This is a genomic window from Metabacillus sp. KJ11-3 (genome assembly GCF_055808295.1).
This window is the reverse complement of sequence record NZ_CM147865.1, coordinates 2,825,899-3,056,584: the sequence shown is the minus strand read 5'-3', so window position 1 is coordinate 3,056,584 and position 230,686 is coordinate 2,825,899. Positions and strand designations below refer to the sequence as shown.

Sequence of the window (230,686 nt, the reverse complement as noted above, 5' to 3'; positions counted from 1 at the left end):
ATGAGTCAGTTCGTATAATGATAAAATAACCCCAAGTTCGGGGTTTTTGTTTACTATCAGAATTTATAAGTTTTGTAATTAGTTTCAGTGTCTAGCTCCAGCGCCTAGCCCCTCGAGGTCATAAGCCAATTTGGAATTGAAGGTAAAGAACGTCTTCTATTCCAAATCGTCTTATTTGCCCTAGGCTGACCAAGGCGCTTGCGCTTTTCTTACTTATTAGTGATAGAGGAGGATGGATGATGCAAAATAACTTAAATGCTTTTGTAGAGGAAGAAGTTATAGTTGAACCGATGGGAACTGGTTTGTTAGATGGATTGGTGTTTGCGGTTAAGGATGTATTTTCAATTGAAGGTTATAGAAATGGAGCTGGAAATCCCGATTGGCTTAAATCTCATGGTGTATCAACCTGTCATGCCCCTGTTATTGAAAGACTGCTTAGTCATGGGGCGAAACTAAAAGGGACAACTAAAACAGATGAATTAATGTATAGCTTAAATGGAGAAAATGCTCATTATGGAACACCGATTAACCCTAAAGCTCCAAATCGAATTCCCGGTGGCTCTTCAAGTGGATCAGCAGTTGCTGTCTCAGCAGGAATTAGTGACTTTGCTTTAGGTACTGATACAGGTGGATCTGTAAGAATACCATCATCCTATTGTGGGATATATGGTTTCCGACCTACGCACGGTGTAGTCACGCCAGAGGGGGTAATACCGTTAGCTAAAAGTTTTGATACAGTCGGATGGATGTCGAAAGCCCCTGAGTTGTTATATCGAATTGGGAAGGTGCTGGTTGCTGATCAGGAAGAAAAGGGTCAGTTTACACAGGCGTTTTTTTGTCAAGATGCATGGGATCTATTAGATGAGCAATGTAAAGAAGAGCTATTAAGTGCAACATCTATGATAAAAGAACTTTCTCACCGTGAATGGATAATGTTATCGGTGGGTGGTCTCGATGAATGGTCGAGTGCATTTCGGATTTTGCAAGGATTAGAGATTTGGGAAGAGCATGGAGATTGGATACAAAATGAAAAACCTGCTTTTGGTCCTGATATACATGAGAGGTTTCAGTGGGCGGGCACATTAAAACGTGAAGAAAGTTTAGAGCAAGAAAAACTTCGGGAACAAATTCAAAAATCCATTTCATCACTACTGGGTGAAGAGGGTGTTATTGTTATCCCAACAGCACCTGGACCGGCGCCTTTATTACATGTGCAAGGTGAAAACGCAGAAAGATATCGGGCTAAAACAATGCAGCTTTCCTGTATAGCTGGTTTAGCAGGGTTACCACAAGTAACGGTTCCTCTTGCGGAAGTAGATGGTTTACCGATAGGGTTATCATTTATTGCAAATCATCATCAAGATCTTAAATTATTAAAGTGGATAAATGAGGTTTTTGGAGGGGAGGGTGTATGAAACTAACGACTGTAAAAGTTGATAATGAGGAATTAGCAGCCATTTTATTAGGTCAAAAAGTGATATTAATAAGAGATATAAATGAGATAGCAGGAGCAAATTGGAGTGAAAATATTTTATCTATTCTTCAGAATGGTCAATTATCACAAATTAATAGCTGGTATAAACGTGTTGGGAATAAAGAAATAACTGAGATGAATCGATTAGTGTTAGAAAGTGTAACGTTTGCTCCTTTATACCGTCATCCGGAAAAAATCTGGGGGTTGGTATGAATTACATAGATAAGGCAATTGAATTATCAGGGAAACCCCTGAAGAGGAACCGGTTATTTTTATGAAGCCGAATAGTAGTTTAATTGGTCCTGAAGATGATATTTTACTGCCCTATCAATCAACTGAGGTAACAGCAGAAGCTGAGCTTGCCATTATTATAGGGAAAACCTGCAAAAACGTGGAAGAAGCTGATGTTCCTGGAGTGGTGGCGGGTTTTACTACTTCCTTAGATATGACAGCGAAAGATATTCATGCGAAAAATCCCCGTTATATGCAAAGAGCCAAAAGTTTTGATACGTTTTTTAGTTTTGGTCCTTATCTAACCACTATTGATGAGGTGGAAGATGTGAGTCGAATATCTGTTGAGACAAAACTGAATGGTGAGGTTTACCACAGTGATATTGTCTCTAATATGATGTATTCACCATGGTGGAATGTTTCGTTTTTCTCCCGTATTATGACTTTGCATCCAGGTGATGTGATTATGACTGGGACACCAGGGTCTGTTCTGATAAGTGATGGAGATGTAGTGGAATGTATGATTGAAGGGATAGGGGAGTTACGAAATTATAGTTGTAAATAAAAACAAAATGAAGAGAACAGTTGTTTCGTAACACGAACACTGTTCTTTTTTTATGTGAGGTTTTATATCATTAATTATTTGTATTCTTAAAAAATAGTTAACATATACAAAAAAATATTGAAAAAACAACAAATCCTCTAATGATTTAAGGGTGTATCTCTATTAAACTATTCATATGTTATATTAATTAACATTTAATGTTACGTTTTAAAATTGAATGTCTAATAAAGGAGATATTATGGAGAAAAATTACGATTTAAAGCCAATTCTAAGTGAGAAGAATCGAATCTTAGGTCCAAAAGCTTATGTTGCGATGTGGTGGGGAGACGCCGTAATGGTTGGGTCATTTATGTTAGGTTCAAGTTTAATTCCTCCATTCGGAAAATTAAATTTAACACAAGCCTTTCTTGCGTTAATTCTCGCAAATATTCTTGCTGCATTACTGTTTGCATTAAATGGGAGAGTTGGATGGAAGCACGGCATACCGATGGTTGTTCAACTTCGATCATCATTCGGACCAACAGGTTCAAAAATTCCTGCGTTGATGCGGGCAATCCCTGCATTGTTCTGGTATGGTGTCCAAAGTTGGCTTGGAGCAATGGCTCTTAATCAAATATTTATGGATATCATTGGGTTCAATAATGTGTGGATATGGTTCTTCGCATTCCAAGCATTACAAATTTATCTATCCGCAAAAGGTATTAAATCTATAAAGTGGATTGAAGTCGTTGGTTCTGTTGTCATCATGCTAGGTGTTGTCTATTTAATATTTTTGTTTTTATCTACATTTGGTTTTGAAGTTAGTCAGACAGCGAATATTGATGGGACATGGGGAATACCTTTTTGGCTTGCAATGGCTGTGTTAATTGGACAATTCTCTGCATTACTCTTAAATGTATCAGACTATACACGCTATTTTCCGCGTAAAGCTTCAACTGGCACATTTGTTGGATCTCATATCGTTGGAATCGTACCTCCAATGATTTTATTACCATTTGTAGGAATACTTGGTGCAGCTGCAGTTGGAATATGGAATCCGGTGGATATCATTTCTGATCATATATCTAGTTTATTTGCAAGCATTATCATTTTATTATTTATTGCGATTGCCCAGATTACTACAAATTTAGTTGCAAATATTATGCCACCTGTCCTTGTAGCAATGGACATTTTTAAAATATCTTGGGAAAAAGCGTGTGTAATTGTCGGGATATTAGGTGTATTGACATGTCCATGGTGGATCATGAATGATGCTACATTCTTACGATTCATATCTATTGTTTCTGCATTTTTAGGTCCTATTTTCGCAGTAATGGTTACTGACTTTTACTTCGTTCACAAAGCAAATTATCAGGTGGAAAAGTTATATGAAGTGACAAACTTATTTTCTGCCTTCAGAGGTTGGAACCCAGCAGCACTTATTGCAATAGTAGTTGGAACATGTTTTTCGTTTATCAATGTTGATCTCTCATGGTTATTAGGGATTATCCCTGCAGGTATTGTGTACATCGTTCTTATGAAAGTTTGGGTTATGAAGCATGAATCTTATGTAAGAGAAGGAATGGAACAGAGCTTTAAGGATGCTCCTGAAATAGAGGATCAAGCAGTATAAAGATTAATATGGCTATTTATTAATAGTAAGGGTTTTGAGCAAGAGTTATGTAGATTTTGCTGACAGGAAGGACTTGTACCAGAATTCCAACAAATAAATGAAGGAGGAAAATATGTCTGTAGAGAGAAGTTCTAAAATTAATGTAAATTACCATCCTAGAGTGAAAAATAAGATAACTATGCCCCATATTTATGTCATATTATTTATTTTTATTGCATTGGCTTCAATTGCCACTTATTTAATTCCAGCTGGTGTTTATGAGAGGATTCCTGGTCCTGAAGGTAGGACAACAATTGATCCGAATTCGTATCACGCTGTTGAACAGTCACCTATTGGGGTAGTTGAGTTTATGACAGCTATTCCTAGAGGTTTAGTAGCTGCCGGAGAAGTTGTCTTTTTTACCTTTATCATTGGCGGATTGTTTGCAGTCATCAAAAAAACAGGACTAATTGAAATCGGGGTAGATAAACTTACAAGGAGATTTTCAACCAAAAGCGTCATGGTTATACCTGTGTTAGTCATCTTATTTGCGACAGTATGTAGTTTAATAGGAACCCAGGAGCTAAGTTTAGTATATGTACCTGTCATTCTGCCGTTAATGATCGCATTGGGCTACGATTCAATGGTTGCTGTAGCCATTGCGTTGATAGCAACTACTGCGGGTTTTACAACTGGGTTTCTGAATCCGATTAATACAGGACTTGGACAAAAATTATCTGGTTTACCGGTATTCTCTGGTTTAGAACTAAGAATAATAGCATTTATTGTATTTGTTCTAATAGGTGTCATTTACATTATTCGGTATGCACAAAAAGTAAAGAAAAGTCCAATGGCAAGTCTTGTTTACGAAGAAGATTCTAAAAAGAGAACACAGTATCAAACAAAATCAGCTACTAGAGTGTACAAGGCTACTTCAAGGCAAAGATTTGCATCTGTTCTCCTCCTTATATTTTTTGGCTTGTTAGTATATGGAGTCCTTACTCAAGGTTGGTTCATGTTAGAAATGGCGGGTTTATTCATTGTCATGGGAATTGTTGTTGGACGTATATCCGGGTTACCATTTTCAGACATTTGTGAAGGATTTAATGAAGGATTCCGTGAAGTGTTAATTGGCGCATTCATTGTCGGTGTTGCCCGAGCTGTAGCTGTAGTAATGGAAGATGGATTAGTAATGGATACTATTGTTAATAGCCTAGGTACCGTTGTAGGTGAATTCCCGGCAGTTTTTAGTGCAATCGGTATGTTTATCGTGCAAATGTTATTCAATTTCTTAGTACCTTCAGGGAGTGGTCAAGCATTGGTGACGATGCCAATTATGGCCCCTTTGTCAGATTTAATTGGGGTTACAAGACAAACGGCAGTGTTAGCCTACCAGTTTGGGGATGGTATCGGAAATATTTTGTACCCGACTTCTGGATATTTTATGGCAACACTTGCTTTAGTAGGAGTTTCATGGCAAAAATGGATGCGGTTCTATCTGCCGTTATTTTCAATGTGGTTTGTTGTCGCAATAATTTTCTTAATATTCGCTCAAGTGATTCAGTGGAATGGATAATTGAATATAAAAATTGTAAAGGGAGTTGTTCTTATGGAAAAAATGGACCTTATCATTAAAAACGGAAATGTGGTACTACCCGCTGGTTTAGAACAACTTGATATAGGAATTAAAGATGGATTGATATATATTCTTGGCAAGAATCTATTGAATGAATCGGAAAAAATATGGGATGCAACAAATCAATACATATTTCCAGGTATGATTGATATACATGTGCATTTTAGTGAGCCAGGCAGAGAGCATTGGGAAGGATTTCGCACCGGCTCACAGATGATGGCTGCCGGTGGTTGTACAACATATTTCGATATGCCGTTAAATGGTATTCCTTCTACCGTAACTGAGGAGGCACTATCTAAAAAAGCGAACCTTGGCATTGAAAAATCTCTTGTGGATTTTAGTCTATGGGGAGGACTTGTACCGGGGAATGAAAGGGATCTGGAAGCTTTAGCGGAATCAGGAGTAATCGGGTTTAAAGCGTTTCTTTCAACAACAGGTAACAAGGAATTCGAAGCAGTGGATGAAATCACTTTATTAAATGGAATGAAGCAGATTGCGAAGTTAGGTAAGGTCTTGGCTCTTCACTCGGAAAGTGCTGCGATAACCAATTGGTTGAAAGAAGAGAAAGAAAAAGGAGGAAAGTTTACTGCAGATGATTATTTGGAAACACGCCCAATTATGGCTGAGGTCGAAGCAGTGCAACGAGCAATTTACTACTCTGAGATCACGGGCTGTCCCCTTCACTTTGTTCACATAAGCTCAGCAGAAGCATTAGAAATCATTCAGCAAGCCAAATCAAAAGGCTTAAATATAACAGTTGAAACATGCCCGCATTATCTGCTTTTTAACCATCAAGATTTAAGAGAACGAGGAGCAATCGCTAAATGTGCACCACCTCTCCGTGAAAAAGAGGAACAAGAAAAATTAATTAATCTATTAATCAATCAAAAATTCGATATGATCTCGTCAGACCATTCACCGTGTCCTTATGAATTAAAAGATCCTAAGGTTCATAATTTATTCCAAGCGTGGGGAGGAATTAGTGGTGGTCAGTTTACTCTCATGTCAATGATTGAGTTGGCTGTAAAATACAATATTCCATTTGAATCAGTTGCAAAATGGACAGCGCAAAATCCAGCTGAGCGATTTGGGCTTTCAGATCGAAAAGGTCAAGTAAAAGAAGGGAAAGACGCAGATTTTGCTATTGTCACTTTAGGTAAATCATTTACCGTTACAGAAGATAATTTTTATGCAAAACATAAGGAGAGTCTTTATTTAGGGCATACATTTCCATGTGAAATAACCGGAACGATAAATAGAGGGATTGTGGTCTATGAGAATGGTAGGGTAGTGGGTGGTACTCCGCATGGATGTTTGGTGAAGCCGGTTGTGACAGAAAAAGTAAGCAATTAGTAGTTGTATGATAAACATATGGGAAGTAATTGGAGGAACTTAATGTGAACAAAACAATCGTGGGAACTAAGTCAATGGTCGTGAGTCCGCATTATTTGGCATCACAAGCAGGAAACACAATTTTAGAAAGAGGAGGGAATGCATTTGATGCAGCAGTAGCAGTGAGTGCTTGTCTTGCTGTTGTGTACCCGCACATGACCGGTCTCGGAGGAGATTCATTTTGGGTTACATACAGTAAGAGTGAAGAGAAAGTGAAAGTTTATAATGGAAGTGGCCGAACTGGAATAAACCTGACTCGAGAAGTGTATGAAGGGCAAGAAGCAATACCAACCAGGGGAATCGAGAGTGCTATTACGGTGCCAGGAATGGTGGATAGTTGGGATGCGGTCTTAAAAGAATATGGCAAATTATCATTAGAAGAAGTATTACAACCGGCAATTGATTATGCCGAATATGGGTTTCCGCTTTCGCCTGATCAATATGAAAACACTGTAAAGAGAGCGGATATGTTGAAGGAAGATGGAGATATGGCCCGAATATTCTTACCAGATCAGCAAATTCCTAAACGATATCAACGATTTATCCAAACAGACTTATCATGTACATTAAAAAAGGTAGCTAAAAACGGTAGAGATGATTTTTACAAAGGAAAGCTGGCAGAACGAATTGTCTCAAGCTTAAAAGACAAGGGAAGCCGTTTAACCCTAGATGATTTTTCGAACCATTATGGAGAGTGGACAGATCCAATCACTACCTCTTATAGGGGCTATGACGTTTATCAAGCACCCCCAAATTCACAAGGATTCGTAGGGTTAATGGCACTTAATATTTTAGAAAATTTCGAAATAAGATCGATTGAGGAAGGCTCTTATCGTTACTATCATTTATTAGTTGAAGCATTAAAAAGAAGCTTTCAAGATCGTAACAAGCATCTTACAGATCCTCAATTTTATGATATCCCATTAGAGAGATTATTAAGCAAATCATACGGAAAAGAATTGGCAGAAGGAATTCAATTCAACAGAATTGATGAAATTGAAACCGAATCAGTTGGAAGTGATACAGCCCATGCCGCAGTAATTGATGAGGAAGGAAATGCAGTATCGTTTATTCAAAGTCTCTATTTCGAATTTGGATCTGGTATTGTAGCGGGAGATTCTGGTATTGTCATGCAAAACAGAGGTTCCTTTTTCTCTTTAGATTCTTCTCATGTGAACTGTCTTGAACCGGAAAAAAGGTCATTTCATACGTTAATGCCTGCAATGGCGTTAAAAGATAGGAAGCCAAGAATCCTTTATGGGACACAAGGCGGGGAGGGGCAACCTCAAACCCAAACGGCGATTCTCACAAGAATGATTGATTATGGAATGGATCCTCAATCAGCTATTAGTGCTCCAAGGTTTGTATGGGGAAGAACATGGGGAAAGCAAACTCAAGAATTAAAAATAGAAGGTCGAGTAAGCCTGAATGTTCTGGAACAATTGTCGAAAGTTGGTCATATTGTCAATAAAGTGGAAGATTTCGATGGGATAATGGGTCACGCAAATGCAATTTTAATCGATGATCAAGGGTTTGTATACGGTGGAGTGGATCCGAGAAGTGATGGGGCTGCGGTTGGTAGGTAAGGTAGAAGGTGTGAAACTTGTCGATTTTTACCGAATAGCAAATAAATTATGAGAATCGGAAATAAATCTCCAAAATCGCAAATAAATTATCAGAATCGCAAATAAATCTCCAAAATCGCAAATAAATGTTTATTTCTGTCCAATGAAAGGTACGTCTTCCTTATTTTTCTTTATATTTCACTTTTATCTCCTTACTTGAATCATTATACTTAAATTATATGATGTTTAAAGGATGGGTTTTTAGTGAAAATAGATCACATTGATAGAAAAATACTAGAGCTTCTCACGATAAATGGCAGGATGTCTTATTCAGATATAGGAAAGGAACTTGAGTTATCAAGAGTTTCTGTTCGTGAACGTGTAAATCGACTGATAAAACATGATGTGATTGAAAAATTCAGTGTTGTGATCAATTCGGAAAAAATGGGAAAAAACGTTTCGGCGTTTTTTGAAGTGGATTGTGAACCAGCTTATTTGGTTGATGTTGCCCAAAAGCTTGCGGACAATCCATGTGTGTCCAGTTGTTATCAAATGACAGGACCAAGTACATTACATATGCATGTATTGGTTGATGACTTCGAGGCTTTAGAGAAGTTTATCAATAATGAGTTATATGCACTTGAAGGAATCACTAGGGTTGAAAGCCATATTTTACTTAGACGTTTTAAAAGCAGAAGTGGCATGAAATTATAAAGAAGTATGTAGTGGAGAATGCAGGTAAATTGATTCCAATGGCATTCTCTTTTTATTTTGAGTATTATTCAGAAAATGTATAGAAATGAAGGGAGATATCCTATATAATCAAAATAATCAAATAAAAGTTTCGTTTGTAAGTTAATATCATACAATTGATTAACAAACGAAAAAAATCCGCATGAATTAGTAATTAGATCCATACCTATTGTAAGGGCACAATATATAGATAGAGGGGGATAATAAGTATCTGGCAGGAATGTGTCTTAGAGAAATGACATCATATGTAAAGGGTGAGAAGAAATGAAACACCTTCAATTATTTTTAGCATTTTTTCGAGTGGGCATGTTGGGGTACGGTGGAGGACCTTCATCAATTCCACTTGTTCATAAAGAAGTAGTCGATAAATATAAGTGGATGAATGATGATGAGTTTGCTGATGTATTAGCGCTTGGAAATACATTACCTGGACCAATTGCAACAAAAATGGCCGGTTATATTGGGTATCGTGTAGGGGGGATATTAGGGCTTATTAATGCTACACTCTCCACTATTCTTCCAACGATCGTTCTAATGATTGTCTTATTAACAACGATTTCCTCTATAAAGGATTATCCTTGGGTCCAAGGAATGACAGCAGCAGTAGTACCTGTAGTTGGAGTTATGCTGGCAACATTGACATGGGATTTTTTAAAAAATCACAAACCTCAATGGGCTGGATAAAAGCAATTGCATTTATAGGTGGTAGTTTTCTTTTTATGGAGATTTTAGGTCTACACCCAGCTGTTTTAATCGTAGTATTATTGATTGCTGCTGTCATGATAAAAGATAAAAAACCTGATGAAGAGAGCAACGTAGAGAGGGGAAATGCTTCGTGATCTATTGGGAGATATTTCTTGCCTTTTTTATACCGGGAATATTAGGGTATGGTGGTGGTCCAGCTTCGATTCCACTCATCGAAAATGAAGTTGTTGATCGCTATGAATGGATGAATGTGAATGAATTTAGTGAAGTACTTGCATTAGGAAATGCCTTGCCGGGTCCTATTGCAACAAAGATGGCCGGCTATATTGGCTACGAACAGGGGGGATACTAGGTAGCTTAGTGGGTATTTTTGCTACAGTAGCGCCTTCTCTTATTTTAATGATTGTCTTATTGGGGTTTTTATATAAATACAAAGATTCTCCTAAGGTAAAACGAATGACAACTTTTATTCGTCCAACAATCGCAGTTTTACTTGGGGTAATGGCATACGGCTTTTTCTTCACTTCTTATCAGGATACAGGAATTTGGCAAACCTTGTTCCTTGTTGTGGCTAGTTTTTTCTTATTAGAAAAATTAAAGGTCCATCCAGCTTTAGTTATTGTGGCTGCGATGGGATATGGAGCGGTCTTTATATGAAGTCCCAAGCTTTTTTAAGCTTGGGATTTTTTATTTAGTATTAAGGATACTCTCTTCTAATACCTCATTTTTATCTCCATATACTTGTGTTAAATGACTTTCTCCCCAAGCACATAAGGCATCTAAAATATGTTCAAGACTTTTACCGTATTTACTTAATTCATATTCTACTTTAGGTGGAATTTCATGATAAACAATACGATTAATAACACCGTCTTCCTCTAATTCGCGTAATTGTTGAGTTAACATTTTTTGAGTGATATTAGGCATTAATCGTTTTAATTCACTTGTTCGTTTTTTTCCGTGAGTAAGGTGACACAAGATAACACATTTCCATTTTCCACCGATTACTTCTAAAGTAGCTTCAACCGCAATATTGTATTTTTTCTTTTGCATAGTTTCCTCCACATATGATAGGTACAAAAAAGTTCCTATATCACTTCTTGGTACCTATCGTACTTAAAAGTGCGTTCTTCTCAATTTGAATTGTATATATCATAATAACATTTGCCGATCGATTTTCACCATTTATTTTATCGTCTGCATGCAGAAGGTGAATCATACAATAGTATCTATTTTAGGAGGAGACAAAATGTCTTTAGATAAAAAAAGAAGCATATTCGCGCTGCTTGCTTTAGCGGTTAGTGCTTTTGCTATAGGAACAACTGAATTTATAAGTGTAGGACTATTGCCGCTTATTTCAGAGGATTTGCACATACCTGTCACAACAGCTGGTTTAACTGTATCTTTATACGCATTAGGAGTTACGTTTGGGGCTCCAATCCTTACATCTTTAACTTCTAGTATGTCACGAAAAACGTTACTGCTTTTAATTATGATTGTTTTTATTGTTGGTAATTCCCTGGCTGCAAGTTCGACTAGTGTAGGAATTTTGCTTTTTGCCCGAGTTCTTTCTGCTTTTTCTCATGGCGTTTTTATGTCAATTGGTTCAACGATTGCAGCTAATTTGGTACCCGAGAATAAACGGGCTAGTGCCATTTCAATCATGTTTACAGGTCTTACTGTAGCAACTGTGACAGGAGTACCGCTTGGAACATTTATTGGTCAGCAATTTGGATGGAGAGCTGCCTTTCTTGCGATCATTGTTGTTGGAATAATTGCTCTTATTGCTAATAGTATCCTTGTTCCGTCTGATTTACCAAAAGGAGCAAGAACAACTTTCAAAGACCAATTCAAGCTTCTTTCAAATGGCCGTCTTTTACTTTTATTCATGATAACGGCCTTAGGTTATGGAGGAACATTTGTTGTTTTTACTTATCTTTCACCATTGCTTCAACATGTGACAGGGTTTAAAGAGGGTGTTGTGGCGATCATCTTGCTTGTTTATGGAATTGCCATTGCAATCGGGAATGTCATAGGAGGAAAACTCGCAAATCAAAATCCCCTTAAGGCATTGTTTTATATGTTTATTATTCAGGCCATTATTCTTATTGTTCTTACATTTACTGCCCCATTCAAAATAGCCGGATTAATCACGATTATTTTTATGGGACTTCTTGCTTTTATGAATGTACCAGGTTTACAAGTGCATGTTGTCACACTTGCGGAGAAATTTGTTCCAAGTGCAGTAGATGTGGCATCAGCGATTAATATTGCAGCATTTAATGCCGGTATTGCGATTGGATCTTATATAGGAGGAATCATCACGGATTCCATTGGGTTAATTCATACGGCATGGATTGGCGGACTCATGGTTATGGGTGCTGTTGTCTTAACAGGATGGAGTCGTTTGTTGGAAAAACAAGATTGACACATTTTTACGGGTGGAGTGGGTGGGGGTATAAATAATTTAAATGGAGGATGTTTTCATGATAAATGGTTTACAAGAAACAACAGCTTTGCATAATGGAGTAAAAATGCCTTGGTTTGGAATCGGTGTGTTTAAAGTAGAAGAAGGTCCAGAATTGGTGAATGCATTAAAAGCTGCTATTAAGCATGGGTATCGAAGCATTGATACTGCAGCTATTTACGGGAATGAAGAGGGTGTTGGAGAAGGTATTAGAGAAGGGTTGAAAGAAGCAAAAATTTCTAGACAGGATTTATTTATAACTTCTAAGGTTTGGAATGCTGACCTTGGGTATGAATTAACATTAAAAGCATTTGAAAGTAGCTTACAAAAACTAGGCTTGGAGTATTTGGATTTATATCTTATTCACTGGCCCGTTGAAGGTAAATACAAAGATGCATGGAGAGCGTTAGAAACTCTTTATAAACAAGGAAAAGTAAAAGCAATCGGTGTTAGTAATTTCCAAATTCATCATCTTGAAGATTTGATGATGAGCGCTGAAATTAAACCGATGATTAATCAAGTAGAGTACCACCCGCGTTTAACTCAAAAGGAGCTTCAAGAATATTGTCAAAAACATGACATTCAGCTTGAAGCTTGGTCACCATTAATGCAAGGTGAGTTGTTGGAGAACGATACTTTACAGAGTATTTCATTTAAATATCAAAAAACAATTGCACAAATTATATTACGTTGGGATCTTCAAAACGGTGTGATCACCATTCCGAAATCTACAAAAGAACACAGAATCATTGAAAATGCATCCATTTTTGATTTTGAATTAACAAAAGAGGATATGGAAAAGATAGATTCCTTAAATGAGAATAAGCGAGTTGGTCCGGATCCGGATCATTTTGATTTCTAATGATGATGAAAAAGGGGCAGTCAATAAAAGACTGCCCTAAACTTTTACCCTCTTAACAATGGTAATGTACAGCATCTAAATGCTCCACCTGATTTAATAATTTCCGTTATATCCACTTCAATGATTTCATATCCCCGCTCTTCAAGTTTTTTGTTCACCCCATGATTAATTGGCAAGCTTAATATCCGCTTGTTACCAATTGATAAAATATTGGTTCCTAATGTAGCTTGCTCTTCCTCTGAAACTTCAATAAGATCATATCGTGAAGCAAGTAATTGATGCTTTTCTTTGCTCATTTCACCAGGGAAAATCAACGCCTCATTTGGAGAAATAATATTGAACACACAATCAAGATGTAAGTATTTATCTGTAAAAGGAATAGCGATTACTTCGTACGTTGGCAAAAGGGTCTGCAAATGCTGAATTGCGTCTACATTTGTTCGGTTACTAACTCCAACAAAAATAGTGTTTCTATCAATAAATACATCTCCACCTTCAATCATATCTCCAATGAGATTTGTGTAAGTAATTTCTTCTTTCTCAAGATAAGTAATAAATTCTTTTTCTTCCCCAACACGTAAATCATGTGCCATATCGGCAACAAAAACTTGTTGTCCTAATGTAAATCCAATGTCACGGGTAAACACCTGCTCAGGGAATTTTTGATGAGGGGTTAGTAAATGAACCTCGATTCCGAGATCTCGTAAAGTTTGGACCAACGCCTGGTGCTGTTTTTTAGCTAACTCTGTATCAATATTTTCTTTCAAAAATTGTTTTTGAGTTTCATTAATGGGTTCTTTAATTGTCATATAATCTGGTGGACAAAGCACTACCTTTTTAAGTGGATCGTATTCGTTTAAGCATGTACATTTTATGTAATCTGGACGCTGTGACATGAATTACTCCTCCTATATCTGTTTTTCTTACTATTCCCTATCATTAGGCGATTGAACCTTTCTTGTTAGTAACTTGATTTCTGAAGGCTGGAAATAATCTGCATATTTATGTAAATGCAATTGCAAACTATTCTTAATGTCTGCATATAGGAGGTTTGTTATGAACAATAAATCAAAAATTGGTGCATCTGAATTTGGTGCGTTATGGGTGACATATCATAAAAAAACAATGATCTTAAGATTCTTGGAACATTTTATACATACATCAGATAATAAAAAAGCAAAACAACTATTAACAGGCTTACATGGAAAACTGAATTCAAAAGTAGAAGAAATAAAAGAACTCATTCAAAAGGAAGGGACAGTTGTACCCGTAGCATTTTCAAGTGAGGATATCAATTTAGATGCACCTGCATTGTTTCGTGAGGGTTTTGATATTATGTTTAGCCGCATTTTAAAGGAGATTAGTTTAGGGATGTACACGCTCCACATTATATTGTCATATCGAAAGGACCTTATAAAGCTTTATAAGGAGCTTAGTGATCTTTCCCAAATCTATTTTGCGCACTTTACAGAATTTCTTTTGGAGGAAGGGATTCTTCAAAAACCGATTATAGTGAATTTACCTAAAACAACTAGTTTTGTAACAGATAAGAGTTACCTTAAAGGATCACATTTATTTGGAGAGAAAAGGCAATTGACTGTTGTGGAGTTTGGTTTCTTATATCACGGCATCGAAACAAATGTGATCGGGATGAAACTGATGGATGGATTTTCTCAATGTGCAAAGGATGAAGAAGTGAAGAAATACTTCTTAAAAGGGAAGGAACTTTCGAAAGAAATGATATCAGAAACAGAAAAAATACTTCTACAAAATGATATCCAGCCTAACATTCCAACTGGGGGAACAACAACCAATTCATCTGTTGCCCCTTTTTCAGATAAGCTTATGATGTATTGTGCATATCTTTTAAGTAACTTCAGTATTGGTGGAGAAGGCTTCGGTACGGGATTTAGTATGCGTAGAGATCTAAACTTGAAATTTGGAATTTTTGGTAAAGATACATATGAGTACATGAGAGAAGGAGTTTCGATTATGATTTCAAATGGCTGGTTAGAGGAACCTCCTAAAATGGATGTATAATCTGGATCATTTTTAAGGGGCCAATGAGGGTCCCTTTTATTTTTTAGTCTGCACTTTTTTGTTGGGTAATAAAAATATACCTAACCTCAATAGTGAATTAATCTCTTAGATTTCATTTGGCAGTTTATTTTCTTTAAAGTTTTGCAAGTATTAAAATCTATCAATCTTCCTTTTCCATAGGAGGAATTTCTGAAGGTTCGGTAAAATAACTTGAAAAGAAGGTAACAATTTTTAAAAATACACCTTTTTATACAACTTATTTACCGAAGGCGTTCCCATAATCCTTCTTTACGTATTATGATAGAAGCGAGATATGGTGTGAATATACGGATATTCCGTTAAATAAAAAACGCCTGCAATTAGTAAGGAGGCAACAATGATCGTTACAATAAAAGATGTTGCAAAAAAAGCAAATGTAGCACCTTCAACAGTGTCAAGAGTTATTGCAAATAGTCCGCGTATCAGTGAAAAAACAAAGAAAAGAGTTCGTGAAGTAATGGAAGAATTGGGATATCACCCAAACTTTCAAGCTCGCAGCTTAGCAGCGAAAAGTACACAAGCAATTGGTGTCATCATGCCGAACTCTGCCTTTCATGCATTTCAAAACCCCTTCTTCCCGGAGGTATTAAGAGGGATTAGTACGAGTGCACATGCTAATAAGTATGGTATATATCTTTCGACAGGTTCAACAGAGGATGAAATATATAATGAAGTAACTTCAATGGTACAGGGTAGAAGGGTAGATGGTGTGGTACTTTTATATTCTCGGGTGAATGACAAGACGATGAACTTCTTACAGCAATCGAATTTTCCATTCGTCGTAGTTGGAAGACCATATGAAAATGAAGAACGCATTTCTTTTGTTGATAATGATAATATTTACAGTACCAAACAAGTGACAAATTATCTTATCAATCTTGGTCACCACAACATTGCGTTTGTTGGCGGAAGTCTTAATTTTGTTGTGACAATTGATCGACTAAATGGCTACAAGCTTGCATTAGAAGAGGCAAATATTCCATTTAATGAAAAGTATATGGTTCATGAGGAATACATTAAGGAAAATGGAAGAGAAGCCCTTCACTCTCTTATGTCGTTACCATCACCACCAACTGCCCTTGTAACACAGGATGATTTAATTGCTTATGAAATGATTAGTTACCTTGAGGAAATAAGCATTCGTGTGCCGGAAGATATCTCAATTGTCAGCTTTAATAACCTTATGTTATCGGAACACTCCAAACCTCCGATCACATCTGTTGATATATGTATCTATCAACTAGGTTATGAAGCAACAAATTGTTTAATTGAGAAGATAAAAATGCCAAACACGTTACCTAAGAGGATAACGATCCCTACAAAATTTATTGAAAGAAAGTCATGTGAAATAAAGAAATAAAAAGGGTAACAATGGTTAAATAATCAATCATGTGGAGGTGTATCACGTTATTATGATGCACCTTTTTAAAAAAAGGGCTTGTGAAAACTATTGTAATTAGTTTATATTAAAACTAATATCGTTAGTATTAAAACTAATAATGATTTAGGGGGTTAAAGATGAAAATTGTAAGGGATAGGAATATATATCAATTAATCTTTTTGCCGGGTTTTTTTCCAGTTAATTGCTATATTGTTGAAGAACAAGCTAGCATCACACTTATTGATACTGGAATCTCAAATAGTTACAAAGGAATCGTAAAGGTCATAAATGAAATTGGTAAACCATTAAAACATATCCTGATTACTCATGCCCACGGTGATCATGTTGGCTCGCTTGTTGAGTTGAATAAAGCTTTCCCGGATATACCAATTTCCATTTCGAGGAGAGACAGCAGATTATTAAAAGGGGATGTGGAGCTTGAGCCTCATGAGCAGCAAACACCTATTAAAGGTGGAATTCCTAAAAATATCCACCTGCAACCGAATCAGCTCTTACAGGAAGGTGATCAAATAGGCTCTCTTGAAGTCATTGCAACACCGGGCCATACGCCTGGTTCAATATCTTTTTTCGATACAAGAGATCATTCCATTATAGTCGGAGATGCTATCCAAACAAGAGGAGGAATTGCGGTAAGCGGACAGCTTCGTCCCTTTTTTCCATTTCCGGCAATGGCTACATGGAGTAAAGAAAAGGCTCTTGAGAGTGTAAAGAAAATAGTGGCGCTTGAGCCGAAATTGCTGGCTGTAGGTCATGGAGAGATGATCGTGGAGCCAAAAGAAGCAATCCTTCGAGCGATTAAAGAAGCGGAACAAAAGATAAGAGTAAGAGAGTAGGAGGTGAGAGGGAAATGCCGAGGATGGGGTTGGATTTGCATACAATTTTACAAGCAGCAACTGAATTAGCCGATCAGCAAGGATTAGCTTCTGTCACATTAGCATCACTAGCTAAAAAATTAAATATACGTCCACCTTCATTATACAATCATATTGAAGGACTAGGAGGACTTCGGAAAAAGTTAGCTGTACATGGTTTGGACATTTTATATGATAGGCTAGCACAGGCTTCAATTGGAAAAGCAAAAGATGAAGCTGTACATTCAGTGGCAGATGCCTATGTTGCTTTTGCTCGGGAACACCGAGGGATCTATGAGTTAACCTTACAAGCTGCTGAACCTGAAGACCATGAAATTCAAATAGCAGGCGGCAAAATTGTAGATTTAACTGTACGAATCTTAAGAGGATATGGATTGGAAAACGATGAAGTTATTCATGCTGTACGAGGACTCCGCAGTATTCTGCATGGCTTTTCATCCTTGGAACAAAAGGGAGGATTTGGACTTCCTATAGAGCTCGATAAAAGTTTGCATTTATTACTCGATAGTTATTTAGCCGGTATTCATAAAATGAAAGAGAAATAGCCGGAGTTTGTCGAGAAAAGTCTAATCGAAGATATATGTTGAAAATCGTTGATAAATATCTAGAATCGAAAATAAATCTCCAAAATCGTTGATAAGTTCTAGGAATCGAAGATAAAGCAGTAGAACGTAAATACGTTCCAAGCAGACTAAAAAAGGATCGAAACGATCCTTTTTTTTATGAGGATACATACCTTGTGCATGATCATTACAGGCTGTGTTAACATAATAGCAACAAAATGTTGAACCATTGGTTCAACATGAGAGGAAGTTACAAGATGAAACAAGATTTTACAAGTGGAAGCATCATGAAGCAGGTGTGGACGTTTTCCCTTCCCATTATGCTAACAAATCTGCTTCAGATCTCTTATCAATTTATTGATAGCTTATGGGTAGGAAACTTGTTAGGTGCTAATGCTTTAGGAGCAATTGCTGTTTCAAGTACGGTCATTTTTACAATTTTATCGTTCATCATCGGAATTAATAATGCGACTCTTACAATCTTATCTCAGCAAAAGGGTAAACAAAATGAAACAGGGCTAAAAAACTATCTAAATGCCTTTGTTGTCGTGTTAACTGTCTTATCTGTGTTTTTAGGGATAGCAGGGTATTTTTTATCAGAGCAGATATTAATATGGATGGCAACTCCTGCAACAATGATCCCGGATGCTGCGGATTATTTACAAATTAATTTTATAGGAATTCTTTTTTTATTTGGCTATAACTTTATTAGCACTGTGCTTAGAGCACTTGGTGATAGCAAGACACCGATCCGCTATGTCATGATTGCAGTAGTCTTAAATGCACTTTTAGACCCGTTATTCATTTACGTGTTCGAGCTCGGTATTGCCGGCGCTGCCTATGCAACGATTCTTTCTCAGGGAATTTCCTTTCTCTATGGAGTTTGGGATACTTTAAGAAGAAAATTAGTTCCTTTTATAAAACCAAAGTTGCCTTCCGGGGATGAAGTGGCAACAATTATGAAGCTCGGATTGCCTTCAGGATTACAAATGACTGTCATCTCGGCAGGTGTAATGGCCATTATGAGTGTAGTCAACTCCTTTGGCAATGATGTTGTAGCCGGATTTGGTGCAGCCCAGAGGCTTGATAGTCTGATTATGCTACCTGCTATGGCTCTCGGGACAGCAGTTAATAGTATGGCAGGACAAAATATTGGGGCAAACCAGTGGAAGCGTGTCCATGATATTGCAAAGTTTGGTGTGATATTTAATTTAATGATTATGATTCTGATAAGCACGGTTGTGGTTCTCTTTGCTGAATGGGGAATAAGACTTTTCATAGGTGAAAAAGAAGCCGTACAATTCGGCACTGATTATTTAATCGTCATAGCTTTTTTCTATCCATTTCTCGGAATTAATTTTATTTTAAATGGAATAGTTCGCGCAGCTGGTGCTATGTTTCAGGTATTAATTTTAAATGTTATTTCTTTTTGGATTCTTAGATATCCATTGTCGTATTTATGTTCAAAATGGCTCGGAGAACAAGGGATTGCAGTTGGAATGGGTCTTAGTTTTGTCATTAGCAGTGTAATTGCATTTGGCTATTATAAGTATGGAAAATGGAACAAAATTAAGCTGGGGACAAATGAAAAATAATTGCATAATCAGTCTTGACAGTCGGTGAAATACTCGGCATAATAAATAAAAATCACAGTGAACGTATTTATAGAGGACTAGTATACGGTACCTTTTATCACAGAGAGTGAAGTTTATAAGCTGAAAGACTTCATATTAAAAGCCCGTTGAACCTACCTCTTGAGTCCTATGAAAACATAGGCGCACCCCTGGCGTTAAAAAGGGTAAAGTGGGATGTGAATGTATATTACTTTATATCCAATCAAGGTGGTACCACGGAAGCTAAGCTCCTTTCGTCCTTATTTTATTAAGGATGGTGGGAGCTTTTTTATTGCTTAGGAAACTATAAAAGTCTTTGAACTGTTGGTAAGTGTGAGACATCCAGCTCCAGCGCCTAGCCCCTCTAGGGTCGCCACAAATGAATTGAAGACAAAGAACGTCGTCTATTCATTTGCGTCTTATTTGCCCGAGGCTGATCAAGGCGCTTGCGCTTTTGTTATTGCTTGCAACTTCAAATGGAGGAAGAAGATATGGATAAGAAGCGAATTGTTGTCAAAATTGGGAGCAGCTCCTTAACAAATGCAAAAGGACAAATTGATCAGGAAAAATTCACAGATCATGTTGAAGCTGTTGCGGCACTTAGAGAGGCGGGACATGAAGTATTACTTGTATCATCAGGTGCGGTAGCTGCTGGATTTGCCCGTTTAGGTTATCCTTCCCGACCGATCACCTTAAAAGGAAAGCAAGCAGCAGCAGCAGTGGGGCAAAGCTTGTTGGTTCAATCTTATATTGAACAATTCAGCTATCATCAAATTGTTCCTGCTCAAATACTGCTTACTCGAAATGACTTTTCAAAACAAGATCGTTATAAAAATGCCTATGCAACTGTAACAGAATTATTAGAGCGTGGAATATTACCGATTATTAATGAAAACGATACTGTTTCTGTTGAGGAGCTTACTTTTGGTGATAATGATATGCTCTCAGCACTTGTTAGTGGACTTGTTCATGCGGATCAGCTCATTATTTTAACTGATATAAACGGACTTTATGATTCAAATCCAAATAAAAATCCATTGGCAAAAAGAATCAATTTTCTTCCAAATGTGACAGAAGACATGCTGGAGGTTGCTGGAGGATCTGGTTCAAAGGTCGGTACAGGCGGAATGAAGTCCAAGTTAATGGCTGCTAAAACAGCACTATCATTAGGAGTACAAGTGTTTATAGGTCTTGGCAAAGGCAGAAATAAGCTAGTGGACATTATGCTTGGCAATGGAGATGGCACATATATAGGGAATGAAGGACTTCAAGGTGTAAATAACAGTCGTCAATGGATTGCGCTCCATTCGGAAATATCAGGTACTATTTATGTTGATAAAGGAGCTGAAGATGCCCTTGTGTATAAAGGAAAAAGCCTTCTTCCAGCCGGAGTTTATGACATTAAAGGTACATTTGAAAAAAATGACGTTGTAGAAGTAGTAGGGCCACAAGGTTTACTTGGTAAAGGTGAAGTGCTTTTTTCATCAGAAGAATTAAAGGATGCAATGGGAAAAAGAAGTGAAGAGTTATACAAAGATGATGTTATATCATCAATTGTTGTGATACATCGAAATAAATGGGTAAAAGCGTAGAGGAGGAAAAAAGATGAGTGAGGTACTTGCAAAAGGAAAAGCAGCAAAGAAAGCAAGTTTTTCATTGGTAGATATCTCTACCGAAGAAAAAAATGAGGCATTAGCTAAGATAGTAGATCAGCTTTTGGTTGACCAAGATAGGATCATTGAAGAGAACAAAAAAGATTTAGAAGCAGGAAAGAAAAATGGTCTAACTGACAGTGTCCTAGATCGAATTATGCTAAACGAAAAGAGAATACATGATATAGCAGAGGCAATTCGTTTATTAATTGATCTCAAAGATCCTATTGGAGAAACAATTGAGACAATTGAAAAAGAAAATGGACTGCTTATCAAGAAAAAAGAGTACCGATCGGTGTAATCGGAATGATTTACGAAGCACGTCCAAATGTAACAGTAGATGCAGCAACACTTGCTTTGAAAACAGGAAATGCGGTCATTTTAAGAGGAAGCTCTTCTGCGAGATTTTCAAATCAAGCTCTTATTCAATCAATTCATCAAGCACTTGAGAACAGTTCTGTGCCGGTCAATGCCGTTCAATTAATAGAAGATACAAGCAGAGAAACTGCGAAGGAGCTCTTTCATCTTAAGGAGTATTTAGATGTACTAATCCCACGCGGTGGAAAGAATTTAATTGATACTGTTGTAAGGGAAGCGTCAGTTCCGGTCCTGGAAACTGGTGCTGGAAACTGCCATATATTTATTGATGAAACTGCTGATGATCAAATGGCCGAAAATATTGTCATAAACGGCAAAACACAGCGTCCCTCTGTATGTAATGCAATTGAGACTATTTTAGTAGAAGAAAATTGGTTTTCACAATACGGGAAAAGTTTACTTGAAAAATTAGATGAACATCATGTTGAGATCTTCGGAGATGATAAAGTGGTGAATGTGTTTGAAAAGGCTAAGTTAGCTACTGAGGAAGATTGGTATACTGAATATCTTGCTTTATCGGTAAGTGTGAAAGTAATAAAGGATGTTCATGAAGCTATTCAGCATATCAACACATATGGTACAAATCACTCTGAAGCCATTGTAACTGAAAATGAACAGAATGCTACATTATTTTTGAATAAGATAGATGCTGCAGCTGTATACCATAATGCTTCAACTCGTTTTACAGATGGGTCTGAGTTTGGTTATGGTGCTGAGATTGGAATCAGCACGCAAAAATTACATGCTAGAGGTCCAATGGGATTACAAGCATTAACATCAAGTAAATTCTATATTTACGGTTCAGGACAAATACGATAACAAAAAATCTTCTAAGGATAACCCTTAGAAGATTTTTTTGGGAGATACCTATATTTTAATAAGGGGATGATCATAATTGTAAAAGTATGATTAAAGTTGGTGATGAAAATGTGGTGGCTTCTACCGTATCTTTCTCTATTTATTAATCTTGTTATTATCCGTTTTATGCCAAAACATTTAACGAAAAAAGAAATTTATATTTCATGGTTTGTTGTGGCACTCATTAACTTAAGTTCAGATATTGTCCTCAGTTTATACTTTAGGTTGTATGAATTAAATGGTGATGGTGTCCAGCTTAGTGTCCATATTATTGAACTTACATTAGGTGCATCATATGGCATTATTTTTTTGAATTTTATGCCAAAGACAATGAAACGCTTTATTGTATATTGTGTGTATTGGTTAATTTTTTCTCTTTTATTTGAAAGTTTATTGGTTTATACAGATTTTATCCATTACTTTGAATGGAACATATGGTATTCAGCAGTATATTATCTAGCAGCGTTTTTCTTTATAAGATGGCATTTGCATTTTATTCGATCCTGAAACTAAGACAAAAGATGTGATTTTGAGTAATAAATGGGTTGATAAGAGGTTATTGAGTTTAATATGGTATAATTTAGAAAGTTACAATGCTGGGTATGGGCAGCGGTGGTACTCCCGAGGCGGATCGGTGGTGGTGCCGTGTATATCACAAGAGATGAATTGGATACAATGATTGCTTTTGCTGCTTTGGTCGTTTCGATTATTGTCGCAACAAGAAATAGCGGGAATAATAAAAACGACTAGCCCACCCTGACATTTGGCGATGAGGGGAGTGGAGCTAGTCTGTGTTCTACTTGCCTCAGCCACCGCATCTTTACAATGCGGAGTAACTAAAGCTTATAAGGGCGGTTGGTGTTAGAGCACCAATCGTCTATTAGTATACGTTCTTTCCCCTATCATATACCAATCTTACCCAGTTTTCAAGTTGAAGGTACCTGTTTATTATTCTTTTCACTCTTCCTCATAAAAAAATTAAGATTTCCACAAACCTTACCTTCTATTATGATTTCGTTCCTTTTTCTTATATAATAATAGGAAAATAGTACGATTAAAAGGTTGGTAGAGTATGAGTGAGATGGTTGTGACAGGATATGGAATAAAAGCACCAAATACTGCAAATATCGATCAATTTCTTCATCATTTAAAGAATGGAACTTGTTGTCTGGAGGTAGTAACAAATTTAAGTGGAAATCATAGATCCACCATTGTTGGTTTAATAGACAATCAAACGTTGCAACCATCTAAAGATAAGCTCTATAAAAGATTACCCCGTACAGCTCTGTTAGGGATAGCTGCAGGAAAGGAAGCACTAACTTATGCAAAATTAGGTAATACTGAAAAAAAGAAAGTTGGTGTATTTTTTGGTATTTCTGTAGGAAATATAGGAGATTATGATTTCCAACGGGCTTTATTGAATGCCAATCAACATAATGAAAGAGAAATACCGATAACTTTTGGGCACATAGGAAACTATCATAGTATTACCTCGTCGATATCTTATTTTTTAGGTGGAAATGATGTCACCAAGACAATTTCAACTGGATGTACATCAAGCCTGGAAGCTATTCAGGACGCAATTGTTTATTTAAAAAGCGGGTTAATTGATATAGCGATTGTTGGTGGAGTTGACAGCCCAATAAGCAAAGCAGCGTTTTATTCATTTTCCAAAACAAAGGTTCTGCCGATCAATCAGAGTTTAGAAGAGGGTGCTGTTCCTTTTCAATCTTGTAGTAAAGGTTTTGCGATGGCGGAAGGAGCTGGAGTCATTGTATTGGAACGGGATTCTGATGCGTTGCAAAGAGGCGCGTATATTTTCGGGGAAATAGACAACATCGTGTCAAATAATGATGGTGTACATATCTATTCTTTAGATGCATCAGGTGATAAAATGATAAAGGCCTTAAGAGAAGCTGTTAATAATAGGGTACCTGATTATGTCAATAGCCAAGCTCTAGGTATTCAAATAAATGATAGAATTGAAAAAAAGTCTCAAAAGAATTGTTTAATCATACTGTACCTTTTACATCAATAAAAAGTATGATTGGCAATCCTTTTGGGGCTATTGGGATCATTCAGGTTATTTCATCTCTATTAAGCATTAATAACAATTTTATACCGCCAACTATTCGTACAGATAAAAGTGGGTATGAAGAGATGAACATTGTTATGGAGCCAATTTTTAAACGAATAAACGAAGTAGCCATCACAAATCATGGATATGGCGGCAACAATGCTTCGGCATACATTAAAAGGTACAAAAAGGAAGAGACAACGTGATAACGTCATTATTAATAATTACAATTGGATTGCTGCCATTAGTTCTGGCAGTGAATGTAACAAGGATATATAAAGGATCACAACTGGGAATAGCTTTGTTGTTATTTATGTGTTCTGTTACATTGTGGCAATTGGATATCGGGGTTCTTTATTTAAAAGGGATTATCCCGGAGGAATGGATTTTGAATTTATTCCGTTTTTTTCGAATTGGCACAACTGGTGTTGTACCTGTTATATTCTATTTAATTTATCTTTTGCTTAACAAGCACACACCGAATATAAAAAATAAAACAGGATATAATTTTTTTCAATCTTTTTTTAAACTGAAAATATTTTGGGGTTTAGTTGTTTGGAGTGTGGGAATTTATGCAATTACCTGGACAAAATGGGGAATTGAGGGGCTAAGGGTTGTTCAAATTGCTGACCCAAATACTAGCCTTTATTTTCCTGATTACGGAGATTATCATTTTCTGTACCTTTTACACACTGGTACAGTCCTTTTGTTACTCATCATTGTCGTAATTATTTGTAGAGGGATTCAAAATGCATCCTTAAAGGCATTTTTAAGAACCTTTTCATATTGTTCCATGTTTTTATTACTAACTGGATTTTTGAACTTTATACCTGGCACGGGTGCAGTCATTAGCAGTATTGGAGTTATTATTTTTTCATCGAGTATTATTTTTTCTTTTGTGAAAATGAATAATATTGTTACCATAAATTATAATTTATTGAAAGAGCGTCAAAAGAAGCTTGATTATATGGGAAATCTCTCGACAAGCCTTATTCACGAAGTGAAAAATAATATTCAAATAATAAAAGGTTATTCCAAGATGGTTGCTGAAACGGCAGATTTACCAAAGCAAAGTGAACATCACGTGAGCATGATTCAATTAGGCACAAGTCAACTTGAAGAATTAACACATCACTACTCAGAATACATAAAAAAGAAAGCTGTTGAGTTTAATGATGCAGACTTAAATCAAATTATTCAAGAAGCGATTGATTTTACGGCAGAGTTAAGAAAAGAGAAGCAAATAGATATATGCTTTGAACAAAAATATAAACCGCTTAAGGCATTTGCAAGCTCTACTTATTTAAAGCAAGTTTTTATTAATCTTATAAAAAATAGCTGTGAAGCAATAGATGACGTTAATCCAAAGCGTAATATTGCAATAAAAACAGATATTGTTGCCGATAAGATTATTATTGATATTTCTGATAGTGGAAATGGGATTGTTAAAGACCGATGGGAAAGTATTTTTGATCCATTTATCTCTACAAAAGAATTAGGAATGGGAATCGGTCTCCCGTTTGTCAGGAAAGTGATTTTTGAACATCGCGGCGAAATTTTTGTTCTAGAAAGCAGTCAGAATGGAACGACATTTCGGGTAAGATTGCCGCAATACGAATTTAGTGAATTGAGTCATACCTAGAAAAAGAGGCAGTTTTCTTATACTAGTATAAACAAAAGGAAGTGGAAAGGTATGCAGGGAACGAAACGTGCTGATATAAAAATTGGTGCAAGAGTAAAAGTCGTACAAAAGCAGGACCAAAGATCAGGAAAATTAACAGAGGGCATAGTTTCAAAAATATTAACAAATTCAGCAGTACATCCTCATGGTATAAAGGTAATGCTAGAAACGGGTATTGTAGGAAGGGTTAAAGAAATAAGTGAATGATGAGAAGAAATTGAGAAAGATTTGATTCAAGTAAAAGAGGGACCTGTTAAACCAGTCCCTCTAAAAAAGATTAGAATACCTTATCACCATTAAAGATCGAATTTTTCACAACAACATAATCGACGTGTCGAATTGCCTCTATGCTCGTTCCGCCCGCATATGAAATAGAAGATTGAAGATCTTGTTCCATTTCTGTTAGTGTATCTTGCAGGGCTCCCTTGTGCTCCACGTACATTTTTTTTCCTTCTACATTTTTCTTTTCACCTTTTTGGAATTCTGAAGCTGATCCAAAGTACTCTTTTACAAGTTTACCGTCTTTTTCAATCGTTTGGCCCGGTGATTCCTCATGACCTGCAAATAATGACCCGATCATCACCATTGATGCTCCAAAACGAACTGATTTGGCGATATCACCATGAGTACGAATACCTCCATCAGCAATAATAGGTTTTGTGGCCGCTTTTGCACACCAGCGTAGTGCTGCAAGTTGCCAGCCACCAGTACCGAAACCAGTCTTTATTTTCGTAATACATACTTTACCAGGTCCAATTCCCACCTTGGTAGCATCGGCACCAGCATTTTCAAGTTCACGAACAGCTTCAGGAGTCCCAACGTTTCCTGCAATGACGAAGCTTTTTGGTAAATGAGCTTTTATATGCTTGATCATATTAATGACTGCATTTGAATGACCGTGAGCAATATCAATTGTAATAAAATCAGGTGAAAGTTGTTCTTCAGCCAATTGTGTTATAAAATCGTATTCTTCGTCCTTCACACCAACACTAATAGAAGTGATTAATCCACGTGAGTTCATATCTTTAATAAATGAGATGCGTGTTTCCGCTTGGAAACGATGCATAATATAAAAATAGCCATTTTCCGCTAAATATACAGCAATTTTTTCATCAATAATTGTCTGCATATTAGCAGGTACGACTGGTAATTTAAATTTATGTCCACCTAACGTTACTGTCGTATCACATTCAGAACGGCTGTTTACCACACACTTAGCCGGAATTAATTGTATATCTTCATAATCAAATACATTTTCCATGTTATACACCCCTAAACACGAATGTTGATCTAAATTCGTTTTAAATTGTTCGTCCCTTTGGTAATTTACATTATTTTTAGTCAGATGTCAAAGCTTTTTACGTATTTTTTTGAAAGGGCTTCACTTTTCATGGATAGATTTCCCTAAAAGGAAACAATTAAAATAACATTTTATAGCACATATTGAATTTCAGAATACTTTAAATAATCTTACGCGCAAGAAATGGTAAACTATAAATAACGAGAAGATATGGGAGGGTGTGAATTAAAATGGAGGAAGTGACATTTTTTCCACAAGGAGATCATGCTGTAACTATCGTATTTAACGATAAAATAAACAGAGAGACACATAGTCAAATTCGCCATTTCTCTTCATACTTAATAAGAAATTCTTTTGATGGATTGGTTGAAGTGGTTCCGGGATATACAAGCGTAACGGTTTATTATGATCCAATTAAAATGAAATCAGTATCACCATATGAAGAAGTTGTGACCATACTAAAAAAACAACTTTCAAAACAAAATGAACGAAATGAAATTCCGTCAAATATTGTAACAATACCTGTTTGCTATGGAGGGAAATACGGTCCGGATTTATCATATGTTGCTGCATATCATAATCTTTCAGAGCAAAAAGTGATAGAAATACATACTCATACAGAATATTTAGTTTATATGATAGGTTTTGCTCCGGGATTTCCCTATCTTGGCGGAATGTCGCAAAAAATCGCAACTCCACGTAAAGATACACCAAAAGTGAATATTCCTGCAGGTAGTATTGGGATCGGAGGGGAACAAACAGGAATATATCCTCTTGATAGCCCTGGAGGATGGCAATTAATCGGGCAAACCCCCATTAAACTTTTTGACCAGCAAGAGGCACAGCCAAGTTTATTAAAAGCAGGAGATATCGTTCGGTTTATACAAATCACACCCGAGACGTTTGAACACTGGGAGAAAGGAGACATATATGACGATAAAGGTAACTGAGCCGGGGCTTTTAACAACGATTCAAGATTTGGGGAGAAAAGGATTTCAGCAATATGGTGTAGTCGTTGGAGGAGTAATGGATGATGCAGCAGCCAGGTTGGCCAATATCATGGTCGGAAACTCGGAAGATGAGGCTGTATTAGAGTTAACGGTCATTGGACCAAGTCTTATATTCGAACAAGATTATCTCATTTCAATTTGTGGTGCAGATTTATCAGCAAAAATTGATAATATACGAGTACCATTATGGAGACCCCTGCTTGTGAAAAAAGGAAGCTGTTTAACATTTGGTCGTCCCCAAAAGGGATGCCGCAGCTATGTTGCAGTTGCAGGTGGATTTGATGTTCCGATGGTTATGAATAGCAGGAGTACATATATTAGAGGCAAAATAGGTGGGATACATGGCAGGGCATTGATAGAAGGAGATCGTCTTAACCATAAAAAGAAAGAAAGTTTATTCGCACAGGCCTTAATTGGGTCACTTAGAAGAGAAGAGCATTCAACTCCTTTTCAGTCTGTAAATTGGACGATCCCTACTCATATGAGATCTACCAATCACAAAAATCCAACTGTGAGAATCATAAAAGGTCCACAATTTTCAATGTTTACTTCAATATCTCAAGAAGAATTTCTAACAGAGACTTACAAAGTTACACCACAATCAGATCGAATGGGTTATCGATTATCAGGAGCAAAACTTAATGTTACATCACAACATAACCTTCTCTCTGAGGCTGTGCCAATAGGCACAATTCAGGTGCCGAATGATGGGCAACCGATTGTTTTAATGTCTGATCACCAAACAATTGGCGGTTACCCTAAAATCGGGTATGTCATAAGTGTGGATATACCTTTGATGTCACAGGTGATGCCGGGTGGTCTCGTTAGGTTTAAGGAAGTCTCAGTATTAGAGGCTCAGCATTTACTTATACAAAGAGAAAAAGAGATTAAGCAGTTAAAAATAGGAATAGCTTTAGCTATAAGGAGGTCTAATAAATGAAAATAGATATAAATTGTGATATGGGTGAAAGCTTTGGAGCATATAAAATAGGCGTGGATGAAGAAATTATTCATTTTATAAGTTCGGCAAATATCGCCTGTGGTTTTCATGCAGGTGATCCAGCAACAATGAGAAAAACAGTGAAACTGGCACAAAAACATTCTGTTAAAATAGGAGCACATCCCGGCTTTGAAGATGTAAAAGGATTCGGAAGACGAAATATTTCGATTTCACCCGAGGAGGCATTTGACTTAGTCGTGTATCAGCTTGGTGCACTATCAGGTTTTGTTACGATAGAGGGTGGGACTTTACATCATGTAAAACCACATGGTGCTCTTTACAATATGGCTGCTCTAGATAGGAAGCTTGCCGAGGCGATAGCAGAGGCAGTATATAAAGTAAATCCAGAGCTGATTTTATATGGACTTTCTGGAAGTGAATTAATTAGAGCAGGTGAAAAACTAGGATTACGAACAGCGAGTGAGGTATTTGCAGATCGAACATATCAAAAAAACGGAATGCTGACACCTCGTGTAGAAAAAAATGCATTAATTAAAAAAGATGAATTGGCTATGAAACAGGTTTTAACCATGGTTCTTGAGCAAAAAGTGGTTACTACGAATGGAGAAAAAGTATCGATAAAGGCAGATACGATTTGTATTCATGGAGATGGTGAATATGCAGCTTCATTTGCCCGATTGATATACAATACTCTTCAGGAAAACGGTGTTCAGATAAGGGGAGTATAACCCTCATTATCTTTTATTCACCCGAATATCTTAAGTTACATGTGCTATATTAATTTATACATATTTTAGTAGAAAAGGTGAGAAAATGGAATTTGTAGTGGTTTTAGTCCCGATATTTTTTATTTTTGGCATAGGCTTCGTAGGGGAAAAGTTACTTAAATTTGATACTAAGCCATTATCTATGATGGCTATTTACTTGATGCTACCCTTTCTTGCTTTTGAGACTTTTTATATTACAGACTTTTCATTTGATTATCTTATGATGGCAATTTATACAATTGGGTTAGCATTTTGTTTGATTTTAGTCATCTATGGAATCGCCTTTTTGAAGCGCTATTCGCTGAAAAAGACATGTGGAATGATTCTTGCCAGTGCTTTTATGAACAACGGAAACTATGGAACGCCACTGATTTTCTTTGCTTTCGGAGAATCGGGTTTGCGATATGCGGTCATCTTAATGGTTATTCAACAATTATTAATGTGTACCGTTGGGATATATTATGCAGCAAAAGGATCACCAAATGGTGGGGGAGTAAAAATTGCGCTTAAAGAATTTGTGAAAGTCCCAATTGTTTACGGAGCCCTGCTTGGTATTGCTTTTCATTTTTCTCCAATATCTATTGAAGGAACATTTATGGAAGCGATTTCAATGGTGGGGAATGCAGCAGTACCGACGATTATGATTATTCTTGGTATGCAGTTAGCGAAAATATCAGTTAAAAAACTGGATTTAGCCCCATTATCATTATCTTTAGGAATTCGATTGTTTTTATCACCTGTTATTGCATTTGCATTTACACTTATTTTGCCCATTGATGATTTATTAAAGCAAATCATGATTGTTTTATCGGCAATGCCTACAGCTGCAAATACAACAATGTATGCCTTAAAATATGACACAGAACCACAGTTTGTTTCATCAGCAACATTGTTTAGTACAGTTTTGAGTGTCATTACATTACCGATCGTTTTATACGTGTCACAAGTCATATATGGTTAAAAAGCAGCATACAGTGCTGCTTTAGCGTTGCGCCTAGCCCTCTCAAGTTCATTAGACTCAAATGAATTGAAGACAAAGAACAAAGAACTTTTCTATTCATTGCGTTTATTTAACTCAAAGCGGATCAAGGAGCCTGCGCTTTAGTCCTAACCAGGAAAAGCGGAGCGGTCTTCATTCATATATAAATTAATGGTGACACACTATACTCATTATATTCACTTACCTTAAGTGTTACATGTGTATAACTCTCAGCTTGTCCAAAAACATCTGAAAACGAAGAATGATAAATAGCTGGACAATGATTACGTTCATCATTTAATCGATATTTCAATTTATAACTTTTTTCATAATCCTCCAAATTTATGTTTTTTTACTATTTTTATCCATTTCGATAGGATTAATCATTGCTACGTCTTTGACATATTAAAGAAGTAGGGTGTTTTTTGGATACTGTTTTTTAATATGTATGCGAAAATTGTCAAAATTCCACTCATCAAAAACGATCACTTTTGGAATAGATTTGGAAGTGATTGTAAATAGTAATAAAACGAGGGAAGTAATTGATTACTTTAAAAATGATGATGGGAAGCATACATATGACGTCAAAAACAGAAGCGATTCTTTGGAGTATTGCCTTACCTGGGTTTGCTCAAATACTTAATAAAAAATTGTTAAAAGGTTTTGTGTTTATCTTTCTTGAATTTCTAATAAATGTTAATAGCAATTTTAATTCAGCAATTATGGCCAGCTACCTAGGAGAAATGGATAAAGCCTTTGAGGTACTTAATTATCAATGGCTTATGTTTTATCCTTGTGTTTATATGTTTGCCATGTGGGATGCTGTAAAAGACTCGGAACAAGGAAAAATGCCCCGTTACTCTTTTTTACCCTATGTATGTAGTGCTTACACTGTCACAGTTGGTACTATGTACGCACCTATTGTAAAATTCAACGGAATATCTATCGGACCTATTTTTTTTCCAATACTCTCTTTAATTCCGGGCTTAGGGATTGGAGCACTGATTATGTACTTTTTAAGGAAGCTTGACAGCAGAAAAAAAGAGAAGTGAATTTTTTATAAAAACCCTAATAAAACCAATCCTCTATGCGTATTATTATATGAAGAGATTGGTTTTTCTTTAATGATTAGTTAGGTAATTAGTGCACCGATGCTGCTATTTTGCCTTTCAGTGCTCGCCAGATGGCGAGTTTTTCTAATACTATCAGAAAGGAAATAAATTTTATCGATGATAGTATAAGAAAAACTAAGGCTTTCGCCATTAGGACTTGGCGACAAGCCAAGTTTTTCTAATGTTTCATGTTATAAAGTGCAGAGGAGTTAATAATAAGATAAACTATATATAAATAGTCACTATATGAGGGGTTGTAGGAGGAAGACGATGACGAGAGAAGAACAGCTAATTGAAAAGACATTTTATCGGACCTATTTGCAAGGAAGTGATGAAAAACATACTGTACATGAATTGGGACAGGTGTATTATGATGAACAAAGCAGGGATGAGAGCTTTGATTTGTCATACATACGATATGCACAAGGGGAATACTATTTCCATGCACAGGATTACGAAACAGCTATTTTTAAATGGGAAAATATAAAAAATGAACTAGAACCTTGGGCAAAAATGAATATTGGAGATGCCTATTATCAGTTGGGCTTACTCTCTGCCGCTGAGGATATGTACACGTCTATTGAAACAGAAGAACTGACGCTGAAAAGTGAAGTAACTCTTAAGTTATTTTTCTTATATACAGAACGAGAAAAGCTTGAACATGCCTATGACACGATTCAAAAGGCTGTAATGATTGACCCGGACTATCCTGAAGTAACAAGGACGGCACGGGATTTTTATGAGGAACAAAATGACGATGAACATGCAGTTAAGTTAGCTGTAAGTGAAGTGATACGTACACAAAGAGAAGAATGGTTTTCAGTATTGACTTCTTATGTAAAAGAAGGTAAAACCAAAATCTTTAGCCCGGATTATTTTGCGGAAGCACTGCTCGCAATGTATGAGGCTAGCAGGCCGTCCCTTATTTCTTTTATCGGAGCGTTATGGGATAGCTATAAAAAAGAAGATTCATATCTTTATTGGATCCAAACAATTAATGAAATGGTTCTTTCAACAGTCGAATATAAAGAGGATGCTGATTGGAATCAAATTGTAGAGCTCTACGAACAAACATTTAAGGAACTGACAGATGGTCGATATTACCTGAAAGAATTACAAGTAGTTATTCCACATTTGTTAGCTTGCTGGTTAAAGCTTTCAACAAGAGCAACATCATTATCACCTGCAGCTACTGTGCTCGCATGGAATGAAATTTTCCCGGGGCAGATTATTCAAGATGCTGTGTATACAGCAGAGGAAGTTATTTTTGAAGTGGAACATAACCAAAATGGATCAGAGCAGGCACTCCAGTTGTTCAAAACGATAAAAAATTGGGCAGAAACTCATGCACTTGAAGTTGATAAACGAGTGAGCTGGTGGTTAGAGGAATTAATCAACTCGAACATTAAACAGCATTTTTTGCTTATGGGTGAGGAAGGCAGTGGAAAAACAACTTTTGTTAATTCACTACTAGGTGATAAATTCTTTAAAGGCTCAAGTTCAGCCTTTGTTGTTCTGCATGATGACGATGAACTTACAATGAGTCAAATTACAAGTAGCGGTCATCGCTATCTTGAAGATCAAAGGGAATTAGTGAAAGAGATGGAAGTGATGCCATCCTCATTGTACCAAGTAAAGAGACCATGTATCTTTTTGAATGAACATCAATGTGCCTTAATTGATTCACCATCCATTCATAAAGATCAGGAAACACGCAATGAGCTCTTTAATACTTCTTTATTGGCAGACGGAGTACTCTACATTCTTGATGGGTCATCACCACTATCAGAAAGCGAAAGTGATGTTTTATATCAACTGAAAAAGTTTGCACCTGATGTGAAGGTTCATTTTATATTAAATAAGGTAGATTTAATTGCGAGTGATGCTCATACTCAAGCAGTTATAAACGAGATTAAATTGAAAATTGCAGATATATATCCGGAGGCAGAGATTCTTCCTTATTCTTCCTTACATCCATTTGGACAGCAATTAAGTCAATTAAATGCCTTCCTTTCTACTCATTTCCCATATGAAATAAAGGAAAAGAGGGAAAAACGAGCTGCAAATATTTTAACGTTAATAAGAAAAGTTCTAGCTGATCTCCTTCAAAAACGTGTGGATATGGAAAAAGGTCTCATCTACTCGATAGAATGGAATGAAGATATATTAGTTAGATTAAAGGGTCTCACAAACAAGTTATCTGATTTACAGTATGAAAAAGTAGACACAGTTATTTCTGCGTATAAAACCTTATTAAAAGTATCGAAAGCAGAATTAACGGAGACAATCCCTAAGCTATTAAAGGAAAGCTCTGCTCTTATTAAAGAAGATAGTGATTTCAAGCAAATTCACATTACTCTGAATGAAAAGATGAATGCAAAAATACAGGACTATGTCGAAGATAAACTACTGCCAACAGTATTTAATCAACTTGAAACATGGATTTCTGCTTCACATGATGAGCTTCTTGAAAGTCAATCATACTTGAACGAAATGAGTGACACATTCAATGATATTTATGAGGAAAAGAAGCTTTCCCTGCAGTGTGATTTTTCGTTATTAGATGATTGGAACCGTGATATTACTCGAATGACTGGCCGTGTTCGCTATGAAAAGGAAAACATTCTTTTGAAAAATAAACCAACACAGCTTTTATTAAAAGGTGCCGGAAAGCTATTCGGTACGATGAATCAAAGCAATCACGTGCTATTTAATCAATATAAAAAATATGTTGAAAATGAATCGTATGAAGAAGTAACAAATTCAATTGCTAATAAATTATTCCTGCCATTTGAACTATTTGAAAAAGGACTAAATCAAGACGTTTCGTCGTTTTTTCAAGGTCCGATTAAAGAGGTTGAAAACACGATAATACAAACAAAAGAGACTATTCAAAATGGCAATGAAGAGTTAGCGAATATGAGGGATAACCCTGAAGTCTTCTATGATCCATTAAAACTCTTTGAAGTAAATCTTCTGCAGCAGGACTTTACTCTTCAAGCGAAGAAGGCATATAGTCGTTCAATATAAATGGGAAAGAGGCGATTTTTAATATCGTCTCTTTTTTTCGTCAAAACAGAGATAGAAACGACTATAATAAAAATAACGAAAAAATTTTGAGGAGCACAATACCACATGTATAAAAAGTCATTTAAACCAAGAGTAAAAAGATATATTTTCATCTTGCTAGTACTAGTCATCATAGCGTTTATCCCAACACCCTATTATTTATATCAACCAGGACCAATGGAAGAACTGGCACCGATTATTAAGGTAGAGAATGGATATGAGAATGAAGAGGGAAGCTTTCACTTAACAACTGTCCTACAAATAAAGGCTAATCCCTATTTATTAGCATATGGTCTAGTAGCACCAAATACAGATGTAATGGAGGAAGAGAGTGTAAAAGGAGATCTATCAGATGCAGAATATAATAGTTTGTTAGATTTTATGATGAAGGATTCACAGCAGAATGCACTGGTAGCAGCTTTTAGAGCCGCTGATGAAGAAGTTACTATTGATTATAAAGGTATATTTGTCAGAGGTATTGTAGCTAATTCACCTGCAAAGAAAACTCTGAAAGTTGGCGACATTATTACAAGTGTAGATGGTAACAAAATCGTTGAAGCACCTGAATTTATTGATTATATCCAACAGAATAAAAAGATAGGTGATCGTGCAGCACTAACTATTTTACGAGGAAACAAAGAACTTGAAAAAACAGTGGACATTATCATGTTAGACGAGTCTTCTGGTAAAGTAGGTATCGGAATTGCACCCGAAGAGGAATTTACCGCAACGATCCCAAAAACAGTCAGCATCAAAAGTGAAGATATTGGGGGTCCATCAGCAGGACTTATGTTTTCTTTAGAAATCTTTAACCAGTTAACAGCTGATGACCTTACAAAGGGATACAAAATTGCAGGTACAGGGACGATCGATCATAACGGAAATGTTGGCCAAATTGGGGGCATCACCCATAAAGTTATTGCTGCTGAAGAAGAAGGAGCCGATATCTTTTTTGCTCCAAAAGACTTAACCGAGCTTGACCTAAATGAAAAGGATGCTATTGCCCAAGCTGAGGATAATGGATATAACGTTAAAATTGTCCCGGTAGGTACTCTGTCAGAAGCGGTAGAGTATTTGAAAAGGTTAGAAGAGAAGAAGTAGGGCATACATTTCTTGTGCGCAGTCTGATGAACATGAATCATCTGACTGCTTTTTTGTGATTTTTGGCGGTTTGCAATGAAGGACAAAGTTGGTGAAGAAAAAATAGGAATTGTCCTTCATGAAGGGATGAAAGACAAATTTGGGGAAGAACTAAAGGAAATCCTTCATAAAGGGAGTGAAAGACAAATTTGGGGAAGAACTAAAGGAAATGTCCTTCATAAAGGGAATGAAGGACAAATTTGATGAGGAACAAAAGAAAAAAGTCCTTCATTAAACGAAGAAGGACTTTGAAGAAATTAAATCGTATCCACACAGTGATCTTACTGGGAAACTTCCTGCTCAACATCTAAAGAATCCGGTCTTTTACACGTGCTTTCCATTTGATAATGACTTCCTTGATCAGAAGAATCATGGAAGCCGTGCATAGCCTCTAATACATGGTAGGCAAGTTCGCCGCTTGCACGATATGTCCCACCGTTTAGAATAGCGTTTGCCATATCTGCTACACCCAAACCTCTGCTGTTTTGAGCATATCCATAAGATAATGGGACTTCAATAAATTCTTTTTCACCTTTTTTGCGGATCTTAACAGGTCCACCGAATGTATTTGGATCTGGTACAAGTAATGTACCTTCACTTCCATAGATTTCAATAGGAGGAAGTGATGAGCCGCCCATTGCATCAAAGCTTGTCGTAATGGTTCCAACCGCTCCTGAAGCAAAATCAATCACACCTGAAATATGGGTTGGTGTTTGTACGTTGATTTTTTCACCAGCTTTCGGTTCACTTGAAACAATTCGCTCTGGATAACTAATTCTAGTAGAACCTGAGATTCGTTTAATAGGTCCTAATAATGAAACAAGGGCAGTTAAATAATATGGCCCCATATCGAACATCGGACCGCCACCAATATCATAGAAAAAGGCTGGATCTGGATGCCAGTGTTCATGGCCACGGCTGATCATGAAGGCAGAGGCACCGATTGGAACACCGATTTCACCTTGTTCAATAAGCTTGATGGAAGTTTGAATACCTGCACCTAAAAACGTGTCTGGAGCGCTTCCAACTAGGAGATTGTGTTTTTTTGCTGTCTCTAAAATTTGCTTTCCTTCCTCACGTGTGACTGCAAGCGGTTTTTCTGTATAAACATGTTTGCCAGCTTCGAGCGCTTGAATACATACGGCTGCATGTGCTTTTGGAATAGTTAAGTTGATCACTAGTTGAATATCAGAATCATCAAGAAGCTCTTGAACTGTATATGCTTTTGGAATCCCAAACTTTGTTGCTTGTGATTGGGCACGTTCCACATCAAGATCAGCACAAGCTACAAGTTCAAGATGCTCAAAATTTTGACAATTTTCCATGTAGATAGAGCTGATATTTCCACACCCTATAATTCCGATTTTTAACTTTTTCATATTCAAACCTCCAAATTTTTAATAAGATTTACTGACTATCACCCATACCTGTGTAAGAACGGCCATTTGCTGCAACAGCTAAACTTTCAGCTCGTTGTTTACCTTCTGCTGCCCATAAGAATCCGCGACGCATCATAAGTGAAACTTCAGGCATTGAGACGATGTTTGCTTTATGACCTAATGAATTATAAAAAACATTTCCATGTCCCCAACGTTTTGTCCAGACTACAGGCATATCAACTGCTTTATTTGCTGCATGTGGTCCGTCAACAACTGGAAAACGTGTTGTGGCTAATACTTCAACAGCTGGATCGAAATGTAAGTAGTATTGTTCACTTACGACTTTAAAATCAGAAAGTCCTTCTAAAAGCGGACTTGTTGAATGCTTGATGTTCACCATGTATTCCACACCATCATTTCCAGGGTGTGCAACCCAGTTACCGCCGGTCATAAATTGCCAGTCTACATTGTTTCGGAATGAGTCACACATTCCGCCATGACATCCTGCTAAGCCAACACCGTTCATGACAGCTTCTGAAATATTTAGTACATATTTTTTCTCGATTTCTCCCATTGTCCAGTGTGGAACAATAAGGTCTAAAGATTTTAATTTTTCCGTATCAGCGTAAGATTCTAATGAATCAGATACTTCTACATTGAAATTTTCTTCTTCAAGAATTCCTTTAAAAATTTGACTTATTTGTTCCGGTTCATGGCCGTCCCAGCCGCCCCAAACGATTAATGCATTTTTTTTCATAGTTAAACACTCCTTAATAGGTTAAGTAAAAAATATTAAACGTCAGACACTTTAATCCATTGGCGTTTTTCAATTGAGCGGTCAACAGCTTCTAAAACCTGTTGACATTTCACACCATCACGGAAGTTAGGAACAGGCTGACGGTCTTCTTTAAACGCTTCCATTAATTCGACTACTTCATGAATAAATGTGTGTTCATATCCAATTGTGTGTCCTGGTGGCCACCAGTTTTCTGCAAATGCGTGAGCCGGGTCTGTTGCTAATACTCGACGGAATCCTTGAACATCATCACGATCATCTGTGAAGTAAACTTGAAGCTCATTCATTCGTTCAAAATCAAAGATAACGCTTCCTTTACTGCCGTTGATTTCAAATGAATTCGTACAACGATGTCCTGCGGCATATCGTGTTGCTTCAAAGCTACCTAAAGCCCCATTAGCGAAACGTGTTAAGAATAAGGTAGCATCATCAACTGTTACTTCACCTTTTTCAGCATTTTCGTTACTACCTCCAGCCGATAAACCGGAAGTACCTGTTGTAATAGGTCTTTGCTTAATAAACGTTTCACTCATACCAATTACTTCTGTCATATCGCCTATCAAATAATGTGCCAGGTCAATTAAATGAGCTCCTAGATCGCCGTGGGAACCAGAGCCGGCGATTTCTTTTTGAAGTCTCCAAGCAAGAGGGAAGTTCGGATCAATTAACCAATCTTGTAAGAACCAGGCACGGTAATGATAGATATCACCTAACTTGCCTTCATCTATTAATTTTTTTGCTAGCATAACAGCAGGAGCGAAACGATAGTTGAAGCCTACCATATGTTTCACACCAGCAGCCTCAACAACCTCAAGCATTTCTCTGGAATCTTCAAGTGTAAGCGCTAACGGTTTTTCGCAAAATACATGCTTGCCTGCTTTTGCAGCGGCAATTGTAATTTCCTTATGTACATCACTCGGTGCATTTATATCGATTAAATCGATATCATCACGTTGAATAAGTTCCTTCCATTCAGTTGTGTATTCCTCCCAGCCGAATTGTTTTGCAGCTTCTTTCACACCCTCTGGATTACGTCCGCAAATTACTTTCATTTCAGGATGAACAGTATTTGGGAAGAAAAGTGGAAGGTCACGATATGCGTGACTATGAGCTTTCCCCATGAATTTATAGCCAATCATACCAACTTTAATATTGTTCATAACATATCCCCCTTTAAAAAGTTTTATAGAATTGGTTTTAAAATCTATGATCAGTACTAGTGCCGGAAATCATCTGGTACTAGTACATGTCAAGTGAGGTTGATTTGCGTTCAATTAATGTTACTGGTAGTCGAATTTGTTGTTCAGATTCATTACCTGAAATAAAATTCAATATTTTTTCAGCTGCCAGTTTTCCCATTTCATATAGTGGAACCCTTACAGTTGTAAGTGGAGGTGATGTCATTCTTGCGATTTCAGAATCATCATAGCCAATGATTGCATAATCTGTGCCTGCTTGAAGTCCTAGTTCACCCAAGCCTTGCATAAGTCCAATTGCCATTCGGTCATTTGCAGAAAAGATTGCTTTAGATGTAGGTAGTAACTTTGAAATTTCTTTAGCGGCTTGATATCCGCTTTTTCTACTATAATTACCCTCGAAAACAAATTCTTTAGAAAATCGCTCATTCCTTTTGTCAAAAGCTTGTTTATAACCTTTGAAACGGTCAAGACTATTTGAATATTCCTTAGGTCCATTTATGAAAATAACATGTCGGAATCCTTTATCAAGTAAAAAGGATGTTGCTTGGAAACTACCACCTACATGATCTGCATCAATTGTGTGAAAGGAATAGCCGGAATACGTTTGGTTAATAAGGCAATAAGGTAATTGTAATTGATGAAGTTCTTCTATAGCTTCTATTTCAGCAGCATTATCGCTGGAACCTAAAATAATGCATCCATCAACACGTTGTGATTGAAAAAGCTGTACATAATTTTTTCGCTCATCTGGAGGTTGAAAAAGTAAGAGTAAGCCATAGCCAGATTCTCCAAGCTTTGCACCAATACCACTGACTATCTCTGAGAAATAATGAGTGGACATGACATTCACCTTTGGTAAATAGGGAACGATCACACCGATGTTATGGCTTTTTCCCTTTGCAAAGTTTTGTGCAATGACATTAGGATGATAATTAAGCTCTTTAGCAGCTTGAAGTACTTTGCGTTTTGTCTCTTCGCGCAGAGGCGATACATTGTTGAATACCCGGGAAACAGTCGCTTCAGAAACGCCTGCTAATCTGGCAACATCTTTTCTATTAGCTAATGTATTCACCCCTAAACATATTATGTACACGCGTTCATTTTCTCTTGTTTTGAAGTAAATGTCAATATGAAATCTATGAAAATAGGAAATTATTTGAATGTAGAAAAAAATAAATGTTTTTAGGTTTATCTTTTGTTAATTAGGGTATATAGAAAAAGACAGTATCCCCCCTGATACTTTCTATATGAAAAACTTGAGGAGCCTCTGTACTTTGTATAGAGGTTTACTTTTTGTATTTGATAAAAAATGGGCCATTTTACCTGATTTGGAAATTAGGTGTTGAAAGATAAAAATTAAGTGCTTATACTGAAAAATGTAATCGGTTACAAAAATGGTACAAAGAGAAAAGTTATCCGCAGGGAGAATGGTTATATGGTGAAAATGCGTGATGTGGCTAAATTAGCAAACGTCTCAGTTGCTACTGTTTCAAGGGTGCTGCATAATCCTGAAACTGTAAGAGAACCAACAAGAAAGAAAGTATTAAGTGTTATTGAACAGTTAAATTATCAACCTAATATGCTAGCACGCCAGTTCCGTAGAAATGAAACTAAAATCATTCTCGTAGTAGTACCAAGTATTATGAATACAGTTTTCTCGGGTATTATTGAAGGAATTGAGTACGAAGCATCCAAGCATGGATACCGGGTTTTATTAGGGAATACGAATAGAAATGTAGAAAACGAGTATGGTCTCGTTGAATTATTAAAGCAAAAACAAACAGACGGAATGATACTGTTATCAGAGCGAATGGATGCTGACTATATAAAGGCATTAAGTGAAGAATATCCGCTTGTTTTAGCTACAGCTTATATCGAAGGTTTAAAGGTACCCTCTGTATCAATCGATAATGTTAGTAGTAGTCGTGACGCTGTTGAACATCTTATTGGTTTGGGTCATCGTGAAATTGCTCATATTACGGGTCCGTTGAAGTTTGCGATGTCCAGAGGTAGATATAAAGGTTATAAGCAAGCTTTGATGCAAAACAATATAGAGATTCGTAATATGCTTGTTCAAGAGGGAGACTATACTTTTGAATCTGGCTATAATCAAATGTTAAAAATAATGGCAATCGAGAAAACCCCAACTGCTATTTTTGCAGCAAACGATGATATGGCAATGGGGGCAATAAAGGCAGCAAAAGAGCTAGGACATAGTGTCCCAACAGATTTAGCTGTAGTGGGATTTGATAATATCGGCTTTTCTTCTAAATTTGATCCAGCGTTAACAACTGTAGCTCAACCACTTTTTGAAATGGGACAAAAGTCAATGAATTTACTACTCTTGCAAATGCAGGGAAAACCGATAGTGAAGTCACAATATGTATTAGAATGTGAATTAATTGTTAGAGAATCATGTGGTGGGAAGGAAAAGGTGCTAAATGAAAAACTAAACACATAAAATGTAATCGGTTACAGTTAAAGGAGGTGAATATCTAAATATTCTATGAAAATAGAAATAAATTTGTAACCGATTACATAATTTTAGCCATGGAAAGGATGATTTGTTTATGGTGAACTTTCAATTCAGCTTACAGTTATTCACATTACGTGAAGAGACTGAAAAAGATTTTGTAGGAACACTAGAGAAGGTAGCAAAACTTGGATATCAAGGAGTAGAGTTTGCAGGATATGGAGGACTAACAGCAGGTCAATTGAAAAATGAACTTGATCGATTAAGACTGAAAGCAAGCTCTAGTCATGTTCCAATTGCGATGCTTGAAAATGAATTAGACCAGGTCATAGAATACCAGCAAATAATAGGTAGTCAACATATTGCATGTCCTGTACTACCAGCTGAGAGAAGAACAAAAGAGGCTTACAATGAACTAATTCCAATCCTAAATGAAATTGGCCGAAGATGTCATGAATCAGGCATTACTCTTTCTTATCATAATCATGATTTTGAATTAATTGAAATAGATAATGGTAAAAAGCCTTTAGAACTTCTATTAGATAAAACCAATCCTGAATGGGTGAAGGCAGAATTTGATGTATATTGGTTAACAAAAGCTGGTGAAGATCCAGTTCAGTGGTTAAAACGATACGAAGGAAGAACACCACTTGTTCATCTAAAGGATATGACAACAGATGGGGAGATGTTTTTTGCGGAATTAGGAACTGGTGGGGTTAATCTAGACGGGGTGCTATATCAAGGGGAACAATCAAAAGTAGAGTGGTTTGTTGTTGAACAGGACAGATCGAGAAGATCGCCGCTAGAGAGCATTGAGATCAGCATGAATTATTTGAAAAATAAGCAATTGATAACAAATTAAAGCTAATAACGAAAACAAAGGGGATGGAAGAATGAAGAAATTATTATCTGTTTTCACAATTATAGCGCTTTTACTGTTAGCTGCATGTGGACTTAACGGGGGTGGTTCAACAGAGCAAACAACCTCTGATACTGAAAAGAGTGAGTCAAATGGCGGCAAAACGACACTAGAATTCTGGCATATTGATCCAGGCGAAAGAGAAGTTGTTTATGAAGAGGCTGTGAAACGTTTTGAGGAAAAGCATCCAGATGTTGAAGTGAAAATGCTTCAAATTCCTAATGATGCTTATAAGCAAAAGTTATCTGTTGCTATGTCTGGAAATAAAGCACCAGATGTATTCCATAGTTGGGGCGGCGGATGGTTAAAGAACTTTGTTGATCAAGGAAAAGTATACGATATTACAGAAACGACTGATAAATCTCATTTCAATGAACTTGCTCTTAACAATGCGACATTTGATGGAAAGATTTATGGCTTGCCGTTAGGTTTATCATTGGATGTTGTTTTCTACAACAAAGAGATCTTCGAAAAATATGGATTAAAGGCACCAGAAACATATGAAGAATGGTTAAATGTCATTGATACGCTCAAAGAAAATGACGTTATTCCTATTGCTTTAGCTAATCAAACAAAGTGGCCAGGTGCTTATCATTTTATGAATTTTGCAAGCAGAATTGCAGGGCCTGAATTATTTGAAAGTGCCTTCAATAGGGAAGGGAAAGGATTCGATGACCCAGCATATGTTGAGGCAGGGAAGTATATTCAAGAGCTAGTAAAAAGAGATGCATTCAATCCAGGGTTTAATGGTGTTCCTTATGATGAAGGTCAAGGTCGTCAGTTGCTGTATACTGGTCAAGCAGCAATGATGGATATGACGATCTCATTCTTAAATAACGTAAGACAAGAAGCACCTGAATTTGAAGAAAAGTTAGATTTCTTCCTATATCCAACAGTTCCTGGAGGTAAAGGAGATCAAACACATGTAGGTGCAAATACTGGACCAGTATGGTCAGTAGCACAAAATAGTAAAAACCCTGAGTTAGCTGCTGAACTAGCTAATGAACTTGCTAGTGCTGAAACGGCTCAAAATTATACAGATCGAACTGGTGCACTAACAGGTGTTAAAGACATTGTTCCAAATGATGAATTTACAAAACGTTTTTATGATGTGATACAACAAGCAACTCACTTACAAATGCCTTATGACCAAACACTTCCACCTGAGTTAGCAGAATTACACAAAGATACGACTCAAGCGATCTTTGGTCTAGATATGACACCTGAAGAGGCTGCAAAGAAAATGGAAGAGAAAGCGAAAGAGGTTTTAGAGTAATTACAGTAGGAGGGGGTATTTCCCCCTCTTGTTGTAACAAGGGGAGTGACTGAAATGGATACACATGTAAAAGTTGCTGATCGTCAAGTGATGGTTAGACAGAAATCAGCTGTCAAGTATAAAAAATTAAGGAGTGCGCTAACAATTGGCGCTTTTGTTGCACCTGCGATTATTATTTATACTGTTTATGTTTTGTTCCCGATCATATCAACCTTAATGTACAGCTTTTATAAATGGGACGGCATGGGTGTAGGAGTATTTGTTGGATTACAAAATTATGTTGACCTTTTTAAAGACGCAATTTTTTGGAGAGCTCTCACAAACAACACATGGGTCGTATTAACTTCGGTATTTGCTCAAATTCCTTTAGGTTTAATCATGGCACTGATGCTATTTGCACCAATTAAAGGAATTAAATTCTTTGGTAGTGTTTATTTCTTTCCATTTCTTATGTCAACTGTAGCAATCGGTTTGTTATGGGTCTTAATGTTCGATCCAATCAATGGGATTATTAACAGTATTATTAATCTTTTTGGCTTTGAAAATGTTTCATGGCTCAGTGAAACAAATACCGCATTATTTGCAGTGTTATTAGTTATCGTTTGGCAATTCTCTCCGTTCTATATGATTCTTTTTAAAGCATCCATTGTAGGAATTCCTGACGAATTATATGAAGCAGCTGAAATTGATGGGGCAAATCCATTCCAAAAGTTTTTTCAAATTACTTTACCACTGCTCATGCCAACGATTGTAAGTTCTTCTATTTTGGCAATTGTAGGATCATTAAAAGCGTTTGATATTTTCTATATCATGACAGGTGGAGGTCCTAACCATGGGACTGAATTATTAGGGACGTATATGTTTAAACAGGCGTTTATCAATTTCAATATGGGTTATGCAAGTGCGATTGCCTTTGTTATGTTCTTTTTAGCCTTATTCGTTACGATCATTATTCAGGTGATGGATCATTTGCGTAAAAAGAAAGGAGCCTACGGAATATGACGATGGGATTTAAAAAAATACCTCTATATATTATTGCCATTATGTTGTTAGTTTTCACTGGCTTTCCTTTCATTTATATGATTTCAACTTCACTCAAATCACGTAGTCAATTCTTTGAAGAACCCTTTGCTCTATTTTCATCTTTTAATCTGGAAAATTTTCAATCTGTGTTTGAAATGGGGTTAACCCGATACTTCTTAAACAGTTTATTGGTTTCTATTGTAGCTGTTTTTGTTGTAATGTTTGTAGCAGCGTTAGCAAGTTATCCTTTAAGCAGAATGAAATTTAAGTTGAACAAAGTATTATTCTTACTGTTTATATCAGGAATGATGTTGCCTATACATGCTACTCTTATTCCGATTTTTAAACTTACACAAAGCATGGGGGTTTTTGATACGGTTTGGGCTTTACTGGGACCATATATCGCTTTTAGTCTGCCAATCTCCATTTTTATTTTGACTCAGTTTATGCAGGAGATTCCAAAATCATTGGAAGAAGCAGCAAAAATGGATGGCTGTAATCATTTTGGAATCTTCTGGAGAGTGATTCTGCCGATGTTAACACCAGCGTTAATGACAGTGCTGATCTATAACTTTATCCACCTGTGGAATGAGTTTATTTTTGCACTCGTATTAATTTCAAGTCCAGAAAACATGACCTTACCATTAGGCTTGCAAGACTTTAAAGGTGAATTCTCAGTGAATATACCTGGTCTTATGGCTGCCTTAACACTAGCAAGCTTGCCTATTCTGGTTGTTTATCTTTTCTCTCAAGAGAAAGTTGTAAAAGGTTTAGCGGGTGGAGCGGTAAAAGGATAAGATGATAAACGAGAGAAGTGAGTCTATTATGGCTCACTTTTTTGTTTGAATCTAGTTATTGAATATTTTCGCATCAATAATCGGTATAGAAACTTTCTTGTGTTAATAATATCAACCACATTTAAGTGAGATTTTTTCTTAAGAAATTCTTCATATTTCCCCTACCTTTAAATTAAGAACTTCTGATTATACTTAGAACATCCGAAGTAAATTAACACATGGTATACTTTCGAAAGGAGGTTAGATACATGAACAATTATACTGTGCTGGTCGTAGATGATGATAAAGAAATTAGAGAGGCAATTGAAATATATTTGAAAAATGAAGGATTGACAGTGTTATTAGCTAGTGATGGCGTAGAAGCAATCGAACGATTGCGAGAAAATGAAGTTCATTTAATTATTCTGGATGTAATGATGCCAAGGATGGATGGAATTTCTGCAACGTTTAAAATTCGTGAACAAAAAAACATTCCGATCATTATTTTAAGTGCGAAAAGTGAAGATACAGATAAAATTCTCGGTTTACAGGTTGGGGCGGATGATTATGTGACCAAGCCCTTTAATCCGTTAGAGCTAATAGCACGAGTTAAGTCACAACTTAGAAGATATGTAAAACTGGGTCATTTTGAAGGAAGAAACCGAACAATTGATTTAAATGGTTTAACGATCGATCAAGAAGCGAAGGAAGTGGCGGTGAACGGAGAGGCAGTAAAACTAACTCCGATAGAATATAAAATTGTAGAATTATTAATGTTGAACGCTGGTCGTGTGTTCTCCATTTCGGAAATTTACGAACGTGTGTGGCAGGAGCCTTGCTATAATGCTGAAAATACTGTTGCTGTCCACATTCGGAAAATTCGCGAAAAAATTGAAATCGACCCTAAAAATCCAAGATATTTAAAGGTGGTATGGGGCATTGGATACAAAATGGAAAAATAGAGGGGTAATGCTCTTATGGCTTGTTTTGTTTACATACGGGCTTAGTGGAGTGTTAACCGCATTAGTAAATAATAATGATTATTTAAAGCCAAGTTATTTTAAAACCTCTCAGTATGAAGAGTCAGTTGGAGCATTAGTTAGTTACCTTCAAGCATATGAGTTTTCCTATCACCCGAAGGAAGATGTGAAAAAGAAACTGACTGTCTCTACTGAAGAAATTGAAGAATACCGATATCGTTATGGTGAACTAACAGATCAAATCCAAACTATAAAGGATCAGTATCAATATAAAGTCGAAGAGGCAAGAGCAAATGGTAATGAGGATATAGCGAATGTATATATAAAAGAACGTGACACGAAGATTGAGGATATAACCAAAAACTTTGAGAGTGACGAGTATGTTGAAGAAAAAATTTTAAAAGAAAAAGAAAAAAGAGTAGATGAATATTACAAAGAATTAGAAGGATATAGGCAAGACTACAATGTTTATAATGAAGCTTTTGCCTATTACTTAAAAAACACATCTACCGGAGAGGTCTACACAAATCTACCATCTAAAACAATAGAATCGGCCTTCACGAAAGATAAAATGTTATATGTAAATACTTATCCAACGGACAATGTCAACTATCTAGGTGTTCGGGAAGAATCCCTTATTTATGGATATGAAGATGTCCTGCCAGATGATCATACAAATGTTTTATATGAAGGGAAAATCGGACTTCGTAAAGATGTTTCAAATGCAAATGCCATTATGGCATCTTATCACAATTTTAATGACCATAGAATTGTATTCTGGATTTATACGATTGGGGCAATCATATCACTCATAATGAGTGTGGTTATGGCCCGGAAAATGTCTATTTTCCAAAAAATAAAATCTCATCGTGTAAAGAATTATTACGATCGTCTACCAATTGATGTTGCGTTAGGGCTTTTTGGAATCTCAGCCATCATTTCATTATTATTAATTGATGAGTTTCCTCATTATTATAACTATTTTTCATTTAGAGATCTTCTTTACCGGTTTTTTATGATGGTCTTTTTTCTAGGAGTAACCATTGTCCAATGGATTTATTTATTCCCTTTGATAAAAGAATTGCCGTCAAATAAAGGATTACGAAAGAGATCAATATCTTATCAATTATTAAAAATGATCCGAGATGCTTTTGCAAATCGCAGAGTTGGAACACAAGTGTTTTTGGTTCTGGCGATTGTGTTTATGTTTGGTCTTGGAGCTGCAGTAGTGGTTGTAGAGCCAAGATTTTTAATTATCTACTTTCCTGCATTTGTTGTAGTTGCATTGCCGGTATCCATTGTTTTGATAAGAAGGCTCGGATATTATAATGAGATAACCCGTCATGCATCTGCCTTAACAAAAGGGAAATTTGAATCAGATTTGAAGGTTGTTGGAAAAACGTCACTAGCTACTCTTGCGTCAGATATTAATCAATTAAAACATGGTGTGAAAACCTCACAAAAAGCACAGGTGAAGAGTGAACGGTTAAAAACAGAATTAATAACAAATGTAAGCCATGATCTAAGGACCCCCTTAACATCTATTATTACGTATTCCGAGTTATTAAAGAATGCTGAGCTTACAAATGATGAACGTTCAACATATATTGAGATTATTGATCGTAAATCAAAAAGATTAAAAGTACTTATCGATGATTTGTTTGAAGCTTCGAAAATGGCCAGTGGAAATATTGAATTATCAAAAGCAAAGGTAGATGTTGTTCAACTGCTGCAACAGGCATTAGCGGAATACAATGAGACTATTCAAGCATCGACAGTGCAATTTCGTGTAACAAATCCTGATAACCCTTTATTCGCTTATATAGATGGACAAAAGCTGTGGAGAGTTTTTGAAAATTTAATAGGAAATATTCTGAAATATTCGTTGGAAAATACAAGAGCATATCTAGCAATTAAGCATGAAAATCAACAAATTATCATAACTTTTAAAAATGTATCAAAGTATGAACTTAGTGAAGATGTCAATGAATTATTTGAACGATTTAAACGTGGAGATGAATCTCGACATACAGAAGGATCTGGTCTAGGTTTAGCTATAGCAAAATCAATCATTGACTTGCATGAGGGACAGCTTGATATTGATGTTGATGGTGATTTATTTAAAGTAACGATCATTTTAGATGCGATGGATTCATAATATATGAAAGGCAGTTCTTCTTTAAGAACTGTCTTTCGTGTATTTTCATAAATCTTCAAACTAAAAAACTTCATCATAAAACTTCAACAAATAGTAATAAAAGGATAATTTTACATAAAATTTGAGATAAATATATATGAATTAGATGAAATAGACTCAATTCATCGTATATAGATATCAATTTCATGAAATTTAGATGAAATTCTCTCCGAATAATGATATGATAGAATTATCTTAATATTTAATAGAATAATAAAATCTTAGGGAAGGTGACAAAAATGACAACAAGAATAGAAGCAAATGACAGCAGTCTTCCGTTACGTCGTGATGTAAAATCACTAGGACATATTCTAGGTGAAATTATTGTTCATCATGGAGGAACGGAGCTACTAGATAAAGTTGAAAAATTTAGAATGATGGCGAAGTCTCTACGAAATAACTTTGATAGGCAAATATATAATGAACTGAAAGAAGAAATCGTGAATTTAGACCCACCAATGCGTAAGCAAATCATTCGTGCCTTTTCAATTTATTTTCATCTAATTAATGCCGCAGAGTCAAATCACCGCATTCGTCGTCGTCGCGAATATCAGCTCCAAGATGATCATGTTGTTCAACCTGTATCAATTGAAAGTGCACTTCTTTCATTAAAAGAAAATGAAATTGATGAGGAGACAATTCAAAATGTCTTGAACACGTTATCACTTGAGCTTATCATAACTGCGCATCCAACTGAAGCAACTAAACGCTCAGTTATTGAGATTCAAAAACGAATCGGCAAAATATTGAAAGACCTTGACAATACAATGTTAACAAAGAAAGAACGTAAAAAATTAGAAGACAGTTTGTTAAATGAAGTAACAATTCTATGGCAAACAGATGAACTGCGTCATCGCAAGCCAACAGTTATGGATGAAGTACGTAATGGTCTATATTATTTTGACCAAACATTTTTTGATGTGTTGCCAGATATCCATCAAGATCTGGAAGAAGGACTTACAGAGCAATTCCCTGGTCATACTTGGAATGTACCGAATTTTCTGCGTTTTGGCTCATGGATTGGTGGAGATAGAGATGGAAACCCGAATGTAACAGCAGAGGTTACATGGGAAACTTTGGAAAGCCATAGAGAGCTTGTACTTAAGAAATATCGAGATTCATTAATTGAAGCAATGAAACGCTTCAGCCATTCTTCTACTCGTGTTGAGATCAGCGAAGAGCTTCTTTCTAATGTTGAAAAAGAAGAGCAACTTTACTTAACGGCTGAAAAAAGATGGCCAGTAGAACAAGAAGTTTATCGCCGTAAAATTGCAATCATAATAGCGAGAATTGAAGCAGTTGGGAAATCTGACATTGGATATAAAGCTTCAGAGGAACTGTTAGAGGATCTATATTTAATTCAGGAAAGTGTTGATGCACATCAACCTGCAAGACGAGAATTGAAAATGCTCAAGAAATTTATTCGGCAAGTCCAGCTATTTGGTTTCCATTTAGCAACACTTGATATTCGTAATCACAGCGGTGAACATGAAGCAGCGATAACAGAAATCCTGCGTAAAGTAAAAGTAACCGAAGATTATGCTGCACTTAGTGAAGAGGAGAAATTAAATGTATTAGAAAGTGTTTTGAAAGATCCGCGTCCTGTCTTACTTTTAAATGAAGACTATTCTAAAGAAACACAGGAAATGCTTAAAGTCTTTACAATGATCAAGAAAGCACATGAAACATTTGGCAAGAAATCGATTCTTGTGTATCTCGTTAGTATGACACAAGCAGCAAGTGACCTTTTAGAAGTGCTGGTTCTTGCAAAGGAAGCCGGTATCTATCGTTTACATGCAGACGGATCAGTGGAAAGTCATCTAAATGTTGCTCCGCTTCTTGAAACCGTTGATGATTTAATTGCGGGTCCTAAGATTATGGAAACATTATTTGAAATGGATGTATACCGCAATCATTTGAAAATCCACGGTGATTCTCAAGAAATCATGCTTGGGTATTCAGACGGCAGTAAAGATGGTGGAACACTTACAGCCAACTGGAAATTATACAAAGCTCAGCTTGAAATTCATGATATGGCGAAAAGTTACCAAATAGGCTTGAAATTTTTCCATGGTCGAGGTGGTTCATTAGGTCGTGGCGGCGGTCCGCTAAACCGCAGTATTTTATCACAGCCTGCTGAAACATTGGGAGATGGAGTTAAAATTACCGAGCAAGGAGAAGTGTTATCATCTCGTTATTTAGTAGAGGATATTGCTTATCGTAGTTTAGAGCAAGCAACTTCTACCTTGATTGAAGCATCTGTTAATCTTTCAAAGGAATCTGAACAGCAGCATTTACGTGAACTAGCATGGGAAAATGCAATGGAGGAAATTTCAGATGTTTCCTTAAAAAAGTACCAATCACTAGTTTTCCAAGATCCTGATTTCTTAACATATTTTACAGAAGCAACACCATTAAATGAATTGGCTGAACTAAATATCGGCTCCCGTCCTATGAAACGTAAAAATCGCAATCGTTTTGAAGATTTACGTGCGATTCCTTGGGTATTTGCATGGACACAAAGCCGTCAGTTGTTACCAGCTTGGTATGCTGCAGGAACTGGTTTGGAAAGTTTTGCTTCAAAAAGTGAAGAAAACTTACAACTATTAAAACGTATGTACAATGAGTGGACATTCTTCCGTTCCACAATTGACAATTTGCAGATGGCTCTTATGAAGGCAGATATTACAACAGCTAAAGAATATACATCTTTAGTAAATGATCAAGAAATTGCAGATCGTATCTTTGGGAATATCCTGGAAGAATATGAAAAAACAAAAACAGTTCTTCTGCAAATTACAGATGATGAAGAGCTGTTAGATCATACACCAAATATTAAAGAATCTGTACATCGTAGAAACCCTTATGTCGATCCGTTAAACTTCTTACAAGTAGAACTCATAAAGCAGCTTCGTCAACAGGAAGAGCCTAATGAAGAGTTATTAACAGAAGTACTTTTAACAATTAGCGGTATTGCAGCAGGATTACGTAATACAGGCTGATATTAAAACGATAAGAATGGACTGCTGAGTAATCGGCAGTCTATTTTTGTTTATAAGTTAAGAAAATATAAAATTTTGTATTTAAGTGTAGTGTCTAGCTCAAACACCTTCTATTCCAAATCGCCTTATTTGCTCGTGGCTGATCACGGCGCTAGTGCTTTTGTTTAGTATAAGTTCTTCGACCAAGAAAAAATATGAGTTTGTAATAAAATCTACCATACTATGTGCAGGTTCAATCTTTATTTTCATAAGCCACAGCAAGAATATTCTTGGATAATATGTAAGACAAATGTAAAGGCTATTAATAGGAAGAATATAACTAGTTGGGGGCATGACTATGAATCAAAAACCACTTCATTATGATGGAAGCAGTTCAACAGAATTTATCTCAATGAATGAAATAGCGGAAAATCAAGTGTTTGAGATCACAGATGAAATGAGAAAAAATATTGCGGGTAACCCATACGCTATAGATATAAATGATTAATTTTTTTAAAAGGATTTGCTTAGTATAGCAAATCCTTTTTTGTTTCAAAGAGTATAGTTCAAAAAAGCAGGTGTAAAATAAAAACAAATAGTAGCATAAGAAGGAGGAGCAATGTGACATACCAAGATGGGCTAGACCAAATAGATAAAGCTACAGAAAAGATCAGTGACGCATCCCAGTTAACAATAGAAGCTGTAACGAATGCTTTTTTATTCACATGGCAATGGTGGATAGCACTCGCTATGATCATTGTTCCATGGATAATTTGGATATTATTCCGTGATCGGAAAAGATCTGCACATTTATTTTCTGCAGGGTTACTAGTTATGGTTATATCTGAAATTCTGGATGTAATAGGTGTAGGTCTTGGGAAATGGGCCTATCCAGTCAAAGTAATCCCAATAGCTACTATAAGCTTTTCTTATAGACTCTCTCTTTTACCGGTATTATTTATGTTGTTGTTACAGTTTAAGCCTCATGTTAATCCTTTTATTAAGGCAGTTTTATATGGTGGTTTCGGTGCATTTATAGGATTGCCATTGCTAGAAAGTATTGATCTTTATAAAACATATGATTGGCCACTTACATATTCTTTCTTTATTTTAACTAGTTTATATTTACTTGGTTACTGGTTTAATGAAAGGAAAACTTTCTAGTTATGTCTTAAACCGCATACTTGTTACTACTATCCTTCTTTGTGAAAACATCATAAATTGTTAAAACTTTTTACTTGTTGTTTATTTTCGCCGTTTTGTATCAAACTATAATGACTTAATAATAGAAAGGTAAGATGAAAATGACAAAAGTTTTGTATATTACAGCACATCCTCATGATGACAAGGTTTCTTTTAGTATGGCAGCAGGAAAAGCTTTTATTGATTCATACAAAGAAGCTAACCCTAATCATGAAATCGTCCATATTGATTTATATAAAGAGCATATTCCACATATTGATGTGGACGTGTTTAGTGGGTGGGGGAAATTACAAACAGGAAAAGGGTTTGACGAGTTATCAGAAGAAGAAAAAACAAAGGTAAGCAGACTTAATGAACTAAGTGAACAGTTCATATCCGCTGACAAATTTGTATTTGTTACTCCGTTCTGGAATTTCTCCTTTCCACCCGTTATGAAAGCTTATATTGATTCAGTTGCTGTAGCAGGAAAAGCATTTAAATATACGGCTGAAGGACCTATCGGCTTGTTGACGGATAAAAAAGCACTTCATATCCAAGCAAGAGGCGGTATTTACTCTGAAGGACCGGCAGCAGAAGTTGAAATGGGACATCGCTATTTAAGTGTGATTATGAATTTCTTCGGAGTACCGTCGTTTGAAGGGTTATTTATTGAAGGTCACAACGCTATGCCTGATAAAGCTGAAGAGATAAAAGCAAATGGAATTGCACGTGCAAAGGATCTGGCGAAGACTTTTTAATGTTATATAAGGAATTGACCAATAGAACAAATTGGCATTGGCTTGGCCAAACTTGCAGAAAAAATGAAATCATACTTCCACATTAATCTGACATAGATGTTGTAAATGTTTGATGAAACTATGTGAGAGTTTATTACAAGGTAATGGTGAGGTTTCTTTTTTTCTTTATACTACAACTAAATAAGGTACTATGTATATATAAAAAATTCTAAGGTTCAATTCTTGTTGTGAATCTCCCCTCACTCAAAACAAGAAATTTGGATCGGGATAAAGTGAATGGCTATACCTCATGATAGCTATCTCCATGGATGGATAAAAGTCTGAGATAATTTTAATCTCATTGGCTTTTATCCTTTTTTATTATGTAGCAGTATTATATGCAGGACTTTTCCAACTTTCCTTGAAGTTATTAAAATAATGTTTTTTACACAAGGGGGAGCAGTATGCAACAAAAGGTCGTGGTTTATCGTGAATTACCAGATCAAGTTTTATATTTCTTGAAAAATAAATATGATGTAAGTTATTTTCCGACTCTTAATGATGAAAATTACCGGGATTTTCTAGTTGAATTACAAACTGCACATGGATTGTTAGGTGCCAGTATGAACATAGGGCAAGAGCTATTAAATCAAGCTCCAAATTTAAAGGTCATTTCAAATATTTCGGTTGGTTATGATAATCTGAATATAGAAGAGCTTAAGAAAAGAAACATAATAGCAACAAATACACCCGGGGTGCTTGATGATACAACAGCAGATACAGTCTTTGGACTTTTACTGGCAACGGCAAGAAGAATGCCCGAGCTTGATCATTATGTAAAGGCTAAAAAATGGGGAGGAACAAAGGGTGAAGACCTTTTTGGTGTGGATGTACATTATAAAACATTAGGTATTATCGGGATGGGAAGTATCGGCAGAGCGGTCGCTAAACGGGCACACTTCGGCTTTGATATGGAAATCTTATACCATAATCGTTCGAGAAATAAGGAAGCAGAAAGTGAATTTGATGCAACATATTGCTCATTAGATGAGCTTTTGAAGAATTCAGATTTTGTTTGTTTAATGGTTCCACACACACCTCAAACAGAAAAAATGATTGGAGAGAGAGAATTTACCTTGATGAAGGATTCAGCGATTTTCATTAATGGATCAAGAGGGAAAAACGTTGATGAAGAAGCTTTAATTAATGCACTGCAGAAAAAAGAAATCCTCAGCGCAGGGTTAGATGTCTTTGAGATTGAACCTGTTGAGAAGGATAATCCCTTATTATCAATGCCTCATGTTGTCACGCTCCCGCATATCGGTTCAGCTACAGCTGAAACGAGAGCAAAGATGGCAAAGCTAGCTGCAGAAAATATGGCTATTGCTCTCGAGGGAAAAACACCTCCGAATTTAATAAGATAGCAAAAGGGTAGAAAGATCTACCCTTTTCAATATTTATTTACATTATTAAACCGTTCATTGCTCCTTACTTGCTTTACTAGTTTCAGAATTTACTTTTTAGGACAACTATATGTTCTATGATAGAGAATGTTGTTCATGAACATTAAAGATTGGTCAGTTCTTTCCGGTATGTTGAAAGCGTTTCTTCAATCACACTCAGCCTTTCCTCCAGTTTCTCAACAGAATGTCCTGTGGATTCCAATTTTTCAATATCTCCTTGAGTCCTCACATATTCCATTTTTAATTCATCGATTTTTTGCTGTATTTCCTGTTTGCTCATCTTTATGCCCCCATTTATCATAATTTTGCTAAACCTTTATAAAAGTATAACAAGAACTAAAAAAATGGGCTAATTATCATCCTTGTTATGAATTACAGGGATGATAATTAGCATTTGAAAAAACCTATGAAAATAGTCGTTTCAAAGAATTTAAAAGAAGATTAAAAGAAATGTTCCGACGATGAAACAATAATATGTAAAATAAACAAGTTTGCCGTTCTTCATAATTCCCATAAACCACTTCATCGCAAAATAAGACATCAATAGAGTTGAAATAAATGCCGCTATATATGGAATGGCCAAGTCATCTTTATTTGGTTCATGCAGAAAGTCAGTAAACCCAAGAACTACTCCACCAAGGCTAACAGGGATATATAACATAAATGAAAAACGAAGAGCTGTATCTTGCTTCATTCCGACAGCTATGGATGAAATAATCGTTGCTCCTGAACGGCTAATACCAGGAGTTAAGGCAACAGCCTGTCCTAAACCAACCATGAAGGCATCCTTAATGGAAAGGTCACTCTCGTCTTTAGTACCTTTTATATTACGAATTAACCATAATGCAATTCCTGTTACAAATAACATGATGGCAATGGTAGTCATGTTGACATTTTCACCAATAAAGTCATTCAATAGAATACCTAGAACACCCGCAGGTATAGTACCTATGATAATAAAGCAAATAAAGTGAAAATCGCTTTTATAACGAGAATCTTTTGTTCTTAAATAGGCAATGGAATTATTCATAAGCCTAAAGATATCCTTTCTGTAAATATAAAGAATCGCAAGTAATGAAGCAGTATTAGTTAATATAGCAAAAGTAAATCCTTGTTCTCCTAGTCCCAAAATTTCACTTGCAATCATTACGTGACCACTTGATGACACAGGGATAGGCTCTGTAAATCCTTGCACTAGCCCAATAATAATCATTTTCAATGTATAGAGAATGTCTAATTCACCCATTTTATCCTCCTCGTTTATCTCTTTAATAATGTATCAAATTAGGATTATACCTTATTTGTGCTAATAATTTGATTAATAAATCTTTACAATTATGTGAAAAAGGAAAAAGTTCCTCTCGTATTTGGGAAATACTCTTTGTTGTGTAAGTTTTTATCAATTTTTTATAAAAAAACTGAACCAATATTGGTTCAGTTCACGGTAAGCTTTAATTGTTTAAATCATTTAAACCAGATGCATGTTCATTCGGCATATCAGGATTGTTGCTAAAAAAGTTAAGAGTGAACGATGTACTCATTCACTCTTTAGAAATAATTATGATTATTCAGGACGAGTCGTATTAGTTGAGTTATGTTCAATTGGATAATTTTCTCCATAACCTTCAACATGACCGGCGTGCTCTTTAATATATGCTGACCCTGAACCAATTTCAGAATTTTGCAGGTTGTTTTTTTGCTTTTTATTGTCTCTAGTTGGATTGGTCAAAAATTTCACCTCCTAAACACATATTAGATTGCTTTGAAATGGTGAAATTATTCAAGGAGATAGAAATAATAGTCCTGTGTATGAATTTATTTTTAAAGATTGAAGAATACATACTAAAAGATGTTACGGAGATTTACTTCACTTTCCTTAAGCCTTTTCCATTAAGAATATCTTGCACACCTTCTTCACAAACACCATAAGTTCTCCAATAACAAGATTTACAAACCGTTTGAATATCTGAAGGGATGATACGCTTGTTTATGATAACTTCAATTTCCTCCCAATTCAAAATCTGTCCAATTTCGAGCCCTAATTTCTCTAATATAGCCGCATCTCTTTCATAAATATGATCCTCCTGACAATGGTATTTCCCACTGTTTGGATATTTGTCACACAAATGATCAGGACCCGAGATGAGTTGTACACTTGTTTTAGGCTCCTCTCTCAAAGTTTGATGCAAACGCGTCATATTTTCAATATATTCAATAGAATACCCCATACCTCGATAGCCTAATAAGCAAAAAATATGATGACCTCGTAGTTTAAACATGGTTTCCTCCTCTAATAGTTGTAAGTATGTAAACTTAAAATGTAGTTGAGTTTACATACTTACATTTTATCATTTTACCTTAAATAGCTGGGGGCTTTTTTCATTATTTATAAATGTAACTAAAGAAGATAAGAAAAGGTATATAGCAAAGTAATTGTTAAATACTATTTGGATCATATAACTTTTAGTAAAGAAAAATGGGAAATGTTTTGTAAATAAGTAATATGACTATGTGGTAGATGTAACAAAATAAAAAGGAGAGAAATATAATAGAGGGAAAGTAAGAAAAAAATGATTGGATTTATCACTTCATTGATAACGGTTTAATCTTTCAAAGGGACTATTTTTCTAAGTTGGATATATATCACATATTTACATAGAATTAACACCTAGTTAATAAAATTTACAAAACCTTTACAATTTCTTAATAGAGAATTTACAATCTATGTTTATTCTTAACAATGGGTATTATATGAAAAGAAGTTGTCAGTAGATCACCTTGGAGGTTTAGAAATGACATTTATGAGAAAGACAACATTTGGCTTATTGATGTTATTTTTTGCTGCTGCATTAGTAGCATGCAATAACAATGATAATGGTAAAGAGTCAACCAATGAAGGTTCAGATACAATTGCAATTTCAGGTTCGACATCCGTAGGACCATTGGCGGAAAAAATGGCAGAAAAATACAAAGAGAAATCGAATGTAAATATAGAGATTAATCAGATAGGTTCGTCAGCAGGCATAACAAATGCTATAAGCGGAGTATCTGAAATTGGCATGTCTTCACGTGATTTGAAAGAAGAAGAAAAAGCACAAGGGCTAACTGAAACGATTATTGCTTATGATGGGATAGTGGTTGTAACACATCCAAGCAATAAAGTTAAAGACCTTACATTGGAACAGGTAAAGGAAATCTTTACAGGTGAGATTACCAATTGGAAGGAACTGGGAGGAGATGACATGGAAATTGTCGTTGTTTCCAGGGAGGACGGATCAGGTTCCCGTGATGCATTTCAAGAAATAGTAGGGTATTCGTCAGGGGAATTAGTTAGAAGTTCTATTATTGCTTCCGGAAACGGTAATATAAAAACAACCGTGGCAACAAATAAGCATGCAGTTGGCTTTATTTCATTTGAATATATTGATTCAACGATTTCAACAGTAAAGATTAATGGAGTAGAAGCTACAGCTGAAAATGTCCTTAAGCAAAAATATAGTTTATCACGTCCGTTTTTGTTTATTCACAAGGATAATCAACTATCTAGTGGAGGACAACAGTTTATTGACTATATTCTTGGACCTGAAGGACAAGCGATTGCTGCAGAGTCAGGTGCAATACCGATTAAATAACATAACAATCACAGATGTCAAAACGACATGTCAGACATAAAACATCATGTGTTAGAGCAAACATGGAGGAATGAAGTATGCCGCGACTACCTGTTGAGGATCAAACAATAGATATTGGAAAATCAAATAAGAGGAAGTACTTTCTTGAGAAATTATCATCAAAGTTATTTCTTTTTTGTGCATTACTTTCAGTTATCAGTTTAATGGTCATTATAGGATTTGTATTTTATAAAGGTTCACTACCATTTATTGCTGATGGATATAGTTTTTTTGATTTTATCTTTGGGGTAGATTGGGTTCCAAGTGAAGATAAATTTGGAATATTACCAATGATTGTAGCTTCTATATTTGCAACAATTGGATCTTTAATCATTGGAGTTCCGGTTGGATTATTTACAGCCATCTTCTTATCAGAAATTGCACCCAAAAGTATAGCGAAGCTCATCTCACCAGCTGTTCAATTATTGGCCGGTATTCCATCAGTTTTATATGGAGTATTCGGACTCGCTATCATCGTCCCATTTTTGCAGAACAATTTACACTTACCGAAGGGTCAAAGCTTATTTGCAGTTATTTTGGTATTAGCAATTATGATGTTACCTACAATTGTAACTGTTGCAGAAACGGCGATTCGCGCAGTGCCTAAAACGTATCGTGAGGGGTCATTGGCACTAGGTGCTTCTCATATAGGAACCATTTTTAAGGTTGTTGTTCCTGCAGCGAAATCCGGTATTATGGCAGCAATTGTTTTAGGTTTAGGGAGAGCGATCGGAGAAACAATGGCAGTTATCCTGGTAGCAGGTAACAGTTTAATTATCCCTACAAGCTTAACTGACAGTATACGTCCATTAACGACCAATATCGCTTTAGAAATGGGCTATGCATATGGGACACACCAGGAAATGTTATTTGCAACTGGTATCGTTTTATTCTCCTTTATCCTATTATTAAATTTTGTTCTTTCAAAAATCAGTGCGAAGGGTGGTCATTGAGTTGAGACAGGTAAAAGATACCATATTGCGTGGACTTCTCTGGTTTTCAGCATTCTTAACTATTGCCATCCTTGTAACGATTGTTGGATATATATTTTATAAAGGATATCGCTTAATTAGCATAGATTTTATCTTTGGGGATTATTCTCCAACAGGTCATGGCGGAATTTGGCCAATGATTATCACAACAATATATACAATTGTGATCTCATTATTAATTGCTACACCAGTAGGAATTTTGGCTGCAGTGTATTTGCAGGAATATGCAAAACAAGGTCGTCTTGTAAAAATGATCCGCTTCGCAACGGAAAGCTTAACTGGGATTCCATCAATCATTTATGGATTATTCGGCGCAGTATTTTTTGTTACAACATTAAAATTGGGAATGTCGATTATAGCAGCTTCATTAACGCTGACAATTATCGTATTACCAGTTATTATCAGAACAACAGAAGAATCTTTAAAGACAGTACCAAAAACATATCGAGAAGGCTCTCTAGCTTTAGGAACAACAAAGCTGCAAACATTATATAAAGTCATTTTACCGAGTGCGATGCCTGGAATATTATCTGGAATCATCCTCTCGATCGGGAGAATAGTTGGGGAATCTGCAGCCATCTTTTTAACTGCTGGAACGGTTGCTGCTATGCCGGACAGTATTTTCTCCTCAGCAAGGACATTAACGGTCCATTCTTATTTGGTTACACAGGAATCAGGTGACATTGAGCTTGCTGCTGCGGTTGGAATTGTCTTAATCGTCATCATATTGGTACTGAACCTTTCGGCGACGTTTATCTCCAAGAAATTAAATAAAGCTGACTATTAAAAGAGGTGTATTGACATGGGTACAACAGAGATTGAACATAGTAACAGGAAAGACCAATCACAATTCAACCAGCAAACAAACGGCAATGTCAAAATCAGTGTAAGAGACTTAAATTTATTTTATGGGGATAAACAAGCACTTTATTCTGTTTCATTGGATATTCAAGAAAAGGAAGTTACTGCGTTAATCGGACCTTCTGGATGTGGGAAATCGACTTTTCTACGAACATTAAATCGCATGAATGATCTTATAGACAGTGTAAAGATTAATGGTGACATCGTTATAGATAGAGAAAACATCTATCAATCAAATGATGTGATAAAATTAAGAACAAAAGTTGGAATGGTTTTTCAAAAGGCAAACCTGTTCCCGATGAGTATTTATGATAATGTTGCCTATGGTCCAAGAATGCAGGGGATAAAAAACAAAAAAGTTTTAAATAACATTGTTGAAGAAAGCTTACGTGGTGCTGCAATTTGGGACGAAGTAAAAGATCGCCTGAAAACATCAGCACTCGGACTATCTGGTGGTCAACAGCAAAGGATTTGTATTGCACGTGCAATTGCGATGAAGCCGGAAATCATCTTAATGGATGAGCCTACATCAGCATTAGACCCAATTTCAACATTAAAAGTAGAAGAATTAATTGAACGCTTGAAAAAAGATTACACAATTGTTATTGTGACCCATAATATGCAGCAGGCTGCACGAGTATCAGACAAAACAGCCTTTTTCCTAAATGGGGAAATCATTGAATTTGATTCAACAAACAATATTTTCTCAATGCCAACAGATAAGAGAACAGAAGATTATATAACTGGAAGATTTGGGTAAGATTTTGGGGGAGTAGAAAATGGTCGTTCGTGAGAGCTTTGATAATAATTTGCAGGAATTACAAGGCAAAATGTCAATGATGGCTAAGCTTTCAATTACTGCAATGGAGAAAGCATTTGAAGCCTTAAAAAAACAAGATGTGGAGATTGCATTAAAAGTAATTGATGAAGATACAGTAATCGATAACCTGGACACGGAAATCAATCAATTTGTCATATGGCTAATGGTGAAAGAGCAACCAGTTGCCAGAGATTTAAGAAGAATTATAGGTGCTTTAAAGATTACATCCGAGATTGAGCGAATTGCAGATTTTGCTGTAAATATAGCAAAGTCTACAATAAAAATTGGTCAAACCCACTCTTTAGTACAAATCACAAATCTTGATCAAATGAAAGATCTATCCATTACTATGCTTGAAAAGGCATTACAATCATTTATTGAAGAAAATATGGTTCTGGCTAAAGAAGTTGGCGATTTGGATGATAAGGTTGATAAATATAGTGGTGAAACATACAAAGCAATTACTAATTATTTAAAAGATCATCCAGAGGAAACAGATCAATTAGTGCAATTACTTTTCATCAATCGATACCTGGAACGAACAGCAGATCACATAACTAATATTGCTGAAAGTGCAGCTTATTTAATAAAAGGCCGTATATATGATTTTAATTCTTAATATAAAGGGTGAGCATTTGTGCTTGCCTTATTTTATTTTTATCAGTAATTACAATTATATCTACTAATAAGCATCAATAGGGAGTGAGAGGCATGAGGAGGTCTCACTCCCGAGAAATACGATAAGTCCTACTGGATTCTCTCATTTGGGAATAGTTTTTATTTCAAGTTAATCGAAATTGGTTGCATTTCTTCAACATTGAGAACCATTCCTGATCCTTTTGAATAATAGATTTGTGGTGTAAATGTTAAAGTACGAGCATCCGGATGTATGGAGTAAATAGAGACTTCACTTTTATGAAATGCCCCATCATCAAAACTTACTCCTCCATTACTATTTACGTCATATTTGTTTCCTAAGTTGTCCGTTATATTACTCATTTCAATTGAAATAAAAGGCGATTCCTTTAAAATATTCCGATCAACAACAAATTCATATTGTAAGACTGATGCCATTTTTGAATGCTCAAAAGATATTAGGTTTAGAGTAATCCCGGGATACTCTTCTTTTTTGTTAAGTAACTGAGTACTTGTTTGTAGTTGGGTTAAGGAAAATTCAAATGACCAATCACCTTCGTATTGTTTAGTATCACTACTGTTTTCAAAGACTTTCGGCTCCCACTTGATGTTAATGTCTTCAGGACTTTTTCCATCAAAATGTGGAGTGATTTTTTCAACACCTACATATGTTGTTTCATTCATTTTATCAATGTATCCTGTTCCACCTATTGCCTTAACATCCTCTATATCTATAAAACCTTCTGATCTTGGTTGATTTCCAAGGTCATATGTAGTCTGGATTGCATAAGTAATTATCACATTTGTTCCATCGTAAACTGCATTTTCAATCATAATATCAATTCCATTACTTGACTGCACTTGATTGACAACTGTAGCTAAATCAACGTATTCATTGGGAAGAGTATCTTTTTTAAAATGCTCCATAATATTTTGGATAAAAGGAATGTGATTTGCTAATACGGGAACGCTTACGATACTGCCGGTAATAACCGTAACTCCAATCAATGCTGCAGCAGTTAAAGTATGTAGAAAAGTCCGTTTCTTTGCCTTTTTTTCTTCCTCAATACATGTTGTTTTATTTCTGCTTTCCTTTTCGTTGTTAATGCTCTTGGTTCGATATCATTAATATCAATATCAAGAAATTCTTGTAAATCATTACTCATAAAAACCGCTCCTTCAGATGTTTGTTTTGTGCTAGTTTTTTCTTGCCCCGATATAATCGATTTTCTACCGCTGACACCGAAATTTTTAGAGACGCTGCAATTTCAGCACTTGTTAAATAAAGAAAATATTTCATCATAAAAATATCACGATCCATCTCAGGTAATGTACTGAGGATAAGGAGAAGCGTGTTTGTTTCTTCCTTTTTAATTATTTGCATTTGGACATCATCTATATGGGGATGTATCTGAAGTTCCTCTTCACTTTGCTCTCGATTTTGGATTTTCTTTATATGACGAAAACGATCAATTGCTTTGTATTTTGTAACCATCGCAATCCATTTCTTGAATTCCGTACTTGTACCTTTAAACTTATTTGCATTCTGCCAAACTGTTAAGAATACATCATTCACACATTCATCTACCGCATCATTGCTAACATTGTGTAAGATTTTGTAGCTTATGGCATTTACAAGAGCTGAGTATTCATCAATGATGTATTCGAGAGCCTCTTCATTTTGTTTTTGTAGTAGTTTAATAAAATTCACAGCATTACATGTCATTATTGATTCTCCTTATTTTATTAAAAAAGCTTTTTCACTATCTATATCGAATGAATGAACGAAAAACTCGCATTTTTTTAAAGTATAAATTTATTATGGATAATAGTAAAAGAAAACTAAGTCTTCTATATTAAGGCAAGTAGTTTTTTTATTTCATAAAGCTCTAGCTAATTAAGATAAAGATAAATTAGGAGATTTATTTTTAGTGACGAAAAAAAGAAAAATTAGTGATATAATAGAAAGAAAGAGCTTACAAAAAAGAAAGTAGGATGTATTTATGACAAATGTAATGGGTGGTTTAAACCGTTTATTTGAATGGATTATGCGTTTATCTGTTATTAATATAATGTGGATTATATTTAATCTGCCTATTTGTTATCTAGCTATGTCACTTTTGTTTGCAGAAGATGAAGGGTCGGTCTTTTTATTACTGGGAACAATTGCTGTTTTAGCTCCTTTTATATTTTTTCCGGCGACATCAGCAATGTTTGGCGTTGTGAGAAAATGGGTGATGGGAGAGGATGACGTCCCACTAGTTAAATCATACTGGCGTTTTTACAAAGAGAACTATGTAAGAAGTTTAACAGGTGGTTTATTGCTTACTCTTTTTTGGGTGATCTGGACTGTTGACTTTTTCTTTTTCTCAAAGGTAAATGTCTTGGTTAGTTCATTCTTTTTAATCGGATTTTTATTTCTTTTCTTAATGACACTTTTCTTTTTCTCAAACACTGTACATGCTGAATTAAAGCTTTTGACAAGTGTAAAGAATGCCTTCTTTCTTACAATGGTCTATCCATTAATTAATATGGTTGTATTGGTAATTAGTGGAGTTATTTTGTATATAAGCTTAGGTGTATTTACTTTTCTTGTTCCATTCTTCATGGGTACACTTATCACGTACGTAGGTTTTGCTGCTTATTATCAAAAAATGGAGAAAATAAATAATAAGTCGGTTGTCAAAACAAAATAAAGTTAAAAAAGTATGTTCTTTTTATAAGAACGTACTTTTTTGTTGTACAGGAAAAATGGTGTGGAATTATCAAAATTAGAAAAAGACCTTTTCACGTGGAAAGGTCTCTGTTTTTATCAGGAAGCGTTTTCATAAATGACGCCTTTAAACTGAATTTTAAAAGATGGGGGATTACTTTTCTTTATTTCGTTTTTTACTTCTTTAATTTTTGCTACAGCTTCTGTCATTCCGGATGCTTTGATTTTGTATTCTGTTTTCTCATTTCCGGTGTCAATTAAAAAGACAAATTGTTTCATGATTTGTGGCACTCCTTTGATTATAGTTCATATATTTTATGTTCGTTAGTGGAAAACGGTTTCAATAAAATTTTAAGTAAATTTGTATCCGCTTTCATTTTATTGCATCAAAAGACCTATGTCAAGGAGTAACCTATTTTATTTTTTACAATAAAAAAATTCTTCTTAATTTGTTCACAATTGAACATATTAAGAAGAATGGTTAATTCGGCATTTATTATAAATAAAATGCAAAAGCGATTATAATGCCAATTCCTAAAATAATATAAATCCATGATAAGCGAGAGAGGTTTGCTTTTGTTTTTGTATCATAATGTTTATCTCCCTTGCCACCAATTAAAATAGTACCTAGTAAAGCGAGAACACCAATTAAAATGACGAGGATAATGGCAATCTTCATAAAAAAATTCCTCCTTACATCCCATACACTTTTTTCTATCATACTATAAAATGAATGATTAGAATGTACAATAATGACTGAAAAACAAAATATCACCTCATTTACAAAGAGGTGAAAGTTTTTATTTTATAACATCATATAAAACACGTGCAATTATTTCATGATTAAAATGCCCAAAGTCCTTTCCAAATAATGTTAGGCCACCACTGTTTTTTCTATTATCTGAAACAGCTAATTTGAATTTTATCTCAGATTTCATCGTAAGGTTAATGTGATCGATTGTTACATCCGAAATGCGACTTCCATCTATAAAAGTACCATCTTTGTTAATACGCAGTAATTTGGCCATTCCATATTGATTTAAGTATCCCGGCCACCAGTCTGGATTATTCGTGCCTCTCATTTTTCCAAAATCACCAGGTGATGTCCAGAATCCAAGCTCAATATTGTTTAAATAAAAGTAGATATCAGAAGGCCAATCCTCATTGTATCCAGGTGCTTCGGAACTAATTTCAAAAATAAATTGAAGTTCTTTAAACTCTTCAAATCGTTTTAAGTAGTTAGGTATTCGATATTCCAGAAAACCATTGTTTAACCAAATAATTCCGGCATGAATGTGACTTGGATCAGCGAAATAACGGGGGTCATCGAATTCTCCAATAATACTATTTTTTGTAGCTAATCCACAAGTTGGCTCAGCACTATAATTAATATAATGTCCAACATTGATTTCATATTCATAGCAATGCTCGATTTCTTTACTTCTTAAATCCACAGTTAGCGAATCTTCATTTAAATAACACATCTTTTGAATTCCATGTTTCCCTACTGTAGTTGTTATATCAATTATACCGCTTTCTTCAAGTTTTTTAATATGCATTGTAACAGCACCATTTGTTAATTTTAGTTTTTCTGCTAGCTCATTTAAGTTTAATCGATCATGTTGTCTTAATAAATTGATAATTTCAATTCTAGTTTCAGAGCTTAATGCTTTAAATATGGTTAGACCTGACCGCAAATCTTTAATATGAATCAAAGGTGTACCCCCTGTAGAGTGAAGTTTATTTTAGTACATTATAAAATAAATCAAATGAATGAGAAAGTCATTATTTTTAGTGGTTCAAGAAAAAGTGTATTTATAAAAAAAGGGGATAATAAGTTTTTGAAAACGAATACACTTTTTCGTTGACAACTAAAATGATGGGCGATTATTATAAAGTTATAAAAAGATTTAGGTTTTTATAAAATGAAAATTGGGGATGGGTGGTAAAGCATGAAATTAAAAGCAAATATGGTAGTTGATAAGGATTTTAAAATATCTGACGTGGATTCGCGGATATATGGCTCATTTATTGAGCACTTAGGTCGTGCAGTATACGGTGGTGTATATGAACCGGATCATCCACTTGCTGACGAAAACGGTTTTCGAAAAGATGTTATTGAACTAGTGAAAGAATTAGATGTGCCGATTATCCGCTACCCGGGTGGGAATTTTGTATCAGGCTATAATTGGGAAGATGGAGTAGGACCTATAGGAGAGCGTCCAAGACGTTTAGATCTTGCCTGGAGAACGACTGAAACAAATGAATTAGGCACAAATGAGTTTGTTGACTGGACAAAAAAAGTTAACTCAGAAGTGATGATGGCTGTCAACTTAGGTACAAGGGGAATAGATGAAGCAAGAAACCTGGTGGAATACTGTAATCATCCAGGGGGGACATATTACAGTGATTTACGGAAACAGCACGGGTATAAAGATCCCCACAAAATAAAAACATGGTGTTTAGGAAACGAAATGGACGGACCTTGGCAAATTGGTCATAAAACAGCAGAAGAGTATGGCAGACTTGCGGTTGAAACTGCAAAAGCTATGAAGTGGGTAGATCCGACAATTGAACTTGTTACATGTGGTAGTTCAAGTTCTTCAATGGCAACTTTCCCTGAGTGGGAAGCTACAACATTAGAGCATACATATGAAGCTGCAGATTATATCTCACTTCACCAATATTACGGAAATCGCAATAACGATTCAGCTAGCTATTTAGCTAAATCGCTGGATATGGATCATTTTATTAAAACAGTCATTTCAACATGTGACTATATTAAAGCGAAAAAACGTAGTAAGAAAACAATGTATTTAAGCTTTGATGAATGGAATGTTTGGTACCATTCAAATGAAGCTGATAAAAAAATAGAACCATGGTCGATTGCTCCTCCACAATTAGAGGATGTTTACAACTTTGAAGATGCATTATTAGTAGGTAGCATGCTTATGACAATGCTAAAGCACTCTGATCGTGTGAAGATGGCATGTATGGCTCAGTTAGTTAATGTTATTGCACCAATTATGACAGATACAAAAGGAGGAGCGTGGAAGCAAACAATCTTTTATCCTTATCAGCATGTATCCATGTACGGGCGTGGGATTGCTTTACAGCCGGTTATCTCCTCACCTAAATATGATTCAAAAGAGTTCACAGATGTTCCTTATCTGGATTCAATTGCCGTTCATAACCCGGAAAAAGAAGAACTAACGATTTTTGCCTTGAACCGTAGCCTTGAAGATAGCTTAACACTAGAATGTGATGTTCGTAGTTTTTCAGACTATCAAATCATTGAACATACTGTGTTGGAAAATGAAAACTTAAAAGCGGTTAACACACTGGAACAACAAGCAGTTGTTCCACATAACCGAGGAAAAGCGGTACTTGAAGGTGGAAATATTATTGCACCATTAGCGAAGCATTCTTGGAATGTGATCCGTTTAGGATTGAAAAAATAAAAAATGCCAAATGAGACCTGCTCTGTAATAGAGCAGGTCTCATTTTCGTTTTACTAAATATGTTTCAACAAGGTAAAAGTGTGGAAGGGTACATATATAGGGACATACTTAGAAAATGACAGAAGCGCTTCATATGTCATTGTATTTATGACACAATGATTCCCTTAAATCTTTGTGGATTTGATACATTGTCGCTTAAGCTTATGTAATCGTAATATATATAGTAAGTAAACTCTTACTCAACCTTTAATGGGGGTGTTTGTCGTGTCAGTCATTTCAAGAGATTTATTTTTATATCTATCAAATAATAAAACGTTGAATCGGGCCGCCCAGAATTGGGGCAGCAATATCGCCTCTGGAAAGATTGTCGGTGGGATAGACTTTCCAAGCTCCATTAAATTTATAAAAGAGTTAAATGAACAGGGTTTTTCGGTAACAGTTGATCATTTAGGAGAGTTCGTTACTAGTGAAGAAATTGCAAGAGAGCGGACAAAAGAATGCATTCAAACAATTGAAACGATTGTTGCTCAACGATTAGATTCTCATGTTTCTCTAAAACTAACATCATTAGGTTTAGATATTTCAAAAGAACTAGTTTTTGAAAATATGAGAAAGATTATGGATATAGCTGAAAAGTATAAAATTATGGTCACAATTGATATGGAAGATGAAACGAGGTGTGAAGAAACACTTTCAATTTTTAAGGGCCTTAAAGCTGATTATACTTATATTAGTACAGTAATCCAGGCGTATTTGTATCGTGCTGAACAAGATATCCGAAATTTAAATAGTTATGAACCATTTTTAAGACTTGTTAAAGGAGCATATAAAGAGTCACCTACTGTTGCTTTTCCGAAGAAGGCAGATGTTGATGAAAATTACAAAAAAATAATCAAATCTCGTTTATTAAATGGTCATTATACTGGAGTTGCGACTCATGATGATGCCATTATTGAATATACTAAGAGATTAGTAGAGGAATATAAAATTCCAAAACATTCATTTGAGTTTCAAATGCTGTATGGAATGAGAACACAAACTCAAAAGGAATTGGTTAATCAAGGTTATAAAATGCGTGTGTATGTGCCATACGGGATTGATTGGTATGGATACTTTATGAGGCGTCTTGCAGAACGTCCAGCTAACCTTGCCTTTGTTTTAAAGGGTATGACTAAAAAGTAAAAAGGAGTCGATGATCATGACAACAGTTTACAAACACGAACCATTCACTGATTTTTCAAAAGAGGAAAACCGCAAAACTTTTGAAGCTGCTTTAGAAAATGTGAATAAGGTGATGGGAAAAGAATACCCGCTTGTCATCAATGGAGAACGGATTACAACGAAAAGTCAAATTGTCTCCTATAACCCGGCAAACAAAGATGAAATTGTGGGAAAAGTAGCCAAAGCAACTCAAGAGCACGCGGAAATGGCCATTCAAGCAGCAGATAAAGCTTTTCAGACATGGAGATATTGGAATCCAGAAGAACGAGCCAATATTTTATTCCGTGCAGCTGCCATTATTCGCCGAAAAAAACATGACTTTTCGGCATTATTAGTAAAAGAAGCAGGAAAGCCTTGGAATGAAGCTGATGCAGATACAGCGGAAGCTATAGATTTCTTAGAATATTATGGTCGGCAAATGATTGAACTGGCTAAAGGGAAGTCCGTAAACAGCCGTGACGGAGAAATCAATAAATACGTTTATACACCAACAGGAGTAACAGTTGTCATTCCACCTTGGAACTTTTTATTTGCGATTATGGCAGGTACAACAGTTGCACCAATTGTAACTGGTAATACGGTCGTGTTAAAGCCTGCAAGTGCCACACCGGTCATTGCTGCTGAATTTGTAGAAGTATTAGAAGAAGCAGGATTACCAAAAGGTGTTGTTAACTTTGTTCCAGGAAGCGGTGCTGAAGTTGGTGATTATTTAGTGGATCATCCTAAAACGAGTATTATTACCTTTACAGGATCTCGAGAAGTTGGAACCCGCATTTTTGAACGTGCAGCAAAAGTACAATCAGGTCAGCAGCACTTAAAACGTGTGATTGCGGAAATGGGTGGTAAAGATACAGTTTTAGTTGATAAGGATGCGGATCTTGAGTTAGCCGCTCAATCTATCTTCACTTCAGCATTTGGTTTTGCTGGCCAAAAATGCTCTGCAGGATCAAGAGCAGTTATTCACGAAGAAGTTTATGATCAAGTGCTTCAGCGAGTTGTGGAAATTACCGAGCAGAAGATTATCGGAAACCCTGAAAAATACGAAACATACATGGGACCGGTTATTGATCAGGCTTCATATGATAAAATTATGGATTATATTCAAATTGGAAAAGAAGAAGGTCGTTTAATGAGCGGTGGTAAAGGAGACGATACGAAAGGCTACTTTATTGAACCAACGATCTTCGCTGATCTTGGCCCGAATGCTCGGCTTATGCAAGAGGAAATCTTCGGCCCTGTGGTTGCTTTTGCAAAAGCGAAGGATTTTGACGAAATGCTTGAAATCGCTAATAACACTGAATACGGTCTAACAGGAGCGTTGATTACAAGAAACAGGCAGTATATCGAGCGTGCAAAACAAGAGTTTCATGTTGGAAATTTATATTTTAACCGTAACTGTACTGGTGCTATTGTTGGTTATCACCCATTCGGTGGCTTTAAAATGTCAGGAACAGACTCAAAAGCTGGTGGTCCGGACTACTTAGCTTTGCATATGCAGGCAAAAACAATAAGTGAGATGTTGTAATTAAGTTGTGAGAAAGCAGACATAGTTTCTGCTTTCTTTTTTATGAATAATTCCCTTCATCTTTCCCATGTTACACAATGTAGATCATGAAAAAAAATAAACTATTTCTAATTTCCTGAAACTTTCGACTTCCTTAATCGTATTACTTAACAAAGGTAACTAGTTACCGAAAAAAGTCTACCACGTGGAAAAATGGCTTAATACACTATTAGGAGGCAGAAAGATGGATGGGTTTTTTGGAGTTATTGTTATCTTAATTCCTTTATTAATTATTGCAGCACTCGGTGGGATTGGATATTTCTTTTGGGTGAAGATTCGTTATCGAACAGCCAAGTCAAATCAAGCGTTAATCATTACAGGTCCAAAGTTAGGAGATCCTGAAAAAGAAACGAATATATTCACAGACCAAGAAGGACGTTCGATGAAAATTATTCGAGGTGGCGGTTATAGACTGAGACGTTTCCAAACTGCTACTCCTGTTAATTTAACTTCCTTTCAATTAAAGCTTTCAACACCAAGAGTGTACACAAACGGCGGGGTGCCGATTGTCGCTGATGCAGTTGCGATGGTAAAGGTAGCTGACACATTAAATGGTATTGCAAACTATGCAGAGCAATTTTTAGGGAAAGAGCAAGAAGAGATTGAAGCAGAAATTATTGAGGTTCTTGGGAGTAATCTTCGTGCTATTTTATCGAAGATGACGGTTGAAGATATTAACAGTGACCGTGAAAAATTTAATCATGATGTATCAGAGGTTGCACAAAAGCAATTAGATCTTATGGGCTTTAAAATTACATCATTAGGTTTAACAGATTTACGCGATGCTGATGAGGAAAACGGTTATTTAGAAAACCTTGGAAGACCACGTATTGCAGAGGTTCGTAAACTGGCTGAAATCGCAGAAGCGAATAGTCAGCGTGAAACGCGTATTCATATAGCACAAACAGATCAAGCGGCAAAAGAAGAGGAATATAAGCGTCAAATTGCAATAGCTGAGTCAAAGAAAGAAAAAGATATTAAAGATGCTGCCTTCAAAGAGGAAACTGAACGGGCGCGTGCAAAATCAGAACAATCCTATGAATTAGAAAAAGCGAAGCTTGCGAAAGAAATAAAAGAAGAGGAATTAACACTTCAATTTTTAGAACGTGAACGTGCTGTTAAGCTGGAAGAGGAAGAAAGTAAAGTTCGTAAAGCAAAAGCAGATGCGGAGTACTATGAAACGACTCGTAAAGCAGAGGCGGAAGCCCGTAAAGCTGAGATCGATGGGGAAGCAAAGGCAAAAATTCGTCGTGAAGAAGGTTCTGCTGAAGCAGACGTTATACGTGAACGAGGGAAAGCAGAAGCAGAAGCTCGTAAACTATTAGCAGAAGCAATGGAAAAACATGGTGATGTTATCATTACTGAAAAATTAATTGAAATGTTGCCAGTCTTTGCTGAAAAGATTGCACAGCCACTAAGTAATATTGATTCTGTGAAAATTATAGATTCCGGTAACGGTCAGGGTGTGTCATCTTTTGGAAAAAGCATTACAAAAACAATGGTTGATATTCAGGAACCATTAAAAGAAATGACAGGAATCGATATGGGTGAGCTATTAAAGTCTTATGCAAACCGTACAAATCGGACAGATAATCATATAACTTTTCAAGATGTAAAACGGGACAATGATTCAGATGCAATCACGGTTGTTGATGATCAACCTGAAAAATAAAAGGAGAAGGCGGGCAAATGTTGTCCGTTTTTTTTCTATGCAAAAAAATGATAAACATTAGCATTAAAATATGTGAATAAATAATGTGGTTGAACTTGTGTTCTATTTCTATGAAAGATTTCCTACAATGAAACTATACAAGTAATCCTAAAGCAAAGTATCATAAGGTTAACGAAATATGAGGTAGGGGTTTTTTTATGACTGAGCTATTAGAGCGTGCTTTATCATTAACTGATTTGAATGATGTTGTCGATGTGATCAGTGATGGGTTAAAAAAGCCTGTGATTGTAGAGAGCGATCACTTTTTTCTTCTGGCTTATAATTCTTATTATGTAAATCACTTTGATTATGCTAACCAACAAACCATTTTCTCAAAAAAGTGTCCATTAAATATATTTGAACGATTTGTTGAAACAGGCATTATCGACCAATTAAAAACAACTGACAGGCCTTTCCGGGTTGAAGAAATGAAGGAAATTGGTTTAAATCGTCGAGTTGTTGTTCATGCAAAGTATAAGGATAGTATTATGGGCTATATTTGGGTGCAGGAAATAAACAATCTTCTGACTGAAGAAGAACTTGATTTTCTTTTTGATATTTCCTTTCATGTTGGAAAGTTAATTTACAAGAAAAATAAGCTAAAACAACAAAAAGCAGAGGAAATTGAGTGCTTTTTCAGAAAGGTTATAAATAATGAGTTTACAAATGAAAAGGAATTAAAGTGGCAAGCTGCGGAGCTCGATATTGTGTTACCTTCTATTTTTTGTGTAATGGTTGTGAATGCGATTCATGCAGACGAAGAGCTAATCGAGGAATTAAAGGAAACAATTCGTTCCTATTTAAATTTAAAAGACAACACAAGTCATGTGTTGGTGTATCGGACAAATATTGTCATCATTGTTGGCTGTTATTCTCTTAAGTATTCACCTGTAAAAGCTTCTCTTCAAATTGTAGACAATTTACTAACAAACTTTGATGTCAGGCGATATTCAAATATTTATATCGGAATCGGAAACGAGTATCAGCCTGTTCTCTCTCTTCATAGAAGTTACAAGGAAGCGCTTGAGGTTGTTTCAATTACAGAGGAATTAAGAACACAAGAAAACCTTCCCTATGAATATAACAAGATTGGAGTTCTACAGTATTTGGATGTTATTTATGAAAAGAATGTAAGAACGAATTATACGAATAAAAATATCCGAATTCTTCAAGAAAAAGATAGAGAAAGTCAAACTGAGCTTGTCAAAACGTTGGAATATTATCTAGTGAATAACTGCAAGCTTAAGCCAACAGCAGAGCAAATGTTTATTCATCCCAATACATTAAATTACCGAATGAAACAAATTACTGAGTTAACAACAATTGATTTTAACGATTTTAATCAAAAATGTCAGCTTTATCTTGATTTGATGGTAAGTAAAAGAAAAGATCGGTAGGATGCAATGTTGGTGAAAATAGTTATTTTTATCGGAGATAGATGTAACTAATGCAGATATGGAAGAACGATTGCTAAAAGAAATCACCCATTGATTCATCAATAGGGTGATTGTGTTTTTTATTCAGGTTGATCCGGATAGGTTTCTTTCAAAAACTCAATGGATTGTGTAATTAGTGCCTTTACTACATCCACATCAATATCGGCAATTTTATTGATATAAACACAGGCTTTACCGGACGTATGCTTACCTAAGTTCTGAAGTAATTCCTCACGTTTTGTATCACCGGTGGCAAAATAAAGACTAATTTTTGCTTTTCTAGGTGAAAATCCGACGAGCGGTGCATCCCCTTCATGACCTGTTGGATATTTATAGTGATATTTTCCAAATCCTATAATACTTGGCCCCCACATTTTGGCGGGATAACCAGATGTCTCAGTAAAAATATCCAATAGCTTGTACGCATCTTCACGTTTTTTGGGATTCTCTACGGCTTCAATAAATTCGATTACACTACTGTCATTTTCTTTGGTCTTTAGCTCGTACATATGAAGATCCTCCCAACTAATCGACTAGCCCTAATGATTTTAATCCATTATAAATACCTGAGTTTGTCACTTTTGTTGTTTTATATTTAGCATATTGAAAAAGATCAGGGTGTCCATTTCCCATCGCAAATCCTTCTCCAACAACACTTAACATTTCCTTGTCATTCATGCCGTCTCCAAACGCAATTGATGCTTCCTTTGGAATATGTAAAAGCTCTAAAATATGCTGTACAGCAATTCCTTTGTTCACATTATCCCGGATTACGTCATAGCAATGACGAAGTCCATCAACATTTACTTGTGATAAGTGTATGGAGGGATCTGCTTTTTCATAAAGTGCCGGTTCATTTTCACTTAGATTTATAAGAGTGATTCCGAGTATTTTATCAATTATATCAACAGAGTAACTGTTGTTTTTTTGTAAGTGAAAAGCTGAAATAAACTCTTTTACCATAGGGCTTTCCAAATCTGAAAAGATATTTTCTTCATGTGTATAAAGAACCAGCTCATGTCCGTTGTTCTTTGCGATATTCACATAGCTTTCAACTGTCGTCCTGTTCATGGGAGATCTGAAAATATCCTGATGATTGTATATTGCATATGCTCCATTGTAACCGATAAATGAAGAAATGGTTAATTCATCTGCTATATGTGAGATCTCATGTAGTGGGCGACCTGTGGCTAGAAAAACCTCAATACCTTTTTCTTTTACTTCTGCTACAGCTTTTTTGGTTGAGTCTTCAATCGTATCATCTGGTTTGAGAATGGTCCCATCAATGTCCAGAAATAAAACCTTGTAATCTGTCATCGTCGCTTCACAGTCCTTTTTTTAGTCTTTTCTCTCTTTTCTATATTCTATCATAGAAAATTTTGTCATTACATTTTATCGGAGTATTCATTTTAAAATAATTTATTAAAAAATGAAATTTCATGTTTATTTTTTATTCTAAAGGTAATACTAAAAATCGAAATTATCATCAAACGTGTTTTGATTGATCTAGGAGGAAATATTGAGATGGCACAAGGAAAAGTAAAATGGTTTAACTCAGAAAAAGGTTTTGGATTTATTGAAGTTGAAGGTGGAGATGATGTATTCGTACATTTCTCGTCAATTCAAGGTGAAGGGTACAAATCACTTGATGAAGGCCAAGAGGTCACTTTTGACATTGAAGAAGGCAACAGAGGACCACAAGCTGCTAACGTTCAAAAAATCTAAAGCTTATTAAACCATAATGTAAAGGGACTATGCTCATTGTATATGAGCAAGGGTCCCTTTTGTTTTACTATCATTTAATCGTATATATAGCCTTTGCAAAAAGTGCTGAACTTAGTGCAGTGTTACTACTTAATATAAGACTTTGACACATATCAATATGACTTCCCATACTTAATTTTATGCCATGAGCCATTTGTAGTAACAATAGAAACATTTTGGTTTTTCTTTAAAGAACCTATAACTTTTGCTTTAGTAGAAGCAGCCGCACGGACATTTAGTTTTGTGGCATTCACTTTACCTGTTTTTGTTTTCGCGACAGGTGCAGGCTTTTTTACTGTAAAAGATGGTAATGTAGAAGCTCGATTATTGCTGCTATCGACTGCCGTAATCCCTACATAATATGTCCCGTTTGCTAATGAGGAGAAATTGTATTCCTTCTTGATTGGTCCTGCTTTTATTGAGGAATCCTTTAAAATATAATGCAAAATTTTCCCTTGAGCATTTTTAATATAGATTGTGACTTTTCCTGATTCATTAGTGTGAAAGGAAATAGTAGCTTTCTTTTTAGTTTGATCACTTGTTACTTTTAGCTGGCTAATAATGGGCGCCTTTTTATCGATTACTGACTTTTTAGCGGGTGTTGCGGGTTTGACTGGTGCTGTAACAACAGGCTGATTTGTATCTTTACGTGTATCATCTTTCTTGATAGGCTGTATTGTTGTACTAGAAGGTGCTTCTTCTTTTTCAACGGGCTGTATTTTAGTAACAGACGTACCTTCCTTTACAACAGGTTGTGGTGTAGTGCCAGATGTTTGCTGTCTTTCTGCGTAATCTTTGACAATAGATGTCCCATCATAATAGAAGCTTAAAATCTCACGATAAGAATGTCCTGCATCTGCGCGGTTTTTTGCACCCCATTGGCTCAAACCAACACCATGTCCATCTCCAATACCGAATAGTGCAAAGCTATCATTTGTTTCTGATTGTTTTGTAACGAGATAACTTAGGATTACCCGGTTTCCAATCATAGCACGAATACGGGTAGCTGGAATGTTTACATATTCGACCTTTTGTAAAACTAGCTCTCCATCTGTATTTACACGATCTTTTACAAAAAATTCAAACGTGATATCTCCTTTAGAGACTCGGCCGCCTGATGTTGGTGTATGGAGAGCTAGCTTAGGAATTGAAACAATTTTGATGTCTTTTCCTGCATAACCATTTTGCAAAAGCCAAGTTTTCATAGTAGACGTAAGTGAGCGATCCATTTCTGTTGTTGTATTCCACCATAACGAGGGATTCTTTAAATTTAGTGATGAAGAATTAATTTGCTGTTTTTTTATTGTAAATTGCCAAGGAGTTTTTGCATCAAAGGGATCTGTTTTAATTGGAAGGTACGATAATGCTGTGCTACCCCACGCATTTGCATTTGACTCTGTTTGTCCACCATTACTCGCTGAAAAAACAGTGCTCACAAGGCGGCCATTTTGTCTTAACACTTCACCATAGGTTTCATTTACTGCTGCATCAGTATTTGGATGCCAAGAATAGCCGCCATATACTTGATAGTTAATTGTATCGTCTATCACTCGTGACAGATAACCAACTGCATAACTGCGAGCAGCAACTGCTTGAGACTTGAGTGCTTCTTTGTTCCAGCTTGCCATCATTTCAAATGGAACAACACCTTTTAAATAATCTTCAAGATAGACAGTATTAATTGGACGAATATATTTTGCCTGTTCAACAACAAATCGGAATGATCCAAGGTAAGGACGGTTATTGATTTCCAGATAGTTTGTGAATGACACAGGAGTTAGCTCCAACTGGTCAACGGTTACTAATTTTGTTGATCCGTCAAATAATGAGATTTTTCCATGTTCAACTTTTGCTTCATATGTTTTCTTATCAAGTAAACGTAAATGGTGATTTGCTATGAGGAACTCTCCATGAATTGCTATAGAAAGCTGTGGTTGATTACCAATATAATTGACAAGCTTAACTTGTACCTGAGGCTCTGAAGTAGCAGCTTTAGATTTAGAAAAAGGAAAAATAGAGATAAAAATGATAATAACCATAAAAAATAAAATATTCTTTTTCAAATATACTCATTCTCCTTAGAAATTTAGATTAATAGTATTACAGGGAGAATCATACAAAAGAGAGGTTAGTAGGAGCAATAGGAGATTAAAGGGAAAAAACCTTATGAAAATAGCAACGGAAATCGAAGAGGTTGTTTGTAAGTAATTAGTAAAGATAAGGAAAATAATTAAGCCATACAATTGTACCCTCCTCATATACATATAATTAAGGAGGTTGTACGGTGAAATCGACAATTCAATTCTTCTTTAAACTCATTTATGTACCTATACTTGTGCTGGTCTTCATCTTTTGCTTAATTGGGATCATCATTACGATGCAAGTGACGATTGATTCTTATAGTATTCAAAGAACAATCGGTTCAATGAATACTGAGCAATTATTTGCTCAATTTCTTCAGTCGGAAAATCAATATTTTTATCAAGATACTGAAAAACAATTCATGGATGCTTCCAATATTTCTACTCTGGCTATACAGCTTGCTACAAGTATTAAACCAACTGATGCAAGAACATTTTTAGGGAATGAATTACCGGGGATGAGGCTGTATGATACTGAAATTGCAGTTGCAGGAGAAGGAACAGATTTAACTAATATCCCATTTGAATCACCACCACCAACAGAAGTTCTCTTAAAGGAAAGGAAAGTAGCAGAAGAAAAATTGGCAGGTAGAGAATTGGAGCAAGAAGAACCTGTTACAAATCCTGAGAATAAAACAGTATTTATTTATCAAAGTCATAGTTGGGAGTCTTTTTTACCTTTATTAAAGGGAGCTACACAACCTAATGATGCAATAAGCTCAGATGAAAGAGCAAATGTGATTGGACTCGGAAGCCGATTAGCTCAAAATTTAATGAAAGAAGGAATTGGTGTAGAGCATGACAAAACAAATATGACACAGGAACTACATAGCAAGGGATGGAGCTCAACAAAAGCATATACACTTTCAGGTGGTATCGTTGATGAAGCAGCATCAACACAGGAGAATGACTTTGTCTACTATTTGGATTTACATCGTGATTCTGCTCGTAAAGAAATTACAACTAAAACGATTAATGGAGAAAGTTATGCAAGACTCTATTTTGTTGTGGGAAAAGAAAATAAAAATTATCAGGAGAACCTTGATTTTGCAAAAGAAATTCACCAAAAATTAGAGAGGAAGTTCCCGGGTATCAGTCGAGGAGTGTTCTTAAAAACAAAAAGTGAAGGCAATGGTGTTTATAATCAAGATGTATCAAATAAAGCGTTACTAGTTGAAATAGGAGGGGTAGACAATCATTTAGATGAATTAGAACGAACAATTGATGCATTTGCAGAAGTGTATGCAGAATTTATTCGCAATGAGCAAAAAGCGAAAGAGGTGAACTCACAGTAAAACAAGCCGAAATTCGATTCGGCTTGTTTGTTTAGTAATATTTAATGTTTCCATCCCCAGTTGTTTTATTCCAGGTTTTTCGCATGAAAAAACAAATTATGCCTATTATGGCTGCAACCAAAATACTAACAAAAAAACCAGGTCTGATAGCTTTTTCAAGTAAAGTTCCACTGATTGCTGCAAGGATCAATACCAGTCCAAGAATGGCGAGCAGCTTGTTCCAAATCTTGAGCTCCAAAAGTTTAAAAGAAGAACACACGATAAACAGCCAATTATATAAAAGCAGAATTCCAGCTGCTGTTGTGATGTATTCATAAATTTTACCAGGAAGCAATAATGCTGTAATAATAGAAGCGCTAAGCCCAATTGTAGCAAGACCTAAAGAAGGTAAAGGCAAGCTTTTGAAATTTAGTTTCTTTGAAAACAGTGCTGGTGCATCTCCATCATTTGCCAGGGTGACAAGTAAATTCGTTACCCCGTACAATGCAGCCGTCATTGTGGAAAATCCGGCAATAATAATCGCTCCATTAAACACATGAGGGAAAAATGGAAGGTTAAAATTTGCTAGTGCTGTTACAAAAGGGCTTTCCTTATCATGAAACGCATCAATCCCTGTTAAGGAGACAGCAAGTCCGAGAGACAATACATAAACCGTTGTTAAGCTGATAAGCATAAACGTTCCTGCTTTTGGAGCATCATCTTTATTTTTTAATTGCATGGCCATAATTCCGATAACTTCTATTCCTCCATATGCATAAAAAGCATAAATGAGAGATGAGTAAAAACCGCGAAATCCCTCAGGAAAAAGCTCACCAAGTTTTAGAGGTACTCCTGGTGGTTTCGTACCATCACCGTTGATCCAGCCAAACAGTGCGGCAAAAGCGAGGACAATAAACATAAGGATTGCCGCAAATTTCATAATGGCAAATAAATTTTCCATCTTATCAAAGCCTTTTGTTCCTGTAATCACAACTAGAATTGAGAGAATTGCATATCCAGCGGCAAATATCCACAACGGAACATTAGGGAACCAAAACTGTGATAGAATGGCCAAAGCTGTTAATTGACTTCCCATCACTAGAATATTGGAACACCAATAGTTCCATCCGCATCCAAACGCTGCCCATTTTCCAAAAGCTTTACCAGCGTAATAACAAAATGACCCTTCTTGAGGATCCTGTGCTGTCATTTTGGCTAAAACATTATATACAATATAAGTGCCCAAAGCAGCTAGTAAAAAGGAAAAAACGATTGAAGGTCCGGCAATACTTACTCCAATTGCAGATCCAAGAAAATATCCTGTCCCTATCGTACATCCGATCCCAATTAAAGAAAGCTGCCACCAATGTAAATCACCTTGTGTTGATTTTTTCTTTTGTCCTGTATTACTCATCCATAAAACCTCCTCGAACTTCCCTACGCTTATTGTTGGATAGGATGGGTTTGATTATGTAAAGCAAGAGAAAAATTCGATCATGTGGTGATCAAGATAGAGGGAGGGGCTCACTCAACATCTCTTAAAAAGGTAACTCCCCTAAAAAGTCCCCCTTATAGGGGGAAGCAAAAAAACTATGTTTAAACGAATGAATTGAACGAAAATCCATCGATAGACGAAATTTTCCCCCGCCACCATGTTCCATTTGTACGTGTAATTTCATGTTGGTTAGTTACATATTTTGCATTCTTTAAATGAATAAAGGTAAAAGAATTTTCATTTTCTTTCGATTCCTTTTCTGCTTCTTGTTGTTTCTGTTTTGCATACTCTTCTTTTAAATCATGAAATTTTTTTGAGATGATTTTAGACATTGTGCTATCCTCAAAGTTTTTTGATGCTTCTGTAACTCCTTCATAGTAGGCTGTAGCACCAATTAATGTTCCAGATATAATTGAACCATTTACTGAAAGTGTTATATCTACTTCAATTCCATCTTGTTCAACTAAATCTAAAAACATTAACATGATTGCATCATTTGTACTCATTTGTGTTTGTTCTTTTGCCATTACCTAACACCTCTGATCAATAATATTGGTATAGTTATCATGCCCTTAATTTTTAAGTTAAACATCAAATATTTTTTAAAACAGAAAGAGTAAATATTCACTCATAGTGGACAACTTTTTTCATATAATGTACAAGTCCATTAAAAGGAGAGAAGGATATTTGAGTATTAGCATTTTGGTCGGTTATATTTTCTTAGGGTTATCACTTGCTGCTCCAATTGGGCCCGTCAATTCGGCTCGTCTTGATAAAGGAATTAAAAATGGATTCTGGCATGCGTGGATTGTAGGAGCAGGATCAATGATAGCAGATGCTATTTTTATGCTGTTTGTTTACTTAGGAATGGTGAATTTTTTAGATATTCCCTTTGTGCAAATCTTTTTATGGTTGTTTGGAGGATTTATTCTTTTATATTCAGGATTTGAAAGTATTTTAGGGGTTAATCGCGTTAATCTTACATACAGCAGAAAAAAAGATTCACTGAGTAAATGTTTTTTTACTGGATTTATGATGTCGATAACAAGTCCTTTATCCATTTTATTTTGGCTCGGGATATATGGTTCAGTTTTGGCGAAAACAGCACAAGAAAGCGGTACAAGCCAGCTGCTTATTTATAGTTGTATGATCTTTGTCGGCCTTACGTTATGGGATATATTTGTTGCGGGACTAACAACAGGCTTTCGAAAATTTTTAAATGATACAAGCTTAAAAATCATATCCATTATTTCAGGATTATCTTTGTTAGGGTTTGGTGGATATTTTGGATATCAAGGCTTAAAAGCCTTATTTGGTTTTTAATGAAGACGATTGAAAAATCGTCTATTTTTCTTTTTCTAGACCAAAAAACTATGGTACGATCAAAATAATCAAAAAATTCAGGAGAGTACTTATGGAGAAAATGATTGAGTTAGATCAGGTTTCATTAAAAAGAAATGGACAGTGGATATTGCAAAATATCAATTGGCACATTAACCAACATGAGAATTGGGTGTTATATGGATTGAATGGGGCTGGGAAAACGGCACTATTAAACATGCTATGTGCTTATTATTTTCCAACACAAGGTTCTATAAAGGTATTGGATAAGGTCTTTGGCCGCGATTATTTAGCAGAAAAGCTTCGCCAAAAGATTGGTCTCGTTTCTTCTAGACTCCAACAAAAATTCTATCCTTCTGACAGTGCTTTTGAAATTGTATTAAGTGGAGCTTATGCATCAATCGGCTTATATGAAAAACCGACGGAAGAAATAAGAGAAAAAGCAATTCGATTATTAGAGGAACTACATTGTCTTCCTTATGCTGATCGGGCATATGAAACTCTTTCCCAAGGAGAGAGACAAAGGGTACTTATTGCCCGCGCACTAATGGCAGACCCTGAATTACTCATACTTGATGAGCCGACTACAGGGTTGGATTTTTTAGCCCGTGAGCAGTTATTGGACGCATTAACTCACCTATCAGAAAAGAGCATTGCGCCAACTCTTCTTTATGTTACACACCATGTAGAAGAAATTTTACCAATCTTTACACACACACTATTATTAAAAAATGGTCAGGTATTTGATTCTGGTCTCACAAAAGATATGCTTTCAGATGAGAAGCTTACAGAGCTTTTTGAATGTAAAGTATCAGTTACATGGGAAAATGGCCGGGCTACTTTAAGAAGGAAATAAATATTGACTAAATCTGCTTTTTTCAAGAGGATCTTACCCTTAAGATCATTTCATTTCACGTGAGGACCGATAAAAAATATTTTTTGGTGATAGAGGGTTCTCAGGACACAGCATAGATCTTTCGGTCATTTAATAAAATGGGGAGTATGGAGCGATTCACTCCATAGTTTGGCTGGAATAGAGGTGGTTTCATGTGATATTAAAAACGTTTGAAACGAAGCAAATGCTTGAAGCCATTCTAAGTAGTATAGATGAAGCCATTCATGCCGTAAATGACGAAGGAATAACGATATTTTATAATCAGGTGGCTGCAAAACACGATGGAGTTGATATTGATGAAGTTCTTGGTAGGCACGTCTTAGATGTGTTTCCTTCATTAAGTAAACAAACAAGCACTTTATTAAAGGTTATTGAAACAGGAAGACCTATTTATCAGCAATCCCAAACCTATAAAAATAATAAAGGATTGCTAATAGATACAGTTAATACGACACTGCCAATTAAAGTTGGTGATAAAATAGTTGGAGCAATCGAGATTGCAAAGGACATTACAAAGGTTAAGCAGCTATCACAAAAGCTCCTTGAGCTTCAGGGAAAAGTGAATGGACAACAATCTAAGCCTGTAAAAAATACAGGTGCAAAGTACAAATGGGATGATATTATTACTGCTTCGGATGCCATGAAAGATGTCATTACTCTTGCCAAAAAAGCAGGGGATAGTTCATCACCTGTGATGATATTTGGAGAAACAGGTACCGGAAAAGAATTGCTTGTCCAATCTATCCATCAAGCATCCTCAAGAAAAAATGGTCCATTCATAGCCCAAAACTGTTCATCTTTGCCAGACTCTTTACTTGAAAGCATCTTATTTGGCACCAAAAAAGGCAGTTTTACCGGATCAGTTGATCGAGCGGGATTATTCGAATTGGCTCACGGTGGAACATTATTTCTAGATGAAATTCACACAATGCCACTCGAATTTCAAACAAAGCTTTTGCGTGTATTGGAAGATGGCATCATACGACGAGTAGGCGGAACAGACTCATATGCAGTTGATGTACGAATTATCGTGGCTATGAATGAACATCCTTCCACACTCATAGATAAGAAGGTTTTGCGTACAGATTTATATTACCGACTAAATGTGTTTTTTCTGGAGCTTCCACCACTACGAGATCGTAAGGGTGATATAGCTTTACTAACACATCACTTTATTCAAAAATATAACTATCTTTTTAACAAGCTTGTGATAAGTGTTGAAGATCATGTATTAGATGCATTAAATCAACATGATTGGCCAGGGAATGTAAGAGAACTCGAACATACGATTGAGTTTGCAATGAATATGGTTGAAAAAGAAGATTTATTAACTGTTAGACATTTACCTTCATTTATTAAAAAAGAAAAATTAATGGAGAAAGTAAGTATTCAACCTTTGAAGGAAATCGTAGAACAAACCGAAAAAAATATGATTAAACAGGCATTAAACACAACTAACGGTAATGTTCTAAAGGCATCAATACTTCTGGAAATTCCCAGACAAACATTACAATATAAAATGAAGAAATACGAGCTTTTATAAAAGGTTTTAGTTGAAGGAAAGGGAGGGATCCAGAGATGGCGAAACCTTATAAGACCCTAAAATTGTCAACTTCTGATTATCAACTTGAGCTCTTTCTGGATTATTTTAACAAAAGAATTAGAATTGATCATTACCGGGGAAATATGACACAAATTTTACAGGAGATTCGTCATATTTCTAATGAAGATTTCTGTGAAAAAGTACTATTTTATTCACATCCCGAGCATTGGCAAAAATTATTAAGTCATGGATATGAACTCGAAGGAGTGATTCCTGGATATTTTAGTGGGGCTCACAATTATGTTATGACTTTATATACCAAAAACGAAAGAAGAACAAGTCAATACTGGGTAAAAGAAAATGAAATTCTTCAGGATATTAAAAATAAAGGGCCTATCATGAATGATAAGTTAGTACCTACTGATTATAGTTTCCGGAAAGCTGAAGTAGGTGATACCAGGCAGCTTGCTGAATTATACGGAAAGGTTTTTCAAGTTTATCCAACACCAATGAATGATCCAAAATATGTTGAAAGTATGATTAAAGGTGGGACTTATTTTTACCTTGTTGAGTATCATAATGAAATTGTTAGTGCTGCCTCTGCTGATGTGAACACTATGTATCATAACGCCGAGCTTACAGATTGTGCGACAATACCAGCTCACCGCAAACATGGGCTAATGAAAAAGCTGCTGATGTATTTAGAACAAGATTTAAGGGGAAATGGAATTTATTATGCTTACTCTTTGGCAAGAGCTTTATCATTCGGGATGAATTATGCTTTTTATCAACTTGGATATCAATATCATGGAAGACTCATAAATAATTGCTATATATTCGATAAGCTTGAAGATATGAATATTTGGGGAAAGGATTTATCATCTTAGCAAATATAGGTGCCAAATTTTCTTCATGCTGCCGAAAATTCAGCGGTTGCAATCTACCAATTGCTGCTGAAATTTTGGCAAATATTCGATTCGAACTTGCTCTTTCAATCTTCTCATAAAAACATATGGTCCATTTTTATTACTTTTTTGCATAAAAATAACCATGAATACCGAAAAATTTATAACGGTCACCCTTCACTTTTGTTTTTGGCATAGAAGTTGCATATCTATTGTTGATAGCAAAAGTAAGGGGGAAATGATCATGTTATATGATTTATATAAACCAAAGCGTCATTGGAAGGACATTGAGCTGTGGAAGGATGTACCGGAAGAAAAATGGAATGATTGGATTTGGCAATTAACTAATACCATTCGTACACTTGATGATTTGAAAAAAGTCATTGATCTTACTCCTGAAGAAGAAGAAGGAGTTAAAATATCCACGAAAACAATCCCATTAAATATTACTCCATATTATGCTGCCCTTATGAACCCTACTGATATAAGATGTCCTATTCGGATGCAATCTGTCCCTATTGGTGAAGAAATTCATAAAACGAGATATGACCTAGAAGATCCTTTAGAAGAGGATGAAGATTCACCTGTAGCCGGGTTAACCCACCGTTATCCCGATCGCGTTCTTTTCCTCGTAACCAATCAATGCTCAATGTATTGCCGTTATTGTACTCGTCGAAGATTTTCAGGACAAATCGGCATGGGTGTACCGAAAAAGCAATTAGATGCGGCAATTGAATATATCCGACATACACCTGAGGTACGTGACGTCCTGCTCTCGGGCGGTGATGGCTTACTAATAAATGACAATATACTGGAATATATATTAAAAAATTTACGAGAAATTCCCCATGTAGAAATTATTCGAATTGGTACGAGAGCTCCTGTTGTGTTTCCACAACGAATTACAGAAAATCTCTGCACAATATTAAAAAAGTATCATCCAGTTTGGCTGAATACTCATTTCAATACATCAATCGAAATTACTGAAGAATCAAAGCGAGCATGTGAGATGTTGGTTAATGCCGGTGTCCCAGTTGGCAATCAGGCTGTTATTTTAGCTGGTATTAATGACAGTGTACCGATTATGAAAAAGCTTATGCATGATTTAGTTAAAATCAGAGTTCGTCCTTATTATATTTATCAATGCGACCTTTCGGAGGGAATTGGTCATTTCCGGGCACCTATATCAAAAGGACTGGAAATTATAGAAGGGCTACGTGGACATACGAGTGGATATGCTGTACCAACCTTTGTTGTGGATGCTCCTGGTGGAGGTGGAAAAATCACATTGCAGCCAAACTATTTAATTTCACAAAGTCCAACAAAAACAGTACTGCGAAATTTTGAAGGAGTGATTACAACATATCCTGAACCGGAAAATTATATTGCAGGCCGGGCTGATGATTATTTTAGAGAAATTTATTCTGACCATGATTTAAAGCCTTCAAAAACAGGGATTACATCATTATTAAATGATGAACAATTTAACCTTGTCCCGAATTCACTGGAGCGTTATAACCGCAGACAAAGCTTTCAACAAAACCCTGCATATTCAACATTAAAAGATAAGCGTGAAAAACGTGATGAATTAAAGGAAAAGAAATTTTTGGCACAGCAAAAGAAGACGGCTCAGGATGAAACGTGAGGTGAAATCTTTACAGATGAAATGTGAATGGTGTGAAGCTGAAGGAGCCAAGGAGAAGGCATGTACGGTTTACTGGGAGTTGCCGGATGGAACAAGAGCGATTGAAATAACTAACACACCTGGTGTCTATTGTTCATTATGTGGGATGGAATATCAAACAGAGAAAACCATTGAAGAGCTTGAAGACCACCTTATGTTAATAGATACAAAGAGACTTAAACATACAATTGAATTTGATGTCTTAATGTCACAGCCTAGATTACTAAAAAAGAATTACTTTAAATTTTAAGCTTGTCAGCAAGAGAGTGAGGCGATTGTATGAATCGATCTTTGTTAATCAAGCCGAGTATGAAGGAAAGTTATCCTACTGTGACACATGGTGAAGGAATCTATTTGTATGACAAGGATGGCAAGCGGTATATAGATGGATCTTCCGGAGCAGTGACAACAAGTATTGGTCATGGAGTATCAGAGATAATAGAGGCTATGCATGAGCAAGCAAACAAAGTTTCATTTGTTTATCGCTCACAGTTCACATCAGAACCGGCAGAAAAGCTTGCGGTAAAATTAAATGAACTTTTGAATGCTGATGAGGATTATTGGTCTTTTTTTGTGAATAGCGGGTCGGAAGCTACAGAAACAGCGATGAAAATTGCGATTCAACACTGGCAGGAGCAAGGGCATTTTAAGAAAAATAAAATATTGTCCAGATGGGTGAGTTACCATGGAATTACACTTGGTGCTTTATCAATGTCTGGACATGTGAGCCGTCGTGAACGATTTGTATCTATACTTGAAGATTATCCCGCAGTCTCAGCACCATACTGCTATCAATGCTCTTTAAAGAAAACATATCCCTCTTGTCAGCTAGCCTGTGCAAATGAAATTGAAACTGCGATAAAAAGAATTGGTCCCGGGCAGATCGCGGCATTTATTGCGGAACCGATTATTGGGGCGGCAGGTGGTGTGATCATTCCTCCGGATGGATATTATCAGCAAGTTAAAGAAATTTGTAACAAGTACGACATCCTCTTTATTGCCGATGAAGTTATGACCGGAATAGGGCGAACAGGTGAAATGTTTGGTTTACATCATTGGGAAGTGCAAGCGGATATTGTCGCTATGGGGAAGGGAATGAGTGCAGGCTATACAGCTATCGCGGCCACTTTAGTTAGTGAAAAAGTAATGAAACCAATTCTGCAAGGATCAAACTCTGTCATGAGCGGTCATACGTATAGTGCAAATCCTCAATCTGCTGCTACAGCCTTGGCTGTTCTTCGATACATTGAAAAATATCAATTAGTTCAAAATGTGAAAGTTCAGGGAGAGTATTTGCTTCAGAAGCTACTTTTTGAGTTAGGAGAGTTGCAGATTATAGGGGATATTCGTGGAATAGGTCTTATGATTGGTGTTGAATTTGTTTCCGATAAGTCTACAAAACGACCATTTGATAAAAAGCTCTTGATAACAAATAAGATCGTAGAAAAGGCAAGAGAAAAAGGCTTGCTCATTTATCCATCCTCAGCCGGCCAAGAAGGTGCTCATGGTGATGCCATCATTATTTCACCACCGTTTATTATTACAAAAAGTCAAATGGATGAACTTGTTTCTATTTTGAAAGAAGTAGTTTTAGAGATTCAAAAAGAAGTAGGGGGTGTCGGACATGGCGGAACAATCACACCGGATGAAAAGAATGAATAAAGTAGGTACGTTAGATGAAGCTTTATCCTATATTCATAGTGGCTGTTCCCTCATGTTTGGAGGCTTTGGTGGTGTTGGCAATCCTCCAACCTTAATTAATGGCATACTTCAGAAAGGGATAAAGGATTTAACCTTAATTGGAAATGATGCAGGTTTTCCTACAATTGGGATTGGGAAAGTGGTTAGTCAGGGAAAAGCTAAAAAGTTAATCGTTTCTCATATTGGTTCAAATCCTATTGCAGGTCAACTCATGATGGAGGGGAAAATGGAAGTGGAGTTTTCACCACAAGGAACACTCGCTGAGCGGATTCGTGCAGGGGGAGTTGGTCTAGCGGGAATTTTAACAGACATAGGGCTTGATAGTATGATCGAAAAAGGAAAGCAAAAAATTTCAGTCGACGGAAAAGAATTATTAGTAGAAACGGCACTAACTGCCGATATTTCCATTGTCTATGCAAAAAAAGCCGATACTTTTGGAAACGTACTTTATGAAACGAGTGCAAGAAACACAAATCCTTTAGTAGCTATGGCCGGTCAGTATACGATTGTTGAAGCAGAAGAAATTGTGGAGCTTGGTGAACTAGATCCGGAGCATATTATAACATCGGGTATTTATGTGGATATGGTGATAAAAAGTCAGGGGATTGATTGGAAATGGGCCTGGGAATAATAGGGAGAGTGATGGAACTGTGAATTCACTTGATGAACGGAACCGCTTGGCAAAGCGGGCAGCTCAGGAAATTAAAGAGGGTATGATTGTCAATTTAGGGATAGGTATCCCGTCACTTGTACCGAATCATCTACCACCGCACCTCCAAGTTATGTTTCATGCGGAAAATGGAATTCTTGGCATAGGTGGATCACCAGAAAAGGGTATGGAAAATCCAACTTTATGTAATGCAGGAGGCTTTCCGGTTACCATTGTTTCAGGAGCTTCCTATTTTGATAGTTCAACAGCTTTTGGTATGATTCGGTCAGGATATTTAGATATGACCATTTTAGGAGGACTGGAAGTTAGTAAGAAAGGTGATTTAGCTAACTGGATTGTCCCTGGAAAAAGAGTTCCTGGAATTGGTGGAGCAATGGAACTTGCCAAAAAGGCGAAGCGTGTCATTGTATTAATGAATCATTGTAATAAAAAAGGTGAATCAAAAATTGTAAAAGAATGCACTTTGCCATTAACGGCTAAAGAGTGTGTCAGCTTAATTATTACCGAAATGGGAGTAATGGAAGTAACGGAACGAGGGTTACTATTAACAGAAGTCATGGCTCCATTTACAGTACACGATGTAATATCAAAAACAAATGCACCTTTGCAAATCTCAGACGAAATAAAGGTTATTGGTATATAAAAGAGATGGGGGATGAAGGGTGACAGATGAAAAACATATGCTAGGAGAACAAATTCATCACTGGCTGCAACATAACCGTAACCATGGAATAGAATTGCTGCAAAAGCTCGTTCAAGCCGACAGTACACAAGGAAATGAGCAATATGCACAAACCATTGTTATTGAAAAACTTAGGAAGATTGGGTTAAAGGTGGAAGTATGGGAGCCTGATGGGAAATTTCTAGCTACACATCCGTACTTTGCTTCACCCAGGAAGGATTTTAAAGGCAGTCCCAATGTTGTCGGTATATTAAAAGGCACGGGAGAGGGACGCTCAATTATATTAAATGGTCATATTGATGTTGTACCTGAGGGAGATCATGCACAGTGGGATCATCAACCATATAGCGGGAAAGTGATAGCAGGAAAACTTTACGGACGTGGTGCAACAGATATGAAGGGTGGAAATGTTTCTCTCCTTTTAGCTTTATCAGCCATTCGTGCTCTTGGAATACCTTTAAAAGGCGATGTTATATTTCAGAGTGTCATTGAAGAAGAAAGTGGAGGGGCTGGCACACTTGCTGCTATTTTAAAGGGATATAAAGCGGATGCAGCGATTATTCCGGAACCGACTAATATGAAAATTTTTCCAAAACAACAAGGGTCTATGTGGTTTAGGTTAACTGTCAAGGGAAGATCTGCACATGGGGGAACACGTTACGAGGGAGTTAGTGCAATTGAGAAAGCTATGCTTGTTGTGGATCATATAAGAGAGTTGGAGAAACGAAGAAATGAGAGAATACATGATCCTCTATATGAAAAAATTCCAATCCCGATTCCAATTAATATCGGAAAGATAGATGGAGGTGATTGGCCGTCGTCTGTTGCTGACCTTGTAAAATTAGAAGGAAGAATGGGCATTTCTCCAGATGAAACAATGAATCATGCTAAGATGGAACTAGAGACCTGGATCAAGGAGCTTAAAAATATTGATCAATGGTTTAATGATTACCCGGTTTCACTCGAATGGTTTGGTGCACGGTGGGTACCAGGTTCGGTAGACCTTAGTCATGAAATGATTAAAACATTATCAGCTAGTTACTCTGAAGTAATAGGGAAAGAGCCTGTCATTGAAGCATCACCATGGGGGACTGATGGTGGTTTGTTAACACAGGTAGGGTCAACTCCGACAATTGTCTTCGGACCTGGTGTGACAGAAAAAGCCCATTTTCCAAATGAATATATTGAAATAGACAAAGTGTTTGAAGCAGCAGAAATTATTGCATTAACGGTTGTTGACTGGTGTGGAGTAGAGCGTTAGTAAAAAAACATTTTATAGAGGCGGACTGTACAGGTCGGTCTCTTGAATTTTTAATAAACATGGACTTGTTGAATTTGCTCTTCTTGTCAATCATTAATAATGAACTACATGAATTTGTCAAAAATATCCTGTGGTATCCCCTCCTTTTCCCTTTGGTGAAAGGTATAATGATAAGTAAAGGAGGGTGTATCTGATGAGTATTATATCCAAAAGAAGTTTGATCATATTTAGTTTTTTATTGTTTTTCATTATTGCCTCCAATACAATTCTTTACCGTGTACCCATTGTGCAACCGCTTCCTGATGGGATTGCTTTGGCAACTTTATTTGATTGTATGATTGTCATTCCTCTTTTAACATATCTATTCATTCTTAGAAAGCGCTACTCTTTAAAATATATACTTCCAGTTGCATTAGCGGGTTATGGTGTAGCACTTCTCATTGTCCCAAATGGTTTCTTGTCATCATATTCATTTATCAAATATATTCTCTTTGCGGGAGAGGGGGCATTTATTCTTCTTGAATTGTTTATTGTCTATAAAATTGTGACCAAATTTCACTCTATCATTAAGGGCTTAAAACTAGGTAAATCGACAGAAATTCCTGTATTTTCATATAGATTTGAAACTGAACTGAAAAGAAAGTTAAAGCCATCTCGTTTTTTAGATGTCATTACATCTGAGTTAACAATGTTCTATTATAGCTTCTTTACCTGGAATAAAAAGGGGCAACTGAATGTTAATGATTCAAACATGTTTACCTATCATAAAAAAACCAGTGCTATTGCTTTCTCAGTCATGCTAATTCATGCTCTAATACTTGAATCGGTAGGGTTTCATTTTTTGCTGCATTCTTGGAATGAAATGATAAGCTACGTTTTGCTAGGGATGAATCTTTATACGCTTGTTTTTATAATTGCTGATATTCAAGCTATTCGACTCAGTCCGATTGTACTAACAAAAAATCTTCTTTATATACAGGTTGGGATTAAAGCGAAGTTGGTCGTACCATTTGAAGAGATAAAGGAGATTAGTTATTATAAAGGTCCTGAGAAGTTGTCAAAAGAAGAAAGCAAACAAGTATTTGATGCAGTATTAGCAGATTTCATGAAGGAAAAACCTATATTTGTCATTGAATTTTATCAACCCCAAGAAGTAGGCTTTATGTACGGTTTTAAGAAACAAGTAACAAAAGTTCATCTTTCACCAGATGAACCGGAAAAGTTTTATCAAATGCTAGTAACGAGAATGGGAGATTTGGGATAAATCAAAGGGACTGTCTAAAAAAGAGGCCGTTGAAAAGAGGGGAATAGATAATGTTCTAATCCCTTTTGTTAACAGTTCCTTTTAAGGACAGTCCCTTTAGCATATCTATATTAACTAGCTGTTATTTTTGTTATTCCGTATAAGGTAATCTGCTCTATAGGGCGAAGCAGATGTTCATGCAGTATGACTGTTTTAGAAGAATAAGCAATATGTTCTTCACAAGAATGAACCAAATCTTGATAAAACGCGAGGAAGCATTGGGCATGATGAATATTACTCTTTGAAAAAATGCCGGAGCGGTTGAGGATCACATTTTCATATTTTAATACAGTTCGTCTAATCGGTTTAAGCAGCTTTTTTATATCACGTAAACGATAAGTATGACGAAGTTGTTCAGTTAATTGTTTGGCATCATGTTGTAGTTGGTTTTGTATTTTATCATTCACATTTTTGATATTAACAGGCATTGTATCTTCTATTATCATTTTTTGAACCATAATCAGATCTGACTGAAGAGGTTCATTCATATAGGTTTGAAAGACACGGAAAGTATTAAAAGCATCATACATTGGATTATGCATGTCACCAATAAATTCTAAATCATATAGGTTTAGAGCATCTTCAACAGATACTGGATTTTTGGTAACCCGATCTGTGAATACCTTCTGAAAATCGGTGTACCGTTGCTCAATCTTTTTTAGCGTTCTTTCGGGAATTTCATGTCTTAATGCATCCATTTTTAAGCGAAAGAGATCACTTGGAGACCATGAAAAATACGTTGTTTTTTTAATTCCGCCAATCCACTCGAGGAACTCGCTAAAAACTTCTATAAAATTGGCTGCATCAACTAAGTCATGATCACTTATTCCAGTCAGGGTTTTGCAAAAGTCAGTGAGTGGCTCGGTGCTTTGAGGACGAATAAATTGATCAAAATATGACACTTCCTCTGTCTCAAGTTCATATTTAACAGCACCTAACCGAATGGCCTCCATCGCTTCGAAAGCCATCCCTGTATCTGAGCACAACATTTCAAAGTCAAAAAAACAAATTGCTTGATGTCCGCCATTCATATTCCCCCTCTCAACAGGTAATTATATGTGGCTTATGGAGGAATTGGTAGATACAAATTTTGTTAAATATTTTGCAAGTTTTGTATGTAGCAACATGTCTCCTTTAATCTAAGCATAATTATAGTGTGAGAGGAGTAGATGAACGTGAAAGATGAACTTATCAATAGCTACAAATATATGAAAAAGTTATTAAAGCAATACTCTTATAGTCAACATCCTAATGACTTATATATTTCTTCACTATTAATGGAACTTGTCTCTATAACAAGGTCAACGATCATGATATTGCAACAGGAAGTAATTGCGAAGCGGCGTTTACGTCATGCATTAACAGTTTTATATAGAAGCTATGTTGCTTTTAAAAATGCTTTTTATGGATGGGTGAAGATTACATATGTAAGTGAACCGGCCAATATACAAGTGATTTTTCAAAGAGAAATAATAGTTAATTTCATCGAAAAGCATGTAAGATTAGCAATTCAAAGTATAGAAGAATTTACTGGTAATGAGCTGTCGAGGGAGATAAATAAAAGGTGAAACTTTTATGTGAAAAGGAAAAGATTATGCTGGTTTAATTCATCGAATAAAAGAAAAAGATGAATTCAAAGGTGGAGTAACCAATTGAAATTCATCCTTTTTTATGGACTAAGAAGGGATTTTATTTCAAACTCTTGCTACTAAAAGAAATGAGAGTAGGGAGATGTTTCTATCTTTTATAAAAACACTTCTTCAACCGTTAGTGGATGGAGAGCGTTCGTCACATTAATATAGATAAACAAATCATATCGATTTGGCATGGAAGAAGGAACATAATTTCCGTATTGCTCGTAAGCTGGGTTATAGACGACGCCAATGGCACGATGTCCTATAGGTTTTTGAAACAAATGACGGTTATGTTTAGTAAAATGAATGAATTTATCATAGGGGCCGGCTTTGTGCATAGCATCCTCCCAACTACCTGTTTGCGCGGGAGGAATGAGCATTTGTTCGGGGGCAACTCCCCACTCGTCAGCAGCGATAACTGTGCCTCTATGTGTACCAAATCCAATAATGAAGATGGTCTCAGTACCTTTTTCCTCTCTGAGTAATTGACCTACATTGACAACCCCTTCATTGGCCATATCTGTTGCCCGCGCATCTCCAATATGGGTGTTATGCTCCCAAACAATTCCTTTTGCATGTGCACCATAGAATTCGTGTATTTTATTTAAGGCTTCTACCATATGCCTGTCTCGAATATTCCATGACTCATTATCATTAACGACCATCGTTCTGTAGTAATTCTCAGCATTGGCTGTAATCAGTGCATTCACTTCAAGGTTTAAAATATCTTCAGAGTCAGATATCGTCAGTTTATTTAATATGATCTCAGTTAATAGTTTGGTCACTTCGTTCAAACAGTCTTCACCATAGAAAGAAGCAGATAGCCCGTATTTTTCAGGGCGGCGATTAAAAGGTTCGAAACAAGAAAATGCTTTTTTTGCTATTTCGATTTGTGGGGATTGAATTTTTTCTAAATAAGCGATAATCTCATCAATTGATTCCCATAATGAATAGACGTCAATACCGTAAAATCCTACCTTTTTATCATTTGGCTTGTTGCTATTGTAATCTTTTAGCCAATCGATTAACTCAATCATTTCCTCATTGGCCCACATCCATGTAGGCCAGCGGTGAAAAGAGGCCAAGACTTCTCTTGTGTTTGAAAAAGTGTCGTCATAACCTTTAATATAGTTATTAATTTGATGACAACCTGGCCAATCTCCTTCTACAGCTATATACATAAACCCTTTTTCTGTAATTAGCTTTTTCGAGAGCTCTGCTCTTATCTTGTAAAATTCTGATGTACCATGTGAAGATTCACCAAGTAGCACAAAAGTTTCATTTTTTACTTTACCAACTAAAGAATCAACACCTTCCTGCTTATGGAAAGGACGTGATTCTTCTTTAATAGATTGAATTAGGCTTACACTCATGTTCATCCCTCAATTATTGTTTGTATTCTGCATTGTAGGAGTTATCACCTGAATGTACTGATAATAAGGTGTCAGCATATCCTACAAGTCGGTTGACAATTTCATCTGCAATGAAATAAACAAGCTGATGATTCTTGCTATTATGTAATTCAGGATCATCAAAAATAATTGTTGTATTAATAAAAATGTGCTTCGTGTCATACAAGTTGTAATGAATAATTGCTTTTCCAGGTGCACCACCTGTTACTGGATCATTATATGAGGGTAAAAAAATATACCACTCTTCAGCAGTTGGGGATCGGAAATTTTTGGTGAAAGTCATTCCTTTAATTTCAAGGCCAATTTTGTGTTTAAGATTTTCGTTTATACCTTCTAAAATTTTTTTATTTGACAAACGGGCACCTCCGGAACTTAATCAGCAGGATTTGCATCGACAGCTATTTCATAAGCATCTAAAACCATACTTGTCATTGCAGGGTCATCAATCCCGAATAGATATTGACCGTCTCTCTCATCCTTAACTTGCATAACGAAGATGACGGAGATATCCTCTTTCGGTGTTAATAGGGCGAATGTTTCAGAATTTATAACAATTAAAGCTTCTACTGAAAGCTGTTTTTCTTGTTTATATTCATCAAGAACTGTAATTACATCGCGTTCTCTCATGTGAATCACTCCCTATCATTGTCATTGTTAGTGTTGCCTTTATTAAGGAGTTTATGTCCAAAGAGAGAGCTTTTGTTTCTATCTCTAAAAAGCTTTTTTAAAAAAAGTTAAAATAGGTCTTTTATTTTTTTGAAAAGGATGTTATTATATTTTTTGTCTTCAAGAGAAGGTAACTTGATAAATTGGTGAAAAAAAGGGATTGACACTATATTTTAAGATGTGATACATTATAAATCCTGTGTCATTCAACTAGAAAATTGTAGTGGTTGAAATGAAATAAAAAAGTTCTTGCTTTTTTAGAAAAACTTACTATAATAAAAGTTGTCCTAAATTGTCTGGTAATGATGGCGAAGAGGTCACACCCGTTTCCATGCCGAACACGGAAGTTAAGCTCTTCAGCGCCGATGGTAGTTGGGGGTTTCCCCCTGTGAGAGTAGGACGTTGCCAGGCAGACCAAATTTGGTTTTAATAACATAGTTGGCCCATTGGTCAAGCGGTTAAGACACCGCCCTTTCACGGCGGTAACACGGGTTCGAATCCCGTATGGGTCACCATTTAATGTAGGTATACTAAATGCGCGACGTCATGTCGCAACACATGCACTTGCACATCCTGTGTTTCGGAGGATTAGCTCAGCTGGGAGAGCACCTGCCTTACAAGCAGGGGGTCGGCGGTTCGATCCCGTCATCCTCCACCATTAATTAGTAATACACACCATGCGGGTGTGGCGGAATTGGCAGACGCGCTAGACTTAGGATCTAGTGTCCTTGTGACGTGGGGGTTCAAGTCCCTTCACCCGCACCATTAAAGTTAAGCGGAAGTAGTTCAGTGGTAGAACACCACCTTGCCAAGGTGGGGGTCGCGGGTTCGAATCCCGTCTTCCGCTCCAGTAAGTGCCGGGGTGGCGGAACTGGCAGACGCACAGGACTTAAAATCCTGCGGTAGGTGACTACCGTACCGGTTCGATTCCGGTCCTCGGCACCATGAAATTTAGCGCCCGTAGCTCAATTGGATAGAGCGTTTGACTACGGATCAAAAGGTTAGGGGTTCGACTCCTCTCGGGCGCGCCATAGTACGGGAAGTAGCTCAGCTTGGTAGAGCACTTGGTTTGGGACCAAGGGGTCGCAGGTTCGAATCCTGTCTTCCCGACCATTTAAATTGGGGCCTTAGCTCAGCTGGGAGAGCGCCTGCTTTGCACGCAGGAGGTCAGCGGTTCGATCCCGCTAGGCTCCACCAATTTAAAATTTCTTGACTGAATATGGCGGTGTAGCTCAGCTGGCTAGAGCGGGCCGTAAACATCTTGAATAATCCTCTTTGTAGGCTTGCGAGGAATGTGTCTGTAAGAGACATGACGAGCACCATTTTAAACAGGGAGCGTTTTTAAAAACTATGGCGGTGTAGCTCAGCTGGCTAGAGCGTACGGTTCATACCCGTGAGGTCGTGGGTTCGATTCCCTCCGCCGCTACCATTTTCACATATGAATATTGGAGGAATACCCAAGTCCGGCTGAAGGGATCGGTCTTGAAAACCGACAGGGGTGTCAAAGCCCGCAGGGGTTCGAATCCCCTTTCCTCCTCCATATGTTTTTTTATTTCATTTTTTGTTATCGCGGGGTGGAGCAGTCTGGTAGCTCGTCGGGCTCATAACCCGAAGGTCGCAGGTTCAAATCCTGTCCCCGCAACCAATTTCATTTTAAAAAATAACATCAATAATGGTCCGGTAGTTCAGTTGGTTAGAATGCCTGCCTGTCACGCAGGAGGTCGCGGGTTCGAGTCCCGTCCGGACCGCCATTAACTTTTTAAAGAAACAAATTATTATTGTGATCTAAGTAATGTGTAAGAGGGTTTCGATAAGCGAGAAGGTCGAGGAAGCGACTGAACGAACACCGGAGCGTATGAAAATACGTGAGGATGTGAGCGATGGAGCTGATGAAGAGATTCGAAGCTTAGTGGAAGCCGAAAACTATATTGGCTCGGTAGCTCAGTTGGTAGAGCACGCCCGAATAAGCTACCCTGAATTTATATCAGCGTACTCATCGAGCTGCTTCTTGAACGATCATCCTGAGATGAGGACGATCCACAAATTATCATAGCACTTATACCTTAAAAGTATTAGATCTTAAAATAGGTACTTGAAAAGTAAAATTGCATCTTTTTTCAAATACACATTAATTATGGCTCGGTAGCTCAGTTGGTAGAGCAATGGACTGAAAATCCATGTGTCGGCGGTTCGATTCCGTCCCGAGCCACCTTTTATGTGGAGGGGTAGCGAAGTGGCTAAACGCGGCGGACTGTAAATCCGCTCCTTAGGGTTCGGCAGTTCGAATCTGCCCCCCTCCACCATTTATGTTAAAATAGGGGCATAGTTTAACGGTAGAATAGAGGTCTCCAAAACCTTTGGTGTGGGTTCGATTCCTACTGCCCCTGCCAAGAAAACCATGGCGGTTGTGGCGAAGTGGTTAACGCATCGGATTGTGGTTCCGACATTCGTGGGTTCGATTCCCATCAGCCGCCCCAATATATGTATATAATAAATTCTTAACTCCTGTTAGAAATAATTCCAGATATTCTCTTGCTGGTTTGTGACACGAGATAGGTTTTGAGTGGAACGTTTTATATAGAGAGAATAGTTTATATCAAGACATAGAGTGTACCTAGATGTCGACGATATTTCGCGATGAGGATTCACGTAGCTTAATCGAGGAAGTATATTCTTGAGGGTTATTCAATGGGCTATAGCCAAGCGGTAAGGCATCGCACTTTGACTGCGACATGCGTTGGTTCGAATCCAGCTAGCCCAGCCATTTTGAGGCATCATAGCCAAGTGGTAAGGCCGAGGTCTGCAAAACCTCTATCCCCGGTTCAAATCCGGGTGGTGCCTCCAAAACATTTAATATGCGGGTGTAGTTTAGTGGTAAAACCTCAGCCTTCCAAGCTGATGATGAGGGTTCGATTCCCTTCACCCGCTCCATACATACATATTTCGCTAAAAAATGGGCCTATAGCTCAGCTGGTTAGAGCGCACGCCTGATAAGCGTGAGGTCGATGGTTCGAGTCCATTTAGGCCCACCATGATATTGTTCCGCAGTAGCTCAGTGGTAGAGCTATCGGCTGTTAACCGATCGGTCGCAGGTTCGAATCCTGCCTGCGGAGCCATTTTTATGGAAAAGCAGAGGATAACAAAATATGCGCCTTTAGCTCAGCAGGATAGAGCAACGGCCTTCTAAGCCGTCGGTCAGAGGTTCGAATCCTCTAAGGCGCGTCAGTAAAAGGTTAGTTTCAATTTTGAAACTAACCTTTTTTGTGTTTTTAGCAGAAATAATCCGTCTCCCTCATTAAATAATTCAGTAGGTTTCATTCTTTTTTTGTTGTGTTTCGAAACTATATCGATTAAAATTTATCGTAATAATCGAAATGGATGGAGGGTAAGTATGTTAGGTAATATTAGCCAGGAAATGTTGACATTGCTTACTTTTATAAGCAGAAAACCTATAAAGCAAGGAGAACTATTTCTATCTCTTAGAAATGAGTTAACCGATCCTAGTAGTTGTCTTTATGAAGCAATAGAAAAAGGCTTTGTTCAAAAAGATGAACAGGAAGTTCTATCTTTAACACATAAAGGGTTAAAAACCGCCCTGAAATTTTTTGATAAACAGCCACATTTAAGAGAAAAAATGAAATCTAAATTTACAAAACGTAGAGGTATTATTCAGCTTGCAATTTTGCAGCTACTAAAAGAAGAACCGAGACATGGTTATCAGGTAATGAAGCAGTTGGAGGAAAGAAGTGGCGGCTATTATTCTCCCAGTGCAGGAACCATTTACCCTGCATTACAGGATTTGGTTGAAAAGAAACTAATAGAAGTTAAATTAGATGGAGATAAAAAAATATATGCATTAAATGTGGAAGGGTTAGAATTTATAAACGATTTAATAAATGAAGAAGATGAGATCTTTTGGGAGGAGTGGGCGATGCGGTTGCGATGGAAGCAGTCTGAAGAAGCTTCACTTGTTCGGGAAGAAATGGGTAAGCTTCAACTAGAATTTCATTATGCCATGAAAAGTGTACTATCCGAACCGGAGCTCGCAAAGGATATTCTCTCTATTCTAAAAAGTTGCAGGGGTGAGCTTATTAATTGGTCTGATAAAAAAAGAAATAGTAAAGGTGAGATGTGATGAGTTCTATTAAAAAACTTTTACCTTATGCGAAGCCATACAAGCTATTTGTTATTCTCGCTCCTTTATTGATGGCTTTAGAAGTAACAATGGACTTGTTACAGCCTCTTCTTTTACAAAAAATCATAGATTACGGAATTGCCGAGGATGATACAACGTACGTTATTCAAATGGGAACATTTATGATCATTGCAGCGATTATTGGCTTGATTGGTGGAATAGGTTGTACAATATTTAGCACTAAATCTGCCATCAATATTGCTACCGATATACGACGAGATTTATTTTATAAGATCGAACATTTATCCAGTGAGAATCGCGACAAAATTGGTACTGGTAAATTAATTACAAATGTAACGAGTGATATTAATTCAATTCAACAAGCGGTTATGATGACACTTCGTGTATTTGTAAGAGGTCCTCTGCTATTTATTGGAAGTGTCATGATTGTTTTTTTTCAAGCAAGAGAGCTGTTTCCTATTTTAGTTATGCTTATTCCAATTCTTGTCTTTTTCATTATCCTTCTTTCCAGGAAAGCAGGTGTTTGGTTCAAACGTGTTCAAGAAGCGTTAGATCAGCTAAATTCAAAGCTTCAGGAAAGTATTGCGGGAATTAGGGTTGTAAAAGCATTTGTACGAAATGAATATGAAATAAATTTATTTCATAAAGTGAATGTTTCGCTAACAAATAAAACAAAAATTGCTGAACAAATTATTACAATTCTTATGCCGGTTTTACTTTTTGTGATAAATGTTGGAATGGCTGTTGCTCTTCTTTTTGGAGTTTTTCCGATAGGGGGAAGCACTATACAAGTGGGAGTAATTTTGGCGTTTATTAATTATCTAAACATCATTTTAATGGCGCTCACCTCAAGTAGTATGGTTCTGATGCAGCTTATGAGGGCATTACCTTCAGCAGTTCGAATTCAAGAAGTTTTGGAAATTAATACGGACCGAGCTGAAAATTCATTTGATGAAATGCCAATTAAAGGAGATGTAGAATTTCGGAATGTATCGTTCTCATATAGTAAAAAAGGTGAAAATGTACTAAATTCTATCTCATTTTCTGTTAGTCACGGCGAAAAAATTGGAATTATTGGAGCAACAGGTAGTGGGAAAACAACATTAGTTAAATTGTTTCCAAGATTATATGATGTGGATCACGGAGAGATTTTAATAGATGGACAGAATAGTAAAAACATAAGTTTAAAGCATCTTCGTGGATCTATCGGCTATGTTACACAAAAACCATTTTTATTTTCGGGAAGCATTAAATCCAACCTTATTTATGGTAAAAAGGATGCATCAGAAACCGAGATGCAATTGGCTAGTAAAAATGCATGTGCAGAAGAGTTTATTGAGAAGTTTGATGCCCGTTATGAACATCCTTTAACTCAAGAAGCTACTAATTTATCTGGAGGACAAAAGCAACGATTATCACTTGCAAGAGCATTTGTGCGAAAGCCGTCTATCCTTATTTTGGATGATGCCACATCTGCGATTGATGCCCGGTCAGAAGCAATCATTCTTGATGCATTAAAATCCTCATACCCAAAGACAACAATCTTTATGGTTTCATCAAAGATTTCTTCCATTCTTGATGCAGATAAAATTCTTGTTATGGATGAAGGATCCATAGTGGGAGTAGGAACACATGATGAATTACTGGAGTCGTGTACTGTTTATCAGGAAATCTATCAAACTCAAGTACAGACTGGAGGTGTAATGGTTGAGTAATACTAATAGTGTGGCAAGAATGCAGCAAACAACAAGAGGAGCAGGTCCGGGGGAAGGGTGTCAGAACCTGTTGAAAAAACAAAGGACCCTAAAAGAACTTTGCGAAGAATTTGGTTGTATATGAAAAAACAAAAAATGAGGTTAATCTCGTCAGTTATTCTTGTTATTTTATCTTCAATCTTAAGTCTCCTAGGTCCATATTTTATTGGAGTGATTATTGACCATTACATCCTTCCTAAAGATGTAACGGGTACAATTCGCATGATTTGGATGCTTGTTGGGATTTATGTCGGCACATCCATTCTTACCTGGCTTCAAGGCTATATAATGGTCGATATTTCATTAAATACGATTAAAGGATTACGCGAGGATTTATTTGCAAAGTTACAAACTCTTTCATTACGTTTTTTTGACCAGCATAAACATGGTGAGCTAATGAGTCGATTTACAAATGACCTTGAGCAATTAAATCAAGCACTTAGTCAAAGTGTAATTCAGTTTGTATCCTCACTACTAACAATAACCGGTGTTACCATCGCTATGTTTGCCTTGAATTGGGTATTGGCGATCGTGTCTTTTTTGATCATTCCGTTTATGCTTTATGTTACGAAGAAAATTGTAAGTATTAGTCGGAAAAACTTTTCGCAAAGACAGAAAGATGTTGGTGGGTTAAATGGCTTTGTCGAAGAAACGATAAGTGGTGGAGAGGTTACCGCTTTATTTGGTAAGGAAGAAGATACTTTCGGACAATTCCAAGAGGTAAATGAACGTTTGCGACAATCCGCAATTAAAGCCGATATGTTTTCAGGAACACTCGGTCCGTTTAATAACTTTTTAAGTAATTTAGGGCTTGCAATCGTGATTGCTGTCGGTGCTTTAATGGCACTTAAGGGGCATACAACAATTGGGATTATCGCGTCCTTTGTTACGTATTCCAGGCAGTTTACAAGGCCGATTAATCAGTTATCAACATTGCTCAATTCAATACAAGCAGCATTAGCCGGAGCAGAGCGGGTTTTTGAAACAATGGATGAGGTCCCTGACATAGTAGACAAAAGAGAAGCAGTTCAAGTTAGTTCACTAAAGGGTGAGGTACAATTTAAACATGTTGATTTTCAATATGAACAAAACAAGCCTATTTTAAAAAATATTCATTTTTCAGCAGTACCAGGGGAAATGATTGCTTTAATTGGTCCAACTGGTTCGGGTAAAACAACGATTATAAACTTGCTAATGAGGTTTTATGATGTCCGATCAGGAGAACTTTTACTGGACGGAAGAAATATAAAGGACTATAAAGTAAGAGATTTTCGGAAAAGAATTGGTATTGTCCTTCAAGATCCTTATTTATTTTCAGGAACAATTTTGGAAAATATCCGCTACGGCCGCCTTGATGCAACAGATGAAGAAGTGATTGAAGCAGCAAAAACAGCTTCAGCACATGGATTTATTAAGCATTTACCTAACGGATATCAAACAACCATTACTTCTGGTGGTCAAAATATAAGTCAAGGTCAAAAACAGCTTCTATCTATTGCTAGAGCCATATTAGCAAATCCTGATTTGTTAATTTTAGATGAAGCAACATCTAATATAGATACAAAAACCGAAATTGATATTCAAAGAGGAATTCGCAACTTAATAAAAGGTAAAACCAGCTTTGTAATTGCTCATCGTTTAAAAACAATTGAGCTAGCTAATCAAATTATAGTTATACAAGATGGTGAGATTATAGAAAGTGGGAACCATCATGAATTATTGAATCAGCGCGGTTTTTACTATGAGCTATATTCAAAACAAATGACCATTTAATGAAAGGATGAAGGAAATGTTTGTAAATACAGCCACGTTTGAAATTGAAAAAGCGTATGAAGAAAGATTAGTAATGAAAAGAGAGAGTGACAAAGAAAAATTGGCTGAAGCAAAAGGTCTGATTTCATTTGAATGCTGGAAAAGGGAAAACACAGAGACTGTAGAATTTGTCTATGTCTCCAAGTGGGAATCTCAAGCAGACTTCAAAGCATGGATTTCAAGAGAGGATCATGTAAACGAACATAAGGAAATGAATAAAAAAAGAAAAGAAAATCAGCAACTTGAACAAGTAAAAATGAAAAAAACACTCAGAGCCTATAAGCTTTATGATTCTTCAAACGAATAATATAATACATGGGTTTAGTTTTGATTCTTGATAAATAACAAAAAGCACTAATCTTATAATGATAGATTTGTGCTTTTTGTACTTCTGGAAAAGTAAAGAATTTAAAGCGATTTATCTTGGAAAGTAATAGGCAATGGCATAGAGCGTGATTTCATTTCTTCAAGTAATATTTGCATAAAGTCCTCTGATACATTTAATTTAAGCGCATCTATATAGGCTTTATAAAGTGTTAAATTAGAAATTAATTTTAGGGTAGTTTGATAGGGCATAATTCAAATAACTCCTTGTAAAGTATATAACATAAGGATTATTTTAACCAAAATTTATGAAAAAGATAAGGCTTTCGACGATCATTCCTATAATTAGACAAAAAAAGTAAAAAACTAGTGAAAACTAGTAAAAAAATAAGGAAAATAATTAGTGGAGTTAAGGTGAAAGAGTTGATTTGTATTTTATTAATGATGGTAAGAGAATAAAGTTGAATGGTATTTTTACTGTGGATAAAAGCAGTTAACGGTTAAGAGAAAGCGTTAATATCATCGATTTCATTAACTTCAAGAGAAAAAACAGATTTAGAATCGACATTATAAAATAAAAGTTGTGACTGATCTTGTGATAAGTGGATAATTCGGCCGGAGAAGGTTTTTCGTCCAACTTTTCTTTTCGTAAAAATGATATGAAGAAGTGTATTATTTTGACGCCACACTTCAACTTGGGCAAAGAATTGTTCCATAGTAAACCCCTTTCTTATTATGTAAATAGTAGAATATCTAAGATATGTAATAGCTATCATTTTACTTGTTATAGTCGAAATTTGCTAAGGGTAATATTTTCCAAGGTATGATCAAAAAGTCATTTTAATAGATATAGTGAGGATATTTGAGGTGTTTAAAAGTATATTACCTTACAGAAAACTTAATTTTACTTCAAGTAGTATAAGAAAAACGAAGTTTTCCACCGTTTGGACTTGGCGATAGGCCAATTTTTTCGCGTTTAAAATCCCACCCTTCACTTATTTTTGAAAGGTGGGAAACATTTTATGCCTTTTGTTCCTTTGAATAATAAAGTCTAAAGATAATATCTTGGTTATAGTTTCCAAAGCCTGAACCGAAAAGGGTAACTCCTCCGACATGCTCTGCATCTTTTTCTACTGCGATTTTGAATGTCCATTGTTTATCACGAATTCCCACATCATGAATCGTCACATCTGAGATTTTATTACCATCCATATATGTTCCGTTTGAAGTAATTCGTAGGTATTTTAATAATCCGTATTGGTTAATGATACTCGGCCACCACGAAGGAGTATATTTTCCTTTATTATCTCCAAAGTCCCCAGGACTTGTCCAGATACCTAAAAAAACATTATTCAAATAAAATGAAATGTCGGAGGGCCAATTGTTATTTGTGTCAGGTGCTTCTGATGATAATTCCATTGAAATTTCAAGTTCTTCCGGACGGTTACTTGTTAACAAAAAGTTAGGGATTTTATATTCTACATAGCCTTGGCCAAACCATAGAATATTGGCGTTTACTCGTTCATGATCAAGAAAATAACGGGGCTCATCAAACTCACCAATTATTTTCTCCCGTGTTGCTAAACCACATGTGGGTTCAATTTGAAAGTCTGTATAATGACCTACTGAAACATCAGTTTGATGAAATTCTTTAATTTGACTAAGTGCTGCCGGAAAATTTATTTCAATTTGATCAACATCAAGTACACACAATTTTTGTAATCCGGCCTTCCCTGGAACCATATCCGTTCTAATGATACCTGCTTTTTCCAGCTTTTTAACATGCATGGTCATAATTGCACTGCTTAGTTCAGCGGCCTCTGCTAATTCTTTAATATTCATAGGGCGTAGTGATAGTAATTGAATAATTTTTAAACGTACGGTACTTGCTAAAGCTTCATATATAGGTAAATATTCATCTGTTGTATCTATTTTCATGAAATTAGTCCTCCATTATGTCGTGCAGTTTACATATAATATACACGTTTGTTAATTAGTATACAAGTATGTTAACCTTTCAATTTTTATTTTATGCTTATATTAATAATCTACTGTTTTATATGAGAAAAACATAACAATCAAGCCATTTTGTTTATTTCCTATTTAATAATAAATTTGTTAATCATTAGTGATATCGTGAGGAGATTGTAATAAATCACTAAATAACTTATATAGAATTCATTGAAGCTTAGTTTAATAGTTAAATTAAGGATTAAATTAATTTTTCCGAAAATAGTTGACAGTTATATAGTTAATAAATATACTAATCATTAATAACATTAATATTAACGAAAATACTGTAATGTTAATGTTTATATTATTAATCGAAGTAGCAATCAAGATAAGAAGGAGATGTAAAGATTAGAACTTACATGAAAGAGTTCACTAATTGTGTTTGTCGACTGAATTTTTGGTCATGATTGAAAGCGCTTAATACGAATTAAGGGGGATTAACATGTTTGTTAAGAAAATGATTTCTTTAGGAATTGCTATGATGCTATTTGGTAGTTTAATAGGATGTTCGGCATTTACAGGTTCTGAAAGTGGTGGCGATTCAGCAACACAATCCGGAAAAAATGAAGATGGCACAACAACAATTGGGATTTCAACTTGGGGTTCTCCGGATGAATTGAAAGTATTTAAAGAATTAGTAAGTAATTTCGAAGAAGATAACCCGGATATTAAGGTTAAAGTTACACATATTCCAGATGATTATGCAGGAAAGATGAATACAATGCTTGCTGGTGGAACAGCACCTGATGTTGTGTTTACTAGTGACGGTGACTTTGGAAGATGGGTATCTGCAGACTTATTTTTAAATATGCAGGAATTGATTGATAACAGTGATATTAACACAGATGATATGTGGGAATCAGCATTAGTTCGATATAAATATAATGGAAAAACATTAGGTGAGGGTGACTTATACGCTCTACCTAAGGATATCGGACCTTCTGTTTTATATTACAATAAAGAACTTTTCGATAAAGCGGGTATTCCTTATCCATCACCTGAGAAACCAATGAGCTGGGACGAATATTTAGAAATTGCGAAAAAATTAACAATTGATGAAAATGGTGACGGCAAGCCTGAGCAATATGGTATGGGGCCATTATGGTGGGAAGGATTTGTTTGGTCAAATGGTGGTAATGTTTTAAGTGAAGATCGAAAAGAATTTGTATTAAACAGTCCGGAAGCAGTTGAAGCGATGCAATTTGTTGCAGATATGTCAAATAAGCACAATGTCGCTCCTGATTCCCGTGCTTTGGAAGCGATGTCAGCAGATCAAATGTTTGAATCAGGTAAAGTGGCAATGGTCTTTAATGGTCGCTGGATGGTACCAACATATCGTAAATTGAACTTTGACTGGAATGTTGCTCCTTTCCCTGCAGGAAAAACTGGTGAATCATCTGGTTGGTCAGGTTCAGTAGGATATGCCATTAATAAGAAAACAAAATTTGTAGATGAGTCGTTTAGATTAGTAGAATATTTAGCCGGTGAAGAAGGACAAACCATACAAACAGAATTAGGATTTGCTATTCCAACTTATAAATCAGTATCAAATACAGATGTATTCTTACAACCAGGTCAAAAACCTGAAAATCCTGAAGTGTTTATTCAAGCCGCAGAAAATCAGCGTCCGGGTCCATGGTCAATGACAACAAATAACAAATGGCTTGATACTGTCAATCAAAAGCTTGCTGACCTTTGGAATGGAAAAAAATCAGCTGAAGAACTATTAAATGAAATTAAGCCTGAGGTGGATAAGCACTTAAAAGAGGGGAATCCAGCAATTTTTGAGTAACACACTGCGTATAGAGGGGAAATGAATTTGTACATTCCCCTCTAGGTTTGAAATATCTGTGATAGAAAGGGTGATAACATGATAACGCAGACAGCAACAAAGACGAAGAAAGCTGAGATAAACGTGAAGAAGAAAAGAAGATTCAAATCAGAATATATGTGGGGATACTTGTTTGTTGCCCCGCCTTTAATTGGTTTTCTCTGCTTTGCTTTTATCCCAATGTTATTTTCCGTTTACGTCAGTTTTACAAAGTTTGATTTATATACACCTGCTCAATTCAATGGTTTAGAAAACTATAAGAGATTGTTTTTTGAAGATGATTTGTTTTGGAAGACAGTTTTTAATACATTTTACGCTGCATTAGGAATTCCTTTTGGTATGGTGATTGCTTTGTTTATTGCCATAGCTTTAAACCAGAAAGTAAAGGGGCTATCTTTGTTTCGAACAGCCTTTTTTCTACCAACAGTGTGCTCCATTGTTGCCATATCTTTGCTGTGGAAATGGATTTTCAACTCGGATTTCGGATTATTAAATGTCCTGCTTGGTTATATCGGCATTACAGGGCCGCCTTGGCTGAGTGATGAAAATTGGGCGATGCCTGCCATGATTATTCAAGGTGTTTGGGGCGGATTGGGAATCAATATGATTTTATATTTAGCTGCACTTCAGTCTGTATCAAAAAATCTTTACGAAGCAGCAGATATCGATGGAGCAAACAGTTGGCAAAAGTTAAGGTTTGTCACGATTCCATCTATATCACCGACAACATTTTTTATTCTGATTACATCTATCATTGGAGCTCTTCAGGATTTCCAACGATTTATGATCATGACTGAAGGTGGTCCGAATTATTCCACAACAACAGTTGTTTACTACTTATTCCTAAATGCATTCCGTTACATGGAAATGGGCTATGCATCAGCAATGGCCTGGGTATTGGGGATTATTATCTTAATCATTACATTAATTAATTTTAAACTAAGTAAACGTTGGGTTCATTATTAATAAGGAAGTGAAGAATATGTCTGCGACAAGTGTTGCTTGGAATAAAAACGTAAAGAACATTCGACTCATTCAAAAGATCGCTGCATATGTTTTTTTAATTATTGGTGGTTTTATTATGGCTATACCATTTTTCTGGATGTTATCAACGTCCCTAAAGCCGGAAGGGGCAGTATTTACAATGCCACCTCAATGGATCCCTGAAAAGTTTGTTTGGGGAAATTATTGGACGGTTTTAACTGAAGCAAATTTGTTAAGAGGCTTTATGAATACGTTTGCGGTCATTATCCCGCCTACTCTAATCGGGGTATTTACAAGCTCTTTAGCAGCATTTGGGTTTTCGAAATTGAAGTTTCCAGGAAGGGATAAGTTATTTCTCGTTCTTTTAGCGACAATTATGCTGCCTGGTGTTGTTACGATGGTACCAACTTTTATTATTTTTAGAGATTTAGGGTGGTTGGACACGTGGAAGCCATTAATTATACCGGGGATGTTTGGTACGGCAATGGCAATCTTCTTTCTAAGGCAATTTTTTATGACCATTCCTGATGAATTAATGGAGGCAGCGAAAATCGATGGTTTAGGTTATTTTGGAATTTTTATAAGAATCATTTTACCGTTGGCAAAGCCGGCAATTGTCACACAGGCTATTTTATGGTTTTTAGCTGGGTACAATGATTTCCTTGGACCATTAATTTACATTAATACGCCTGAAAAGTTTACACTTCAATTAGTATTGGCATCCTTTAATGGTTATTACACATCAGAATGGACACTCATTATGGCCGGATCCGTATTAGCGCTAATCCCAACAATTCTTATGTTCTTCTTTGCCCAAAAGCAATTTATAGAAGGAATTACAATGACTGGAATTAAAGGATAAAAAGGTATCGAGAAAAGGAGATGTTTGCTATGTCAAATAAATATCAAAATCCAATTATAGAACAGCGTGCAGATCCTTGGGTATATAAGCATGTTGATGGCTACTATTACTTTACTGCATCTGTCCCTGAATATGACAGAATCGAAGTTCGCAGAGCAACCTCTATCCAAGGTTTAGGAGAGGCAAAGCCTATTGTGGTTTGGAGAAAATATGATCATGGTCCGATGAGTGCGAATATTTGGGCACCTGAAATTCATTATATTGATGGAGCATGGTACATTTATTTTGCCGCAGCCAGAACGGCTGAAACAAATGAAGGATTATTTGATCATCGTATGTGTGTGCTTGAAAATAAGTCAGCCAATCCTTTAGAAGGTACATGGGAAGAAAAAGGTCAGATTAAAACAAAATGGGAAACATTTGCTCTTGATGCAACAACCTTTGAGCATAATGGAGAGCGATTTTTAATTTGGCCACAGAAAGATCCGGACATTAAAGGTAATTCTAATTTATATATTGCGAAGATGGAAAATCCATGGACGATTACAGGTGAACAAGTGATGATTGCAACACCTGAGTGTGATTGGGAAAAAATCGGATTCCTCGTAAATGAAGGTCCTGCTGTATTAAACCGAAATGGAAAAATTATTGTTTCCTTTTCAGCTAGTGCGACAGATCATCATTATTGTATGGGATTATTGTATGCCCCTGCGGATGCAGACCTACTCAATCCGGCTTCATGGACTAAATTAACTGAACCTGTTTTCCAAACAAATGAACAAACAGGTCAATATGGCCCTGGGCATAATAGTTTTACGGTTTCAGAGGATGGAAATGAAGATGTAATTGTCTATCATGCAAGAAATTATAAAGAGATTGTTGGTGATCCATTATATGATCCAAATCGTCATACACGTGCACAAGTATTTACTTGGGGAGAAGATGGTTTACCTGTATTCGGAGACCCTGTACCGGATCGTGAAGTTAGTAAAAAATAATTAGACTAATAGTGTAGGAGTGAATGATTTGGCTAATTCAATTATTATCAATACAGATATCGAAAAGGGAAAAATAAATAAAAATATATATGGTCATTTTGCAGAACATCTAGGGCGTTGTATTTATGAAGGAATTTGGGTAGGTGAAGATTCTGCTATTCCTAACACAAAAGGAATTCGGAATGATGTCCTTCAAGCACTAAAAAATCTAAATATTCCAGTGTTACGCTGGCCGGGTGGCTGCTTTGCTGATGAGTATCATTGGAAAGATGGTGTTGGTCCTCGAGAAAACAGAAAAAGAATGGTTAATACCCACTGGGGTGGAGTGGTAGAAAACAACCATTTCGGTACACATGAATTTATGCTTCTTTGTGAGCTACTAGAGTGTGAGCCATATATTTGTGGGAATGTTGGAAGCGGAACAGTTCAGGAAATGTCAGAATGGGTTGAATATATGACATTTGATGGAGAATCTCCAATGGCTAACTGGAGAAGTGAAAATGGCCGCGAAGAGCCGTGGAAATTAACTTATTTTGGAGTAGGTAATGAAAACTGGGGCTGTGGTGGAAATATGCGTCCGGAATTTTATGCAGATCTTTATCGCCAATTCCAGACCTATGTAAGAAACTATGGAGATAATAAAATTTACAAAATTGCCGGAGGGGCAAATGTAGACGACTATAACTGGACTGAAGTGTTAATGCGTAATGCAGGTCGTTTTATGGATGGGTTAAGCCTTCATTACTATACAATTCCAGGTGACTTTTGGTTAGGGAAAGGTTCTGCAACAGACTTTACTGAAGATGAATGGTTCACTACGATGAAAAAGGCTCTACATATGGAGGAGCTTGTAACAAAACATGGTACGATCATGGATAAATATGATCCGGAAAAACGAGTGGGTATGATTGTAGATGAATGGGGCACATGGTTTGATGTTGAGCCTGGTACAAATCCGGGGTTTTTATATCAACAAAATACGATTCGTGATGCACTTGTAGCGGGTATTACCCTAAATATCTTTAACAACCATTGTGATCGTGTCCAAATGGCTAACATTGCCCAAACAGTAAACGTCCTTCAAGCGATGGTCTTAACAGAAGGAGAAGATATGATTTTAACTCCGACTTATCATGTTTTTGATATGTATAAGGTTCATCAAGATACTGCTTGTCTAACGATTGAAGCTGCAACATCGACTTTTAAAGGAAAAGAAGATGAAGTCCCTTCTGTTCATCTCTCAGCTTCAAAAAATACGAAGGGTGAAGTAAATATTACATTATGTAATGTAAGTAATCAGGACTCAGCACCTGTATCAATTGAATTAAGAGGCTTACTAGATAAAAATGTGACACAGGTAAGTGGAAAAATCCTAACATCAGAAAATATGAATGGAAGAAATACATTTGAAAATCCAACTGCTATAGAACCGATTGCATTTGAAGGATTTAATGTAAATAAAAATGAATTGTCATTCGAGATGCCGCCTATGTCAGTTCTTTTAGTATCGGTATCATGATAGAAAAAGAAACAAAAAGAAACTGTAAAGGCTGTTTCCAGGTCGAGCGTAGGTCAAAATCACAAATTTCTCAGCTTGTTCAAGAGCAACTTCTGCTTGAAATCAATATAGTGAATGATTCGCTGTATCAAAAGAGAATGGACATCTGTTTAAGCTGTCCTTCTCTTTCAAGTGAAACAACATGTTTACATTGCGGGTGTTATGTGGAATTTCGAACAAAACTATCGTACAAACAATGTCCACATCCAAATGGACCAAAATGGTAACGACTAACTTTAGAAAATCACTACTTATGAATGTTAAAGGAATTTAACGTAGTGATCTTCTATTTTTTTGAAGATAAAGGAATAGGAGAGGGATGTATGGTGAAAAAATGGCTTGTTTTACTAGTGTTTGTTATTATGATTCCAACCTTAGTGATCGCCGTGGAGGCAGATACAACCAAGGAGAAAAAAACGATGAATCAAAAGGTGAATACAGCAGATAAACCTAAATTTACAGATGCATCTGTTCATGATCCTTCTATTATAAAGGTACAGAATGAATACTATGTGTTCGGGTCTCATTTAGCAGCAGCGAAATCCAAAGATTTGATGAATTGGGAACTTGTAGCTTCTGGTGCAAATGTGACAAATCCATTGTTTGACAATGTAGTAGAGGAATTAAAGGAAACATTTGATTGGGCACAAACAGATACACTTTGGGCAGCAGATGTTATTCAGCTTGAGGATGGCAAGTTTTATATGTATTACAATGCATGTAAAGGAGATTCACCAAGATCTGCTTTAGGTATTGCGGTTGCGGATAATATTGAAGGACCGTATAAGGACAAAGGAATTTTCTTGAAATCAGGGATGTGGGGAGAACCGAGTGAAGACGGAACAATCTATGATGCCACTAAGCATCCTAATGTTGTAGACCCTGATACATTTTTTGATGAAAAAGGAAAGCTTTGGATGTTGTACGGATCATACTCAGGTGGAATTTTTATTTTAGAAATGGATCCAAAAACAGGGTTCCCATTACCGGATCAAGGTTATGGGAAGAAGCTGCTCGGTGGAAATCATAGTAGAATTGAAGGGGCATACATTCAATATCACCCTGATACAAACTATTATTATATGTACCTATCTTTTGGAGGGCTGGACGCGATTGGTGGGTACAATGTGAGAGTCATTCGTTCAAAAAAACCGGATGGACCTTATTATGATGCCGAAGGAAATGAAATGATCAATGTAAAAGCAGATCCAACTGTACCATTATTCGATGATAAATCAATTGAACCGTATGCCGTTAAGTTAATGGGAAATCATTTGTTCGAACGAAAGATCGGGGATCCGGGAGAAGGGATTGGTGCAGGTTATGTCTCCCCAGGCCATAATTCAACTTACTATGATTCAAAAACAGGAAAACAATTTATTATCTTCCATACACGTTTCCCTGAGAGAGGTGAACATCATGAAATTCGTGTTCACCAAATGTTTATGAATCAGAATGGTTGGCCTGTTATTGCACCATATCGCTTTGCAGGAGAAACAATTGAAAAGATAAAAAGGGACCATGTTATCGGAACCTATCAAATGATTAACCATGAAAAAGATATATCAGCTGAAGTGAAAAAGCCGGTGTCTATAACACTTGAGAAAAACAACAAAATAAGCGGCAGTTTAAATGGAACTTGGAAGAAAACAGGGCATTACAATGCCGAGCTAAAAATAGGTGGAAAAGTGTATAGTGGTGTATTTCTACGTCAGTGGGATGAAGTATCACAAAATTATGTGATGACATTTAGTGTCCTTTCGAAAGAGGGTATTGCCCTTTGGGGAAGTAAGGTAAAAGATAGAACAGATCAGGAAATCATAGAGGATGTAAAGGCAGACTTGGATTTGGGGGATACAAGCAATATTATAAGTAATGTAATTCTTCCAATTGAAGGAACAAGAGGAACGACTATTTCATGGGTATCATCGAATCAGGATGTAATGACTGATAAAGGAGTCATCACAAGACCTGAAGCGGGAAAAGACCCGGTAACCCTGACCTTGACGGCAACAATCACAAAAGGTGTTGTATCTACTCAAAAACAATTTACGATCACAGTAGTTCCCAAGAAACCAGATGGTATGGTCGCACATTATAAATTTGAAGGGAATTTATCGGACAGTAAACAACCAGGTAAAGAAGGGATTGTGACAGGAGACAGAGTAGATAATAGTGGTGGCAATATTGATTATATTGAAACAGAGTTTGGAAAGTCAGCGGAGTTTAATGGACAGTCAGGAATTCGATTACCGGATGGTTTAATCGACAGTGATTCATATTCGGTTGCGTTATGGTTAAACCCGGATGAATTAACTGAATATAGTACCGCATTTTTTGGTGCAAGAGATTCGAATTATTGGATCAGCCTAGTACCAAAGGGACATTCCGGGGTTAGTCATCATACGATGGTTTGGGCCGGAACAGATTGGTATGATGCCGATACTGGCCAGTCAATTCAACCAAATAAATGGACACATCTTGCATTTACGGTGAATCAAGGGACAATTACGATTTATGTGAATGGAAAAGAAACGTTTAAAGGTACTGATTTTCCACATGTGTTCACAACAACAAATGGAGGAGTATTCAGTTTAGGAGTCAATTGGTGGGATACCCCATATAAAGGGCTTATGGATGAACTAAGAATTTACAGAGGTTCAATATCTGCAGAAGAAATAGCAGAATTAGCAAAAACAAAATAGATAGCTGGTCATGAGGAGAAGAGGTTATGTTTATAGCCTCTTTATTATAATCATTAGTAATATAGTTTAAATAAGGATATCCTACTACTAAAAATGAGGTGGAATTATGAAGGTAGATGGTGTCATTATTTCAGGTGATTTTGATGATGCAATGAATGAGTTTTCAATACAAAAAGTAAAACAATTTTATACGGAATCAACTTTAAGACAAAGTCAACTGGATCTTCTTTATGATTATTTAGAGAAACATAAACACGAAGAAAGCGGACAGTTTATCACATTGTATGATCAGTTACCAGTACACTTAAGTCAAGATGAAATCTATCAATTACTGAATGATTTAAAAAAGGTTAAAGAGCTTTATCATTAAAAAAGAAATATTTTGAATATGACAACACTCAAAAACCACATTATTTTTTGTGGTTTTTTTATTGAATATTTTCTCCCAACCTTGTAAAATCCGATAGTATACTTTTTGATACTTAGTGAAATGAAAGTGTGTACTTGTGGATCGTTTGAAGATATCGAATAATGTGTGTAGTACCATTAAATTTATACGTATTTAAATCTTGACCTTAATTAGGCTGTTTTTCAATTGATTGTTGCTCTTGAATGCTATTTTAACTTTTATAGTGGAATGGAGCGCAATGGAACGGACTAATTTTGAAGCTTAAATTGCATAAAAAACAACATATTATACGAAAACAGCCTTTTATAAATAGAATAGAAAGAGGAATGTACATGAACATCAGAGTTTCTGCCGTCCAATATCATCTTCATACAATTAAATCGTTTGAAGAGTTTGCTAGGCAAGTTGAACATTATATAAAAACAGCCGAAGAATTTGGCTCTGATTTTATATTGTTTCCAGAATTTTTTACAACCCAACTATTATCAATTGGGGGTAAGAACGGAAAAGCATTGCCTATAGATCGCCTTCCTGATTTTACTGATAGATACCGTGAATTATTTGTTGAGCATGCAATGAGAACAGGAATGCATATTATTGCAGGAACACATGTTATAGAAAAAGAGGGAGAACTATATAATGTGGCTCATATGTTTTATCCTGACGGAAGAATTGCAGAGCAAGCAAAACTTCATATTACTCCAACTGAAGTAGAAGAGTGGAATATGAGTGCAGGTGACAGCCTGCAGGTTTTTGTAACGGATAAAGGTACGGTTGCGATGCTAACTTGCTATGATATTGAATTTCCTGAGATTGTGAGAATGGCTAAGGCGAAGGGGGCTGATGTGATCTTTTGTCCGTCATGTACAGATGATCGGCACGGCTTTCACCGAGTTCGTTATACCAGTCATGCAAGAGCGATCGAGAATCAAGTGTATGTTGTCACAACTGGTACAGTTGGTTCCCTTCAAACAGTTGATTTTATGAGAGGGAACTTTGGGCAGGCAGCAGTTATTACACCAAATGACGTACCCTTTCCACCAAAGGGAATCATGGTACAAGGAGAAATTAATCAAGATATGATTGTTACTGCGGACTTGAATCTTGAGCTTTTATATAAAGTGCGTCAAAGTGGTTCGGTCACAACATGGAGAGACAGACGAACAGATCTATATCCTGATTGGGAGCCTGAAAAACTAACGTATTAATAGGAGGTTTCTATGTATCGGAAAGAATTTTATGTGTTCGATCAAGACAAACCGATAAAAGCTGTCATTCGCAATTATGAAAAGGAAGATTTTCAAAAACTAATACAAATTCAACAAGAAAGTTTTCCACCCCCATTTCCTTCAGATTTATGGTGGAATGAAGAACAACTTAAAAATCATGTAACACTATTTCCAGAAGGTGCGTTATGTATTGAAATAGATGGTGAGATGGCAGGGTCGATGACAGGGTTAATTGTGGATTTTGATCCTGAGCATCCAAACCATACATGGGAAGAGATAACAGATGGCGGCTATATAAGAAATCATAATCCTAACGGAAATACGCTCTATGTTGTGGATATTTGTGTTAAGCCATCATATCGGAAATTAGGTCTTGGAAAATGGTTAATGCTTTCCATGTATGATGTTGTGATCCACTTAGGATTAGATCGCCTTTTAGGTGGAGGGCGTATGCCGGGCTATCATAAAAAAGCAGAAAATATGTCAGCAGAGCAATATGTAGATGCGGTCGTAAATGGGACCGTCAAAGACCCTGTTCTAACGTTTTTACTTCGTTGCAGTCGAACACCAATTGGAGTTGTTCCTCATTATTTGGAAGATGAAGAATCGTGTCATTATGGAACATTGATGGAATGGAAAAACCCTTTTCGAAATAAAAAATTATAAATAAGGAGAATGAAGATGGATTATCATCGTATTACAAATATTGAAGATCCTTTTTTTACACAAATGCACCAGCTTATGCAGGAGATCTTTCCTCCTGAGGAAGTGCTGGAGTTTGACCTTTGGAAAGAGCCTTTAGAGGATCCAGGTATCCGTGTTTTTGTTGCTGTTCACGAAGGTAAAGTGGTTGGTGCTACAGAATATCGTTACTATGATGACTTCAATGTGGCGATGACGGATTTCACGATTATCGGAAATCCGGGTTTAGGAATCGGACCATTTCTAGCTAACAATCGGGCACAAGACTTACATGAGCTTGCTGCTGCGAATGGCAAGAGTTTATCGGGAATGTTTGCTGAAATTTATGATCCATACCGTATTGAACACCATGAGTTTGGTGGTGTAAAACCAATGGATCCGTATGTTCGCAGAGAAGTATTGGCACATTTAGGTTATAAAAAAATTGATATCAATTATGTCCATCCATCATGGAATAATGATGGTGAAGCTGTTACAGGCCTTGACCTTTGTTTTCTTCCAATGAATGAAAATAAGTCAGCGATCTCAGCAGATTTGGTGGCAAAATTCATAATCCGTTATTATTCTGTATTATCTAACAAACCTGAATCCTGGACAAAAATGGTTTCTGAAATAGAATCAAAGGATCAATTGGCTCTAGTAAATATTTAAATAATGAAAACTCCCACTCTAGTAATGGGAGTTTTTTATCTTTTTTATAGGCTCTTTTTTAAAAGATTGTTGTTTTTAATAAGTACTTGAAAAAACTAAATAGGGTTGATTTGAACGGATATGCGAGACTCCTGTGGGACAGGTGAGACCCGCAGACGCAAAGCGTTGAGGAGGCACACCGCCCACGACCCCACGGAAAGCGAGCAGCCTGGAGCTCAAATTAACAACCTCTACACTTATTACAAAGCAACAATGTTTGCGAAAACAGCCATTTTATAAAAAATGAAGTGTTGTTGGAGAATATCGGTTTTTTAAACGTTTATGTCTGATAATTATATATCTAAAAATTCTGACAAATATTATCATTTAATTTTGTAAGGGTTTTCAAAGGGGAGAAAGGAGGAAGGTTTTCATCAAGATGAAGCATAAGGTGACTATTTTCGAGAAGGAGAGGTAGTAAACTTATGAAAAGAAATGGACAAAAACTATTTGCCGTTTTTCTAAGTGTATTGTTATTCGCAGGAAGTATCCCGTTTTATTCAATGGACGTAAAGGCTGAGGAGAGTTTACTAACAAAGAAGTTTGATTTTGGGAATTCTTCCAGTGCAGTAGAAAACGGATATGACCAAGTCTCACCTGAGTCTGTTTATAGTGAGGAAAAGGGATTTGGTTTTAAGGATTCTTCTAAAGTTGAGGCTGTAGACAAAGGTACAGCTGATGCGTTAAAATCTGATTTTATTATGGCAAAGGAAACTAGTTTCCAGGTGGATTTACCAAACGGTGATTACTCGGTTACGGTCATTGCTGGAGATGCCACTGATTCTGCAAATATAGGAGTCGGTGCTGAGACGATTCAAAAGATTCAAGATACGAATGTATCATCAGGACAATTTATTGAGCGGACGTTTTCGATTGCATTGGTAGATGGACAACTAACGTTTGAGTTTACTGGAACAACTCCAAAGATTAATGGACTCATTATTACACAATTAGCAGAGCGGGTTCCAGGTGAGACACCAACAGTTTATATTGCAGGTGATTCTACAGTTCAAACATATGATGAGTATTGGAAACCGGAAGCTGGTTGGGGGCAAATGATCCCTAGGTTTTTTAACGGATCGATTACATTTGATAACCAGTCAATTGGTGGAAGAAGCTCTAAGTCTTTTATTTTTGAAGGACGATTAGATAATATTTTGACTGAAATACGTCCAGGTGATTTTTTCCTCATACAATTTGGTCATAATGATGCAACAATCAGCAGGCCTGAGCGATATGCTTCTGTTCCAGATTATAAAAACTATTTAAAAACATATATCAATGGTGCTAGACAACGTGGTGCTGAACCAATTTTAGTTACGCCAGTTGGACGACGGGATTTTAATGCTGAGACAGGCGTATTCAATGTTAGTTTCCCGGAATATGTTCAAGGAATGAAAGAAGTAGCAGAAGAACTGGATGTTGAATTAGTTGATTTAAGCACATTAAGTCGTGAATATTATGACACGATTGGTCCAGTTGGAACGAAAACAGTTTTCCTTCATACGGAACCGGGAATTTATACCGCTTTTCCAAATGGCTCTCAGGATGACACTCATTTTCAAGAGTATGGTGCTATTCAGATTGCTCGGTTATTATCTAGCGGAATTAAAGAGTTAGATAGCTCATTAGCTTCTTATGTAACAGACGTAGAGCAACCGGCAAATGTACCTGATAAGCCAACAGGTATCACGGCAAGCGGTATAAGTAATGCTGGGGCTGTATTAACGTGGGATGAAGTGGAAAATACCGATATATATAAAATCTATCGAAAGCTTTCAACTTCACCTAATGAAGACTATACATTAGTAGGAACTTCTACTATTTCAAGAATAAGTTTAATGGGTATGGAAGAAGGAAAATCCTATGATGTAGTTGTAACTGCGGTTAATGGAAAAGGAGAATCTGCACAATCAGAAATTGTTGTCATCAAAACAAAAGAAGCGAATCTTAAATTTGATTTTGGACCGGTAAGTAGCCCGGTTGCAGAGGGATATACTAATGTTGATTTAAATACTGTGTATACAAAAGAAAGAGGATATGGAATAAAAGATAATACAGGAATGATTACCCGTGACCGTGGTGACGGTGATACACCTTTAAGAGATGTAACACGTGACTGGCTCGGTTATTTTAATGTAGGGTGGGAATTCCAAGTAGATGTACCAAATGGGCTATATGCAGTAAAAGTTCATGTTGCTGATTTTCTTGGTAGTGCTAGATCAGATGTATCCATCGAAGGGAAGGATTTAGGTCCTGTAAATGCTTCTAACCGTAATTATACATCTAAGGTCTTTTCAGATGTGTCTGTTAAGGATGGACAAATGAATGTGAATTTTAAAGGATCAACAGGTATTGCGAATGGTCTTGAGCTCACACCTATTTTACTTGCTCCTTCAGAACTAAAGGCTGACAAGGTGAATTCTGATCCGGAAAACTCTTCTGTACAGCTTTCATGGAAAGCGGTAGAGGATGCAGTGAAATATAATATTTACCGTAAAGTTGCAGGTACAAGTCATAGTGAGTTAATTGGTACTGCAAATACAAATTCTTATACAGATACAAACGTTGATGTTGGAATGGAGTACGAGTACACAGCAACTACGATTGATCGTGCAAATGTTGAAACAGTTCCGTCTATGCCGTTAACGGTTTCAATGATTGATTCGTCTGTTCCAGTCCCTTCTGCACCAGAAAATTTGAAACTCGGGGAAGTAAACAAAAATGATGTTTCATTTAGCTGGGACAAAACAGATGGAGCAAAAACATACAATGTGTACAGATCAAAAAAGAAAGATGGAGAATACCAGTTAATTGGTAAAACAAATAAGGCGAATTATAAAGATGAGACGGTATTAACAACGATTAAGTACTATTATAAAGTTGCTGCTGTAAGTGCAGGAGGAATTTCTGAGCATTCAACTAGCCTTGAAACTCCAGCTGTAACCGTATTGAAAAAGCAAATGGAAACACTTGATCGCGGTTTAGTGGCGATGAAGACAGAAGATGGTGTTTATATAGGGTGGAGGTTTTTAGGAACAGAATCTAAAAATGTTTCATTTAATCTTTACCGTAATAATGAAAAAATCAATTCTAGTCCAATTACGTCAAGCACTAATTATGTGGATTCTAAAGGAAATGTAGACGATGTGTATGAGGTAAGAGCTGTTATTGATGGTAAAGAAAAGAAACAAAAAGTTCAGACATCAGTTATAGCCGAAAACTTTTTTGATATTCCGCTCCAAAAGCCGAATGATGGGGTTACACCATTAGGAGATCCCTACACATATTCTGCAAATGATGCAAGTGTGGGAGATTTAGATGGAGATGGAGAATATGAAATTATTCTTAAATGGGACCCGTCAAATTCTAAGGATAACTCACAAGCCGGCTATACAGGAAATGTCTATATTGATGCATACAAGTTAGATGGAACAAGATTGTGGAGAATTGATTTAGGTAAAAATATTCGTGCAGGTGCTCACTATACTCAATTTATCGTTTATGATTTTGATGGAGATGGTAAATCGGAAATAGCAATGAAAACAGCAGATGGCACAAAGGATGGTAAAGGAACAATCATAGGAAAAGAAGATGCAGATCATAGAAACTCTTCAGGATATGTGTTACAAGGTTCTGAGTATTTAACGATCTTTGAAGGAGAAACAGGCAAGGAACTTGTGACAACAGATTATACGCCTCCTAGAGGTGATGTTTCTTCATGGGGAGATGGATACGGCAACCGTGTGGACCGCTTTCTGGCAGGTGTTGCATACCTTGATGGAGAAACGCCTAGTATCATTATGGCACGCGGATATTATACAAGAACAGTTGTTTCTGCTTATAGTTTTAAAGAAGGTAAATTAACAAAGCAGTGGACCTTTGATACTAACAATGAAGGATATAGCGACTGGGCTGGTCACGGATATCATAGCCTAAGTGTAGCGGATGTGGATCATGATGGAAAAGATGAAATTGTTTATGGTCAGATCACAATTGATGATGATGGATCAGGACTCTATAATACCGGTCTAGGACATGGTGATGCATTACATGTAGGAGATCTAAACCCTAATCGGGATGGTCTGGAAATATTTTCCGTTCAAGAACATAAAGATGCGGAATTTGGATATGATCTTAGAGATGCAGAAACGGGAGAAGTTATCTGGGGAGTCAAAACTGGTGAAGATACAGGTAGAGGTATGACTGCTGATATCGATCCAACCCACGAAGGTGCAGAAGCCTGGGCGATTTCAGGTGAATGGAATAGTAAGGTTGGGGGATTACACTCTGCAACAGGAGAAAAAATAGCTGATACGATTCCTTCTTCAAACTTCGGTATCTGGTGGGATGGAGATTTATTAAGAGAATTGTTGGATCATAATTGGGATGCCAATAAGGGTGTTGGAACAGGGACGATTGAAAAATGGGATTATAAGAATAAAACACTAAAAGATCTTTTAGTTGCTGATGGAACTTACTCGAATAATTCAACAAAAGGCACACCTTCATTACAAGCAGATATACTTGGAGACTGGAGAGAGGAAGCTGTATGGAGAACAGAGGATAGCAGTGCTCTGCGTGTCTTTATGACGACTGATGAAACGGAACATAAAATGTATACACTTATGCACGACCCTCAATACCGAACAGCTATTGCATGGCAAAATGTTGGTTATAACCAGCCGCCTCATCCTAGTTTCTTTATTGGAGAAGGAATGGAAGAACCTCCTGCTCCAAATATTTACCTTGTTTCAGCACAAAGGCCTGATGAAACAGCACCTGAGACATCTTTTAGCTCTGGTAGTGATGCTCAAAATGGATGGTATAGAGAAACAGTGAAAATAGACTTCACTTCTATTGACCATGAATCGGAAATTGAAGCGACGTACTTTTCAATTAATAACGGTGAGATAAAGTCAGGTACATCTATTGAACTGAAAAACGAAGGAAAGTATATTATACATTACTGGAGTGAAGATACTGCAGGTAATGTGGAAGAAAAGCATGAATTAATAGTAAATATTGACAAATCCGGTCCGGATATACTATTTAATCTAGAAGATGAAACAGAAGTTGGGATCAATGAGATCATTTCTCTTTCATGTCAAGCTGATGATTCTTTATCAGGTATAGACTCAACAACATGTGAGAACTTAACTAAACATGCATATGAATTAGGTGTTGGGTCAACAGAATTCACAGCAGAAGCAATTGATAAAGCCGGAAATAAAAGTGAAAAAACAATTACAGTGGAGATCTTTGTAGATTATGATCATCTGGCAAACTTAACAAAGAAGTTTTTAGCTGAAAAAGGTCAGGAAAAAGAAGCTACATCTTTTGTAGAGAAACTTATAGCAGCTAAGAAGTCACAGGAAAAAGGTCAATCGAAAGCAAGAGATGGCCAACTTGGAGCATATATTAATCAAGTAAAGGCTCAAAAAAATAAATCTCTTACAGATGAGCAAGCAGATGTCCTTATCAGTTTAGCTGAAGAGCTAAAGAAATAGCTAATAAAAACTCGTTTCCTTAACGGAAACGAGTTTTTATTTACCTGTAAATGTAAAAAAAACATTGTTTTGACATACTAACAAGGTACCCAATTCTTTAATAGAAACTCTCTGATTAAGGAGGTTATAGAAAATTGCTGAAACATTCGAAGGTATTACTATTAATCATGATGATTTTGCCATGGTTTACTATTCCATTTATGGATAGAAGGACTTTTAAACGATTTTTACCCGCAAGTATTTTTATTTCACTCGTCGTGAGATTAGAAAGTTATCTTGCTGAAAAAAGACGGTGGTGGTGGATTTATGATAAGCTTCACCCAAGATTGAGAGGGGAAACACCGGTTTTGTGGGGGCCATTTATTGTTGGCTCTTTATGGATATTAAGATTTACATATGGAAAATTCTATCTATATATGTTACTTAACCTTTTAATTGATGCTTTCTTTTCTTATCCATTACTTAACTTTTTTCAGAAATTGGGAGTTGGTTCATTAGTACGGTTATCAAGGGTGAGATTAATGCTTATCTTTATGTTTAAAGCAGTGCTACTGTATGGATTCCAGTTTATAAAGGAAGAATATTTTGTAAGAAAAGACGAAGCTGAAATGAGTAACAACGATTCAAGTGAAGGTTAAATAGATCAATTTCGTCAATTTGTCTTAATAGTACACGAATTACTTCATAGAGCTGACATCAGCTCTATTTTTCGATTCATAACATTAACACATCCTACTTCACATGAACTACAATGAAAGATACATGTTTACATATAAATAATAAACACTAAGGTATACCCATTGTGAAAAGGAGTGCGTACATGAGTGACTTACTAGAAGAATATTATATGTTAGCCATTGACCGGACAAAGTCAAAGGTTTTAGAAGATATAGATCGATATTTTGAAGGAAAAGAAATTGTGCCAACTTATGAACAATATGTAAGAGAAAGAGGAGAATATATTGATCAGATATGGCTAAATTCATTTTTAAATGCTGCCACAAGCCATGCATCAAATACAGTAAAAAGACAATATCTGTTGGATAATAACTATGACCTTGAAGGAGTTAGTAAAAAGCTGGTTAATCAAATGTTTCGTAGTGAAATACGAAATGTAACTCCTTTTCATGTGTTGGACTGGCTTGAAGAAATGTTTATGGGCAAAGAAGAGGTATGGAGTGAAAAATATAACAAATCAAAGGAACTGTACGAGGCTCGAGTTAAGATGCAGGAACATCGTGAGAAGACACGAAAGCTCATGCAGAAATTTGAGTTCTACATGGAAGAATTACTTGGAGACCATTATGAAGATCTCTATTTATATATTCGATACTTAATTGGATCACATCTTGCCATTGAAGTTGAACAACAGGGTGTTGTCCTTCCTACGGGAGAAATGACTTTTTCTGATTATTTATATGACGAAGCCCATTTTGCATATAACAAATATCAATATGAAGAAGATATGACTGAGATGTATGAAAGGTTAATATCTGGATATTTATTTGATTTTGGTCCTAATTGGATTAAGGATCGACTTTCTTCCCATCTTTTTGATGAATATCATGAAGCATTTCATGAAAAATCACCAGATTATTTTATAAAAGAAATTGCATATGATTTATTTTTGGACTTAGCTAATGAGTTTTTTGCTGACCTGCTTGAGGAATTTGTCACAGATTTAATAAAACTTATAGATACACCGTTCGATCTTGAAACACATAAAAAGATTTATGAAACAGATATTTCAGAAAGAGAGCGGAAAATAGTTGCAGAGCTTGAGGAAATCAAGCGTCGTAAAGAAGAGGAAGCCCGAATGGTAGAGGATGTTTTCGGACGGGAATACAATCCTCCGGGTGGACGGAATATAGAATATGTATTGCATATTGGGGAAACGAATACAGGAAAAACATTTCATGCCATTCAACGTATGAAAGAAGCTGGTAGTGGTATTTATTTGGCTCCACTTCGATTGCTTGCCCTGGAGATTTATGAAAAGTTAAATCACGAAGGTGTCCCTTGCTCATTAAAAACAGGTGAAGAAGAAAAACTGGTAGCAGGTGCTAATCATGTTGCTTGTACTGTTGAAATGTTCTATGAGAAAGACTTTCATGAAGTTGTCGTAATAGATGAGTCTCAAATGATTGCAGATAAAGATAGAGGATTTTCCTGGTATAAAGCCATAACGAAAGCAAATGCAAAAGAAGTTCATATTATTTGCAGCTTTAATGCAAGACATATGATATTTCAGCTTTTGGGGGATTCGAATATTACGATCCATGAATATAGTAGAGAGGTCCCTTTAGAGGTAGAACCGCAGCTGTTCCGATTAAATCAGACCCGAAAAGGTGATGCCCTTGTTTGTTTTTCCAGAAAAAGAGTTCTTGAAACTGCTGCAGAGCTACAAAGAACTGGTCGTAAAGTGAGCATGATTTATGGGAGTATGCCGCCTGAAACAAGAAAGAAACAAATGGCACGTTTTATTAGTGGTGAAGCAACTGTTATAGTAGCAACAGATGCGATCGGAATGGGGTTAAATTTACCGATAAGAAGAATTGTTTTTTTAGAAAATGACAAATTTGATGGAACAAGAAGAAGATGGTTAACATCACAAGAAGTCAAACAAATCGCAGGCAGGGCTGGTCGAAGAGGACTATATGACATTGGCAAAGTAGCATTTGTACACAATCCCAAGTCAATGGCAAGGCTACTTGACCAACAGGATGAACCCCTTCAAGGGTTTGCCATTGCTCCAACAACAGGAGTGCTTGAGCGATTTCAGAAATATTCCCGTAAACTAGGATTGTTTTTTTACTTATGGGAACAGTTTAAAAGCCCTAAAGGTACAAAAAAAGCCTCACTGGCAGAGGAAAAGCTTTTGTATGAAATGATTGAAGATACAATGATTGAAGCAAAACTCTCGATGGCTGATTTATACGGCTTTTTGCATTTGCCTTTTTCAACGAATGAACCAACTTTACGAAATCAGTGGAAGCAAAAGCTAGAGGCTATTGTTGAGGGGGAAGAACTACCCGATCCGCTAATTAAAGAAGCAGGACTTGAAGAACTTGAATTATCATATAAATCGGTGGGTCTTCATTTATTATTTTTATACAAATTAGGCAGAAATACTGAAGCCCATTATTGGGAAAGAATAAGGGAAGAAATTAGTGACAAAATCCATGAACAGTTAAAATCGGGTGTGCAAATGACACGGAAAGCTTGTAAGGTATGTGGAAAAACACTGGCTAATAAATTTAAATTTGATGTTTGCAATGAGTGTCATTTTGAGAGACAAAAAAGAAAGGAAAAAAGGAAGATGAGGTATAACCAGTTCTAAATATGAAAAAAAGCTCATCGAAAGATTAATCGGTGAGCTTTAGTCATTTATTTAATTTCAACTTTTCCACTTGAGACATCTATCTTTACATCATGCTTTCCTGAGCCTGAAATACCATAAATAATATTTTTATCTTTTTGAAGTTCTTTTAACGTTAGATTAGATGTAATAATACCGCTGCCTGCTTCTCCTCGGAGAGTAAAATCCGCATCTGATGGCAAGTCTACCGTGCCAAATCCAGAATTTAATTTGATATCAAGAGAATCGGTTACCTTTTTCATTTGTAAATCTATCTTTCCGGAGGATAAATCAGCCATAACCTTTCCGGTATGATCTTTAATTGTCAGGTTTCCGGAGCTCATATCAAACGTACTTTCATCAGTTGTCAGGGAAGAAATCGAAACATTGCCTGATGAACCATCAAGTATAAAATTTTTAGTGGATAATTGACTTAATTTTACGTTTCCGGAGCTCATGTCAACTGTTAAATCTTCAAGGGTCATTGATTCACCGTCAAATACGATGTTACCTGAGCCGCTATCAATTAAAAGTTCCCGAGTAAAATCATCTGGGATATATATGGTGATTTCTCTTTTATTAAAGAATGAAAATACGTTAAACCAGCGTTTTGTTTCAGATTCAACAAGAATTGTATCCCCGTTATTTTTGACATTTACTTTTCCATTTCCTTTTATTTCAGCACGAACTTCATCTGTATTTTTCGGAATAATTGTTGTACTTGCACCTGAAACATCTAATTCAATTTTCTCCGTATTGCTGGTGACTTCAGCAGAAGATTTATTTTCGCCAAAGACAAACCATGAAGTATTTGTCTTGACAATTAATAGCAAGCCCCCAATAAAAAATAAAAGTAAAAACAGTTTTTTCATCATAAACCCTTCTTTCTTCGTCGCATATAGCGCTCATGTAATTACTTTTATCTTATAGAAAAAGAAGGATCGCGACAATGAACTCAAGCTTTATTTTATCTAAGTCTTGAGACTTACGGGAGAAGACAGTAATTAAGGACAGTTTTAAAAAACTGTCCTTATGCGGTATATTGTGCTACTTTTTTGTTTTAGTAACATCTTTAATATTTTCTTCTTCAGAAATTTCTGTTCCATAAGCTAAATTTGTATTCATAATAGAATTCCTTTTGCTTTTATAGGTTGGATGTTCATTTCGACTTTGTACCATAAGATGAATAACTATTTCTGCTCCGGTGATGATAATAGCAGAAATAATACTTCCCCATGCAATTTGAAGATAGTTTTCAAATAAAATACTTCCAAAAATCCACACACTTAAGTAACTAAGCAAAAAATCCGAAACCGCTGCAGCCCTTCTTCCTAGTTGAGGTAAAATGACCAATTCACCTACAACATATGAGGCGAAAGTAACGAATAGGCTGAATGATAAAATATCGACAAAATTTGCATTGAAAAAAAGATCCAGTCCTATACCAAAAGCAATCAAACAGGTGATGAATTTTATGAAAAGTAAAAGTGGTTGATTCATGTTTTAATCCCTCCTTGACCATTAGTTTTTATCAAATAACACTTGGTCATACGATGGAAAAAGAAAATTATGAGAGGATGATCGAAAACGAATTCTATAATTACTGTAAACATTACTTTTGGTTTACTAAAAAAATGAATTAGATAAGTATTAAGTTGGAAAATAATGAAATTAAAGTATTTTTGACGAATGATGACGAAAATAAAATAGATTATTTTCTAAAAAAAGTATTGAAAGCGCTTTAAAAGTTTGGTAATCTCGAATTATCAAGTAAATATTTAGTGAAATAAAAAAATGGCAAACATAGTTTATTTACTAAATTAAGTGTAGTGAGGTAATTGTTTATGGCGACGATCAAAGACATTGCAACACTTGCGAATGTATCTAGTTCAACAGTATCGAGGGTATTGAACAATGACCCTACCCTTACCGTACTTGATACGACTAGGGATCGAATTTTAAAAATTTCAAAGGAACTTGGCTACACTGCATTAAAAATAAGAAAAACCGAAAAACAAAGAGTAAAGAGAGCTGCTCAACAGAAAATTGGCATCTTTATGTCATGTACAGATGAAGAAATTGTTGATGGTATTGACGATCCTTATTTTGCTTCCATTAGAAGGGCTATTGAAAATGAATGCATGTTACGCGGACTCTTCCTAACAAGATTGATGAGAGTAAAAGATATTCAGCAAGCATCCCTAAATAATGAACTAGATGGATTGATTGTTCTTTCAGGTATGGATCTTTTGCAGTTAAATAAAATTAAAAATTACGTAGAGCATATTGTTTTTGTAAATTATTCGTTAAACGAAAATGATTTTGATTCTATTTTAGTAGACTTCAAAAAGGCAACCTGTGAGGCAGTGAAACATTTAGTGAAATTGGGATATAAAAAAATAGGGTTTCTTGGTGGAGTAGAACGAGAATCCATGACAGGGAAAAAACAGGTAATTAAAGGCGTTCGTCAAGAAACCTTTGAAGATTCACTTAAAGAACAAGGGTTATTTCAAAAGGAATATGTGTTTTTAGGTGAGTATTCAATGAAGCAAGGATATGAGTTAATGAAAACTGCGTTACAATTGCATGATCTTCCAGAGGCATTCTTTGTTGCAAGTGACTCTATGGCAATGGGAGCTATACGTGCTATATGTGAAGAAAATCTCCGCATACCTGAAGATATCGCAATTGTTAGTTTGAATGATGTTGAATTTGCGAAGTTTGCAAGCCCGCCATTAACATCAGTAAAAATTTATACAGAACAAATGGGAAAGCTTGGAGTTCAACTTCTGTTAGATCGCTTTGAAGGCAGGGGTATTCCTATAAAAGCGATTTTTCCAACTAAACTAATCATCCGTGAAAGTTGCGGATGGAAGCAAAGAATAAAGAGATCTTCTTTGTAGATATAGTGAATAATAGATATTGCTTAGATTGCTATATTCATATATTCTCGTTTCGCTAAAAAAGAAAACGTTTGTTCAAAAAAAATAGCGAATTTCTAAAAAATGGATCATGTATTCGGTAAATCTGATTTCAAAATCCAGATTTACTGCAAGAATATTCATTACGATTTGTAGGAGGATGAATGAAAGCGTTTGCTTAATCGTCTTTGCAATGGATGTGAGGAAGATACATGTTGGAGACGTACTTGTTGATTTTAAGGGGGTGATGTTCTACATAGACATGTTTACCAGGTGAATAACAAGGTTTTCAATCAGCATAACAAAAGGATTTCATTCACTAAGAAAATGGGGGTAAATGTAATGAAAAAGAAGTTAGCATTTTTATTGTTTGCCGTTTTGCTTATCATGATTCCTGCCTTACAAGCATGTAGTAATTCAAGTTCAAGTTCATCAAATTCCAGTGATTCAGGAAGTTCGGGATCTGGTGAAAAGATTAATTTAACATTTTCTGCATGGGGGAATCCAGCTGAAATAAAAGTATACCAACGAGCAGTGGATGGATTTAATAAAGAAAATCCTAATATACAGGTGAAGCTTGTTCCGATTCCTAGTGATGGTTATATCCAAAAGCTTCAAACACAACTTCAAGGCAGCCAGGCTCCTGACATATTCTATGTAGGTGATGGAGATATTTCTAAACTGGTGGAAACAGGAAAGCTCGCTCCTTTAAGTGAATTCATGAATAGCTCTGAAAGTTATGCAAAACCTGATGAGTTTGCAGAAGGACTATGGGGTGCTGCAAAAAAAGATGATGAGATCTATGGTATAACAGTGGATTGTAACCCTATGTTACTTTACTACAATAAAAAATTATTCGCTGAACTTGGGATTAAATCTCCACAGGAATATTTTGATGCTGGTGAATGGAACTTTGCTGCGATGGAAGAAGTAACAGATCAATTACGTGATGGCGGTAAATATGGTTTTATTGTAGATAACTCTTGGAATACCCTTTTCAGCTGGATTTGGGCAAATGGAGGAGATGTTTATAATAAAGAGACTGGCGATTTTATCCTAGACCAAAATGATAAAGGAATTGAGGCAATGAAATTCCTTGAGAAAATGATGAAGGATGAGAACTTTACTTATTCCGGTTCTTTGCCTAAGGGTCAGGGAGCTGAGGCAATGTTTATGTCAGGTCAAGTAGGTATGGTAAGTGCCGGTAGATGGTTTACCCCATTATTCCATGAAAATAAAGCATTAGAATGGGATTACATTTCTTGGCCTTCAAATACTGAAAATAAAACAGAGCCAGTTGCTATCCCAACAGCATATATGGCTGTAAACAATGATTCAAAGAATAAAGAAGCAGCTCAAAAATTTGCATCCTACTACACGTCTACATTAGGACAAGAAGCTCGTTTAGCTGGAATTGGAAATGCTATTCCATCAATTGGGGGTATTGATGAAATTGTAACAGATTCCAAGGTTCCTGAACATGTTGACTATATTATTCAAGCGCGTGAACAAGGTTTTGCAAACGCAATCCAATCAACTATTCCTGGATTGGATAAAGAGGCTAATGACATCATGGACTTATTGTATCTTGGAAAAGACGATGCTGAGACAACGATTGGAAAATACGCAGAAAAAGCAAAAGCAATGATCGCTGAGCACAAAGGTGAGTAACTAATTCAGAAAAGGGCGAAGATAGTGTTATGTGCATTTCCTATCTTCCCCTTCCATTTTAGCAGAAGAAGGTGAAAACATTGAATAGTCGTCAGCAAAATCTGTGGGGATTTATCTTCCTAACTCCTCAATTAATTGGACTACTTGCATTCTCATTAATACCAGTTCTTTTTACATTATCTTTAAGCTTTATGAAATGGGATGGATTCGGAGCAAAAGAATTTATTGGTCTAGCAAACTATAAGGATCAATTTACAAATCCTGATTTTTGGAAAGCACTTATGAACACAGCTTATTACACGGTGTTGGTTATACCTGTTCAAATCGCTATTTCCCTTATGGTAGCTATAGCACTTAATAAGATTAAAGGGAAAAACTTTTATCGTTTATTTTTCTTTATGCCTGTGGTCACTAGTTCTGTATCAATCGGTGTCATTTGGATGTGGATCTTAAACGGTGATTTCGGAATCTTAAACCAAGTTCTTGCGAATGTTGGTTTGAATGGTCCGATGTGGCTAACAGATACAAAATGGGTTATGCCATCTATTGCTATGCTAAGTATTTGGTGGGGCTTAGGCTACAATATGGTTATCTTTTTAGCAGGTCTGCAGGGAATTTCACGCTCATATTATGAAGCAGCTGATATTGACGGTGCGTCAAATTGGCAGAAGTTCCGTCATATTACATTGCCTTTATTATCTCCAACGACTTTCTTTATTACAATCATGGCAATCATTTCATCCTTTCAGGTGTTTGACCAAGCATATGTCATGACGAGTGGAGGACCGGCAAAATCAAGCTATACATTCGTGTATCACATTTACGAAGCGGCGTTTGTTGATTTTAATATGGGAGTAAGCTCTGCTGCTGCAATGATTTTATTCGTCATTATCTTAATGTTTACACTATTCCAGTTCAAGATGTCAAAGAGGTGGGTTCATTATGAAGATCAATGATGTTCAAACGAAAACTGTACCTAATCAGAATGTATCATTAAGTATTGGGAAACGAATAAAGCCAACAAAAGTTTTACTCCATGTTGTATTAATTATTGGCTCATTTTTGATGGTTGCTCCATTTTTATGGACAGTTAGTAGTTCCTTGAAGGATATGTCACAGATTTTTCTTATACCTCCAAAATGGTTGCCGGATCCAGTAACATTTCAAAACTATCCTAACTCTCTTACAGCAATGCCTTTTGATGTCGCGTACTTTAATAGTTTTTATATTACCTTCATTGTGGTTGTATTAAACTTATTAACGTGTTCAATGGCCGCCTATGCTTTTGCGAAAATTCGATTCCGGGGCTCAAATCTTTTATTCATCTTGTTTTTAGCAACTATGATGATTCCGAAGCAAGTAACAATGGTCCCTCTTTACATCATCATGGATAACCTGGGATGGATTGATACTCACTTGTCACTAATTGTACCTTCCGGTTTGTTTAACGCATTCGGTGTGTTTTTATTAAGGCAATTTATTAAAGGAATTCCAAATGAATTAGAAGAAGCAGCAGTTATTGATGGGGCGAACCCTCTTAGAATTTACTGGAGTGTAATCCTGCCTTTAATTCGACCGGCTTTAGCGGCATTTGGTATCTTTGCGTTCATGGGAATTTGGAATGGTTTCTTAGAGCCTCTCATTTATTTATCATCACCTGAAAAATTTACTGTTCCTTTACTATTAAATACATTTAAGGGTCTTTACTTTACAGATTGGTCACTGATGATGGCAGGAACAACCATTTCCGTTATACCAGTAATTTTAGTATACATCTTTGCTCAAAGGCAAATTATTGAAGGTATTGCATTAACAGGTTCAAAGAGCTAGCTAGTTATATTGAATGGAATATTTATATTGTAGAAGGGATGAGGAAGAATGTCGAAAATAACTTTTATAGGTGCAGGTAGTACAGTATTTGCTAAAAATGTATTAGGAGATTGTATGTTTGTTCCTGCTTTAGCAGGATTTGAATTTGCATTGTTTGATATTGATGAACAGCGTTTAAGAGATTCGGAGAATATGCTTAATAACTTAAAACAAAATTACAAGAGTAATATTACGATCAAATCATATACTGATCGAAAGGAAGCATTAAGAGGGGCAAAGTATGTGATTAATGCGATTCAGGTAGGCGGGTATAAGCCGAGTACTGTCATCGATTTTGACATACCTAAGAAATATGGGTTACGCCAAACAATTGCAGATACGATAGGAATTGGAGGTATTTTTAGATCATTACGGACGATACCTGTTATGTTGGATTTTGCGAAAGATATGGAAGAAGTTTGCCCTGATGCCTTATTTCTAAATTATACAAATCCTATGGCAGCGTTAACAGGCGCAATGCTCCGCTTTACAAATATTAAAACAGTAGGTTTGTGCCACAGTGTACAAGTATGTACCGAACATCTATTCAAAGATTTAGGGATGGATCATGAAGGAATTGAAGAAAAAATAGCGGGTATAAATCACATGGCATGGCTTCTTGAAGTGAAGCGTGACGGCAAGGACCTCTATCCGGAAATTAAGCGTCGTGCAAAAGAAAGACAGAAAACAAAACATCATGATATGGTCCGTTATGAGTTGATGGATAAATTCGGTTACTATGTAACGGAATCTTCTGAGCATAATGCGGAATATCACCCTTACTTTATTAAGAGTAACTATCCGGAGTTAATTGACCGATTCAATATTCCATTGGATGAATATCCTCGTCGTTGTGTTGAACAAATCGAAAGATGGGAAACGATGCGAGAAGATATGGTAAACAATAGCCAGCTTACTCATGCACGATCACATGAATATGGCTCTCGTATAATAGAAGCAATGGAAACGAACATTCCCTTTAAGTTTGGTGGCAATGTTCTAAATACCGGCCGTCTTATCAGCAACTTACCTGCAAATGCATGTGTTGAAGTACCTTGTGTGGTTGATCGGAGTGGTATTATGCCAACCTATGTTGGAGATCTGCCAGAGCAATTAGCAGCACTTAACAGAACAAATATTAATACACAGCTCTTAACAATTGAAGCAGCGATGACAGGAAAACGAGAAACGGTTTACCAGGCTGCCCTCCTTGATCCGCATACAGCTGCAGAACTTTCAATGGATGATATTATTGCAATGTGTGATGACTTAATTGAAGCTCATGGGGATTGGTTGCCGCAGTTTGCGAATCAAAAGGCAATAGTAAAATAAAGAAAAAGCGACTAATTCTATTTAGAATAGAAGTTGGTCGCTTTTTTCGCATTCCAAATTGTATTGAAACTTTCTATTCAGTAGTTTCGTATAATATAAAGAAAGGAGGGGAATTGATGGGAGATCCATATTATTCCGGTGATGTTTTATTTCAAATTGTTCCAATATTCATTGGTATTATTTTTATTATTGTGTTTGGAAGTATTCTGTTTACAGTGTTTAAGGGAGTTGGTCAATGGAAGAAAAATGAGCAATCACCCCGCTTATCTGTTCCTGCTGAAGTAAAGACTAAGCGTACACATGTAAGAAGAGTAGGTCAAGAAGGTCATTCAAGTACTTCATATTTTGTAACATTTGAGTTTTCCAGTGGTGACCGTTCAGAATTAAAAATGTCAGGCAAGGAATACGGATATCTTGCTGAAGGCGATGTTGGAATCTTGACTTTTCAAGGTACCAGATTTTTAGGGTTTGAACGGAAACAACAAGTAGAAGATGAAACATTATAAAAGGAGTTGGATTTATGATCAAAGTAGAAAGTATTCATCATGTTAGTCTATCTGTAACAGATTTGCAAAAAGCTAAACACTTTTACGGGACACTTTTAGGATTTAAGGAATTAAAGAGGCCACCTTTTGATTTTCCGGGGGCATGGTATCAAATTGGAGATCAACAGTTGCACTTAATTGTACATAATAGGTCCACAACAATTCGCAATACTGATGAAATTGACTCAAGAGATGGACATTTTGCTATTAGAGTAAAAGATTATAAGAAAACTTTACATTACTTAAAAGGAGTTGGTATAGAAATAAAGGAAAAACCTAATAGTACAAGCGGATTTGCACAAATATTTTGCGTGGATCCTGATCACAATTTAATTGAATTTAATGTTGATCAAGAAACATTGAAAGATCGTCAACCTTTATAAAGAAGTTATTAAAAGAGCTAGTTATATGTCCTCTATTTTATTCGTGCCAATCTACTTATTCTATTCAAATGGGTATGAGTCATTTCTATCAAAAATATAAATTTCCACTATTTCCATTTAAATCATATCCGGAATTTAGTATATATAAAGTAGGTCAGTTTTAAATTTCACTAAATGAGGAGGAAAAAAATGGCTCAAACACCACAAGTTAAATTAGTTCCTTTTACAATCAATTCAATTGTGGATCAAACAAATGAAACTCCGAAGGGCGTTAGCTTAATTCAGGCTCCTGAGATTTGGGAGGATAGCAACCAAGGAGAAGGTATTGTAGTAGCTGTTATTGATACTGGTGTTGATAAAGACCATCCCGATCTTAAGAATCAAATTATTGGTGGAAGAAATTTTACAACTGATTTTAATGGCGATCCAGACATGTTTGAAGACAATAATGGTCATGGTACACATGTTTCTGGTACAATAGCTGCTTCTTTAAATAATGATGGTGTTGTAGGAGTAGCACCAAAGGCGGAAATATTAAGTTTAAAAGTGTTATCTGGTGAAGGATCGGGTAATTATGAATGGATTATAAATGCAATTAACTATGCTGTTGATTGGCGGGGACCTCAAAACCAACGAGTTCGGGTTATTTCTATGTCACTTGGTGGTCCTGAAGATGTTCCTGAGCTTCATAAAGCGGTAAAAAATGCGGTAGATCACGGTATATCTGTCGTAGTTGCAGCAGGAAATGAGGGAGACGACAGAGAAGATACATTTGAGTATTCTTATCCCGGAAGTTATAACGAGGTTATTCAGGTAGGTGCAGTGAGTCATAATTTAGAGCTTGCACCATTTACAAACACAAATTCAGAAGTAGATTTAGTGGCACCTGGTGTGGATGTCGTGTCAACATATCCGGATAATAAATACGCATCTCTATCCGGCACTTCAATGGCTACCCCACATGTAGCGGGAGCCATCGCTTTACTTATTAATTTAAGTGAAAGAGAGTTTAATCGATCACTGATAGAATCAGAAATATATGCTCAACTCGTTAGAAGAACATTGCCATTAGGCTATAGAAAAAGTTCAGAAGGTAATGGTTTTCTTGTCCTTAACTTGGTAGATAAAATTTATGAAATTATTAATGTCGCACGATTGAATATACCCCTGCAACACAAGTAAATGGTTTTACATCAATTAGCCCACATCGTAGAGCCTTATGAAACTCTAAAGTGTGGGCTTTTTTTATTAGGCTATTTTCACATAGTGTCTAAAAGCGCAATGGAACGAACTAATTATTACCTTTAACTCATAATAAAAAACAACAAAGTTTGCGAAAATTGCCTTTAAAAATAAGGGAGGGAAAATCATGGACCAGGTAAATCATAAATTATTGTATCAAGAAGTAGATTTAGACGAACTTTTAGTAGAAGTAAAGCATAATAAAATTAGAATGAATAAAGAAGATGAATATTACGATAAAGAAGAAGATCAAAAAATAATCAATCAATACTATCAGAATATCTCATTTCATACCTCAGATAAAAAAGAAATGTTTATGCAATTAAGTGAATTAATTACTAACACTCATGAAATCCATCTTCCATACAATTCAACAACTAGAAATTATCTATACTCCTGGGTAGATTTACAAACGGATGGCACGTTAAGGAGCATCTATTCTGGAAAAAATAAGGACCCGGAGCAGCTTATAAAAGAAGACTATGAGGCTGAGTTGAGCAGAGAGATGGCCTATAGCCAGCTAGAGAAAATGACATTAGGACATGAAGCTGTCATACAGGACACGATCAAGGTCATAGAAAAGGAAAACATGTATAATTGTGAGCACGTTGTCCCACAATCTTGGTTTGATAAAGATAATCCTATGAGAGGGGATTTACACCATTTATTTACATGTGAAAAAACATGTAACTCGTTAAGATCTAATTATCCTTATTATGATTTTACGGACTATTCTCCTGAATTTTCGTTAAAAGGAATTGCATCAGAATGTGGGAAATATGAAGAACAAAAGTTTGAACCTGAAAGTGGAAAAGGGGAAGTAGCAAGAGCAACATTGTATTTTTTATTGAGATATCCAAATGAAATTAATCATTATGACCATAAAGATATTAAATTGCTTTTAAAATGGCATCATGAGTTTACGGTAACAACACATGAAAAGCATCGAAACAAAGCTATATATGAAAAGCAAAAGAATAGAAATCCATTAATAGACTTACCTCAAATTGCGGGTGAAATTGATTTTTCGGTGGGGTTAAAATAGACAAACCTGTAATGCTAATTTGATAATAATTTTATGCAAATAACCTTGTGCCATTATTTTTCCTTCCAAGCACAAGGTTATTTTAATGCTTAAAAATATTTATTATTCTTTCCAAAATTCATAATTTAGTAATAGGAACCTTCCACTCAACTTACTTATGGCAAAAAAATAATAACGACAAGTAATTACACTTAGTTTATTCAGTAGATAAAGTAAATGAAGATATGATAAAGTATTTAAGTAGTATTTTACTATTTTTATTAAATGGCTGTTTTCGCAAAAATTGTTGTATATAAAAGTTACTTTAACTCTATAGTGGAATGGAGCGGAAGACACTCGACTCCTGCGGGAAGTAGAGGAAAGGCTGAGACCCCACAGGCGAAGCCGAGGGGGGATCAGGTTCCTCACCGATGCATGGAGTATCTGGAGAGCAATGGAATGAACTAATTTTCACCTTTACATTACAACAAAGCATGCAAAAAACACTCTATTTCATTATTTGCTTGGGGATGGGCTTGAATGTGGATTAAATTAGGTAGATACAATACATTACGTAATCAAATATTACTAGTTTTTATTACAGTGATGACAATTGTTTTGTGTTTTGTTGGTATCATGACGTATTTTATTGTTTCAACATTATTGCAAGACAATGCTGAAAAACAAATTCAGCAGACTGCAGTCGAAGCAAACGGAAGGATGGAATCGTTGCACCAGCAAATTGATTTATTAACAAGACAAGTTGCAACAAATTCAAACATACAACAGATGCTTCAAGATGAATCACAGGGAAAACTGGTTACTTTTCAACAAAGACAAGCATTAGTCAGGCTTAGTAATGAATACCTAACCTACACAAATGGTATAAATAACTTAGAAATTTACTCAGCTGATAATCGAAAGTTAATCCCTCTTGATGGTGAAGCATTAAATAAGCGGATAAGTCAGAACTGGATTTTAGAAGCTGACAGGGCTGAAGGGAAATTGGTCTGGATAGGACAAGACCCCAATGAACCCTCTTATTATCTTGCAATAAGAAGAGTTAGCTTAATCGATCGATGGTTTTCAAACGGTGGTTATATCGTATTACAAATTAATCCTAATTATTTTGAATTTAGTGAAACCCGTCTAAACAATGAATATATGATTCTGGTGGATCAAAATAATAAGCAAATTTCAAGTAATTACAATGGAGATATATCACCGATTATTAAGGAAAAAGAAAAAACACTAACATTAAATGGAAGCGATTTCATGTTAGTGAAACAAACATCTTCTATAACAGGATGGACACTGTATATTTTAACACCAGTTAATGAGGTCATGGGCGGTATTACTGTATTGCGGGCAGCTATTCTTTTATCAGGTATTTTTGGGTTTTTAATTTTCTCCTTTTTTGCGGTGTTTTTATCTACTATGATTACGAAGCCGATTTTTCGATTAACAAAAACAATGAAGAAAGCAAGTGAGGGAGAACTTACGTTGAATCCGGAGATATCTTCGACAATTGAAATTAATAGGCTTAATGAATCGTATAATCAGCTTGTTGAAAATACGAATGAACTCATTCAAGTCGTTTATGAAAAAGAAATATTAAAAAGTCATGCAGAATTAAAAGCTTTGCAATCCCAAATTAATCCCCATTTTCTTTTCAACACACTGGATGCAATGTACTGGTCTTTAGATGAAAAAGGTGAAGGTGAGCTGGCGGAAACGGTATTAGCTATGTCGGAATTATTTCGTTATACCATTAGTAACCAAAAACAAGATGAATGGGTAACCATTAAACAGGAGTTAGAGCATGTTGAATTGTATATGCAGCTCATGAAAATGAGATTTGGAGAACGATTTACCTGGCAGGTAAGTATCCCTTCAGAACTGGAAACTGTTCCTATTCCTAAGCTGCTCATTCAGCCGATTGTAGAAAATGCCATATTACATGGAGTTGGTAATAAAGTTGGAAGTGGCTTTGTACATGTCATTGTGGAATCATCTTCACATCCAGGTTATATCATGATTTCAGTCCTTGATACAGGTCCTGGTATGGAAACTGACACCATAAAGAAAATTAAAGGCTTGCTGGACAAAGGGAAGGTATCATCATTAAAGGGGAATGGTATAGCACTTGGTAATGTGAATAAACGGTTAAATCTATATTATAAACAGCATGAATTAAATGGAATTAACATTTCAAGCAAACGAAACGAAGGAACATGTGTGTCGTTTCAAATTCCGATAAATAGAGGTGGGGCATATGCTGAAAAAAACAATTTTAATCGTGGATGATGAGCCTAAAACAAGGCAAGGATTGAAGAAAACACTCGAGGATTGGGCAGCTGGACAGTTTGAAATTATTAGCACAGATGGAGCATCTGCAGCAATAGATATTTTAAAACAAAAAGAAATCCATATCTTAATTACAGATATTTCAATGCCTGAAATGAATGGAATAGAAATGCTCAAACGACTTCAAGTGCAAAAGCAATACCCTGTTGTCATTATTATCTCTGCATACTCAGAATTTGATTACGCACAAGAAGCCATTCAATTAGGTGTGCTAAATTACTTATTAAAGCCTATTAGTAAGAATAAATTAATAGAAGCCGTCGAAAAAGCAGTGGAAGTTCAAAAGAAACGTGAAAGAGAAGGAAAACTGACAAGGATTATTGATGAGAGGTTAGTAGATGTAAAGGTAGAGGAAAAGGAGGAAGATTCCCATATTCAGAGAGCGATGAATTATGTTGATCAACATCTTAATGAGCAACTAACACTAAAAGAAGTGGCAGCCTTTGTTCACCTAAATTCCAGTTATTTTAGCGTGCTTTTTAAGGATCAAACAAAAATGACTTTTAGCGAATATGTAACGAGAAGCCGTCTGCAGAAAGCAAAAAACCTTTTAATCGAGTCAAATTTACCTGTATCAGATATTGCAGAAGCGGTCGGATATAATACCGCTAAATACTTTATAAAAATTTTTAAGGAATACGAGGGACAAACCCCAAGTAAATATCGAAAAACGGCAATGATGAAGGATTTCTAAAATAAGTGGAATTTTCCCCAACCATCGTTACCTTATTCTACAGGAAAAACGTTGCTATAATTACGTTGTAAGCGCATAACAAAGGAATAATAAAAAGTAAGAGGGGGAAAGATTCATGTTAAAAAAGAAAGCGGTATCAATATTTTTTGCCCTTACAATGATTATAGGGCTCGCATTAACAGGTTGTTCAAGCTCCAGCTCAGGAGAGTCAAGTGGAGGAAGCTCTGGTGGAGATGATGTTACAGTAAAACTCATGCACCTTTGGCCTTCGGGAAGCTCGAAACAACATAATATGATTGTCAATGACATTGCAGCAGAATATGAAAAAGAAAATCCAGGGGTTAAAATTGAGCAAGAAATTTTAAGTAATGAACAATACAAGGAAAAACTAAAAGTACTGTCAGCATCAAATGAGTTACCAGATGTCGGAATGACATGGGCAGCAGGGTTCTTAGATCCTTATGTAAAGGGAAATAAATTTGCACCACTTGATGATATCTTAGAAGGTGGTCTAAAAGATTCTTTTATCGCAGGAACAACTGAAGCTTATGCTGTAGATGGAAAAACTTATGGGTTACCACTTGAATTAAACATTGCACCAGTGTATTACAATAAGAAAATCTTTGAAAAATACAATTTAGAAGTACCTGAAACGTATGAAGACTTTAAAAACATTATAAAGACCCTTGCGGACAATGGTGTGACGCCAATTACATTAGGAAACAAAGATCGTTGGACAGGGTCTTTATGGTATATGTATTTAGCTGACCGTCTCGGTGGTCCTGAAACATTAACAAATGCTATCAATCGTTCTGGAACTTTTGAAGATCCAGCTCTAGTTAAAGCTGCGGAAGAAATTCAAAACTTAGTTGGCATGGATGCATTTGTGAAGGGGTTCAACGGGCTGTCCAATGATGAAGCAAAAGGTCCGTTTATGAATGAACAAGCAGCAATGTACTTAATGGGTTCTTGGGAATCACCAAATTACACTACAAATGAAGATGTTCCACAGGAATTCAGAGATTCGGTTGGGTTCTTTAAATTCCCAGCTGTTGAAGGTGGAAAAGGGGATATTAACAGCTTTGTTGGTGGTCCTGGAGTAGGTTTGTTCGTTTCTGAAGACTCAGAGGTAAAAGAAGAAGCAAAAAAATTCGTGGAATTTTTTGTGGAAAAATGGGGTGAGCGTTCAGTAACAGATGCTGGTGTAATACCTGCAACAAAAGTTGACACTGCTTCTGTTGAGTTACCACAAATGTATATTGATGTATTAGATGAGCTAAGCAATGCAAGCAATATTACATTATACGCCGATGTTCAAATGAGTGCATCTGTTGCAGAAGAGCACTTGAATATGATTCAAGCATTATTTGGTGGAGAAGTAAAACCGGAAGAATTTGCGAAAAAACATGAAGAAGCTCTTGCTAGTGAAGAGTAAGCTAACGGTTTTTAGAAGCATGTGAAGTAAAAAAGGACATATCAATATTGATCGATATGTCCTTTTTTATACCTATATAGCCTCAATATAGTAATCTCTCCGCAAAACAAAACTTCAAATTTCATTTTTTTGAAATATAAATGACGGGGATGTAAGCCCTAAAAGAGTTGATCATACCAACCTTTAAAAAGAAAGGTGAGAAAACAATGGATAAAGTGATGTCCAATAAATTAGTCATAGCACTATATGTTTTACCTGCACTACTACTCATTATGGTATTAATTTATGTGCCAATCGCTTTAACGGGTTACTATGGATTAATGAAATGGGATGGAATAGGAGAAATGACCTTTATCGGTCTAGAAAATTATATAAAATTATTATCGGATGGGAAATTCTGGGCTAGTGCATATCATTCCTTTTTACTAGCGATTTTTTCAGCTTTAAGTTTAGTAGGCTATCTAATTATTTCATTAGTACTTGCTGGGAAGATTAAAGGGGCAAATTTTTTAAGGAAAATTTATCTCATTCCAATGTTGCTTTCCTCAGTTGCAATAGCTCAACTTTGGTTAAAAGTCTATCATCCCTCAAACGGATTGGTGAACAGTTTACTAATGTCTCTAGGAGTAGAAAATCCGCCTGCATGGCTTGCAGAACCTAAATATGTGTTAGGAGCTATTTTTGTTCCAATTATTTGGCAATATGCAGGGTTTTATATCCTAATCTACTATGCTGCATTGAAAAACATACCTGAATCTCTCATTGAAGCTGCGAGAATTGATGGAGCAAATGCTTTTCAAATTGCTTATAAAATTAAAGTTCCGCTTATTGCAGGCGTCATTAAGGTAACAATTGTGTTAGCGATTGTTGGTTCACTTAAATATTTTGACCTTATCTATGTTATGACTGGTGGGGGACCAAATGGTTCAAGTGAGGTCATGGCATCCTATATGTACCAAAAGGCATTTGGGACATATGACTTTGGCTACGGTAGCGCAGTTGGCTTCTTCTTATTATTAATCTGTTTAGTCGTAACATGGATTATTCGAAAACTAACAGCCACTGGCGAAGAAATTCAGTATTAAGAAAGGAGCGGAATCCACATGAGCATAGAAGTGAAACAACAAACACACTCAAATATCACTGCTACTACCAAAAAGTCAGAAAGTATGATTGGAAAGCGAATTGGATATGGACTGCTATATCTTGTTCTTGCAGTTATTGCTGTCTTTCAAGTATATCCACTTATTTGGTTATTCTTCTTCTCATTAAAAGATAATCAAGAGGTATTTAGCAACTCTCCATTTGCTCTCCCAACAAATCCGAAATGGGAGAATTACACAACCGTTTGGACAGAGGGGAATATTAGTTTATATTTCTTTAATAGTGTTTGGATAACCGTATTAGCGGTTGTTTTAACAGTACTATTAGCGAGCTTCGTTACGTTCGCGATTACGAGAATGAAATGGAAGTTAAATAAATTAGTATTAGGTTTATTTATGGTAGGGTTGATGATTCCTGTTCACTCAACATTAATTCCGCTTTTTGATTTTTTCTTGAAGCTTAATTTAATTGATCATCCATTGTCAGTGGTTTTATCATATGTAGCTTTTAACCTGCCAATTACAATCATGATTTTAATGGGCTTTTATTACACGTTACCACGTGAGGTAGAAGAGGCTGCTGTTATTGACGGGTGTTCCATTCATCGTATTTTTTTTCAAATTACATTACCGATGACAGCTCCTGTTTTATCGACTACTGTCATTATCAATATGATATACAACTGGAATGAGTTTATTTTTATCAACACATTCATTAGTTCTGATAAATATAAAACATTAACCGTGGGAATTCAAAACTTTATCGGGCAATACATGACAGAGTGGGGGGCAATAGGTGCAACACTTATGATCAGTATTATTCCAATTTTAATTGCCTTCTTCTTCTTTAGTAATCGAATTGTAGAAGGAATTGCTGCTGGTTCTGTGAAAGGATAATTCTTACCTTTATTAACCATGGCTAAGTAAAATCTCTCTAAGTCAACTTATTGCTCGGAAGCTAGTAGGCTGTGAATGGGGTGAAGCAGAAGTGAAAGCTGATGCTGCCCATGTTGACTGATTAACACATCTCGCCTTATCTGTGTGGGGCTGAAGCGATTAAATTATATCCGGTCAAATATCCGGGTGTATGTATTATCCTAGGGGAGTAACAAACGTATATTATGGCTTGATGAACAAGAAAAAACCTTAAGTTAGGTAAAAATGAAGAATTTTACAGTGGTTCTTAATTGAATGAATAAACGATAAAAAGCTGATCGGGAAAAGGGTCAGCTTTTTGTGTTGGGAACGTTGTATGGTAAATATTTAAACATTTAAAAATTAATCTAGTAATAATAATGTAAGGGCTTTCGAAATAAGGTAAACTTATAGGATAAATGATGATTTTAAAAATCGAGGGGATGATGATCATGCTTAACGTGGGGATAATTGGAACAGGCTGGTTCAGCGGGGTTCATGCAAAGATATTGAATAAAATGGATGGGGTACAAATTAAGGCAATTTGTGGGACAAGTCAGGAAAAAGCAGATAAATTTGCTAAAGATTTCAATGATGTAAATGGGTATAGCTCTGTTGTTAATATGCTTGATAGCGAAAAACTTGATGCCGTTTACATTTGTGTTCCGCCATTTGCTCATGGAGAGATTGAATTAGAATTACTAAATAGAGAGATTCCATTTTTAGTTGAAAAACCACTGGGAGTTAATCTGGATATACCTGCAGACATTCTGACCAAGCTTCAAGATCAAACTCTTATAACATCAGTAGGGTATCACTTCAGGTACCGTGATTCGATTGCTTTACTAAAAAAAGAGCTGAATAGCAGTACACTTGGAATGGTGACAGGCGGTTGGATGGGGTCTATGCCTTTAGTACCTTGGTGGCGGAACCAAAGTACGTCAGGAGGTCAATTTATTGAACAGACAACTCATTCAGTCGATTTATTACGCTATACTGTCGGAGAAGTTGAGGAAGTTTATTCTTCATTCGGAAAAAGGTCTCTTTCTGAGCAATATGAGAATGTCTCTGTACATGATGTTGGTACTGTTATATTAAAGTTTCAAAATGGAGAAATTGCCAACCTTTCTAATACATGTATTTTACCAGAAGGAGATTCAAGTGTCGGGTTAGACTATTACACAAATGAAGGGATGTTTCATATCGGCTTTGATGGGTTGAATTCTTCAAAAAAAGGAACAACGTCTTCTTTTAAAGATGAAGCAAATCCTTATGAAAAAGAAAACAATGCTTTTATACACGCAGTCAAAACAGGTGATCGTTCAATGATTCTTTCAAACTATCATGATGCATATAAAACACATGCAGTGACTGTAGCGGCATTGCATTCAGCTGAAAAGGGGAAGCCTATTCGATTAAGTGAGTATTTAAATAAGGGAAAAATAGTTAGAACTTGAAATAGTACCTCATAAATTAGAGTTATTAAAGTTAATTTTTAAATGAGGTGAATCGGAATGACAACGTTAAATAGAATACTGGAAAATAAGATAATTGCTATCATTCGTGGAGCAGATCCAAATGATGTGATGAAAATAACCGAAGCACTTTTGAATGGTGGAGTGACGACAATTGAAGTGACAATGAATTCTCCGAAAGCATTGTCCGTTATTGAAAAAATAACAGAAGAATTTGGTGATCGAGTATTAGTTGGTGCTGGAACAGTATTGGATGCTGAAACGGCCAGACATGCAATATTGGCTGGAGCTAAATTTATCCTTTCGCCTACAGTTAATAGTGATACGATTAATTTAACGAAAAGGTACGGAGCTGTCAGTATACCAGGAGCCTTTACACCGACAGAAATTCTTTCAGCGTATGAAAATGGTGGTGATATTATTAAGGTATTCCCGGGGATTCTCGGTCCAAGTTACATAAAGGATATATTAGGTCCGCTTCCTCAAATTCCTCTCTTACCAACTGGAGGGGTTGATCTCGAAAATATTCATGCGTTTTTTAATGCAGGTGCAGTAGGCTGTGGAATAGGAAGTGCCCTTGTTAATTCGAAACAGCAAGTAAATGAGGAGTATATAAAACAGCTTACATCAAAAGCGAGGCAGTTTGTTTCAAAAGTAAAGGAGAGATCTGAATGAAAATTACCGGGTATGAGTTGTTCCAAGTTCCACCACGTTGGTTATTTCTTAAGATTATGACCGATGAAGGGATTATTGGGTGGGGAGAGCCTGTTATTGAGGGGAAAGCAGCCACAGTTGCCACAGCTGTAAAAGAACTAATGGAAGGATTAATTGGCAAAGATCCACATCGAATTGAAGATCATTGGAATATGATGTACAGGTCAGGATTTTATCGCGGCGGCCCGATATTAATGAGTGCAATTGCTGGAATTGATCAAGCTTTATGGGATATAAAAGGAAAATACTTCGAAGCACCTGTTTATGAACTTTTAGGTGGTGCTTGCAGAGATTCAATTCGAGTCTACTCATGGATTGGTGGTGACCGGCCGGCTGATGTTGGTATTGCTGCTCGAGAAGCTGTTGAGTCTGGATTTACAGCAGTTAAAATGAATGGAACAGAAGAGCTCCAAATCATTGATTCCTATGAGAAAATTGATCAAGCTATAGAAAGAATTGCAGCGGTCCGAGAAGCTGTTGGTCCTTATATCGGCATAGGGATTGACTTTCATGGGCGTGTTCACAAGCCAATGGCAAAAATACTTGCTAAAGAATTAGAAGTATTTAGACCAATGTTTATTGAAGAACCTGTCTTATCTGAAAATAATGAAGCTTTAAGAGAGATCGCCCAGGGAACAAGTATTCCGATTGCAACAGGAGAGAGAATGTATTCAAGATGGGATTATAAACAGTTATTTAACGATGGATATGTTGATATTATCCAACCCGATTTGTCACATGCAGGCGGAATTACCGAATGTAAGAAGATTATATCAATGGCGGAAGCATATGATGTTGCTGCAGCACCGCATTGTCCTTTGGGTCCCATCGCATTAGCTGCTTGTTTACAGGTGGATGCTACTTGCCATAACGCATTTATCCAAGAGCAAAGTCTAGGTATTCACTATAATGAAGGAAGTGACCTATTAGATTATATAGTTGAGAAAAATGTTTTTGAATATAAGGATGGATATGTAAATATACCAAATGGTCACGGATTGGGAATTGAATTAGATGAAGATCATGTTCGAAAACTGAGTAGAGTAGGCCATAATTGGAAAAATCCGATCTGGCGCCATAAGGATGGAAGTATCGCAGAGTGGTAATGAGAAAAAAGGATGAGCATGATTGTCTTGCTCATCCTTTTGATGTTAACTATTTAAAAATTTCACACATACAGGATCAGGAACCGATACTTCAGAATCTAATAAAGTTAATTTTCCTGTTTCTGTATCACGTGCGTATAGGACAAGGTTACTGCTTTCTTGATTTGATGCGATAACAAATTTTTCTGTAGGATCCAGGACAAAATCACGTGGCCAATTACCTTCTGTTGAAGTATATTCAATGAATGTAAGCTCACCACTTTCTGGATTCACACTGTAAAGTGCAATGCTGTCATGTCCACGATTACCTGCATAAACAAAGCGGCCGTCAGAAGAAATATGGATCGCACTACCTTGACTGTTTTCGGTAAAGTCCTCAGGAATGGCAGGGATGTATTGAAGTTCAGTGAATACTCCTGATTCCGGATTATAGCTTAAAGCAATCACTTCATTGCTCAGCTCTGTCATTACATAAGCAAACTTGCCATTTGGATGAAAGGCAATGTGTCTTGGGCCGCTGCCGGCCTTCACCAGCAATGTGTGAGCTTCTTTTAATTTACCGTTTTCATTTTTATAAGTAATAATTTTATCAATTCCCAAGTCAACAGCCACAACGAATTTTTCATCAGGTGTGAAGCCGGAATAGTGAGTATGAGGCTTTTCCTGTCTTTCGTGCGGGCCTTGACCAGTGTGCTCAACTACTGTAACAGCTGAAGATACTGTTCCACTTTCATTTACTAAAAATGATTCCACTGTACCTTTATGATAGTTAGCTGTCACAACCTGATTGTTTTGGCTATCCACACTCACATGACATGGAGAAGCACCATCAAGTAATGTGCGATTGATTTCAGAAAGCTCACCTGTTTCCTTGTTGATCGAGTAGGAAGCAACTCCACCTTGATTTCCTTCTTTTACAACAGCATAAAGATTTTTATTATCGTTGCTTATATTTACGTATGTAGGGTTGTCCAACTCTGCAGCCGGCTTTACATCACCGAGTTTTGCAGCATCAGTATCAAGTGTGAAGCTATAAACTCCTTTACTTTCACCTTTTGTGTATGTACCGATATAACCGATTAATTTAGGCAAGAGTTATTCTCCTTTCAATTTGTAATACCTATCATTATATCGTTAGTTAATTGGAAACAACAACATTTTCATATAGCTATTTGACTAAATATGCTACTATAATAGTATTTATATGGAATAGAAAAGGAGAAGGAAGATGCTGAAGCGGTTTTTTTCGTACTATATCCCTCATAAAAAGCTTTTTATTTTTGACTTTAGCAGTGCGATCATTGTAGCTCTATTAGAGTTAGCTTTTCCACTCGCGGTTCAATGGTTTATAGATTCTTTATTACCAACTGAAAATTGGTCAGCAATCGTATCTGTAAGTATCACTTTATTAGTTTTATATATTTTTAGTACATTCCTGCAGTATATCGTCAATTATTGGGGACATATGCTTGGAATTAATATTGAAACAGACATGAGAAAACAACTGTTTCAGCATGTACAGAAACAGTCATTTAAGTTTTTTGACAACACGAAGACAGGAAATATTATGAGTCGGATTACAAATGATTTAATGGATATTGGTGAGCTTGCCCACCACGGTCCTGAGGACTTATTTATTTCCATCATGACGTTTGTTGGTGCCTTCTGGATTATGTTCACAGTAAACGTTAAGCTTGCACTAGTAGCACTTATAATATTACCGTTTTTAGGCTGGCTTATTGTCGTTAGTAACTTAAAGATGAACAAAGCATGGAAAAAAATGTACGGAGAAATTGCTGATGTTAACGCCCGTGTGGAAGACAGTGTTTCAGGTGTCAGGGTTGTTCAATCTTTTACAAATGAAAGCTTTGAAAACAAACGCTTTTCAGTGAATAACTTAAAATTCCGTCAAGCTAAGTTAGGTGGATATAAAGTCATGTCCTTTAGCTTATCAGGAATTTATATGATGACTCGATTTGTCACACTGGCAGTTTTAGTCGTCGGAGCATGGTTAACCTATACAGGGCAGCTTACATATGGTGAGTTAGTTGGGTTTGTCCTATATATCAATGTCCTTTTTAAACCGATTGATAAAATTAGTGCTCTAATGGAACTTTATCCGAAGGGTATGGCTGGTTTTAAACGGTTTACCGAGTTGCTTGATATGGATCCGGATGTTCAGGATGTTAAAGATGCAGTTGAAGTTCAAAGATTGCGCGGAGATATTGCCTTCAAAGAGGTCACATTTGGCTATGATGAACATAAGCGGGTGTTGAATGGAATTGATTTGAACATATCTGCGGGAGAAACGATTGCATTTGTAGGGCCATCTGGTGCCGGTAAAACAACCATTTGTACTCTTATTCCTCGTTTTTATGATGTGGATAAAGGTTCAATCAAAATAGATGGTATTGATGTACGTAATATGACCAAACAATCACTTCGTTCCCAAATTGGAATTGTGCAACAAGATGTGTTCCTCTTTACAGGTACATTAAGAGAAAATATTGCATACGGAAAACTTGGAGCCACACAAGAAGAAATTGAAGAAGCAGCGAAGAGGGCTCATTTGGAAAGTTTTATTGAATCACTTCCATTTGGTTATGAGACACAAATTGGTGAACGTGGTTTAAAGCTATCTGGAGGGCAAAAGCAACGTATTGCTATAGCTAGAATGTTCTTGAAAAATCCGCCGATTCTCATATTAGATGAAGCGACTTCAGCGTTAGATACTGAAACAGAACTAATTATCCAGCAAGCTTTAACAGAGTTATCACAAAACCGGACTACTTTGGTGATTGCACATCGTCTTGCAACAATTCGAAACGCAGACCGTATTGTTGTTGTGACGGAGGATGGCATTGCTGAACAAGGTAAGCACGATGAATTAATTGAACAAGGTGGAATTTTTGCCAATCTTCATCGTGTGCAATTTCAGAGGTAATATTACAAAGTGGAACAGCGATGTTCCGCTTTTTTGAATTTGTGAAAAATTTCAAATGCGGCGAAAAAAGTAAATGAAGTGTGGTTGCGATTACAACATATAAATACCAAGAAACTACGGATAGACCTCATATTTTTCAAATAATCCGACTTCTAAAAACAGATTGACACCGATTCCTCTGTTATGTATTGTATTTGAGTATGTCTTTTTAGGAGGAATTTATGAATAATCATCAAGTGAAAATTACAACAGCAGATCCATCCGCAATAGGACTATTTGGTTTAGCAATGGTGACTCTTGTTGCATCATCACAAAAACTAGGGTTAACAGAAGGTTTATCGTTTATTTTACCCTGGGCATTCTTTTTAGGCGGACTAGCCCAACTGTTTGCCTGTGTTCAAGATGCAAAGCACAATAATATCTTCGGAACAACCGCATTCGGCGCATTCGGGTTATTCTGGTTTGGTGTTGGTGTGTCCTGGCTGATCCAATTAGGTGCTTTTGGGGAGAATTTAGCAGCAAACGCTGACCCGAAACAACTAGGTGTTGCGTTTATCGGCTATTTGATTTTTAGTGTATATATGACTATAGGTGCTATGGAAACTCATAAAGTATTATTCTTTATATTTGTTTTTATTGATTTCTTATTTATTGGGCTGTCATTAAGCACATTTGGCATTATGCACGAAGCTACTCATATGCTGGCAGCTGTTTCTGAGTTGATCATCGCATTGCTGTCCTTCTATGGATCTGCGGCAGTTGTTTTAAATACACATTTTGGCCAAGTTGTTTTACCTGTTGGTAAACCATTTGGTATTTTTAAAAAATAATGTAGTGAAGAGGCTAACAGCGATGTTGCCTCTTTTTTATAGAAAACACGCTCGAATTTTAGCGTATAATGTCTAATCGAAAATAAAAGGAGCATAATCGAAAATATATCCTTGGAATCGAAAAAAAGATCTAATAATCGAAAATATATTCCCAAAATCGAAAATAAATCTACCCACTCAAGTCTCGAATATTAGAAATCATTCATAAATGGAAGGGTATTAATGTTTCGGTGATGAAAATTACAAAATAATCTACTGAAAATAAAGGGAAGATTCGATCATTTTTGTTTTTGATTTTTTATATTAGAATATCAATATTCTTAATGTGCAATAAAAAAACAATACATGGACGTTAGCGAAATATATATTGCAATATTATATTTTGTATATTTATGAATAAAAATACATAGAGATGTTAAGTTGAGTCATCACTCACCTCTACGTTACAATGAAAAAAAGGGGGAGTGGGTTATGAAAAAGCATATAACAATCATTGGTGCTCCTATGGATTTAGGGCAATCCAGACGAGGGGTCGACATGGGACCAAGTGCAATTCGCTATGCAGGCGTTGTAGAACGATTAGAAATGCTAGATTATGAGATTCAAGATAAAGGGGATATTCAAATCGGAAGGCCTGGAAAAGAAGAGGAAACTTCCGCTGGAAGTAATTTGAAATATTTACAGGCTGTTTCAAAGGCTAGTCAAAAATTAGCAGAAGCAGTGGACGAAGTCGTAAAAAAAGGATCGTTTCCACTCGTATTTGGTGGTGACCATAGCATTGCGATTGGGACACTTGCGGGAATTTCTAAACATTATCAAAATTTAGGTGTGATTTGGTATGATGCACACGGAGATTTAAATACTGGTGAAACATCACCTTCAGGAAATATACATGGCATGCCATTGGCAGTAAGTCTCGGAATTGGACACCCTGATTTAATATCAATTGCAGGCTATACGGAAAAAATTAAGCCGGAGAATATCGTCATTATCGGTGCGCGCTCATTGGATGAGGGAGAAAAAATACTTATCCGTGAAAAAGGAATGAAAGTATACACGATGCACGAAATTGATCGCCTCGGGATGACAAAGGTAATGGAAGATGCAATCGCTTACTTGGAAGATAAAACAGATGGTGTTCATTTATCACTTGATTTGGATGGACTTGATCCAAGTGATGCACCTGGTGTAGGGACTCCCGTTTTAGGTGGAATTAGTTACCGTGAAAGCCATTTAGCAATGGAAATTTTAGAAGAATCAAAAATGATTACATCGGCTGAGTTTGTTGAGGTGAATCCGATCTTGGACGAAAAAAATAAAACAGCTGAAGTGGCTGTTGCGTTAATGGGTTCACTATTTGGGGAAAAGCTTCTATAAGTAAGGAGGAATAATGTTGAAAACTAGATCAGAGCAAGTCATTGAGCAAACAAAACAATATGGAGCAAATAACTATCATCCTTTACCTATTGTTATTTCCAAAGCAGAAGGAGTTTGGGTGGAAGACCCAGAGGGAAATCGATATATGGATATGCTAAGTGCTTATTCTGCAGTTAATCAAGGTCATCGTCACCCCAAGATTATTCAAGCCTTAAAAGATCAAGCTGACCGAGTGACCTTAACATCTCGTGCATTTCATAATGATCTACTTGGTCCATGGTATGAACGAATTACCAGCCTAACGAAAAAAGAAATGGCTTTGCCGATGAATACCGGAGCTGAGGCAGTAGAAACAGCTGTGAAGGCGATTAGGCGATGGGGGTACCAGGTAAAAGGTATCTTAGAGAACAAAGCAGAAATCATTGCATGTGAAGGGAATTTTCATGGTCGAACAATGACAGCAGTTTCTCTTTCATCTGATGAAGAATATAGAAAAGGGTTTGGTCCGATGTTGCCTGGTATTAAGATCATACCTTATGGTGACATACAGGCTTTAAAGGCAGCTATCACACCTAATACAGCGGGTTTTCTTTTTGAACCAATTCAAGGTGAGGCGGGAATTAATATACCACCATCGGGCTTTATGAAAGAAGCTTTTGAATTATGTAAAGCAAATAATATTTTATTTGTCGCAGATGAAATTCAAGCAGGTTTAGGACGCTCAGGAAAATTATTTGCCTGTGATTGGGAAGGGGTCATACCTGATATGTTCATTTTGGGTAAGGCGCTTGGTGGAGGTGTGTTTCCTATATCATGTGTGGTAGCGAACCGGGATGTTCTGGGCGTGTTTAACCCCGGGTCACATGGGTCAACATTTGGAGGAAACCCATTAGCCTGTGCGGTATCACTTGCATCACTCGATGTTATGGAAGAAGAAAAACTAGTCGAACGCTCTTTAGAATTGGGTACTTATTTTATGGAACAATTAAAGGAAGTAAAGAACCCGTTTATTAAGGAGATAAGAGGTAGAGGACTGTTTATTGGAGTTGAACTAACGGAACCTGCTCGTGGCTATTGTGAGAAGCTTAAAGAAAAGGGACTGTTATGTAAAGAAACACATGACACGGTTATCCGCTTTGCTCCGCCATTAGTCATAACAAAAGAAGAGCTTGATTGGGCAATCGAAAGAATCAAGCAGGTCTTAGCATAATGGATTTACTTTTTAGGGATGGTCTTTAATAGTAAGACTGTCCCTATTTTTCTTATAAACTATAATAAATCAGCAATCAATTGATTGACACATCTCAATTGGGGTATCATACTACAATTATTCATGTAAAGGAGTTAATAAAAATTGTCCAACTATATGAGAAAGATTGATTTTATATGAAAATCATTCATCATTCCTATAAAAGAAGAGGTCAAATTGAGTTTATGTTCGAAACATTTCCTCATTCTAAAGTAGTGTTTTCTCCTATAAAAAATTACTATTTTATAAGAACTGTACGGTGGAATCGGGAAGATCCTGTTGTTACACGAAGAGATTTGGAAAAAATGGAACTTGAAGTAAATGAGTTTTTAGGGAGTATTGAATGGTATAAACAGCGTAAAGCTTTTAAAAGCTTTGTAAATCATTAATAGATCGTATATATTGCAGTAGAAGGATAAAAGTTGTGTTTTACAGCGGAAGACTAGATGATAGAGGATCTAGTCTTCTTTTTTTGCTGTAAAAACTACTGTGTAGGAATACCTATTCTCACTATCGATGCATGAACCTTAATACCTGGTTTTCTTATGAAGAAATTATGAAAATATTACCGTAGACTTTGAAAAAATTAGGATAAAAGTTTCCTTTTTATTTACATTTTGGTTTAAACCTGTATTTATCCGGGTAGATATGATATTGGTATATAGTAGAAATTTTACAGGATATGTTTTTCTATCCAATTGATTTGGGTACTCACAATTTAAATAGATGAATACCGAAATATAAACTAGTTAAGGAGAGGAAGTAAATGTCTGGAATTATTCGTGTTACCCCTGCAGAGTTAGTGAGCATGGCCAACCGTTACTCTAGTGAAAGCAGCCAAGTAGGAGAGCAAGTTTCTCGTCTTGATACAATGATCCGCGAGCTTGAAGGTATGTGGGAAGGTGAATCAAGCAGAGCGTTTAGTGAACAATATCAGTCTTTAAGACCATCATTCATTCAAATGCAACAGCTGCTTGAGGACATCTCAACTCAGCTTAACAGCACATCTAAAGCACTTGAAGACGCTGATCAGCAAATTGCTAGTCAAATTAGAGGATAATGAAACAAAAGCGGAAGTTCCTTGTTTAGCCCCGATAAGCTAAGGCTCAAGCGAATAGAAGACGTGCTCTTTGTCTTCAATTCGTTTGTGGCTTATGACCTCGAGGGGCTAGGCACTGGCAGTCTAAGAACACGACATCCTGTCGCAACGACTGCACTTGCACGTCCTGTGCTTCGGAGCTGGATGTCAAGAGCACGCTATATAGCTTATAGAAGAAAAAAGCAGGGGCGCTCTTTAACGGACGCGCTCCTTCCTTATGAGGTGACGCGCGAATGTACATAGAAATCACAATTGACCTAAAAAACTATCAACAAGAAAGTTTTGATATCAGACTATCTAATTATCATTCTGTCAAAAAATTAATCGATATTGTCTGGCAAGCAAAAAGTTTGACTGAGCCGCCAAGACAAGGTGCCTGGGTAAGAGTAGTTAATAAACAAAAGGTTATTCACGGCACAGAACGACTTCATGATGCAGGAATACGAACAGGAGACAGAATTGAAATCTTATAAAGGAGAATTAGACATGTCAACAGAAACCAATCATACCTCATATCTAACAAAGCAACTGGAAGCTATTATCACTCGTAAAGAGCGGAATATGACATTCACTTTTCAGAAGGAAAAAGTGAAATTAGATAATCCTGCAGAAATCTCCTTTCTAACTGAATTAAATCCTACGATTGAAAAGGACATAGTGATGAAGGACGATGAGCTCACCATCCAATACAAACTCCCTAATACCTATTCTTTTCTCCTTTCCCAATTGAAACGTCTAGATGAGAAAGAGCGATTTGTTCTTGCCTATAAAATCGTGCAGTCAGTGAAGAGTCATAAACTTTCAAGAATCCATCTTGTTGTGTGTCCTGAAAATATCGTTGTGGACCAAGGGCTACATCCTTATTTTCTTCATTATGGAGTAAAAGAAAGTCTACCTCCTTATGAACAGAATGAAGAGAAATTGCTTCAGGAGGTAAAGGCGACGGTTGCTTCTGCAGTGGATACAACACATACATTCGATCAATACGTCCAGTTTTCTCAAACTCTAAAGCTTACATCATTAGTGAAAAAAATCATGGATGCAAAGGAATACCAAGACTTACTTGACATAATCGATGGTGAAATTCAAAGAGTTAACCATGAAAAATCACTTAAAATGACTGTTAATAAGAAAACATGGAAGCTAAATCGATATGTGTTAATTGGAATTACCTTATTGTTTATTCCTGCTATTATATATAGTTTATATTCATTATTTTCATTGCAGCCAAAGCAAGCCAGCTTTATTCAAGCACAGGAGGAGTTTTTGCGAAACAATTTTAGTGAGGTTGTAACAGAACTTCAGCCGTATAGCATTGAAGAAATGCCTAAGGTGACTCAGTATCAACTGTCTTTATCGTATATTGTGAACGAATCATTGACAGAGGATCAAAAAGAAACTGTTCGAAACACCATAACTTTACAAACAGATCCTCAATATTATGAATATTGGATTCGAATTGGCCGTGGTGAGGCTGAAGATGCACTTGATATTGCAAGATTTCTGGAAGATCGCGACCTTATCTTATTTGGATTATTAAAGCATAAAGAACAATTAAAGTCAGATGATAGTTTAGATCGAGAGGAAAGAGAGCAAGCATTAGCTGACATAGAAAACGAAATAAAGGAATATCAGCGAGAAGCAGAAGAGTCGGAACTTGCAGATGAAGAACAAGATCAGCCTGTATCGAATTCAGTTGAAGAAGAAACTCTAAGCTCTGAAACGGAAGGTGAAACGACCGAACAGAATACAAAGCAGCAAACACAGACAAAGCAAGAAAGCACACAAGAGCAAACAAAAACGGAGTAATAGAATTATCTGATGAATGAAATAACAGGTGGTGATCATATGGCGACGCTTTGGGTTTTTACAAAGCATACATACCAGGAAATTCAACTAAATAAAGGTTCAAAACAACAAACAACAATTGGTCCAAGCAAAGAGCATACAGTTACCATCCCGAGTATATCAAATACCTTTTTTGTAAAGTTTCATGATGGTCAATATTGGTTGCGAAATGATGTGGATCAGATAGAGACAAAACTGGAACATAATAAGGAGTATTTAATCGATGACGACGGAGAGAAGCTAAGGATTTACTTTGCATCAACTTTGAAAAGAAAAACCTACTATGTGGGACATTTAAAAGAAGTATCTTTTTCTTCCTTTGATCAAAGCACAAGCTTTTATAAGAAATATGATCTTGAAACTTCTCTTTCTCTTATCCAGCAATCAAATAATGGATTTCAACTATCAAGTCTAAATGGTGAGTTATTTAAAAATGGTCAAAAAATTGAAACACCAAGTTTATTAGAAACTGGCGATATAATCATGTGGGCATCGATGAAAGTCATCTTGCTTGAAGAGGATTTTATTCAAATTGAAAGTCCGGAAACGTATCAAACAAATTTACCTGAGGCTATTATCCCTTTATCAGAAATGAAAAAAAATATCCCGCCTACCGCAGAACACCTCGTATGGTATATGATTTGCCAGATGAAAAGGTACAGCTATCGTTTCCAACGCAAGATTCTCAAGGGTCAAATCGAAGCTTGTGGTTAATTATTTTGCCTCCACTTGTAATGCTGATCGTCATGGGACTTGTCGCATTTTTAATACCAAGAGGCATTTTCATCATTGTTTCATTAGTGATGTTTATGACGACGCTTGTGACCTCAACAGTTCAATACTTTAAAGATAGAGGAAATCAGAAAAAATCAAAGGAACGTCGAAAGCGAATTTACTCGAACTATTTACATTCGAAAAGACAAGAGCTTCAGCAGCTTGCTGATAAGCAAAAGGAAGTGCTTGAATTTCATTTTCCCGCATTTGAAAGAATGAAGTACTTAACAACTCAACTGTCAGATAGGCTATGGGAACGAACGATGGAAAGTCCTGACTTTCTGCAATTTCGTCTTGGGACAGGAACAGTTCAAGCAAGCTACACGATTTCTTCTTCTGCTTCAGATATGTCCAATCGTGAAATGGATGAGTTGCTTGAAGAATCCCAAAAACTTGAAAGAGCATACAAAAACCTTTCAAACCTACCGATTACAGCCAATCTATCTGAAGGAGCAATTGGATTAATTGGGAAAGACCGTGTATTAAAGAATGAGCTACATCAATTAGTTGGTCAACTGGCCTTTTTTCATAGCTACCATGATCTAAGGTTTGTGTTTATCTTTGATGAACAAGAATACAAGGAATGGGAGTGGATGAAGTGGCTGCCACATTTTCAATTGGCAGGATCCCATGCCAAAGGATTTATCTATAATGACAGAACAAGGGATCAATTATTATCTTCTCTTTACGAAATGGTAAGAGAGAGGGATCTCGAAGAGGAAAAAGAAAAGATAAGGTTTTCTCCACATTATGTGTTTATTGTTACAAACCAACAGCTAATTTCTGATCATGTCATATTAGAGTATCTGGAAGGAAATCATCAGCATCTAGGGATTTCGGTTATTTTTGCAGCAGAGGCAAAGGAAAGCTTATCAGATAATATTCACACACTTATTCGTTATATCAATGACGAACAAGGTGATATATTAATTCAGCAGAAAAAAGCAGTCAAAATTCCATTTGTATTGGATGATCACAACAGATCCGATAATGAAATGTATGCAAGGATGCTTCGAACACTTGATCATCAAACAGGGATGACAAACTCGATTCCGGACTCTGTTTCCTTTTTGGAAATGATGAATGTGAAAAATGTTGATCAGCTTCCTATTGAACAAAATTGGCTAACAAGAGAGTCAGCGAAATCATTAGGTGTTCCAGTTGGATTAAAAGGAAAAGCAGAAACCGTTGATTTGAACCTTCATGAAAAAGCACATGGACCACATGGGCTGCTAGCAGGGACAACAGGTTCAGGTAAAAGTGAGTTTTTACAAACGTATATATTGTCACTTGCTGTCCATTTCCATCCACATGAAGTGGCCTTTCTTCTTATTGATTACAAGGGTGGTGGAATGGCACAACCGTTTAAAAATATGCCGCATCTTCTTGGGACCATTACGAATATTGAAGGAAGTAAAAATTTCAGTATGCGGGCCCTTGCTTCTATTAAAAGTGAGCTAAAAAGACGTCAGCGCTTATTTGACCACAATAGTGTGACACATATTAATGATTACACAAGACTTTATAAAAGTGGAAAAGCAGAACTGCCATTACCGCATCTGTTCTTAATCTCTGATGAATTTGCTGAACTGAAAGCCGAAGAACCTGATTTTATTAAGGAATTAGTCAGTGCTGCGCGTATCGGAAGAAGCTTGGGTGTCCATCTTATTCTTGCCACTCAAAAGCCGGGTGGTGTTATCGATAACCAGATTTGGAGTAATGCACGCTTCAGAGTTGCATTAAAAGTTCAGAACACAGAGGATAGCCGAGAGATCCTAAAGAATGGTGATGCAGCTGCTATTACACAAACAGGTCGTGGATATTTGCAGGTTGGAAACAATGAAGTGTATGAATTATTTCAATCTGCATGGAGTGGGGCACCATATCATGAGGAAGAATCTCTTGATATCGAGGATGAAATCGCGATTGTCACAGACCTTGGATTAATTCCACTTTCCGAGGTAACGGTTCAAGATCATAAGCAAAAAGAAGTACTAAGTGAAATTGCCGTTATTGTTTCAAAAATAAACGAGTTACAAGAAAAATTAGAGCTTAAGAAGTTACAAAGTCCTTGGTTGCCACCACTGCCAGCTCGACTATACCCAGTCAAGCAAAAGGAACAAAGAGATAAACAGAGTATTATGTTTACTCGAATTGATGAGCCGGAAAAACAAAGCCAGTCTGATTATTCTTATAACGTATTAGAAGATGGAAACATCGGAATATTTGGTTCTGCCGGTTATGGTAAAACAAGTACAATGCAAACATTACTTCTTGGTATGGCAAAAGCATTTACTCCAAAGGAAGTTCATTTTTATTTAATGGATTTTGGAAATGGTGGGTTATTACCTTTGAGGCAGCTCCCGCATACAGCGGATTATTTTCTGCTTGATCAAGAGCGGAAAATTGAAAAGTTCATGAATATTTTAAAAGACGAAGTGGCAAGCAGGAAGAGGCTTTTCCAAAAGAAAGAGGTTAGCTCAATTAAAATGTACAATGCCTTAAGTGAAGAACAACTTCCGCTTCTCTACTTAGTTGTTGATAATTTTGACCTCGTCAAGGAAGAAATGCTCGATTTGGAGCAGCAACTAAATACCTTTGCACGTGATGGCCAATCATTAGGTATTTATATCATGCTGACAGCCACACGAATTAACTCTGTTCGTCAATCATTGATGAATAACTTACAAACCAAAATTGTCCATTACTTAATGGACCAAACAGAAGCCTACACAATGTTGGGACGATTACCATTTGCTCCGGAATCAGTACCGGGAAGAGCGATCGTGAAGAAGGACGAAGCATTCTTTTCTCAAGTTTACCTTCCAGTTGAAGGAAAAGATGATTTTGAGCAAATGGAAAACGTGAAAAAACTAGTGCAACACCTAAAAGATGAATATGTCCATGTTGAGAAGCCTGCTCCTGTACCGATGCTGCCGACTGAGCTTACGATGGCTAATTTTGCCGCTTACATAGAAGGAAAAGAGGGATTACTACCAATCGGCTTACATGAGGAAACAGTTAAGCCTGTTTATGTCAACCTTACTAGATCTAAGCACTGTCTCGTACTCGGTCAAGCGCAAAAAGGTAAAACAAATACATTAAAGGCATTTATTCATACCGCATTGGTGCAACAATTGGAACATGTTGCGATCTTTGATTCGATTGATCGAGGCTTGTCTGCTTATATTGGAGATGACAGACTTGTTTATTTGGAAGGTAAGGATCATGTAGCATCCTGGCTTGAAGCGATTGAAAAAGCAATGGTAGATAGAGAAGCCAATTACCAGCAATTGATTCAGCAAGGAAAACCATTGAAGGCTAATCAGCCAGTGTTACTCATTGTGGATGGATACGCAAACTTCCTGACAAAACTGGATAATCCCCTGCAAGATAAACTTGTTCGATTGATGAAAAATTACAGCCATTTAGGCTTTAACATCATTGTATCCGGCAGCAACAATGAGTTAACAAAAGGATATGATCCATTAACTCTTGAAATAAAACAAATCCGTCAAGCAGTCGTGTTAATGAAAAAATCTGAACAAACGATGTTCACTCTTACCTATGACCGGAAGGAACCGGAAATACAGCCAGGTTACGGCTATTATGTTGAAAATGGAAAAGAACAAAGTATTCAAATTCCGCTTGTTCATGTAGAACGGAAGGTGCAAATATAAGTATGAAACAAACATCAACTATTATTAAACTACTAGTCGCAATTACATTAATCGTCATTACACCCCTTCTTTTTTTCACGCAATCGGTGATAACCCGTTCAAGGTTGAAAAAGCAAGTGCAGCACAATCAATTGCGATTATTAACGAAGACACAGGTGTTGAAGAAGAAGGAGAAAAAATTCAGCTTGGTGAAAATGTTGCAAGCATTTTAAGCGAAAACTCAAATTTTGAATGGACAGTTGTCGGCAGAAGTGCCGGTGAAAATGGGCTGCTAAGTCAGAAATACGATGCTGTTGTCTATTTGCCATCAAACTTCTCTGAAAATGTGATGTCTTATGATGAAAGTAACCCTGTGAAAACAAACTTTGAATACAAAGTTCAAAGTCAACTAAATGCAGTCAATAAAGAAAAAGTGTTACTAGAGCTTGAGAAAGCAACGAAAAAAGTGAATCAAAAAATCTCGACTCTATACTGGAATTATGTTTCAGCAGATTTAGAAAATGTTCGTGCTGAATTTGATGAAATTCTTCAAAAAGAAATTGCTTTTCAGGAAGCAATGACAGCATTCTACAAGCCTAGCTCAAAAGATTTAGCTGGACAAATTGAAGAACAAAAGGTGATGCTTGCTAGTCTTCAGTCATCGATTCAGCAAGCGGGAAGTCAAACACCTGATCAAAAATCAATGCTTGAAACATATGAGAAAAGTTTAGCAAGCTTTGTAGAATATGTTGAAACATACAAGGAGTACCAAGATAAACAACAGCAAATATTAGCAGACATTCAATCACAAGCGATTCAAACAGTTAGTAAAGCAACAAACAATCAACAGCCATTATTTGTGCAATCCATTCGTCTATTTGAAGACGAGGGAAGTTCGATTGTGGAAAGCATGCAGAAATTAAACACTAAAATGACTCAGTCACAGCAGCTTTTTACACAGCTCGAGGAACAAAGATATAGCCAGGTCGCAAGACAGATAAGTGATTACTATGATTTTCAGAAAAAGGTTTTAGATTTTTATCAGCAATATAAAGATACGTTAATTTTGGATGATACGCAGAAAAAGCTAGAGGAGTATAGTTTAGCTCTAGCTGAACAACCTGAAGTACCAGAGAAACCAACTGATCCAAAACAACCAGAGAATGAAGAGGAAACAAAAACAACAGTATTGTCTGCAAATCAGGATGAAAAAACTGAAACTCAACATGATAAGAAAGAAGAGGAAAACCAAGACAATTTTGAACAACCACCTGGTAAAAACCCAGATGTACCAACAGATCTACCTGAAACGGAAAAGCCAGATGGTAAATATGTAGATTTAGAGAAAGAAAAATCAGAGATTAGTAGTATTGCAGGAGAAATAACAAAGCTCAAAGATGAGTTAGCATCCCTAAAAGACCTTGAAATGATTACAGCCGAAAATTTAGAAGGTACATTAACTGGTTTACAAGGATTGCAAAATCGCTTAGAAACTTTAAATACAGATTTAGCGAAAAAGGAAACAGATGGAGAAAATCCACTTCAATCTGTATTAAATAAGCTGCAACAAACTCTAAATGAAACGGTTGAATCAACATCAAAAACAATTAAAGAATTAGAAGATAAAGTCAGTACTGTGACAGGTGAAAGGGATAAGCTGCAGGAGGATAAAGCTAAATTAGAGAAAGAAAAAGAGGATCTCCAAAAGCTTTATGATGAACTTCTTATCAATTTTACTGCTGTAGACGAAGAATTAAAGCTATACAAAGACTATGAAGCTAGCATTAAAGATGAAATTAATAAAAAGGAAAAAGCTATTTTAGCATCACAGGCATTGTCTGAAACAAGGAAGAAGAATATTTCTGAAATTCTTTCCAAGGAAATAAATAGTAAAGATCTTCTCGACATGATGTTCTACTACTCTTATCTAGATCGTTACCACGCAACATTAACAAGTATGGTATCAGAGGATAAAGCTAAAACTGCAACATTAAAAGATGAATATCTACAACAGGAAGCAAATAAAATTGTTGCGATTACATCAGAAGAGCAGGGGAACTGGGATGTCATGAGAGAAGAAATCCCAACAACGAAGGATGCTTTAACAACAATTGAAGACAACTTCACAGTCTTTATGGTTGAATACCGAAAAGCAGTTGATGACAATCAAGCGAAGCTTATGGAAAGCTTAGATGCTATTCAACAGGAAGCACAAACGGTTCTTGAGCAAATTCAACAGCCTGAAAAAATGCTTTCAATATCAACTCCTACTTCAACTGTCGAAGGCCAACAAATGATTTTAGGTTCAGAACAAATCAGCAATCAAATGGATTCAATCCACACTTGGCTAGGTTCAGTTCAAGAAAGTCAAGGCGGTATTGTTGATTACACGAGTGAATTACAAAGTAGAATCAATGATGTTCAAGCAGATGCTGATAAGCTAAATCAAAAATGGGCAACAAATGTGGCATCAACTGAGCTTATTCGTGACGACGTATTTAGTGTACTCGGAAATGCGTTTGTTGATGGCCAATCAAATGGTTATGTGTATGACTTTTTAACAAATCCATTAAAAATAAGTGGAGATGTTCCAGAACAAACAGAAAGTACCACAGTGAAAAATATCCCACCGGTTGTTGTCTTGTTTATAGTCTTAGTTTCCAGCTTACTAATAGGGTACACAAGCTATTATTTCAAACAACCACCATTATGGATTCAGGCGATTTTATTTGTCTTATTGAATCTAATTGTTGGATTTTTCATTAGCCTATTTGGACTTGAAATATATCCATTACGAGAAGAAAGTGCAGTGGAATGGACTGTGTTTACAATCTTCCTATTAATGGCGGGTTCTGCCATAGTAAGAGTTGGATTTGCGGTTCACCAGCTTGTAGGAACATTTATAACAGTTGGAATGGTTATTTTCTATGTGACACCATTGCTTGCCTTGACAACACCAAACTTCAGCTTCCAAGATCCGATGTCAAAGGTGTACATGAGTATCCAGTATGGAACTGAATCCCTGTTTACCCAAGCAATGATTGCACTTTGCTGTATACTGTTAGGACTGGGTGCACTGCAATACTTTATTGGAAGATCTGAGTTCGTTTCAGTTGACAAAGGATCGGAAACTTATGATGCGTAAGCATTGGGTAATGTTGATTTCGTTTTTATTCTTTGTCGCAAGCTTTCTGCTGTTACCAAATCAAACCGTAATAGCAGAAACCAATATTGATGAGCTTGTTCCAAACGACTATCAAAAAAAATGTGAAAATTAATAAAGATTTACTATTAGACAAACAACAAAATCAACAGCGTACAAATATACCTGAAGAGCAAAAAGGATTAACATTTGAGGGGAAGAAATCGTCCAATGATACGAAAATTGTTTCCTCGTTGTTTAAAGAAAACGCAAAAAATTTAAATACAATTAAAACAAAAGCAGAAAATTTACACTTATTTTCTTCAACAGAAAAGGTAGCCCAGGGGCAAACAGTAGGGGAAGAAACAACTTCCTCTACAAAGCCTTTATCTCTTTTCATTTGGGTACTAGTTGTGATCTGTTTTATATCACTTATCACAGTCATTTTGTTTTGGAACAAATCAACAAAGCAAAAATTTGTTAAAAATAGCTAGTGAGGTGAACGTTATGAGTTTATCAAGCACGTTATATTCAATTCAAAACACAATTTCGTCTCGATCAAATGATGTAAATGAAAAAATCGAACGACTCCAAAAAGCCAAAAGTCAGATTAGTAGTGAACAATCAATTCTATTACAGGAAATAGAAAAAATTAAACAACCAGACCTGGGTAAAGACTGGACAGGTAAGCGTTCTGAGGAATTTGATGAGGAAAGAGAGCAAGCCTACACCATCATGAAAAACATTGGGCAATACAGCTATAATAGCTATCAATATACAATTGAAAGTAAAATCAATGTCCTGGAATTAGAGAGAATGGCCTTAAATACTGCTAGTGCATTAGCACATGAAGCAGGAGATTTAGTGAACATGGGAGAGGACGCCATTGATGAGCTGTCCGATCGGATAAGTGATTTGAAAAGGCGGTTATTTTAATGGTTACAATCAAATTAAATTATGAAGCCGTAACAAAGGAGCTTAATGAGGCAGAATCAGCCCTATCATCCGTTAAACTTACCGTCCCTGCCTCTGGTGACATCGGAAGAAATCTCTTGGATTTCACCACTTATTTTCTGGAGAGAGAAGAAAGGATTCATCAGTTCATTAATGACTATGTACAAATTGTCGGAAAAAACATTGAAGATACAAAAGCAAATGTACGTTCATTGAAGGATCAGGATGAAGCCATTACGAGAAACTAACGGAAGGGCAGATGGCTAACGTGAAAGTACTTGAATCAAAAACGTTAATTGAATCAATGGAGGATCGCTCAACAGTCTATAAGGATTTGAGAGAAAAGCTTGATAAGCTAAAAATGGAATTCACAGATATCATTCAGCTCGATGACAACCTAACAGGAAAGGGAGCAGATGCCATTAAAGGCTTTTACCAGGCACAAGTTGATGTGGTAGAAGCCTTGCTTCGTTTCGTCGACATGCAAATTGCCTTTTTTAATGGTGTATCAGGTTCTATTGATGAATCTAATTTATCGGGTGATACAATTGTCGATGTGAATTTTCTTGAAACAGATCTTTCTATTCAAACGACAAATCATATTGCAATGGTTGATAGTCAGCAGGAAGACCTTAAGAAAATCTTTAGAGGTATTGATGATATCGTCTCCCTTGATGCTTTTTCTACCGATCAATTTGATACAGCTATGTCAGATGCAAAAAAAGAGGGAAGATACAGTAAAAGCTGTAGATTCGTTAGATCAACAATTAAAAGAAGAATATATGGTTTCAGAAAGTGCCGAGTATCATATAGCAGCCCTCTTCCAACAATTGCTGGAGGCAACGGCCCAAGGTAATACCATCCAACCCATCAACTTCGACTCACAAGCCTATAAAGCTAGCGAAGCCTATCAACTAACAGACGAAGTTGAACAATACGCAAACGAATACCTCACCTTCAAAGAAGAACAAGAAAAATTCAGAGAAGAACTCAAAAAAGCCGAAGAACTCGAAAACCGCCCATGGTACGAAAAAGCATGGGATGGAGTCAAAACCTTTACAGGAGAAATAACCGGTTATTATGATTATTTACGTGCCTCAGAAGGAGTTGACCCTGTCACTGGCGAAAAATTAACAACAGGCCAACGAGTCGCTGCCGGTGCCATGGCAACAGCCGGCTTTATCCCGGTAGTCGGATGGGCAGGAAGAATCTTCAAAGGCGGAAATGCCATCTACAAAACGGCCAAAGGCATGAATGCCGCTGATCGAGCCCTTGACGTCTACCGCACATCCAAAACCTTCTCGAACCTGGAAATGGCCGAAATGGGAATTTACGGACTTGTCTCCGCGAATGGATTTAGCGAGTATCTTACCGGTAAGGATATGTTTGGGAATGAGTTAACGGTAGAGCAGCAGCAGAATAGTCTTGCCCAGGCGCTTGGATTGTTGGCCGTTGGTGGTGGGGCTTATTATGTGAATAGGTTGCAGGATGGAAGTAGAGTACTTGATGTTCCAAGTAAAAATCATTCAGAGGATATTGATGATGTAATAAACAAAATCATCCTTGAAGATGCAGATGAATCTATTAAACCATTAAGAAGGCAAGCTTTTGAGGAGTTTTTCCAAGCGACCAAGGGCCAGTATAGTTCAACTGAAGAACAAGGAAATGTATTTATGAAAATTTTAAAAGAGGAGGACCCTTGGCCATTAGGATTTAATAAAGATGCTGCAAAAACTACATTGAAACCTGGTACAAGAATCGAAATGGCTATTAGCCCGGGGCAAATTGAAGAAAGACCAGGTGGTTTTGGAACATTTGATAATATTAAAGATGTTGATTACGTTAGAAATCAACTTGCTGTAAAAGCGGATTGGAAGCCTGAAATTGACAGGGTGGTAACATATGAAGTGGTTGATGACCTCCCTGTTATTTCTGGTGAAGTAGGACCACAAATAGATGAACCTCTTGGTAAGTATTTATTTGGAGGAGGACACCAAGTACAAATGCTTGTAAGTCCAGCTGATAGAATGAAGCATTTAAAGGTAGTTGAAGTAAGGACTATTAATTAGTGGAGGTAATAATATGATTTTTGTAAATGAAAATAAAACGTCTTGGAGAATTAATGATAAAGAAGTAAGAATTGATCTAGACAATGTTGTAAATGCAAAACATTATGAAAAGGCTAATGTTGTAACTTATTTAGTTGGAAAAGAACCAACAAATCCAGATACTCTACAAATATTTAATTTAAATGGTGAATTACTATTAAACTTATCTAGACCTAAAGGATATCAATTTGTGTACCTAACAACACATCCTAAAGCAGAGGTTTCTGTTGTTTGTGGTGTTATAGATGTAGAAAATTCAGATGAATCATGGTCTGATTTCTTTTTCGGTGTAAATTTTGAATCTGGAACACTTGAAAAGCTAGGTGTCGCACGATAAAGTTTAGAAGTCTTAGAGTTTATTGTTAATATTCTATAGTTTATCTCTTTCAATGCAAAAACATAAACTTGCGTATTTATAATCATACTATAAAATTGTAATTCATTAGGAGAAAAACTAAGAGGACAGAACAGGGACTTTAATCTTTTAAACAATCTATTGAAATATCTTTAAAATATTAAACCTGATCTGAAATATAGATCAGGTTTTTTTCTTATTAAGAATATTGAATATGTATACAAATAAACAAATCTAAGTGGTATTTAACTAAAAAAATTTAAGATGGTGATTTAAGAATATCTCCCTGTAAATACATTTAGTATATACTGCTTTTATAATAGTAGATAATATACGTGATGCTATAAAAAAATGATTCTTTCTAGTTTTTTACTTTAAATAACACAGGCTGTTAGAGATTTATGATATTCCTAAATATATTATGATCAGATAACAGGAAATATAAATTGGCCACTTAATGATGAGTTTGATGGGGAACCTATACTACGTACTCAAAAAAGGGATGCTTATTGATAGATTTGGCGCGCCAGGTGGTGGTTTCTTTTCACCAGAAGGAATTCCTTACGAACAAAGAGCCTTAGCACTTCATAGTGATGGGGCAGATTATTATATTTATAGAGTACTTGAAGACTTTGAAGTTACTGGTGGAAAAATAGCTCCTTGGTTTGATAGACCTGGTGGTGGTACACAATTTATTAAATATCATAATAACGGTAAGGCTTATTCAATGGAAGAGTTAGAAGAGCTTGAATTAATTGAGTTCGTATCAGTTAAAAAAGGTGGATAAAAATTATGAACTATAATGATCTATTAAACAAATTAGATAATTATAATATTAAGACGGAAAAATTAGGTGGGGATACAATAATTTATGTATATCCCAAAAATAATGACGGTAGTGCTAATCTTGATGTTGGCGTTATATTAGAGAGCTCTGATGGTAAATGGTGCCTCTATGAAATTCAAAGAGATAAAAAATTTGAACTTAATAATTTTTCTAAGAAAGAAATTGGCCACTTAGCATTATATGTTGCTGTAAAAGGAAAATTTGAGAAAGTCAAAGGCGATTATCTTGTAAAAAATGAATTAAGGAAGCTAGAACAAGATCTTGTAGATGGGAAAACAATTCTTCAAAAAAGTATAAAAGAAAATTATTTTTCTCTACTTAAGGAAAACGAAGGAACAATTAATTTAATTGAAAATAATCAATCATTTGATGTTTTTTATTTGACTCATCAAAAAGAAAAAATAATGATTACAGAAGGTAGACCAATATCTAGTGCACTAGTCGTTTTGTATAATTTTGGTATTAAACTTGAGGAATTTGATAAGCTAATAAAGCCTCATGAAGAAAACATAGAATTAAAGGAATTAGAAAAAATGAAGATATTATATATTGGTAAGTAATTTTAAAAAGACTATCATTTACATGTGAAATGTGGATGATAGTCTTTTTGTTAAAAAAGTTTTTTAAAAAAGTTAGTTCCTGGGTTTTAGACTTTGTTGAAAGTTTAAGATTGGATTATAAAGATTGGATTATAAAGATTGGAATGGAAATAGACCTTTTCCTGATGAAGGTAATTCTTACGGAATAATTAGATTTAAAACAAATGCAATTGATGATTACAATAGCATATGGAGATAAATTTGGAGGTAGTAACACAGACGGTCCACCTTGTACTTTAAATGGATTTACAGGTTCAAGAAATGGTATTACCGTGCCAGAGTATAAGTTTACTAATAGGACTATGCCAAAAGATGGTGCAGAGTTATATGAGGTTGTAAATGGAAAGGAAAAGTTAGTTGCAATCTTTGATGAAGAAGTTCAAAAGTTTACACGTATTAACAGGAGATGAGTATCTTGAGAAAAGGAACATATGCTGGGTATAAAGGAAAGGAATTTAGATTTATAGAGGGTGAAAATAAAATTAAATTAATTAGCAACGATATTAATGATAGTAAGCTTGGATTTACACCTTCAAGTAAAAATAACGATGTTTACAGCAAAAATGTGGATGTAGAAGAAACAGACTATTTAGTATATATAACTCCTTTTGCTACTTATAGGGGCTATGAGTTTCTAGCATCTAAATCGTCAGATGGAAATGTCTTGTTAGATACTAATAATATAGAAATAGCAAGGAAACTGGGGTTTGAGCAAACGGATAAATATCTTTATTCAAAAATTGTTCCAAAAAGTGAAGTGGAAATTACTGAAAATAAAAAACAGTATAGTTTATAAAAAAGCAAAACCAAGTAATTGAAATCTATAGAAATGAGATATTAAAACATAGAATAGTGATTATTATTAATGGTACCTTGATTGGACATATCCTTTCAAGGTCTTTTATTATATATATTTCTTAGGTTTAAATTAATTATAATACATTCGGATGGGATTCTGATACCTAGTTATATAAATCTAAGGGTGTAGTTCAATAATAGATTAAGAACTGGAAACTTAAAAATTAAAATTTCAATGCTAGGTTTATTCCTGTAAATGGAGCTGAATCGCAAAAGTAGTGTATGGTGAAAAAATTTTACCAGTTAAATCAGGAGAAAAATTATGCTAAGAAAGGGAAATATGCTTCATATAAGAATGGTGAATTTAGATTTACAAAATAGAAGATGACTATGTTGAATTAGTAAGTAACAATCCAACAGAAAAGATGATTGGCTTTAAAGAGTACTCGGGAAATTTTTTTATTATATCAGTCTTAGAGGATTATAAATTTATACTTGTGGCATGTCAAGTTAGAATAACCGTTGTATGTGAAGGTAGTAATTCGATTCATACGGTAGAAATTCATGGCATTTTGAATTGAGTTTAAGTACTGGTGAACGGACTAAAATAAATATAGCTTCTTAAAGTTGTTAAATAAGGGAAAGGTTATAATTTGATTATCTAGTTTGATATTTAAAGTAGGTGAAATAATGGCGAAATATGCTGATTACAGAGGTAACCGGTATCCAGTTATTATTAAAAATGAGAAATATAGATTGATAAGTAAGGTAATTGAAGATGGATTCGAAGAATTAATTGAACTCGGAGGAAATAAGCAAAACGATACTTTTGTAAAAGAAGTTGAAAATGAGGATATCGATTTAATTTATGAAATTCATTATAAAATTATTTATCAAGGAAAGAATATAGCCCTTTTGCAATAGGAGAGTTAGTAATTAAAAATAATAGAATTACTTTATTCAGTAAAGATTATATAGATTGTGAGATGAATGGGTTCCAAAAAAAGGAACAATTTGTTTTTGTAAAAGAAGTTGAGATCGATAATATTGAAGGTATTATCGAAATAAAAAAGCCAATCCTAAATTTTAAAGGATTTCCAGAAGAAAAAAAGTATCTTTCAAGAAACACAATTTCAAACCTGTATAGTTAGAATCATAAGAATAAAATCACTTCAATTGGACATACAAATCATGAGGTGATAAAAATGGATCGTTTCGAACAAGCATTTTACCAGTATAAAAATCAAGCGAATCAAGATGAAATTCAAGCAGAAATTATCGAGGGTATGAGCCCGAATCAAGAGAGAATCGTTGCAGTGAAAAGGAATGATGATGGGGATTTAATTGCTTTTCAAACAGAGTCAGGCAGACAGTTGGATTACGTTCAGGCACTTTCAGAAGCGAAGGAAGGCAAACTCGCTCATGTTGATGTGTTTCATAAATACGGCCGCGATATCTTAAGAAGTGAACCAGATGGAATTAAAGAAAACAATCTTGATTCTTTACCGGAATTTTAAATAAAAAATGAAAACACAGCTCAGAAGTGGCTCTGAACTGTGTTTTTTCTTGTATTCACAATTTAAAAGAGAAAGTATGAAAGAGCACTACACTCAATAACTTCTCCAAGCCTTCTCGTATTTTTCAATAATTGTTGGCCTTGTTAAGGTATTTGTATCGATTGGAAGAGGGTTTCCCTTATCATCTAAAATTTCTTGGTCGATATCTTTGCCGAATGAAGTTAAGCCGCCTAATACTTCATTTGTTAAAAATTTTGTTTCAACATTTATGTTAGCTTTGTTCAAATCGACTTCTTCTCTTTTCGCTAAGACAAAGCCCCAATCGCCAAAGCTTGGTACATCAACGTGGAGGTTTTCTGTATAAAGGTTTGCAGCTTGTACGGTTTTGTTAATAGACCAATATACTTCTGTTGCGAAGGTTGGGCTTGTTGCTTGAATCATAATGGAACCACCCGGTGCCAGACGATTACGTACCAGCTGGTAAAATTCAAGAGTGTATAGCTTATTTAAGGATTCATTATTTGGGTCTGGCAAGTCAATTAGTATCACATCATAGAGGTTGCCTTGATTTTGTTTTAAAAATTGAAAGGCATCTTCGTTTTTGACTTCAACACGTTTATCCTCAAATGCTTTTTGATTTAAGGTAACAACATCCCGATTTGTTTTCCCTAATTCCACGACGCTTGGATCCAGGTCAACTAAAGTCATAGACTTTACTTCATCATATTTTTGTAACTCTCTAAGAGCTAAACCATCTCCACCGCCAAGGATGAGAATGTTTTCTCTTCTATTGGCTGTACTCATCGCAGGGTGTACAAGAGTTTCGTGATAGCGATATTCGTCGCTGGAACTAAATTGAAGTTGCCCATCGAGAAATAACCGTAAATCTCCTTGTTCCTTCGTCAATATGATTTGTTGATAATCTGTTTGTTCCGTATAAATAATTGGATCTCGATATAGCTTTTGTTCAAATGTAAAAGCTGTTTCTTCCCCAAAGAAAATACCCCCAATAAGGATTAAGAAGATCACAATACCTGCTGATAAATGACGTTTGAATGTTTTTATTTCCTTTTTAAAATAGAGTAAAATCCACAGAGCAATGGCTACATTAATGATGGCTACAAGAAAAGCTGTTTTTACAAGCCCAAATTCCGGTCTTAGCAAGTACACGAAAAGTAACCCGCCGATCAGGCCCCCGGCATAATCAGAAAATAGCACCCTTGCTGTGCTTTTTTGTAGAGTGACACCAATCTCATTTGCTTTTCTAATTAAGATCGGAAGCTCCACTCCAGTTAGTGCACCTACAATTAACGTAATGGAGTAAAGAAAGAACGCATCCATTCCTGATTCCAGAAAAGCAGAAACTCCAAATAATAAGAATGTTGAAAGCCCGCCAATAATCCCGATTAGATATTCGATCCATACAAATGACAAGATTAAATTCTTTGTTACTTTCTCGCTAATGGAAGCACCGATGCCCATGCCTGTTAGAAAAAGAGAAATGGTGAGGGTGTATTGTTTTACACCATCACCAAGTAAGTAAGAGCCAGCTGCACCAAATAATACTTCAAAAATGATTCCACAGACAGATACGATTCCTGAAGCCCAATAGATCGCTTTGCTTTGTTTGATATTCTGTTCAATCACACAACTGTCTCCTTGTTCATATTCTTTACGTAATCGATGCCCCAATAACGAAGGCTAATCCAATTGATACACACATACTAATGATCCCTACAGAAATGTTTCCTTTTTTTAGTTGTTCCTCTACAGAAAAGTTCCTAGTGAAAAGCTCGAATAATACATAAGCAATTAACTGAAGCAGTACACCATAAGCACCCCAAATAAGTGTATCTACAACACTTGCACTATGATAAATAGAGAATGCTAGAACAATACAAATTCCAACGATTTTTCCCCCGATTGAAAGGGATACGGCATGATTACCATTTAAGATTTCATCCCAATCTTTATATTTTTTCGTCATAAATTCAAATAAAATTAAGCCAATAAGTACAATTGCTATTGCAATAATAAAATAAACAGCCGTTAAAATAAAAGGCTCCATATTAATTCATTCCCTTCCTATTTTATTTTCCAGTACCTGGTCCGCCACCACGGACAGATGAGGTTCCACCTCTTACTGTTGAGGTTCCGCCTGTTTTGAATGATCCACCTGAAGAACTGTACCCTCGATAGCAATCATCTTGGTTTGATCTACATTTATTCCGCTGCTTTTTACCCCAATCATCTACATCAAGTACGTCGTCTAATAGCCAGAGAACAAATAATCCATCAAAAAAACCAGGGCTATAATGATTACGAACAAAGTCATAGGTGGAGATTTCAACCATTGTATTAGCTGAGTTATCTTCATCAGGTGTTAAGATAACAAATGTATCTTGATAAATCAGAACTTGTTTGTCATCTTTTTTCTCACTAACTTCTCTAGGTTTTTCATAATCTTGCAATTCGTTTGCCACATCATCAATGGACTTATTCTCAGCTACATATATTTCAGAAATCTCTTGAGAGCGTTCCTGACTTGAAACTACGTCTTGTAAAATGTATGTACTACTAATGAAGTCAGCAATTCCGTCTTTAAAAAAGGACCCGCCTGTTGAGCCTTGTGTTTCACTTCCACAGGCAGATAAAAGGAGAATACAAGATAGAAAAATAAAAAGAAGTGACTTTTTCATTGATTCACCTTCTTTCCGGGTAAGCTTTTTTATAAAAACTCGAGAGACCTCTAATGCGGAAAGCACCGGAGGTCAAGAGAGTTTTTCTCTACGAACTATTCCTTATTCTTTGCCAAGTTTTTTCTTTAAAGCAGCAAGTTCATCATCAATCTCATTGTTTTCTAATGCAGCAAATTCATCATCTAAACTTTTATTAGAAGATCTCATATCTTCACTTGTTTCTGCTTCTGCCTCATATTGAAGGACTTTTTCCTCCATACGTTCAAAACCGCGTTTTGACTCATCACTGCCGATACCGGAAAGAGTGCGATTGATTTTTGTTCTTGTTTTTGCAGATTCTGCACGTGCTTTTAGAGAATCCTTTTTCAATTTCATTTCATTGTATTCAGCTTTCATTTCATCTAATTTTTTTCTTAATGTATCTGAATCTAGTTTTGCACGTTCATACGATTCTTTTAATGTATCCAGTGTTTGCTGGTGAATTTTCTTGTCTTCTAATGCACGTCTGGCAAGGTCATCATTACCGGCTTCAATCGCTTTAATCGCTTGTTCATCACGTTTTTGAACCATTTTTCCTGCGTCTTCAAATTTCTTTTGTAACATTTTTTCATTGGCAATTTGTTTTGCAATAGCTGATTCTGCTTCTCTTATATCAGTTTCCATGTCTCTCATAAATTGATCAAGCATTTTTACAGGATCTTCAGCTTTGTCCAATAAAGCATTTAATTCTGAATCCACAACCGTTTTTACTCTTTTAAATAATTTAAACATAATATCCTCCTATTTACTTGCAATAATTTTTATTTCATATTGCTCAATATCATATCCCCGGCTTACTTCAATTTCACTGCCCCATTTTTCTACAGACAGGTAGTTTTCTTCATCATCATCACAATAGTCATAATATTGGCATACCATACCATTTATGTTTTGATTTCTGCCGATTCCTGTTACTCTAGCTGTTCCTGATTCATCTAGATAATAGGTTATTCCCTCATGGTCAATTTTTTTAGGGATTGGTTCCTGAAGCTTTAGTTTTATTTTTTCATACATTCCTAAATAAAGCTCATCATCCATTTCGACACTTAACCAAAGTGTTTTTGATGTTCCTTCAAGCTGATAGGCATGCCACTTAAAGCCATGATCATCATAGCTGATTTTTCCGACTATTTTATAATCCTCTAAATCATATGTGACAATATCATCTGTTTGAAGGTTGAACATATTTCGTTCTTCTACAGGCTTTTGGTTTGTGTTTTTATTGCCAAATAATCTACTGAAAAAACTCATGTATCCACCTCGACTTTTTGTGCTAATGTTTCCTCTTAATATTACGTATGACAATTTAGAAAGTTTCACTAAATTTAAATTTCTATTGAACAGATTTTTTTGAGTACAAAAAGTTTCATTAGGATATGAATATTTCTCGTCATTAACTTTTAGGTGCAAGAATGTACGTACAAATGTATAATGTATTCACATACGAAAATGTAATTTCTATACATCTAGAGGTGAAAACTATTGAAAAAGCTCTTATATGTTTATGGATGTTTATTTTTACTCTTTTTTCTCTACTTGTATAATTTCCACCTAAAGGATACTTTATCAAATCCAAATTCAAGTGAACGGTTTCAAGGTGACCGAAGTGAAAAATATGTGATGGTTACATTCTTGGCTGGAATCGATTATTGGAAGAGTGCTATAAAAGGATTTGAAGATGCGGCGGAAGAGCTAGATGTATCTGTCGAGTATCGTGGAGCTACCCAGTATGATGTTCATGAACAAATTACTGTTTTAGAGCAGGTAATCGCAAGAAAACCGGCCGGAATTGCTATTTCTGCAATAGACCCTTATAAATTAAATACAACAATAAATAAAGCAGTGGATGCCGGGATTCCTGTTGTTTTATTTGATTCAGATGCACCTTCAAGTAAAGCGCTTTCGTTTGTAGGTACAAATAATTACGCTGCAGGAGAGATTAGCGCTCATAAAATGGCGGAGCTTTTGAATGGAAAAGGGAAGGTTGCTGTTATCACGTTGCCTAATCAATTGAATCATCAGGAACGTACAGATGGTTTTGTTGAGACAATTCAAGCTGACTATCCTGAGATGGAAGTTGTTGCGATCAAGGATGGAAAAGGTGATGAGTTGTATTCTGAAGAAGTTACTGCCAATTTGGTAAAAAAAGATCCGGATATACAAGGGATTTTTGCAACAGAAGCTAATGGTGGTGTGGGAATAGCTGAGGCAATCCAAACGGATGAAAATAAAAATAAAAATGAAATGAAGGTTATTAGCTTTGATACAGATAAACCAACCTTGGATAAAATCCGTGAAGGATCCATTTCAGCAACAGTGGCTCAAGGAACTTGGAATATGGGATATTGGTCTCTTCAATTTTTGTTTCAGCAAAACAATGAATTACTGAATATCCCAAAAGATCAACAACTACCTGATTATGTAGATACAGGTGTGTCGATCGTGACAAAAGAAAATATACAAGAATATTATGCAAACTGATTCAGGAAAGAATGAGTGGATGAAGTGATGAAACAACGTTTTTATAAATTAAATAATCTATCAATCAAACACAAAGTCATTGCGTTATTACTAGTGATTAGTATTGTTCCTTCGATAGGGTTAGGGTTGTTGACAGGGTATACTGTCGAACGCATTTTGGAAAAACAGGCAGCAGATCATACCCTGCAATTGATCGGACAGGTAAATAAAACACTTGAATCATACATGAATAATATGCAAAATGTGAGCTATCTCCTTTCAATGGACCCGGAGATTGAAGGGTTTCTTACAACTTCCACCCAACCTAATACTGAGGATGGGCGGTATTCAATAAAACAATTTATGCAAGGGCTTTCAACTTTATATCCCGAAATTGCAGGAATACTGGTAGTCAATAGCAATGGTCAGTTTATCAGTAATGAGCTTTATCCAAAGAGCGATAAAAATTTGTCAAAAGAGTCATGGTATAAAGAGGCGGTTGAAAATGAAGGGATTTTTACTATTGTTGGTCACCCAAAGGACAGGAATATAACAAGTCATATAAATTATGAAGATGATGAAGTTGTGACGGTAGTGAGAGCAATACTAGAGCCGGAAACCCAAAAAGTAATGGGTGTTGTATTAATTGACTTAAAACTGCGTGTTATAGCTGAAGCAACCAAAAATATCCGATTAGGGAAGTCGGGTTATTTAATGGTCATTGATCAAAATGGAGAGAGCATATACACTCCGGCGAATCCTTTAGTCGTAAACCCTCCAACTCGTTTATTAGAGGAAGAAGATTCGGGGTATTTTTCTGAAACAATAGATGATCAAGGTTTTCAATTTATTTATCAAAAACTTCCGTTTACTAATTGGACAACTGTTGGCATTTTTTCTACAGATGAATCCGTAAATGAGGTCAGAACCATCCACTTTTATGTTATCTGTTTTGTCTTTTTTGTTTGTTTATTTGGGATTACAGCTTCATATTATCTATCTAACTCTATGTCAAAGCCTATATTTCAGTTGATGTCGTCGATGAAGGAGGTAGAGTCTGGAAATTTATCCATTCAATATGAGAGCGGGAGACAAGATGAAATCGGTATGCTGGGTAAAAGTTTCAATCATATGATAAAGAAAATAAATGAATTGCTATTATTATCAGAAAAGCAAGAACGCCAAAAACGAGAGGCGGAGCTTCGAAGTCTTCAAGCACATATTAAACCGCATTTTCTCTATAACACATTGGATACAATTAGCTGGATGGCGCGTAAACGTGGAGCCGAAGATGTTTCTGATGTAGTGACAGCATTATCAAGATTATTTCGAATTGGTCTCAATAAAGGGCATGATATTATTTATCTTAAAGAGGAAATCACTCATATACAAAGCTATTTGAGCATCCAAAAAGCGAGATATCGAGATAAACTAAAATATTCTATTGATGTTAAAGAGAGTTTTCAAGATGTTCAAATCCTAAAGCTTGTTCTTCAACCAATTGTTGAAAATGCAATCTACCATGGAATAAAAGAGCGTAAAGGACCTGGTTATATATCAATAACTGCAAAAGAGGTTGATGAATGTCTATTGTTGACCGTCACTGATGATGGTAAGGGAATTCCTAAGGAAAAACTAACAATGCTAAATGAAAGACTCAATTCTCTTTATAAAGAACACGATCAAAAGGTTAATTTCGGCTATGGCATGATGAATGTTCAAGCAAGAATTAAATTAACATATGGAGAAAATTATGGATTAAAGATTGATAGTCTACCCGATGTTGGGACAACAGTGACTATCCGCCTGCCAATTCATAGGAAATAAGGGTTCAAATGGAGGAACAAAAAGTGAATCATCATTTATTACACGTCTTAATTGCAGATGATGAACCGGTTATTCGTGAAGGGATCCGCGAATCAGTAGATTGGGCATCACTTCAAATGGAAGTAAAAGGAGAGGCCGAGGACGGGGAAGAAGCGTTTGAATTAGCGGTGAAACATTCTGTTGATGTTCTTCTGGCAGATTTAAATATGCCTATCATAGATGGAATTACTTTAATTAAACAAGTTCGTGAAAAGCTGCCGGATTGTAAAATCATCATCATTACAGGCCATGATGAATTTTCATATGCGCAAGAAGCAGTTAGATTAAACGTAGTTGACTATATCTTAAAGCCAGTTGTTCCAAATCAATTAAGAGAAGTGCTTGAGCGGGTCCGGCAAGAGCTGGAAGAGACCTTGCAACAGAAACAATATCTAGATATAGCAAATCAACAAATTGAACGAAATAAATCACTCTTCAGAGAGCAATTTTGCCAGGAGTGGCTACATGGGAATTTTTCTGATGAGGAAGTTAGAAGCCAGCTTTCTTTTTTACAGCTACCATCAACTTTTCCAACACACATTGCTGTCATACAGGCTTCTGAATACCTTGCAAATAAACCGCTAATGAGTGAAAAAGAGAAACAGAAATTTGAAAAAGCGCTTAATGATCAAGTAAAAGAACTGCTGGGAGCGTCTGATCATGTCTTATTTCGTGATGAGATGGGGATGTTTATTTTATTCATATGGAACGACCATGCAGGAAATTTATTTGAGAATACCGAACAAGTACTAAAAGAAAGTCTTAAAACAACCATTCATTTTACCATAAAGGAAGTGGATTCTAGCCAAGCATCTTTAACAGAGGCTTATAAGCATTGTATGGAATCTTTAGAAAATGAGTCTATCATTTCACCTATCGTTCGACGGGCAAGAGATTATATTGAAGAACATTTTTCGGAACGATCCATTAATTTAGATTTTGTCGCAAATACTTTGCAAGTCTCACCAGTGTATCTAAGTAGAACGATTAAACAAGAATTAGGCATCTCCTTTGTCAACCTTGTAACAAACATGAGAATAAAAAGGGCAATTCATTTATTAAACACAACCAATCTACCTATTGTTGAGATTTCCGAGCAAGTAGGCTATGACACACAACATTACTTTAGTACAGCATTTAAAAAAGTAATGGGCGTCTCGCCGAATAAATACAGAAAACAAATGGGAATAGAAGTCACATGAAAAGCAGGTAAAATTTATCTGCTTTTTTTGTGTTTATATAACGCTTACAATCTCCATTTAATTGCTGTTTTTTCCAAAGATTGTAGCCTATGACTCTTTATTAAGGAAAGTCAGTTTTTGAGAATAACAGAATTATTGAAAGCGTTTTAAATTAAGTTAAATAATTATAAAAATAGTTAATTTATTAAAAAGACCAAAAATGTAAGCGGTGATATATTTTTAGTAATTCATCTAATATATGAATGCAATGAAGTGAAGTTCCGACTATAAGGAATGAACACTTTTCGTTTAGAAAGGGGGAATCCTACATGGGAAAGAAAACGTTATCAATAATTCTATTATTTGTCATTATTTTTTCTCTGGCAGGATGTGGAGTTGAAAAGTCAACAGGAGAGTCAAAAGGATTTATCGGAATTTCTATGCCAACCAAATCGTCTGAAAGATGGGTGAAGGACGGTGAAAATATGAAGCAAATGTTTGAAGAACTTGGCTATCAAACAGATTTACAATATGCCGAAGATATAATAGAAAATCAAACAGCACAAATTGAAAATATGATTACAAAGGGTGTGGATGTACTAGTTATCGCACCAATTGATGATCGTTCAGGCTTATCAAGTGTACTAGAAAGAGCAAATAAAAGGGGCATTAAAGTCATTTCTTATGATCGCCTCATACAGCACAGCAAATATGTAGATTATTATGCTACGTTTGATAACTTCAAAGTTGGGGTTTTACAAGGAACATATATTGAAGAAAAACTTAACTTAAAAGAAGAAGAGGGTCCGTTCAATATAGAGATTTTCGCAGGATCACCCGATGACAATAATGCGTACTTCTTCTTTGACGGAGCGATGTCCATTCTAATGCCATATATTGATTCAGGTAAATTGGTTGTGCAAAGTGGACAAACAAAATTCCAACAGGGGGCAACACTTAGATGGGATGGTGCTTTGGCGCAATCTAGAATGGACAACTTATTAAGTGCTTATTACTCATCAGAACGAGTGGATGCTGTGCTATCACCTTATGACGGTATTAGTATCGGTGTTATTTCATCTTTACGCGGTGTTGGATATGGAAGTGAAGACCAGCCGATGCCTGTCATAACAGGACAAGATGCAGAGCTTGCATCAATTAAATCAATCATTAATGAAAGACAAACACAAACCGTGTTCAAGGATACAAGAGAACTAGCAAAAAAAGCGGTAGAAATGGCCAGTGCCCTATTGAACGGCGAACAAGCAGAAGTTAATGATAAGGAAACATATCACAATGGTGAAAAAGTCGTTCCAGCCTACCTTTTAAAGCCAGTCTCTGTTGATAAAACGAACTATGACTCTGTACTAGTTGAAAGTGGATATTATACAGAAGAACAGCTTGGACAATGATTCATCATTCGAAAGAAAAACATTGAATGTAGGTGGGAAAAATGTCAAAGATCATTCTAGAAATGCGGAATATCACAAAAGAGTTTCCAGGTGTAAAAGCACTTGAAAACGTGAACCTAAAAGTAAAAGAAGGAGAAATTCATGCTCTTTGTGGTGAAAATGGGGCAGGTAAATCCACCTTAATGAAGGTATTAAGTGGAGTTTATCCGCACGGATCCTATACTGGAGATATTTTATTTAAAGACTCTGTTTGTGAGTTTAAGGATATAAAACAAAGTGAAGAGCTGGGGGTCGTCATCATCCACCAAGAACTTGCGTTGATCCCAGAGCTTTCGATCGCAGAAAATATTTTTCTCGGAAACGAAATTGCCTCTAAAGGTGTCATTAATTGGAATATCACGACAATGAAAACACGTGAACTGCTGCAAAAGGTAGGACTAACCGAATCACCTAATACCAAGGTCGATGACATTGGAGTCGGAAAGCAACAATTAGTCGAAATTGCAAAAGCGTTATCAAAGGAAGTGAAGCTGCTTATCCTTGATGAGCCAACAGCTTCATTAAATGAAGATGATAGTGAAAATCTATTAAATCTTCTGTTAGAATTCAAAAAACAAGGAATGTCCGCAATTATCATCTCTCATAAATTAAATGAGATTGAAAAGGTAGCGGATTCAATCACGATTCTACGAGACGGGCAAACAATCGAAACACTTGATGTGAAAAAAGACAATGTTACGGAGGATCGCATTATCAAAGGTATGGTTGGAAGGGATTTAACTAACCGTTATCCTGAACGAACTCCTAAAATCGGAGAAACTTTCTTTGAAGTGAAAAACTGGAATGTATATCATCCTTTACACTCAGATCGAAAAGTTATCGATGATGTTACGATCTCCATTCGAAAGGGAGAAATTGTAGGGGTTGCCGGACTAATGGGGGCTGGTCGTACAGAGCTCGCTATGAGCATCTTCGGTAAATCATATGGAAAGAAGATTACCGGACAAATGTTTAAGGATGGAGCAGAAGTTGAATTTAACGATGTTACATCAGCGATCAACCAAGGCATGGCATATGTTTCAGAGGATCGTAAAGGAAATGGGCTCATCCTAATGGATGATATTAGACAAAACATTACACTAGCAAGCTTAGATAAAATTTCAAAGCAATCAATCTTAGACAAAAATAAAGAGATTATGGTCGCTGAAGAATATAAAAAGAAATTACGTATAAAAACACCAAGTATCTACCAAAAGGCAGGAAATTTAAGTGGAGGAAATCAACAAAAGATTGTATTAAGTAAATGGATTTTCTCTGAACCGGATATTTTAATTTTAGATGAGCCAACACGAGGAATTGATGTAGGGGCAAAATATGAAATTTACTCTATTATCAATGATCTGGCGATGGCCGGAAAAGGAATTCTTATGATTTCCTCAGAGTTACCGGAATTATTAGGCATGTGTGACCGAATCTATGTGATGAATGAGGGAAGTATCACTGGTGAAGTAACAAAAGAGGAAGCAAATCAAGAAAAGCTTATGACTTATATGACAAAAAGTAAGGTAAGGAGGTAGTTATGATGCAACCGCAAAATCAACTACAAAAAACACCAGGATTAAACAATGACTCCATTTGGAAATCAGTAATTCAAAACAATATGCGTCAATATAGCATGATCATTGCTTTAGTCTTTATAATGATTTTGTTTCAAGTTTTAACAGATGGGTTACTATTAAAACCGCTAAATATTACAAACTTAATTTTGCAAAATAGCTATATTTTAGTTCTGGCAATTGGAATGGTATTAGTAATTATTACAGGGCATATTGACTTATCGGTTGGTTCTGTTGCAGCCTTTGTTGGAGCAATATCAGCTATTTTGATGGTAAACTATGAAATGCCAACCTTCCTGGCAGTTATCATCTCTTTACTAGTAGGTGCCATTATCGGCGCATGGCAAGGGTTTTGGATTGCTTATGTGAAAATCCCGGCGTTTATCGTAACGTTGGCAGGAATGCTATTGTTCAGAGGTGCGACGATGATCGTCCTTGAAGGAAAATCCATTGCACCATTCCCTGAATCTTTCCAAAAAATCAGCTCAGGATTTATACCTGATATCGGAAGCGGATCAATCCATGTTTTAACACTAATTATTGGATTTGCATTATCAATTATTTATGTTTTCACCCAAATAAAAAGCAGACGAACAGAAATGAAATATAATGTTGAAGTTTCCTCAACAGGTATGTTTGTTTTAAAACTTGTTGGACTTGTGGCAATTTTAAACATTTTCACGTATGTATTAGCAACGTATGAGGGAATTCCGAATATTTTAATTATCCTCGGAGTTTTAGTTATTCTCTATACATTTGTTACAAATAAAACAAAAGCAGGTCGTCATGTTTATGCAATTGGAGGTAACGAAAAAGCTGCACAGTTATCAGGAATTAAAACAAAACGCATGACATTCTGGGTTTTTGTAAATATGGGTGTACTTTCTGCACTATCAGGTCTATTATTTGCAGCACGTTTAAATGCTGCAACACCTAAAGCGGGTAACTTATTTGAACTAGATGCAATCGCTGCATGCTTTATCGGCGGAGCATCTGCATATGGAGGAATTGGAACTGTTCCCGGTGCTATTATCGGTGGTCTTGTGATGGGGATCATGAATAACGGGATGTCATTACTAGGATTGGGAATTGACTGGCAGCAAGGAATTAAAGGATTGGTATTACTACTTGCTGTAGCATTTGATATCTATAATAAAAATAAAGCTTCTTAAATAAGTAAGAGGGATCCGGTCAAATGATGCGGATCCCTCTTTACTTGTTAGGAATCATCTTCTACTAATATTCGCAACTATTCATTTTAAATGTCTGCTTCATAGTATATAATGGAAATAGTTGTACGAATAAGTTAGTGCGGAAACATACAAGCTGAAAGTGGTGACAGAATGGCGCAGCAAACGAAAGTCAGCATGGTGAAACAAAAAGTCAAAGAGTGGATTACTGAGGGGAAGGTTTTGCCGGGAGAAAAAATTCATTCGGAAAATGAACTTGTGAAACTGTTTGAAGTGAGTAGACATACGGTAAGACAAGCTGTTGGTGACCTAGTTCATGAAGGGTGGTTGTATCGTGAGCAGGGAGCGGGTACCTTCGTCTCGCAACGCCGGAAAAAAACTCAAGCCCAACTGGCAAAAACATCGGTGTGATAACAACTTATGTAACAGACTATATCTTTCCTTCTATTATAAAAGGAATTGAGTCATATTTATCAGATCATGGTTACTCCTTAACATTTGCTTGTACTGACAACAATCCTGAAAAAGAAAGGATATGTCTGGAATCAATGTTAAGCCGTAATATTGATGGGTTAATTGTCGAGCCGACGAGAAGCAGCAGCTATAATCCTAATCTTCATTATTATTTACAAATGGAACAAAATGAAATTCCTTATTTAATGATCAACCAATATTATCCACAATTAAATCCCCCTCATCTCATACTTAACGATGAGAAAGGCGGTTTTATAGCAACTGAACATTTGATCAAGCAGGGTCATCGAAAAATAATCGGGCTCTTTAAAAGTGATGATATTCAGGGGTTAAACAGGATGCAAGGGTTTATTAGAGCTTTTCGTGAAAATGAAATCTCATTTTTTCCCGAGATGATCATTACATATACAACTGAGGAAAAAGACAAAATTTTAGTCAACAAACTAAAAGATGTGCTCATTTCAGAAGAAAAGAAGCCAACAGGAATTGTTTGCTACAATGATGAGATAGCGATTAGTGTGTTGAATGTTTTACGGGAACTTGAATTAAAGGTACCTGAGGATATTTCAATTGTAGGATACGATGATTCGTACCTAGCAGAAGCATCTGAAACCAAAATTACATCTGTTACTCATCCAAAAACAGAGATGGGATTGGAAGCGGCACAATGGATTGTTGCAGCAGTAGAAAACCGCGATAGAAAAATCGTGGAAAATAATCAAAAAATCTATGAACCTGAGTTAGTTATTCGAAATTCAACAAGATCTATCACAATTAATCATCTAATTTGATTTTTTTGATTTTGATTCGAAAACTGAAAAACTAAGGGGGATGTGTAGTGATTTCACTAAATGATTTAAAGGAACAATCGAAAGCATGTACATGTGGAAACAAGCATATTGATGTGGTCATCGAAAAAGTGGTCATTAGCCATAATGCCTTAACAGAAACAATAACCTATCTGTCAGAAAAAAACCTTCAACATGTAACAGTCGTTGCTGATTCAACAACTTATCAAGTCGCAGGAGAAAAGCTTACCTCTCTGCTTATAGAATCTGCAATTCCTCATCAAGTTGTTGTTATTCAACCAAATGATCAAGGTGATGTAGTGGCTGATGAGGTCTCATTAATTGAGGCCATGCTTGGTATACCACAAGATACTGATGTTGTTATTGCTGTTGGAGCGGGAACAATTCACGATATTGCGAGATTCTCCAGCTATAAAATGGGAAAACCTTTTATCTCAGTCCCAACAGCACCTTCAGTGGACGGATTTAACTCAATGGGAGCACCTGTTGTTATTAAAGGAATGAAAACCACGTATCAAATGCAAACGCCTATCGCATTATTTGCTGATATATCAATTCTACAAGCTGCTCCAAAAGAAATGATTGCTGCCGGATTTGGGGATATGATTGGTAAGCATACATCACTAGCGGATTGGAGGTTTTCTCATCTGGTAAATGGTGAGCCATATTGCCCGCTATCTGCCAGATTAACGAGGGAAGCGTTGAAAGAATGTGAAAATCATATTAATGAAATTGCTCAAGGTGATCGTAAAGGAATCAGGATTCTCATTGAAGCTTTGATTCAATCAGGCTATGCAATGCTAATCGTCGGACATTCATCTCCAGCATCAGGTGGTGAACATCATGTGTCCCATTTGTGGGAAATGAAGTTTCTTCAGCAACATAAGCCACAGGTTTTGCATGGAGCTAAGGTCGGTGTTTCTTCACAGGTTATTCTAGACTTGTATAAAAAGAGATTCAAAGAACTTGTTGCTAGTAAGCAACAATTAGAAGCACTTCCTGTTGGAAAAAAAGACAAGCTACTGAAAGTGTTAGAAAACCGAGATGAGATATTAACTGTTTTAGCTTCCTTACCGGAAAGTTCTTACATTGGTGATCAACTAGGAAAGCTTGGTGGTGCTGTTAAACCACTGGATTTAGGTATTGACGAACAGTTAGTGATCGAAAGTCTTAAGAATGCTCATAAAATAAGAAGCCGCTACACGATGTTAAAATTTTGGAATGAACATATAGGAGCACATCAACATGCATAGTTTTACAAGCGCGGATGCTGTCTTTTTCGATTTGGATGATACTTTATATGATCAATTATTACCTTTCGAAAAAGCGTTAACAAACCAGCAAATAGGACTGGAAAATTCTCAAATTGTACCGTTTTATAAACAAGTACGCTATTATAGTGATGTGCTATGGAAGCTTCATGTAAAAGGATCACTTAATTTAGAAGAGCTTCGTATTGAGAGGCTAACTTCTGCATGTAAAGACTTCGGTATCTTACTATCAAAAGAAAAAGCCATAGCTATTCAAGAACGTTATGAATATGAGCAAAAGATAATTACTCCATTTTCAGAAATACCGTCACTTCTTAAGTCTCTGCAGGACAAGGGGAAGGTTGTTGGTATTATTACAAATGGACCTGTTGCTCATCAGATGAAGAAATTAGTCGCCCTAGGGATTGATCATATCGTACCTGAAGAACGAATGTTTATTTCTGATGGTATAGGGATTGCTAAACCAGATAAACGAGTATTCGAATATGTCCAAACAAAATTAAATCTTACTCCAAGTAAATGTCTATATATTGGGGATACATGGGAAAATGATATTGTCCCACCAATAGAAGCAGGGTGGAAATGTATTTGGTTCAATCATCGAAAAAGAAAACCACTAACACATCATCTCCCGAATGAAACAGTTACAGAGATTGATGAGTTATTACAATTAAAATAACAACATGAAAAAGGATGAAGTGTTAAAAACATATCATCCTCCTTCTACTTTATTCCTGCTTCAACTGCTGTTCTGCTAATTTTATCATTTCTCGAACCATATTGCCCCCGAGCTTCCCGCCTATTTTGCCGGCTTGTTTAGATGTTAAATCCCCATTATTTCCATCACTTAATGGAATCCCCAGCTCTTTAGCAGCCTCAAATTTAGCTTCAGTTGCGGTGGTACTGTTTGCTACCTTTGCCTTTAATTGATTTACTTGTTCTCTCGACTCAGGGACAAGTAACTTATTTCGCTTTGCCATCACATTCCCCCCTTTGTTTATAGTTTTTCTAGTAAAGGCTGAATCTATGCTATAGTAAAAATAAATCTCTATTAAAGTGAGTGTTTGTATATGACGAGAAAATTATTTTATAACAATGCCTACCAAACGTCTTTTAACTCAGAAGTAGTGAAAAAAGGGATCGATGATAATGGTAGAAATTATATTGTTTTAAAGGAAACAGCTTTCTATCCGACTGGAGGGGGACAGCCGCACGACACTGGAACAATAAACGGAAAAAGTGTTATAGATGTAGAAGAAGTAGAAGGAGAGTTGCGGCACTACCTTGAAGGACCTCCAATAGAAAAGGAAGCAATTGTTGGTCATATTGATTGGATTCGTCGGTTTGATCATATGCAGCAACATGCAGGTCAACACCTTTTGACAGCAGTTTTTGAGGATCACCTTGGGTATAAAACGAAAAGTTTTCACCTCGGAAAGGAACTGTCTACAATTGATCTTGATACTAAAACTCTTACAACCGAAGAGATACAGAAGGCTGAGGAGTTAACAAATCAACTTATTTTGGAAAATCGACCTATTCATTCGAAGTGGATTAAGGATACTGAAGAATTATTGACATATACACTTCGTAAAGATCTGGCTGTTTCTGAAAATATTCGCCTTGTAGTCATTCCCGAAATTGATTATAACGGTTGTGGTGGTACACATCCGAAATCTACAGGTGAGATCAGTGCTTTAAAGATTCTTCATATTGAAAAACAGAAAAAGCTGGTACGTGTTCATTTTGTTTGTGGTCATAGAGTACTGAAACAACTGAATAAGAAGCATGAAATCATTCAAAAACTAAGCTCACAACTAAGTGCTCCACAGGAACAATTAAATGTGGCAGTTGATAGACTTCTGCAAACAACAAAACATTTAGAAGACAAAGTTGATGAACTAACAACAAAGGCTATTCAATTTGAAGCAAAGGAGCTTTTTTTAAAAGCAGAACCCTTATTTGAACAATTTTTAGTTAAAGAAGTTTTTCAGGACAGACCAATCGATGACTTGCAAAATCTTGCGAAGGATCTTGTAACAAACCGATCTAACCTTATCGTTATTCTCATTTGTAAGCAACAAGATAAAATTCAGATCGTTTGTGCACGTACTGATGATATAGACATTAATTTGAACATAGTGTTAAAGGCTGTATTACCATTGATTCATGGAAAAGGAGGAGGAAGACCTTCGTTTGTCCAGGGAGGCGGAGAAAATGTACTACCTTCAGATGAGCTTATGAAGCAACTAATAGAAACGATAAAATCAACATTAATATAAAAAATGTCAAAATATCCTATTGCATTCATCTATTATTTCTAGTATTATAACTATACAAGCTGCGCTGTACGCATCCTTTATAAAGTTTTAACCTTTAAGCTGAAATAGGGAGTTTTACATTGAAGTCGGAATATCATGCCTCCATTATGTTGAGGACGATACGAAATCTTCTGCGAACACCCACTTGTAGGAGTGGTGGTTTAAAACTCTATAATTTTACGATGCGGCAATCGCGGCAAAACCCTTTATAACAAACAATCCGGTTTCCAATAGGAATCCGGATTTTTTTGTTTTATTAAGAGGGAGTCGTTTCAGAGAGGCAAGAACGACCTTTAAAATTCCTGTAATTCTCTATGGATAAAACTCTCAGTTGTAAGTGCTGCAACACCCAGTGCAGCTGAGTGGGTAGAATGCTTTGAAAAATCAATCTGTAAATCCTGTTGCTGGAAAAAGAGTGATTGAGAGTAAACAATATCTAAAACTGGCTGTTTTATCCACTCTTCGGCCATTGCTAATCGATTACCAATAATAATTTGCTCAGGATTAAAAGTATTGATAATGTTATTAATTCCATAGCCGAGATAAGTTCCAATTTCATGAAAAAGTGATATTGCCTTTTTGTCTTTTTCTTTTGCCAATGTAATTAATTCTTCTAGGCTAATATCTGATTCTGCTCGTTTTAGGAGTGCATGCTCAGAAGCATATGTTTCCCAACAGCCCCTGCTGCCACATCTGCAAGGAATACCATTTATTTCAATGACCATATGACCGAGCTCACCAGAGAATCCATTAAGGCCCTGGTATAATTCATTATTAAGAATTAAACCAACACCAATTCCAATCCCTGCGCTTACATACATAATATCTTTATAGTCATGTCCGACACCAAATTGCTTTTCGCCATACGCTCCTGCATTGGCTTCATTCATAATGATAACGGGTATCTGAAATTCTTCCTCTAATAATGATTTTATTTCGCAATTTTTCCAACCAAGGTTTGGTGCAAGGAGGATGCTTCCTTGTTTATCGACAATCCCGGGTATACCGATCCCGATTCCAACAACTCCATAAGGTGTTTTAGGTAGATCTTTCATTAAATAAATAATCATATTTCTTATCTGTTCGTTGACTGCCAGAAAATCTGTATTTTTTACTTTTACATGATGTTCAATGACAATACTTCCTTTTAGGTCAGTGACAACACCCAGAATATAATTCACGCCTAGATCAATTCCAATTGAATAGCCAGCTGTTGCATGGTAGTGAAGAAGAACCGGCCTGCGTCCACCACTAGATTCACCCGGACCAGATTCATACACTAACTCTTTTTCTAACAACTCATTTACAAGTGAGGAGACGGTTGCTTTATTTAATCCAGATTGCTGGGCAATATCTGCTCTTGAAATGGGCTCATGCTGGGTAATCGTTTGAAAAACAAGCGCTGTATTATTTTTCTTTACAACTTGCTGATTCCAAGTAATCGACTTCAAATGCTTCACCTATTTTCAATGTTATTCTACTTTTTATTATAGTACAAACTTAGTTTAATGGATAGACAAACTTCACTCTCAATGATATAATTTTAACTAGTCTTTGGAGTAGTAGAGACGTCAACAGATCAGTGTTGTAAGGGTTTACTTAAACGAGAATTATACCGTTGATAAGAAGTATATATTTTTTTTGATAAATAAGAAACAATGGGGGAGACAAAATGAAATATGTAATCGGGGTTGATTTAGGTACAAGTGCAGTAAAAGTGATATTAATGGATCAACAAGGAACAATCGCACAAGAAGTTTCAAAATCCTATCCTTTGATTCATGAAAAGTCAGGGTACAGTGAGCAGGAGCCTGAGCAATGGGTTGAAAAAACAAGAGAAGGACTTGCCGAACTTGTTCAAACATTCAAAGGTAATGTGGCTGATATTGAAGGGATTAGTTTTTCAGGACAAATGCATGGATTAGTTCTTCTTGATAACAACAATCAAGTATTAAGAAATGCTATCCTTTGGAATGATGTAAGAACAACTGATCAATGTCAAAGGATTTATGAGGTTGTCGGTACAGAGCGCTTACTAGATATAACAAAAAATCCTGCATTGGAAGGCTTTACACTACCTAAAATTTTATGGGTTAAAGAGCATGAACCTCAAATTTTTGAAAAAGCAGCAGTATTTATGCTGCCGAAGGACTATCTACGCTTTCGTATGACTGGAAAGGTACATAGTGAATATTCAGATGCAGCAGGCACATTGTTGTTAAATGTCGGAGATAAGTCATGGAGTCAAGATATTTGTGATTTATTCGAACTGAATATTGATTTTTGCCCGCCATTGGTTGAATCACATGAATGTGTGGGTCAAATTACAGAGGAATATGCCCGACAAACCGGTCTTTCAACAGAAACAAAGGTCTTTGCCGGTGGTGCTGATAATGCATGTGGTGCAATTGGTTCCGGTATTTTATCAGAAGGTAATACCCTTTGTAGTGTAGGTACATCAGGTGTTGTACTATCATACGAAGAACGTAATGATCGTGACTTTTCAGGAAAAGTCCATTATTTTAATCATGGAAAAGAAAATGCCTTCTATACGATGGGGGTTACACTTGCAGCTGGATATAGTTTAAGCTGGTTTAAGGATGTATTTGCTGAGAATGAATCATTTGAAGCTTTGTTAGACGGGATTGGAGATGTACCAGTCGGATCAAATGGTTTGCTGTTTACTCCATACTTGGTAGGTGAAAGAACTCCTCATGCCGATCCTACGATACGGGCCAGCTTTATTGGAATGGAAGGATCACATAAGAAAAAGGATTTTGCACGTGCTGTTATAGAGGGAATTACATTTTCGCTTAATGAGTCAATAAATATTTTCCGTGAAAGCGGAAAAGAAATCGGAAGTGTCATTTCAATAGGAGGGGGAGCAAAAAATGATACATGGCTGCAAATTCAAGCAGATGTTTTCAACGCTAAAATTATCAAGTTAAAAAGTGAGCAAGGTCCGGGTATAGGTGCTGCCATTCTTGCGGCATATGGAGCAGGATGGGCTGAATCATTACAAGGAATTGCTGATATCTTCATTCAGCCTGAAAAAACATATGAACCAATTCCAGAGAATGTTGAAAAATATAAAGAACTTTTTACTCTTTATAAAGAAGTTTACAACCAGACAAAATCATTAAATGAAGGGCTGAGAGCCTTTAGAAAGTAAAACATAAGGATCAGGAGCTCATGGTAGAAGGGAGACCTGATCCTTTTTCTGTTATTTAATTTGAATCGTATCAGAAGAAAAAATGGTGACAATAAGCTGTCCACCAATCACCTTGGAACGGACAAGTAAAGGTTGATTATATTCGTTCTTAAATGTGAAATCTGGTCCATACCAACTAACAGTTGCGTCCCGGTTAGGAGGTACGTATGGAACTTTCCGACTATGAGAGTATCGCTCGAGAATCTTGACACCGGCTTTATCTACTGCATTAAAAAGGGTTGATGATACTTGACAAATTCCCCCGCCAATTCCTTCGGATAATTCCCCTCTAACTATTACTGGAGCTGGTAAGTAACCTTTTTCGACGGTTCTTTTACCTACCACTGCATTAAACGAGAAAATCTCTCCGGGGAAGATAACATAATTATTTATAGCATCTGACGCTAATTTAATATTATGAGTTCGTTCTCCATTTCTGCTATTAAAGAAAGTGACATATTGCCCAACCATCTTTTCTTTAATAGAAGAAAGGAGCTCACTATCTACCTTCGGATAAAGTGTTACTGTTGGTAATTCAATTGTTGAAGGACCTTCGGAAAAATAGCGTGTATAAAATGTTTTCTTCCACAATTCACGATTTAATTTTATCCCCGTTTTTTCACTAATTAGTCGTCCATGAGGATCTAGAGACGCGTTTACTGGTTCTCTGAAAACGTTGGATTCTAATGAATCAGTTAATTCATTAAATTTAGATTCATCAATAAAATCATACTGAAAAGGAGAAAGAGCAACTTCAGAACGATGCAATGATTTGATTTCTTTTCCTTCATAAGTGATCGACAGATTATCAGATACTTCTACAGGTTGTCCGATCAGCATGAATAGTGCAAGTAACATATACAAATAAATTCAACCTCCGATTTCTTCCTGGATCTAGGATTTCGGTATTTTTTCCAAGAAAGGGTCAACTATAACCTTCCATGAAGAAAACGGGGAAATTCTCACTAAGGTAAAGGTTTGTTTCACTTTCACTGGACCTACAGTCTTTAAGTAAATTTTCATATCAGCAGAGACTTTTTTGGATAGAGAGAGTGAAGCATCTTGGTTTGTCTCTTTTATAGACCATTGCATTCCTTCGATATCATTTAAAAATACAAATGATTGATTTAGATTTTTATGATTGGATAAAACCATTTTCTTACTTAATTCTTTGTCATTGTTTTTAACAGTTAATAGAAATACTTCTAATGATTGTTCAGGTGTAAGTGTTGTGACATATTCATCAAATTTCCCTGCAGCCTTTAAGATCATAATGTGATGTGACAAATCCAGTTTACCTGTTCGATGTGTTTTACTTTCAGAAAAGTGGATGCAAAAATGTCCGGGAAAACCATTTTGGAGTGCACCTGCTCCATGTGGCATTCCATGCATTGAAGCAGGAATAAGACGGTCTTTGACTTGAATAAGGACCGCACGTCTCCGCCAGCTCCAATTGCCGTTATAAATTACTTTCATAATAACGGTATCTTCTTTTGTTAAAGGTTGTACATCGGCATGACCGCTTCCCGCTCTTCTTTGAACATCAAATTTCTTTCCGGTATCCACATCAATTACTGTGAACGTAGATTGACGGGGAATCACTTTCTTCACTTCTTCCCAATTAGGTAGTTCCGGTTCAAAGCTAATGGGATGAACAGATGCTTTATCGCCTGCTATTCCATATGTATGTTTATAAGTTAGGGATAAAAGAAATAAGCAAATAACTAAGGTTTTTTTCAACTTCCTTCAACTCCATCGCAAGCATTCATTACGGTTATTTTGCGTAAAATTTCGTAAATCATCGCAATTTAAGGGAGGAAAAATATAGAAACTTTTTACATTTTGCAGATGATATTCATTTGAAAACACAAATGACCTCTACTTTCTGGTACAATTGCATATACATAGTTTTTCATCATGATATTTTTCCGAATAGGAGAATGCATTATGCTATATAAAATAAATCGACAGCTTGAAAAGTGGATGCCAGTCATTACACCAATCAGTGTAGTAACAGGTGTGTTACTTGCAGATAAGCTGTTAGCTTTCACATTTCTCATTCCATGGTTATTTGCCTTTATGACGTTAACAGGCAGTCTCGGGTCAAATTTTTCATCCCTTAAAGGAGTCATTAAAAAACCCCTCCCATTATTTGTGATTATTTTGTTATTGCATTTAATTATGCCTTTAATTGCTTGGTTAGTCGGCCAAAGTTTTTATCCAAATGATCATTTAACAATTACCGGTTTTGTCTTAGCTTCTGTCATTCCAACAGGAATTACAAGCTTTATATGGGTAACGATTTATAAAGGGAATATTGGACTTGCTTTATCCATAATTTTATTTGATACCATGCTGTCACCTTTTTTAGTGCCATTTACACTATCTCTTTTTGTTGGTCAAAATGTACAAATTAATGTCATGGATATTATGTATGGATTATTCTTTATGGTTGTTATTCCTTCGCTTTTAGGTATGTTGACAAATCATCTTACGAAAGGGAAAAGTGTAAAGGCTGGCAAAACATTAGCACCGTTTTCAAAGCTTGCTCTTGCCACTGTCGTTATGATTAACGGAGCTGTTATCTCTCCTTATATAAAAGAATTTAGTGTTAAATTAATGTTAATCGCGTTAACGGTGTTTTTTCTGGCATGCTTAGGGTATGTTATTGCGTGGGGATTAGGAATTTTTCTTAAAAGAGACAGGGAGACACAGGTTGTCATGTTGTTTACAGGCGGTATGCGCAACATTAGTGCCGGTGCAGTCATTGCTGTTCAGTATTTTCCTGCAGCTGTTGCGGTACCCGTTGTACTGGGGATGTTATTCCAACAAATTTTAGCCTCCTTATTTGGTTTTTTGTTTCACATATTAGATCAAAAACAAGATGTAAAAAATCATTTTTCAGCTACACCATAACAATATAACATTGCCAAAAAGGAAAGATTATGTTAAAAATAATGAGAATCAACTAATTTTATATCAATAGATTCACCACTAGGGGAGCTGTTAAAGCTGAGAGAGGCAAATGCCTTGACCCTTATTACCTGATCTAGATAATACTAGCGGAGGGAAGCGGTGTTTGATTACATATTTGGTAGATTTATAGCCTTGATTGCTATAGTTTTATACCATTATTTTATGCCATTCAAACCACTTCTCAAGTAGAAGTGGTTTTTTATTTGGAAAAAGGAGGAGAGTTTGCTTGGCGAAATCGATTACTCAATTAGTTGAAAGTGTCCATGATCGTAAAGATGAGTTGGTTTCTTTCGTACAAAAATTAATTGAATTTAAAACCCCGGCACCGCCGGCTCGAAATACAGAGGAAGCACAACTGTTCATTGCGGATTTTTTAAAGCAAAAAGGTTTTTCAATTGATATGTGGGATGTATATCCAAATGATCCAAACGTTGTTGGTATTAAAAAAGGCACTCAGTCTGCTTCTTATAAAAGCTTAATTATTAATGGACATATTGATGTAGCTGAAGTACATGAAGATGAGCAATGGGAAACAAATCCCTTTATTCCAATTGTAAAGGATGGGATGATTGTTGGTCGTGGTGCGGCAGACATGAAAGGTGGATTAGCGGGCGCATTGTTTGCTATTCAATTATTACAAGAGGAAGGAATTGAACTTCCCGGTGATCTCATTTTTCAATCTGTCATAGGAGAAGAAGTAGGAGAGGCTGGGACTTTAGAATGTTGCAATAGAGGTTATACAGCTGATTTCGCAGTTGTTGTAGATACAAGTGATTTACATATTCAAGGTCAAGGAGGGGTCATTACCGGATGGATTACAATCAAAAGCTCACAAACTTATCATGATGCGACAAGACGTCAAATGATTCATGCAGGTGGAAATCTTTTTGCAGCAAGTGCAATTGAAAAAATGACCAAGATTATTCAAGGACTTCAGGAGCTCGAGCGTCATTGGGCTGTGACAAAAAGCTATCCTGGCTTTTTACCGGGCACTAATACGATTAATCCGGCAGTAATTGAAGGGGGACGACATGCTGCGTTTATCGCTGACGAATGTCGCTTATGGATCACGGTTCACTATTATCCGAACGAATCACATCAAAAGATTATTCAGGAAATTGAAGAGCATATTCTGCATGTTGCAAAGTCTGATCCGTGGCTTAGAGATCATCCACCGCACTTCGAATGGGGTGGCAAATCAATGATTATAGATAGAGGAGAGATTTTCCCTTCATTAGAAGTAGATCCAACCCATCCTGCTGTAAAGCTATTAGGTTCCACACATGAATCAGTCTTGCAAAAATCAGTGATTGTAGATGTTTCTCCAACGGTAACAGATGGGGGATGGTTGGCAGAGGCGGGAATCCCGACAGTAATATATGGACCGGGAAAATTGCATCATGCTCATTCTGTAAACGAACAATTGTCTATAGATGAATTAGTTGAATTCACAAAATCGATTTTATTGTTTATTTATGAATGGAGCCATACAGATAAAAAAGAGAAGGGGATGTCCTAAATGAAATTTAGTCAAAGACTTTATGATAAAGTGAAGCCTATTTGGGAACAAAATCATGCTCATCCTTTTGTTCAAGGGATGGGAGATGGAACACTTGCAAAAGAAAAGTTTCGATTTTATATGATTCAGGATTATTTGTATTTAATTGAATATGCGAAGGTATTTGCATTAGGTGCAGTTAAAGCTACAGATGTGAAGACAATGGCACGTTTTGCTGAATTGTTACATTCCACATTAAATGATGAGATGGAACTTCATAGACAATATGCGGAAAAATTTGGCATTACAACTCAAGAACTAGAAGAAGCAAAACCTTCTCCAACAACTCTCGCCTATACGCATTATATGTTACATGTAAGTCAAAACGGAACACTTGCTGAGTTAGTTGCTGCTTTGCTTCCATGCATGTGGAGCTACTGGGAGATAGGTAAGGATTTAGCAAAAAAGAAGGAAGCATGTGACCAAGAATTTTACGGTGAGTGGATTACAATGTATGCTTCAGTCGAATTTGGTCAGCTTGCCACTTGGTGCATTGATTTAATGGATGAATGTGCAGAAGGGAAACCAGAAGCAGAGTTATGTAAATTAGAAGAAATTTTTCTGAATACTACTCGCTTTGAATATATGTTTTGGGATATGGCTTACCATGAAGAGATGTGGCCGATTAATGACTAATAAAATACTACAATTTCATAATATTAGTTTTCACTACGAAAAGGATGACTTGCAAAAGCCAATTCTTAAAAACTTGAATCTGGAACTATATGAGGGGGAATTTATCAGTTTTCTTGGGCCAAGCGGGTCTGGAAAAAGTACATTATTTAAATTAATCACAGGATTGGAACAACCAAGTGAAGGTGAGATTTTCCTGCGAAATCAGCTTGTTATCAATAGACTGGGACAGGTAGGGTACATGCCTCAGCAAGACTTACTCTTACCTTGGCGGACAATTGTAGAAAATGCAGCACTCCCACTTGAGATTAAAGGGCTGAAAAAGCGGGAGGCATATCAAAAAGTGATCATGCTATTAGATGAATTTGGTCTTAAAGGAGTGGAAAATCATTTTCCAAGTGATTTATCAGGGGGAATGAGGCAACGTGTATCTTTTTTAAGAACAATATTAAGCGGGTCTAACATTCTATTACTTGATGAGCCTTTCAGTGCATTAGATGCAATTACAAAATTATCACTTCAGGAATGGTTATTAGCTCAATGGCAAAAGCGGAACGAAACGATTTTGTTTATTACTCATGATGTGAATGAAGCATTATTTTTATCAGATCGTATTTTTGTGTTTTCTGAATCACCTACAACGAATTTAAAAGAAATCAAGATTCCGTTACTTCGACCCAGAAATATAAAAGACTTGAATCAACCAGATATTCTCCAATTAAAAGATGAACTATTGGATGAGTTGCGAACGAGGCAGAAACTATGAAATGGATACATAAATATGGTGCCTCATTTAGTCTTATCGTCCTGTTATTAGTCGTCTGGGAAATAGGTGCAGAATTGCTGAATATGGGGTTTATCCTTCCTACGCCAACAGATGTAATGATGAAAATTTGGGACATAAAAGAACCGTTATTTTTAGAACATTTACCTGCTACCTTTCTAATTATCATCATCGGGTTAAGTTTATCGATTTTCTTTGGAGTAGGCCTGGCAATTTGGATGAGTGTAAGTAGTACGGTTGAAAAAACATTATATCCTTTGATTATTTCATCTCAAACCATACCAATTATTGCACTTGCCCCCATATTTGTTCTTTGGTTTGGCTACTCGATTTGGAGTAAAGTTATTGTGACTGTTCTTATTACGTTTTTCCCTATAACGGTAAATACATATGATGGTCTTAAAGCAACAAGCAAGGAATATAAAGAAATGCTATTGACAATGGGAGCGAGTAAAAAAGATATTTTCTTTAAGCTTCAGATTCCCGGGTGTGCGCCGTATTTTTTATCAGGGTTAAAGGTCGCTGTTACATTAAGTGTTATAGGTGCTGCTATTGGCGAATGGATTGGGGCTCAAGCGGGTTTAGGTTATTTTAGTAGAAGAATGATGACTCAATTTGATGGAGCTGGTGTTTTTGCTCCAATTGTCATTCTCTCATTAGTAGGAATTGGATTATTTCTTATTGTAACACTCATAGAAAAAAAGATGTTTAAATGGAGGAAAACAGATTGAAAAAAGCTTTCGTATTGTTCATAGGTTTATCTTTAGTTATTTTATCCGCATGTTCCAACAAAACAAGTACAACTGATACGGGTGGAGAAGCAGGGAAAGAAGAATTAAAGGATGTTAGTATTATGCTTGATTGGTATCCTAATGCTGTTCATAGCTTTTTATACATTGCTAAAGAAAAAGGATACTTTGAAGAAGAAGGACTGAATGTAGATATTCAATTCCCGGCTAACCCTACAGACCCTATTAATTTAGCTGCTGCAGGAAAAATCACTTTAGGTATTTCCTATCAACCAGATGTGATCATTGCTCGTGCAAATCAAGATATTAAGATTAAATCAGTAGGTGCAATTGTTCGATCACCCTTAAATCGTGTCATTTTTTTGGAAGATAGCAAGATACAATCTCCGAAGGATTTAGAAGGGAAAACTGTGGGATTTCCGGGAATTCCTCTAAATGAATCTCTAATAAATTCAATGGTAAAAGCAGATGGAGGAAACCCTGAAAATGTTGAAATGATTGATGTCGGCTTTGAGCTAGGCTCTTCTATTGTCAGTAAAAAAGTAGATGCTGTCATTGGTGCATATATTAATCATGAGGTACCAGTGCTAGCTCATGAAGGTTATAAAACGCGTAACATCAATCCCACCGAGTTTGGAGTCCCAAACTACTATGAGCTTGTAGCGGTAACAAGTGATCAAACATGGGAAAAAGAGCAGGAATCAATCGAGGCTTTTTGGAGAGCTGCAACGAAAGGATATCAATTTACTGCAGAAAATCCAGATGAAGCCTTACAGATATTATTAAAAAACCAAGATGAGTCGAATTTTCCGCTTGTAAAAGATGTTGAAGATCAGAGCTTAGATATCTTATTACCTCTGATGAAATCAGAAGAAGGATTTGGTAGTCAGAATCAACAACAATGGGAAAAAACGATTAAATGGTTAAAGGATGCAGGATTAATTGAAAAAGAACCTATTATAGAGGATATCTTTGTGAATATCGCAAAAGAGGAATAGAAGGACTTGGTGGGATTTGAACCCACAAAATGTACAACAAGTTAACGGTGTAACTGTTGACCGCTCTACACATTGAGCTACAAGTCCTAATGTTAGTGTGTGCAATTTTGAACATTTTATTCAAGTGAACTTTAACATGTATATCAAAAAACGGTTGTTCAATTTGAACAACCGTTTTTTGATTCATTGTTTATATTTTTAACTCAATCTTCGCTGTTTCACGAAGCTCCTCTACTTTTGCTGCAAGTTTTTCTTGTGTTTTTTGACCTTCAAGGTTAGTTTTTAATGTATCCTTAACATCTTCGTACTTTGGAGTTTCTGCTGATTCTTCCCCGGAACTTGTCATTTTGTCATAATATTCTTTTACTTCTTTATCAGTTACTTCTTCTACCTTTAAGTCGTTCTTGACATATTGATCATACTTTACTGTGTCGGCAATTTGAGATTTAAGTTCATCTAGAGTAAGGTTATTTGCCTTTAATGCTTCATTAAAGGCATCATCATTTTCATATTTAGCCTTTAAAGTATCCAGCTGTTTATTAATATCTTCTTCTTTCGCTTCGTAACCTTTTTTCTCAATTTCCTGCATAATAAGAGTTTGTCCTACAAGGCTTTCAAGTGTATAGTCTCTTAATTGTGTTGCCAGTTCTTCAGTTGTCGGGTCTTGTCCCATACTAGTAAATTGCATTTGTGACATACTTAAAGCGTCGTTATATTCATTACCTTTAATTTCTTTGCCATTTACAATTGCAACAACTGTATCTTCTTCTACCTTTTGTGCATCAAGCTTTTTTTGCATCTCCTTAGGATCAACAGCTGCTTCTTCTTCTCCGGTAGCTTTTTCTTCTGTTTCCTTTTCCTTTTCCTTTGCTTTATCTTCATCATTGTTGCAAGCAGCAAGTGATAAAGAAAGGATTCCGACGAATAGTGCTAGTAAAAATTTTTTCAACTTGAAAAACTCCTTTCAATCCTACGAAACATTCAAGACATAGGTACATACTAGGAATTGTATAATAGTTAACGAAAAAATGAAAGGTTTTCAAATGATTTAATAGAAGATAGTAGTTTTTAAGTGGTTAAAGTTATCGGTATAAAAACCCAAATTGGTTTAATTAATGGAAAAATGAGATAAACAACAGTCCAAGTTAAAAATTTCTTAAAAAGTACAAATCATTGTATCCAAACAACCCGGCAACTAGACAATTGTATGAAAATTTAAAAAATCTAATCTTGATATAAGGGGATGAGAAGCGTTAGAGACGTCTGAGACGCTTTTAAAAGAATATACGGATAAATGGCAACGCTTACACTAACTAATTGGAAGAAATACTCACAACATTACTTGAACACCTTGATTATGAAAATCATCGTGTTAGTATTAAAACGTGAGCAAAAATACGAACAAAAATACGAACGAAATTGGAGAGATGAGATGCTACACGATAAAACAGTTGCGTTTATAGGCGCAGGTTCTATGGCAGAGGCGATGATATCTGGACTTGTAAAATCAGAAAAATTTCCAATACATCAGATTGTTGCCACAAACCGGTCAAATGCAGAACGATTAGCTGCTTTAGAAGCTATTTATGGTATTAACATTTGTAAATTAGAAGACTTACAGTTTGACCAAATAGATGTCATTATTCTGGCAATGAAGCCAAAAGATGTAGATCAGGCATTAAGAGGAATCAAGCAACAGATCAAACCAAACCAACTCATATTATCAGTACTAGCTGGAATTACAACAACATATCTTGAACAAAACCTTCATATTGGCCAGCAGGTAGTCCGAGTCATGCCGAACACATCAAGTGCTATCGGTGAATCAGCTACTGCCATATCCCCAGGTCATGAAACATCAGAAAACAATGTCGTTTTAACTAAAACATTATTAGAATGCATCGGTGAAGTCTACACAATCGATGAAATGGATATGGATGTTTTTACAGGTCTTGCAGGAAGCGGACCCGCATATTTTTACTATTTAATGGAGCATATGGAGCAGCAAGGTGCAAAGGCTGGATTTGATGTGGAGACAACGAGAAAAATCATCGCTCAAACAATCAAGGGTGCAGCAACAATGGTTCAATCACAAGGTGAAACACCAACAATCTTAAGAGAAAAGGTAACATCACCAAACGGCACGACTGCTGCAGGTCTAAAAGCACTTGATGAGAATGGCGGAGGCAAGGCAATTGCCAAAGCTGTTGAACATGCCGCCATTCGTTCAAAAGAAATAAGTGAGCAAATCCAAGAAAGTCTTTTAGTGAATTCGAAATAACAGATTGAAAATAGAGATAAAAATGATTCAGGAGTGATATAATGACGACCCTTGAAAACGTAAAGAAACGGGTTGTAATAAAGGTAGGAAGCAGTTCCTTAACAAGTCGACACGGTGAGATTAGTCGACGGAAACTAGAGAAATTAGCAGATGAAATTGCTTTATTAAAAGATGAAGGACATGAAATCGTTTTTGTATCATCTGGAGCTGTAGCAGCTGGCTATCGAAAATTAGGGTGTATTAATCGTCCGACATCTTTACCTGAAAAACAGGCAGCAGCTTCTATTGGTCAAGGATTATTAATTGAAGCATATTCGGAAATTTTCTTGTCACACGGATATGTTGCTTCTCAAATATTAATAACACGCAGTGATTTTTCAGATGAAATTCGCTATAACAATGTAAGAAATACGTTAAATGTTCTGCTGGAAAGAGGGATAATCCCAATTGTTAACGAAAATGATACTGTAACAGTTGATCGATTGAAATTTGGCGACAATGATACATTGTCTGCAAAAGTAGCTGGTTTAATTGAAGCAGATCAACTAATTATTCTTTCTGATATTGAAGGATTATATGACTCAGATCCTCGTAAAAACGAGCAAGCAAAATTACTTGAAAAAGTATATGAAATAACCCCTGAAATCGAAGAGGGTGCCGGTGATTCAGGCAGTAATGTTGGTACAGGTGGAATGAGGTCAAAAATCGATGCAGTAAAAATAGCAATGGCATCAGGTATTTCTACCTTCCTTGGGAAAGCGAGCATTGCCAATATTCTTACTGAAGCAGTAAGAGGTGATGCGAAGGGCACATATTTTGAAGTCACAAATGAGACGGTTAACTTAAATAGAAAGAAACAATGGATCGCCTTCCATTCAGGTCCAGAAGGAGAAGTTGTCATAAACCAAAATGTCAAAATGTCCATTGCAGATCATAAGCATAGTATTTATTCATCAGATATTGAGCAAGTAAAAGGACATTTTGAAAAAGGTGCAGTCATTCGAATTCTCGACCATGAAGGTGAGAGAGTAGGTCTTGGGGTTGTTAATTATTCAACAGTTGAATTAGAAAAAATGAGGAATATCTCAGGTGGAAATATTGAAAAGCAAGAAGTTGTTCATTTTGACGATTTAGTTTGTGAGCTTGAATTATCCTTACCAGTAGGAGTATAAAAGGAGGAATTGGATGTCTGTCATAGAAAAACATACAACAGTTGAAGCACAAGCAATTGCAGCGAAAAAAGCAGCAAAAAAAGTAAGTTTGTTATCGACAGAAGAAAAAAATGACGCATTGCATATCATAGCTGATACACTGGAGAAAAATACTAGACACATTCTTCACGCAAATGAGCGTGATCTGCAATTGGGTAAAGAAAAAGGCTATGATGAAGCTTATATGGATCGTCTTGCATTATCAAAGGAGAGAATCTTTGATTTTGCAGAAGGATTACGACAAGTTGCAAAACTAGAGGATCCAACAGGGAATATTTTATCGAATTGGACCTTAGATAATGGATTATTAGTTGAAAAGGTGACAGTGCCTTTAGGTGTTATAGGTATGATCTATGAGGCACGTCCTAATGTGACAGTTGATGCGACAGGACTTGCACTTAAATCAGGGAATTCAATTCTTTTAAAAGGCGGATCATCTGCTTTATCATCAAACAAAGCAATTGTAGAGGTTATGCATGAAGCATTGAACGCAACTAAAATACCAAAAGAAGCAGTTCAATTTATAGCGAGCACCGATCGTGAAGCAACACAACAGCTGTTTACAATGAAGGAACATATTGATGTGTTAATTCCACGTGGTGGTGGCTCTCTCATCAATGCTGTTGTAAACAATGCGACTGTTCCAGTCCTTGAAACAGGCGTCGGAAACTGTCATTTATATATTGATGTTGAAGCAGATGTAGAGAAAGCATTAAATATTCTAGTTAATGCAAAAACAGACCGACCAGCTGTTTGTAACGCATTAGAAACAGCTATTATTCATAAAGAGTGGCTTGATAAAAACAAGGAACGATTAATTAACACATTAAATGAAGAGGGTATTACAGTTCATGGTGATGAAACAGCTTTATCCTATTTTCCTGATGCAATACTCGCAAATGAAGAAGATTGGGCTAATGAGTATTTAAGTTTGGATCTTGCAGTAAAAACAGTAGATAGTGTGGAAGAAGCAATAGATCATATTGAAAAATATGGTACGAAGCATTCAGAAGCGATCGTAACGGAAAATAAAGATACTGCTAAAATCTTTATGAATGTAGTGGACGCATCTGCCTTGTACCATAATGCCTCAACACGTTTTACGGATGGGGGTGCACTTGGATTTGGTGCAGAAATTGGAATTTCAACACAAAAGTTACATGCACGTGGTCCAATGGGATTACCTGCGTTAACGACAGTTAAATTCCTCATGTCAGGAAATGGTCAAACCAGATAATAAATGATCAGGACTTACCCGTTAAGGGGGTCCTGCTTTTTTTGTCTAAGAATTTCTATATAATACATAATTTTATAAGGGTGGTGAAAACTTATAACACATATAAAAAAAGCAGGTGTACGTAATGCAGAAAAAACAAACATTCAATTAACGGCTGCTGAAATGTCGGTCTTATGGACGCAATATATAAATGATACAGCATCTGTATGTGTTGTGAGTCATTTTTTACAAAAAGTAGAAGATGAAGAGGTTCGTCCTGTTTTGGAATTCACACTTGATGGTTCGAAAAAAATCTTGCATTTCTAAAAGAATTATTTCAAAAAGAGAAGTTCCCAATACCCCTTGGTTTTACAAAAGAGGATGTTAATAAGGATGCTCCTCGTTTATTTTCTGATACTTTTTCACTTATATATTTGAGAAATATGTCCATATTAGGGATGGCTGGGGCAAGTGGGGCAATTGGATTTTCAACTAGATCTGATGTTGTATCGTTTTTTAAAAGTGTACTTAAATTAGCTGTTGGACTACAGGATTTAACAAGAGACCTAATGCTAAAGCAAGGAACATATATAAGACCTCCTTATATCTCTGTACCTGATAAAGTAGATTTTGTTGGGAAACAACATTTTTTAGCTGGTTTTATGGGAGATAAAAGGCCTTTAACGGCACATGAAATTACCATGTTATTTAATAATATTCAAACAAATGCAATCGGAAAAACGTTAATTATAGGTTTTGCTCAAACGGCGAAAAGAAAAGAAGTGAAAGAGTATTTTTTAAGAGGAAAGCGAATTGCTCAAAAGCATATAGATCTTTTTAGTGATATCTTAAAGAAAGAGGATCTGCCTGCCCCAATGACGTGGGATACAGCACTTACAGATTCGACCGCTCCTGTATTTTCAGATAAGCTCATGATGTTTCACGTTTCAGCAATGATTGCAGCCGGAATTGGAAATTATGGTGCCTCAATGTCTGGAAGTCCAAGAAGAGATCTTGCTCTAAGATATGCCTCTTTAGTACCTGAAATTGGCCTTTATGCAGAAGATGGAGCAAATATTATGATAAATCATAGTTGGCTTGAAGAACCTCCACAAACAGACGATCGTGATCAAATAATTAAAAAAGAATAATTAAATGATAAAAAGCGACTGAAAAATTATCAGCCGCTTTTATTTTATTGTAATAACATGAATAATAATGATAATTATTTTCAATACTATAAAAGAAGAAGACAACCCCTAATTGGTCGCCTCTTCTAATAACATTACAAGTCAGAGGGTTCAAATGTTTTACAATCTGTGTCACTGCTAGTGGAAGCGTTCTTTTCTTTATGATTCACTACATAAATTTGAGTTGCACCACATTTGTTCTCGTTGTTAATGTTATGGATGCAACTACTAACTTCACATAATACGTCTTGTGCCATATTAAAACACCTCCTTCATTGTTAGGATAAGCAAACTACCGCTTTCTTATTCAAGGATTAGAGGTGTTTAAATTTGATCGACTTATATTTACAGAAAATTAATGCGATTTCATTTGTTAGTGAATAACAATCGAAAACATTAAACCCAGGTAGGTAGAAATGATAAAGGCGATACCAAAGCTTAAAGCAATTATAGGTGAGATTTTTTTGAAAAAGCTAACAATCATCATCATGATAAATAACACAGCAATGACTAGTAGAACAATCGATTGTAAACCTAAAACAAGTTGCACGTTAAATGGTGCTTGAATATTTAGCCCTAATATTGGCTCCACCCAATTAGCAGGGCCCTCCTGTAAAAATGTCGCATTCACTTGATGTGGAGGAGGTAGTGTGCCTAATATTCCAGTAATAAAAAAGACAATCATAAGGATAAATGTTTCTGCTTGTACCCATTTAATTGGATTGAAATTCTCATCTTGCTTTGTTTTTCGAGATAAAAATCCGTTTATTAAACCAAAGACAAGGATAGGAAAAATACTTATATGCTTAAGTAAAAGCATCTGTCCATATGTCAGAACCCATGAGTTTGTATAATCGCGTGGTTCAACCACAAAAAGCATGAGGCTGATCCCGGATATTGTTAAAATAACAATCAATACAATTGATAAAGGTGTAAACCATCGAAGAAATGCATGCCAATTATTTATCTCTTTTGCTAACCAACCAACATGAAGAAGTACACCAAACCATATGGTGATCGTTAAAAAATGGATGGAATGTGAAAGTAAACCGGATAAAGCATCAAGTGTCGAAGCATGACTTGCATAACCAACTGAAATAATCATGACAAGGATCAAAAATGCCTGCAAATACTTTGGACCTTCCACATAAATTGTCATCCATAATAAAACCGCGAAAAAGCTTCCGTAGAGCCAGGCAATGCCAACTTGAAATTCAGTTAATATAGAATAGGCAGTTAAACTAAATAACCCATCCTCAGAAAAGAAAGTAATTACCTGAACAACAGGTAAAAAAGTTAACACAATAATGCCTAGTACACTTAATAATAAGCTCTGTTTTGTTACGAAAATAACAGGTTTGCTAGATTGAGGTATAAATTGTAAGAAGATATACCCTACTAAATAAGAAAAGAGCATATATGTTGCATACTCTGTAATTGGAATTAGTTGATTCATACTTTACCTCTTTTTACGAAAAATAACCCATATTCCACCAATCAATAAGACAATCAAGACAATGACTGAGACTGTTGCGAATGTTGATGAATTTGAATCTTCGCTTGAGTTTGTCTCATTATATTGGGGTTCTTCAAGTGTATCATCACTACTTTGTTCTGTTGATTCATCAGGTGGTTTGGGTGCTTCACTTTCTGTATCTTCAGTTTCAGTTTTTTTAGTCTCAGGAATTTCCACAGTGAATGGGATATCTCCTGTCATGGCATGTCCGTCCTTTGCGGCTATTTTCCATGTTAAGACGTAGTTACCATTTGTTAATGGTGTGGTAACTGTACCAATAATTTCTTTTTCATTAACTGTAACGGAATCTAAAGGGATTTCTGTATCATTTTGCTTTAAGGTAAGTGTGCTTTGTTTTTCAATTTCACCGGCAAATTCAACTTTCAGCTCAGATAATTCCTTTTTAATTACTTGACCTTCCTCAGGGGTGGAATTTGATACTGTTGTATGAGCAGAGACCATGAAAGGAAGCATCCAAAGAACGCTAATTAGAAATACTATTTTTTTCATCAAATCATCCTTCACATATAAGAAATAGGCTGTTAAAGTGTTTGACGTGCACTATCGACTTTTAACACTTTTATACTATACAGTTTAACATTGAATTCCTTCTTTATTCATAAACGATTTCTAACAAATTAGCAAACAAAACGAGTTAATTCTTCATGCCCATTAAAATAAAAAATTTTTTATAGGAACTGTGCATCCGCCCTTACAGACAAGTACCTATATACATAGTGTATTAGTACAACGAAAGGGAGGTGTTGTGAATGAGTGGTGCAACTCCAGGTTATGGCTACGGTGGTGGCTTTGCTTTGATCGTTGTGTTATTCATCCTGCTAATTATTGTGGGCTCTGCTTACGTTGTATACTAGTTTGTTGCTGATTTCAATTATTATATAAAGGAGGAATTTTAATGTACGGATATGGTTATGGTCATTGTGGTTATGGATATGGTGGAGGATATGGATATGGTAGAGGATTTGCGTTAATCGTTGTATTGTTCATTCTATTGATTATCGTTGGCGCTGCTTGGTTATAAAATTAACCAAGAGAAGGGGACCTGATTTCTCAGGTCCTTTTTGTGCTTAATTTTTATGATGTTTTTTTCTCGTCTTCTTGTATCGCGATCAGTGATTTTCGATTAATCCAGTAATGGAAACTGTCTTTTGGGAAAACACCTCTTCTTTTTGAGTTATTCATTTGGATAACAATACTTTTATCAGAGATTTCAACAATTTTCAGTTTATCTGAGTTACTGATATTCGGTAGGAAGTTTCCACTTAATTTAAATTCCATATTATGATGCAAATCCATGACAATATCTCCTTTTTTAAAAACTATTTATAATGTTTCCCTTAACTAGAAAAATTATCCGTATTGCAAATTCATGTGAAAAAGTGAAATCTCAGGCAGGAACATAATAATGACAATTGAATAATTTGTTTCTTTACCAATCTGCGTTACAATATAATTCAACATGATGAAAAAGGAGATATGTTCATGAAAGAGACACTTCAATTAATAAAGAAATTAGTGGAAATTCCAAGTCCTTCAGGAAATACTGAAAAAGTAATTTCATTTGTGGAATCGTATCTTAAAGACTTTCAGGTGAAAATGAAAAGAAATCATAAAGGTGGGTTAATTGTTACAATACCGGGAATAATTGATAGCCAACACCGGATGCTTACCGCACATGTTGATACATTGGGCGCAATCGTAAAAGATATTAAATCCAATGGACGATTAATGATTGATCTTATCGGAGGGTTTAATTATAACTCAATTGAAGGTGAATATTGTCAGATTGAAACATCAAATGGTCAAGTTTATACTGGAACGATCTTAATGCATCAAACATCTGTCCATGTTTATAAAGAAGCAGGGAAATCGGAGAGAAATCAGAAAAATATGGAAGTTAGGATTGATGAACGTGTACATAATGCACAAGATGTCCGTGAATTAGGTATAGAAGTTGGAGACTTTATTTCATTTGACCCACGAGTTGAAATTACAACAAGTGGCTTCATTAAATCCCGTCACTTGGATGATAAAGCAAGTGTTGCTTTATTATTAGAGTTGATCAAGAAAATATCGGTTGAATCGATCGAACTACCATATACAACCCATTTTCTTATTTCAAATAATGAGGAAATTGGTTATGGAGGTAACTCAAATATCCCCAATGAAACAATAGAGTATTTGGCAGTAGATATGGGAGCAATAGGGGACGGGCAAGCAACAGACGAATATACGGTTTCGATTTGTGCAAAGGATTCAAGCGGGCCGTACCATTATGGGTTAAGAAAAAAATTAGTAGAACTTGCGAAACAGCATAATATTGAATACAAAGTAGATATCTATCCATACTATGGCTCAGATGCTTCGGCAGCTATCCGCTCAGGCCATGACCTTGTACACGGATTAATTGGACCGGGAATTGATGCCTCACATGCTTTTGAAAGAACTCACACTACTTCATTAGAACATACAGCCAAACTACTTTATTGCTATGTTCTATCAGAGATGAATGTTTAACACATTTATAACCTTGAGGTTAATTTATAGGTAAGAAATGTGGCTCCTAAAAGTAAAGCTGATAGTAATAAAACAAAACCTATTCCGATTTCTTCTATTAAAGTAAAAAGATAGATTATTAAAACAATATCTGTGATTATTGAACCGATAAGAAGTCCTTTCGGGGATCTCATATATCATTAGCTCCTTTGAAAAAATGTTAGACTATTACAGTATATCAGATATAAGAGAAAAAAATAAAAACAGAGTCAGACTCTGTTTTTATTTTATATAGGCTATAATTCCTTCATTATCATCTAAAAGAAGTTCAATTGCAGCTGAAAATGGGTCAATATTCATTTCATTTTCGAGCCAGAATCTTAAAGCTTCAATTATGTTTGCTGTAATCAATACCTGCTTGCGGTCATTCACATAAGCTTCAGCAGAAAAACCATAATCATCATCATACATTAATTCAATTTCAACCTCTTGAGGATTAATTTGTCTTTTATGGGCAATGTGTAAACATAGCGCATTTACAACATCTTGCTCAGAGACCTTTATTTGCCCCATGCAGTTTCTTCCTTATCTTTACGTTTCTTCATAAAATAAGTGAAAATCTTACGTATAATCATGATGACCGCCATAATTGCGAAAACATTAATTAATAAGCCGATAATAGATCCTAATACTCCAAGATTTGATAATAATCCGCCAAGTAATAGACCTGCTAGTCCACCTAAAAATAAGCCTTTCATGATACCGCCAGTTTTAGGCTTTGTTGTGCTTTTGGTTGTTGAAGATTTTTGTTGAGAATCTTCCTTTTTAATTAATGAAGGACTGTTAGAATTTGTGTTTGAATTAAATGACTTTTTTCCTGATTTGTAGCCTTTTGCCTGGACTGTTGAAACTTGGTCTCCTAACATAAAGCCTCCAATTGGGGTAAGAAGTAAAGTGAGTGCCAACATTGCTGAAAATAATTTTTTAAACATGTTGTTGATTTCCTCCTAGTAGGTTATAGCATCACTATTTTATGTGATACATGTAATACGATTATAATATAAGAAGGTTTCATTTTTTGAAAATATTTTATAAGAATGAACGTATAGGTACATTGAATTTAGCTTAATGTATACAAAAATAGATCATTTTAATCCAGGAGAAGACGTAAACTGATTCAAAATGATCTATTCCTTTTATTATAGATTTGATACCCATATGATTTCGCCTGACTTGTCTTCGTCATTTACATTTACGTAAAAATCATTTTTTTTATAAAAATGTACAAGTCGATCAACATGATCCCAGTCTCTTTCAGCGATATCTCCGGTAATCTTTGGTATGTTATGTTCAATAGCCAGCTCTTTTAAATAATCCATACAGATTGTACCGTAGCCTTTATTGGCCGGTCCTTTTATGTCACCAATGTGAATTGTACTTTCATCAGCATATGTTGCCTGAATTGAAAAGTCCCAACTTCCTTTATAAGATGTTTCACAATCACATAACATAATTTTACATGATTGATCGTCTTCTGGTGTGTAAACAATCACAAGTTTTTCATCATTTGCTTGGTCAACACCTAAAACTTTACTTTTTTTCGCAATCTCTTTTAAATTATCTTGCATGCGAAATACCTGAAACTCCAGATCCTCTAATTCTTCCTTTAATACGTCAGGATTTTTAGAATGATGATCGGCTTCAAGTAGTTTATACATCTCCTCCACTCCTCTCATTTATTTGATTACACGCTTTTATTAGACTAGATAATAAGTGCTAATAACAAACAGTGTAATATTATAAAGTGAAAGTTTGGAAAAGTCAAGTTGAATAGCGGAGTAAAGAGGCGGTTTAACCGCCTCTTTTATACTTCAATAATAATTGGAAGAATCATTGGCTTTCTTTTCGTATGTTTATAAAGATATTGTCCAAGTGTTTTCTTGATGTTTTGTTTCATGATATTCCACTGATGCACTCGTTCTTTTTGCAGCTCTTTTACAATCCTTTCAACTTGACGATTGACATCCTTTAATAATGCTTCAGAATCTCTTGCATATACAAATCCCCTTGATATTGTGTCTGGACCAGAAATGATACTTCGATCTGTTTTGCTTAGTGTAACAACGATGACAAGCATTCCATCCTCTGAAAGCTGTTTGCGATCCCGTAAAATAATGTCACCTACATCTCCAACACCTATACCGTCGACATAAGTATTACCCGCAGGAACTTTTCTTGTCTGATAAGCTTGTTGATCTACAATGTCAACAACATCACCTAAGTTGACAATGAATGTATGATCTTTTTCTACTCCCACCGATTCAGCTAACAGTTGATGTTGATGAAGCATTCTGTACTCGCCGTGGATTGGAATGAAGTATTTCGGCATCATTAACGTAAGCATTAGCTTTAGGTCCTCTTGATACCCATGACCTGACACATGCATACCTGTTGAGCTACCAGAACCATAGATAACTCTTGCCCCCAATGAAAATAAGTTGTCAATAATCCGTGATACATTTCGTTCATTACCTGGAATAGGAGATGCCGCTAAAATAACCGTATCACCAGCAAGTATTTCTGCATCACGGTAATTTGCGGTCGAAAGGCGGGCGAGTGCTGCCATCGGCTCCCCCTGGCTTCCTGTACAAAGTATGGCTACATTTTCAGGTTCAAGTTCATGAATTTGCTGAGGTTGTATCAACATTCCTTCCGGTATATTTACATATCCCCGCTCCATAGCAACGTCGATGACATTTACCATACTTCTACCTAATAAGGCAAGCTTTCGGTTTGTTTTCTTTGCAGCATCGACAACTTGCTGAACTCTGTTTACATTGGAAGCAAACGTAGAAACGATAACCTTTCGATTCGCCTTCATAAACGCTTCATCCATGTGCTCGCCAACCATTCTTTCAGAAGGAGTTAAGCCTGAACGCTCTGCATTTGTACTCTCAGATAAAAGTACTAGAACGCCTTTCCTCCCAATTTCAGCCATTTTGTGAATATCTGAGTGTTGGTTATTCACTGGAGTTAAATCAAATTTAAAATCACCTGTGTGAACAACATTTCCTTCAGGTGTATGAAATACAATTCCTAAGCAATCTGGAATACTATGATTTGTTTTAAAAAACTCACATTTACTTTCTCAAATGGAATTTGTGATGTAGAGTCAATTTGTATCAGTTCTGTATCTCTTAAAAGGTTATGCTCTATCAGTTTTAATTCAATCAAGCCTAATGTAAAGCGTGTTCCATATATAGGAACCTTCAATTTTTTTAGGAAATAGGGGATACCACCAATATGATCTTCATGACCATGTGTAACAATTAGCGCTTTAATTTTATCTTGGTTTGCCTCTAAATAAGAGAGATCAGGAATAATTAAATCGATTCCTAATAAGCTTTCATCAGGAAATTTTCCACCACAATCAATGATGAAAATTTCGTTAGAGTATTGAACAACATACATGTTTTTTCCAATTTCGTTAACACCGCCTAATGCAAAAATAGATAGTTGTTCCTTTTGTGTCATACTTTATATCCTCCTAAGCTAATTTGATGGTTATGATGATAGTTATAAATGTTCGATATGAAGTTTACTAAGAAAAAGGCAATTGTCAGCTCTCATCTACACTATTGTTCTATCTTTGGCTTTGTAAGTAGTTGTGCTTCAACAATATATCGTTGAGGTGCAGGGCCAATATAAGTAAAAGGATAACAAGTTGTAAGTGTTAATGTGCTTCTTGGCTTTGGGACGATAACAGTTTGGTCATTCTTATCGACAATTCGTATTTTCTTAATTTTAAAAATATATGTTTTATTATTACTTGTTACAATGAGAGAATCTCCTATTTTTAATCGATCAAGCCCCCGGAAAAAAGTATCTCGGTGACCGGATAATACTGCATTACTTTGTTGACCGGGTAGGGGTGTAGAAGGAATGTGACCAATTCCTTTCTTCAGTATGTCTTCACCTACCCCTTCATAAATAGGTAGAGTTTTCTCGAGTTTTGGAATGGAGAGGATACCGATTTTTTCACCTTCTTCCATAGGAAGAGAAGAAGTCACTGTTTGGGATGCTTTCCCCATACCAGGTTCTGAATAAGGTGCATGAACATCCTGTTCAACAGATAGAAACATATTTAATAGCCAATAGGATTGATAGATAATGAAGCTACATCCAATAATTACGAACCAAAAGGAAAGGAATGAAACAAAACGATTGATCATTTTACCCCACCTGTCTGCCCCTTTTTAGAAACAAGATACCCGTAACGCCAATGCCCACTAGTATGAACCCGATTATTAAACTTATCCATATAGAAGAGGCTGTATCAGGTAGACGATCATGCAGCATATTCGTTAATTCTCCTGCTAAATCTCCTAGCTTAGCAAATTCAATTCCTGATTCAATAAAAAATTCGGAGTTAAGCATATCTTCTGATAACCGCATATCTAAAATAAGTTCTCCTTGTTGACTATAGAGAGTAATAAGTAGGTCATTATTGTACAATTCCTCCATATTCATTAATTGCTTAAATGTGACGTTGGTTTCTACATCATTGTTATCTACCAACGTAAACTGGGCTTTTAGATTTAATGCATTCATGATCTCTTGAAAGAGACCAATCATTTCATCTTGCTGTACTTCTGATAATGTAGTTATATCGTCCAAAGTCAAGTAAGGATCTAAACGGGACATTATAGTTTCCATCTGTTGTTCAAGTTTTTTTTCATCTAATTCCATAAAGTGGGTAAAAAGGGCATCTACTTCTTCCTCAGTTAACCCGATTAAGGATAAAAATTCTTCGATTTCAGCCATTTCACCATCATGATCTAAGTAAAAATTCAAGGCAACATCAAGATCTTCAATAAAATAATAATCCTCAATTGTTTCACCAAATTCAGCTAGAACAATATCCAATTCTTGTCTGTTCATTTCATATTGTTGTAAAAGTTCCGCTAAGTTTTCTGGAGTAATTGCTGTCCCTAAAATCATCCGCAGGTCATCACCAGTTTCAAAATCATCCAGGGTCAATTCATAATACTCGAGATAATTAGTTAATTGTTGCTGTGTCCAATTTATTTCTGAAAGGATTTTGGTTACTTCATCTTGTGGTGGTGCTGCTTGAGTTGTTTGACATAAGAAACAAAGGAAAAAAGATTTACTACAAAAAACTTTTTCATTAGCCTTCCCTCCAACATACATAGATGATGATAGTATGTGTGTTTAATGTTTTGATCTATTCATTAAAAAGGAAGGAATGTGAATAATTTGATTTTAAAGTATAATTTTCCACTTATAGCAAACGATAAATTTAAAGTAAGACCAGGTGGGGAGTTTAAGCTATGCTCAAATCTAAGCAAGAAATGATAGATGATATAAAAAAAGAATTAACAGGCTCTCCTGATTTGGTGAACCAAAGATTTGAAGCCGAAGGGAAGGTATGTGAGTTATGGTACATAAGCAGCATTTGTGATGTAGAGAAAATTCACAAAGATCTTTATGTACCTTTTTTTGAGGAAATAGAGATTGGGGGATATGAAGACTATTTATTATCATTATCGGGAGTTCGAGAGATTGAGGATAGTGACAATCCTATTGAGCTATTGCTAAAAGGTTCAGTCCTTATTTTCTTAAATGATCTTCATTTCATTCTTGATGTTAAAAAAATACTTAATAAAGCGATACCTGAAACAACAATTGAAACGACTATTCAAGGTCCCCAAACAGGATTAAGTGAAGACCTCGAAACTAATATGAATATTATTCGCCACAGGTATCATCAATCTTCACTTGCATTTGATGATTATAGAGTAGGAAAGAAATCACAGATGGGGTTAAAGATTCTCTATGATTCGATAGAAGTAGATAAAGAAGTATTACAAGAGCTTTATCAAAGATTAAATGAAATTGATAAAGACGTTGTACAATCCGTTTCACAGCTATCAAGGATGATTACTAGGCATAAGTCTTTTCTGTTTCCGACAATTGTCATAACAGAACGACCTGACCGGATCGCTTATAATCTTTCAAAAGGTAAGGTAATTGTCATGATGGAAGGGACGAGATTTGCATTGATTTTACCTTCTGTTTTCTATGATTTTATGAGCTCAATGGATGATCTGTATTTACCTTCCTGGATTGCGAAATTTTTAGTCTTATTACGATATCTGGGGTTGGGAACAGCCCTATTGCTGCCGGCAATGTATGTTGGTATAACAGCTTATAATCCTGAGTTATTTCGTGTTCAGTTGGCATTGTCGATTGCTGGCAGCAGAATGTCTGTGCCATATCCGGCATATATCGAGGTATTTTTTATGCTTATTATGATGGAATTGTTAACAGAAGCCAGTATCAGATTACCTAAAGCAATTGGTCCGACTGCTACAACTGTTGGTGGGCTTATTTTAGGACAAGCTGCAACAGAGGCAGGTCTGGTAAGTAATATTATGATTATTATTGTTTCCGCAGTAGCCATTTCTAATATTGTGATTCCGATTAATGAAATGGGCTTCGCAATGCGAGTCACAAAGTATTTGCTGTTAATAGTCTCCACTTTTACTGGATTAATTGGAGTGATTTTTGGGTTAATTGGGATCATATATTATTTGGTAAGTTTAAATAGCTTTGGCAGGCCGTATTTGGCATTTTTTAATGGAGAACAATTCAGAAAATAAATACTGCGAAGCTTAAAAATAGATTAGGAAGTTGATGATGTCGAAACGATACTTTTATATTATGCTCATTTTAAATATGCTCACAAATATTGTCGCATATGTTCCAACTGTTTTAATTGAAAACAGAAGTAAGGGTGCTTTACTTGGCATGTTTATCAGTCTGCCGATTGGAATGTTACTTATATTCTATTTTGTAAAATATATCAGTAAATTTCCGGAACAGGGTATACCTGAAATTCTCGAAAAGTATACACAAAAATGGTTTCGGTTTTTTTATTTATTTTTTCAGGGGTTATTATGGTTTATTGCCGGCTTTGTAACGTTAACCATATTTACACATATTTCAAAACAATATATCAACCCAGAATTAGACGAACTGGTCATTATGCTTTCCTTTTTGGTCATTATCTTCTTTGGAGCATTAATGCATTCTAAACACATTCTGTATGCTATAGAAATCATTTTATTATTAAACCTCCCTTTTATTGCGTTTATCATATTTAAATCTTATACAAACAATGAAATTATTTGGGATTCAGCCCGTGTTGCACTAACATACTATCAGGAAATCCCGAATTTTGAAACGATATCAACAGCATCGTTTGTTTATACTGGATATGCAAATCTTGTTATTTTTAATCGATACTTTAAAGAGGTGAAAGTTGGATTCTCGATTTTTATTTTAAGTTTTCTTGGTTTCATTACTTTAGTTACTACTTTTTTCATACCTATCGGTGTGCATGGATTTGACGGTGTAGGAATATACACGTTTCCTTGGATTGCCACAACTGAAGCTTTAAGGATAGAACTTGGTTTTATTGAACGGGTAAGTTTTTTATTCTTAGGTTTGTATATTAATATTTCAATTGCGAGTGTAACATTGCATTGGCATGTTGGGATGGAGCAGTTAAAGTCGATTTTTCCCAGCATTAAGATAAAGAAAAGAGATTTTACACCAATGATCATATTGGTTATTTTTTCTTTATTGGGATTAATCAGCCAATTCTTTCTTGATGTTGAGATGGTTGGAAGGATAGCAAAATCTTGGATGATGATCTTATTACCTGCACAAGTAATGGGCATCGTTTTATTAAAAGTCATTTTAAAAGAAGGGACAAGGCGGCAAAATGAAAAAAGTACTAGTATGGTTTATGTCATGTTCTATCTTCTTTTTTTCGGGTTGCGGTTACAAAGATATCGACAAGAGATATTTTGTCGTTTCGATAGGTGTAGATAAAGGTCAAAACGATATGTATGAAATATCCTTAAAACTAGCAGTTCCAAGCAGTGATGTGAAAACAGGAAGCAATGAAGCTGAGATTTTGACTGAATCAGCACAAACGGTATCTGAAGCTGTTAGAATGATAAAATCCAAAGTTGATAAGGAACTTGACTTTGGTCATGCCAAGATGATTATATTCGGTAGTTCGTTAGTCAAAGAAGATTTATCGAATATTGTAGATTGGTTTAGCAGAAGAAGAGATATACAAGAAATCGCATGGACGGCTATCGGGAGTCCCAGTGCAAAAAAATCCTTGAAGCAAAACCTATGGGGGAAAGACTTCCTTCAAATTCTTTGTTTTTAACATTTGGACATGAAGGCACAGAAACGCCATATATTAGTTCTGTTTATTTATATAAATTAATCAGACTTCGTAATGAACGGGGAATTGATCCGATATTACCAATTATTGATGCGGGTGAGCAAAATTTTTCAACAAACCGGTTAGCTGTTTTTTCTGATGCAAAACAAGTTCTACTATTGGAAGGGGAACAAACAAAGTACTTTAATATGATCACCAATAATACATCAAAAACAGAAATAAAAGTAGAAAAAGAAAATCAAGCACCATATTTTGTTTTCTCGACTGATCAGGTTCGAACTACATATGAAATTCAATCTGAAAATAAGACAACAAACATAGAAATTGATATTAAAATAAGCGGAGTCGTAGAAGAATCTTTTGATGTGTTAGATGATCAGAAAAAAATGGAATATGAAAAAAATATCGAAAAAGAAGTAACAAGTCAAATGGAAGATATATTACGTTTATTTCAAAAGGAAAAAGTTGATCCAGTCGGGTTTGGATTAAGGTACCGCGCATTACATACAGGAAAGGAATCCGCAAAGATGGAGGACTGGGAACGTATTTATCCATTAGCTGATATAAAGGTGAATACACAAGTGAAAATGAAAAATGTTGGAATCATTCAGAACCAAGAAGGATATCCGGAATAACAGTATAATTTATTTGAAATGAACAGTATGGACAACTTACTCATTTTGTTATTACTTCATATGAAGAAATGAACACAAAAAAGGAGTTGATTCATTTGATGCAAATAGGTACAGTTAAGCCCCACCACGCACATCGTTTTGAAGTGAAAACATCGGTATCGAAAGAGCATGATCATCTATTAAAGGGATTTACATTAACTGTAAATGGAAATAGCTTTGATCGTCATCGCCATTACTTTAGAGGTGTGACGATGAGTACGAAGAACCATTATCACCGCTTTTATGGAGAAACGGGTCCTGCAATACCTTTAGAAAATGGTGGCCACTATCATTTGTTTGAGAGCCGTACATATTATAACTATGATGAGGCTGTTTTATCACAGTATGGTGGTGTATTGTACGGGAATAGTGAACGTCCGAAACATGATCACACGTTTTCTGGTCGAACGCTTGATATAGTTGGAATGGATCCATTTTTTAGACGTTTTTTAGAAAACTGCTAAAAGGATAAAGAAGGAAGGGATTTAGCCAAGCGGATAAATCCCTAACATGTTATCTGTATATTTTTGAACCCCACTCAGCAAATTCCTTTGCTTTTTCTTCCATACCCTTTTTACGAATTTCTTCATCTGAATCTAGATTATAGACTTTATTTTTAATATCATGAGAAATTCTCATTGAACAAAACTTTGGTCCGCACATTGAACAAAAGTGAGCTGTTTTTGCTCCTTCAGCTGGTAATGTTTCATCATGATATTCCATTGCTCTTTCAGGATCAAGAGAAAGATTGAATTGATCATGCCATCTAAATTCAAACCGTGCTTTTGAAAGCGCATCATCTCGTTGTTGGGCGCCTGGATGCCCTTTGGCTAAATCGGCGGCATGTGCAGCGATTTTATAAGCAATAACTCCTTCCCGAACATCATCTTTATTTGGTAAGCCAAGATGTTCCTTAGGTGTCACATAGCATAACATTGCAGTTCCAAACCAACCGATCATGGCTGCCCCTATCGCTGAAGTAATATGGTCATAGCCTGGGGCGATATCAGTTGTTAGCGGTCCTAAAGTGTAAAAGGGAGCTTCTTGGCAAATCGTTTGTTGCTTCTCGACATTTTCTTTAATTAAGTGCATAGGAACATGTCCAGGTCCTTCAATCATGACTTGAACGTCATACTCCCAAGCAATTTTTGTTAGCTCACCTAGTGTTTCGAGTTCTGCAAACTGTGCTTCGTCATTTGCATCAGCAATTGAGCCGGGGCGTAACCCATCACCTAATGAAAGGGCAATATCATATGCTGATAAAATTTCACATATTTCACGAAAGTGAGTATACAAGAAATTTTCTCTATGATGAGCTAAACACCATTGGGCTAAAATGGAACCTCCTCGAGAAACGATTCCTGTTGTCCGGGTAGTAGTAAGAGGGATATAGTGCAAAAGTACACCTGCATGAATAGTGAAATAGTCGACACCCTGCTCTGCTTGTTCAATAAGTGTGTCACGATACACTTCCCATGTTAAATCCTCGGCAATTCCACTTACCTTTTCTAATGCCTGGTAAATTGGTACGGTACCAACTGGAACAGGAGAATTACGTATGATCCATTCTCTTGTTGTGTGAATGTTTTTTCCAGTTGATAAATCCATAATCGTATCTGCACCCCAGCGAATTGCCCATGTCATTTTTTCAACTTCCTCATCAATTGAAGAAGAAACAGCAGAATTTCCGATATTTGCATTAATTTTCACATGAAAGTTTTTTCCGATAATCATCGGTTCACTTTCAGGATGATTAATATTTGCGGGTATAATGGCGCGGCCACAAGCAACCTCATTTCGAACAAATTCAGGATCCATTTGCTCGCGAATCGCGATAAACTCCATTTCCGGTGTAATCATTCCTTGTCGTGCATAATGAAGCTGGGTAACTCTTTTACCTTGTTTAGCTACAAGTGGAGTTATAGCTTCTGATGGGAATACATCGGATGTTTCGGGAAGTTTTGTTCTATACCCGTTATCTTCTGGTTTCGTTTTCCGACCTGCATAATGTTCAACATCTTGTCGACTTTTAATCCAATTTTCTCTTATTCTACGTAGCCCCTTCGAAATATTTATTTCAGCATTCTGGTCTGTATAAGGTCCACTCGTATCATATACCTGTATAGGTGGATTCTCTTTTTTCTCGAGAGTATTAATCGTTGCTCCTTGTGAAATTTCCCTCATAGGTACTTGAATGTCAGGATGACTACCTTGTACATAAATTTTCTTGCTGCCCGGGAAAGGTTTCTTTACCGTAATCTTCATCTAAATCTCCTCCTAGAAATTCATCTACTTGATTGAAACGGAAGAATAAAAAAACGGGTTCTGAAATTCAGAACCCGTTCGGTAGATGTAGGAAATATAATAAAAGGGGTGCATACAAAACCCTTTTTTAGTTTATTCCCACTTCCCTACGCTGGTATCATCCAGATCAGGTTCAAAGGGTCAAAGAACTTCGAACGCGTTCTTCTCTCAGTCCAGGCTAATGGACTCCCCTAGTAGATAATGGTAATTTGGTTTTAAACAAGGTTAATCATATCACAGTAAAGAGGTAAGTCAACAGAATCTTTTGTACTATCTGAATGTTTTGAAATACATGAAGACTTTCTCTCATATATGAGTGAAAGCCTGACATTTTTTGAAACTATGTTAGTAAGTTTGAACGATAGACAGCATTTTGCGTCTATTTTATAGGTTAAAGGGACTTTTCTACTAACGATGTATGTAATTTCTTCATTCGAACCATCCATTCCTCAGAAAGAACATCTAATGATAAGATCTTTTCAATTCTTTTAATATTATTTTTTTCATGAAAATAAGTATGATGGATGGTGCTAATTGATATTTCCTCTGAATGTTTTTCCAGTAATTTGATAGAGGAGTTAGAATGAATTACTCCTTCTTCTAACACGCGAAAAAAATAACCTGTGTGGCCGTGTTCAACAATTTTATTTAAAAGGGTGTGAATGTTTGTGTATTTATTAATAGTAGAGCATGGGAATCTTCCCTGAGAAACCTGAACAATTGCATCACCGATTTGAAAAATATCACCAACACATACATCTTTTTCTGTCATTCCAGTTAATGTAAGGTTTTCACCAAATGCTGCTTTGGGTAGCGTAGTTTGATAAAGCTGTTCCCAAAACCCATAATGTTCAAATGCATATACGCAAATCACCCGTTCAGAACCACCATGAAAATCATGATTTTCAACATCATCACCGATAATTCCATTTGACATGACCTTTAATTCATTTACTTGATGTTTTGCGATACCTGACTTGAATTCTTTTCCTTTATAAGTAAGGGTAGAGGGTGTTCCCTTACTTAACCAAACAATTTCTCGATCCAAAATATCACTTCCTTTATAAAATTCTATATTCGAGCTGGAAAGATAGAGGGGACTAAATCCTGATTTCTGATAGGATAAAAAATACATCAAGGTTTCCCATTGATGTATTTCCTGCTTATTTCATATGATTACTAATATTTTTCTATTTGCTTACTTGTAGTTTTGCATTCAGTCATTTTTATATTCAATAATTCATCTAAGTATTGACTTGCAATTAATGTTCGATGTGAATTTAAACCATTTTCTCTGGCAATCAAAAACATTTTGTTTCGATATTCTTCTATTAGGGTATCTAGTGTTTTCACAATGAACACCTCACAGTAAACATCTAGGTAAAATGAACCTAGTACCTTTATTATCTGTTAATATTTAAAAAAGTAAATAGATTACTGTGTTTTTTTCCTATTTTCGCAAAAAAAAGTCGAAATACTATATTTAGAACCTAAAAGTAAGTGGGATACAGTTCTTGTGTTGGGAAGTAGAAGGTGATGGGGAGGGTGTAATGATGTGTATATGGGAAATGTTCTGTAAAGAGGAATTGAATATATATAAACGCTACAGGAGGTTGATAAATTACTGTAGCGTCAATTTTACTATTACTAAAATCATCACCTTTTTAAGGATGATCCTATAAGAAAAACCAAGGATTTCTCCTGTATACCTATGTGGGAAGCCTATGGTAATCAATGTCCTCCACGTCCATATCTGAATTGTGCATTTAACTGACCTTGAAGCATCTTTTTCCGGACATCTGCTTCACTTTCCCTTTTCCTTTCTTTTAATCGCATTTCCTTTAAGATTTCTGTTGTTTGTACACCATCCTCTCGTTTATCAGCAATGTCCATCAATGTTTCAATATCGGAAAACGAATATTTACGCGTACCACGATCATTTCGATACGGGGCAATTAATTTTCTTTCTTCATAATAACGAATTTGTCTCAAAGTTAATCCGGTTAGTTCGCTTACTGTTCCTATTGAAATCACCTTTTTATCCTTATAAGAGCGGTCTTGATGATTCAATATCTCCACCCCTTAAACATTTCTTTTTACAAGTATATCCTGTTTTGTTATTAATAACTTCTGTTATGTCAGAAATTCTAACATGGAAATATACTTTTGTAAAAAAGATGTGAGGTTTTTTTACGGTAGGAGTGAATAAAACATAGTTCGAGGTAAAAGAGCATATGCTTAGTTAAGGATATTTAACATTAGAGGATAGATTTTCTATGTAGTTCTTCTTCATCGTTATAGGACTTACTATTTATTTGAAAATAGATATGCTCTGTAAGGTTTTGAAGGAAGGATTTCGGGAATAAAGAAGTAACCTCTTCGTATTGATCTTTACGTGTATTGTAGGAGGTTAAAGTCAATAATTTTCCTTTTTCAATAATCATCATATATAGTTGTTGGTTTTTTGGTTCAGCTAAATTAAGATAATAAACCTTTGTTTGAGAAAGATGTTGTTTCAAAGCAATCACTTTAATTGTCATTCGTTTCAACTCCATGTGTTATTGAAACTATTCTCGACAAAGTTTTGAAAATTTAATCAAATTTATCCCCCTTAATGGGCAGTAAAACTCTTAACGAAAGATTCGAGTGAAGCAAAGAAGTCTAGTGGGAGGTAATTTACCCGTAAAAATCGGACGAAGGACAGGAAGTCCAAGTCAGGCTAGACATAAAGATGTGACTTTTTGAGTGTGAAAAGTCTCGCTAACCATCAGTGGAGATGAGAACATCCACGCTGATGGGAGTCTCACTTAATACAATCTTAATATCTTTAAAGAAAATCTTAACATTGCGTTAACTGTCGCATAACAATTTTGAGGTAAATTTAAATATGTAAAAAATAAAATGGAGTTGAGTGCTATGAGCAAAATGTTACAAACTGCACTTGAGGAGCAAAGAAATTACTATTCACAAAAACTAATGGCAATTGGCGTTTATAATAGCCAGGTAATGAATAAAATGACATTAACCGAATTGAAAAATGAGTATAATTATTTTTATCACAACATCCCAAAGGTAAAGAGAAAGGCTTCTACAACCTGAGGACTCCTTATTAGGTGGAGTCCTTTCCTTAATTGATCATCTTAATAAAAAAATCAGTTAATTCCTTCGATATGTTTTTATCATTTTTTCGGCCTTCTTTTGCAAATTCTCCTAGTGTGTTTATGCTTGATTCAATATAATGCAACAGGGTTTTGGAGGTGAAGTTTTGTCCCGATTGTTTCTGAAGAATGACTTTTTTCATTTCCTCTTCAATAACTGGGGTGACATGACTCGTATGAAAAATGTGTAAGCCGATATGCGGAAAATCATCTTTTTCAATAATCCAATAACAAAGTTGCAAAGGTTTTAAGACGGACAAATACATTTTAGCTGAACAATGGTCAGCTTGTTTTAAACGTGTGTAATTTTTTTTAGCCATACTAAGATAATGATGTAGTACAGAATAAGGTGAAAACGATTGACTAGCTAAGCTTTTTAATTTTTCGGTAAACATTACATTGTTTCGATAAATGATAGGTGAATAAAGCCATTCCATAAGAGTAGGGTTTGATTTATTCAGTAATCGCAAGGCCTTCTTGAGATCCCATCCAACAACTTCAAAGCTATTAAACGAACTTTCTATAACATCTCGACCTTCATATAATTGCAAATACCATTCTTTTTCATGCTTATAAATGCATCTAATATCATAATCGCTTTTCTTTTCATGTAAATTCCATGCTCTACTTCCTGATTCACAAGCGAATAAAATGTGTATTTTTTCTTGTTTTTCTATTTTATATAAGATATTTTGTATCTCCTTGTACATGGCTTTAACCCCATTTCTGTCTGCCTATTATTATAATTACATACTTTTCTTATTTAAAACCTTCAAATTTAGTTTAAATAATAGTAAAATGAAAAAGGAGTGCTGTTTTTTTATACTATTAGGCTTTTTTATTAGGATTTTGTTCCACCCAAAATTCCTAATAATCATTTTACTTTGGCTAATTTTAAACAAGAGGGCGATGGGATGAGATCATTTACTGAAGAAGAATTACAGAATGCATTAGATTTGTTTCGAGTTTTTGCAAGGGCTTTCAAAAGTGTATCTGAGCATTCTATCCGTGATAGTAAGGAACATGGGTTTAATCCAACAGAATTTGCTGTTTTGGAGTTATTGTTTACGAGAGGTCCGCAAAAGCTGCAACAAATTGGTTCAAGACTGCTGTTAGTTAGTGGAAATGTTACGTATGTGATTGATAAGCTTGAAAAAAACGGCTACATTTATCGCGAACAGGATCCAAAGGATAAACGTTCGATCTATGCGAAATTAACTGATAAAGGCCAATCATACTTAGATGAAATCTATCCGATTCATGCAATTCGGATAGCACGTGCATTTTCTGGTTTAAGTGCTGAAGAACAGGCAGAATTGAAAGCGTTATTAAAGAAGGCTGGAGTACATAGCCAGCATTTACTATTTAGGTAGATTACTAAAAAGTTTGATTGTAAACGTTTACCTATAAGGGAGTGATCATTATTTAATGGTCACTCTCTTTTTTTTGTTGCTTAGGAAACAAAGGCACTTGTGCCTTTGTTCTGTCCTTAATACAAAGATAGGCGTCGAAATAAAAATCCATTCATGTCTGCTTATTGCTTGGATGTTAATAGAAGAATGGATTGATTTAAATTTGTTAAAACTAGAAATTATTACCTAAATGCTGATTAGAACATAAGGGTTGTACATAAAGCAGTTGGAATGTGAGGGAACGGGATGAAGATTAGCCATTTTTCAATTAATAGACCTGTGTTTACCATTGTAACAATGCTTTTAGTAGTAATATTAGGTACTGTATCAGTGATAAAGATACCGTTAAAGTTGATACCGGAAATAAACCCGCCTATCGGAGTGGTTGTTACCAATTATGAGGGTGCTAATCCAAAGGAAGTGGTAGAAGAAGTCTCTAAACCGTTAGAAGAAGCACTATCAACTGTTCAAGGTATTGACACAATAACGACCACATCACAGGAAAATGCAAGCCTTGTTATCTTGAAATTTAATTGGACAACACATATCGATGATATTCAAGATGAAATTCGTACAAGAATGGAGGATGCACCTTTACCGGATGATGCAGGGGAGCCGAGGTTTTTAAAATTTGATCCTTCTCAATTTCCGATCATACAGCTTTCTCTTTCATCATCACAAGATACAGAGCATCTTCAGAATTTAGCGGGGGAGTTAGAACAAGAATTAAGTAAAACGGAAGGTGTAGCAAGTATTAACCTTTCAGGGTTACAAACGGATGAAGTAAGTGTAAAGCTTGATCAACATAAGCTGGAACAATACTCACTTAGTCAATCAGAAATTGTTGATACAATTAGAGCTAACTCTATCTCAACACCTGGAGATCCAGTCGTATCTGAGGGAAAACAGTTAACAACAAGAGTTATCAGTACGATCGATTCCATTGATGTATTAAAAAGTTTAATTGTGAAGAAAGATTCTGCAACTGGCGACAATATTACGGTTGGAGATATAGCGGATGTTGTAATGGCTAAAGAGGAATCTAATACCATAACACGTGCCAATCAAAACCCGTCTTTGCTAGTTAGTATCTTACAGCAATCTGATGCAAATACAGCTTCAGTTTCTGATGCCTTTCATGAGAAATTGACAAATATCCTTTCTGAGGAGAAATATGAATCCATTAATGCGGATATCATTTTTGATCAAGGAGAATATGTTGATCAAGCGATTGGAAATATGTTTAATACCCTAATAATAGGCGGAATTTTGGCCATGGTTATTCTTTTTGTTTTTTTGAAAAGCATGAAAAGTCCTCTAATTATTGGAGTGGCAATTCCATATGCTGTTATCGTGACATTTATTCTCATGTATTTTGCGGATTTTACGTTAAACATTATGACTCTAGGTGGGTTAGCTCTTGGAATCGGGATGCTTGTCGACAATGCCATCGTGGTTATCGAAAATATTTATCGGCATCTCTCAATGGGGAAAAGACCAAAAGAGGCAGCATATCAAGGAGCAAAAGAAATTGGTCCTGCTATTATTGCTTCTACTTTAACAACTGTTGCGGTATTTATACCTGTCGTCTTTATTACAGGTATTATCGGTGATCTTTTTACAGAGTTTGCTTTGACAATCGCTTTTAGTTTGTTTGCATCTTTATTTGTTGCCTTGACAATCGTTCCCATGCTTGCAGGTCAACTATTAAGAAACCCTTCCAAAAACATAGAAAAGGTTCGTAGAGAGTCTACATTTATGCATTCTCTAGACAATGCTATTAAATGGTCCTTGCGTAATCGTACAGTTATGTTATGTATAACGTTAATCGTTTTTGCAGGAAGTGTATACGGTTTAACTAGAGTTGGCACAGTATTTTTACCAAATACTGATGAAGGGTTTTTTACAATTGACGTTGAACTAGAAAATGGATCATCCTTATCAGAAACCTCAAAAGTAGTAACAGCGATCGAAGAAGAGCTTGAGGAAGAAGACGGTGTTGATTTATATGTTAGTCTGATTGGCACAACACAGGAGGAATCCTTTAGGGGTACAGGAAGAACAAATATTGCTGAAATATACGTGAAACTAAAAGATCTGGATTCTCGAATTGTTACGACATTTGATTTGATCGATAATGTTCAAAAATCATTTGGGAATGTAGCAAGGAGAGAAAATAAAACCGCTAAGCTCTCATTTCATACTCAATCTTCAACAGGATCTACACCTAACACGTTAACATTTCATGTAAAAGATACGAATGAAACGCGTTTAAAAGAATCTGTTGCACAAATTGATAAAGCGCTTGTAAAGTTGACAGATGTTGAAGAATTATCAAATGATCTTACAGAAACTGTTGAAGAAATTCAGATTACAGTTAACAGAGATAAAGCACTTGATAACGGCTTATCACCAGTCCAAATCGGGATGGTCGTAAATGATGTAACGAGAGGTACAGATGCGATACAGATGACAAATGAACAGGATCATGAGATGTATATGGTAAATGTCAGGTATGATGAGTCTGTACCCGAGGATGTTGATGCTTTAAAGGGTTTACTAATTAAAAAACCAGATAATAGCTTTGTAGAACTTGGGGATATATCCACAATTCAAGTTGAAGAAGGACCTGTATCCATTCAAAGAATAGATAAGCAACCTGCCGTACAATACACAGTAAGATATAGTAATTCAACAAACTTAGGTGATTTTTCAGAATTAGTTGATAAAGAAATTAAAGATCTGGATTTACCTGAAGAAACAGACATTAGTTTTAGTGGCGATCGAGAGTTGCTAGAGTCAACAAAGGATGATATGTTACTTGCCTTTATTATGGCGATTATTTTTATTTACATTGTCATGGCTGCACAGTTCGAGTCCTTTAAATATCCATTTGTAATTATGTTTACTGTACCCTTAATGCTAATAGGAGTAGCTGTAGCTTTAACTGTAACAAAATCTCCAATTAGTTTAACAGTCTTAATTGGTCTTATTGTGTTAGCTGGCATCGTTGTAAATAATGCAATTGTGATCGTCGACTTCATCAATCAGAAAAAGGCACAAGGTTTCAAAACATATGATGCACTAGTGGAATCAGTAAGAGTAAGGATTCGTCCAATTCTAATGACAGCATTGACGACTATATTGGGATTGGTACCTTTAGCACTTGGCTTGGGTGAGGGTGCAGAAATCAATCGACCTATGGGGATAACGGTTATTGGAGGTTTAATCTCAAGCACATTTCTATCACTATTCATCATTCCGATTGTCTATAGTTTAGTTGATCGTGA

General features: G+C 36.0%; 214 protein-coding genes, 23 tRNA genes, 1 rRNA gene, 8 pseudogenes and 2 riboswitches (2 of these 248 running past the window's edge). Of the genes and pseudogenes, 185 read left to right on the top strand and 61 right to left on the bottom strand.

The genetic code is table 11. The features are described from left to right. From AC0L8O_RS15570 to AC0L8O_RS15520, 11 genes and pseudogenes are all read left to right on the top strand, one after another. Nucleotides 1-29 (top strand): annotated as a pseudogene (locus AC0L8O_RS15570) (pyridoxal-phosphate-dependent aminotransferase family protein); it begins 1,209 nt to the left of the window's first position. Nucleotides 30-236: 207 nt separating this feature from the next. Further along, a complete protein-coding gene (locus AC0L8O_RS15565; RefSeq protein ID WP_473443563.1) occupies nt 237-1,415 on the top strand; it encodes an amidase in 1,179 nt (392 codons plus the stop codon). Next, nucleotides 1,412-1,687 carry a hypothetical protein gene (locus AC0L8O_RS15560; RefSeq protein ID WP_473443562.1) on the top strand — a complete coding sequence of 92 codons (276 nt, stop codon included), beginning with the start codon at nt 1,412-1,414 and terminating at the stop codon, nt 1,685-1,687. Before AC0L8O_RS15565 ends, AC0L8O_RS15560 begins: the two co-directional genes overlap by 4 nt. A 61-nt stretch (nt 1,688-1,748) precedes the next feature. Then, entirely contained in the window at nt 1,749-2,270 is a 522-nt protein-coding gene (locus AC0L8O_RS15555) for a fumarylacetoacetate hydrolase family protein (RefSeq protein ID WP_473443560.1), read from the top strand. Nucleotides 2,271-2,508: 238 nt separating this feature from the next. Continuing rightward, entirely contained in the window at nt 2,509-3,882 is a 1,374-nt protein-coding gene (locus AC0L8O_RS15550; protein ID WP_473443557.1) for an NCS1 family transporter, read from the top strand. Nucleotides 3,883-3,994: 112 nt separating this feature from the next. Further along, nucleotides 3,995-5,437, top strand: coding sequence for a YfcC family protein (locus tag AC0L8O_RS15545; protein ID WP_473443555.1), 1,443 nt, complete (start codon nt 3,995-3,997; stop codon nt 5,435-5,437). A 33-nt stretch (nt 5,438-5,470) separates the two neighbouring features. Continuing rightward, nucleotides 5,471-6,850, top strand: coding sequence for an allantoinase (locus tag AC0L8O_RS15540; protein WP_473443554.1), 1,380 nt, complete (start codon nt 5,471-5,473; stop codon nt 6,848-6,850). A 44-nt stretch (nt 6,851-6,894) separates the two neighbouring features. Beyond that, nucleotides 6,895-8,475, top strand: a complete 1,581-nt coding sequence (gene ggt, locus AC0L8O_RS15535) for a gamma-glutamyltransferase (protein ID WP_473443552.1) — start codon at nt 6,895-6,897, stop codon at nt 8,473-8,475. A 243-nt stretch (nt 8,476-8,718) separates the two neighbouring features. After that, nucleotides 8,719-9,168 carry an Lrp/AsnC family transcriptional regulator gene (locus tag AC0L8O_RS15530; protein WP_473443550.1) on the top strand — a complete coding sequence of 150 codons (450 nt, stop codon included), beginning with the start codon at nt 8,719-8,721 and terminating at the stop codon, nt 9,166-9,168. Between the two features lie 303 nt (nt 9,169-9,471). Then, nucleotides 9,472-10,046: pseudogene (locus AC0L8O_RS15525) on the top strand (chromate transporter). Then, nucleotides 10,043-10,569 (top strand): annotated as a pseudogene (locus AC0L8O_RS15520) (chromate transporter). Before AC0L8O_RS15525 ends, AC0L8O_RS15520 begins: the two co-directional pseudogenes overlap by 4 nt. Before the next feature lie 30 nt (nt 10,570-10,599). Here the strand turns inward: AC0L8O_RS15520 and AC0L8O_RS15515 are convergent. Next, complete coding sequence (locus AC0L8O_RS15515) at nt 10,600-10,965, bottom strand: winged helix-turn-helix transcriptional regulator (protein WP_473443549.1); 366 nt, start codon at nt 10,963-10,965, stop codon at nt 10,600-10,602. A 196-nt stretch (nt 10,966-11,161) separates the two neighbouring features. On the opposite strand from AC0L8O_RS15515, the gene AC0L8O_RS15510 reads away from it, so the two are divergent. Both AC0L8O_RS15510 and AC0L8O_RS15505 read left to right on the top strand, forming a co-directional pair. Continuing rightward, nucleotides 11,162-12,340 carry an MFS transporter gene (locus tag AC0L8O_RS15510; protein ID WP_473443547.1) on the top strand — a complete coding sequence of 393 codons (1,179 nt, stop codon included), beginning with the start codon at nt 11,162-11,164 and terminating at the stop codon, nt 12,338-12,340. 58 nt (nt 12,341-12,398) lie between these two features. Beyond that, on the top strand, nt 12,399-13,241 hold the full coding sequence (locus AC0L8O_RS15505) for an aldo/keto reductase (RefSeq protein ID WP_473443545.1): 843 nt from the start codon (nt 12,399-12,401) through the stop codon (nt 13,239-13,241). Nucleotides 13,242-13,285: 44 nt separating this feature from the next. On the opposite strand, the gene AC0L8O_RS15500 is transcribed toward AC0L8O_RS15505, so the two are convergent. Next, complete coding sequence (locus tag AC0L8O_RS15500) at nt 13,286-14,137, bottom strand: dimethylarginine dimethylaminohydrolase family protein (protein WP_473443544.1); 852 nt, start codon at nt 14,135-14,137, stop codon at nt 13,286-13,288. 160 nt (nt 14,138-14,297) lie between these two features. Between AC0L8O_RS15500 and AC0L8O_RS15495 the strand changes: the two genes are divergently transcribed. The 12 genes and pseudogenes from AC0L8O_RS15495 to AC0L8O_RS15440 all read left to right on the top strand — a co-directional run bounded on the left by AC0L8O_RS15495 (nt 14,298) and on the right by AC0L8O_RS15440 (nt 26,623). Then, a complete protein-coding gene (locus AC0L8O_RS15495; protein ID WP_473443542.1) occupies nt 14,298-15,281 on the top strand; it encodes a DUF3231 family protein in 984 nt (327 codons plus the stop codon). 376 nt (nt 15,282-15,657) lie between these two features. Then, complete coding sequence (locus tag AC0L8O_RS15490) at nt 15,658-16,680, top strand: LacI family DNA-binding transcriptional regulator (RefSeq protein WP_473443540.1); 1,023 nt, start codon at nt 15,658-15,660, stop codon at nt 16,678-16,680. Nucleotides 16,681-16,838: 158 nt separating this feature from the next. Beyond that, on the top strand, nt 16,839-17,555 hold the full coding sequence (locus AC0L8O_RS15485) for an MBL fold metallo-hydrolase (RefSeq protein WP_473443538.1): 717 nt from the start codon (nt 16,839-16,841) through the stop codon (nt 17,553-17,555). A gap of 14 nt (nt 17,556-17,569) precedes the next feature. Next, nucleotides 17,570-18,139 carry a TetR/AcrR family transcriptional regulator gene (locus AC0L8O_RS15480; RefSeq protein WP_473443536.1) on the top strand — a complete coding sequence of 190 codons (570 nt, stop codon included), beginning with the start codon at nt 17,570-17,572 and terminating at the stop codon, nt 18,137-18,139. A gap of 275 nt (nt 18,140-18,414) precedes the next feature. Then, nucleotides 18,415-19,752, top strand: coding sequence for an MATE family efflux transporter (locus AC0L8O_RS15475; RefSeq protein ID WP_473443534.1), 1,338 nt, complete (start codon nt 18,415-18,417; stop codon nt 19,750-19,752). Between the two features lie 509 nt (nt 19,753-20,261). Beyond that, complete coding sequence (proB, locus tag AC0L8O_RS15470) at nt 20,262-21,362, top strand: glutamate 5-kinase (RefSeq protein ID WP_473443533.1); 1,101 nt, start codon at nt 20,262-20,264, stop codon at nt 21,360-21,362. A 13-nt stretch (nt 21,363-21,375) separates the two neighbouring features. Beyond that, nucleotides 21,376-22,619, top strand: a pseudogene (locus AC0L8O_RS15465) (glutamate-5-semialdehyde dehydrogenase). A 108-nt stretch (nt 22,620-22,727) separates the two neighbouring features. Continuing rightward, on the top strand, nt 22,728-23,165 hold the full coding sequence (locus AC0L8O_RS15460) for a hypothetical protein (protein ID WP_473443531.1): 438 nt from the start codon (nt 22,728-22,730) through the stop codon (nt 23,163-23,165). A gap of 565 nt (nt 23,166-23,730) precedes the next feature. After that, the gene (locus AC0L8O_RS15455) at nt 23,731-24,696 is read left to right on the top strand and encodes a beta-ketoacyl synthase N-terminal-like domain-containing protein (RefSeq protein ID WP_473443529.1); all 966 of its coding nucleotides are present in this window, start codon (nt 23,731-23,733) and stop codon (nt 24,694-24,696) included. Further along, nucleotides 24,663-24,941, top strand: coding sequence for a hypothetical protein (locus tag AC0L8O_RS15450; RefSeq protein WP_473443527.1), 279 nt, complete (start codon nt 24,663-24,665; stop codon nt 24,939-24,941). Before AC0L8O_RS15455 ends, AC0L8O_RS15450 begins: the two co-directional genes overlap by 34 nt. Then, nucleotides 24,938-26,377: a sensor histidine kinase gene (locus AC0L8O_RS15445; protein ID WP_473443525.1), complete on the top strand. Its 1,440-nt coding sequence runs from the start codon at nt 24,938-24,940 to the stop codon at nt 26,375-26,377. The genes AC0L8O_RS15450 and AC0L8O_RS15445 overlap by 4 nt, the downstream gene beginning before the upstream one ends. A 51-nt stretch (nt 26,378-26,428) precedes the next feature. Then, nucleotides 26,429-26,623, top strand: coding sequence for a YwbE family protein (locus AC0L8O_RS15440; RefSeq protein ID WP_473443523.1), 195 nt, complete (start codon nt 26,429-26,431; stop codon nt 26,621-26,623). A gap of 70 nt (nt 26,624-26,693) precedes the next feature. On the opposite strand, the gene guaC is transcribed toward AC0L8O_RS15440, so the two are convergent. After that, complete coding sequence (gene guaC, locus AC0L8O_RS15435; RefSeq protein ID WP_473443522.1) at nt 26,694-27,677, bottom strand: GMP reductase; 984 nt, start codon at nt 27,675-27,677, stop codon at nt 26,694-26,696. 269 nt (nt 27,678-27,946) lie between these two features. On the opposite strand from guaC, the gene pxpB reads away from it, so the two are divergent. From pxpB to AC0L8O_RS15415, 4 genes are all read left to right on the top strand, one after another. Next, nucleotides 27,947-28,666 carry a 5-oxoprolinase subunit PxpB gene (gene pxpB, locus AC0L8O_RS15430; protein WP_473443520.1) on the top strand — a complete coding sequence of 240 codons (720 nt, stop codon included), beginning with the start codon at nt 27,947-27,949 and terminating at the stop codon, nt 28,664-28,666. Next, on the top strand, nt 28,647-29,666 hold the full coding sequence (locus tag AC0L8O_RS15425; protein ID WP_473443518.1) for a 5-oxoprolinase subunit C family protein: 1,020 nt from the start codon (nt 28,647-28,649) through the stop codon (nt 29,664-29,666). Before pxpB ends, AC0L8O_RS15425 begins: the two co-directional genes overlap by 20 nt. Continuing rightward, nucleotides 29,663-30,415: a 5-oxoprolinase subunit PxpA gene (locus AC0L8O_RS15420; protein WP_473443517.1), complete on the top strand. Its 753-nt coding sequence runs from the start codon at nt 29,663-29,665 to the stop codon at nt 30,413-30,415. Before AC0L8O_RS15425 ends, AC0L8O_RS15420 begins: the two co-directional genes overlap by 4 nt. Nucleotides 30,416-30,500: 85 nt before the next feature. Continuing rightward, a complete protein-coding gene (locus AC0L8O_RS15415) occupies nt 30,501-31,415 on the top strand; it encodes an AEC family transporter (RefSeq protein ID WP_473443515.1) in 915 nt (304 codons plus the stop codon). 175 nt (nt 31,416-31,590) lie between these two features. Here AC0L8O_RS15415 and AC0L8O_RS15410 read toward each other — a convergent pair whose 3' ends face one another. After that, nucleotides 31,591-31,746, bottom strand: coding sequence for a hypothetical protein (locus AC0L8O_RS15410; protein WP_473443513.1), 156 nt, complete (start codon nt 31,744-31,746; stop codon nt 31,591-31,593). Between the two features lie 265 nt (nt 31,747-32,011). Between AC0L8O_RS15410 and AC0L8O_RS15405 the strand changes: the two genes are divergently transcribed. The 4 genes from AC0L8O_RS15405 to AC0L8O_RS15390 all read left to right on the top strand — a co-directional run bounded on the left by AC0L8O_RS15405 (nt 32,012) and on the right by AC0L8O_RS15390 (nt 36,958). Continuing rightward, the gene (locus AC0L8O_RS15405) at nt 32,012-32,485 is read left to right on the top strand and encodes a hypothetical protein (RefSeq protein WP_232230106.1); all 474 of its coding nucleotides are present in this window, start codon (nt 32,012-32,014) and stop codon (nt 32,483-32,485) included. A 330-nt stretch (nt 32,486-32,815) separates the two neighbouring features. After that, a complete protein-coding gene (locus AC0L8O_RS15400; RefSeq protein ID WP_473443511.1) occupies nt 32,816-35,575 on the top strand; it encodes a GTP-binding protein in 2,760 nt (919 codons plus the stop codon). A gap of 105 nt (nt 35,576-35,680) precedes the next feature. Then, nucleotides 35,681-36,715 carry a SepM family pheromone-processing serine protease gene (locus AC0L8O_RS15395; protein WP_473443509.1) on the top strand — a complete coding sequence of 345 codons (1,035 nt, stop codon included), beginning with the start codon at nt 35,681-35,683 and terminating at the stop codon, nt 36,713-36,715. Nucleotides 36,716-36,790: 75 nt separating this feature from the next. Then, complete coding sequence (locus tag AC0L8O_RS15390) at nt 36,791-36,958, top strand: hypothetical protein (RefSeq protein ID WP_473443507.1); 168 nt, start codon at nt 36,791-36,793, stop codon at nt 36,956-36,958. A gap of 77 nt (nt 36,959-37,035) precedes the next feature. Here the strand turns inward: AC0L8O_RS15390 and AC0L8O_RS15385 are convergent, their stop codons facing one another. The 4 genes from AC0L8O_RS15385 to AC0L8O_RS15370 all read right to left on the bottom strand — a co-directional run bounded on the left by AC0L8O_RS15385 (nt 37,036) and on the right by AC0L8O_RS15370 (nt 41,221). Continuing rightward, nucleotides 37,036-38,133: a Gfo/Idh/MocA family protein gene (locus AC0L8O_RS15385; protein ID WP_473443506.1), complete on the bottom strand. Its 1,098-nt coding sequence runs from the start codon at nt 38,131-38,133 to the stop codon at nt 37,036-37,038. A gap of 28 nt (nt 38,134-38,161) precedes the next feature. Beyond that, the gene (locus tag AC0L8O_RS15380) at nt 38,162-38,890 is read right to left on the bottom strand and encodes a ThuA domain-containing protein (protein WP_226527672.1); all 729 of its coding nucleotides are present in this window, start codon (nt 38,888-38,890) and stop codon (nt 38,162-38,164) included. Between the two features lie 35 nt (nt 38,891-38,925). Then, a complete protein-coding gene (locus tag AC0L8O_RS15375; RefSeq protein ID WP_473443504.1) occupies nt 38,926-40,089 on the bottom strand; it encodes a Gfo/Idh/MocA family protein in 1,164 nt (387 codons plus the stop codon). A gap of 79 nt (nt 40,090-40,168) precedes the next feature. Beyond that, nucleotides 40,169-41,221 carry a LacI family DNA-binding transcriptional regulator gene (locus AC0L8O_RS15370; RefSeq protein WP_473443502.1) on the bottom strand — a complete coding sequence of 351 codons (1,053 nt, stop codon included), beginning with the start codon at nt 41,219-41,221 and terminating at the stop codon, nt 40,169-40,171. 342 nt (nt 41,222-41,563) lie between these two features. Between AC0L8O_RS15370 and AC0L8O_RS15365 the strand changes: the two genes are divergently transcribed. The 12 genes from AC0L8O_RS15365 (at nt 41,564) to AC0L8O_RS15310 (ending at nt 56,096) form a co-directional block, all read left to right on the top strand. After that, nucleotides 41,564-42,589 carry a LacI family DNA-binding transcriptional regulator gene (locus AC0L8O_RS15365; protein WP_226527675.1) on the top strand — a complete coding sequence of 342 codons (1,026 nt, stop codon included), beginning with the start codon at nt 41,564-41,566 and terminating at the stop codon, nt 42,587-42,589. 109 nt (nt 42,590-42,698) lie between these two features. After that, nucleotides 42,699-43,463, top strand: a complete 765-nt coding sequence (locus AC0L8O_RS15360) for a sugar phosphate isomerase/epimerase family protein (protein ID WP_473443500.1) — start codon at nt 42,699-42,701, stop codon at nt 43,461-43,463. A 31-nt stretch (nt 43,464-43,494) separates the two neighbouring features. Beyond that, the gene (locus tag AC0L8O_RS15355) at nt 43,495-44,796 is read left to right on the top strand and encodes an extracellular solute-binding protein (RefSeq protein ID WP_473443498.1); all 1,302 of its coding nucleotides are present in this window, start codon (nt 43,495-43,497) and stop codon (nt 44,794-44,796) included. A 54-nt stretch (nt 44,797-44,850) separates the two neighbouring features. Continuing rightward, complete coding sequence (locus AC0L8O_RS15350; protein WP_473443496.1) at nt 44,851-45,798, top strand: carbohydrate ABC transporter permease; 948 nt, start codon at nt 44,851-44,853, stop codon at nt 45,796-45,798. Beyond that, nucleotides 45,795-46,616, top strand: coding sequence for a carbohydrate ABC transporter permease (locus AC0L8O_RS15345; protein ID WP_473443494.1), 822 nt, complete (start codon nt 45,795-45,797; stop codon nt 46,614-46,616). The genes AC0L8O_RS15350 and AC0L8O_RS15345 overlap by 4 nt, the downstream gene beginning before the upstream one ends. Nucleotides 46,617-46,864: 248 nt before the next feature. Beyond that, a complete protein-coding gene (locus tag AC0L8O_RS15340) occupies nt 46,865-47,557 on the top strand; it encodes a response regulator transcription factor (RefSeq protein WP_026559570.1) in 693 nt (230 codons plus the stop codon). Further along, nucleotides 47,535-49,733 carry a histidine kinase dimerization/phospho-acceptor domain-containing protein gene (locus tag AC0L8O_RS15335; RefSeq protein ID WP_473443492.1) on the top strand — a complete coding sequence of 733 codons (2,199 nt, stop codon included), beginning with the start codon at nt 47,535-47,537 and terminating at the stop codon, nt 49,731-49,733. Before AC0L8O_RS15340 ends, AC0L8O_RS15335 begins: the two co-directional genes overlap by 23 nt. Nucleotides 49,734-50,011: 278 nt before the next feature. Beyond that, nucleotides 50,012-52,774 (top strand): phosphoenolpyruvate carboxylase, encoded by a 2,763-nt coding sequence (gene ppc, locus AC0L8O_RS15330; protein WP_473443490.1) that lies wholly within the window; start codon nt 50,012-50,014, stop codon nt 52,772-52,774. Nucleotides 52,775-53,111: 337 nt separating this feature from the next. Continuing rightward, nucleotides 53,112-53,261 (top strand): hypothetical protein, encoded by a 150-nt coding sequence (locus AC0L8O_RS15325; RefSeq protein WP_473443488.1) that lies wholly within the window; start codon nt 53,112-53,114, stop codon nt 53,259-53,261. Nucleotides 53,262-53,374: 113 nt separating this feature from the next. Continuing rightward, on the top strand, nt 53,375-53,917 hold the full coding sequence (locus AC0L8O_RS15320; protein ID WP_473443486.1) for a CBO0543 family protein: 543 nt from the start codon (nt 53,375-53,377) through the stop codon (nt 53,915-53,917). A 140-nt stretch (nt 53,918-54,057) separates the two neighbouring features. Further along, nucleotides 54,058-54,693 (top strand): FMN-dependent NADH-azoreductase, encoded by a 636-nt coding sequence (locus AC0L8O_RS15315; protein WP_473443484.1) that lies wholly within the window; start codon nt 54,058-54,060, stop codon nt 54,691-54,693. A 443-nt stretch (nt 54,694-55,136) separates the two neighbouring features. Next, nucleotides 55,137-56,096, top strand: a complete 960-nt coding sequence (locus tag AC0L8O_RS15310; protein WP_473443482.1) for a 2-hydroxyacid dehydrogenase — start codon at nt 55,137-55,139, stop codon at nt 56,094-56,096. 142 nt (nt 56,097-56,238) lie between these two features. Here the strand turns inward: AC0L8O_RS15310 and AC0L8O_RS15305 are convergent, their stop codons facing one another. From AC0L8O_RS15305 to AC0L8O_RS15290, 4 genes are all read right to left on the bottom strand, one after another. Further along, nucleotides 56,239-56,415, bottom strand: coding sequence for an SE1832 family protein (locus AC0L8O_RS15305; protein WP_473443480.1), 177 nt, complete (start codon nt 56,413-56,415; stop codon nt 56,239-56,241). Nucleotides 56,416-56,565: 150 nt separating this feature from the next. After that, nucleotides 56,566-57,381 carry an undecaprenyl-diphosphate phosphatase gene (locus AC0L8O_RS15300; protein WP_473443478.1) on the bottom strand — a complete coding sequence of 272 codons (816 nt, stop codon included), beginning with the start codon at nt 57,379-57,381 and terminating at the stop codon, nt 56,566-56,568. Nucleotides 57,382-57,699: 318 nt separating this feature from the next. Further along, nucleotides 57,700-57,864 (bottom strand): hypothetical protein, encoded by a 165-nt coding sequence (locus tag AC0L8O_RS15295; RefSeq protein WP_156931876.1) that lies wholly within the window; start codon nt 57,862-57,864, stop codon nt 57,700-57,702. A gap of 133 nt (nt 57,865-57,997) precedes the next feature. Continuing rightward, complete coding sequence (locus tag AC0L8O_RS15290) at nt 57,998-58,414, bottom strand: DUF1284 domain-containing protein (RefSeq protein ID WP_473443476.1); 417 nt, start codon at nt 58,412-58,414, stop codon at nt 57,998-58,000. A 513-nt stretch (nt 58,415-58,927) separates the two neighbouring features. Between AC0L8O_RS15290 and AC0L8O_RS15285 the strand changes: the two genes are divergently transcribed. The 5 genes from AC0L8O_RS15285 (at nt 58,928) to phoU (ending at nt 63,098) form a co-directional block, all read left to right on the top strand. Further along, nucleotides 58,928-59,767 carry a phosphate ABC transporter substrate-binding protein gene (locus AC0L8O_RS15285; RefSeq protein ID WP_473443474.1) on the top strand — a complete coding sequence of 280 codons (840 nt, stop codon included), beginning with the start codon at nt 58,928-58,930 and terminating at the stop codon, nt 59,765-59,767. A 77-nt stretch (nt 59,768-59,844) separates the two neighbouring features. Continuing rightward, nucleotides 59,845-60,759, top strand: a complete 915-nt coding sequence (pstC, locus tag AC0L8O_RS15280; RefSeq protein ID WP_473443472.1) for a phosphate ABC transporter permease subunit PstC — start codon at nt 59,845-59,847, stop codon at nt 60,757-60,759. A 1-nt stretch (nt 60,760) separates the two neighbouring features. Continuing rightward, nucleotides 60,761-61,585 (top strand): phosphate ABC transporter permease PstA, encoded by an 825-nt coding sequence (gene pstA / locus AC0L8O_RS15275; RefSeq protein WP_473443471.1) that lies wholly within the window; start codon nt 60,761-60,763, stop codon nt 61,583-61,585. A 15-nt stretch (nt 61,586-61,600) separates the two neighbouring features. Further along, on the top strand, nt 61,601-62,419 hold the full coding sequence (gene pstB, locus AC0L8O_RS15270) for a phosphate ABC transporter ATP-binding protein PstB (RefSeq protein WP_473443470.1): 819 nt from the start codon (nt 61,601-61,603) through the stop codon (nt 62,417-62,419). A gap of 19 nt (nt 62,420-62,438) precedes the next feature. Continuing rightward, nucleotides 62,439-63,098, top strand: coding sequence for a phosphate signaling complex protein PhoU (gene phoU / locus AC0L8O_RS15265; protein ID WP_473443468.1), 660 nt, complete (start codon nt 62,439-62,441; stop codon nt 63,096-63,098). 158 nt (nt 63,099-63,256) lie between these two features. Here phoU and AC0L8O_RS15260 read toward each other — a convergent pair whose 3' ends face one another. From AC0L8O_RS15260 to AC0L8O_RS15250, 3 genes are read right to left on the bottom strand one after another with little or no spacing between them, the layout of a single operon-like run. Beyond that, nucleotides 63,257-64,123 (bottom strand): DUF4179 domain-containing protein, encoded by an 867-nt coding sequence (locus AC0L8O_RS15260; protein ID WP_473443466.1) that lies wholly within the window; start codon nt 64,121-64,123, stop codon nt 63,257-63,259. Between the two features lie 11 nt (nt 64,124-64,134). After that, on the bottom strand, nt 64,135-64,281 hold the full coding sequence (locus AC0L8O_RS15255; RefSeq protein ID WP_473443464.1) for a hypothetical protein: 147 nt from the start codon (nt 64,279-64,281) through the stop codon (nt 64,135-64,137). Then, complete coding sequence (locus tag AC0L8O_RS15250; protein WP_473443462.1) at nt 64,278-64,841, bottom strand: sigma-70 family RNA polymerase sigma factor; 564 nt, start codon at nt 64,839-64,841, stop codon at nt 64,278-64,280. Before AC0L8O_RS15250 ends, AC0L8O_RS15255 begins: the two co-directional genes overlap by 4 nt. Before the next feature lie 277 nt (nt 64,842-65,118). Between AC0L8O_RS15250 and AC0L8O_RS15245 the strand changes: the two genes are divergently transcribed. Next, entirely contained in the window at nt 65,119-65,811 is a 693-nt protein-coding gene (locus tag AC0L8O_RS15245) for a YesL family protein (protein ID WP_473443460.1), read from the top strand. Nucleotides 65,812-65,927: 116 nt separating this feature from the next. On the opposite strand, the gene AC0L8O_RS15240 is transcribed toward AC0L8O_RS15245, so the two are convergent. The 3 genes from AC0L8O_RS15240 to AC0L8O_RS15230 all read right to left on the bottom strand — a co-directional run bounded on the left by AC0L8O_RS15240 (nt 65,928) and on the right by AC0L8O_RS15230 (nt 67,543). Next, complete coding sequence (locus AC0L8O_RS15240) at nt 65,928-66,107, bottom strand: hypothetical protein (protein WP_473443458.1); 180 nt, start codon at nt 66,105-66,107, stop codon at nt 65,928-65,930. A gap of 217 nt (nt 66,108-66,324) precedes the next feature. Beyond that, the gene (locus AC0L8O_RS15235) at nt 66,325-66,507 is read right to left on the bottom strand and encodes a hypothetical protein (protein ID WP_226527702.1); all 183 of its coding nucleotides are present in this window, start codon (nt 66,505-66,507) and stop codon (nt 66,325-66,327) included. Nucleotides 66,508-66,628: 121 nt separating this feature from the next. Further along, on the bottom strand, nt 66,629-67,543 hold the full coding sequence (locus tag AC0L8O_RS15230) for an ArsR/SmtB family transcription factor (RefSeq protein WP_264141278.1): 915 nt from the start codon (nt 67,541-67,543) through the stop codon (nt 66,629-66,631). A 237-nt stretch (nt 67,544-67,780) separates the two neighbouring features. Here AC0L8O_RS15230 and arfA point away from each other — a divergent pair, with 237 nt between their 5' ends. The 5 genes from arfA (at nt 67,781) to AC0L8O_RS15205 (ending at nt 75,182) form a co-directional block, all read left to right on the top strand. After that, nucleotides 67,781-69,289, top strand: coding sequence for an arabinosylfuranosidase ArfA (arfA, locus tag AC0L8O_RS15225; RefSeq protein WP_473443456.1), 1,509 nt, complete (start codon nt 67,781-67,783; stop codon nt 69,287-69,289). 264 nt (nt 69,290-69,553) lie between these two features. Further along, complete coding sequence (locus AC0L8O_RS15220) at nt 69,554-70,471, top strand: proline dehydrogenase family protein (protein ID WP_473443454.1); 918 nt, start codon at nt 69,554-69,556, stop codon at nt 70,469-70,471. Between the two features lie 16 nt (nt 70,472-70,487). Beyond that, on the top strand, nt 70,488-72,035 hold the full coding sequence (gene pruA / locus AC0L8O_RS15215) for an L-glutamate gamma-semialdehyde dehydrogenase (protein ID WP_473443452.1): 1,548 nt from the start codon (nt 70,488-70,490) through the stop codon (nt 72,033-72,035). 223 nt (nt 72,036-72,258) lie between these two features. After that, entirely contained in the window at nt 72,259-73,746 is a 1,488-nt protein-coding gene (locus tag AC0L8O_RS15210) for a flotillin family protein (RefSeq protein WP_473443450.1), read from the top strand. 197 nt (nt 73,747-73,943) lie between these two features. After that, complete coding sequence (locus tag AC0L8O_RS15205; protein WP_473443448.1) at nt 73,944-75,182, top strand: PucR family transcriptional regulator; 1,239 nt, start codon at nt 73,944-73,946, stop codon at nt 75,180-75,182. Nucleotides 75,183-75,301: 119 nt separating this feature from the next. On the opposite strand, the gene AC0L8O_RS15200 is transcribed toward AC0L8O_RS15205, so the two are convergent. Both AC0L8O_RS15200 and AC0L8O_RS15195 read right to left on the bottom strand, forming a co-directional pair. Further along, nucleotides 75,302-75,730, bottom strand: a complete 429-nt coding sequence (locus AC0L8O_RS15200; RefSeq protein ID WP_026562519.1) for a DUF1801 domain-containing protein — start codon at nt 75,728-75,730, stop codon at nt 75,302-75,304. 16 nt (nt 75,731-75,746) lie between these two features. Then, nucleotides 75,747-76,538 (bottom strand): Cof-type HAD-IIB family hydrolase, encoded by a 792-nt coding sequence (locus AC0L8O_RS15195; protein ID WP_026562520.1) that lies wholly within the window; start codon nt 76,536-76,538, stop codon nt 75,747-75,749. A gap of 207 nt (nt 76,539-76,745) precedes the next feature. Here AC0L8O_RS15195 and AC0L8O_RS15190 point away from each other — a divergent pair, with 207 nt between their 5' ends. Continuing rightward, nucleotides 76,746-76,946, top strand: a complete 201-nt coding sequence (locus tag AC0L8O_RS15190) for a cold-shock protein (RefSeq protein WP_026562521.1) — start codon at nt 76,746-76,748, stop codon at nt 76,944-76,946. A gap of 152 nt (nt 76,947-77,098) precedes the next feature. On the opposite strand, the gene AC0L8O_RS15185 is transcribed toward AC0L8O_RS15190, so the two are convergent. Then, nucleotides 77,099-79,048: a SpoIID/LytB domain-containing protein gene (locus tag AC0L8O_RS15185; protein WP_473443445.1), complete on the bottom strand. Its 1,950-nt coding sequence runs from the start codon at nt 79,046-79,048 to the stop codon at nt 77,099-77,101. Between the two features lie 221 nt (nt 79,049-79,269). Between AC0L8O_RS15185 and spoIIP the strand changes: the two genes are divergently transcribed. Next, complete coding sequence (gene spoIIP, locus AC0L8O_RS15180) at nt 79,270-80,421, top strand: stage II sporulation protein P (RefSeq protein ID WP_473443443.1); 1,152 nt, start codon at nt 79,270-79,272, stop codon at nt 80,419-80,421. Nucleotides 80,422-80,452: 31 nt separating this feature from the next. Here the strand turns inward: spoIIP and AC0L8O_RS15175 are convergent, their stop codons facing one another. Both AC0L8O_RS15175 and gvpU read right to left on the bottom strand, forming a co-directional pair. After that, nucleotides 80,453-81,814, bottom strand: coding sequence for an amino acid permease (locus AC0L8O_RS15175; RefSeq protein WP_473443441.1), 1,362 nt, complete (start codon nt 81,812-81,814; stop codon nt 80,453-80,455). A 182-nt stretch (nt 81,815-81,996) separates the two neighbouring features. Then, entirely contained in the window at nt 81,997-82,422 is a 426-nt protein-coding gene (gene gvpU / locus AC0L8O_RS15170) for a gas vesicle accessory protein GvpU (protein ID WP_473443439.1), read from the bottom strand. Between the two features lie 160 nt (nt 82,423-82,582). On the opposite strand from gvpU, the gene AC0L8O_RS15165 reads away from it, so the two are divergent. From AC0L8O_RS15165 to AC0L8O_RS15115, 11 genes are all read left to right on the top strand, one after another. Further along, the gene (locus AC0L8O_RS15165; RefSeq protein WP_473443437.1) at nt 82,583-83,218 is read left to right on the top strand and encodes a LysE family transporter; all 636 of its coding nucleotides are present in this window, start codon (nt 82,583-82,585) and stop codon (nt 83,216-83,218) included. A gap of 100 nt (nt 83,219-83,318) precedes the next feature. Next, entirely contained in the window at nt 83,319-84,092 is a 774-nt protein-coding gene (locus AC0L8O_RS15160) for an ABC transporter ATP-binding protein (RefSeq protein WP_473448921.1), read from the top strand. Between the two features lie 193 nt (nt 84,093-84,285). Next, nucleotides 84,286-85,674, top strand: a complete 1,389-nt coding sequence (locus AC0L8O_RS15155) for a sigma-54 interaction domain-containing protein (protein WP_473443436.1) — start codon at nt 84,286-84,288, stop codon at nt 85,672-85,674. Between the two features lie 35 nt (nt 85,675-85,709). Beyond that, nucleotides 85,710-86,561 carry a putative beta-lysine N-acetyltransferase gene (ablB, locus tag AC0L8O_RS15150; RefSeq protein ID WP_473443434.1) on the top strand — a complete coding sequence of 284 codons (852 nt, stop codon included), beginning with the start codon at nt 85,710-85,712 and terminating at the stop codon, nt 86,559-86,561. A 262-nt stretch (nt 86,562-86,823) separates the two neighbouring features. Then, nucleotides 86,824-88,224 carry a lysine 2,3-aminomutase gene (kamA, locus tag AC0L8O_RS15145; RefSeq protein WP_473443432.1) on the top strand — a complete coding sequence of 467 codons (1,401 nt, stop codon included), beginning with the start codon at nt 86,824-86,826 and terminating at the stop codon, nt 88,222-88,224. A 16-nt stretch (nt 88,225-88,240) separates the two neighbouring features. Then, on the top strand, nt 88,241-88,513 hold the full coding sequence (locus tag AC0L8O_RS15140; protein ID WP_473448919.1) for a YokU family protein: 273 nt from the start codon (nt 88,241-88,243) through the stop codon (nt 88,511-88,513). A 29-nt stretch (nt 88,514-88,542) separates the two neighbouring features. Further along, complete coding sequence (locus AC0L8O_RS15135; protein WP_473443430.1) at nt 88,543-89,925, top strand: aspartate aminotransferase family protein; 1,383 nt, start codon at nt 88,543-88,545, stop codon at nt 89,923-89,925. Continuing rightward, complete coding sequence (locus AC0L8O_RS15130) at nt 89,888-90,595, top strand: CoA transferase subunit A (RefSeq protein ID WP_051475737.1); 708 nt, start codon at nt 89,888-89,890, stop codon at nt 90,593-90,595. Before AC0L8O_RS15135 ends, AC0L8O_RS15130 begins: the two co-directional genes overlap by 38 nt. A gap of 82 nt (nt 90,596-90,677) precedes the next feature. After that, nucleotides 90,678-91,277: a 3-oxoacid CoA-transferase subunit B gene (locus tag AC0L8O_RS15125; RefSeq protein ID WP_473448917.1), complete on the top strand. Its 600-nt coding sequence runs from the start codon at nt 90,678-90,680 to the stop codon at nt 91,275-91,277. Between the two features lie 37 nt (nt 91,278-91,314). Continuing rightward, a complete protein-coding gene (locus AC0L8O_RS15120) occupies nt 91,315-92,577 on the top strand; it encodes a peptidase (protein ID WP_473448915.1) in 1,263 nt (420 codons plus the stop codon). 193 nt (nt 92,578-92,770) lie between these two features. Next, on the top strand, nt 92,771-93,841 hold the full coding sequence (locus AC0L8O_RS15115) for a hypothetical protein (protein ID WP_473443428.1): 1,071 nt from the start codon (nt 92,771-92,773) through the stop codon (nt 93,839-93,841). Between the two features lie 110 nt (nt 93,842-93,951). Here the strand turns inward: AC0L8O_RS15115 and AC0L8O_RS15110 are convergent, their stop codons facing one another. Then, nucleotides 93,952-94,911 (bottom strand): 3'-5' exonuclease, encoded by a 960-nt coding sequence (locus AC0L8O_RS15110; RefSeq protein ID WP_473443427.1) that lies wholly within the window; start codon nt 94,909-94,911, stop codon nt 93,952-93,954. 144 nt (nt 94,912-95,055) lie between these two features. Between AC0L8O_RS15110 and AC0L8O_RS15105 the strand changes: the two genes are divergently transcribed. Then, nucleotides 95,056-95,448 carry a hypothetical protein gene (locus AC0L8O_RS15105; RefSeq protein WP_473443425.1) on the top strand — a complete coding sequence of 131 codons (393 nt, stop codon included), beginning with the start codon at nt 95,056-95,058 and terminating at the stop codon, nt 95,446-95,448. A 176-nt stretch (nt 95,449-95,624) separates the two neighbouring features. Here AC0L8O_RS15105 and AC0L8O_RS15100 read toward each other — a convergent pair whose 3' ends face one another. The 3 genes from AC0L8O_RS15100 to AC0L8O_RS15090 form a co-directional block, all read right to left on the bottom strand. Beyond that, nucleotides 95,625-96,893 (bottom strand): erythromycin esterase family protein, encoded by a 1,269-nt coding sequence (locus AC0L8O_RS15100; RefSeq protein WP_473443422.1) that lies wholly within the window; start codon nt 96,891-96,893, stop codon nt 95,625-95,627. 7 nt (nt 96,894-96,900) lie between these two features. Next, the gene (locus tag AC0L8O_RS15095; RefSeq protein ID WP_473448913.1) at nt 96,901-97,209 is read right to left on the bottom strand and encodes a hypothetical protein; all 309 of its coding nucleotides are present in this window, start codon (nt 97,207-97,209) and stop codon (nt 96,901-96,903) included. 89 nt (nt 97,210-97,298) lie between these two features. After that, on the bottom strand, nt 97,299-97,553 hold the full coding sequence (locus AC0L8O_RS15090; RefSeq protein WP_473443420.1) for a DUF1292 domain-containing protein: 255 nt from the start codon (nt 97,551-97,553) through the stop codon (nt 97,299-97,301). 334 nt (nt 97,554-97,887) lie between these two features. On the opposite strand from AC0L8O_RS15090, the gene rrf reads away from it, so the two are divergent. The 28 genes from rrf to AC0L8O_RS14950 all read left to right on the top strand — a co-directional run bounded on the left by rrf (nt 97,888) and on the right by AC0L8O_RS14950 (nt 105,621). Continuing rightward, nucleotides 97,888-98,003: ribosomal RNA gene (rrf, locus tag AC0L8O_RS15085) — 5S ribosomal RNA — on the top strand. Between the two features lie 29 nt (nt 98,004-98,032). Then, nucleotides 98,033-98,107: transfer RNA gene (locus tag AC0L8O_RS15080), tRNA-Glu, on the top strand. Between the two features lie 67 nt (nt 98,108-98,174). Then, a tRNA-Val gene (locus AC0L8O_RS15075) sits at nt 98,175-98,250 on the top strand. A gap of 21 nt (nt 98,251-98,271) precedes the next feature. Beyond that, nucleotides 98,272-98,357, top strand: a tRNA-Leu gene (locus AC0L8O_RS15070). Nucleotides 98,358-98,367: 10 nt separating this feature from the next. Next, nucleotides 98,368-98,442 (top strand) — tRNA-Gly (locus tag AC0L8O_RS15065). 6 nt (nt 98,443-98,448) lie between these two features. Continuing rightward, nucleotides 98,449-98,537, top strand: a tRNA-Leu gene (locus AC0L8O_RS15060). A 9-nt stretch (nt 98,538-98,546) separates the two neighbouring features. Further along, nucleotides 98,547-98,623, top strand: a tRNA-Arg gene (locus AC0L8O_RS15055). Between the two features lie 5 nt (nt 98,624-98,628). After that, nucleotides 98,629-98,705 (top strand) — tRNA-Pro (locus AC0L8O_RS15050). An 8-nt stretch (nt 98,706-98,713) separates the two neighbouring features. Further along, nucleotides 98,714-98,789 (top strand) — tRNA-Ala (locus tag AC0L8O_RS15045). Between the two features lie 155 nt (nt 98,790-98,944). Further along, nucleotides 98,945-99,021, top strand: a tRNA-Met gene (locus tag AC0L8O_RS15040). 18 nt (nt 99,022-99,039) lie between these two features. Then, nucleotides 99,040-99,132: transfer RNA gene (locus AC0L8O_RS15035), tRNA-Ser, on the top strand. A 28-nt stretch (nt 99,133-99,160) separates the two neighbouring features. Next, nucleotides 99,161-99,237 (top strand) — tRNA-Met (locus AC0L8O_RS15030). Between the two features lie 29 nt (nt 99,238-99,266). Next, nucleotides 99,267-99,343: transfer RNA gene (locus AC0L8O_RS15025), tRNA-Asp, on the top strand. A gap of 385 nt (nt 99,344-99,728) precedes the next feature. After that, nucleotides 99,729-99,801, top strand: a tRNA-Phe gene (locus AC0L8O_RS15020). A gap of 10 nt (nt 99,802-99,811) precedes the next feature. Continuing rightward, a tRNA-Tyr gene (locus AC0L8O_RS15015) sits at nt 99,812-99,895 on the top strand. Between the two features lie 13 nt (nt 99,896-99,908). Beyond that, a tRNA-Trp gene (locus AC0L8O_RS15010) sits at nt 99,909-99,982 on the top strand. 11 nt (nt 99,983-99,993) lie between these two features. Continuing rightward, nucleotides 99,994-100,069: transfer RNA gene (locus AC0L8O_RS15005), tRNA-His, on the top strand. Nucleotides 100,070-100,281: 212 nt separating this feature from the next. Next, nucleotides 100,282-100,356, top strand: a tRNA-Gln gene (locus AC0L8O_RS15000). Between the two features lie 6 nt (nt 100,357-100,362). Continuing rightward, nucleotides 100,363-100,436, top strand: a tRNA-Cys gene (locus AC0L8O_RS14995). A gap of 13 nt (nt 100,437-100,449) precedes the next feature. Continuing rightward, nucleotides 100,450-100,523 (top strand) — tRNA-Gly (locus AC0L8O_RS14990). Nucleotides 100,524-100,547: 24 nt separating this feature from the next. Continuing rightward, nucleotides 100,548-100,624 (top strand) — tRNA-Ile (locus tag AC0L8O_RS14985). 9 nt (nt 100,625-100,633) lie between these two features. Continuing rightward, a tRNA-Asn gene (locus AC0L8O_RS14980) sits at nt 100,634-100,708 on the top strand. 32 nt (nt 100,709-100,740) lie between these two features. Then, nucleotides 100,741-100,814: transfer RNA gene (locus AC0L8O_RS14975), tRNA-Arg, on the top strand. 169 nt (nt 100,815-100,983) lie between these two features. After that, nucleotides 100,984-101,727 (top strand): PadR family transcriptional regulator, encoded by a 744-nt coding sequence (locus tag AC0L8O_RS14970; protein WP_473443418.1) that lies wholly within the window; start codon nt 100,984-100,986, stop codon nt 101,725-101,727. Beyond that, entirely contained in the window at nt 101,727-103,463 is a 1,737-nt protein-coding gene (locus AC0L8O_RS14965; RefSeq protein ID WP_473443416.1) for an ABC transporter ATP-binding protein, read from the top strand. The genes AC0L8O_RS14970 and AC0L8O_RS14965 overlap by 1 nt, the downstream gene beginning before the upstream one ends. After that, on the top strand, nt 103,456-103,587 hold the full coding sequence (locus tag AC0L8O_RS14960) for a hypothetical protein (protein WP_473443414.1): 132 nt from the start codon (nt 103,456-103,458) through the stop codon (nt 103,585-103,587). The genes AC0L8O_RS14965 and AC0L8O_RS14960 overlap by 8 nt, the downstream gene beginning before the upstream one ends. Beyond that, nucleotides 103,584-105,275, top strand: a complete 1,692-nt coding sequence (locus tag AC0L8O_RS14955) for an ABC transporter ATP-binding protein (protein ID WP_473443412.1) — start codon at nt 103,584-103,586, stop codon at nt 105,273-105,275. Before AC0L8O_RS14960 ends, AC0L8O_RS14955 begins: the two co-directional genes overlap by 4 nt. Nucleotides 105,276-105,291: 16 nt before the next feature. Beyond that, nucleotides 105,292-105,621 (top strand): antibiotic biosynthesis monooxygenase family protein, encoded by a 330-nt coding sequence (locus AC0L8O_RS14950; RefSeq protein WP_473443410.1) that lies wholly within the window; start codon nt 105,292-105,294, stop codon nt 105,619-105,621. A 101-nt stretch (nt 105,622-105,722) separates the two neighbouring features. Here the strand turns inward: AC0L8O_RS14950 and sda are convergent, their stop codons facing one another. From sda to AC0L8O_RS14935, 3 genes are all read right to left on the bottom strand, one after another. Then, nucleotides 105,723-105,890 carry a sporulation histidine kinase inhibitor Sda gene (gene sda / locus AC0L8O_RS14945; RefSeq protein ID WP_198025759.1) on the bottom strand — a complete coding sequence of 56 codons (168 nt, stop codon included), beginning with the start codon at nt 105,888-105,890 and terminating at the stop codon, nt 105,723-105,725. Between the two features lie 248 nt (nt 105,891-106,138). Beyond that, the gene (locus AC0L8O_RS14940) at nt 106,139-106,354 is read right to left on the bottom strand and encodes a hypothetical protein (protein WP_473443407.1); all 216 of its coding nucleotides are present in this window, start codon (nt 106,352-106,354) and stop codon (nt 106,139-106,141) included. A gap of 304 nt (nt 106,355-106,658) precedes the next feature. Beyond that, nucleotides 106,659-107,576: an ArsR/SmtB family transcription factor gene (locus tag AC0L8O_RS14935; protein WP_473443405.1), complete on the bottom strand. Its 918-nt coding sequence runs from the start codon at nt 107,574-107,576 to the stop codon at nt 106,659-106,661. Nucleotides 107,577-108,093: 517 nt separating this feature from the next. On the opposite strand from AC0L8O_RS14935, the gene AC0L8O_RS14930 reads away from it, so the two are divergent. The 14 genes from AC0L8O_RS14930 (at nt 108,094) to AC0L8O_RS14865 (ending at nt 128,469) form a co-directional block, all read left to right on the top strand. Beyond that, nucleotides 108,094-109,443, top strand: coding sequence for an ABC transporter substrate-binding protein (locus AC0L8O_RS14930; protein WP_473443403.1), 1,350 nt, complete (start codon nt 108,094-108,096; stop codon nt 109,441-109,443). A gap of 78 nt (nt 109,444-109,521) precedes the next feature. After that, nucleotides 109,522-110,448, top strand: coding sequence for a carbohydrate ABC transporter permease (locus tag AC0L8O_RS14925; RefSeq protein WP_473443401.1), 927 nt, complete (start codon nt 109,522-109,524; stop codon nt 110,446-110,448). A gap of 16 nt (nt 110,449-110,464) precedes the next feature. After that, entirely contained in the window at nt 110,465-111,328 is an 864-nt protein-coding gene (locus tag AC0L8O_RS14920; RefSeq protein WP_473443400.1) for a carbohydrate ABC transporter permease, read from the top strand. A gap of 29 nt (nt 111,329-111,357) precedes the next feature. Then, on the top strand, nt 111,358-112,326 hold the full coding sequence (locus AC0L8O_RS14915; protein ID WP_473443398.1) for a glycoside hydrolase family 43 protein: 969 nt from the start codon (nt 111,358-111,360) through the stop codon (nt 112,324-112,326). 28 nt (nt 112,327-112,354) lie between these two features. Further along, nucleotides 112,355-113,845, top strand: coding sequence for an alpha-N-arabinofuranosidase (locus tag AC0L8O_RS14910; RefSeq protein WP_473443396.1), 1,491 nt, complete (start codon nt 112,355-112,357; stop codon nt 113,843-113,845). Further along, a complete protein-coding gene (locus AC0L8O_RS14905; protein ID WP_473443394.1) occupies nt 113,842-114,111 on the top strand; it encodes a DUF6171 family protein in 270 nt (89 codons plus the stop codon). Before AC0L8O_RS14910 ends, AC0L8O_RS14905 begins: the two co-directional genes overlap by 4 nt. 96 nt (nt 114,112-114,207) lie before the next feature. Beyond that, complete coding sequence (locus AC0L8O_RS14900) at nt 114,208-116,589, top strand: LamG-like jellyroll fold domain-containing protein (protein WP_473443392.1); 2,382 nt, start codon at nt 114,208-114,210, stop codon at nt 116,587-116,589. Between the two features lie 106 nt (nt 116,590-116,695). Beyond that, nucleotides 116,696-116,959 (top strand): hypothetical protein, encoded by a 264-nt coding sequence (locus AC0L8O_RS14895; protein ID WP_473443390.1) that lies wholly within the window; start codon nt 116,696-116,698, stop codon nt 116,957-116,959. A 371-nt stretch (nt 116,960-117,330) separates the two neighbouring features. Beyond that, nucleotides 117,331-118,206, top strand: a complete 876-nt coding sequence (locus tag AC0L8O_RS14890; RefSeq protein ID WP_473443388.1) for a carbon-nitrogen hydrolase family protein — start codon at nt 117,331-117,333, stop codon at nt 118,204-118,206. A 12-nt stretch (nt 118,207-118,218) separates the two neighbouring features. Beyond that, on the top strand, nt 118,219-118,893 hold the full coding sequence (locus AC0L8O_RS14885; protein WP_473443386.1) for a GNAT family N-acetyltransferase: 675 nt from the start codon (nt 118,219-118,221) through the stop codon (nt 118,891-118,893). Between the two features lie 15 nt (nt 118,894-118,908). Further along, nucleotides 118,909-119,580 carry a GNAT family N-acetyltransferase gene (locus AC0L8O_RS14880; protein ID WP_473443385.1) on the top strand — a complete coding sequence of 224 codons (672 nt, stop codon included), beginning with the start codon at nt 118,909-118,911 and terminating at the stop codon, nt 119,578-119,580. A 464-nt stretch (nt 119,581-120,044) separates the two neighbouring features. Beyond that, nucleotides 120,045-125,129 (top strand): rhamnogalacturonan lyase family protein, encoded by a 5,085-nt coding sequence (locus AC0L8O_RS14875; protein ID WP_473443383.1) that lies wholly within the window; start codon nt 120,045-120,047, stop codon nt 125,127-125,129. Nucleotides 125,130-125,263: 134 nt separating this feature from the next. Then, on the top strand, nt 125,264-125,767 hold the full coding sequence (locus tag AC0L8O_RS14870; protein ID WP_473443381.1) for a hypothetical protein: 504 nt from the start codon (nt 125,264-125,266) through the stop codon (nt 125,765-125,767). Between the two features lie 182 nt (nt 125,768-125,949). Beyond that, a complete protein-coding gene (locus AC0L8O_RS14865) occupies nt 125,950-128,469 on the top strand; it encodes a DEAD/DEAH box helicase (protein WP_473443378.1) in 2,520 nt (839 codons plus the stop codon). A 47-nt stretch (nt 128,470-128,516) separates the two neighbouring features. Here AC0L8O_RS14865 and AC0L8O_RS14860 read toward each other — a convergent pair whose 3' ends face one another. Together AC0L8O_RS14860 and AC0L8O_RS14855 are read right to left on the bottom strand one after the other, a co-directional pair. Then, a complete protein-coding gene (locus tag AC0L8O_RS14860) occupies nt 128,517-129,362 on the bottom strand; it encodes a DUF4097 family beta strand repeat-containing protein (RefSeq protein ID WP_473443376.1) in 846 nt (281 codons plus the stop codon). Nucleotides 129,363-129,534: 172 nt separating this feature from the next. After that, nucleotides 129,535-129,987: a YndM family protein gene (locus tag AC0L8O_RS14855; protein WP_473443374.1), complete on the bottom strand. Its 453-nt coding sequence runs from the start codon at nt 129,985-129,987 to the stop codon at nt 129,535-129,537. 344 nt (nt 129,988-130,331) lie between these two features. On the opposite strand from AC0L8O_RS14855, the gene AC0L8O_RS14850 reads away from it, so the two are divergent. The 17 genes from AC0L8O_RS14850 to dgoD all read left to right on the top strand — a co-directional run bounded on the left by AC0L8O_RS14850 (nt 130,332) and on the right by dgoD (nt 149,283). Next, nucleotides 130,332-131,390, top strand: coding sequence for a LacI family DNA-binding transcriptional regulator (locus AC0L8O_RS14850; RefSeq protein WP_473443373.1), 1,059 nt, complete (start codon nt 130,332-130,334; stop codon nt 131,388-131,390). A gap of 360 nt (nt 131,391-131,750) precedes the next feature. Then, nucleotides 131,751-133,079, top strand: coding sequence for an ABC transporter substrate-binding protein (locus AC0L8O_RS14845; RefSeq protein WP_473443371.1), 1,329 nt, complete (start codon nt 131,751-131,753; stop codon nt 133,077-133,079). Between the two features lie 80 nt (nt 133,080-133,159). Continuing rightward, a complete protein-coding gene (locus tag AC0L8O_RS14840) occupies nt 133,160-134,035 on the top strand; it encodes a carbohydrate ABC transporter permease (RefSeq protein WP_473443369.1) in 876 nt (291 codons plus the stop codon). Beyond that, nucleotides 134,022-134,909 (top strand): carbohydrate ABC transporter permease, encoded by an 888-nt coding sequence (locus AC0L8O_RS14835; protein WP_051475672.1) that lies wholly within the window; start codon nt 134,022-134,024, stop codon nt 134,907-134,909. Before AC0L8O_RS14840 ends, AC0L8O_RS14835 begins: the two co-directional genes overlap by 14 nt. 48 nt (nt 134,910-134,957) lie before the next feature. Beyond that, nucleotides 134,958-136,280, top strand: a complete 1,323-nt coding sequence (gene melA, locus AC0L8O_RS14830) for an alpha-galactosidase (RefSeq protein WP_473443367.1) — start codon at nt 134,958-134,960, stop codon at nt 136,278-136,280. A gap of 116 nt (nt 136,281-136,396) precedes the next feature. Further along, the gene (locus AC0L8O_RS14825; protein ID WP_473443365.1) at nt 136,397-136,786 is read left to right on the top strand and encodes a DUF2500 domain-containing protein; all 390 of its coding nucleotides are present in this window, start codon (nt 136,397-136,399) and stop codon (nt 136,784-136,786) included. 14 nt (nt 136,787-136,800) lie between these two features. Continuing rightward, nucleotides 136,801-137,208, top strand: a complete 408-nt coding sequence (locus tag AC0L8O_RS14820; protein ID WP_473443363.1) for a VOC family protein — start codon at nt 136,801-136,803, stop codon at nt 137,206-137,208. Nucleotides 137,209-137,397: 189 nt separating this feature from the next. After that, nucleotides 137,398-138,390: a S8 family peptidase gene (locus tag AC0L8O_RS14815; protein ID WP_473443362.1), complete on the top strand. Its 993-nt coding sequence runs from the start codon at nt 137,398-137,400 to the stop codon at nt 138,388-138,390. A 187-nt stretch (nt 138,391-138,577) separates the two neighbouring features. After that, nucleotides 138,578-139,495: an endonuclease I family protein gene (locus AC0L8O_RS14810; RefSeq protein WP_473443359.1), complete on the top strand. Its 918-nt coding sequence runs from the start codon at nt 138,578-138,580 to the stop codon at nt 139,493-139,495. A 519-nt stretch (nt 139,496-140,014) separates the two neighbouring features. Beyond that, nucleotides 140,015-141,781: a sensor histidine kinase gene (locus AC0L8O_RS14805; protein WP_473443357.1), complete on the top strand. Its 1,767-nt coding sequence runs from the start codon at nt 140,015-140,017 to the stop codon at nt 141,779-141,781. After that, a complete protein-coding gene (locus tag AC0L8O_RS14800; protein ID WP_473443355.1) occupies nt 141,750-142,535 on the top strand; it encodes a response regulator transcription factor in 786 nt (261 codons plus the stop codon). Before AC0L8O_RS14805 ends, AC0L8O_RS14800 begins: the two co-directional genes overlap by 32 nt. A 115-nt stretch (nt 142,536-142,650) precedes the next feature. Further along, entirely contained in the window at nt 142,651-143,970 is a 1,320-nt protein-coding gene (locus AC0L8O_RS14795) for an extracellular solute-binding protein (protein ID WP_473443353.1), read from the top strand. A 206-nt stretch (nt 143,971-144,176) separates the two neighbouring features. Then, nucleotides 144,177-145,055: a carbohydrate ABC transporter permease gene (locus tag AC0L8O_RS14790; protein ID WP_473443351.1), complete on the top strand. Its 879-nt coding sequence runs from the start codon at nt 144,177-144,179 to the stop codon at nt 145,053-145,055. An 84-nt stretch (nt 145,056-145,139) separates the two neighbouring features. After that, nucleotides 145,140-145,970 carry a carbohydrate ABC transporter permease gene (locus AC0L8O_RS14785; RefSeq protein ID WP_226527842.1) on the top strand — a complete coding sequence of 277 codons (831 nt, stop codon included), beginning with the start codon at nt 145,140-145,142 and terminating at the stop codon, nt 145,968-145,970. A gap of 470 nt (nt 145,971-146,440) precedes the next feature. Further along, nucleotides 146,441-147,445, top strand: a complete 1,005-nt coding sequence (locus AC0L8O_RS14780; RefSeq protein ID WP_473443349.1) for a Gfo/Idh/MocA family protein — start codon at nt 146,441-146,443, stop codon at nt 147,443-147,445. 57 nt (nt 147,446-147,502) lie between these two features. Next, complete coding sequence (locus tag AC0L8O_RS14775; RefSeq protein WP_026561768.1) at nt 147,503-148,138, top strand: bifunctional 4-hydroxy-2-oxoglutarate aldolase/2-dehydro-3-deoxy-phosphogluconate aldolase; 636 nt, start codon at nt 147,503-147,505, stop codon at nt 148,136-148,138. Further along, nucleotides 148,135-149,283, top strand: coding sequence for a galactonate dehydratase (dgoD, locus tag AC0L8O_RS14770; RefSeq protein ID WP_473443347.1), 1,149 nt, complete (start codon nt 148,135-148,137; stop codon nt 149,281-149,283). Before AC0L8O_RS14775 ends, dgoD begins: the two co-directional genes overlap by 4 nt. Before the next feature lie 45 nt (nt 149,284-149,328). Here the strand turns inward: dgoD and AC0L8O_RS14765 are convergent, their stop codons facing one another. Continuing rightward, a complete protein-coding gene (locus AC0L8O_RS14765) occupies nt 149,329-150,375 on the bottom strand; it encodes a lactonase family protein (protein ID WP_473443345.1) in 1,047 nt (348 codons plus the stop codon). A gap of 136 nt (nt 150,376-150,511) precedes the next feature. Between AC0L8O_RS14765 and AC0L8O_RS14760 the strand changes: the two genes are divergently transcribed. The 23 genes and pseudogenes from AC0L8O_RS14760 to AC0L8O_RS14650 all read left to right on the top strand — a co-directional run bounded on the left by AC0L8O_RS14760 (nt 150,512) and on the right by AC0L8O_RS14650 (nt 173,383). Next, nucleotides 150,512-152,227: an ABC transporter ATP-binding protein gene (locus AC0L8O_RS14760; RefSeq protein ID WP_473443343.1), complete on the top strand. Its 1,716-nt coding sequence runs from the start codon at nt 150,512-150,514 to the stop codon at nt 152,225-152,227. Between the two features lie 221 nt (nt 152,228-152,448). Next, nucleotides 152,449-153,057, top strand: coding sequence for an acetate uptake transporter (locus AC0L8O_RS14755; protein WP_473443341.1), 609 nt, complete (start codon nt 152,449-152,451; stop codon nt 153,055-153,057). A gap of 471 nt (nt 153,058-153,528) precedes the next feature. Further along, entirely contained in the window at nt 153,529-154,434 is a 906-nt protein-coding gene (gene rocF / locus AC0L8O_RS14750; RefSeq protein ID WP_473443339.1) for an arginase, read from the top strand. 13 nt (nt 154,435-154,447) lie between these two features. After that, nucleotides 154,448-155,644 (top strand): ornithine--oxo-acid transaminase, encoded by a 1,197-nt coding sequence (locus AC0L8O_RS14745; RefSeq protein WP_473443337.1) that lies wholly within the window; start codon nt 154,448-154,450, stop codon nt 155,642-155,644. Nucleotides 155,645-155,820: 176 nt separating this feature from the next. Continuing rightward, on the top strand, nt 155,821-156,072 hold the full coding sequence (locus AC0L8O_RS14740) for a hypothetical protein (RefSeq protein WP_473443335.1): 252 nt from the start codon (nt 155,821-155,823) through the stop codon (nt 156,070-156,072). A 377-nt stretch (nt 156,073-156,449) separates the two neighbouring features. Continuing rightward, complete coding sequence (locus AC0L8O_RS14735; RefSeq protein WP_026562742.1) at nt 156,450-156,743, top strand: WXG100 family type VII secretion target; 294 nt, start codon at nt 156,450-156,452, stop codon at nt 156,741-156,743. A gap of 272 nt (nt 156,744-157,015) precedes the next feature. Next, nucleotides 157,016-157,255, top strand: coding sequence for an ESX secretion system protein YukD (gene yukD / locus AC0L8O_RS14730; protein WP_473443333.1), 240 nt, complete (start codon nt 157,016-157,018; stop codon nt 157,253-157,255). A 13-nt stretch (nt 157,256-157,268) separates the two neighbouring features. Then, entirely contained in the window at nt 157,269-158,591 is a 1,323-nt protein-coding gene (gene essB / locus AC0L8O_RS14725; RefSeq protein ID WP_473443331.1) for a type VII secretion protein EssB, read from the top strand. Nucleotides 158,592-158,630: 39 nt separating this feature from the next. Next, nucleotides 158,631-163,084: pseudogene (gene essC / locus AC0L8O_RS14720) on the top strand (type VII secretion protein EssC). A gap of 2 nt (nt 163,085-163,086) precedes the next feature. Then, nucleotides 163,087-163,296, top strand: a complete 210-nt coding sequence (locus AC0L8O_RS14715; RefSeq protein WP_473443329.1) for a hypothetical protein — start codon at nt 163,087-163,089, stop codon at nt 163,294-163,296. Continuing rightward, entirely contained in the window at nt 163,215-166,208 is a 2,994-nt protein-coding gene (gene esaA, locus AC0L8O_RS14710; RefSeq protein WP_473448911.1) for a type VII secretion protein EsaA, read from the top strand. Before AC0L8O_RS14715 ends, esaA begins: the two co-directional genes overlap by 82 nt. 89 nt (nt 166,209-166,297) lie before the next feature. Beyond that, nucleotides 166,298-166,699 (top strand): type VII secretion protein EssA, encoded by a 402-nt coding sequence (essA, locus tag AC0L8O_RS14705; RefSeq protein ID WP_473448908.1) that lies wholly within the window; start codon nt 166,298-166,300, stop codon nt 166,697-166,699. A 13-nt stretch (nt 166,700-166,712) separates the two neighbouring features. Beyond that, on the top strand, nt 166,713-167,141 hold the full coding sequence (locus tag AC0L8O_RS14700; RefSeq protein ID WP_026562746.1) for a YwqH-like family protein: 429 nt from the start codon (nt 166,713-166,715) through the stop codon (nt 167,139-167,141). Next, nucleotides 167,141-167,407: a YwqI/YxiC family protein gene (locus AC0L8O_RS14695; protein WP_026562747.1), complete on the top strand. Its 267-nt coding sequence runs from the start codon at nt 167,141-167,143 to the stop codon at nt 167,405-167,407. The genes AC0L8O_RS14700 and AC0L8O_RS14695 overlap by 1 nt, the downstream gene beginning before the upstream one ends. A gap of 11 nt (nt 167,408-167,418) precedes the next feature. Beyond that, nucleotides 167,419-168,015 carry a T7SS effector LXG polymorphic toxin gene (locus AC0L8O_RS14690; RefSeq protein WP_473443326.1) on the top strand — a complete coding sequence of 199 codons (597 nt, stop codon included), beginning with the start codon at nt 167,419-167,421 and terminating at the stop codon, nt 168,013-168,015. Further along, a complete protein-coding gene (locus tag AC0L8O_RS14685) occupies nt 167,942-169,228 on the top strand; it encodes a pre-toxin TG domain-containing protein (protein ID WP_473448907.1) in 1,287 nt (428 codons plus the stop codon). The genes AC0L8O_RS14690 and AC0L8O_RS14685 overlap by 74 nt, the downstream gene beginning before the upstream one ends. Nucleotides 169,229-169,241: 13 nt before the next feature. After that, entirely contained in the window at nt 169,242-169,604 is a 363-nt protein-coding gene (locus tag AC0L8O_RS14680; RefSeq protein WP_394184532.1) for a hypothetical protein, read from the top strand. 475 nt (nt 169,605-170,079) lie between these two features. Continuing rightward, complete coding sequence (locus AC0L8O_RS14675) at nt 170,080-170,409, top strand: TNT domain-containing protein (protein ID WP_473443324.1); 330 nt, start codon at nt 170,080-170,082, stop codon at nt 170,407-170,409. 5 nt (nt 170,410-170,414) lie between these two features. Further along, complete coding sequence (locus AC0L8O_RS14670; RefSeq protein ID WP_473443322.1) at nt 170,415-171,029, top strand: hypothetical protein; 615 nt, start codon at nt 170,415-170,417, stop codon at nt 171,027-171,029. Nucleotides 171,030-171,232: 203 nt separating this feature from the next. Then, entirely contained in the window at nt 171,233-171,478 is a 246-nt protein-coding gene (locus AC0L8O_RS14665; protein ID WP_473443320.1) for a hypothetical protein, read from the top strand. Nucleotides 171,479-171,483: 5 nt separating this feature from the next. After that, nucleotides 171,484-171,864, top strand: coding sequence for a hypothetical protein (locus tag AC0L8O_RS14660; RefSeq protein WP_473443318.1), 381 nt, complete (start codon nt 171,484-171,486; stop codon nt 171,862-171,864). Between the two features lie 692 nt (nt 171,865-172,556). After that, the gene (locus tag AC0L8O_RS14655; RefSeq protein WP_473443316.1) at nt 172,557-172,790 is read left to right on the top strand and encodes a hypothetical protein; all 234 of its coding nucleotides are present in this window, start codon (nt 172,557-172,559) and stop codon (nt 172,788-172,790) included. A 281-nt stretch (nt 172,791-173,071) separates the two neighbouring features. Continuing rightward, complete coding sequence (locus AC0L8O_RS14650) at nt 173,072-173,383, top strand: DUF3892 domain-containing protein (RefSeq protein WP_473443314.1); 312 nt, start codon at nt 173,072-173,074, stop codon at nt 173,381-173,383. 93 nt (nt 173,384-173,476) lie between these two features. Here the strand turns inward: AC0L8O_RS14650 and AC0L8O_RS14645 are convergent, their stop codons facing one another. From AC0L8O_RS14645 to AC0L8O_RS14625, 5 genes are all read right to left on the bottom strand, one after another. Continuing rightward, nucleotides 173,477-175,030, bottom strand: coding sequence for a polyamine aminopropyltransferase (locus AC0L8O_RS14645; protein ID WP_473443312.1), 1,554 nt, complete (start codon nt 175,028-175,030; stop codon nt 173,477-173,479). A 25-nt stretch (nt 175,031-175,055) separates the two neighbouring features. Then, nucleotides 175,056-175,451 (bottom strand): DUF350 domain-containing protein, encoded by a 396-nt coding sequence (locus AC0L8O_RS14640; protein WP_226527794.1) that lies wholly within the window; start codon nt 175,449-175,451, stop codon nt 175,056-175,058. A gap of 22 nt (nt 175,452-175,473) precedes the next feature. Further along, entirely contained in the window at nt 175,474-176,082 is a 609-nt protein-coding gene (locus AC0L8O_RS14635) for a DUF4247 domain-containing protein (protein WP_473443310.1), read from the bottom strand. Nucleotides 176,083-176,184: 102 nt separating this feature from the next. Then, complete coding sequence (locus tag AC0L8O_RS14630) at nt 176,185-176,853, bottom strand: PspA/IM30 family protein (RefSeq protein ID WP_473443308.1); 669 nt, start codon at nt 176,851-176,853, stop codon at nt 176,185-176,187. Nucleotides 176,854-176,862: 9 nt separating this feature from the next. Then, nucleotides 176,863-177,372 carry a DUF4178 domain-containing protein gene (locus AC0L8O_RS14625; RefSeq protein ID WP_473443306.1) on the bottom strand — a complete coding sequence of 170 codons (510 nt, stop codon included), beginning with the start codon at nt 177,370-177,372 and terminating at the stop codon, nt 176,863-176,865. 231 nt (nt 177,373-177,603) lie between these two features. On the opposite strand from AC0L8O_RS14625, the gene AC0L8O_RS14620 reads away from it, so the two are divergent. From AC0L8O_RS14620 to AC0L8O_RS14580, 9 genes and pseudogenes are all read left to right on the top strand, one after another. Beyond that, entirely contained in the window at nt 177,604-178,602 is a 999-nt protein-coding gene (locus AC0L8O_RS14620) for a substrate-binding domain-containing protein (protein ID WP_473443305.1), read from the top strand. Nucleotides 178,603-178,629: 27 nt separating this feature from the next. Continuing rightward, nucleotides 178,630-180,408, top strand: a complete 1,779-nt coding sequence (locus tag AC0L8O_RS14615) for a cache domain-containing sensor histidine kinase (RefSeq protein WP_473443303.1) — start codon at nt 178,630-178,632, stop codon at nt 180,406-180,408. Nucleotides 180,409-180,431: 23 nt separating this feature from the next. Continuing rightward, nucleotides 180,432-181,649: a response regulator transcription factor gene (locus AC0L8O_RS14610; protein ID WP_473443301.1), complete on the top strand. Its 1,218-nt coding sequence runs from the start codon at nt 180,432-180,434 to the stop codon at nt 181,647-181,649. 308 nt (nt 181,650-181,957) lie between these two features. Further along, on the top strand, nt 181,958-183,040 hold the full coding sequence (gene chvE, locus AC0L8O_RS14605; protein WP_473443299.1) for a multiple monosaccharide ABC transporter substrate-binding protein: 1,083 nt from the start codon (nt 181,958-181,960) through the stop codon (nt 183,038-183,040). A gap of 41 nt (nt 183,041-183,081) precedes the next feature. Continuing rightward, the gene (mmsA, locus tag AC0L8O_RS14600; RefSeq protein WP_473443297.1) at nt 183,082-184,617 is read left to right on the top strand and encodes a multiple monosaccharide ABC transporter ATP-binding protein; all 1,536 of its coding nucleotides are present in this window, start codon (nt 183,082-183,084) and stop codon (nt 184,615-184,617) included. Between the two features lie 83 nt (nt 184,618-184,700). Next, entirely contained in the window at nt 184,701-185,828 is a 1,128-nt protein-coding gene (gene mmsB / locus AC0L8O_RS14595; protein ID WP_473448905.1) for a multiple monosaccharide ABC transporter permease, read from the top strand. Nucleotides 185,829-185,999: 171 nt separating this feature from the next. Then, nucleotides 186,000-187,111: pseudogene (locus AC0L8O_RS14590) on the top strand (substrate-binding domain-containing protein). 47 nt (nt 187,112-187,158) lie between these two features. After that, nucleotides 187,159-188,382 carry a sn-glycerol-1-phosphate dehydrogenase gene (locus AC0L8O_RS14585; RefSeq protein ID WP_473443295.1) on the top strand — a complete coding sequence of 408 codons (1,224 nt, stop codon included), beginning with the start codon at nt 187,159-187,161 and terminating at the stop codon, nt 188,380-188,382. Next, a complete protein-coding gene (locus tag AC0L8O_RS14580) occupies nt 188,375-189,079 on the top strand; it encodes an HAD family hydrolase (RefSeq protein ID WP_473443293.1) in 705 nt (234 codons plus the stop codon). Before AC0L8O_RS14585 ends, AC0L8O_RS14580 begins: the two co-directional genes overlap by 8 nt. A gap of 49 nt (nt 189,080-189,128) precedes the next feature. Here AC0L8O_RS14580 and AC0L8O_RS14575 read toward each other — a convergent pair whose 3' ends face one another. Continuing rightward, nucleotides 189,129-189,380, bottom strand: coding sequence for a small, acid-soluble spore protein, alpha/beta type (locus AC0L8O_RS14575; RefSeq protein ID WP_473443291.1), 252 nt, complete (start codon nt 189,378-189,380; stop codon nt 189,129-189,131). A 90-nt stretch (nt 189,381-189,470) separates the two neighbouring features. On the opposite strand from AC0L8O_RS14575, the gene AC0L8O_RS14570 reads away from it, so the two are divergent. Next, nucleotides 189,471-190,682 (top strand): alanyl-tRNA editing protein, encoded by a 1,212-nt coding sequence (locus AC0L8O_RS14570; RefSeq protein WP_473443289.1) that lies wholly within the window; start codon nt 189,471-189,473, stop codon nt 190,680-190,682. Between the two features lie 332 nt (nt 190,683-191,014). Here AC0L8O_RS14570 and AC0L8O_RS14565 read toward each other — a convergent pair whose 3' ends face one another. Further along, nucleotides 191,015-192,172: an ROK family protein gene (locus AC0L8O_RS14565; protein WP_473443287.1), complete on the bottom strand. Its 1,158-nt coding sequence runs from the start codon at nt 192,170-192,172 to the stop codon at nt 191,015-191,017. 221 nt (nt 192,173-192,393) lie between these two features. Between AC0L8O_RS14565 and xylB the strand changes: the two genes are divergently transcribed. Further along, nucleotides 192,394-193,893 carry a xylulokinase gene (gene xylB, locus AC0L8O_RS14560; protein WP_473443286.1) on the top strand — a complete coding sequence of 500 codons (1,500 nt, stop codon included), beginning with the start codon at nt 192,394-192,396 and terminating at the stop codon, nt 193,891-193,893. A 51-nt stretch (nt 193,894-193,944) separates the two neighbouring features. Here xylB and AC0L8O_RS14555 read toward each other — a convergent pair whose 3' ends face one another. Together AC0L8O_RS14555 and AC0L8O_RS14550 are read right to left on the bottom strand one after the other, a co-directional pair. Next, a complete protein-coding gene (locus tag AC0L8O_RS14555) occupies nt 193,945-194,790 on the bottom strand; it encodes a VanW family protein (protein WP_473448903.1) in 846 nt (281 codons plus the stop codon). 36 nt (nt 194,791-194,826) lie between these two features. After that, nucleotides 194,827-195,672, bottom strand: coding sequence for a hypothetical protein (locus AC0L8O_RS14550; protein ID WP_473443284.1), 846 nt, complete (start codon nt 195,670-195,672; stop codon nt 194,827-194,829). 207 nt (nt 195,673-195,879) lie between these two features. Here AC0L8O_RS14550 and AC0L8O_RS14545 point away from each other — a divergent pair, with 207 nt between their 5' ends. The 6 genes from AC0L8O_RS14545 to AC0L8O_RS14520 all read left to right on the top strand — a co-directional run bounded on the left by AC0L8O_RS14545 (nt 195,880) and on the right by AC0L8O_RS14520 (nt 201,630). Next, entirely contained in the window at nt 195,880-196,848 is a 969-nt protein-coding gene (locus tag AC0L8O_RS14545; protein WP_473443282.1) for a bile acid:sodium symporter family protein, read from the top strand. Between the two features lie 70 nt (nt 196,849-196,918). Continuing rightward, a riboswitch (TPP riboswitch) is annotated at nt 196,919-197,020 on the top strand. Between the two features lie 114 nt (nt 197,021-197,134). Beyond that, nucleotides 197,135-198,427, top strand: coding sequence for an acetylornithine deacetylase (locus tag AC0L8O_RS14540; RefSeq protein ID WP_473443280.1), 1,293 nt, complete (start codon nt 197,135-197,137; stop codon nt 198,425-198,427). Then, nucleotides 198,428-199,102: a thiaminase II gene (tenA, locus tag AC0L8O_RS14535; protein WP_473443278.1), complete on the top strand. Its 675-nt coding sequence runs from the start codon at nt 198,428-198,430 to the stop codon at nt 199,100-199,102. It abuts the gene before it with no gap. Next, the gene (locus AC0L8O_RS14530) at nt 199,095-199,865 is read left to right on the top strand and encodes an ABC transporter ATP-binding protein (protein WP_473443276.1); all 771 of its coding nucleotides are present in this window, start codon (nt 199,095-199,097) and stop codon (nt 199,863-199,865) included. Before tenA ends, AC0L8O_RS14530 begins: the two co-directional genes overlap by 8 nt. Continuing rightward, the gene (locus AC0L8O_RS14525) at nt 199,862-200,614 is read left to right on the top strand and encodes an ABC transporter permease (protein WP_473443274.1); all 753 of its coding nucleotides are present in this window, start codon (nt 199,862-199,864) and stop codon (nt 200,612-200,614) included. The genes AC0L8O_RS14530 and AC0L8O_RS14525 overlap by 4 nt, the downstream gene beginning before the upstream one ends. Then, nucleotides 200,596-201,630: an ABC transporter substrate-binding protein gene (locus AC0L8O_RS14520; RefSeq protein WP_473443272.1), complete on the top strand. Its 1,035-nt coding sequence runs from the start codon at nt 200,596-200,598 to the stop codon at nt 201,628-201,630. Before AC0L8O_RS14525 ends, AC0L8O_RS14520 begins: the two co-directional genes overlap by 19 nt. Before the next feature lies 1 nt (nt 201,631). Here AC0L8O_RS14520 and AC0L8O_RS14515 read toward each other — a convergent pair. Both AC0L8O_RS14515 and AC0L8O_RS14510 read right to left on the bottom strand, forming a co-directional pair. Continuing rightward, a tRNA-OTHER gene (locus AC0L8O_RS14515) sits at nt 201,632-201,717 on the bottom strand. 103 nt (nt 201,718-201,820) lie between these two features. Continuing rightward, nucleotides 201,821-202,579, bottom strand: a complete 759-nt coding sequence (locus AC0L8O_RS14510; protein ID WP_473443270.1) for a SurA N-terminal domain-containing protein — start codon at nt 202,577-202,579, stop codon at nt 201,821-201,823. 483 nt (nt 202,580-203,062) lie between these two features. On the opposite strand from AC0L8O_RS14510, the gene proC reads away from it, so the two are divergent. The 5 genes and pseudogenes from proC to AC0L8O_RS14485 all read left to right on the top strand — a co-directional run bounded on the left by proC (nt 203,063) and on the right by AC0L8O_RS14485 (nt 207,489). Further along, on the top strand, nt 203,063-203,911 hold the full coding sequence (gene proC / locus AC0L8O_RS14505; RefSeq protein ID WP_473448901.1) for a pyrroline-5-carboxylate reductase: 849 nt from the start codon (nt 203,063-203,065) through the stop codon (nt 203,909-203,911). Between the two features lie 41 nt (nt 203,912-203,952). After that, nucleotides 203,953-205,083: a glutamate 5-kinase gene (proB, locus tag AC0L8O_RS14500; RefSeq protein ID WP_473443268.1), complete on the top strand. Its 1,131-nt coding sequence runs from the start codon at nt 203,953-203,955 to the stop codon at nt 205,081-205,083. A gap of 13 nt (nt 205,084-205,096) precedes the next feature. Next, nucleotides 205,097-206,359, top strand: coding sequence for a glutamate-5-semialdehyde dehydrogenase (locus AC0L8O_RS14495; RefSeq protein ID WP_473443266.1), 1,263 nt, complete (start codon nt 205,097-205,099; stop codon nt 206,357-206,359). Between the two features lie 162 nt (nt 206,360-206,521). Then, nucleotides 206,522-206,904 (top strand): annotated as a pseudogene (locus AC0L8O_RS14490) (DUF3231 family protein); the annotation flags it as partial. A gap of 3 nt (nt 206,905-206,907) precedes the next feature. Further along, nucleotides 206,908-207,489 carry a DUF3231 family protein gene (locus AC0L8O_RS14485; protein ID WP_473448899.1) on the top strand — a complete coding sequence of 194 codons (582 nt, stop codon included), beginning with the start codon at nt 206,908-206,910 and terminating at the stop codon, nt 207,487-207,489. A 134-nt stretch (nt 207,490-207,623) separates the two neighbouring features. Here the strand turns inward: AC0L8O_RS14485 and AC0L8O_RS14480 are convergent, their stop codons facing one another. The 3 genes from AC0L8O_RS14480 to AC0L8O_RS14470 form a co-directional block, all read right to left on the bottom strand. Beyond that, nucleotides 207,624-207,785, bottom strand: coding sequence for a DUF1540 domain-containing protein (locus AC0L8O_RS14480; RefSeq protein WP_084042969.1), 162 nt, complete (start codon nt 207,783-207,785; stop codon nt 207,624-207,626). A 116-nt stretch (nt 207,786-207,901) separates the two neighbouring features. Beyond that, entirely contained in the window at nt 207,902-208,984 is a 1,083-nt protein-coding gene (locus AC0L8O_RS14475) for a copper resistance D family protein (protein WP_473443263.1), read from the bottom strand. 3 nt (nt 208,985-208,987) lie between these two features. Next, entirely contained in the window at nt 208,988-209,554 is a 567-nt protein-coding gene (locus tag AC0L8O_RS14470; RefSeq protein ID WP_473443261.1) for a copper resistance CopC family protein, read from the bottom strand. A 260-nt stretch (nt 209,555-209,814) separates the two neighbouring features. Between AC0L8O_RS14470 and AC0L8O_RS14465 the strand changes: the two genes are divergently transcribed. Both AC0L8O_RS14465 and AC0L8O_RS14460 read left to right on the top strand, forming a co-directional pair. Then, complete coding sequence (locus AC0L8O_RS14465) at nt 209,815-209,919, top strand: YjcZ family sporulation protein (RefSeq protein WP_078434634.1); 105 nt, start codon at nt 209,815-209,817, stop codon at nt 209,917-209,919. 41 nt (nt 209,920-209,960) lie between these two features. After that, complete coding sequence (locus tag AC0L8O_RS14460) at nt 209,961-210,086, top strand: YjcZ family sporulation protein (RefSeq protein ID WP_226527830.1); 126 nt, start codon at nt 209,961-209,963, stop codon at nt 210,084-210,086. A gap of 53 nt (nt 210,087-210,139) precedes the next feature. Here AC0L8O_RS14460 and AC0L8O_RS14455 read toward each other — a convergent pair whose 3' ends face one another. Then, on the bottom strand, nt 210,140-210,361 hold the full coding sequence (locus tag AC0L8O_RS14455) for a hypothetical protein (protein WP_026559995.1): 222 nt from the start codon (nt 210,359-210,361) through the stop codon (nt 210,140-210,142). A 180-nt stretch (nt 210,362-210,541) separates the two neighbouring features. Here AC0L8O_RS14455 and AC0L8O_RS14450 point away from each other — a divergent pair, with 180 nt between their 5' ends. Beyond that, nucleotides 210,542-211,582, top strand: a complete 1,041-nt coding sequence (locus AC0L8O_RS14450; RefSeq protein WP_473443259.1) for a M42 family metallopeptidase — start codon at nt 210,542-210,544, stop codon at nt 211,580-211,582. Between the two features lie 5 nt (nt 211,583-211,587). Here the strand turns inward: AC0L8O_RS14450 and AC0L8O_RS14445 are convergent, their stop codons facing one another. The 7 genes and pseudogenes from AC0L8O_RS14445 to AC0L8O_RS14415 all read right to left on the bottom strand — a co-directional run bounded on the left by AC0L8O_RS14445 (nt 211,588) and on the right by AC0L8O_RS14415 (nt 216,772). Continuing rightward, entirely contained in the window at nt 211,588-211,755 is a 168-nt protein-coding gene (locus AC0L8O_RS14445) for a hypothetical protein (RefSeq protein ID WP_156931929.1), read from the bottom strand. A gap of 88 nt (nt 211,756-211,843) precedes the next feature. Next, nucleotides 211,844-212,134, bottom strand: a complete 291-nt coding sequence (locus AC0L8O_RS14440; protein ID WP_473443257.1) for a YxcD family protein — start codon at nt 212,132-212,134, stop codon at nt 211,844-211,846. Then, entirely contained in the window at nt 212,122-212,553 is a 432-nt protein-coding gene (locus AC0L8O_RS14435; RefSeq protein WP_473443255.1) for a hypothetical protein, read from the bottom strand. Before AC0L8O_RS14435 ends, AC0L8O_RS14440 begins: the two co-directional genes overlap by 13 nt. A 207-nt stretch (nt 212,554-212,760) precedes the next feature. Continuing rightward, nucleotides 212,761-213,279: a hypothetical protein gene (locus tag AC0L8O_RS14430; RefSeq protein WP_473443253.1), complete on the bottom strand. Its 519-nt coding sequence runs from the start codon at nt 213,277-213,279 to the stop codon at nt 212,761-212,763. Nucleotides 213,280-213,425: 146 nt separating this feature from the next. Further along, nucleotides 213,426-215,095, bottom strand: a pseudogene (locus AC0L8O_RS14425) (ribonuclease J). Nucleotides 215,096-215,196: 101 nt separating this feature from the next. After that, nucleotides 215,197-215,793: a class D sortase gene (locus tag AC0L8O_RS14420; protein ID WP_473443251.1), complete on the bottom strand. Its 597-nt coding sequence runs from the start codon at nt 215,791-215,793 to the stop codon at nt 215,197-215,199. Between the two features lies 1 nt (nt 215,794). Next, nucleotides 215,795-216,772: a processed acidic surface protein gene (locus tag AC0L8O_RS14415; RefSeq protein WP_473443249.1), complete on the bottom strand. Its 978-nt coding sequence runs from the start codon at nt 216,770-216,772 to the stop codon at nt 215,795-215,797. A gap of 140 nt (nt 216,773-216,912) precedes the next feature. On the opposite strand from AC0L8O_RS14415, the gene AC0L8O_RS14410 reads away from it, so the two are divergent. The 5 genes from AC0L8O_RS14410 to AC0L8O_RS14390 all read left to right on the top strand — a co-directional run bounded on the left by AC0L8O_RS14410 (nt 216,913) and on the right by AC0L8O_RS14390 (nt 220,986). Continuing rightward, nucleotides 216,913-218,244 (top strand): spore germination protein, encoded by a 1,332-nt coding sequence (locus AC0L8O_RS14410; RefSeq protein WP_473443247.1) that lies wholly within the window; start codon nt 216,913-216,915, stop codon nt 218,242-218,244. Nucleotides 218,245-218,278: 34 nt separating this feature from the next. After that, a complete protein-coding gene (locus AC0L8O_RS14405) occupies nt 218,279-219,481 on the top strand; it encodes a GerAB/ArcD/ProY family transporter (protein WP_473443245.1) in 1,203 nt (400 codons plus the stop codon). Beyond that, on the top strand, nt 219,372-219,830 hold the full coding sequence (locus AC0L8O_RS14400) for a Ger(x)C family spore germination protein (RefSeq protein WP_473443244.1): 459 nt from the start codon (nt 219,372-219,374) through the stop codon (nt 219,828-219,830). Before AC0L8O_RS14405 ends, AC0L8O_RS14400 begins: the two co-directional genes overlap by 110 nt. Beyond that, nucleotides 219,794-220,483, top strand: a complete 690-nt coding sequence (locus AC0L8O_RS14395; RefSeq protein ID WP_473443242.1) for a Ger(x)C family spore germination C-terminal domain-containing protein — start codon at nt 219,794-219,796, stop codon at nt 220,481-220,483. Before AC0L8O_RS14400 ends, AC0L8O_RS14395 begins: the two co-directional genes overlap by 37 nt. A 98-nt stretch (nt 220,484-220,581) precedes the next feature. Further along, entirely contained in the window at nt 220,582-220,986 is a 405-nt protein-coding gene (locus tag AC0L8O_RS14390) for a YmaF family protein (RefSeq protein WP_473448897.1), read from the top strand. A 49-nt stretch (nt 220,987-221,035) separates the two neighbouring features. On the opposite strand, the gene thiC is transcribed toward AC0L8O_RS14390, so the two are convergent. The 5 genes from thiC to AC0L8O_RS14365 all read right to left on the bottom strand — a co-directional run bounded on the left by thiC (nt 221,036) and on the right by AC0L8O_RS14365 (nt 225,366). Then, nucleotides 221,036-222,787 carry a phosphomethylpyrimidine synthase ThiC gene (thiC, locus tag AC0L8O_RS14385; protein ID WP_473443240.1) on the bottom strand — a complete coding sequence of 584 codons (1,752 nt, stop codon included), beginning with the start codon at nt 222,785-222,787 and terminating at the stop codon, nt 221,036-221,038. A 126-nt stretch (nt 222,788-222,913) separates the two neighbouring features. Then, nucleotides 222,914-223,029: riboswitch (TPP riboswitch) on the bottom strand. Nucleotides 223,030-223,217: 188 nt separating this feature from the next. After that, the gene (locus tag AC0L8O_RS14380; RefSeq protein ID WP_473443238.1) at nt 223,218-223,874 is read right to left on the bottom strand and encodes an MOSC domain-containing protein; all 657 of its coding nucleotides are present in this window, start codon (nt 223,872-223,874) and stop codon (nt 223,218-223,220) included. Nucleotides 223,875-224,005: 131 nt separating this feature from the next. Further along, nucleotides 224,006-224,179: an aspartyl-phosphate phosphatase Spo0E family protein gene (locus AC0L8O_RS14375; protein WP_473443237.1), complete on the bottom strand. Its 174-nt coding sequence runs from the start codon at nt 224,177-224,179 to the stop codon at nt 224,006-224,008. Nucleotides 224,180-224,557: 378 nt separating this feature from the next. Beyond that, nucleotides 224,558-224,896, bottom strand: a complete 339-nt coding sequence (locus tag AC0L8O_RS14370) for a MerR family transcriptional regulator (protein WP_034332213.1) — start codon at nt 224,894-224,896, stop codon at nt 224,558-224,560. 188 nt (nt 224,897-225,084) lie between these two features. After that, nucleotides 225,085-225,366 carry a hypothetical protein gene (locus AC0L8O_RS14365; protein ID WP_473443235.1) on the bottom strand — a complete coding sequence of 94 codons (282 nt, stop codon included), beginning with the start codon at nt 225,364-225,366 and terminating at the stop codon, nt 225,085-225,087. 376 nt (nt 225,367-225,742) lie between these two features. On the opposite strand from AC0L8O_RS14365, the gene AC0L8O_RS14360 reads away from it, so the two are divergent. Next, complete coding sequence (locus AC0L8O_RS14360) at nt 225,743-225,925, top strand: stress protein (protein ID WP_473443233.1); 183 nt, start codon at nt 225,743-225,745, stop codon at nt 225,923-225,925. A gap of 28 nt (nt 225,926-225,953) precedes the next feature. On the opposite strand, the gene AC0L8O_RS14355 is transcribed toward AC0L8O_RS14360, so the two are convergent. Continuing rightward, nucleotides 225,954-226,694 carry a nucleotidyltransferase domain-containing protein gene (locus AC0L8O_RS14355; RefSeq protein WP_473443231.1) on the bottom strand — a complete coding sequence of 247 codons (741 nt, stop codon included), beginning with the start codon at nt 226,692-226,694 and terminating at the stop codon, nt 225,954-225,956. Nucleotides 226,695-226,898: 204 nt separating this feature from the next. Between AC0L8O_RS14355 and AC0L8O_RS14350 the strand changes: the two genes are divergently transcribed. Continuing rightward, entirely contained in the window at nt 226,899-227,357 is a 459-nt protein-coding gene (locus AC0L8O_RS14350; RefSeq protein WP_026559979.1) for a MarR family winged helix-turn-helix transcriptional regulator, read from the top strand. Between the two features lie 285 nt (nt 227,358-227,642). After that, on the top strand, nt 227,643-230,686 hold the 5' portion of the coding sequence (locus AC0L8O_RS14345; RefSeq protein WP_473443229.1) for an efflux RND transporter permease subunit. The gene runs 202 nt beyond the window's last position; 3,044 of the gene's 3,246 nt are visible here — the first part of the coding sequence; the start codon lies at nt 227,643-227,645; its stop codon lies beyond the right edge, outside the window.

Excerpts from the sequence above, each read along its gene's own strand:
- AC0L8O_RS15565 (WP_473443563.1), top strand. The coding sequence starts at position 237 with ATGATGCAAAATAACTTAAATGCTTTTGTAGAGGAAGAAGTTATAGTT.
- AC0L8O_RS15560 (WP_473443562.1), top strand. The coding sequence starts at position 1,412 with ATGAAACTAACGACTGTAAAAGTTGATAATGAGGAATTAGCAGCCATT.
- AC0L8O_RS15555 (WP_473443560.1), top strand. The coding sequence starts at position 1,749 with ATGAAGCCGAATAGTAGTTTAATTGGTCCTGAAGATGATATTTTACTG.
- AC0L8O_RS15550 (WP_473443557.1), top strand. The coding sequence starts at position 2,509 with ATGGAGAAAAATTACGATTTAAAGCCAATTCTAAGTGAGAAGAATCGA.
- AC0L8O_RS15545 (WP_473443555.1), top strand. The coding sequence starts at position 3,995 with ATGTCTGTAGAGAGAAGTTCTAAAATTAATGTAAATTACCATCCTAGA.
- AC0L8O_RS15540 (WP_473443554.1), top strand. The coding sequence starts at position 5,471 with ATGGAAAAAATGGACCTTATCATTAAAAACGGAAATGTGGTACTACCC.
- AC0L8O_RS15515 (WP_473443549.1), bottom strand. The coding sequence starts at position 10,965 with ATGCAAAAGAAAAAATACAATATTGCGGTTGAAGCTACTTTAGAAGTA.
- AC0L8O_RS15510 (WP_473443547.1), top strand. The coding sequence starts at position 11,162 with ATGTCTTTAGATAAAAAAAGAAGCATATTCGCGCTGCTTGCTTTAGCG.
- AC0L8O_RS15505 (WP_473443545.1), top strand. The coding sequence starts at position 12,399 with ATGATAAATGGTTTACAAGAAACAACAGCTTTGCATAATGGAGTAAAA.
- AC0L8O_RS15500 (WP_473443544.1), bottom strand. The coding sequence starts at position 14,137 with ATGTCACAGCGTCCAGATTACATAAAATGTACATGCTTAAACGAATAC.
- AC0L8O_RS15495 (WP_473443542.1), top strand. The coding sequence starts at position 14,298 with ATGAACAATAAATCAAAAATTGGTGCATCTGAATTTGGTGCGTTATGG.
- AC0L8O_RS15490 (WP_473443540.1), top strand. The coding sequence starts at position 15,658 with ATGATCGTTACAATAAAAGATGTTGCAAAAAAAGCAAATGTAGCACCT.
- AC0L8O_RS15485 (WP_473443538.1), top strand. The coding sequence starts at position 16,839 with ATGAAAATTGTAAGGGATAGGAATATATATCAATTAATCTTTTTGCCG.
- AC0L8O_RS15480 (WP_473443536.1), top strand. The coding sequence starts at position 17,570 with ATGCCGAGGATGGGGTTGGATTTGCATACAATTTTACAAGCAGCAACT.
- AC0L8O_RS15475 (WP_473443534.1), top strand. The coding sequence starts at position 18,415 with ATGAAACAAGATTTTACAAGTGGAAGCATCATGAAGCAGGTGTGGACG.
- proB (WP_473443533.1), top strand. The coding sequence starts at position 20,262 with ATGGATAAGAAGCGAATTGTTGTCAAAATTGGGAGCAGCTCCTTAACA.
- AC0L8O_RS15460 (WP_473443531.1), top strand. The coding sequence starts at position 22,728 with ATGTGGTGGCTTCTACCGTATCTTTCTCTATTTATTAATCTTGTTATT.
- AC0L8O_RS15455 (WP_473443529.1), top strand. The coding sequence starts at position 23,731 with ATGAGTGAGATGGTTGTGACAGGATATGGAATAAAAGCACCAAATACT.
- AC0L8O_RS15440 (WP_473443523.1), top strand. The coding sequence starts at position 26,429 with ATGCAGGGAACGAAACGTGCTGATATAAAAATTGGTGCAAGAGTAAAA.
- guaC (WP_473443522.1), bottom strand. The coding sequence starts at position 27,677 with ATGGAAAATGTATTTGATTATGAAGATATACAATTAATTCCGGCTAAG.
- pxpB (WP_473443520.1), top strand. The coding sequence starts at position 27,947 with ATGGAGGAAGTGACATTTTTTCCACAAGGAGATCATGCTGTAACTATC.
- AC0L8O_RS15425 (WP_473443518.1), top strand. The coding sequence starts at position 28,647 with ATGACGATAAAGGTAACTGAGCCGGGGCTTTTAACAACGATTCAAGAT.
- AC0L8O_RS15420 (WP_473443517.1), top strand. The coding sequence starts at position 29,663 with ATGAAAATAGATATAAATTGTGATATGGGTGAAAGCTTTGGAGCATAT.
- AC0L8O_RS15415 (WP_473443515.1), top strand. The coding sequence starts at position 30,501 with ATGGAATTTGTAGTGGTTTTAGTCCCGATATTTTTTATTTTTGGCATA.
- AC0L8O_RS15405 (WP_232230106.1), top strand. The coding sequence starts at position 32,012 with ATGACGTCAAAAACAGAAGCGATTCTTTGGAGTATTGCCTTACCTGGG.
- AC0L8O_RS15400 (WP_473443511.1), top strand. The coding sequence starts at position 32,816 with ATGACGAGAGAAGAACAGCTAATTGAAAAGACATTTTATCGGACCTAT.
- AC0L8O_RS15395 (WP_473443509.1), top strand. The coding sequence starts at position 35,681 with ATGTATAAAAAGTCATTTAAACCAAGAGTAAAAAGATATATTTTCATC.
- AC0L8O_RS15390 (WP_473443507.1), top strand. The coding sequence starts at position 36,791 with ATGAAGGACAAAGTTGGTGAAGAAAAAATAGGAATTGTCCTTCATGAA.
- AC0L8O_RS15385 (WP_473443506.1), bottom strand. The coding sequence starts at position 38,133 with ATGAAAAAGTTAAAAATCGGAATTATAGGGTGTGGAAATATCAGCTCT.
- AC0L8O_RS15380 (WP_226527672.1), bottom strand. The coding sequence starts at position 38,890 with ATGAAAAAAAATGCATTAATCGTTTGGGGCGGCTGGGACGGCCATGAA.
- AC0L8O_RS15375 (WP_473443504.1), bottom strand. The coding sequence starts at position 40,089 with ATGAACAATATTAAAGTTGGTATGATTGGCTATAAATTCATGGGGAAA.
- AC0L8O_RS15365 (WP_226527675.1), top strand. The coding sequence starts at position 41,564 with ATGGTGAAAATGCGTGATGTGGCTAAATTAGCAAACGTCTCAGTTGCT.
- AC0L8O_RS15360 (WP_473443500.1), top strand. The coding sequence starts at position 42,699 with ATGGTGAACTTTCAATTCAGCTTACAGTTATTCACATTACGTGAAGAG.
- AC0L8O_RS15355 (WP_473443498.1), top strand. The coding sequence starts at position 43,495 with ATGAAGAAATTATTATCTGTTTTCACAATTATAGCGCTTTTACTGTTA.
- AC0L8O_RS15350 (WP_473443496.1), top strand. The coding sequence starts at position 44,851 with ATGGATACACATGTAAAAGTTGCTGATCGTCAAGTGATGGTTAGACAG.
- AC0L8O_RS15345 (WP_473443494.1), top strand. The coding sequence starts at position 45,795 with ATGACGATGGGATTTAAAAAAATACCTCTATATATTATTGCCATTATG.
- AC0L8O_RS15340 (WP_026559570.1), top strand. The coding sequence starts at position 46,865 with ATGAACAATTATACTGTGCTGGTCGTAGATGATGATAAAGAAATTAGA.
- ppc (WP_473443490.1), top strand. The coding sequence starts at position 50,012 with ATGACAACAAGAATAGAAGCAAATGACAGCAGTCTTCCGTTACGTCGT.
- AC0L8O_RS15325 (WP_473443488.1), top strand. The coding sequence starts at position 53,112 with ATGAATCAAAAACCACTTCATTATGATGGAAGCAGTTCAACAGAATTT.
- AC0L8O_RS15315 (WP_473443484.1), top strand. The coding sequence starts at position 54,058 with ATGACAAAAGTTTTGTATATTACAGCACATCCTCATGATGACAAGGTT.
- AC0L8O_RS15310 (WP_473443482.1), top strand. The coding sequence starts at position 55,137 with ATGCAACAAAAGGTCGTGGTTTATCGTGAATTACCAGATCAAGTTTTA.
- AC0L8O_RS15305 (WP_473443480.1), bottom strand. The coding sequence starts at position 56,415 with ATGAGCAAACAGGAAATACAGCAAAAAATCGATGAATTAAAAATGGAA.
- AC0L8O_RS15300 (WP_473443478.1), bottom strand. The coding sequence starts at position 57,381 with ATGGGTGAATTAGACATTCTCTATACATTGAAAATGATTATTATTGGG.
- AC0L8O_RS15290 (WP_473443476.1), bottom strand. The coding sequence starts at position 58,414 with ATGTTTAAACTACGAGGTCATCATATTTTTTGCTTATTAGGCTATCGA.
- AC0L8O_RS15285 (WP_473443474.1), top strand. The coding sequence starts at position 58,928 with ATGACATTTATGAGAAAGACAACATTTGGCTTATTGATGTTATTTTTT.
- pstC (WP_473443472.1), top strand. The coding sequence starts at position 59,845 with ATGCCGCGACTACCTGTTGAGGATCAAACAATAGATATTGGAAAATCA.
- pstB (WP_473443470.1), top strand. The coding sequence starts at position 61,601 with ATGGGTACAACAGAGATTGAACATAGTAACAGGAAAGACCAATCACAA.
- phoU (WP_473443468.1), top strand. The coding sequence starts at position 62,439 with ATGGTCGTTCGTGAGAGCTTTGATAATAATTTGCAGGAATTACAAGGC.
- AC0L8O_RS15255 (WP_473443464.1), bottom strand. The coding sequence starts at position 64,281 with ATGAGTAATGATTTACAAGAATTTCTTGATATTGATATTAATGATATC.
- AC0L8O_RS15250 (WP_473443462.1), bottom strand. The coding sequence starts at position 64,841 with ATGACATGTAATGCTGTGAATTTTATTAAACTACTACAAAAACAAAAT.
- AC0L8O_RS15245 (WP_473443460.1), top strand. The coding sequence starts at position 65,119 with ATGACAAATGTAATGGGTGGTTTAAACCGTTTATTTGAATGGATTATG.
- AC0L8O_RS15240 (WP_473443458.1), bottom strand. The coding sequence starts at position 66,107 with ATGAAACAATTTGTCTTTTTAATTGACACCGGAAATGAGAAAACAGAA.
- AC0L8O_RS15235 (WP_226527702.1), bottom strand. The coding sequence starts at position 66,507 with ATGAAGATTGCCATTATCCTCGTCATTTTAATTGGTGTTCTCGCTTTA.
- arfA (WP_473443456.1), top strand. The coding sequence starts at position 67,781 with ATGAAATTAAAAGCAAATATGGTAGTTGATAAGGATTTTAAAATATCT.
- pruA (WP_473443452.1), top strand. The coding sequence starts at position 70,488 with ATGACAACAGTTTACAAACACGAACCATTCACTGATTTTTCAAAAGAG.
- AC0L8O_RS15210 (WP_473443450.1), top strand. The coding sequence starts at position 72,259 with ATGGATGGGTTTTTTGGAGTTATTGTTATCTTAATTCCTTTATTAATT.
- AC0L8O_RS15205 (WP_473443448.1), top strand. The coding sequence starts at position 73,944 with ATGACTGAGCTATTAGAGCGTGCTTTATCATTAACTGATTTGAATGAT.
- AC0L8O_RS15200 (WP_026562519.1), bottom strand. The coding sequence starts at position 75,730 with ATGTACGAGCTAAAGACCAAAGAAAATGACAGTAGTGTAATCGAATTT.
- AC0L8O_RS15195 (WP_026562520.1), bottom strand. The coding sequence starts at position 76,538 with ATGACAGATTACAAGGTTTTATTTCTGGACATTGATGGGACCATTCTC.
- AC0L8O_RS15190 (WP_026562521.1), top strand. The coding sequence starts at position 76,746 with ATGGCACAAGGAAAAGTAAAATGGTTTAACTCAGAAAAAGGTTTTGGA.
- AC0L8O_RS15175 (WP_473443441.1), bottom strand. The coding sequence starts at position 81,814 with ATGAGTAATACAGGACAAAAGAAAAAATCAACACAAGGTGATTTACAT.
- gvpU (WP_473443439.1), bottom strand. The coding sequence starts at position 82,422 with ATGGCAAAAGAACAAACACAAATGAGTACAAATGATGCAATCATGTTA.
- AC0L8O_RS15160 (WP_473448921.1), top strand. The coding sequence starts at position 83,319 with ATGATTGAGTTAGATCAGGTTTCATTAAAAAGAAATGGACAGTGGATA.
- ablB (WP_473443434.1), top strand. The coding sequence starts at position 85,710 with ATGGCGAAACCTTATAAGACCCTAAAATTGTCAACTTCTGATTATCAA.
- kamA (WP_473443432.1), top strand. The coding sequence starts at position 86,824 with ATGTTATATGATTTATATAAACCAAAGCGTCATTGGAAGGACATTGAG.
- AC0L8O_RS15140 (WP_473448919.1), top strand. The coding sequence starts at position 88,241 with ATGAAATGTGAATGGTGTGAAGCTGAAGGAGCCAAGGAGAAGGCATGT.
- AC0L8O_RS15135 (WP_473443430.1), top strand. The coding sequence starts at position 88,543 with ATGAATCGATCTTTGTTAATCAAGCCGAGTATGAAGGAAAGTTATCCT.
- AC0L8O_RS15130 (WP_051475737.1), top strand. The coding sequence starts at position 89,888 with ATGGCGGAACAATCACACCGGATGAAAAGAATGAATAAAGTAGGTACG.
- AC0L8O_RS15125 (WP_473448917.1), top strand. The coding sequence starts at position 90,678 with ATGATTGTCAATTTAGGGATAGGTATCCCGTCACTTGTACCGAATCAT.
- AC0L8O_RS15120 (WP_473448915.1), top strand. The coding sequence starts at position 91,315 with ATGCTAGGAGAACAAATTCATCACTGGCTGCAACATAACCGTAACCAT.
- AC0L8O_RS15115 (WP_473443428.1), top strand. The coding sequence starts at position 92,771 with ATGAGTATTATATCCAAAAGAAGTTTGATCATATTTAGTTTTTTATTG.
- AC0L8O_RS15110 (WP_473443427.1), bottom strand. The coding sequence starts at position 94,911 with ATGAATGGCGGACATCAAGCAATTTGTTTTTTTGACTTTGAAATGTTG.
- AC0L8O_RS15100 (WP_473443422.1), bottom strand. The coding sequence starts at position 96,893 with ATGAACATGAGTGTAAGCCTAATTCAATCTATTAAAGAAGAATCACGT.
- AC0L8O_RS15095 (WP_473448913.1), bottom strand. The coding sequence starts at position 97,209 with ATGACTTTCACCAAAAATTTCCGATCCCCAACTGCTGAAGAGTGGTAT.
- AC0L8O_RS15090 (WP_473443420.1), bottom strand. The coding sequence starts at position 97,553 with ATGAGAGAACGCGATGTAATTACAGTTCTTGATGAATATAAACAAGAA.
- AC0L8O_RS14970 (WP_473443418.1), top strand. The coding sequence starts at position 100,984 with ATGTTAGGTAATATTAGCCAGGAAATGTTGACATTGCTTACTTTTATA.
- AC0L8O_RS14965 (WP_473443416.1), top strand. The coding sequence starts at position 101,727 with ATGAGTTCTATTAAAAAACTTTTACCTTATGCGAAGCCATACAAGCTA.
- AC0L8O_RS14955 (WP_473443412.1), top strand. The coding sequence starts at position 103,584 with ATGAAAAAACAAAAAATGAGGTTAATCTCGTCAGTTATTCTTGTTATT.
- AC0L8O_RS14950 (WP_473443410.1), top strand. The coding sequence starts at position 105,292 with ATGTTTGTAAATACAGCCACGTTTGAAATTGAAAAAGCGTATGAAGAA.
- sda (WP_198025759.1), bottom strand. The coding sequence starts at position 105,890 with ATGCCCTATCAAACTACCCTAAAATTAATTTCTAATTTAACACTTTAT.
- AC0L8O_RS14940 (WP_473443407.1), bottom strand. The coding sequence starts at position 106,354 with ATGGAACAATTCTTTGCCCAAGTTGAAGTGTGGCGTCAAAATAATACA.
- AC0L8O_RS14935 (WP_473443405.1), bottom strand. The coding sequence starts at position 107,576 with ATGAAAATAGATACAACAGATGAATATTTACCTATATATGAAGCTTTA.
- AC0L8O_RS14930 (WP_473443403.1), top strand. The coding sequence starts at position 108,094 with ATGTTTGTTAAGAAAATGATTTCTTTAGGAATTGCTATGATGCTATTT.
- AC0L8O_RS14925 (WP_473443401.1), top strand. The coding sequence starts at position 109,522 with ATGATAACGCAGACAGCAACAAAGACGAAGAAAGCTGAGATAAACGTG.
- AC0L8O_RS14920 (WP_473443400.1), top strand. The coding sequence starts at position 110,465 with ATGTCTGCGACAAGTGTTGCTTGGAATAAAAACGTAAAGAACATTCGA.
- AC0L8O_RS14915 (WP_473443398.1), top strand. The coding sequence starts at position 111,358 with ATGTCAAATAAATATCAAAATCCAATTATAGAACAGCGTGCAGATCCT.
- AC0L8O_RS14905 (WP_473443394.1), top strand. The coding sequence starts at position 113,842 with ATGATAGAAAAAGAAACAAAAAGAAACTGTAAAGGCTGTTTCCAGGTC.
- AC0L8O_RS14900 (WP_473443392.1), top strand. The coding sequence starts at position 114,208 with ATGGTGAAAAAATGGCTTGTTTTACTAGTGTTTGTTATTATGATTCCA.
- AC0L8O_RS14895 (WP_473443390.1), top strand. The coding sequence starts at position 116,696 with ATGAAGGTAGATGGTGTCATTATTTCAGGTGATTTTGATGATGCAATG.
- AC0L8O_RS14890 (WP_473443388.1), top strand. The coding sequence starts at position 117,331 with ATGAACATCAGAGTTTCTGCCGTCCAATATCATCTTCATACAATTAAA.
- AC0L8O_RS14885 (WP_473443386.1), top strand. The coding sequence starts at position 118,219 with ATGTATCGGAAAGAATTTTATGTGTTCGATCAAGACAAACCGATAAAA.
- AC0L8O_RS14880 (WP_473443385.1), top strand. The coding sequence starts at position 118,909 with ATGGATTATCATCGTATTACAAATATTGAAGATCCTTTTTTTACACAA.
- AC0L8O_RS14875 (WP_473443383.1), top strand. The coding sequence starts at position 120,045 with ATGAAAAGAAATGGACAAAAACTATTTGCCGTTTTTCTAAGTGTATTG.
- AC0L8O_RS14865 (WP_473443378.1), top strand. The coding sequence starts at position 125,950 with ATGAGTGACTTACTAGAAGAATATTATATGTTAGCCATTGACCGGACA.
- AC0L8O_RS14860 (WP_473443376.1), bottom strand. The coding sequence starts at position 129,362 with ATGATGAAAAAACTGTTTTTACTTTTATTTTTTATTGGGGGCTTGCTA.
- AC0L8O_RS14855 (WP_473443374.1), bottom strand. The coding sequence starts at position 129,987 with ATGAATCAACCACTTTTACTTTTCATAAAATTCATCACCTGTTTGATT.
- AC0L8O_RS14850 (WP_473443373.1), top strand. The coding sequence starts at position 130,332 with ATGGCGACGATCAAAGACATTGCAACACTTGCGAATGTATCTAGTTCA.
- AC0L8O_RS14845 (WP_473443371.1), top strand. The coding sequence starts at position 131,751 with ATGAAAAAGAAGTTAGCATTTTTATTGTTTGCCGTTTTGCTTATCATG.
- AC0L8O_RS14835 (WP_051475672.1), top strand. The coding sequence starts at position 134,022 with ATGAAGATCAATGATGTTCAAACGAAAACTGTACCTAATCAGAATGTA.
- melA (WP_473443367.1), top strand. The coding sequence starts at position 134,958 with ATGTCGAAAATAACTTTTATAGGTGCAGGTAGTACAGTATTTGCTAAA.
- AC0L8O_RS14825 (WP_473443365.1), top strand. The coding sequence starts at position 136,397 with ATGGGAGATCCATATTATTCCGGTGATGTTTTATTTCAAATTGTTCCA.
- AC0L8O_RS14820 (WP_473443363.1), top strand. The coding sequence starts at position 136,801 with ATGATCAAAGTAGAAAGTATTCATCATGTTAGTCTATCTGTAACAGAT.
- AC0L8O_RS14815 (WP_473443362.1), top strand. The coding sequence starts at position 137,398 with ATGGCTCAAACACCACAAGTTAAATTAGTTCCTTTTACAATCAATTCA.
- AC0L8O_RS14810 (WP_473443359.1), top strand. The coding sequence starts at position 138,578 with ATGGACCAGGTAAATCATAAATTATTGTATCAAGAAGTAGATTTAGAC.
- AC0L8O_RS14805 (WP_473443357.1), top strand. The coding sequence starts at position 140,015 with ATGTGGATTAAATTAGGTAGATACAATACATTACGTAATCAAATATTA.
- AC0L8O_RS14800 (WP_473443355.1), top strand. The coding sequence starts at position 141,750 with ATGCTGAAAAAAACAATTTTAATCGTGGATGATGAGCCTAAAACAAGG.
- AC0L8O_RS14795 (WP_473443353.1), top strand. The coding sequence starts at position 142,651 with ATGTTAAAAAAGAAAGCGGTATCAATATTTTTTGCCCTTACAATGATT.
- AC0L8O_RS14790 (WP_473443351.1), top strand. The coding sequence starts at position 144,177 with ATGGATAAAGTGATGTCCAATAAATTAGTCATAGCACTATATGTTTTA.
- AC0L8O_RS14785 (WP_226527842.1), top strand. The coding sequence starts at position 145,140 with ATGATTGGAAAGCGAATTGGATATGGACTGCTATATCTTGTTCTTGCA.
- AC0L8O_RS14780 (WP_473443349.1), top strand. The coding sequence starts at position 146,441 with ATGCTTAACGTGGGGATAATTGGAACAGGCTGGTTCAGCGGGGTTCAT.
- AC0L8O_RS14775 (WP_026561768.1), top strand. The coding sequence starts at position 147,503 with ATGACAACGTTAAATAGAATACTGGAAAATAAGATAATTGCTATCATT.
- dgoD (WP_473443347.1), top strand. The coding sequence starts at position 148,135 with ATGAAAATTACCGGGTATGAGTTGTTCCAAGTTCCACCACGTTGGTTA.
- AC0L8O_RS14760 (WP_473443343.1), top strand. The coding sequence starts at position 150,512 with ATGCTGAAGCGGTTTTTTTCGTACTATATCCCTCATAAAAAGCTTTTT.
- AC0L8O_RS14755 (WP_473443341.1), top strand. The coding sequence starts at position 152,449 with ATGAATAATCATCAAGTGAAAATTACAACAGCAGATCCATCCGCAATA.
- rocF (WP_473443339.1), top strand. The coding sequence starts at position 153,529 with ATGAAAAAGCATATAACAATCATTGGTGCTCCTATGGATTTAGGGCAA.
- AC0L8O_RS14745 (WP_473443337.1), top strand. The coding sequence starts at position 154,448 with ATGTTGAAAACTAGATCAGAGCAAGTCATTGAGCAAACAAAACAATAT.
- AC0L8O_RS14740 (WP_473443335.1), top strand. The coding sequence starts at position 155,821 with ATGAAAATCATTCATCATTCCTATAAAAGAAGAGGTCAAATTGAGTTT.
- AC0L8O_RS14735 (WP_026562742.1), top strand. The coding sequence starts at position 156,450 with ATGTCTGGAATTATTCGTGTTACCCCTGCAGAGTTAGTGAGCATGGCC.
- yukD (WP_473443333.1), top strand. The coding sequence starts at position 157,016 with ATGTACATAGAAATCACAATTGACCTAAAAAACTATCAACAAGAAAGT.
- essB (WP_473443331.1), top strand. The coding sequence starts at position 157,269 with ATGTCAACAGAAACCAATCATACCTCATATCTAACAAAGCAACTGGAA.
- AC0L8O_RS14715 (WP_473443329.1), top strand. The coding sequence starts at position 163,087 with ATGAAACAAACATCAACTATTATTAAACTACTAGTCGCAATTACATTA.
- essA (WP_473448908.1), top strand. The coding sequence starts at position 166,298 with ATGAGCTTGTTCCAAACGACTATCAAAAAAAATGTGAAAATTAATAAA.
- AC0L8O_RS14700 (WP_026562746.1), top strand. The coding sequence starts at position 166,713 with ATGAGTTTATCAAGCACGTTATATTCAATTCAAAACACAATTTCGTCT.
- AC0L8O_RS14695 (WP_026562747.1), top strand. The coding sequence starts at position 167,141 with ATGGTTACAATCAAATTAAATTATGAAGCCGTAACAAAGGAGCTTAAT.
- AC0L8O_RS14690 (WP_473443326.1), top strand. The coding sequence starts at position 167,419 with ATGGCTAACGTGAAAGTACTTGAATCAAAAACGTTAATTGAATCAATG.
- AC0L8O_RS14685 (WP_473448907.1), top strand. The coding sequence starts at position 167,942 with ATGGTTTCAGAAAGTGCCGAGTATCATATAGCAGCCCTCTTCCAACAA.
- AC0L8O_RS14680 (WP_394184532.1), top strand. The coding sequence starts at position 169,242 with ATGATTTTTGTAAATGAAAATAAAACGTCTTGGAGAATTAATGATAAA.
- AC0L8O_RS14675 (WP_473443324.1), top strand. The coding sequence starts at position 170,080 with ATGATGAGTTTGATGGGGAACCTATACTACGTACTCAAAAAAGGGATG.
- AC0L8O_RS14670 (WP_473443322.1), top strand. The coding sequence starts at position 170,415 with ATGAACTATAATGATCTATTAAACAAATTAGATAATTATAATATTAAG.
- AC0L8O_RS14665 (WP_473443320.1), top strand. The coding sequence starts at position 171,233 with ATGCAATTGATGATTACAATAGCATATGGAGATAAATTTGGAGGTAGT.
- AC0L8O_RS14655 (WP_473443316.1), top strand. The coding sequence starts at position 172,557 with ATGGCGAAATATGCTGATTACAGAGGTAACCGGTATCCAGTTATTATT.
- AC0L8O_RS14650 (WP_473443314.1), top strand. The coding sequence starts at position 173,072 with ATGGATCGTTTCGAACAAGCATTTTACCAGTATAAAAATCAAGCGAAT.
- AC0L8O_RS14640 (WP_226527794.1), bottom strand. The coding sequence starts at position 175,451 with ATGGAGCCTTTTATTTTAACGGCTGTTTATTTTATTATTGCAATAGCA.
- AC0L8O_RS14635 (WP_473443310.1), bottom strand. The coding sequence starts at position 176,082 with ATGAAAAAGTCACTTCTTTTTATTTTTCTATCTTGTATTCTCCTTTTA.
- AC0L8O_RS14630 (WP_473443308.1), bottom strand. The coding sequence starts at position 176,853 with ATGTTTAAATTATTTAAAAGAGTAAAAACGGTTGTGGATTCAGAATTA.
- AC0L8O_RS14625 (WP_473443306.1), bottom strand. The coding sequence starts at position 177,372 with ATGAGTTTTTTCAGTAGATTATTTGGCAATAAAAACACAAACCAAAAG.
- AC0L8O_RS14615 (WP_473443303.1), top strand. The coding sequence starts at position 178,630 with ATGAAACAACGTTTTTATAAATTAAATAATCTATCAATCAAACACAAA.
- chvE (WP_473443299.1), top strand. The coding sequence starts at position 181,958 with ATGGGAAAGAAAACGTTATCAATAATTCTATTATTTGTCATTATTTTT.
- mmsA (WP_473443297.1), top strand. The coding sequence starts at position 183,082 with ATGTCAAAGATCATTCTAGAAATGCGGAATATCACAAAAGAGTTTCCA.
- mmsB (WP_473448905.1), top strand. The coding sequence starts at position 184,701 with ATGCGTCAATATAGCATGATCATTGCTTTAGTCTTTATAATGATTTTG.
- AC0L8O_RS14580 (WP_473443293.1), top strand. The coding sequence starts at position 188,375 with ATGCATAGTTTTACAAGCGCGGATGCTGTCTTTTTCGATTTGGATGAT.
- AC0L8O_RS14575 (WP_473443291.1), bottom strand. The coding sequence starts at position 189,380 with ATGGCAAAGCGAAATAAGTTACTTGTCCCTGAGTCGAGAGAACAAGTA.
- AC0L8O_RS14570 (WP_473443289.1), top strand. The coding sequence starts at position 189,471 with ATGACGAGAAAATTATTTTATAACAATGCCTACCAAACGTCTTTTAAC.
- xylB (WP_473443286.1), top strand. The coding sequence starts at position 192,394 with ATGAAATATGTAATCGGGGTTGATTTAGGTACAAGTGCAGTAAAAGTG.
- AC0L8O_RS14555 (WP_473448903.1), bottom strand. The coding sequence starts at position 194,790 with ATGTTACTTGCACTATTCATGCTGATCGGACAACCTGTAGAAGTATCT.
- AC0L8O_RS14545 (WP_473443282.1), top strand. The coding sequence starts at position 195,880 with ATGCTATATAAAATAAATCGACAGCTTGAAAAGTGGATGCCAGTCATT.
- tenA (WP_473443278.1), top strand. The coding sequence starts at position 198,428 with ATGAAATTTAGTCAAAGACTTTATGATAAAGTGAAGCCTATTTGGGAA.
- AC0L8O_RS14530 (WP_473443276.1), top strand. The coding sequence starts at position 199,095 with ATGACTAATAAAATACTACAATTTCATAATATTAGTTTTCACTACGAA.
- AC0L8O_RS14525 (WP_473443274.1), top strand. The coding sequence starts at position 199,862 with ATGAAATGGATACATAAATATGGTGCCTCATTTAGTCTTATCGTCCTG.
- AC0L8O_RS14520 (WP_473443272.1), top strand. The coding sequence starts at position 200,596 with ATGGAGGAAAACAGATTGAAAAAAGCTTTCGTATTGTTCATAGGTTTA.
- proC (WP_473448901.1), top strand. The coding sequence starts at position 203,063 with ATGCTACACGATAAAACAGTTGCGTTTATAGGCGCAGGTTCTATGGCA.
- proB (WP_473443268.1), top strand. The coding sequence starts at position 203,953 with ATGACGACCCTTGAAAACGTAAAGAAACGGGTTGTAATAAAGGTAGGA.
- AC0L8O_RS14495 (WP_473443266.1), top strand. The coding sequence starts at position 205,097 with ATGTCTGTCATAGAAAAACATACAACAGTTGAAGCACAAGCAATTGCA.
- AC0L8O_RS14485 (WP_473448899.1), top strand. The coding sequence starts at position 206,908 with ATGCTAAAGCAAGGAACATATATAAGACCTCCTTATATCTCTGTACCT.
- AC0L8O_RS14480 (WP_084042969.1), bottom strand. The coding sequence starts at position 207,785 with ATGGCACAAGACGTATTATGTGAAGTTAGTAGTTGCATCCATAACATT.
- AC0L8O_RS14475 (WP_473443263.1), bottom strand. The coding sequence starts at position 208,984 with ATGAATCAACTAATTCCAATTACAGAGTATGCAACATATATGCTCTTT.
- AC0L8O_RS14470 (WP_473443261.1), bottom strand. The coding sequence starts at position 209,554 with ATGAAAAAAATAGTATTTCTAATTAGCGTTCTTTGGATGCTTCCTTTC.
- AC0L8O_RS14465 (WP_078434634.1), top strand. The coding sequence starts at position 209,815 with ATGAGTGGTGCAACTCCAGGTTATGGCTACGGTGGTGGCTTTGCTTTG.
- AC0L8O_RS14460 (WP_226527830.1), top strand. The coding sequence starts at position 209,961 with ATGTACGGATATGGTTATGGTCATTGTGGTTATGGATATGGTGGAGGA.
- AC0L8O_RS14455 (WP_026559995.1), bottom strand. The coding sequence starts at position 210,361 with ATGGATTTGCATCATAATATGGAATTTAAATTAAGTGGAAACTTCCTA.
- AC0L8O_RS14450 (WP_473443259.1), top strand. The coding sequence starts at position 210,542 with ATGTTCATGAAAGAGACACTTCAATTAATAAAGAAATTAGTGGAAATT.
- AC0L8O_RS14445 (WP_156931929.1), bottom strand. The coding sequence starts at position 211,755 with ATGAGATCCCCGAAAGGACTTCTTATCGGTTCAATAATCACAGATATT.
- AC0L8O_RS14440 (WP_473443257.1), bottom strand. The coding sequence starts at position 212,134 with ATGGGGCAAATAAAGGTCTCTGAGCAAGATGTTGTAAATGCGCTATGT.
- AC0L8O_RS14435 (WP_473443255.1), bottom strand. The coding sequence starts at position 212,553 with ATGTTTAAAAAATTATTTTCAGCAATGTTGGCACTCACTTTACTTCTT.
- AC0L8O_RS14430 (WP_473443253.1), bottom strand. The coding sequence starts at position 213,279 with ATGTATAAACTACTTGAAGCCGATCATCATTCTAAAAATCCTGACGTA.
- AC0L8O_RS14420 (WP_473443251.1), bottom strand. The coding sequence starts at position 215,793 with ATGATCAATCGTTTTGTTTCATTCCTTTCCTTTTGGTTCGTAATTATT.
- AC0L8O_RS14415 (WP_473443249.1), bottom strand. The coding sequence starts at position 216,772 with ATGTATGTTGGAGGGAAGGCTAATGAAAAAGTTTTTTGTAGTAAATCT.
- AC0L8O_RS14410 (WP_473443247.1), top strand. The coding sequence starts at position 216,913 with ATGCTCAAATCTAAGCAAGAAATGATAGATGATATAAAAAAAGAATTA.
- AC0L8O_RS14405 (WP_473443245.1), top strand. The coding sequence starts at position 218,279 with ATGATGTCGAAACGATACTTTTATATTATGCTCATTTTAAATATGCTC.
- AC0L8O_RS14400 (WP_473443244.1), top strand. The coding sequence starts at position 219,372 with ATGAAAAAAGTACTAGTATGGTTTATGTCATGTTCTATCTTCTTTTTT.
- AC0L8O_RS14395 (WP_473443242.1), top strand. The coding sequence starts at position 219,794 with ATGGGGGAAAGACTTCCTTCAAATTCTTTGTTTTTAACATTTGGACAT.
- AC0L8O_RS14390 (WP_473448897.1), top strand. The coding sequence starts at position 220,582 with ATGCAAATAGGTACAGTTAAGCCCCACCACGCACATCGTTTTGAAGTG.
- thiC (WP_473443240.1), bottom strand. The coding sequence starts at position 222,787 with ATGAAGATTACGGTAAAGAAACCTTTCCCGGGCAGCAAGAAAATTTAT.
- AC0L8O_RS14365 (WP_473443235.1), bottom strand. The coding sequence starts at position 225,366 with ATGACAATTAAAGTGATTGCTTTGAAACAACATCTTTCTCAAACAAAG.
- AC0L8O_RS14360 (WP_473443233.1), top strand. The coding sequence starts at position 225,743 with ATGAGCAAAATGTTACAAACTGCACTTGAGGAGCAAAGAAATTACTAT.
- AC0L8O_RS14355 (WP_473443231.1), bottom strand. The coding sequence starts at position 226,694 with ATGTACAAGGAGATACAAAATATCTTATATAAAATAGAAAAACAAGAA.
- AC0L8O_RS14350 (WP_026559979.1), top strand. The coding sequence starts at position 226,899 with ATGAGATCATTTACTGAAGAAGAATTACAGAATGCATTAGATTTGTTT.